At 71.4% G+C, this 230,686-nt stretch carries 178 protein-coding genes and 5 tRNA genes (1 of these 183 running past the window's edge); 71 read left to right on the forward strand and 112 right to left on the reverse strand.

Annotation, left to right across the window (positions count from 1 at the left end; all coding sequences use genetic code 11):
* Positions 1-183: 183 nt before the first annotated feature.
* Positions 184-1,173, reverse strand: a complete 990-nt coding sequence (gene holA, locus ACFYQ6_RS03630; RefSeq protein WP_361571240.1) for a DNA polymerase III subunit delta — start codon at positions 1,171-1,173, stop codon at positions 184-186.
* Between the two features lie 70 nt (positions 1,174-1,243).
* Between holA and ACFYQ6_RS03635 the strand changes: the two genes are divergently transcribed.
* Positions 1,244-1,507 carry a hypothetical protein gene (locus ACFYQ6_RS03635; protein ID WP_361571242.1) on the forward strand — a complete coding sequence of 88 codons (264 nt, stop codon included), beginning with the start codon at positions 1,244-1,246 and terminating at the stop codon, positions 1,505-1,507.
* A gap of 258 nt (positions 1,508-1,765) precedes the next feature.
* Here ACFYQ6_RS03635 and ACFYQ6_RS03640 read toward each other — a convergent pair whose 3' ends face one another.
* The 7 genes from ACFYQ6_RS03640 to leuS all read right to left on the reverse strand — a co-directional run bounded on the left by ACFYQ6_RS03640 (position 1,766) and on the right by leuS (position 13,238).
* Positions 1,766-2,650, reverse strand: a complete 885-nt coding sequence (locus ACFYQ6_RS03640; protein ID WP_361571245.1) for a YceI family protein — start codon at positions 2,648-2,650, stop codon at positions 1,766-1,768.
* A 282-nt stretch (positions 2,651-2,932) separates the two neighbouring features.
* A complete protein-coding gene (locus ACFYQ6_RS03645) occupies positions 2,933-3,760 on the reverse strand; it encodes an arylamine N-acetyltransferase (RefSeq protein WP_388760221.1) in 828 nt (275 codons plus the stop codon).
* 84 nt (positions 3,761-3,844) lie between these two features.
* A complete protein-coding gene (locus ACFYQ6_RS03650) occupies positions 3,845-6,637 on the reverse strand; it encodes a ComEC/Rec2 family competence protein (protein WP_361572375.1) in 2,793 nt (930 codons plus the stop codon).
* An 11-nt stretch (positions 6,638-6,648) separates the two neighbouring features.
* A complete protein-coding gene (locus ACFYQ6_RS03655) occupies positions 6,649-7,332 on the reverse strand; it encodes a helix-hairpin-helix domain-containing protein (protein WP_388760224.1) in 684 nt (227 codons plus the stop codon).
* 1,075 nt (positions 7,333-8,407) lie between these two features.
* Positions 8,408-9,253 (reverse strand): DegV family protein, encoded by an 846-nt coding sequence (locus tag ACFYQ6_RS03660; RefSeq protein ID WP_361571250.1) that lies wholly within the window; start codon positions 9,251-9,253, stop codon positions 8,408-8,410.
* A 242-nt stretch (positions 9,254-9,495) separates the two neighbouring features.
* Positions 9,496-10,185, reverse strand: a complete 690-nt coding sequence (locus ACFYQ6_RS03665; RefSeq protein ID WP_361571253.1) for a hypothetical protein — start codon at positions 10,183-10,185, stop codon at positions 9,496-9,498.
* Positions 10,186-10,364: 179 nt separating this feature from the next.
* Positions 10,365-13,238 (reverse strand): leucine--tRNA ligase, encoded by a 2,874-nt coding sequence (gene leuS, locus ACFYQ6_RS03670; protein ID WP_388760227.1) that lies wholly within the window; start codon positions 13,236-13,238, stop codon positions 10,365-10,367.
* Positions 13,239-13,735: 497 nt separating this feature from the next.
* Between leuS and ACFYQ6_RS03675 the strand changes: the two genes are divergently transcribed.
* Both ACFYQ6_RS03675 and ACFYQ6_RS03680 read left to right on the forward strand, forming a co-directional pair.
* On the forward strand, positions 13,736-15,046 hold the full coding sequence (locus tag ACFYQ6_RS03675; protein WP_361571258.1) for a hypothetical protein: 1,311 nt from the start codon (positions 13,736-13,738) through the stop codon (positions 15,044-15,046).
* Positions 15,043-16,617 (forward strand): NADH-ubiquinone oxidoreductase-F iron-sulfur binding region domain-containing protein, encoded by a 1,575-nt coding sequence (locus tag ACFYQ6_RS03680; RefSeq protein ID WP_361571260.1) that lies wholly within the window; start codon positions 15,043-15,045, stop codon positions 16,615-16,617. The genes ACFYQ6_RS03675 and ACFYQ6_RS03680 overlap by 4 nt, the downstream gene beginning before the upstream one ends.
* A gap of 96 nt (positions 16,618-16,713) precedes the next feature.
* On the opposite strand, the gene ACFYQ6_RS03685 is transcribed toward ACFYQ6_RS03680, so the two are convergent.
* The 9 genes from ACFYQ6_RS03685 to ACFYQ6_RS03725 form a co-directional block, all read right to left on the reverse strand.
* Positions 16,714-16,786: transfer RNA gene (locus ACFYQ6_RS03685), tRNA-Ala, on the reverse strand.
* A gap of 216 nt (positions 16,787-17,002) precedes the next feature.
* On the reverse strand, positions 17,003-17,236 hold the full coding sequence (locus ACFYQ6_RS03690; protein WP_033305681.1) for a hypothetical protein: 234 nt from the start codon (positions 17,234-17,236) through the stop codon (positions 17,003-17,005).
* Positions 17,237-17,659: 423 nt separating this feature from the next.
* Positions 17,660-17,732, reverse strand: a tRNA-Ala gene (locus tag ACFYQ6_RS03695).
* Positions 17,733-17,859: 127 nt separating this feature from the next.
* Positions 17,860-18,513, reverse strand: coding sequence for a histidine phosphatase family protein (locus tag ACFYQ6_RS03700; RefSeq protein ID WP_361572379.1), 654 nt, complete (start codon positions 18,511-18,513; stop codon positions 17,860-17,862).
* A complete protein-coding gene (gene rsfS / locus ACFYQ6_RS03705; RefSeq protein ID WP_329228761.1) occupies positions 18,510-18,941 on the reverse strand; it encodes a ribosome silencing factor in 432 nt (143 codons plus the stop codon). The genes ACFYQ6_RS03700 and rsfS overlap by 4 nt, the downstream gene beginning before the upstream one ends.
* Positions 18,942-19,008: 67 nt before the next feature.
* Positions 19,009-20,757 (reverse strand): LCP family protein, encoded by a 1,749-nt coding sequence (locus ACFYQ6_RS03710; protein WP_388760232.1) that lies wholly within the window; start codon positions 20,755-20,757, stop codon positions 19,009-19,011.
* 19 nt (positions 20,758-20,776) lie between these two features.
* Complete coding sequence (nadD, locus tag ACFYQ6_RS03715) at positions 20,777-21,394, reverse strand: nicotinate-nucleotide adenylyltransferase (RefSeq protein ID WP_145801576.1); 618 nt, start codon at positions 21,392-21,394, stop codon at positions 20,777-20,779.
* Positions 21,395-21,432: 38 nt separating this feature from the next.
* Positions 21,433-21,594 (reverse strand): hypothetical protein, encoded by a 162-nt coding sequence (locus ACFYQ6_RS03720; protein WP_356735183.1) that lies wholly within the window; start codon positions 21,592-21,594, stop codon positions 21,433-21,435.
* Positions 21,595-21,678: 84 nt separating this feature from the next.
* On the reverse strand, positions 21,679-21,831 hold the full coding sequence (locus ACFYQ6_RS03725; protein ID WP_388760237.1) for a hypothetical protein: 153 nt from the start codon (positions 21,829-21,831) through the stop codon (positions 21,679-21,681).
* 110 nt (positions 21,832-21,941) lie between these two features.
* Here ACFYQ6_RS03725 and ACFYQ6_RS03730 point away from each other — a divergent pair, with 110 nt between their 5' ends.
* Positions 21,942-23,084 (forward strand): M48 family metallopeptidase, encoded by a 1,143-nt coding sequence (locus ACFYQ6_RS03730; protein ID WP_388760240.1) that lies wholly within the window; start codon positions 21,942-21,944, stop codon positions 23,082-23,084.
* Here the strand turns inward: ACFYQ6_RS03730 and ACFYQ6_RS03735 are convergent.
* The 5 genes from ACFYQ6_RS03735 to proB form a co-directional block, all read right to left on the reverse strand.
* A complete protein-coding gene (locus tag ACFYQ6_RS03735) occupies positions 23,014-24,138 on the reverse strand; it encodes a hypothetical protein (protein ID WP_361571269.1) in 1,125 nt (374 codons plus the stop codon). The genes ACFYQ6_RS03730 and ACFYQ6_RS03735 overlap by 71 nt on opposite strands.
* Before the next feature lie 634 nt (positions 24,139-24,772).
* Entirely contained in the window at positions 24,773-25,372 is a 600-nt protein-coding gene (locus ACFYQ6_RS03740) for a hypothetical protein (protein WP_388760243.1), read from the reverse strand.
* A 75-nt stretch (positions 25,373-25,447) separates the two neighbouring features.
* The gene (locus ACFYQ6_RS03745; RefSeq protein ID WP_361571272.1) at positions 25,448-26,731 is read right to left on the reverse strand and encodes a glutamate-5-semialdehyde dehydrogenase; all 1,284 of its coding nucleotides are present in this window, start codon (positions 26,729-26,731) and stop codon (positions 25,448-25,450) included.
* Between the two features lie 360 nt (positions 26,732-27,091).
* A complete protein-coding gene (locus tag ACFYQ6_RS03750; RefSeq protein WP_361571275.1) occupies positions 27,092-27,577 on the reverse strand; it encodes a hypothetical protein in 486 nt (161 codons plus the stop codon).
* 129 nt (positions 27,578-27,706) lie between these two features.
* Positions 27,707-28,825, reverse strand: coding sequence for a glutamate 5-kinase (proB, locus tag ACFYQ6_RS03755; RefSeq protein ID WP_361572382.1), 1,119 nt, complete (start codon positions 28,823-28,825; stop codon positions 27,707-27,709).
* 296 nt (positions 28,826-29,121) lie between these two features.
* Between proB and ACFYQ6_RS03760 the strand changes: the two genes are divergently transcribed.
* Entirely contained in the window at positions 29,122-30,546 is a 1,425-nt protein-coding gene (locus tag ACFYQ6_RS03760) for a polysaccharide pyruvyl transferase family protein (RefSeq protein ID WP_361571276.1), read from the forward strand.
* Positions 30,547-30,566: 20 nt separating this feature from the next.
* Here the strand turns inward: ACFYQ6_RS03760 and ACFYQ6_RS03765 are convergent, their stop codons facing one another.
* From ACFYQ6_RS03765 to rplU, 6 genes are all read right to left on the reverse strand, one after another.
* Positions 30,567-31,796, reverse strand: a complete 1,230-nt coding sequence (locus tag ACFYQ6_RS03765; protein WP_361571279.1) for a glycosyltransferase family 2 protein — start codon at positions 31,794-31,796, stop codon at positions 30,567-30,569.
* Between the two features lie 319 nt (positions 31,797-32,115).
* Entirely contained in the window at positions 32,116-34,305 is a 2,190-nt protein-coding gene (locus tag ACFYQ6_RS03770; protein ID WP_388760247.1) for a hypothetical protein, read from the reverse strand.
* Positions 34,306-34,439: 134 nt separating this feature from the next.
* Positions 34,440-35,939 carry a bifunctional cytidylyltransferase/SDR family oxidoreductase gene (locus ACFYQ6_RS03775; RefSeq protein ID WP_361571284.1) on the reverse strand — a complete coding sequence of 500 codons (1,500 nt, stop codon included), beginning with the start codon at positions 35,937-35,939 and terminating at the stop codon, positions 34,440-34,442.
* Between the two features lie 276 nt (positions 35,940-36,215).
* Positions 36,216-37,652 (reverse strand): GTPase ObgE, encoded by a 1,437-nt coding sequence (obgE, locus tag ACFYQ6_RS03780; RefSeq protein ID WP_361571286.1) that lies wholly within the window; start codon positions 37,650-37,652, stop codon positions 36,216-36,218.
* A gap of 139 nt (positions 37,653-37,791) precedes the next feature.
* On the reverse strand, positions 37,792-38,049 hold the full coding sequence (gene rpmA, locus ACFYQ6_RS03785; RefSeq protein ID WP_361571288.1) for a 50S ribosomal protein L27: 258 nt from the start codon (positions 38,047-38,049) through the stop codon (positions 37,792-37,794).
* Positions 38,050-38,063: 14 nt separating this feature from the next.
* A complete protein-coding gene (gene rplU, locus ACFYQ6_RS03790; protein ID WP_014045903.1) occupies positions 38,064-38,384 on the reverse strand; it encodes a 50S ribosomal protein L21 in 321 nt (106 codons plus the stop codon).
* Between the two features lie 341 nt (positions 38,385-38,725).
* On the opposite strand from rplU, the gene ACFYQ6_RS03795 reads away from it, so the two are divergent.
* Positions 38,726-39,328, forward strand: a complete 603-nt coding sequence (locus ACFYQ6_RS03795) for an acyltransferase (RefSeq protein WP_356735158.1) — start codon at positions 38,726-38,728, stop codon at positions 39,326-39,328.
* A 282-nt stretch (positions 39,329-39,610) separates the two neighbouring features.
* Here the strand turns inward: ACFYQ6_RS03795 and ACFYQ6_RS03800 are convergent, their stop codons facing one another.
* From ACFYQ6_RS03800 to ACFYQ6_RS03885, 18 genes are all read right to left on the reverse strand, one after another.
* Positions 39,611-40,894, reverse strand: a complete 1,284-nt coding sequence (locus tag ACFYQ6_RS03800; RefSeq protein WP_361571292.1) for a nucleotide sugar dehydrogenase — start codon at positions 40,892-40,894, stop codon at positions 39,611-39,613.
* Complete coding sequence (locus tag ACFYQ6_RS03805) at positions 40,891-42,522, reverse strand: glycosyltransferase family 2 protein (protein WP_388760253.1); 1,632 nt, start codon at positions 42,520-42,522, stop codon at positions 40,891-40,893. Before ACFYQ6_RS03805 ends, ACFYQ6_RS03800 begins: the two co-directional genes overlap by 4 nt.
* Positions 42,519-44,102: a glycosyltransferase family 4 protein gene (locus ACFYQ6_RS03810; protein WP_361571298.1), complete on the reverse strand. Its 1,584-nt coding sequence runs from the start codon at positions 44,100-44,102 to the stop codon at positions 42,519-42,521. Before ACFYQ6_RS03810 ends, ACFYQ6_RS03805 begins: the two co-directional genes overlap by 4 nt.
* A complete protein-coding gene (locus ACFYQ6_RS03815; RefSeq protein ID WP_361571301.1) occupies positions 44,092-45,111 on the reverse strand; it encodes a Gfo/Idh/MocA family oxidoreductase in 1,020 nt (339 codons plus the stop codon). The genes ACFYQ6_RS03810 and ACFYQ6_RS03815 overlap by 11 nt, the downstream gene beginning before the upstream one ends.
* Positions 45,108-46,226: a DegT/DnrJ/EryC1/StrS family aminotransferase gene (locus tag ACFYQ6_RS03820; RefSeq protein WP_356735148.1), complete on the reverse strand. Its 1,119-nt coding sequence runs from the start codon at positions 46,224-46,226 to the stop codon at positions 45,108-45,110. The genes ACFYQ6_RS03815 and ACFYQ6_RS03820 overlap by 4 nt, the downstream gene beginning before the upstream one ends.
* A 342-nt stretch (positions 46,227-46,568) precedes the next feature.
* Positions 46,569-50,819, reverse strand: coding sequence for an Rne/Rng family ribonuclease (locus ACFYQ6_RS03825; protein WP_361571303.1), 4,251 nt, complete (start codon positions 50,817-50,819; stop codon positions 46,569-46,571).
* A gap of 229 nt (positions 50,820-51,048) precedes the next feature.
* Positions 51,049-51,828 (reverse strand): TIGR03936 family radical SAM-associated protein, encoded by a 780-nt coding sequence (locus ACFYQ6_RS03830; RefSeq protein ID WP_361571306.1) that lies wholly within the window; start codon positions 51,826-51,828, stop codon positions 51,049-51,051.
* 541 nt (positions 51,829-52,369) lie between these two features.
* Entirely contained in the window at positions 52,370-54,295 is a 1,926-nt protein-coding gene (locus ACFYQ6_RS03835) for a TIGR03960 family B12-binding radical SAM protein (protein ID WP_361571308.1), read from the reverse strand.
* A gap of 50 nt (positions 54,296-54,345) precedes the next feature.
* Complete coding sequence (locus tag ACFYQ6_RS03840) at positions 54,346-55,872, reverse strand: CYTH and CHAD domain-containing protein (protein WP_361571311.1); 1,527 nt, start codon at positions 55,870-55,872, stop codon at positions 54,346-54,348.
* A 51-nt stretch (positions 55,873-55,923) separates the two neighbouring features.
* Positions 55,924-57,117 (reverse strand): rod shape-determining protein RodA, encoded by a 1,194-nt coding sequence (gene rodA / locus ACFYQ6_RS03845; protein ID WP_388760259.1) that lies wholly within the window; start codon positions 57,115-57,117, stop codon positions 55,924-55,926.
* Positions 57,117-59,294, reverse strand: coding sequence for a penicillin-binding protein 2 (gene mrdA, locus ACFYQ6_RS03850; protein ID WP_361571316.1), 2,178 nt, complete (start codon positions 59,292-59,294; stop codon positions 57,117-57,119). The genes rodA and mrdA overlap by 1 nt, the downstream gene beginning before the upstream one ends.
* 103 nt (positions 59,295-59,397) lie before the next feature.
* A complete protein-coding gene (gene mreD / locus ACFYQ6_RS03855; RefSeq protein ID WP_361571318.1) occupies positions 59,398-60,060 on the reverse strand; it encodes a rod shape-determining protein MreD in 663 nt (220 codons plus the stop codon).
* Positions 60,061-60,071: 11 nt separating this feature from the next.
* Positions 60,072-61,130, reverse strand: a complete 1,059-nt coding sequence (gene mreC, locus ACFYQ6_RS03860; RefSeq protein WP_361571320.1) for a rod shape-determining protein MreC — start codon at positions 61,128-61,130, stop codon at positions 60,072-60,074.
* A 97-nt stretch (positions 61,131-61,227) separates the two neighbouring features.
* Positions 61,228-62,247: a rod shape-determining protein gene (locus tag ACFYQ6_RS03865; RefSeq protein WP_145801547.1), complete on the reverse strand. Its 1,020-nt coding sequence runs from the start codon at positions 62,245-62,247 to the stop codon at positions 61,228-61,230.
* A 293-nt stretch (positions 62,248-62,540) separates the two neighbouring features.
* Entirely contained in the window at positions 62,541-62,954 is a 414-nt protein-coding gene (gene ndk / locus ACFYQ6_RS03870; RefSeq protein WP_014156293.1) for a nucleoside-diphosphate kinase, read from the reverse strand.
* Positions 62,955-63,039: 85 nt separating this feature from the next.
* Complete coding sequence (locus ACFYQ6_RS03875; protein ID WP_361571324.1) at positions 63,040-63,408, reverse strand: DUF4233 domain-containing protein; 369 nt, start codon at positions 63,406-63,408, stop codon at positions 63,040-63,042.
* 3 nt (positions 63,409-63,411) lie between these two features.
* Complete coding sequence (locus ACFYQ6_RS03880; RefSeq protein ID WP_361571326.1) at positions 63,412-64,935, reverse strand: folylpolyglutamate synthase/dihydrofolate synthase family protein; 1,524 nt, start codon at positions 64,933-64,935, stop codon at positions 63,412-63,414.
* A 122-nt stretch (positions 64,936-65,057) separates the two neighbouring features.
* Positions 65,058-67,679, reverse strand: coding sequence for a valine--tRNA ligase (locus tag ACFYQ6_RS03885; protein ID WP_361571329.1), 2,622 nt, complete (start codon positions 67,677-67,679; stop codon positions 65,058-65,060).
* Between the two features lie 136 nt (positions 67,680-67,815).
* Between ACFYQ6_RS03885 and ACFYQ6_RS03890 the strand changes: the two genes are divergently transcribed.
* The gene (locus ACFYQ6_RS03890; protein WP_361571332.1) at positions 67,816-68,817 is read left to right on the forward strand and encodes a hypothetical protein; all 1,002 of its coding nucleotides are present in this window, start codon (positions 67,816-67,818) and stop codon (positions 68,815-68,817) included.
* 73 nt (positions 68,818-68,890) lie between these two features.
* On the opposite strand, the gene clpX is transcribed toward ACFYQ6_RS03890, so the two are convergent.
* The 5 genes from clpX to ACFYQ6_RS03915 form a co-directional block, all read right to left on the reverse strand.
* Entirely contained in the window at positions 68,891-70,186 is a 1,296-nt protein-coding gene (gene clpX / locus ACFYQ6_RS03895) for an ATP-dependent Clp protease ATP-binding subunit ClpX (RefSeq protein ID WP_145801542.1), read from the reverse strand.
* 156 nt (positions 70,187-70,342) lie between these two features.
* Positions 70,343-71,026 (reverse strand): ATP-dependent Clp protease proteolytic subunit, encoded by a 684-nt coding sequence (locus tag ACFYQ6_RS03900; RefSeq protein ID WP_104785645.1) that lies wholly within the window; start codon positions 71,024-71,026, stop codon positions 70,343-70,345.
* 67 nt (positions 71,027-71,093) lie between these two features.
* Positions 71,094-71,699 carry an ATP-dependent Clp protease proteolytic subunit gene (locus ACFYQ6_RS03905; protein ID WP_030625849.1) on the reverse strand — a complete coding sequence of 202 codons (606 nt, stop codon included), beginning with the start codon at positions 71,697-71,699 and terminating at the stop codon, positions 71,094-71,096.
* Between the two features lie 309 nt (positions 71,700-72,008).
* Positions 72,009-73,406, reverse strand: a complete 1,398-nt coding sequence (gene tig, locus ACFYQ6_RS03910; protein ID WP_361571336.1) for a trigger factor — start codon at positions 73,404-73,406, stop codon at positions 72,009-72,011.
* 150 nt (positions 73,407-73,556) lie between these two features.
* Positions 73,557-73,633: transfer RNA gene (locus ACFYQ6_RS03915), tRNA-Pro, on the reverse strand.
* Between the two features lie 188 nt (positions 73,634-73,821).
* On the opposite strand from ACFYQ6_RS03915, the gene ACFYQ6_RS03920 reads away from it, so the two are divergent.
* Positions 73,822-73,895 (forward strand) — tRNA-Gly (locus tag ACFYQ6_RS03920).
* Between the two features lie 130 nt (positions 73,896-74,025).
* Here the strand turns inward: ACFYQ6_RS03920 and ACFYQ6_RS03925 are convergent.
* Both ACFYQ6_RS03925 and ACFYQ6_RS03930 read right to left on the reverse strand, forming a co-directional pair.
* Entirely contained in the window at positions 74,026-74,373 is a 348-nt protein-coding gene (locus ACFYQ6_RS03925) for a DUF1330 domain-containing protein (protein ID WP_361571339.1), read from the reverse strand.
* A 220-nt stretch (positions 74,374-74,593) separates the two neighbouring features.
* Positions 74,594-74,788: a hypothetical protein gene (locus ACFYQ6_RS03930; protein ID WP_145801539.1), complete on the reverse strand. Its 195-nt coding sequence runs from the start codon at positions 74,786-74,788 to the stop codon at positions 74,594-74,596.
* A gap of 479 nt (positions 74,789-75,267) precedes the next feature.
* On the opposite strand from ACFYQ6_RS03930, the gene ACFYQ6_RS03935 reads away from it, so the two are divergent.
* Positions 75,268-76,431 carry an acyltransferase family protein gene (locus tag ACFYQ6_RS03935; protein ID WP_388760268.1) on the forward strand — a complete coding sequence of 388 codons (1,164 nt, stop codon included), beginning with the start codon at positions 75,268-75,270 and terminating at the stop codon, positions 76,429-76,431.
* Positions 76,432-76,479: 48 nt separating this feature from the next.
* Here the strand turns inward: ACFYQ6_RS03935 and ACFYQ6_RS03940 are convergent, their stop codons facing one another.
* Complete coding sequence (locus tag ACFYQ6_RS03940; RefSeq protein WP_361571343.1) at positions 76,480-76,980, reverse strand: HD domain-containing protein; 501 nt, start codon at positions 76,978-76,980, stop codon at positions 76,480-76,482.
* A 162-nt stretch (positions 76,981-77,142) separates the two neighbouring features.
* Between ACFYQ6_RS03940 and ACFYQ6_RS03945 the strand changes: the two genes are divergently transcribed.
* Positions 77,143-78,321, forward strand: a complete 1,179-nt coding sequence (locus ACFYQ6_RS03945) for a cation:proton antiporter (RefSeq protein WP_361571346.1) — start codon at positions 77,143-77,145, stop codon at positions 78,319-78,321.
* Positions 78,322-78,556: 235 nt separating this feature from the next.
* Here the strand turns inward: ACFYQ6_RS03945 and ACFYQ6_RS03950 are convergent, their stop codons facing one another.
* Positions 78,557-79,702: a PP2C family protein-serine/threonine phosphatase gene (locus ACFYQ6_RS03950; protein ID WP_388760271.1), complete on the reverse strand. Its 1,146-nt coding sequence runs from the start codon at positions 79,700-79,702 to the stop codon at positions 78,557-78,559.
* A 105-nt stretch (positions 79,703-79,807) separates the two neighbouring features.
* On the opposite strand from ACFYQ6_RS03950, the gene ACFYQ6_RS03955 reads away from it, so the two are divergent.
* Positions 79,808-81,040 (forward strand): GNAT family N-acetyltransferase, encoded by a 1,233-nt coding sequence (locus tag ACFYQ6_RS03955; RefSeq protein ID WP_388760274.1) that lies wholly within the window; start codon positions 79,808-79,810, stop codon positions 81,038-81,040.
* Positions 81,041-81,059: 19 nt separating this feature from the next.
* On the opposite strand, the gene ACFYQ6_RS03960 is transcribed toward ACFYQ6_RS03955, so the two are convergent.
* Complete coding sequence (locus ACFYQ6_RS03960) at positions 81,060-81,881, reverse strand: DNA-formamidopyrimidine glycosylase family protein (protein WP_361571353.1); 822 nt, start codon at positions 81,879-81,881, stop codon at positions 81,060-81,062.
* A gap of 73 nt (positions 81,882-81,954) precedes the next feature.
* Complete coding sequence (locus tag ACFYQ6_RS03965) at positions 81,955-82,443, reverse strand: ribose-5-phosphate isomerase (RefSeq protein WP_361571355.1); 489 nt, start codon at positions 82,441-82,443, stop codon at positions 81,955-81,957.
* Between the two features lie 250 nt (positions 82,444-82,693).
* On the opposite strand from ACFYQ6_RS03965, the gene ACFYQ6_RS03970 reads away from it, so the two are divergent.
* Together ACFYQ6_RS03970 and ACFYQ6_RS03975 are read left to right on the forward strand one after the other, a co-directional pair.
* Positions 82,694-84,133, forward strand: a complete 1,440-nt coding sequence (locus tag ACFYQ6_RS03970) for an amino acid permease (RefSeq protein ID WP_361571358.1) — start codon at positions 82,694-82,696, stop codon at positions 84,131-84,133.
* A gap of 90 nt (positions 84,134-84,223) precedes the next feature.
* A complete protein-coding gene (locus tag ACFYQ6_RS03975) occupies positions 84,224-85,531 on the forward strand; it encodes an FAD-binding oxidoreductase (protein WP_388760278.1) in 1,308 nt (435 codons plus the stop codon).
* On the opposite strand, the gene ACFYQ6_RS03980 is transcribed toward ACFYQ6_RS03975, so the two are convergent.
* Positions 85,512-86,105, reverse strand: a complete 594-nt coding sequence (locus tag ACFYQ6_RS03980; protein WP_388760281.1) for a biotin transporter BioY — start codon at positions 86,103-86,105, stop codon at positions 85,512-85,514. The genes ACFYQ6_RS03975 and ACFYQ6_RS03980 overlap by 20 nt on opposite strands.
* 263 nt (positions 86,106-86,368) lie before the next feature.
* On the opposite strand from ACFYQ6_RS03980, the gene ACFYQ6_RS03985 reads away from it, so the two are divergent.
* The 3 genes from ACFYQ6_RS03985 (at position 86,369) to ACFYQ6_RS03995 (ending at position 90,097) form a co-directional block, all read left to right on the forward strand.
* Positions 86,369-87,808 carry an amino acid permease gene (locus ACFYQ6_RS03985; RefSeq protein ID WP_388760285.1) on the forward strand — a complete coding sequence of 480 codons (1,440 nt, stop codon included), beginning with the start codon at positions 86,369-86,371 and terminating at the stop codon, positions 87,806-87,808.
* A gap of 189 nt (positions 87,809-87,997) precedes the next feature.
* The gene (locus ACFYQ6_RS03990) at positions 87,998-89,413 is read left to right on the forward strand and encodes an amino acid permease (RefSeq protein WP_361571369.1); all 1,416 of its coding nucleotides are present in this window, start codon (positions 87,998-88,000) and stop codon (positions 89,411-89,413) included.
* Between the two features lie 36 nt (positions 89,414-89,449).
* Complete coding sequence (locus ACFYQ6_RS03995) at positions 89,450-90,097, forward strand: CatB-related O-acetyltransferase (protein ID WP_361571371.1); 648 nt, start codon at positions 89,450-89,452, stop codon at positions 90,095-90,097.
* On the opposite strand, the gene ACFYQ6_RS04000 is transcribed toward ACFYQ6_RS03995, so the two are convergent.
* Positions 90,085-91,050 (reverse strand): ArsR/SmtB family transcription factor, encoded by a 966-nt coding sequence (locus tag ACFYQ6_RS04000; protein ID WP_388760288.1) that lies wholly within the window; start codon positions 91,048-91,050, stop codon positions 90,085-90,087. The genes ACFYQ6_RS03995 and ACFYQ6_RS04000 overlap by 13 nt on opposite strands.
* Positions 91,051-91,110: 60 nt before the next feature.
* Here ACFYQ6_RS04000 and ACFYQ6_RS04005 point away from each other — a divergent pair, with 60 nt between their 5' ends.
* Positions 91,111-92,325, forward strand: a complete 1,215-nt coding sequence (locus tag ACFYQ6_RS04005) for an MFS transporter (protein WP_388760291.1) — start codon at positions 91,111-91,113, stop codon at positions 92,323-92,325.
* Here ACFYQ6_RS04005 and ACFYQ6_RS04010 read toward each other — a convergent pair.
* The gene (locus ACFYQ6_RS04010; protein WP_388760294.1) at positions 92,297-92,758 is read right to left on the reverse strand and encodes a GNAT family N-acetyltransferase; all 462 of its coding nucleotides are present in this window, start codon (positions 92,756-92,758) and stop codon (positions 92,297-92,299) included. The two genes, ACFYQ6_RS04005 and ACFYQ6_RS04010, sit on opposite strands and share 29 nt — an antisense overlap.
* Here ACFYQ6_RS04010 and ACFYQ6_RS04015 point away from each other — a divergent pair.
* Both ACFYQ6_RS04015 and ACFYQ6_RS04020 read left to right on the forward strand, forming a co-directional pair.
* Complete coding sequence (locus tag ACFYQ6_RS04015) at positions 92,757-92,915, forward strand: hypothetical protein (RefSeq protein WP_361571381.1); 159 nt, start codon at positions 92,757-92,759, stop codon at positions 92,913-92,915. The genes ACFYQ6_RS04010 and ACFYQ6_RS04015 overlap by 2 nt on opposite strands.
* A 97-nt stretch (positions 92,916-93,012) precedes the next feature.
* Positions 93,013-93,654 carry a superoxide dismutase gene (locus ACFYQ6_RS04020; protein ID WP_124276476.1) on the forward strand — a complete coding sequence of 214 codons (642 nt, stop codon included), beginning with the start codon at positions 93,013-93,015 and terminating at the stop codon, positions 93,652-93,654.
* A gap of 136 nt (positions 93,655-93,790) precedes the next feature.
* Here the strand turns inward: ACFYQ6_RS04020 and ACFYQ6_RS04025 are convergent, their stop codons facing one another.
* From ACFYQ6_RS04025 to ACFYQ6_RS04035, 3 genes are all read right to left on the reverse strand, one after another.
* The gene (locus ACFYQ6_RS04025) at positions 93,791-95,260 is read right to left on the reverse strand and encodes an aminotransferase class V-fold PLP-dependent enzyme (protein ID WP_361571384.1); all 1,470 of its coding nucleotides are present in this window, start codon (positions 95,258-95,260) and stop codon (positions 93,791-93,793) included.
* Positions 95,250-96,623, reverse strand: coding sequence for an MFS transporter (locus ACFYQ6_RS04030; RefSeq protein ID WP_361571386.1), 1,374 nt, complete (start codon positions 96,621-96,623; stop codon positions 95,250-95,252). Before ACFYQ6_RS04030 ends, ACFYQ6_RS04025 begins: the two co-directional genes overlap by 11 nt.
* Before the next feature lie 175 nt (positions 96,624-96,798).
* Positions 96,799-97,449 carry a DsbA family protein gene (locus ACFYQ6_RS04035; protein ID WP_361571389.1) on the reverse strand — a complete coding sequence of 217 codons (651 nt, stop codon included), beginning with the start codon at positions 97,447-97,449 and terminating at the stop codon, positions 96,799-96,801.
* A 133-nt stretch (positions 97,450-97,582) separates the two neighbouring features.
* On the opposite strand from ACFYQ6_RS04035, the gene pepN (ACFYQ6_RS04040) reads away from it, so the two are divergent.
* The 4 genes from pepN (ACFYQ6_RS04040) to ACFYQ6_RS04055 all read left to right on the forward strand — a co-directional run bounded on the left by pepN (ACFYQ6_RS04040) (position 97,583) and on the right by ACFYQ6_RS04055 (position 106,016).
* Complete coding sequence (pepN, locus tag ACFYQ6_RS04040) at positions 97,583-100,174, forward strand: aminopeptidase N (RefSeq protein ID WP_361571391.1); 2,592 nt, start codon at positions 97,583-97,585, stop codon at positions 100,172-100,174.
* 172 nt (positions 100,175-100,346) lie between these two features.
* Positions 100,347-101,351 (forward strand): hypothetical protein, encoded by a 1,005-nt coding sequence (locus ACFYQ6_RS04045; protein ID WP_388760301.1) that lies wholly within the window; start codon positions 100,347-100,349, stop codon positions 101,349-101,351.
* Positions 101,352-101,494: 143 nt separating this feature from the next.
* Positions 101,495-104,803 (forward strand): S8 family serine peptidase, encoded by a 3,309-nt coding sequence (locus ACFYQ6_RS04050; RefSeq protein ID WP_388760304.1) that lies wholly within the window; start codon positions 101,495-101,497, stop codon positions 104,801-104,803.
* Between the two features lie 184 nt (positions 104,804-104,987).
* On the forward strand, positions 104,988-106,016 hold the full coding sequence (locus tag ACFYQ6_RS04055; RefSeq protein WP_361571398.1) for an aspartate-semialdehyde dehydrogenase: 1,029 nt from the start codon (positions 104,988-104,990) through the stop codon (positions 106,014-106,016).
* 58 nt (positions 106,017-106,074) lie between these two features.
* Here the strand turns inward: ACFYQ6_RS04055 and ACFYQ6_RS04060 are convergent, their stop codons facing one another.
* The 3 genes from ACFYQ6_RS04060 to ACFYQ6_RS04070 are packed head-to-tail and all read right to left on the reverse strand — an operon-like array spanning position 106,075 to position 107,197.
* Entirely contained in the window at positions 106,075-106,422 is a 348-nt protein-coding gene (locus tag ACFYQ6_RS04060) for a type II toxin-antitoxin system PemK/MazF family toxin (protein WP_388760307.1), read from the reverse strand.
* Positions 106,415-106,639 (reverse strand): ribbon-helix-helix protein, CopG family, encoded by a 225-nt coding sequence (locus tag ACFYQ6_RS04065; RefSeq protein ID WP_145801513.1) that lies wholly within the window; start codon positions 106,637-106,639, stop codon positions 106,415-106,417. Before ACFYQ6_RS04065 ends, ACFYQ6_RS04060 begins: the two co-directional genes overlap by 8 nt.
* 45 nt (positions 106,640-106,684) lie before the next feature.
* The gene (locus tag ACFYQ6_RS04070; RefSeq protein ID WP_361571404.1) at positions 106,685-107,197 is read right to left on the reverse strand and encodes a DUF1203 domain-containing protein; all 513 of its coding nucleotides are present in this window, start codon (positions 107,195-107,197) and stop codon (positions 106,685-106,687) included.
* 113 nt (positions 107,198-107,310) lie between these two features.
* Here ACFYQ6_RS04070 and pepN (ACFYQ6_RS04075) point away from each other — a divergent pair, with 113 nt between their 5' ends.
* Positions 107,311-109,887, forward strand: coding sequence for an aminopeptidase N (pepN, locus tag ACFYQ6_RS04075; protein ID WP_361571407.1), 2,577 nt, complete (start codon positions 107,311-107,313; stop codon positions 109,885-109,887).
* Between the two features lie 64 nt (positions 109,888-109,951).
* On the opposite strand, the gene alc is transcribed toward pepN (ACFYQ6_RS04075), so the two are convergent.
* The 5 genes from alc to ACFYQ6_RS04100 form a co-directional block, all read right to left on the reverse strand.
* Positions 109,952-111,097, reverse strand: a complete 1,146-nt coding sequence (gene alc, locus ACFYQ6_RS04080; protein ID WP_361571409.1) for an allantoicase — start codon at positions 111,095-111,097, stop codon at positions 109,952-109,954.
* A 59-nt stretch (positions 111,098-111,156) separates the two neighbouring features.
* Positions 111,157-112,098: a LysR substrate-binding domain-containing protein gene (locus tag ACFYQ6_RS04085; protein WP_361571411.1), complete on the reverse strand. Its 942-nt coding sequence runs from the start codon at positions 112,096-112,098 to the stop codon at positions 111,157-111,159.
* Between the two features lie 78 nt (positions 112,099-112,176).
* Entirely contained in the window at positions 112,177-112,389 is a 213-nt protein-coding gene (locus tag ACFYQ6_RS04090) for a hypothetical protein (protein ID WP_388760937.1), read from the reverse strand.
* A gap of 38 nt (positions 112,390-112,427) precedes the next feature.
* Positions 112,428-114,605 (reverse strand): 4-alpha-glucanotransferase, encoded by a 2,178-nt coding sequence (gene malQ, locus ACFYQ6_RS04095; protein ID WP_361571417.1) that lies wholly within the window; start codon positions 114,603-114,605, stop codon positions 112,428-112,430.
* Positions 114,606-114,920, reverse strand: coding sequence for a hypothetical protein (locus ACFYQ6_RS04100; RefSeq protein WP_361571419.1), 315 nt, complete (start codon positions 114,918-114,920; stop codon positions 114,606-114,608).
* Positions 114,921-115,191: 271 nt separating this feature from the next.
* On the opposite strand from ACFYQ6_RS04100, the gene ACFYQ6_RS04105 reads away from it, so the two are divergent.
* The gene (locus tag ACFYQ6_RS04105; protein ID WP_388760313.1) at positions 115,192-118,179 is read left to right on the forward strand and encodes a beta-N-acetylglucosaminidase domain-containing protein; all 2,988 of its coding nucleotides are present in this window, start codon (positions 115,192-115,194) and stop codon (positions 118,177-118,179) included.
* Between the two features lie 34 nt (positions 118,180-118,213).
* Here ACFYQ6_RS04105 and ACFYQ6_RS04110 read toward each other — a convergent pair whose 3' ends face one another.
* The gene (locus tag ACFYQ6_RS04110) at positions 118,214-118,750 is read right to left on the reverse strand and encodes an HNH endonuclease (RefSeq protein ID WP_145801502.1); all 537 of its coding nucleotides are present in this window, start codon (positions 118,748-118,750) and stop codon (positions 118,214-118,216) included.
* Between the two features lie 317 nt (positions 118,751-119,067).
* On the opposite strand from ACFYQ6_RS04110, the gene ACFYQ6_RS04115 reads away from it, so the two are divergent.
* From ACFYQ6_RS04115 to ACFYQ6_RS04200, 18 genes are all read left to right on the forward strand, one after another.
* Positions 119,068-120,132, forward strand: coding sequence for a mechanosensitive ion channel family protein (locus tag ACFYQ6_RS04115; protein WP_361571421.1), 1,065 nt, complete (start codon positions 119,068-119,070; stop codon positions 120,130-120,132).
* Positions 120,133-120,383: 251 nt separating this feature from the next.
* A complete protein-coding gene (locus ACFYQ6_RS04120; RefSeq protein WP_388760316.1) occupies positions 120,384-121,544 on the forward strand; it encodes an ROK family transcriptional regulator in 1,161 nt (386 codons plus the stop codon).
* Positions 121,545-121,669: 125 nt separating this feature from the next.
* Positions 121,670-123,010 carry an ABC transporter substrate-binding protein gene (locus ACFYQ6_RS04125; protein ID WP_388760319.1) on the forward strand — a complete coding sequence of 447 codons (1,341 nt, stop codon included), beginning with the start codon at positions 121,670-121,672 and terminating at the stop codon, positions 123,008-123,010.
* Between the two features lie 11 nt (positions 123,011-123,021).
* Positions 123,022-124,020, forward strand: a complete 999-nt coding sequence (locus tag ACFYQ6_RS04130; RefSeq protein WP_388760321.1) for a carbohydrate ABC transporter permease — start codon at positions 123,022-123,024, stop codon at positions 124,018-124,020.
* A 1-nt stretch (position 124,021) separates the two neighbouring features.
* Complete coding sequence (locus ACFYQ6_RS04135) at positions 124,022-124,924, forward strand: carbohydrate ABC transporter permease (RefSeq protein ID WP_361571431.1); 903 nt, start codon at positions 124,022-124,024, stop codon at positions 124,922-124,924.
* A 5-nt stretch (positions 124,925-124,929) separates the two neighbouring features.
* Entirely contained in the window at positions 124,930-126,195 is a 1,266-nt protein-coding gene (locus ACFYQ6_RS04140) for a 6-phospho-beta-glucosidase (RefSeq protein ID WP_388760324.1), read from the forward strand.
* On the forward strand, positions 126,186-127,154 hold the full coding sequence (locus ACFYQ6_RS04145) for a BadF/BadG/BcrA/BcrD ATPase family protein (RefSeq protein ID WP_361571436.1): 969 nt from the start codon (positions 126,186-126,188) through the stop codon (positions 127,152-127,154). The genes ACFYQ6_RS04140 and ACFYQ6_RS04145 overlap by 10 nt, the downstream gene beginning before the upstream one ends.
* Before the next feature lie 290 nt (positions 127,155-127,444).
* Positions 127,445-128,833: a hypothetical protein gene (locus tag ACFYQ6_RS04150; protein ID WP_361571439.1), complete on the forward strand. Its 1,389-nt coding sequence runs from the start codon at positions 127,445-127,447 to the stop codon at positions 128,831-128,833.
* 11 nt (positions 128,834-128,844) lie between these two features.
* On the forward strand, positions 128,845-129,879 hold the full coding sequence (locus ACFYQ6_RS04155) for a glutamate ABC transporter substrate-binding protein (RefSeq protein WP_388760329.1): 1,035 nt from the start codon (positions 128,845-128,847) through the stop codon (positions 129,877-129,879).
* A gap of 47 nt (positions 129,880-129,926) precedes the next feature.
* Positions 129,927-131,258, forward strand: coding sequence for a hypothetical protein (locus ACFYQ6_RS04160; protein ID WP_361571444.1), 1,332 nt, complete (start codon positions 129,927-129,929; stop codon positions 131,256-131,258).
* Complete coding sequence (locus ACFYQ6_RS04165) at positions 131,255-133,993, forward strand: tetratricopeptide repeat protein (protein WP_361571447.1); 2,739 nt, start codon at positions 131,255-131,257, stop codon at positions 133,991-133,993. Before ACFYQ6_RS04160 ends, ACFYQ6_RS04165 begins: the two co-directional genes overlap by 4 nt.
* Positions 133,994-133,995: 2 nt before the next feature.
* On the forward strand, positions 133,996-135,357 hold the full coding sequence (locus ACFYQ6_RS04170; protein ID WP_388760334.1) for a PP2C family serine/threonine-protein phosphatase: 1,362 nt from the start codon (positions 133,996-133,998) through the stop codon (positions 135,355-135,357).
* Between the two features lie 124 nt (positions 135,358-135,481).
* Positions 135,482-136,846 carry a VWA domain-containing protein gene (locus tag ACFYQ6_RS04175; protein ID WP_361571453.1) on the forward strand — a complete coding sequence of 455 codons (1,365 nt, stop codon included), beginning with the start codon at positions 135,482-135,484 and terminating at the stop codon, positions 136,844-136,846.
* 112 nt (positions 136,847-136,958) lie between these two features.
* Entirely contained in the window at positions 136,959-138,485 is a 1,527-nt protein-coding gene (locus ACFYQ6_RS04180; RefSeq protein WP_388760337.1) for an FHA domain-containing protein, read from the forward strand.
* Between the two features lie 84 nt (positions 138,486-138,569).
* Positions 138,570-138,974 carry a globin gene (locus ACFYQ6_RS04185; RefSeq protein ID WP_361571458.1) on the forward strand — a complete coding sequence of 135 codons (405 nt, stop codon included), beginning with the start codon at positions 138,570-138,572 and terminating at the stop codon, positions 138,972-138,974.
* 165 nt (positions 138,975-139,139) lie between these two features.
* The gene (locus ACFYQ6_RS04190) at positions 139,140-142,496 is read left to right on the forward strand and encodes an FtsX-like permease family protein (RefSeq protein ID WP_388760340.1); all 3,357 of its coding nucleotides are present in this window, start codon (positions 139,140-139,142) and stop codon (positions 142,494-142,496) included.
* 1 nt (position 142,497) lies between these two features.
* A complete protein-coding gene (locus tag ACFYQ6_RS04195) occupies positions 142,498-145,269 on the forward strand; it encodes an FtsX-like permease family protein (protein WP_388760343.1) in 2,772 nt (923 codons plus the stop codon).
* The gene (locus tag ACFYQ6_RS04200) at positions 145,266-146,222 is read left to right on the forward strand and encodes an ABC transporter ATP-binding protein (RefSeq protein ID WP_361571467.1); all 957 of its coding nucleotides are present in this window, start codon (positions 145,266-145,268) and stop codon (positions 146,220-146,222) included. Before ACFYQ6_RS04195 ends, ACFYQ6_RS04200 begins: the two co-directional genes overlap by 4 nt.
* Before the next feature lie 249 nt (positions 146,223-146,471).
* Here the strand turns inward: ACFYQ6_RS04200 and ACFYQ6_RS04205 are convergent, their stop codons facing one another.
* The 7 genes from ACFYQ6_RS04205 to ACFYQ6_RS04235 form a co-directional block, all read right to left on the reverse strand.
* Positions 146,472-147,167, reverse strand: a complete 696-nt coding sequence (locus tag ACFYQ6_RS04205) for a hypothetical protein (protein ID WP_361571469.1) — start codon at positions 147,165-147,167, stop codon at positions 146,472-146,474.
* Positions 147,164-147,586: a thioesterase family protein gene (locus tag ACFYQ6_RS04210; RefSeq protein ID WP_361571472.1), complete on the reverse strand. Its 423-nt coding sequence runs from the start codon at positions 147,584-147,586 to the stop codon at positions 147,164-147,166. Before ACFYQ6_RS04210 ends, ACFYQ6_RS04205 begins: the two co-directional genes overlap by 4 nt.
* Positions 147,587-147,591: 5 nt before the next feature.
* Positions 147,592-149,256, reverse strand: a complete 1,665-nt coding sequence (ettA, locus tag ACFYQ6_RS04215) for an energy-dependent translational throttle protein EttA (protein WP_361571475.1) — start codon at positions 149,254-149,256, stop codon at positions 147,592-147,594.
* Between the two features lie 225 nt (positions 149,257-149,481).
* Complete coding sequence (locus ACFYQ6_RS04220; protein ID WP_388760350.1) at positions 149,482-151,014, reverse strand: Cys-Gln thioester bond-forming surface protein; 1,533 nt, start codon at positions 151,012-151,014, stop codon at positions 149,482-149,484.
* A 187-nt stretch (positions 151,015-151,201) separates the two neighbouring features.
* The gene (locus ACFYQ6_RS04225; RefSeq protein WP_361571478.1) at positions 151,202-151,627 is read right to left on the reverse strand and encodes a single-stranded DNA-binding protein; all 426 of its coding nucleotides are present in this window, start codon (positions 151,625-151,627) and stop codon (positions 151,202-151,204) included.
* 289 nt (positions 151,628-151,916) lie between these two features.
* Positions 151,917-153,845: a GTPase gene (locus tag ACFYQ6_RS04230; RefSeq protein ID WP_361571481.1), complete on the reverse strand. Its 1,929-nt coding sequence runs from the start codon at positions 153,843-153,845 to the stop codon at positions 151,917-151,919.
* Positions 153,842-155,485: a GTPase domain-containing protein gene (locus ACFYQ6_RS04235; RefSeq protein ID WP_361571484.1), complete on the reverse strand. Its 1,644-nt coding sequence runs from the start codon at positions 155,483-155,485 to the stop codon at positions 153,842-153,844. Before ACFYQ6_RS04235 ends, ACFYQ6_RS04230 begins: the two co-directional genes overlap by 4 nt.
* 318 nt (positions 155,486-155,803) lie before the next feature.
* Between ACFYQ6_RS04235 and ACFYQ6_RS04240 the strand changes: the two genes are divergently transcribed.
* Both ACFYQ6_RS04240 and ACFYQ6_RS04245 read left to right on the forward strand, forming a co-directional pair.
* Positions 155,804-155,876: transfer RNA gene (locus ACFYQ6_RS04240), tRNA-Arg, on the forward strand.
* Positions 155,877-156,434: 558 nt separating this feature from the next.
* On the forward strand, positions 156,435-156,866 hold the full coding sequence (locus ACFYQ6_RS04245) for a nuclear transport factor 2 family protein (RefSeq protein ID WP_361571486.1): 432 nt from the start codon (positions 156,435-156,437) through the stop codon (positions 156,864-156,866).
* Between the two features lie 115 nt (positions 156,867-156,981).
* On the opposite strand, the gene ACFYQ6_RS04250 is transcribed toward ACFYQ6_RS04245, so the two are convergent.
* Positions 156,982-157,782, reverse strand: coding sequence for a TIGR01458 family HAD-type hydrolase (locus tag ACFYQ6_RS04250; protein ID WP_388760355.1), 801 nt, complete (start codon positions 157,780-157,782; stop codon positions 156,982-156,984).
* A 106-nt stretch (positions 157,783-157,888) separates the two neighbouring features.
* Here ACFYQ6_RS04250 and ACFYQ6_RS04255 point away from each other — a divergent pair, with 106 nt between their 5' ends.
* From ACFYQ6_RS04255 to ACFYQ6_RS04285, 7 genes are all read left to right on the forward strand, one after another.
* The gene (locus ACFYQ6_RS04255) at positions 157,889-159,154 is read left to right on the forward strand and encodes a phosphoribosyltransferase family protein (protein WP_361571492.1); all 1,266 of its coding nucleotides are present in this window, start codon (positions 157,889-157,891) and stop codon (positions 159,152-159,154) included.
* Positions 159,155-159,565: 411 nt separating this feature from the next.
* Positions 159,566-160,135: a GNAT family N-acetyltransferase gene (locus tag ACFYQ6_RS04260; RefSeq protein WP_388760358.1), complete on the forward strand. Its 570-nt coding sequence runs from the start codon at positions 159,566-159,568 to the stop codon at positions 160,133-160,135.
* A 268-nt stretch (positions 160,136-160,403) separates the two neighbouring features.
* Positions 160,404-161,927 (forward strand): sugar ABC transporter ATP-binding protein, encoded by a 1,524-nt coding sequence (locus ACFYQ6_RS04265; RefSeq protein WP_361571495.1) that lies wholly within the window; start codon positions 160,404-160,406, stop codon positions 161,925-161,927.
* Positions 161,924-162,976 carry an ABC transporter permease gene (locus ACFYQ6_RS04270; protein ID WP_361571498.1) on the forward strand — a complete coding sequence of 351 codons (1,053 nt, stop codon included), beginning with the start codon at positions 161,924-161,926 and terminating at the stop codon, positions 162,974-162,976. The genes ACFYQ6_RS04265 and ACFYQ6_RS04270 overlap by 4 nt, the downstream gene beginning before the upstream one ends.
* Positions 162,960-164,000: an ABC transporter permease gene (locus tag ACFYQ6_RS04275; RefSeq protein ID WP_361571500.1), complete on the forward strand. Its 1,041-nt coding sequence runs from the start codon at positions 162,960-162,962 to the stop codon at positions 163,998-164,000. The genes ACFYQ6_RS04270 and ACFYQ6_RS04275 overlap by 17 nt, the downstream gene beginning before the upstream one ends.
* Positions 164,001-164,035: 35 nt before the next feature.
* Entirely contained in the window at positions 164,036-165,121 is a 1,086-nt protein-coding gene (gene rhaS / locus ACFYQ6_RS04280; protein ID WP_361571503.1) for a rhamnose ABC transporter substrate-binding protein, read from the forward strand.
* A 17-nt stretch (positions 165,122-165,138) separates the two neighbouring features.
* Complete coding sequence (locus tag ACFYQ6_RS04285) at positions 165,139-165,453, forward strand: L-rhamnose mutarotase (protein WP_388760364.1); 315 nt, start codon at positions 165,139-165,141, stop codon at positions 165,451-165,453.
* Positions 165,454-165,506: 53 nt separating this feature from the next.
* On the opposite strand, the gene ACFYQ6_RS04290 is transcribed toward ACFYQ6_RS04285, so the two are convergent.
* From ACFYQ6_RS04290 to ACFYQ6_RS04300, 3 genes are all read right to left on the reverse strand, one after another.
* Positions 165,507-167,093 (reverse strand): von Willebrand factor type A domain-containing protein, encoded by a 1,587-nt coding sequence (locus ACFYQ6_RS04290; RefSeq protein ID WP_361571509.1) that lies wholly within the window; start codon positions 167,091-167,093, stop codon positions 165,507-165,509.
* Between the two features lie 126 nt (positions 167,094-167,219).
* Positions 167,220-168,107 carry an ABC transporter permease gene (locus tag ACFYQ6_RS04295; protein WP_361571512.1) on the reverse strand — a complete coding sequence of 296 codons (888 nt, stop codon included), beginning with the start codon at positions 168,105-168,107 and terminating at the stop codon, positions 167,220-167,222.
* A complete protein-coding gene (locus ACFYQ6_RS04300; RefSeq protein WP_361571515.1) occupies positions 168,104-170,842 on the reverse strand; it encodes an alpha/beta fold hydrolase in 2,739 nt (912 codons plus the stop codon). Before ACFYQ6_RS04300 ends, ACFYQ6_RS04295 begins: the two co-directional genes overlap by 4 nt.
* Positions 170,843-170,981: 139 nt before the next feature.
* Here ACFYQ6_RS04300 and ACFYQ6_RS04305 point away from each other — a divergent pair, with 139 nt between their 5' ends.
* A complete protein-coding gene (locus tag ACFYQ6_RS04305; protein WP_361572394.1) occupies positions 170,982-171,401 on the forward strand; it encodes a GNAT family N-acetyltransferase in 420 nt (139 codons plus the stop codon).
* Between the two features lie 90 nt (positions 171,402-171,491).
* Here the strand turns inward: ACFYQ6_RS04305 and ACFYQ6_RS04310 are convergent, their stop codons facing one another.
* From ACFYQ6_RS04310 to iolC, 9 genes are all read right to left on the reverse strand, one after another.
* Complete coding sequence (locus ACFYQ6_RS04310) at positions 171,492-172,253, reverse strand: SDR family oxidoreductase (RefSeq protein ID WP_361571518.1); 762 nt, start codon at positions 172,251-172,253, stop codon at positions 171,492-171,494.
* The gene (locus ACFYQ6_RS04315; RefSeq protein ID WP_361571521.1) at positions 172,250-172,858 is read right to left on the reverse strand and encodes a DUF4291 domain-containing protein; all 609 of its coding nucleotides are present in this window, start codon (positions 172,856-172,858) and stop codon (positions 172,250-172,252) included. Before ACFYQ6_RS04315 ends, ACFYQ6_RS04310 begins: the two co-directional genes overlap by 4 nt.
* A gap of 387 nt (positions 172,859-173,245) precedes the next feature.
* Entirely contained in the window at positions 173,246-174,346 is a 1,101-nt protein-coding gene (locus ACFYQ6_RS04320; protein WP_388760370.1) for a peptidoglycan-binding protein, read from the reverse strand.
* Positions 174,347-174,629: 283 nt separating this feature from the next.
* Positions 174,630-175,667, reverse strand: a complete 1,038-nt coding sequence (locus ACFYQ6_RS04325) for an aminoglycoside phosphotransferase family protein (RefSeq protein ID WP_361571526.1) — start codon at positions 175,665-175,667, stop codon at positions 174,630-174,632.
* A 92-nt stretch (positions 175,668-175,759) separates the two neighbouring features.
* Complete coding sequence (gene mmsA, locus ACFYQ6_RS04330) at positions 175,760-177,259, reverse strand: CoA-acylating methylmalonate-semialdehyde dehydrogenase (RefSeq protein ID WP_361571529.1); 1,500 nt, start codon at positions 177,257-177,259, stop codon at positions 175,760-175,762.
* 14 nt (positions 177,260-177,273) lie between these two features.
* Positions 177,274-179,169, reverse strand: a complete 1,896-nt coding sequence (gene iolD / locus ACFYQ6_RS04335) for a 3D-(3,5/4)-trihydroxycyclohexane-1,2-dione acylhydrolase (decyclizing) (RefSeq protein ID WP_361571532.1) — start codon at positions 179,167-179,169, stop codon at positions 177,274-177,276.
* A complete protein-coding gene (gene iolB, locus ACFYQ6_RS04340; RefSeq protein ID WP_361571535.1) occupies positions 179,166-180,122 on the reverse strand; it encodes a 5-deoxy-glucuronate isomerase in 957 nt (318 codons plus the stop codon). Before iolB ends, iolD begins: the two co-directional genes overlap by 4 nt.
* A 30-nt stretch (positions 180,123-180,152) precedes the next feature.
* Positions 180,153-181,043 (reverse strand): deoxyribose-phosphate aldolase, encoded by an 891-nt coding sequence (locus ACFYQ6_RS04345; RefSeq protein ID WP_361571538.1) that lies wholly within the window; start codon positions 181,041-181,043, stop codon positions 180,153-180,155.
* Positions 181,040-182,266 (reverse strand): 5-dehydro-2-deoxygluconokinase, encoded by a 1,227-nt coding sequence (gene iolC / locus ACFYQ6_RS04350; protein ID WP_388760377.1) that lies wholly within the window; start codon positions 182,264-182,266, stop codon positions 181,040-181,042. The genes ACFYQ6_RS04345 and iolC overlap by 4 nt, the downstream gene beginning before the upstream one ends.
* A gap of 456 nt (positions 182,267-182,722) precedes the next feature.
* Between iolC and ACFYQ6_RS04355 the strand changes: the two genes are divergently transcribed.
* Together ACFYQ6_RS04355 and ACFYQ6_RS04360 are read left to right on the forward strand one after the other, a co-directional pair.
* Positions 182,723-183,649 carry a sugar phosphate isomerase/epimerase gene (locus ACFYQ6_RS04355; RefSeq protein WP_361571544.1) on the forward strand — a complete coding sequence of 309 codons (927 nt, stop codon included), beginning with the start codon at positions 182,723-182,725 and terminating at the stop codon, positions 183,647-183,649.
* 173 nt (positions 183,650-183,822) lie between these two features.
* Positions 183,823-184,014, forward strand: a complete 192-nt coding sequence (locus ACFYQ6_RS04360; protein WP_361571547.1) for a MerR family transcriptional regulator — start codon at positions 183,823-183,825, stop codon at positions 184,012-184,014.
* 104 nt (positions 184,015-184,118) lie between these two features.
* Here the strand turns inward: ACFYQ6_RS04360 and ACFYQ6_RS04365 are convergent, their stop codons facing one another.
* Both ACFYQ6_RS04365 and ACFYQ6_RS04370 read right to left on the reverse strand, forming a co-directional pair.
* On the reverse strand, positions 184,119-185,174 hold the full coding sequence (locus tag ACFYQ6_RS04365) for a zinc-dependent alcohol dehydrogenase family protein (protein ID WP_361571550.1): 1,056 nt from the start codon (positions 185,172-185,174) through the stop codon (positions 184,119-184,121).
* 98 nt (positions 185,175-185,272) lie between these two features.
* A complete protein-coding gene (locus tag ACFYQ6_RS04370; RefSeq protein WP_361571553.1) occupies positions 185,273-187,549 on the reverse strand; it encodes an MMPL family transporter in 2,277 nt (758 codons plus the stop codon).
* Positions 187,550-187,700: 151 nt separating this feature from the next.
* Here ACFYQ6_RS04370 and ACFYQ6_RS04375 point away from each other — a divergent pair, with 151 nt between their 5' ends.
* From ACFYQ6_RS04375 to ACFYQ6_RS04385, 3 genes are all read left to right on the forward strand, one after another.
* Positions 187,701-188,504 (forward strand): TetR family transcriptional regulator, encoded by an 804-nt coding sequence (locus ACFYQ6_RS04375; RefSeq protein WP_388760382.1) that lies wholly within the window; start codon positions 187,701-187,703, stop codon positions 188,502-188,504.
* 96 nt (positions 188,505-188,600) lie between these two features.
* Complete coding sequence (locus ACFYQ6_RS04380) at positions 188,601-188,906, forward strand: heavy-metal-associated domain-containing protein (protein WP_388760385.1); 306 nt, start codon at positions 188,601-188,603, stop codon at positions 188,904-188,906.
* 300 nt (positions 188,907-189,206) lie between these two features.
* Entirely contained in the window at positions 189,207-191,816 is a 2,610-nt protein-coding gene (locus tag ACFYQ6_RS04385) for a heavy metal translocating P-type ATPase (RefSeq protein ID WP_388760388.1), read from the forward strand.
* A 582-nt stretch (positions 191,817-192,398) separates the two neighbouring features.
* Here the strand turns inward: ACFYQ6_RS04385 and ACFYQ6_RS04390 are convergent.
* Positions 192,399-193,697, reverse strand: a complete 1,299-nt coding sequence (locus ACFYQ6_RS04390) for a citrate synthase (protein WP_145801439.1) — start codon at positions 193,695-193,697, stop codon at positions 192,399-192,401.
* 168 nt (positions 193,698-193,865) lie between these two features.
* Positions 193,866-196,127, reverse strand: a complete 2,262-nt coding sequence (locus ACFYQ6_RS04395; RefSeq protein WP_388760941.1) for an ATP-dependent RecD-like DNA helicase — start codon at positions 196,125-196,127, stop codon at positions 193,866-193,868.
* Here ACFYQ6_RS04395 and ACFYQ6_RS04400 point away from each other — a divergent pair.
* Complete coding sequence (locus ACFYQ6_RS04400; protein ID WP_388760390.1) at positions 196,117-196,326, forward strand: hypothetical protein; 210 nt, start codon at positions 196,117-196,119, stop codon at positions 196,324-196,326. The genes ACFYQ6_RS04395 and ACFYQ6_RS04400 overlap by 11 nt on opposite strands.
* Positions 196,327-196,359: 33 nt before the next feature.
* Here ACFYQ6_RS04400 and ACFYQ6_RS04405 read toward each other — a convergent pair whose 3' ends face one another.
* The 3 genes from ACFYQ6_RS04405 to ACFYQ6_RS04415 form a co-directional block, all read right to left on the reverse strand.
* Entirely contained in the window at positions 196,360-197,013 is a 654-nt protein-coding gene (locus tag ACFYQ6_RS04405) for a hypothetical protein (RefSeq protein ID WP_388760393.1), read from the reverse strand.
* Between the two features lie 127 nt (positions 197,014-197,140).
* The gene (locus ACFYQ6_RS04410; RefSeq protein WP_388760395.1) at positions 197,141-197,455 is read right to left on the reverse strand and encodes a hypothetical protein; all 315 of its coding nucleotides are present in this window, start codon (positions 197,453-197,455) and stop codon (positions 197,141-197,143) included.
* A complete protein-coding gene (locus ACFYQ6_RS04415) occupies positions 197,452-197,739 on the reverse strand; it encodes a hypothetical protein (RefSeq protein ID WP_388760398.1) in 288 nt (95 codons plus the stop codon). Before ACFYQ6_RS04415 ends, ACFYQ6_RS04410 begins: the two co-directional genes overlap by 4 nt.
* A 139-nt stretch (positions 197,740-197,878) precedes the next feature.
* On the opposite strand from ACFYQ6_RS04415, the gene ACFYQ6_RS04420 reads away from it, so the two are divergent.
* From ACFYQ6_RS04420 to ACFYQ6_RS04430, 3 genes are all read left to right on the forward strand, one after another.
* Positions 197,879-198,703: a Scr1 family TA system antitoxin-like transcriptional regulator gene (locus ACFYQ6_RS04420; protein WP_388760401.1), complete on the forward strand. Its 825-nt coding sequence runs from the start codon at positions 197,879-197,881 to the stop codon at positions 198,701-198,703.
* Complete coding sequence (locus ACFYQ6_RS04425; RefSeq protein ID WP_388760404.1) at positions 198,690-198,896, forward strand: DUF397 domain-containing protein; 207 nt, start codon at positions 198,690-198,692, stop codon at positions 198,894-198,896. The genes ACFYQ6_RS04420 and ACFYQ6_RS04425 overlap by 14 nt, the downstream gene beginning before the upstream one ends.
* A gap of 349 nt (positions 198,897-199,245) precedes the next feature.
* On the forward strand, positions 199,246-200,238 hold the full coding sequence (locus ACFYQ6_RS04430; RefSeq protein ID WP_388760407.1) for a MarR family transcriptional regulator: 993 nt from the start codon (positions 199,246-199,248) through the stop codon (positions 200,236-200,238).
* A 27-nt stretch (positions 200,239-200,265) separates the two neighbouring features.
* Here the strand turns inward: ACFYQ6_RS04430 and ACFYQ6_RS04435 are convergent, their stop codons facing one another.
* The 5 genes from ACFYQ6_RS04435 to ACFYQ6_RS04455 form a co-directional block, all read right to left on the reverse strand.
* A complete protein-coding gene (locus ACFYQ6_RS04435; RefSeq protein WP_388760410.1) occupies positions 200,266-201,021 on the reverse strand; it encodes an HNH endonuclease in 756 nt (251 codons plus the stop codon).
* The gene (locus ACFYQ6_RS04440) at positions 201,018-202,421 is read right to left on the reverse strand and encodes an AAA family ATPase (RefSeq protein WP_388760413.1); all 1,404 of its coding nucleotides are present in this window, start codon (positions 202,419-202,421) and stop codon (positions 201,018-201,020) included. Before ACFYQ6_RS04440 ends, ACFYQ6_RS04435 begins: the two co-directional genes overlap by 4 nt.
* A gap of 42 nt (positions 202,422-202,463) precedes the next feature.
* Complete coding sequence (locus ACFYQ6_RS04445) at positions 202,464-204,011, reverse strand: N-6 DNA methylase (RefSeq protein ID WP_388760944.1); 1,548 nt, start codon at positions 204,009-204,011, stop codon at positions 202,464-202,466.
* Between the two features lie 65 nt (positions 204,012-204,076).
* A complete protein-coding gene (locus tag ACFYQ6_RS04450) occupies positions 204,077-205,513 on the reverse strand; it encodes a restriction endonuclease subunit S (protein ID WP_388760416.1) in 1,437 nt (478 codons plus the stop codon).
* On the reverse strand, positions 205,510-209,133 hold the full coding sequence (locus ACFYQ6_RS04455; protein WP_388760418.1) for a DEAD/DEAH box helicase family protein: 3,624 nt from the start codon (positions 209,131-209,133) through the stop codon (positions 205,510-205,512). The genes ACFYQ6_RS04450 and ACFYQ6_RS04455 overlap by 4 nt, the downstream gene beginning before the upstream one ends.
* A gap of 34 nt (positions 209,134-209,167) precedes the next feature.
* Between ACFYQ6_RS04455 and ACFYQ6_RS04460 the strand changes: the two genes are divergently transcribed.
* On the forward strand, positions 209,168-209,317 hold the full coding sequence (locus ACFYQ6_RS04460) for a hypothetical protein (RefSeq protein WP_388760421.1): 150 nt from the start codon (positions 209,168-209,170) through the stop codon (positions 209,315-209,317).
* A 159-nt stretch (positions 209,318-209,476) separates the two neighbouring features.
* Here ACFYQ6_RS04460 and ACFYQ6_RS04465 read toward each other — a convergent pair whose 3' ends face one another.
* Positions 209,477-210,256, reverse strand: coding sequence for a hypothetical protein (locus ACFYQ6_RS04465; protein WP_361571570.1), 780 nt, complete (start codon positions 210,254-210,256; stop codon positions 209,477-209,479).
* 515 nt (positions 210,257-210,771) lie between these two features.
* On the opposite strand from ACFYQ6_RS04465, the gene ACFYQ6_RS04470 reads away from it, so the two are divergent.
* Positions 210,772-211,401: an ATP-binding protein gene (locus ACFYQ6_RS04470; RefSeq protein ID WP_361571572.1), complete on the forward strand. Its 630-nt coding sequence runs from the start codon at positions 210,772-210,774 to the stop codon at positions 211,399-211,401.
* A 157-nt stretch (positions 211,402-211,558) separates the two neighbouring features.
* On the forward strand, positions 211,559-211,927 hold the full coding sequence (locus tag ACFYQ6_RS04475; protein ID WP_361571575.1) for a hypothetical protein: 369 nt from the start codon (positions 211,559-211,561) through the stop codon (positions 211,925-211,927).
* Between the two features lie 51 nt (positions 211,928-211,978).
* Here the strand turns inward: ACFYQ6_RS04475 and ACFYQ6_RS04480 are convergent, their stop codons facing one another.
* Entirely contained in the window at positions 211,979-212,386 is a 408-nt protein-coding gene (locus ACFYQ6_RS04480) for a RidA family protein (protein WP_361571578.1), read from the reverse strand.
* 129 nt (positions 212,387-212,515) lie between these two features.
* On the opposite strand from ACFYQ6_RS04480, the gene ACFYQ6_RS04485 reads away from it, so the two are divergent.
* A complete protein-coding gene (locus ACFYQ6_RS04485) occupies positions 212,516-212,899 on the forward strand; it encodes a winged helix-turn-helix transcriptional regulator (RefSeq protein WP_388760425.1) in 384 nt (127 codons plus the stop codon).
* Positions 212,900-212,990: 91 nt separating this feature from the next.
* Here ACFYQ6_RS04485 and ACFYQ6_RS04490 read toward each other — a convergent pair whose 3' ends face one another.
* From ACFYQ6_RS04490 to ACFYQ6_RS04505, 4 genes are all read right to left on the reverse strand, one after another.
* Positions 212,991-213,557 carry a hypothetical protein gene (locus ACFYQ6_RS04490; protein ID WP_388760428.1) on the reverse strand — a complete coding sequence of 189 codons (567 nt, stop codon included), beginning with the start codon at positions 213,555-213,557 and terminating at the stop codon, positions 212,991-212,993.
* A 222-nt stretch (positions 213,558-213,779) separates the two neighbouring features.
* Complete coding sequence (locus ACFYQ6_RS04495) at positions 213,780-214,613, reverse strand: sugar phosphate isomerase/epimerase family protein (RefSeq protein ID WP_388760431.1); 834 nt, start codon at positions 214,611-214,613, stop codon at positions 213,780-213,782.
* Positions 214,610-215,752, reverse strand: coding sequence for a dihydrodipicolinate synthase family protein (locus ACFYQ6_RS04500; protein ID WP_361571587.1), 1,143 nt, complete (start codon positions 215,750-215,752; stop codon positions 214,610-214,612). Before ACFYQ6_RS04500 ends, ACFYQ6_RS04495 begins: the two co-directional genes overlap by 4 nt.
* Positions 215,749-216,900 (reverse strand): Gfo/Idh/MocA family oxidoreductase, encoded by a 1,152-nt coding sequence (locus ACFYQ6_RS04505; protein ID WP_356734939.1) that lies wholly within the window; start codon positions 216,898-216,900, stop codon positions 215,749-215,751. The genes ACFYQ6_RS04500 and ACFYQ6_RS04505 overlap by 4 nt, the downstream gene beginning before the upstream one ends.
* A gap of 110 nt (positions 216,901-217,010) precedes the next feature.
* On the opposite strand from ACFYQ6_RS04505, the gene ACFYQ6_RS04510 reads away from it, so the two are divergent.
* The 5 genes from ACFYQ6_RS04510 to ACFYQ6_RS04530 all read left to right on the forward strand — a co-directional run bounded on the left by ACFYQ6_RS04510 (position 217,011) and on the right by ACFYQ6_RS04530 (position 226,754).
* Positions 217,011-218,075, forward strand: coding sequence for a LacI family DNA-binding transcriptional regulator (locus ACFYQ6_RS04510; RefSeq protein ID WP_361571590.1), 1,065 nt, complete (start codon positions 217,011-217,013; stop codon positions 218,073-218,075).
* A 75-nt stretch (positions 218,076-218,150) separates the two neighbouring features.
* Positions 218,151-221,360: a type 2 lanthipeptide synthetase LanM family protein gene (locus tag ACFYQ6_RS04515; RefSeq protein WP_388760435.1), complete on the forward strand. Its 3,210-nt coding sequence runs from the start codon at positions 218,151-218,153 to the stop codon at positions 221,358-221,360.
* Positions 221,357-221,551, forward strand: a complete 195-nt coding sequence (locus ACFYQ6_RS04520) for a hypothetical protein (protein ID WP_361571596.1) — start codon at positions 221,357-221,359, stop codon at positions 221,549-221,551. Before ACFYQ6_RS04515 ends, ACFYQ6_RS04520 begins: the two co-directional genes overlap by 4 nt.
* Before the next feature lie 78 nt (positions 221,552-221,629).
* Positions 221,630-224,542 carry an AAA family ATPase gene (locus ACFYQ6_RS04525; RefSeq protein ID WP_388760438.1) on the forward strand — a complete coding sequence of 971 codons (2,913 nt, stop codon included), beginning with the start codon at positions 221,630-221,632 and terminating at the stop codon, positions 224,540-224,542.
* Positions 224,543-224,876: 334 nt separating this feature from the next.
* Complete coding sequence (locus ACFYQ6_RS04530) at positions 224,877-226,754, forward strand: BTAD domain-containing putative transcriptional regulator (RefSeq protein WP_361571602.1); 1,878 nt, start codon at positions 224,877-224,879, stop codon at positions 226,752-226,754.
* 22 nt (positions 226,755-226,776) lie between these two features.
* On the opposite strand, the gene lanKC is transcribed toward ACFYQ6_RS04530, so the two are convergent.
* The gene (lanKC, locus tag ACFYQ6_RS04535; protein ID WP_388760442.1) at positions 226,777-229,464 is read right to left on the reverse strand and encodes a class III lanthionine synthetase LanKC; all 2,688 of its coding nucleotides are present in this window, start codon (positions 229,462-229,464) and stop codon (positions 226,777-226,779) included.
* 73 nt (positions 229,465-229,537) lie between these two features.
* Positions 229,538-230,686 carry the 3' portion of an MFS transporter gene (locus ACFYQ6_RS04540; protein ID WP_388760444.1) on the reverse strand. The gene runs 171 nt beyond the window's last position, so only the last 1,149 of its 1,320 coding nucleotides appear in the window; the start codon falls outside the window, past its right edge; the stop codon is at positions 229,538-229,540.

The raw sequence follows: 230,686 nt of genomic DNA on the forward strand, positions 1-230,686 counted from the left end.
TACGCCGGTCAGCGGCCCACCATGGCCAACGGCCACCGGAGCGAGCCGCACAGGCAAGAGCGGGGACGCCAGTCAGCGACCACCGGAGCGAGCCGAACAGGCGACAGCGGGTACGCCGGTCAGCGGCCCACCATGGCCAACGGCCACCGGAGCGAGCCGCACAGGCAAGAGCGGGGACGCCAGTCAGCGACCACCGGAGCGAGCCGCGCGGGCGACGGCGACCACGGCTTTCTCCAGGGCGTACTCGGGGTCGTCCCCGCCTCCCTTGACGCCGGCGTCGGCCGCCGCGACCGCGAGCAGCGCGGCCGCCACTCCGTCCGGCGTCCAACCACGCATCTGCTGGCGCACCCGGTCGATCTTCCAGGGCGGCATGCCGAGCTCGCGTGCAAGGTCGGCAGGCCGTCCGCCACGGGCCGAGGAGAGCTTGCCGATGGCCCGCACGCCCTGGGCCAGAGCGCTGGTGATCAGGACCGGTGCCACACCCGTGGAGAGCGACCACCGCAGGGCCTCCAGCGCCTCCGCCGCCCGGCCCTCGACCGCGCGGTCGGCCACAGTGAAGGAGGATGCCTCGGCGCGGCCCGTGTAGTAACGGCCGACGACCGCTTCGTCGATGGTGCCCTCGACGTCCGCGACCAGCTGGGAGACGGCACTCGCCAGCTCCCGGAGGTCGCTGCCGATGGAGTCCACCAAGGCCTGGCACGCCTCGGGGGTGGCGGAGCGCCCGAGCGCCCGGAACTCCGACCGTACGAAGGACAGCCGCTCGGCCGGCTTGGTGGTCTTGGGACACGCCACCTCCCGCGCCCCGGCCTTGCGCGCCGCGTCCAGCAGCCCTTTGCCCTTGGCTCCACCCGCGTGCAGGAGCACGAGAGTGATCTCCTCGACCGGGGCACCGATGTACGCCTTGACGTCCTTGATGGTGTCGGCGGAGAGGTCGTGGGAGTTGCGGACGATCACCACCTTGCGCTCGGCGAAGAGCGAGGGACTCGTCAGCTCGGCGAGCGTGCCCGGCTGCAGCTGGTCCGGGGTGAGGTCGCGGACGTCCGTATCGGCGTCCGAGGCCCGAGCCGCCGCCACCACCTGCTGCACGGCACGGTCCAGGAGCAGGTCTTCCTGGCCCACGGCGAGGGTGACGGGGGCGAGCGGATCGTCGGTGGAATTGCGTCTGGTGGCCATCGCCGTCCAGCATCCCACGCCCCTGTGACAACGCCGGGGGCCGCCGCCCGGACGCGTTCCCGCTCGGGGCATGCCGGAGAATGACCGGGTGAGCGATGTGAGACATGTACTGGTGCTGCCCGACCGGGACGCCGCCGAGGAGGTCGCCGGGGAACTGGCCGACAGGTTCGGCGTCACCGAGGAGCCCCAGCTCGTCCGGGATGCCCTGGCCGGGGAGGACGACGCCGAGGACGCCCAGTGGCTGGTCGTGGTGGAGGACCCAGGCGCGCGGCTGGACCCCGCGGCGCTGGACGTGTTCGCCGCGGAGTACGAGGGATGGCTGGAGGCGCCGTAAGGCGGGGGCACCGCCCGCAGCGTCGTGCGACCTGGGCACCCCGGCCGGCGCGGTGAGCGATGCGCTCAGGCCGGTGCCTGGGGCTAAGAGCCGAGGCCGGGTGCCAGGGCCGGGGCATACGCCGGGGACGAGCCTTGAACTTACGCCCGGCGCCTGTGCCGGGGCCGGGGCCGGGGCATACGCCGGGGTGAGGCTGAACTTACGGCCGGGTCGAGGCCGGGGCCGCGAGGCGAGGGCACGACCGGTGCCCCCGCCAGGTCAGCTCTTGGGGACGATCTGGATGTCCATGTCGATCTTGATGCTGGGGCCGACGACCGCGATGCCGCGTGCCAGCATCGTCTGCCAGGTGAGCGTGAAGTCCTCGCGGTGCAGCTCGGTGGTCGCCCGGCAGGCTGCCCTGGTCTCACCTTCGAGGCCGTTGCCCAGGCCGAGGTACTGGGTGTCCAGGGTGACGGTGCGGCTCACGCCGTGCAGGGTGAGCCCGCCGGTGACGCCCCATCGGGTCCCGCCTCGGTGGACGAAGCGGTCGCTGTAGAACTCGAGGGTGGGATACCGCTCGATGTCGAGGAAGTCGGCGGAGCGCAGATGGTCGTCCCGCATCTGGACGTTCGTGTCGATGGACGCGGCGTCGATGACGACGTGCATGGCGGAGTCCTCCATGCGATCGGCGATCCTGACCGCACCGGCGAAGGTGTTGAACCGGCCGTGGATACGGGCCATGCCGATGTGCCGTGCGGTGAAGCCGATCTGGGTGTGCGACGGCTCGATCTCCCAGTCGCCCGGGTCGGGGAGCTGCGGCGGCTGAGCAACCTGGAGGGCCACGTCACCGAGACTCGCGTGACCGCCCTCGGTCACGGTGACCGGGCCGTGGAAGGGCGTGAAGCCGTCGGCCGTGACGCCCACGCGGTAGTCGCCGGCGGGGACGGTGGCGACCAGGTTCCCGAAGGGATCCGTCTCGCCACCGACGATCTTTCGGCCCGAGCTGTCGGTGACCACGAAGTCCGCCTGCCGGACGGGTTCGCTGACAGGATCAAGGACCCTGCAACTCAGCATGCCGGCGGTGAGAGGCACCGGGAATCCGGCGAGACCGTTGTTCTGAGCGGTACCGGACTTCGCTCTGCTGCCTAGCCAACGGCCGAACATGTACACGTACTCCCCAGGGCGGTTCTCACCTCGGGCCCCTGCCGCCTGGACGTCGTTGTCGGAGCAGCGGCCCGCCGACGAATACACATTCGATCACCGTTGCGAGGTTCGAGGCAAACGCCGCAGCTCAGAGGGGGTTGTGCCGAGGTGTGCCCAGCTGTCCCAGCTGTACATGGCTGTACGCGGCTGTGCGCAGGTACGACGGAACGTCCGGATTGCCCCGCCCGCTGTCGCGCACCACCGCACCGCCCGGCCACGTCGCACACCACCACCCCACCCCCGTCATACGGTCGCGATCGCATCTCGACCGTCGGGCAACCGGGGCAGCACCATGCCGAAGTGCTCGCGATACGCGGCCAGTACCTCGGCATCGGCCGCCAGCTCCTTCTCGTACCTCTCGCCCCGCACCGTCGTGATCAAGGTGCGGTCCCGAAGCGTCACCCGGCCTTCGGCGGTGCGTCGCGAGCAGACGGGGGAGCGAGTGAAATGGGAATCCGGCGAGGTGCGGTGGTACCAGGCACCGGCCCGGAAATCCGCCAGCACGCGCGGTCGCAGGTCCAGTCGGAACTCCCGCGAACTCCCGCGCAGCAGATCGAGGTCCCCCTGCGGCGCCTCCCTGAAGCGGAACCTGCCGCAGGGATCGTCCTGTTCCGTGCGGGAGTCCAGCGCGAGCGGCCTCAGGGCGTGGTCGCCGAAGCCCACGTCGGCGAGCCACGGACCCGTACCGTCCTCGGTCTCCACCCGCAGTGCGACGTGGTCGTACGGGATGCCGAGGCGGCCGCCGTCGCCGAACACGCGTGCCTGGAGCAGGACGACGCGGAAGCCGAGTGCGCGCAGCAGTCCGGCGAACGCGCCGTTGAGTTCGTAGCAGAAGCCTCCCCGGTGATCGGTCACGATCTTGTCGACGAGCCTGTCCTCCTCCAGGACGATGTCCTGTCCCAGGTGGATCGAGAGGTTCTCGAAGGGCACGGTCATCAGATGACGCAACTGCAGCTCGCGCAGCGCCTCCGCGTCGGCGCGGGCGGGGCGGGCAGCACCGATGTGCTGCAGGTAGGCGTCCACCCAGGCAGGGGCGGACGTGTGGGTCGGCTGGGGCACTTCCTCGTCCATACCGGCAGTCTGTCGCGGCACGCAGAACGGCGCATGCGCCACGGGACCTAGGACCGCCGACGGAGCCTGGGCGGGACCCCGCGCTCATGAACGGCCTGCCGCGCGTAGTCCCGCCCCGGTGCCCGTCACCGCGATCGCTCCGTGTGTGTCGGTACGCAGCACCTTCGCCCCTGCCGCTTCGAGCGCATCGAGCGTCCGGGCTGCCGGATGGCCGTACGGGTTGTCCGTGCCGCAGCTGATCAGCGCGATCCTCGGGCGGGCGGTACGCAGGAGGGCGGGGTCCTGATGGGCGGAGCCGTGGTGCGCGACCTTGAGCACGTCCACCCGGGGCAACGCCGGATGGCGACGCAGCACCCCCTGCTGCGCCGGGGGTTCGAGATCGCCGAGGAGCAGCAGGGTCAGTCCGCCGGACCGGACGAGGAGGGTGACGCTGGAATCGTTCGGCTCCTCGGAGTAGAGGGTCCCGGCCGCCCCCCGCGCGTCGGCGGCGGGCCAGAGCACCTGCCAGTCGAGCGGGCCCTCGCGACGCCGCTCCCCCGGCGCCGCCCGGATCACCGGGACGTGCGCCGCCTCGGCCGTTCTCTTCACGAACGTTGCCTGGTCGGGCGGTTCGTCGAGATGCGTGGTCTGGATCGCCCCCACCTCACGGCCGCGCAACACACCGGGCAGCCCTCGCACATGGTCGGCGTGGAAGTGCGTCAGCAGCAGGAGCGGCACGCGGGTGATGCCCAGGTCCCGCAGACACCGGTCGACGAGCCGGGGTTCAGGACCGGTGTCCACCATCACCCCCGTACCGTCTCCAGCGGCCAGCACCATGGCATCACCCTGACCCACGTCGCACAGGGCGAAGGCCCAGCCCGGTGGGGGCCATCCCGTCATGAGCCGCGTGAGCGGCACCGGTCTCAGCACCGCCAGGACCAGTAGGAGTGCGGCGGCCGAACAGACCCACGGGTGGCGGATCAGGCGGCGGGCGGAGAGCACCAACAGGGCCGTGAACACAGCGAGGAGAGCCGCACCGCGCCAGCCGCCCGGCCAGTCGACCTCCGCCCCGGGCAGGGCCGCGCCGGTGCGGGCCACCGAAGCGATCCATCCGGTCGGCCAGCCCGCAGCGGTGGCCAGACCTTCCGCCACGGGCATGGCCACAGGGGCTGCGGCGAGCGCGGCGAACCCCAGGACCGTCGCGGGCGCCACCGCGAATTCGGCCAGCAGATTGCAGGGGACCGCCACGAGCCCCACCCGGGACGCGAGGACCACGACGACGGGCGCGCAGACCGCCTGCGCGGCCCCCGAGGCTGCCAGCACCTCGGCCAGCCGTGCCGGGACCCCGTGCCGTCGCAGCGCGTCGCTCCAGCGGGGCGCGAGGGTGAGCAGCGCCCCGGTGGCGAGCACGGACAGCAGGAACCCGTAACTGCGGGCCAGCCAGGGGTCGTACAGCACCAGCAGCAGAACGGCGGCGGCCAGGGCGGGAATCAGCGATCTGCGCCTGCCCGTGCCGATGGCGAGCAGCGTGATCAGCCCGCAGGCCGCCGCCCGCAGGACGCTCGGTTCCGGACGGCAGACGATCACGAACGCGAGGGCGATCCCGCCGCCGATCAGCGCTGTCATATGCAGGGAGATGCCCAGTCGCGGTGCGAGACCGCGCCGTTCGCTGCGCAGGGCCGTGCCAGGGGGCCCGATGAGGAGGAAGAGCAGAATCGAGAGGTTTGCCCCGGACACGGCGAGCAGATGAGTGAGGTCGGTGGTTCTGAACGCGTCATGCAGTTCGGGCGGAACCCGCGAGGTGTCGCCGACGACCAGGCTCGGCAGTAGGGCTCGCGCATCAGGGTCGAGTCCGTCGGTCGCCTCACGCAGCCCTGAACGCAGCCGTCCCGCGGTGCGGTGGAGCAGGGACGGCTCCACCGTGACGCGGGGCGGATCGTCCGCGTCTGTGCCCAGTACGGCCGCGACGCGCTCACCCTCGCGACGCGGCGGCGCGAGCCGTCCTTCGATACGCAGTCCGGTGGAGGGCAGCAGTCGCTGCCAACGCGCCGCCGCTTCCCCCGGGGCGACCATGACGAGTACCGGGGTGCTGAGCACCGTGACCGTGCCGTCGGGAGCGGTCAGCCGGGTGATCTCGGCGTTCAGCAGCAGGGATACGGGTGTGCTGTGGTCGCCCTGAACGCGCGGCCGGGTCTGGCGGGGATCCGATGTGACGGTCACCTCCGCTCGGATTCGCGTGTAATCCTGCGCGAGACCGGGGACGGGTCCGCTCCGGACATCGGCGCCGTGGAACCCGGCCGCAGCGGCCCCGGCAGCCGCGCAGAACAGGACGCCGGCGGCAGTGGTGCTACGCGGCCAGGCGCGCCAGGCCCGCCTCGGTGACCGCACTACCCCTGGCGGTTCCGGTAGCCCGGAAGCTCCGGCGCGGTCAGCTCGTGGTGCACGGCGCCCGACGGCCGGCCGGGGGGTCGGCGGGCTGGTGCGTCCCGTCGGCCCGGCGGACGCCTCCGGCCCCGTGCATGCTGGCTGCCCCTGCGGCCCAAGAGGCCCGGAGGGCCCGCGTGGCCCCGAGTGTCCGTGCGGTTCGGATTGCCCGCGCGGTCCAGAGTGTCCGCGCAGGCCGGAGAGTCCGCGCAGGTCGGAGTGTCCGTGCGGGCCTTCCCGGGTCGCTCGGCGCGCCACGGCCCGGGGGACGGCGATGAGGCCGAGGCCGGCACAGGCGCAGAGCACAGCTCCCGTTGCCGCCCACCGCCCAGGGGCCCCCAGAGCCAGGACGGCCGCGGCCCATGCCGCGAGAGCGGGCGGGACGAGCCGGAGATCGACAGGCGCTTCCTGGCGCGGGTCCGCCGAATACGGCCGCCGTGCCGCGTCGGCAGCCGCGTTCCTGTCCGTCTGCATGTCGGAGCTGTTCATGGACGGACCAGGGGCCGCAGGTCCGCGAACCGTCGGTCGCCGATGCCGTTGACCTCGCGCAGTTCGTCGACCGAGCGGTAACCGCCGTGCTCGGTGCGGTAGTCCACGATGTGCTGGGCGAGAACAGGACCGACCCCCGGCAGGGTTTCGAGCTGCTCCACCGTGGCTGTGCCGAGACTCACTGGCGTACCCGGCGCTGGTTGCCCTGCCGTGGGTCCACCGCTCGCCCCCACTCCCCCGGCCGGTGCCGCGAGGGAGGGGAAGCCCACCACGACCTGCTCCCCGTCCGTCAGGACACGGGCGCGGTTGAGCCCGGTGACATCCGTCCCCCTGCGGATGCCTCCGGCGGCGCGCAGGGCGTCCTCCACACGCGACCCGGCCGGCAGATACCGGATTCCGGGGTGGTGAACCTTGCCGCTCACATCGACGACGATCCTCCCGCCGAGCTGAGTGCCGGGCTGCGATCCCCCGGCCTGGCCGGGCGCGGCGGCTGTCAGCTGCGTGTGCGTGGAACCGGGCCCGGACGCCTGGGGTGCGGCGGCCTCGGGAACCCGCTCCGGTGCACGTACGGGCTCGGGGCGGGCCGACCAGAAATGTGCCGCCGCGAACAGCGCGGCCCCTGCCAGGACCACGACGAGCGCGGCGAGTGCGCGCGGTTCCAGGCCGCACCGGAGCTGCACCCACAGGGGTAACCGGTCCCGCAGTGCGGATGCGGCTTCCCGCCACCACCTCGGCCGGCTACCGGCGGAACCGACTGCCCTGCCGCGCAGAGGCAGGTCCGGCCCGGTGGCCGGAGGCGCCGTGGAACTCCCAGCTGCCCCGGACGGAGCTCCAGCGGAATGCGCTCCAGCAGAAAGCACCTGCGTCCGGGGAGCCTCAGCTGGGGGTGCCTGTACGGGGAACCGCCGGGCAGCGGCCTCCGCAGCAGGGGCCGGCACGACGGGTGCCTGCGGGACCACTACCTGCGCGAGGGGCGTCGTCCGGTCAGAGGTCACCGATGGACGAATCTCGGAGCGCACGGCCCAGGACGGCACCGCCCGAGGGCCTTCCCGCAGCCGCAGCCCGGAAGGGTCGGAGACGCCGCGGGGCCCGGGAGTTCCGGGGTGTTCGGTGGGTCCGGAGAGGCTCGGGATGGCGCAAAGCGGCGCGTCGGAGACCGGCGCGCTCATTTCACCCGAGCCCGCGCCACCGGCCGACACGCCCCCGATCGATCCAGCACCCGCCGTCCCGCCGCCTGCCTGCCGATCGCCCGGTGCCCCGGCCCCGGCCGGCCCAGCCCCGCCCTCGGCGGTCGGCCGGTCACCCGCCATCAGGGCGTCCGCCCGTAGCCGCGAGGCTGCCGCCACCTCCGCGTCCGTACCGCCTGCCGCGCGCCGCCTGCGCCCGCGCCCGCGTGCGGAAACGGCACCGGGCGACGTTCCGGCCGGGCCGCCGGGGCGGACACCGGATCTGTGCCGGGCACGCCCTCCCGGCCCGGCCCCACGCGACGCGCGAGGCACGAACCGGTCCGTGAGCAGACCGGTCTGGCCAGGCATGAGAACGTACGGCTGCGCGGCGGGAGCCGCGTCCGGCGTAAGGGCCGTCCGCGGGGCCGGAGTCAGGCCGTCGAGGCCCCGCGCGCTGGTGGACACATGCAGTGATCGGAAGGTCATGCCTCACGACGCTAGGCACTTCCGCGAAAACCCGCTGAGCTGCGCTGATTACGGTGGATAACTTGCCAGTTGTGGATATCTCCACCACACCCAGGAGTGAACCTCAGCGGGGTGAGACGACGACTCCGAGCAGACCCGGCCCGGTGTGCGCCCCGATCACCGCACCCACCTCACTCACATGCAGGTCCCCCAGCCCCGGAATCCGCTCCCGCAGTCTCTCCGCCAGCCGCTCGGCCCCGTCCGGCGCCGCCAGGTGGTGAACAGCGACGTCCACAGCGCCCGAGCCCGCCTCCGCCACGACGATCTCCTCGAGCCGCGCGATCGCCTTCGACGCCGTCCGGACCTTCTCCAGCAGCTCGATACGCCCGCCGTCGAGCTGCAACAGGGGTTTGACGGCCAGGGCGGACCCCAGCAGCGCCTGGGCCGCACCTATGCGCCCGCCCCTGCGCAGGTAGTCGAGCGTGTCGACGTAGAAGTAGGCGGAGGTGCCGGACGCCCTCTTCTCGGCCGCCGCGACCGCGTCGTCCAGGCCGCCGCCCGCCTCCGCCGCCTCAGCGGCCGCGAGCGCGCAGAATCCCAGGGCCATCGCCACCACCCCGGTGTCGACCACACGCACCGGCACCGGCGCGTCCTTGGCGGCGAGCAGCGCGGCATCGTACGTACCGGAGAACTCGGCCGACAGGTGAAGGGAGACGATGCCGGTCGCACCCGCCTCCGCGACGGCACGGTACGTGGCGGCGAAGACCTCGGGGCTCGGCCGTGAGGTGGTGACGGACCGGCGCTTCTGCAGGGCCAGGGCCAGCGACCGGGCCGAGATCTCCGTGCCCTCCTCCAGCGCCTGATCACCCAGGACCACGGTCAACGGCACTGCGGTGATGCCGTGCCGTTCCATCGCCCGGGGTGGCAGGTAGGCCGTGGAATCGGTGACGATCGCGACATGGCGGGACATGAGCCGGAGGTTACCTTCCGCGGTGGGGGCACGGCAGCCCGGGACCGACCTGCTGATCATTTCCGATCGATCGAAGGCTGCTTCGACACACTTCCGGCTTCTCCCGTACGCACGTCTTATACATGCGGCGCACAATCCGACCGCATTCGACTGCCCTCACCAGCGGCCAGTCAGCAGGCGAGGCAAGTCGGCCGGCGGGCCCGGTCGGCAGGCGGGGCGCTCCGCAGCCAGGGGCCGGGTGGTCAGTTCGTGGTCTCCGGCTTGGAGTTCTTCTGCCACGGGTAGCCGGTGCTCAGCCTCGGGTCCGCGGGGGCGAGCGGCTGCGGACCTTCGTCGGCGGGTCCGCTCCAGCTGTGGCCGGCCGTTTCGCCCTGCGTCCGGGGCTCCTCGGTCGTCCAGTGCCGCAGGGCTCCCGCCTCCACGTCGATCTGCGCGTTCAGCGCGGTCAGGTCGTCGTCGGCGAACTGTCTGGCCCGGTCACGAGCCGCCCAGCGCAGTGACTCCGCGGAGTGCGTGATGCGCTGCGTGCGTTCCTTGAGACCCGGCAGCAGGGAGGCGACCGTCGACCGGTCGGGCTCGCGCTCCATGCGCTTGAGGTCTTCGTCGAGCTCGCGTCCGTGAGCGCTGAGGCGCTGGAAGAGCGCCAGCGACTCCGAGAGTGAGGCATCCTCCGCAGCTCCGGCGTTCAGCGCGTCCTGCGTGGCCCGCATCGAGGTGCGCAAGGACAGTCGCAGTTGTGCGAGCTCGCCCGGCACCCCTGGCTGGCTGTAGCTCTTGGCCCTCAGCGCGGTGTCCTCCACGGAGCGGCGGGCCTGGGTGATCGTCCGGTCCACGCCGCGCTTGGCAGCGCGCACGGCCTTGACCCCCGCGTACACCCCGAGCGCCATGAACGCGATGAACAGCAGCGTCAGGATGAGGATCACGGTTTCCATGGACGCCCCTCGGTTGTCGACTCGGCTGCCGTTGTGCGGTCGCCCCTTCTACCGTAAACGGAACGGGCAGGCCGAGGGTTCCACCGGAACCCCCAACCTGCCCGTAGGGGAAAGCCCTGGCACACCGGGCCGAGAAGCCCGGGGCGCCTCGCGCGGACGGCGGAGGCCGCCCGGCACCGTCAAGCGGGGACGATGTTGACCAGCTTCGGCGCACGCACGATCACCTTGCGCACCCCGGCCCCGCCCAGTGCGGCGACGACGTTCGCGTCGGCCAGGGCCAGCGCCTCCAGCTCCTCGTCCGTGATCGACGGGGAGATCTCCAGGCGTGCCTTGACCTTGCCCTTGACCTGCACCACGCAGGTCACCGTCTCGTCGACGACGTACGCCGGGTCGGCGACCGGGAAGTCCTGGTGGACGACGGACCCGGTGTGGCCCAGCCGGCTCCACAGCTCCTCAGCCACGTGGGGCGCCAGCGGTGCGATCAGCAGCACCAGTCGTTCGGCGACCGACCGCGACAGCGGACCGCCCGTCTTCGTCAGGTGGTTGTTCAGCTCGGTGACCTTGGCGATCGCGGTGTTGAAGCGCATCCCGGCCATGTCCTGGCCGACGCCGTCGATAGCCTTGTGCAGCGCCCGCAGCGTGTCCTCGGTGGGCTCCGTGTCGACGACGGTGACCTCGCCGGTCGCCTCGTCGACGATGTTGCGCCACAGACGCTGCAGCAGCCGGTACTGGCCGACGACCGCCCGGGTGTCCCACGGACGCGACACGTCCAGCGGCCCCATGGCCATCTCGTACAGCCGCAGGGTGTCGGCACCGTACTCGCCGCAGATCTCGTCGGGCGTGACGGCGTTCTTCAGGGACTTGCCCATCTTGCCCAGGACGCGGCTGACCTTCTCACCGTCGTGGTAGTACGCCCCGTCGCGCTCCTCGACCTCGGCGGCCGGGACCGCGATACCGCGGCTGTCGCGGTAGACGAAGGCCTGGATCATGCCCTGGTTGTACAGCTTGTGGAAGGGTTCGGCGGAGGAGATGTGCCCCAGGTCGTGCAGAACCTTGGACCAGAAGCGCGCGTACAGCAGGTGCAGCACCGCGTGCTCGGCACCGCCGACGTACAGGTCGACGCCACCGGTGGGCTGCCCCTCACGCGGCCCCATCCAGTACTGCTCGATCGCCGGGTCGACCAGCCGCTGGTCGTTGTGCGGGTCCAGGTAGCGCAGCTCGTACCAGCAGGAACCCGCCCAGTTCGGCATGGTGTTGGTCTCCCGGCGGTACTTCCGCGGGCCGGCCCCGTCACCCAGGTCCAGGGTGACGTTGACCCAGTCGGCGTTCCGGGACAGCGGGGTCTCGGGCTGGGTGTCGGCGTCCTCCGGGTCGAAGGTGCGCGGCGAGTAGTCCTCGACCTCGGGCAGCTCCAGCGGCAGCATCGACTCGGGCAGCGGGTGGGCGATGCCCTCCTCGTCGTACACGATCGGGAACGGCTCGCCCCAGTAGCGCTGGCGGCTGAACAGCCAGTCGCGCAGCCGGAAGTTGACGGTGCCCTCGCCGACGCCGCGCGCCTGCAGCCACTCGGTGATCTTCGCCTTGGCCTCGACGACGCCCAGGCCGTCCAGCGAGATCTCGTCGTTGGCCGAGTTGACCAGCTTCGCTTCGTACGAGGAGAACGCGTCCTCCCACGTCGCCGGGTCCGTACCACGGTCGTCCGACGGCTCGACGACGCAGCGCATCGGCAGCTCGAAGGCGCGCGCGAAGGCGAAGTCGCGCGCATCGTGCGCCGGTACGGCCATGATCGCGCCGGTGCCGTAACCCATCAGCACGTAGTCGGCGATGAAGACGGGGACCTTCTCGCCGCTGACCGGGTTGGTCGCGTAGGCGCCGGTGAAGACGCCGGTCTTGTCCTTCGCCTCCGCCTGCCGCTCGACGTCGGACTTGGCGGCGGCCTGCTTGCGGTACGCGGTGACGGCCTCGGCGGGGTTCGCGTGACCGCCGGTCCAGACCGGGTGGGTGCCCTCGGGCCAGGCGGCGGGGATGATCCGCTCGACCAGCTCGTGCTCCGGTGCCAGCACCATGTAGGTGGCACCGAACAGGGTGTCCTGACGGGTGGTGAAGACGGTGATGTCACCTGCCCCGTCGACGGGGAAGCCGACGCGCGCGCCCTCGGAACGGCCGATCCAGTTGCGCTGCTGCAGCTTGATGGCCTCGGGCCAGTCCAGCCCGTCCAGGTCGTTCAGCAGCCGGTCCGCGTAGGCGGTGATCCGCATGTTCCACTGACGCAGCTTGGCCTTGAAGACCGGGAAGTTGCCGCGCTCGGAGCGACCGTCGGCCGTCACCTCCTCGTTGGCCAGTACGGTGCCCAGGCCCGGCGACCAGTTGACGGGCGCGTCCGAGGCGTACGCCAGTCGGTACTGTCCCAGGACGTCGGCGCGCTCGGCGGCGTCCAGCGCGTCCCACTCACGGCCACCGGGGACCGGGCGCTCACCGCTCTCGAACTGCGCGACCAGCTCGGCGATGGGCCGGGCCCGGTCGGCCTCGGTGTCGTACCAGGAGTTGAAGATCTGCAGGAAGATCCACTGGGTCCACTTGTAGTAGTCCGCGTCGATCGTGGCGAAGGAGCGGCGCTTGTCGTGGCCCAGGCCCAGCCGGCGCAGCTGGACCTTCATGTTCTCCATGTTGGCCTCGGTGGAGGCCCGCGGGTGGGTGCCCGTCTGCACGGCGTACTGCTCGGCCGGCAGACCGAATGCGTCGAAGCCCAGGGTGTGCAGGACGTTGTGCCCCGTCATCCGCTGGTGGCGGGCGTAGACGTCCGTGGCGATGTAACCCAGCGGGTGACCGACATGCAGACCGGCGCCCGAGGGGTACGGGAACATGTCCATGATGAACTTCTTCGGCCGGGCGGCCAGCTCCGTGTCGCCCGCCAGATCACCGGTCGGGTTCGGCGCCTCGTAGGTCCCCTCGGCGTCCCAGAAGTCCTGCCAGCGTGCCTCGATGTCGGCGGCCATCGCTGCCGTATAGCGGTGCGGCGCGGCCACTTCGGCCGCGGTGTTCGTCTCGCTCATGATCCTCAAAGCTCCATCGATCGTCATCTGCCGGCGCCCACGTCCACGGACACACGTCTACGGACACACGTCTACGGAAACGAAAAATCCCCTCGCACAGGAGGGGACGCCGCGCCGAGTCCGACCAGGCATTCTCACCGGTCGGGAGTGATCAGCGCGGCTCGCTAAGCAGAAGGCGTACGGCACGCATGGCGCCAGGGTACCGCACGGCCTCGGGCCCCGGCCCGGCAGATACCGGGCCGGGGCACCGCACCCGGCTTCCCCGGCCTGCGCCACGCACACACTTCTTGCCCACGAACCCTCCGCACGACCTACACACTCCGGGGGTTACTCCGCGTACTGCCCTCTATCGGGGCAACCGCCCAAAGCCCGTACCGGCCAGTACGCGGCGACCTAGCATGCCGCAACGGGACCGCTTTGCCGAGCCGTTCGGAGTCGCCCCCATGAAGCCTCATCGCAGGATCCGTTCGTCCCCCTCCATGAGCCTCAGCCCGGGAATGAGCCGCCCTCTGCAGGGCGGGCTGACCGTCGCGGCGCTGGTGCTCATCCCCCTGCTCGCCGTCGCCGGGAGCGACGGCATGCGCACCGCGTTCGACTTCACGACCGGCGTCCTGACGCTGGTCTCGCTCACCGCGGCCGTGGCCTGGGGTCTGCTGGCCACCGACCGGCTGTTCCTCTCGACCCGCCAGCGGCTGATCTGCCAAGGCGTCCACCGGGCCTGCGCCGTCGCCTCTCTGGGCTTCCTCCTGCTGCACGGAACCGTGAAGATCGCCCTCGGGCACGTCGGACTGCTCGCCGCCCTCGTCCCGTTCGGCACCGGTGCCGGCGGCACGGCCGGCCTCATCGGGTTCGGCTCCCTGGCCGGACTGTTGATGACCGTCGCTGCGGCCACCGGCGCCATGCGCAGCGCCTTCGCCACCCCGGGCAGGATCGCGGGACGGTGGCGCGCGCTGCACGCGCTGGCCTATCCGGCCTGGTGCTCGGCGCTGGTGCACGGCCTCTACGCCGGCAGGCAGCCGGCCACCTGGGTCGTCGTGATGTACACGCTCTGCCTGACGGCGGTGGCCGCCGCACTCGGCCTGCGCCTGCTTCCCGGCCCGGCCAGGCGCGCGATCACCGAGCGGGTCTCCTCCCTGATCAGCCCGGAGACCCCTCCCTCCACGTCGGACCCGGTCCTGCGCGGTTCCGCCCTCCCCGGTTCGGGTCACATCCCTCCGCCCTTTCCCCGCGGCCTCCCTCCGGAAGCTCCGGGCTGGGGCGAGGACGACGGCGGCATGCGCGGCACCCCGGTCCGCCCCCGGACGCTCGCGGCCCCCGCCTCGCCCGGGGGGCTGCCGTACGAAGCGTCGCCGGACGAGCAGCAGCAGTCGGCCTTCCCCTCGCACGCACGTCCGTACGAGCAGCCGCAGTCCCACGAACGTCCGTACGACCGGCCCACGCTCCAGGAACACTCGCAGGACCTGCCCACGCTCCATGAGCATCCGTACGACCGGGCCACGCCCCACGAACCGCCGCCTCGCCGCTCGGAGCGACCGGCCCGGGGCCCGGCCCCAGCACCGTCCGCCGCCTCCCGGCCCGGCTTCTCGGCGGCGTACCGGGCCGTCTCCCGGGCTTCCGGCCGGCCCCCCGAGCGGACGGCGGAGAGCCGCTGGCCCGCCCCCTCGCCCGCGCCTCCCGCTCAGGCGCCCAGGCCTGCGTACGCCGCGCCCCCGCCCACCTCCGACCAGGAGACCGAGCAGCTGCCGGGACCGCTCTACCCGCCCCCGGCCGGAGCGCCCTGGCAAGCACCCGCAGGAGACCGCCCGTGAACGTCCCCCTCCCCGATGTCCCCGAAGTGCGCGTCGTCGGGCTCCCCCAGCTGACCACCGGCTTCGACCTGGTGGAACGCCTGGGCCTGGCCATGCATCTGAAGGTGCACGGCCCGCTCGAACCGATGACCGGCGAGCGGCTCGCCGAACTGGCCGAGTCCATCTCACTGCGGGGCCGCGGCGGCGCGGGCTTCCCCTTCGGCAGGAAACTCCGCGCGGTGGCGAAGGCCTCGGTACGGCGGGGAGTCCGGCCCGTCGTCGTGATCAACGGCAGCGAGGGTGAGCCTGCCTGCCGCAAGGACACCGTTCTGCTCAACCGGGCCCCTCACCTCATCCTCGACGGCGCCTTGCTCGCGGCGGAGGCCCTCGGCGCGCGCACGCTGGTGGTGGCCGTCACACGCAACTCCACGGAGATCTCCGTGCGCTCCGCCCTCGCAGAGCGCGGCCTGTCCGACCGGCGCGGCCGGCACCTGCGCGCCCGGGTCGTGCGCACCCCGGAGCGCATGGTCTCCGGAGAGGCCTCGGCGGTCATCAGGGCGGTCAACGGCGGGCCGGCCCTGCCGCCGGGCCGAAGGGAACGCGCGGCGGAGTCCGGTGTGGCCGGCGCCCCCACCCTCCTGTCGAACGCGGAGACGTACGCACAGCTCGCGGTCGCCGCCCGGCTCGGCTCCCGCCGCTACGGGCACACCGGCCTGCCCGACGAGCCCGGCACGGTCCTGCTCACGGTCTCGGGGGCCGTGGCTCGCCCCATGGTGATCGAGGTGCCCACGGGAGTGCCCCTGCGGTACGTACTGGAGCTGGCCGGAGCCCCGCCCCTCCCTCAGGGCGTACTGACCGGCGGGTACCACGGCAACTGGATCGACGCGATCGCCTCGCACGACGCCATGGTCTCGCGCGCCTCCCTGGCAGCCGCGGGCGGCGCACTCGGGGCGGGCGCCATCCTGCCGATCGGCCCGGAGACCTGCCCGATCGGTGAGTCGCTGCGCATCGCGAACTGGCTCGCGGCGGAGACGGCCGGACAGTGCGGGCCCTGCAGGCTCGGGCTGCCGGCCGCTGCGGGTGGTCTTTCCGACGTGCTGAACGGGGGCGGTCCCGCGGCCCTGGAGGCACTGCGCGAGGTGACCCAGGCGGTGAAGGGCCGCGGGGCGTGCAAGCATCCGGACGGATCCGCGCGCTTCCTCGCGTCCACGCTCTCGGCGTTCACGGACGACCTCGCCGCGCACGTGCTGGACGGCGGCTGCGGACGGGAGACGCTCGGAGTCCTGCCGCTGCCCGCTCCCGGTCACGAAGGGCTGGAGGAGTCCATCCCGAGCGGCGAGAAACTGGCGGTGGACTGGACGCTCTGCCAGGGCCACGGCCTGTGCGCGGACATCGTGCCCGAACTGATCAGGCTGGGCCCCGACGGCTACCCGGCGCTCGCGGACGCCGCCGTCCCCGTGCACCTGCGGGGCCGGGCCCAGCGGGCCGTCCGGCGGTGCCCGGCACTGGCCCTCCGCATCGAGCAGGCGCCGGCCGAGCGGCCCGCCCTCCCGAGCGCCGAGCGCAGGGCGCTCGGCAGCGGAAGCGGCTGATCCAGCCGACGCGCGAACGTGCCGATCCGCACCGGGGAGATGAAGGACACAAACGAGAAGCGGACCATCCGATCCGGATGGTCCGCTTCTTCACTGTGGAGCTAAGGAGAATTGAACTCCTGACCTCCTGCATGCCATGCAGGCGCTCTACCAACTGAGCTATAGCCCCGTGCTGTTTGCCACCCGGTTTCCCTGGCGACATCGAGAACATTACACGGTCCCGGCGGCGCATCAAAAATCGTTTCCACCGGCACCCGGCGTGACCGGCGCCCGACGCTCCCACCAGCGGTCGACACCTCTGCGGCGGGCGCCTGGGAGGACGCGGGACGGGGCCACGGACTATCGGCGGCGGGCAGCCGCCAACACCCCTTCCGTGAACGGCCCGTCAAGCGGTGGCGAAGGAGTAGAACCGTTTGAGGGTGCAGTGCTCCTCGAGCAGCCGCCCGTAGATGGGTTCCCCTTCGAGCTCCCGGTAGGTCTCGATGGGGTCGCCTTTTATGATCAGCGCCCGCGCGCATTCCTCGCACCAGTACTGGAACTCGGCGTTGACGGGGTCCATGTCCCTGACGATGGGCGTACCGCTGCCGCACCAGTCGCACTTCCGCCTGTGTGCACCCATCCGGTCAGCTCCGACTGTGGCCGCGGGCCGTGCACACGAAGAAGTCCTCCTGCGGGCCGGCGTGGCCGCGGGGCGTGGCGGGGGGATGGGCCGCGGTGGAGGTGACGCCCAGGTCCGGGACCTGTACGCGGCTCGCAGGCATCGCGCTCCCTCCCGATCGGTCCGTCGCCCCCTTCGGCGCTCCGATTCTGCCATGGCCCCGCAAGGGGGTCAGCCCGCCGAGAGCCCCGCCGCCCGGCTTTGGCCTGAAGGAACGGGCCGCGGGCGGGCCGCCTACCCACGGGTACGCCCCAGGTGCACCCCGAGAACCCTTGTCCCGCACGGGCCAAGGCAGTTGAGGCAGGCCCGGGCGGTACGCGCGGCCGGTTCCGTACGACAGGCAAAAAAAGATCCCGCCCCCTGCCGGGGACGGGATCTCTACTGTGGAGCTAAGGAGAATTGAACTCCTGACCTCCTGCATGCCATGCAGGCGCTCTACCAACTGAGCTATAGCCCCGCTGTCCGCTGTGTTTCCCTGCGTTTCCGCGCTGCGAACAAGAAGAACTTTAGCCTGCGACGAGCCGGAAAGTGAAATCCGGCCTCTCCCGCCCACGGACGGGCTCCGCGAGGGCCCCGGCCGTCGGCTAGTCGTCGTCCCCGAGCACCGGTTCGGGAAGCGTCCCGGCGTTGTGCTCCAGCAGGCGCCAGCCTCGCGCGCCTTCGCCCAGGACGGACCAGCAGCAGTTGGAGAGACCGCCGAGCCCTTCCCAGTGGTGGGCGTCGAGCCCGAGCAGGCGGCCGATGGTCGTCCGGATGGTGCCGCCGTGGCTCACGACGACGAGCGTGCCCGCGTCCGGCAGCTTGCCGGCGTGCTCCAGGACCACGGGGGCCGCCCGGTCGGCGACCTCCGTCTCCAGCTCGCCACCGCCCCTGCGCACCGGTTCCCCGCGCTTCCAGGCGGCGTACTGCTCGGCGTACTGCCCGACGATCTCCTCGTGCGTGAGGCCCTGCCAGGCGCCCGCGTACGTCTCGCGCAGTGCGGAGTCGTGGGCGACGCCGAGGCCGGTGACCGAGGCGAGCTCGGCGGCCGTGGCCGCTGCCCGCCGGAGGTCGGACGCGACGATCGCGTCCGGCCGCAGCGAGGCCAGCAGCCGGGCGGCACGACGGGCCTGCCCGACGCCGACCTCGGTCAGCTCGATGTCGGTGGAACCCTGGAAACGGCGCTCGAGGTTCCACGCGGTCTGGCCGTGCCGCCAGAGGACGATCCTGCGGCCCCTGCCGCTGCTGCTGCCGTTCAGCTCTGCTCACCTTCCGTGCCGCCGTTGAGCTGGGCGTGCTCCTCGGCCTTGCCCCGGGTCTTGACCGCGTCCTCGGGGAGGGCGATCTCGGGGCAGTCCTTCCACAGGCGCTCGAGCGCGTAGAACACGCGCTCCTCGCTGTGCTGGACGTGGATCACGATGTCGACGTAGTCGAGGAGGATCCAGCGGGCGTCGCGGTCGCCCTCGCGGCGTACCGGCTTGGCGCCGAGCTCCTTCTGCAGCCGCTCCTCGATCTCGTCGACGATCGACTTGACCTGGCGGTCGTTGGGAGCCGAGGCCAGCAGGAAGGCGTCGGTGATCGACAGCACGTCGCTGACGTCGTAGGCGATGATGTCGTGCGCGAGCCGGTCGGCCGCCGCCTGGGCGGCGGCGTTGATGAGCTCGATGGAGCGGTCCGTGGCGGTCACATGCAGGCTTTCGTCGGCGGTCAGATCAACCTCTAGGGTCTCACGGACCGCCGACAGCCCTGACGTCCTACGACGCCGGTTGCTTCGGGATCTCGTAGTTCTGGCCGAGAACCACGGAGACGTCGGCGTTCGCGGCGGGCTTGCCCTGCTTCACCGCGCTCGTCGGCAGGCCCAGCGTCTTGGCGATCTCGACGGCCTTCGCCTTGTCCTCGGCGGTTCCGTACAGGATCTGGGACGTCGCCACGACGTCCGCCTTGCCGCTGTCGACGAAGGCGTATCCGCCGTTGACCAACTGGATCCTGGCAGCGTTCGTCCCGTCGGTGTCACCTGTGCCGTTCCTGACGCCCACGCGCACGGCGGCGTCCGGGTCGGGAGCCTTCACCGCACCGCCCAGCACGTCCTTGACCACACTCTCGGTGGCCTCGTCGGTGAGGGTGCCGTCGGCCTGGACCGGGAGCAGCTCGGTCTTGTAGTCGCCGACCTTGGCGTGGCCGGCGAGCCTGGCCAGGGACGCGCCGAGGTCCTGCTCCGGCAGGGACGGGTCGAGGATCTGCGCCAGCGTCTGGACCGTGACGGTCGCGGCCTCGGGGTCCTCGGACATCTTGCGCAGCACGCCGCGCATGACCTGCCCGAAGCGCGTCAGCTGTTCGGTCTCGGACTCTCCCGGTCCCTGGTAGGTGGCGTACGCGACGGCCATCTGGCCGCTCAGCGTCTGCGCCTCGCCCTTGTTCACGAGCGGGGCGGCGCCCTTCTTGGTGTCGGGCACCTCGGTGTCGGTGTCGACCTCGATGTTGCCCACGAGCTCGACGAGGTTCTCGAGGTACGGGGTGTCGAGGCGCCAGGTCCCGCTGATGCTGGTGCCGAGCAGGGTGTCGATCGCCTCGCGGGTGCCGGTGGACCCGTCGTCGTCGACGGACTTGCCGAGCGTCGTGGTGGACCCGTCGTCCGCCGCCACTGCGAGTGAGTTGGGGAGCAGGACAGTGGTGCCCTGCTTCGTGGTGACGTTGTCGACGAGCAGCGCCGTCGAGGTGCCGCCCTTCTTGGTGTTGTGCAGGTGCACGACGATGACGTCCCGCTTCTGCGGACCCGTCGCCGTGGCGCTCTGCTCGTCCTTGCCCGACAGGCCAGGGATCTTGCCGGCGAACCAGAGGTAGCCCGCACCGCCGACGACGACGAGGGCCACGACGACTATCAGCGCGACCATCCGGTTGTGGCCGCGCCGACGGGCTTCCTCGCGCCGTTCGCTGCGGCTCTCGGTGAATTTCAGCCAGTCGATGACGTCTTCGGAGTCCTCGTCGGGCTCCTCGATGAACGAGAACTGCTCGGTGCGGTAGTCACGGTCGGCCCGGCGAGGCCCGGGAACGGCGGCGTCGGCCGCGGGTTCCGGCTCACGCCGGGGCTCCGGCACCGGCGGTGCCGTCGCCGGGGCGGCCGGGGCCTGTGCCGCGTTCCACTGCTGGGCGGTGTCGTCGACGGCGGGCTGCGTGCCTGTGTCGTAGCCGTACGCGGTGTAGCCGCCGTCGCCGTAGCCGTATCCCTGCTGCTGGGTCTGCTGGTACGGGTCGTACTGCTGCTGCGTGCCGGCGTACGGGTCGTAGCCGTACCCCTGCTGCGACTGCCCGTCCTGCTGGGGCTGCTGGGGCTGCTGGGGCTGCTGGGGCTGCTGGGGCTGCTGCTGGGCGTACGGGTCGTACTGCTGCTGGTCGTAGTGCTGCTGCCCCTGCTGCTGATAGACCGGCTGCCCGTACGCGTCGTAGCCGATGATCTGCGGCTGCTCCTGCTGGTACGGGTCGTACGGGTTCTGTCGGTCGTTCACAGGTGCCCCTCTCCGTGGCTCATTCGCCGCGGTACAGCTGGCGCTTGTCGATGTAGCGGACGACACCGTCCGGCACCAGATACCAGACGGGCTCGCCCTGCGCGACCCTCGCACGGCAGTCCGTGGACGAGATCGCCAGTGCGGGCACCTCCACCAGCGAGACACCGCCCTTGGGCAGTCCGTCGTCCGTCAGCAGGTGACCCGGCCGGGTCACGCCGATGAAGTGGGAGAGCGAGAACAGCTCCGCGGCGTCACGCCAGGTGAGGATCTGGGACAGGGCGTCGGCGCCGGTGATGAAGAAGAGGTCCGCGTCGCCGTGGACCGTGCGCAGGTCCCGCAGCGTATCGATCGTGTACGTGGGTCCACCACGGTCGATGTCGCTGCGGCTGACCGAGAACTGCGGGTTGGACGCCGTCGCGATGACCGTCATCAGATAGCGGTCCTCGGCCGGGGAGACCTGCTTGTGGCTCTTCTGCCACGGCTGCCCGGTCGGGACGAAGATGACCTCGTCGAGGTGGAACTGGGCGGCCACTTCACTGGCCGCCACCAGGTGTCCATGATGAATCGGGTCAAACGTCCCGCCCATCACGCCCAGTCGGCGCTTGGCGCGGCCGGTAGGCACTTTCTGCTCTCCCATGCGTGCAGACCCTACTGGCACAGCTGTTCGCGTCTGCCTCAGCGGTCCCGATTGAAGCGGGTGGTGATCCACAGGAGGAGGAGCAGCGCGAGGAGCGCGCCGCCACCGGTGAGGTACGGGCTGAGGCTTTCGTGGTTTCCGCCCTGCTCGCCTTCGGCGGCGAGGGTGACCAGCTGGTGCGCGGTGCTCGTGAGGCTCATCTTCTGCGGGACCTATCCATCGGGAATCAGGAGGGAGACGTCGCGCACATCGTATGCGGGCGCCCCGGGCACGCTCACGCCGACTCAGTCGCTGTTGTCGTCGTTGCGGTATCCGCGCAGCAGGAACCAGGCGAGCAGCGCCGCTCCGACGAGCGCGACGAGGAGTACGACGCGGAGCGTGTTGCCCGGCCCCTGGTCCTCGGACACGGCGGCGAGCAGTACGGCGGTATGCGGCATTCCGGGCGCTCCTCAAAGTTATCCACAGCCCCCCGCACACCGTAGCGCCAGCACATACGCTGGCTTCTGTCAGGGGGACGAGCGACGTCTCGTACGAACAGGGGGCATCCATGACCGACAACAGTCACGAGAGCGTGCCGAGCAGGCAGCGCAGGCGATTCCCGGACATCTCCTCACGGGCCTACGAGCATCCGGCGGACCGCTCCGCCCTGGTGGCGCTGCGCAAGCTGAGCGGTTTCGACACCGTGTTCAAGGCGCTGAGCGGCCTGCTGCCCGAGCGCAGTCTGCGACTGCTCTTCCTGTCGGACTCCGTCCGGGTGAGTGACGCCCAGTTCACCCATCTCAACGACATGCTGCGGGATGCGTGTTACATCCTGGACCTGAAGAAGGTCCCACCGATGTATGTCACCCAGGACCCGCAGCCCAACGCGATGTGCATCGGCCTCGACGAGCCGATCATCGTCGTGACGACCGGCCTGGTCGAGCTCCTCGACGAGGAGGAGATGCGGGCCGTCGTGGGTCACGAGGTGGGCCACGCCCTCTCCGGTCACGCGGTGTACCGCACGATATTGCTCTTCCTCACCAACCTCGCGGTCAAGGTGGCGTGGATCCCGCTCGGCAACGTCGCGATCATGGCGATCGTGACGGCCCTGCGCGAGTGGTTCCGCAAGTCGGAGCTGTCCGCCGACCGGGCGGGGCTGCTGGTGGGCCAGGACCTGCGCGCCTCGATGCGCGGCCTGATGAAGATCGCGGGAGGCAATCACCTCCACGAGATGAATGTGGACGCCTTCCTCGCCCAGGCCGACGAGTACGAGAAGGGCGGCGATCTCCGCGACTCCGTGCTCAAGATCCTCAACATGCTGCCCCGGACCCACCCGTTCACGACGGTGCGTGCCGCCGAGCTGAAGAAGTGGTCGGAGACCCGGGACTTCCAGCGCATCATGGACGGCCACTACCCCAGGCGGGACGAGGACAAGAACACCTCGGTCACGGATTCCTTCCGGGAGTCCGCCTCGCACTACGCGGATTCCGTGCGCACCAGCAAGGACCCGCTGATGAAGCTCGTCGGCGACATCGCGGGCGGGGCGGGCGACCTGGGGGGCAAGCTCCGGGACAAGTTCACCGGCGCGGGCAACGGCACCTCCGGCGGTGGCACGACCGGCAAGGGCGGTGCCTCGGAGGCTACGGACGGCTCGGAGGGGACGTGGCGGCGCCCTGGCCCGGAGGAGGAGGGGCCGGCGTCGGGGAGCTGATCGCCAGCGTGCCGCAGAGTCCTGCGGTGGGCACGCCCGTGGCGTAGGGGTCCGTGCCGTGGGGGCCCCGGGTGTCCGCCCGCTCGCCGGCGAGCAGTGGGCGCAGGATGCCCGTCGTGTCGGCCGAGCACGACTGCGGTCCTGCCTGGACGTAGGCGTTGCGGACCTCCACCCGGTGAAGCCGGATGTCCTCGCGGTCCACGAGGAAGTGCAGGACGCGGCGGACGGTGAAGAGCGAGGCTCCGTCGGCCCGGTGGGGGCCGGACACGGCGGGCCTCAGCGCGTACGTGAAGGTGTGGTCGGACACCACCTCCAGGGTGTCCGCCCCCGCCTCCGCGTAGGTGAGCGTGCCCTGCACCCGGATACCTGGGTCGGCGAGCTCCACCTGGGCCGGGTCGAAGCGCACCAGCCAGCCGGTCGCGACATGCTCGCCGTCGTCAGCCGGTGAGTCCATGCTCCGGTCGAACTGCGCCGCCTGGTCCGGGTCGAGCAGCCGTCCCACCGGCCGGACCACGCCCCCGGTGAGCACGTCGGGGTCGAGGGAGGAGTTCACCAGGTAGTCCTTGACCGTGGTCAGCGCGATGGTCACCTGGCTGTCGGAGAAGTTCTTCGTCCGCCGGACCGGCGGCAGGTTGATTCCCGCGGCACCGGAGCGGTCGTCCGCCGCCGGGCCGTCCGCCAGCAGCGCGTCGGCGGTTCCGCCGGGCACGGGCCCTTGGGGGGCGAGCGGAACGACGGTCGTCTGCAAGGGTTCGGCACGTCTGCCGACGGGCGTCGGGTACGGGTTGCGGAAGCCGATGTAGACGGCGGTGGCGAAGGCCAGGGCGATCAGGACGACCAGGGCTATGCCGGCCCTGGAGCGGTGTCTGCGCGTGCCGCGGCCGGGGAGGGAGCGCACAGCGCGAGCGTGCTCGCCCATGCGCTCCTGGGCGGAGAACTCCTGCAGCCGCGCAGCGCGCACAAACGATTCGTCGAAGACGAGCGAGCGGTACTCGTCATCCCCGCCCGAGGGGTTCTCGGGCGGCCCTTCCGGCGGTTCTCGGCGGCCTGTCATGACTTCTCCCGATCCTCCGCGCCACCGGCGAGAACTGGCGCTGGGAACCGCCCCGGCCGCTTGGCCTCGGGCGGACCTGTCCGTCACGGGCTCGACACATCGACACGTAACTGCCCCTCTCCCCGGAGACGGGGACGGGAGGAGGGGTCACAGGGTCATACCTTCAGAGTGGGTCGATCGTCTTCAAGGTAAACGCCCCGCAGGTGGGAGCGCAGGTGGAGCGCGTCCAGGAGGCGCACGGCCGGAACGGCAACCGGGCCGAGGCCCGGGCCCGGTTGCGGTCTGCGGGCCGGGACGGCACCCGGGACCAGATGCAGGTCGGTGTCCGCGCCGGGACGGCACCCGGGACCAGATGCAGGTCGGTGCCCGCGCCGGGACGGCACCCGGTCCGGGCCCGGGCCGGGACGCACGCCGGCCCGGACGGGGCCAGCACAGGGACGCACACCGACCCGAACGGGGTCAGAACGGGGTCAGCACAGGGACGCACGCCGGCCTGGACCGGGCCAGTACAGGGACACACCGGCCCGGCCCGGTGCCCGGACCGGGACTCACGCAGGCCCGGACGGGGCCAGCACAGGGACGCCACGCCGGCCCGGACGGGGTCAGCGCGGCCGGGGCGTGGCCCGGCGCGAGCTCACGGGGTGCGGGGGACCGCGGAGACGGCCGGACGGGAGTAGTCGGCGGAGGCGGAAGGGGCCGCGCCCGGCTTGTCCACGCCGCTCGTCACGGGGGGCGGCACCTGGTCCTGCCGGTTGGCGGCGGCGCCGCGGTAGACGGCGCTGAAGGCCAGCGCGACCATCCCGATGCCCATCAGCAGGGCGAGCAGCCACGCCACCGGCCGGTGCCAGCGCGCCGAGCCACGGTAAGGGCGGAACGAACCGCCGTGGCGCCCGTAGGGGCCGCTGTCGTCCCCGTACAGGCCGTCGGGGTCGTCCAGGTCGTAGGAGTCGCCGAAGGGCCCCTCGCGGCCGTACAAGCCGTCTGTGCCGTAGCCCTCTTCATAGAGGTCGTCGTCCAGGGCACCGCCACCCGAGCGCGCCCTGCTTGCCTCGGCTTCGGCGCGGGCCTGCGCGGCGGCGGCCAGTCGCTCGACCGCGGTGGGCTCATGGATCTCGGCGGACCGTACGAAGTCCTCGTCGAACACCACGGCGGCGAAGTCCTCGTCCGCGCCTCCGCGGTCGTCGTCGGGCTCCCAGCCGTCCGGGAACGGCCTGCCCCCCACGTCGTCCGGCACGGATTCAGCGTAGCCCCGGCGGGGCGATTTGGGCAGAGAGCCCGCAGATTCGCCCGCCCCGCCGGAAGCATCCGGCTATCGGATGTGGCCGTCGCCGGTGACGATGTACTTCGTCGAGGTCAGTTCCGGCAGCCCCATCGGGCCCCGGGCGTGCAGCTTCTGCGTGGAGATGCCGATCTCGGCGCCGAATCCGAACTGTCCGCCGTCCGTGAAGCGGGTGGACGCGTTCACGGCGACCGTCGTGGAATCCACCAGCTGGGTGAAGCGGCGGGCCGCCGCCTGCGAGGTGGTGACGATCGCCTCGGTGTGACCGGAGGACCAGAGCCGGATGTGCGCCACGGCCCCTTCGAGCGATTCCACGACCGCGGCGGCGATGTCGTACGAGAGGTACTCGGTCTCCCAGTCCTCCGCCGTCGCCGCCACCACGGTGGCCTTCGAACCCTCGGCGTACCCGAGCACGCGCTCGTCGCCGTGCACCGTCACTCCGGCTTCGGCCAGCGCGTCCAGGGCGCGCGGCAGGAAGTCCGCCGCGACGTCCTTGTGGACGAGCAGGGTCTCGGCCGCGTTGCAGACGCTCGGGCGCTGGGCCTTGGAGTTGACGAGGATGTCGACGGCCATGTCGAGGTCGGTCTGCGCGTCGACGTACACGTGGCAGTTGCCGGTGCCGGTCTCGATCACGGGGACGGTGGACTCCTCCACGACCGTGCGGATCAGGGAGGCGCCGCCGCGCGGGATCAGGACGTCGACGAGGCCGCGGGCCCGCATCAGTTCCCGGACCGAGTCCCGGTTCTCGCCCGGTACGAGCTGCACGGCGTCGGCCGGGAGACCGGATCCGCCCACCGCGTCACGGATCACCCGCACGAGCGCGCTGTTCGAGGCGTACGCGGAGGACGAACCGCGCAGCAGCACCGCGTTGCCCGACTTCAGGCAGAGGGCCGCGGCGTCGACCGTCACATTGGGCCGGGCCTCGTAGATGATGCCGACGACGCCCAGCGGGACACGCACCTGACGCAGGTCGATGCCGTTGGGGAGGGTCGAGCCGCGGACCACTTCACCGACCGGGTCGGGCAGCGCCGCGACGTCGCGGCAGTCCGCCGCGATCGCGCGGATCCGCTCCGGGGTGAGCGTGAGCCGGTCGACGACGGACTCACTCGTGCCTGCCTCCCTGGCGCGCACGACGTCCTTCGCGTTGGCCTCGACGATCTCGCTGGTGCGCACCTCGAGCGCGTCCGCGATCGCCAGCAGGGCGTCGTCCTTCGCCGCGCGCGGGAGTGGCGCGATGTCGTCGGCTGCGGCGCGTGCCCGGTAGGCCGCCTGGGCGACCGGGGACATGTTGTCGTACGGCGAAAGCGTGGTCATGCCCGCAGGGTAATGCGCACACTGCGGGCATCCGGCACGTATCCCGTGATGCGAGACGGGCGTCCCGTCACCCGCACATCCGCTCGGGCGGCACGTGGACCGGCGAGTCCGGACGGCGGGCAGGACCGCCACGGTCCGCCCTGGCCGCGCGGCGGGACGTTCCCCGCCCGCGTCGTGCGGGCCGCCCCCGTCGGCGTCGTACGGGCCGGCCCCCATCCGCGTTACGGGCCGCCCCCCATCCGCCTCGTGCGGGCCGCCCCCGTCCGCGCGGTGGCGCATGCCCCCGTCCGCGCGGTGGCGCATGCCCCGGCGCAGCCGGGGGCGGCCCGCACACACGCGCGCTCAGGTACGGACCGGCCCTCAGTACGGGTGCACGCCCACCGGGGCCGCCGGAGGTGGGCCGTACCCCTCGGCGACGCGCAGGTGGTACGTCTCCCGGTCGATGACCTCGAGTCCGACGATCTCCCAGGGCGGGAGTTTCGCGCTGGACCGGTGCTCACCCCAGAGCCGGAGCGCCACCGCCGCGGCGTCGTGGAGGTCCCGGGCCTCTTCCCAGTAGCGGATCTCCGCGTGGTCGTTGGCGTACCGGCTGGTCAGGAGGAAGGGGTGATCGTGCGCCAGCTGCTCCAGTCCTCGCCTGACCTCCTTCAGCGGTGTCTCGCTGCCGGAGACGCTGAGCGTGATGTGCCACAGCCGGGAGGGGGTCCGCTCCTCCTCCGTCACCACCGGATCCTGCTCAAGCGTCTGGTCGGCCGGGGCACCGACGAAGTCGGCCCCCGCTCCGACGCTGGTCAGGGCGCGGCTGCCCGTTCCGCGGGGCAGCGCCCCCGGGCGCGCTCGTCTCACCGGCGGCCTCCTGTGAATGCGTAGCTTGCTGACCCCTTTGTATCCCTCTGACAAAGTTGACCAGCCCGGGGCCAGGCGTGGGGCGGTTTTCGTGAAGGTCTCCGCCCGAAGGCTGGACTTTCAGCCGTTTCAGGGGGCCGGTTGGGGCGTGAGAACGACGAGATCGTCCCTGTGTACGACCTCCCGCTCGTAGGCGGGGCCCAGCTCCCGCGCGAGGTCGCGGGTGGATCTGCCGAGCAGCTGGGGGATCTCCTTGGCGTCGAAGTTGACCAGGCCGCGCGCGATGGCGGTGCCCGCCGGGTCCCGCAGTTCGACGGGGTCCCCCGCGGAGAACTCGCCCTCGACCGAGCTGATCCCGGCCGGCAGCAAGGAGCTGCGCCGCTCGACGACGGCGCGCACCGCTCCCTCGTCGAGGGTGAGCGCGCCCTGCGGGGTCGAGGCGTGGGCGAGCCAGAGCAGCCGGTCGGCCGAGCGGCGTCCCGTGCGGTGGAAGTACGTGCCGGTGTCGCGCCCCGCGAGTGCGTCGGCGACATGACTGGCGGAGGTGAGGACGACCGGGATCCCCGCGGCGGTGGCGATCCGGGCCGCCTCGACCTTGGTGACCATGCCTCCGGTGCCGACGCCCGCCTTGCCCGCGCTGCCGATGGCGACGCCCTCCAGGTCGGCCGGGCCGCTCACCTCCGCGATGCGGGAGGTTCCGGGCGTGCTCGGGTCGCCGTCGTAGAGGCCGTCGATGTCGGAGAGGAGAACGAGGAGGTCGGCGTGGACCAGGTGGGCCACGAGCGCGGCGAGCCGGTCGTTGTCGCCGAAGCGGATCTCGTCGGTGGCCACGGTGTCGTTCTCGTTGACGACAGGGAAGGCGCCCATCTCCAGGAGCTGGCCGAGCGTGCTGTAGGCGTTGCGGTAGTGGGCCCGCCGGCTGGTGTCGTCCGAGGTGAGCAGCACCTGGCCGACCCGTACGCCGTAGCGGGCGAAGGACGCGGTGTAGCGGGCGACGAGCAGCCCCTGGCCGACGCTGGCGGCGGCCTGCTGACGGGCCAGGTCCTTGGGCCTCCGCACGAGCCCGAGGGGAGCGAGGCCTGCCGCGATGGCGCCGCTGGAGACGAGGACGATCTCCCGCTCCCCGCCGCTCCGCACCTTGGCGAGCACATCCACGAGGGCGTCCACACGGTCGGCGTCGAGACCGCCCGCCGCCGTGGTGAGCGAGGAGGAGCCGACCTTGACGACGATCCTGCGGGCGTCGGTCACTCCCGGCCTGCGGGCGGTGCCGTCGGCCGCCGGTGTGCGGAACGCACCTCCGGATTCCACAGCCGCGCCTTCGGATTCCCTTGCCCCTGACACGTACGCCCGTCCCCATCACGTCGTCCTGCTCGGTACTCCTCAATCTACGCGAGGGGCCGCGTCGGCACCGGGCCGTCTCATCTGCCGTCACTGCGGGGAGACGGGCCGGCGGGCACAGCGCCCCGGGTCACGTTCCGACATGCGACTGAATGGAGGCATTTACGTAATCTCCACCGGCCATTCATCGGGCTACCCTCGTGTATGTGACAGATGAACCGACCCGCCAGAAGCGCATTTTGCTCAGATCGGGCAAAAGCCCCTTCGATGTTGCATCAGTCGAAGAGTCCCTCCACAGAGACGTCTTCGCCACCAACGCCGGCAACCTGATCTTCAGTGACGCGGCGCAGAAGATTCTGACGACTCCGCGGGCGGCGGTCTTCTCGAACGGCATCCGCACCGATCCGGCGGCGGCCGCCCGCATCAACGAGGAGTACGACGTCTTCGTCGTGCCCCTCGCCAACGCGTTCCGTCCGACGTTCGAGCGGCCCCTGAAGCGGATGACGCAGCTGATCAAGAAGCTGCGCATCCCGGTCGTCGTGCTGGGTGTGGGCGCGCAGGCCGACCTGAAGTACGACGCCTCACGGCTGAAGCCGATGGAGCCGACGGTCAGGGAATTCGTCACGGAGGTCCTCAACCGCAGCGCGTCCATCGGGGTGCGCGGCGAGTTCACCGAGGAGTACCTCAAGGGCATGGGCTTCCGGGACGTGGAGGTCATCGGCTGTCCCTCCATGTTCATGAACGGCGAGACGTTCACGCTCGAGCGGAAGGCCGAGGCGCTCACCCGCGACTCCCTGATCTCGGTGAACGGCTCGCACAGCGCCGTGCGCTCGCACGGCCTCGACGCCATCATCCGGCAGGCCCACGAGCGCTATCCGAACCTGCGCTTCGTCGGGCAGAACCTTCTCGAGGCCCAGCTGCTCCACTGGCGGGAGACGGCGAACCCGCTCGGCGCCCAGACCTCGATGCCGACCCACCCGTCCCACCCGATGTACCGCGAGGGCAAGGTCCGGCTCTACATCGACCCGGCCACCTGGATCGACGAACTACGCGCGTTCGACTTCTCCTTCGGCTCGCGCATCCACGGCAACATCGCGGCGCTGCTGGCCGGGGTCCCGAGCACCGTGCTCTGCAGCGACTCCCGGACGCTGGAGCTCTGCCGGTACTTCGGCATCCCGCACCGCAAGATCTCGGAGACGCCGAAGAACATCGACCCCGCCGAGCTGTACGAGGCGGCCGACTTCGGAGAGCTGGTGAACGGCCACAAGGAGCGGTTCCTCCGTTTCGCCGGCTTCATGGAGAAGAACGGCCTGGAGAACACCTTCCACCACGGTGACGGTGGCCAGGACTTCGACGCCCGGATGGCCAAGCTCGCCCTTCCGCCGGCGGTCCGTCCCTGGACCGAGACCGACCCGGACTCCCTCAGCAGCCGTTTCGGCTGGATGCAGAGCCGGATGGAGGAGCTGTCCTCGCAGAACGCCCTGCTGCGCAGCCAGCTCGACAAGAGGGCCCGTCAGGTCAACATCAAGGTGCAGGCGGGCGACGCTCCGACGGCGTGGCCGTCCGCCTACCGTCGCGCCCGGCGCGTGGTGGGGCGCCCGGTCCGCAGGCTGCTGCGCCCCGAGCAGTAGGGATCACGTCCACTGCCGCCTCAGGCCCTGTGGGCACTGCGGGGCAGGTGCAGACCGGCCGCCCTGGCCGTTCTGCGCGCCTTGCGGACCAGCCTCCGCAGGAAGGCGGCAGTGGACTGACGCCCCGGCACCTCGATCCGCTTCCGGCCGATCCACTCGGTGACGGTGAGCTCGTACGCCGACAGCGGCAGCACCGTGCCCTCGCCGAAGTGGGGGTAGACGAGATACAGCCGGCCCCGGAGCCCCTTGCGGACCGCCCGGGGCTTCTTCTTCTCGTGCATGAACCGCAGGATGTCCAGGAGCAGGTCGAGCCTGCCCTCCGCGATGCAGATCAGCCGGAGCCGCTCGTGGACCTTGAGGCGACGGGCCAGGCCCGGTGTCCAGTAGGCCTCCAGCAGGGGCGCCGCCAGCTCCATCTTCCTCTGCCGCACCTCGTCGGACTGCCGCAGCAGACCGGGCCCGAACTGCGGGAGCAGGGTGATCACCAGGGGACGGACCATCAGGGCGTCCCGCTTCGGCCCCGGCGGGACGTGCGCGGCGATGAGCTTCATCAGGGCGCGGGCCGAGTCGAAGCGCAGCAGGTAACTGCCGCTCTTCGTCACGTGCTTGCCGTCGTCCCGGCCCACCAGGTAGTAGCAGGTGTAGTCGGCCACGACGGAGACGCCGTTGCCCCGGAGGTACGCCTCCATCGTGAAGAGGGCGTCCTCACCCGTCCTGAGCTCCTCGTCGAAGGTCATCCCGAGCCGCACGAGGAGGTCGCGCCGGAAGAGTTTCTGGGCGCTCAGGGTGAATTTGATGTTGGAGGAGTAGAGGTCGGCGCGCTCGACCGTCTCCTTCCACATCGACTTCGCCGCGCCCCGGTTGACACCGACGACCTTCCCCAGCACCACGTCCGTCCCCGCGCGGTCGCCCATGGCGACCATGCGCTCCAGGGCCTCCTCGCCGAAGTAGTCGTCCGCGTCGAGGAAGAAGACGTACCGGCCGCGGGCGAGCCCGAGGCCCACGTTGCGCGGGCCGCTCGGTCCGCCCGAGTTCTTCTGGCGGACGACGCGCATGGGGATGTCCGTCCGGGCCGCGAACTCCTCGAGGTACTCCCCCGTACCGTCGGTCGACCCGTCGTCCACGGCGACGATCTCCATGCGCCCGGCCGGAAGCGTCTGCGCCTCGACGGACTCCAGGCAGCGGATCAGATAGGGCATCGCTTCGTACGCGCCGATGACGACGGTCACGTCTGGTGTGCTGCTGCTCATCTCTCCCCGGTTCATACATGTATGCATTGATCAGGAGAAACGATGAAACGACGGCGCATGCCGTGTTCCGTGCACGGACACACCGAACGGCCCGTTCGTTCCCCCTCCCCAGGAGGAAGACGGACGGGCCGTTGAGTAGGTTGCGTCGAGAACCGGACGCTTTTCGAACATCTGGATGACGGCCGGATTACACAGGACCGTCAGCTGTCACCGGCTCGCAGCGCGGCCACCGGCTCGTCAACCACCGGCACGCAGTGCGGTCACCGGCCCGTCCGGCCGCCCCGCGTCGCTTCCCGCGGGGCGGCCGGACGCGCTGTCGTCAGCGCAGCGCGGAGGGGCCCGCGCCGATCTCCGCGTCGGCCTCCGCCGACGGCACGTCGGGGTCGACCGCCGCTTCGGCCTCGGCGACGGCCTCGGCCGCTCCGTCGCCGACGCCGCTGGTCGCGGCCTCGGGGTCGGGCAGCGGGGCGGGCTGCTGTCCGCCCACGCGCTGGGCGACGCCCGCGTTGCGGGCCTCGGCCTTGGCCGCCAGCGTCCGTACAGCGGCGTTGAACTGCTCCATGGAGGTCGGCTCGTCCGGGCCGAGCAGGTACGTCTTCAGCTCGTGCCGCGCCCCCGCCAGCGGGTCGGACGCGGGGTCCGCGACGGCGCTCAGCAGCTCGTCGATCTCCGCCGCGTCGTTGGAGAGGATGACGGCCGCCCGTACGGCGGTGTTCTGGCGCTTGAACTCCTCGACGCCCAGCTTCGCCGAGTCGGTGACCGCGTACGGCTTGCCGCTCGCGATGAAGTCGGAGACCACGCTGGAGATGTCCGAGACCATGGCGTCCGACTGGTTGAAGCAGTCGTACAGCTTCGGCTGCGAGCCGGAGACCGTCTTGTGCTCCCACCATCCGAAGGAACGCCAGTAGGCGTCGTTCCACTCGACGCGCAGGGTGGCGATCTCGGCCTGGCGTGCCGGGTCGGCGAGCGCGACCCGCGACTCCTCCGACTCGTCGCCCCCGGCACGGCCGGGCGTTGCCAGCGCGGCCAGACGGGCCTCGATGCGGGCCAGCTCGGCCTTGGCGGCGCTCTGGCCGGCGGCGGCGGCCGAGGCCTCCTTCGCCCAGCGCGGGTCCGCGGCGCGCTCCTGGGCGGCCTTGGTGATCAGTGCCTTGATCCGGGCGTTCACGGCCTTGGCCTTGGCGCTGCGGATGCCGGTGAACGGGTGCGGCTTGTATATGACCCGGACCGGGCTGTCCGCCTTCAGGAGGCGGCTGACGATGTTCTCGCCGGCCAGCAGCAGCGAGGTGTTGCCCGGGTTGTCGTCCCAGCCCTCCCAGGTCGGGGCGTACAGCACCGTCGGGATGGGATTCTTCGTGGTGCCGGTCCAGCTCTCGATCGGCGCCAGCTGCGGCCGGCCGACCTCGACGATGTCCTCGTCGCGGATGCCGACGTCGGCCAGGGCGTAGCGGTCGCGGCCCGCACGGCCGGCCGTCCAGACCTCGTCGTACACCTTGGAGTACGGGTTGACGCTGGCGAGCTTGTCGCTGTCCCCGTGGCCGATGAAGACGTGCTTCATGGTCGGGACGCGCAGCATGTGGATGTTCTTGCCGACGTTGGCCGGGTACAGGCACACGCGGACGGTGGACAGGTCCAGGTTCATCAGGTGGGTGCCGGCGGGCACGCAGACGACGGGTACGGACGTGTCCGCGAGCTGCGTCACGAGGTTGCGCTCACGCATGACGATCAGCGGGCGCCCCTCGACGGCGGCCATCGTGTCCAGCCACATGTTGCCCTGGTAGGCCGACTCGTTGGAGCCGGAGAAGTAGAGCACCACGGTCGGCTGGTACTCGCCCAGCCAGGTGTCCAGCGCCTTCAGCACCGCGGGGGCCGACGGCGCCCGTCGGCTCCGGCGCAGGTACGGGACGAGCAGGGCGTTGTAGAGGACGGCGAGCAGCAGTGTCACCCCGGCGCCGATGAAGCCCGCCAGGTCCACGCCCGTACCGGCGGCGACCAGGATGCCGGCCACCGCGGGCAGGTCGAGGTGGAGCATCTTCTCGCTGGAGCGGTGCAGCAGGGCGCGCGGCGGGGCGTCGGGGATGCGGACGGCGTGCAGGTCCACGTTCCGGGTGACGATCGGCAGGGTGCGGCGGAGCCGGATCAGCGTCGTGAGCGCGCCGTGCGGGGCCTGCAGACCGTAGAAGAGGAGGAAGCAGGCGACGGCCGCGTAGAAGAGCGGCTCCTCGGCCAGGTCCAGCCGGGCCAGCAGAAGGATGATCATCAGCTGGCGGAGCAGGAAGCGGATGGAGAGTCCGGCCCGCACCTTGCCGAGCCTGTTGACCAGGTAACTGCCGCGCTGGTGCAGGTACCAGTCCGCGACGTACGTGACAGCCGTGGCCGCCGCGAAGAACCAGATATCGGGGAGAAGGGCGGCGACCATGACGCAGGGGTAGCCCAGCATCATCAGTACTGCTGCCGCCAGTTCTGACCGACTGCCCACACGGGCCAGGCGGATGGCTGTCGAAATCACGAAGGACCTGCTCCAGGGGGTGCCGGTTGTTTCACGTATGGAGGGAATTGTGAAGGTGCGGCTTCACGCACTCGGGCCTCTGCAATCACCGAAATGATTGCAGAGGCCCGTAAAAGTACATTTGTCAAGAATTATTACACATCTTCCTGACGGTCCAACACCGAGGCCAGCGCCTGCTCGAAGCCCGAGGCCTCGGTGACGTCACGCGTCGGGTCCTGCTGCCGTACGTCGATGACGTGACCCGTCATCGCGGACAGGAGAACGTCCAGCGAGGTGCGCGCCACGGCCTCGGAGGAGAGCAGCGAGCCCTCCGGCTCCTGGCCGAACGCCTTGGTACGCATGGGGGTGGCCGTGCGCTCCGGGTTCACGCAGTTGACCCTGACGCCCTCGCCGGCCCACTCGTCGGCCAGTGCCTGCGTGAGGTTCACCATCGCGGCCTTGGTCGAGGAGTAGAGGCTGTACTCGGCGCGGCCCCGGGTGTAGCTGCTGGAGGTGTAGAGCAGCAACTGGCCCTGGGTCTCCGCCAGGTACTTGTACGAGGCGCGGGCGATCTGCACCGGTGCCAGGTAGTTGACGTTCAGGGCTTCCTGGATCGTCGTGTTGTCCGTCTCGGCCAGCTTGCCGATGCGCAGGACGCCCGCGGTGTTGATCACGTAGTCGATGCGGCCGGTCTCGGCGTACGCCTTGGACAGCGCGTCGTCGATGTGCTCCGGGTTCTCGACGTGCGTGCCGGTGGTGGAGCGGCCCAGCGCGTACACGCTCGCGCCGTACTGCTCGGCCAGCGTGGCGATGTCGGCGCCGATGCCGTAGGAACCGCCGAACACGACCAGGGTCTTGCCCGAGAGCAGGTCGCGGTAGGCGGCCTCGTCGGCCTGGCGCGGGGCCGCCGTGGAGGCCAGCTGGAAGAGCTTGTCGGTGATGAAGACGTCGACCGGCTGGGTCACCTTCATGTTGTACTCGTCGCCCGCGACCACGTAGATCGGCACGTCGGGGAGGTACCGCAGGACGACCGAGCAGTCGTCGGTGGCCTGGAAGTTCGGGTCGCCGGACGCGACCTCGTACGCCTTGCGGATCGTGGACAGCTTGAACGCCTGCGGGGTCTGGCCGCGGCGCAGCCGGGACCGGTCCGGGACGTCGGTGATGAACTCGCCGTCCTCGCCGTGGGTGCGGGTGACGATGATCGTGTCCGCGGACGGGATGGCGACGTCGACCGCCTGGTAGCGCTCCAGCGCCTCGACACAGTCCTTGATGACGCGCTGTGACAGCAGGGGGCGCACCGCGTCATGGAAGAGGACGTTACGGTCCTCGCCCTCCGCGAGCCCCTCACCGAGGGCCGCGATGGCGCGCTCGGTGGTCTCGTTCCGGGTGGTGCCACCCTCGATGATCTTGGTGACCTTGGTCAGGCCGGCCTTGGCGACGATCTTCTCGACGTCCGGCACGAAGCCGGGCGCCATCAGCACGATGACATCGTCGATGCCCTCGGCGTTCTCGAAGATGCTCAGCGTGTGCTCGATGACGGCCTTACCGGCGATCTTCAGCAGCTGCTTGGGGATCGCCAGTCCCACACGCTGACCGGTTCCACCGGCGAGCACGACCGCTGTGGTCCGGGGCTTGGCTTCATGCGGCACAGACACAGACGACCTACCTTGCGATGACAGGGGGGAACAGTGTGATGGTCGCACTCTCCGTGACCGTCTCGCAAGGCGGACGTTTACTGCTGCTCGCCCCGGGGAAACCCGCAGTTCACTGCCTGGCCAGGCAGATTGGACCCTCAGGGGCCCGCACCCGGAGTGACGGACTCCACAGACGTCTACGCAATCCGCACATCGCAGGGCGCCCGACCGCCCGCCACCTGGCAGTTCGCCGTGGATCCGGGCGCCCCCGGCCTGCGGGGGCGCCCGGCGCGACGGTTAGAAGGGGTCGAACTCGTCGTACTCGCGCTGCGCGTCGTCCCGCTCGGACTCGCGCTCGCGGCGGCGCTGCGCGGCGGGGCGGGGAGCCTCCAGACGGTGGTCCTCGCCACGACGGCCCAGCATCTCGGCGCCGGCGGCCATGGTCGGCTCCCAGTCGAAGACGACCGCGTTCTCCTCGGGGCCGATGGCCACGCCGTCCCCGGCCTGGGCACCCGCCTTGCGGAGCTCGTCCTCCACGCCGAGGCGGTTGAGCCGGTCCGCGAGGTAGCCGACGGCCTCGTCGTTGTTGAAGTCGGTCTGCCGGATCCAGCGCTCGGGCTTCTCGCCGCGCACGCGGTAGATGCCGTCGTCCTCCAGTGTCACGGTGAAGCCGGTGTCGTCGACGGCCTTGGGACGGATGACGACCCGGGTCGACTCCTCCTTCGGCTTGGTGGCGCGCGCCTCGGCGATGATCCCGGCGAGGGCGTACGAGAGCTCGTTGAGGCCCTTGTGCGCGATGGCCGAGACCTCGAAGACGCGGTAGCCGCGGGCCTCCAGGTCCGGGCGGATCATGTCCGCGAGGTCCTGACCGTCCGGGATGTCGACCTTGTTGAGCGCGACGATGCGGGGCCTGTTCTCCAGGCCCCCGTACAGCCGCAGCTCCTCCTCGATCATGTCGAGGTCCGAGAGGGGATCGCGGTCCGACTCCAGCGTCGCGGTGTCCAGGACGTGCACGAGGACGGAGCAGCGCTCGACGTGCCGCAGGAACTCCAGGCCGAGGCCCTTGCCCTGGCTGGCGCCCGGGATGAGGCCCGGGACGTCCGCGATGGTGTAGACGGTCGAGCCCGCGGTGACGACGCCCAGGTTGGGCACGAGGGTCGTGAACGGGTAGTCCGCGATCTTCGGCTTGGCCGCGGAGAGCACCGAGATCAGCGAGGACTTGCCCGCGCTCGGGTAGCCGACGAGCGCGACGTCGGCGACGGTCTTGAGCTCCAGGACGATGTCCCGGCTCTCCCCGGGCTCGCCGAGCAGGGCGAAGCCGGGCGCCTTACGGCGGGCGGAGGCCAGTGCGGCGTTGCCGAGGCCGCCGCGGCCACCCTGGCCGGCGACGAAGGTGGTGCCCTGGCCCACGAGGTCGGCCAGCACGTTGCCGGCCTTGTCGAGGACGACGGTGCCGTCCGGGACGGGCAGCACGAGGTCCTGGCCGTCCTTGCCGGAACGGTTGTCACCCGCGCCGGGCTGGCCGTTCGTGGCCTTGCGGTGAGGGTGGTGGTGGTAGTCCAGCAGCGTGGTGACGGACTGCTCGACGACGAGGATCACATCGCCGCCGCGCCCGCCGTTGCCCCCGTCGGGGCCGCCCAGCGGCTTGAACTTCTCACGGTGTACGGAGGCCACGCCGTGGCCTCCGTTACCCGCGGCGGCATGCAGCTCGACGCGGTCCACGAAGGTGGTCATGGTGGGGCCTCCAGGTACTGCGGAAAAATACGGAATTGTCTTTGACGTAACGCGCCGAGGGCGGACCCGCTTCCCCGGATACCCGGGAAAGCTGAGATCCGCCCTCGGAAGGTGCTGTGACGTCTCGCCGGTGCCTGGATCAGGCAGCGGCGGGAACGATGTTCACGACCTTGCGGCCACGGTGCGTACCGAACTCCACCGCACCGGCGGTCAGCGCGAACAGCGTGTCGTCGCCGCCACGGCCGACGCCCGTGCCCGGGTGGAAGTGGGTACCGCGCTGGCGGACCAGGATCTCACCGGCGTTGACGGCCTGACCGCCGAAGCGCTTCACGCCGAGCCGCTGAGCATTGGAATCGCGCCCGTTCCGAGTGGACGATGCGCCCTTCTTGTGTGCCATGTCTCCTCAGTCCCTTACTTCGCAGCCGCGGGGATACCGGTGACCTTGATCGCCGTGTACTGCTGGCGGTGACCCTGACGACGGCGGTAACCCGTCTTGTTCTTGTAGCGAAGGATGTCGATCTTCGCGCCCTTGTGGTGGTCCACGACCTCGGCCTGGACCTTGATGCCGTCCAGGACCCAGGGGTCGCTGGTCACGGCGTCACCGTCGACAACGAGCAGGGTCGAGAGCTCGACCGTGTCGCCAACCTTGGCAGTGGAAATCTTGTCAACCTCAACGATGTCGCCGACAGCAACCTTGTGCTGGCGACCACCGCTGCGCACGATGGCGTACACGCGGATCTCTCTCTCACTCGGAACGGATCCCCTGATGCCAGCCGCCCGCGCGGGCCGGGGCCCACGACAGTCCGGAAGGATGAGCGGCCTCCCCCGGGGACGGATCACCGGGAGGGATGTGCTCAGGGGGTAGGCGCACAGAAACACGCCGAGGGTCAAGGTTACGGGGCGGGGTGCGGGGGGTCAAACCGGCCCCCGGCCCCCCGGTCGCCCCGCCACGGCCGCCGGGAAGCGGGAGGCTTCGCCCGGGTCTCGCGGGCCGGCAGGCGGCCGTTCACGGGCGCCTCCGGCCGAACTCGTATGCTCTCCTGGCAACTCCGCCCGCCAGGAAGGCACACGACGTGAACTACAGGGTCCAGCCCACCGCCCAGGTCGACGAGAGCGCCGAGATCGGGGACGGCAGCAGCGTCTGGGAGCTCGCACAGATCCGTGAGGGCGCGAAGCTCGGCGAGGGCTGCGTGATCGGGCGCGGCGCGTACGTGGGCACCGGCGTCCAGATCGGGAACAACGTCAAGCTGCAGAACTACGCCCTCGTCTACGAGCCGGCCGAGCTCGGCGACGGCGTCTTCGTCGGTCCCGCCGTCGTCCTCACCAACGACCACAACCCGCGCTCCGTCGACCCCGAGGGCAAGCAGAAGCGCGGCGGCGACTGGGAGGCCGTGGGCGTGAAGGTCGCCGAGGGCGCCTCGCTGGGTGCGCGCTCGGTATGCGTCGCCCCGGTACGGATCGGCCGGTGGGCCATGGTCGCGGCCGGCGCCGTGGTGACCAAGGACGTGCCGGACTTCGGCCTGGTCGTGGGCGTCCCGGCCCGCCGGATCGGCTGGGTGGGACGCAGCGGCGTCAAGCTCGTCGAGCGGGCGGACGAGCCGGGCGTCTGGGAGTGCCCGCAGACGGGCGCGCTGCACGACGAGGCGGACGGTGTGCTCACGGAGCGCGCGGCCTGATCGCTCCGAACCAGGAGAGGCCGAGCGGCCCCGGGCCCGCGGAATGCGCGAGGCCCGTGGCCCGCGGAATGCGCGAGGCCCGTGCCCGGGGAAGCCGAGGAAGCCCCGGGCACGGGCCCACGGAGGACACCGCGGGGCCCTGAAGGCCCACGTCTGCCCGCTCCGGGCCCGGACGCGGAGACCGGGCCCCGCCGGAGCCCCCACGCCCCGGCGGCCCGTCACAGCGCAGAGGGAAGGCCCCGCCCGCATCGCGGACGGGGCCTTCCCTCTGTCTCGGAGCGGTCAGCCGCCGATGACGACGCGGCGGACGCCCTCCCAGTTGGCGGGGTCGGTCGTACGGCGCCCGTCGACCAGGACACGGACGTCCGGCAGGTCGGCGGCGGCGAGCTCACGGTACTCGGCGTGGTCGGCCTGGAGGATCGCGGCGGTCACCGTCTGGCCCTCGTGCGGCACGAGGCCGTGCGCGGTCAGCTCCTCGGCGGTGTACATCGGGTCCGAGACGAACGGCACCGCGCCGCGCGCTTTCAGGGCCTCGACCACACCGAAGACACCGGAGAACGCGGTCTCCTTGACCCCACCGCGGTAGGCGGCGCCCAGCACCAGGACCCCGACGCCGTCCAGGTCGCCGTAGGCGGCGGCCAGCAGGTCGACGGAGTACTCGGGCATCGCGGCGTTGGCCTCGCGGGCCGAGCGCACGACGGTGGCCTCCGGGTCGTTCCACAGGTACATCCGCGGGTAGATCGGGATGCAGTGGCCGCCGACGGCGATGCCGGGCTGGTGGATGTGGCTGTAGGGCTGGCTGTTGCAGGCCTCGATGACCTTCTTGACGTCGATGTCGTTCTTGTCGGCGAACCGGGCGAACTGGTTGGCCAGACCGATGTTGACGTCGCGGTAGGTCGTCTCGGCGAGCTTGGCGAGCTCGGAGGCCTCCGCCGTACCGAGGTCCCAGACGCCGTTCGGGCGCGGCAGGTCCTCACGGTCGTCGAAGTCGAGCACGGCCTCGTAGAACTCCACACCGCGCTGCGAGGACGCCTCGTCGATGCCGCCCACGAGCTTGGGGTAGCGGCGCAGGTCGGCGAAGACCCGGCCGGTCAGCACGCGCTCCGGGGAGAAGACGAGGTGGAAGTCGCGGCCCGGGGTGAGACCGGAGCCCTCGGCGAGCATCGGCGCCCAGCGGGTGCGGGTGGTGCCGACCGGGAGGGTGGTCTCGTAGCTGACGAGGGTGCCCGGCTTCAGGCCCGCGGCGATCGCCTTGGTCGCCGCGTCCATCCAGCCGAAGTCCGGGGTGCCCTCGGCGTCGACGAAGAGCGGGACGACGACCACGACGGCGTCGGACGCGGCGACCGCGGCCGTCGTGTCCGTCGTCGCGGAGAGCAGGCCCGCGCCCACGGTCTCCTTGAGCTTGACGTCCAGGTCGTGCTCGCCGGGGAACGGCTCGGTGGCCGCGTTGACCAGCTCGACGACCTTCTCGTTGACATCCGCGCCAATGACCTTGTGGCCCTTGGCCGCGAACTGCACGGCGAGCGGAAGGCCGATCTTGCCGAGCGCGACTACACAGATGTTCATCGGGTTACTTTCCTCTTCAGCCTGGACAGCATGTGGCGCAGCCGCTTGCCCGCACCGGGTTCGATCTCCCACAGGGGGGCCGTCGTGACGACGAGCCGGCCCTTCGGGTTCTGGTTCGCGCTGACCCTGTACGGGACGGCCTGCCGCCAGCGGCGGGCCAGGGGCAGCGGCCTTCCCCCGGTCCGCACGGGGATCTCGTACGTCGAGCCTGCCACGTCCACGTAGAGGCGGACGCCGAGCTTCGCCTTGACGGCCTGGACCGGGATCCGGCCACGCACGAGGGTCGCCCTGCCGTCCTCGGTCGTCGTACGGCGGAACTCCCCCTCGACGGCGGGGAGCGCGTGGTCGGCGGGCAGCCGGCGCGCGCCCGGCTTGTCCGCGTTCTTCGGCATGGCGCCCTTGGCGAGGCGCACGGTCACGGAGCCGGTGTCGCCCAGGACACCGATCCGGGCCGTGAGGACGAGGGCCAGGTCGTCACCGCTCTGGTCCCATTCGGCCTCGACCAGCTCGGTCCCCCGCGCCAGCCGCCCGGGGACGGCCTCGCCCACCAGTTCGTAGACGCGGTCGGGGAGGCCGAGAGCCTCGTCGCGGAATCCGGGGTACATCGCGAACGCCCGGCCGTCCTCGAGGTGGAAGGGCGGGGCCCCGTGCTCCGCCTCCTCGGTGATGGCGCGGACCAGTTCGTCCACGGCACCGGCCTGCGCGAGGCAGATGCGGACCCGGCGCTTGACGTCCAGGGAGTCCCTGAGCGCGTCGGTGAGGTACTCGTCCGCGAGTGCGGCGATCCCCTCGCAGACCTGCTGCCGGGTCGTGGCGTCGAGCGTGGGGAAGTCGCCCTGGATCAGCTTGGCGAGTTCCCAGGTGAAGTGCCGCTCGAAGAGCGCGTCCCGGTCGGGTCCGGCCTCGACGAGCGAGGCGGCGTGCTTCATGATCGCTGCCGTGCAGCGCAGCCGGGACAGGTGATCGGCCCGGTAGGTGATGTTGCTGGAGTCCCCGCGCTTCACCGCGTAGTAGAACGTGTAGTCCGAGAGGACCGAGATCTTCCGGGCCCGGACGCACGCCTCGATGGTGAACGGCTGATCGCTTCCGACCGGCAGGTCCTCGGGAAAGCGCAGCCCGTGCTTCTCCACCAGCTCGCGGCGGAAGAGCTTGGTGTTCGCCAGCGTGAAGGGCAGGCTGGAGTGGTAGAGGCTGACGTCGGGGTCGTTCTTCTCGTAGAGCTTCTGGTGGACGTACCGGCCGTTGGTGCCGACCATCTTGCCGACCACCACGTCGGATCCGTGCTCGTCGGCGTAGGCCACCATGCGTTCGAGGGCTTCCTCGCCGAGGTGGTCGTCAGAGCCTATGAAGTAGACGAACCGGCCGGTGGCCACCTCCAGCGCCCTGTTGCTGGGCGCGGCGGGGCCACCGGAGTTGGCCTGGTGGATGACCTTGACCGTACCGGGGTAGCGCTCGGCGAAGCGGTCGAGCTCCGCACCGCTCTCGTCCGTCGATCCGTCGTCGACCGCCACGACCTCCAGGCGGTCGAGACCGATGCTCTGCCCGACGAGCGAGTTCAGGCACTCCGTCAGGTAGGGCATCGTGTTGTAGACGGCTACGACGACCGTGACATCAGGTCTTCCGCTCATGCCACCACCTGGGCAACGCTCGCCGGGGTCCTCTCGCGGCTGCTGCCGCCGAGCACGCGGGTGTAGACGCCGTCGAGCACCTCGGCCTGCGCCTCCCAGGTCCACTCGTCGAGCAGCCCCTGGTCCTCGTAGACGTCCCGGTACTTCTTGGGGTCGGCGAGCACGGCCTTGACCGCGCGGACGTAGTCCGCGACGTCCTCCGCCTTGAACACCTCGCCCTGCCCCGTCTGCGCCACCATGTCGCCCATCGTCTTGACGTCGCTGACGACGAACGGCAGACGGGCGTGGGAGTACTCGAAGAACTTCGTGATCAGGGCGATCTCGTGGTTCGGCCAGTGGTGGATCGGGATGACGCCCACGTCCGCCGAGGCCAGGAACGGCACCACCTGGTAGTGCGGGACGTACGGAAGGATGTGCAGCCGGTCCGACACACCGAGCTCCACGGCCCGCGCGGTCAGCTGGTTCATGTAGTCCGACGTGGGCCGCAGGACGACGAACGCGACGTGCGTCCCGGGCAGCTGCGGCAGCGACTCGACCATGATGTCGAGCCCGCGCTGCGGGGCGGCGGCACCGCTGTAGACGCTGAGCGGCACGTCCGGCCCGATCCCGCACAACTCGCGCAGGTCCGGGACGGGTTCGGCGGCCTGCTCGGGCGAGATCTCCGCGTCGGGCGCGTTCAGCACCACTTCCGGCTTGGTCTTGAGACCGTGCCGGTCGGCCAGCATCTCGGCGAGGGTCTCGGAGACCGTCGTCACGGCGTCGGCGTACTTCGAGAACTCACGCTCGTACGCGCACTGGGCGACGTGCCAGCGCGGGTGCGGGTTCCAGGGCTTGATGCCCGGCAGGAACTCGTGGGCGTCCCAGACGAGCTTGACCGAGCGGCCCTTGGCCTCGGCCCTCAGCTTCGCCCGCGCGCCCACACCGAGCATGCGGAAGTCGTTGGCGTGGATCAGGTCGGGCTCGAGGGAGTCGATGACCTTGCCGTACGCCAGCTCCATGTCCCAGAGCGCGGGGTCGAGGCGGCGCCAGGCGCGGTCCCCCATCGTGCGCAGCCAGAACGCCGTGGTGAAGCGGTCCAGCGGGGAGTTCATGTCCTTGCGCCGCTGTTCCAGGGCGTTCGACTGCTTGGCCCGCAGCCCGACCCACTTGCTCATCACCTTGGAGACGAGCCGCGGCGGGAGCAGCTTGAGCTTGTCGACGGCCTTCCCCTGGCGCCCGGCCTCGATGAGCCGGATGTTCAGCTCCGTACGCCAGGCCTTCATCCGCTGCCTGCGGTACGCGGCCAGCGGGCCGGGCCTGTAGGCCAGCGGCGCGCGGAGGATGGCGCGCCGGTACTCGTGGCGCCTGCGGTGCATGGGCGTCGGGACGTGCAGCAGACGGACCTCGGCATCCCCGAGGTGCCAGCGCTGGCCCTTCTTCGTCGGCGACTTGCCCAGCAGCACCACGTCCCAGCCGGCCGCGGCCGCGGAACGCGCTTCCTTCTGGACACGCGAGTCGCCGTTCACGCCGTTGTCGACCAGCATGACGATCTTGCCGCGGGAGCTGCGCTGCGCCCCCGCCACCGAACTCTCAACCGCCATGATGAGCGGGCTCTCCTGTCTCAAGAACAATGGTCCGGCCGCTTCGTGCCGATTCCAGGACCGAAGCAGCCACCTCAACGGTACGCAGACCCTGCCGCAAAGTGCAGATATCGGCGGACTCGCCCCGCACGGCGTCCCGGAAGAGTTCGTGCTCGACCAGCAGCGGCTCGCGCTTCGGGATGGCGTAGCGGATCATGTCGCCCTCGGAGACCCCGCGGAACGCGCGCAGCGCCTCCCACTCGGTCGTCACGGCCGCGTTCGAGTGGAACGTGAGGTCGGCGGTGAGGGTGTCGGCGATGTAGCAGCCGCGCTCGCCGGTGACTGACGTGAAGCGCTCCTTGAGCGGGCTCAGCCAGTTGACCAGGTGGTTGACCATGGTGCCGTCGGAGAGCTGGCCCACCGCGGAGACCATGTCCTCGTGGGGGCGGCCCGACTTGGATACCGTGTGGGCGGCGATCGACTTGTACGTCCGGCCGGTCACCCAGCCCGTCAGGTCGATGTCGTGCGTGGCGAGGTCCTTGACCACACCGACGTCGGCGATGCGGTGGGGGAAGGGTCCCTGGCGGCGGGTGACGACCTGGAAGACGTCACCGAGCTCGCCGGCCTCCAGGCGGCTGCGCAGGGAGCGCAGCGCCGGGTTGCAGCGCTCGATGTGACCGACTCCGGCGACGAGACCGCGCGACTCGAAGGCCTCGACGAGGCGGCGGGCGCCCTCGACGGTGTCGGCGAGCGGCTTCTCGATCAGGGCGCAGACCCCGGCGTCGGCCAGCTGGAGACCGACCTCTTCGTGCAGGGCGGTCGGGCAGGCCACGACCGCGTAGTCGACGCCGAGCGCGATGAGTTCCTCGACGGTCGAGAGGACGGGTGCACCCTGTGCCCAGCCGTTCTTGTCGCCCATCGGGTCGACGACGCCGACCAGGGTCACGCCTTCGAGCCCGGCGAGGACCCGGGCGTGGTTGCGCCCCATGGAGCCGAGGCCGATGAGGCCTGCCCTCAGTACGGCGGTCACAGGTTCTCCCCCAGCGAGTTGACGGCGTCGGCGATGCGCGCCAGGTCGCCTTCGCTCAGCGACGGGTGGACGGGGAGCGAGACGACCTCGGCGGCGGCCCGCTCGGTCTCCGGCAGGTCCCAGGTGCGGCCGGCCTTCTGGTCCGGCTCCCAGTACGGCTTGAGCCGGTGGATCGGGGTCGGGTAGTAGACGGCGTTGCCGATGCCCGCCTCGGTGAGCTTGGCCATCGCGGCGTCGCGGTCGCCCTGCACCCGGATCGTGTACTGGTGGTAGACGTGGCGGGCGCCTTCGGCGACCGGCGGCGTCGTGACGTTCGGGGCGGTGATGTGCGCGTCGAGGTACGCGGCGTTCGCGCGGCGCTGCTCGGTCCAGCCACCGACCTTGGTGAGCTGTACACGGCCGACGGCGGCGGCCACGTCCGTCATGCGCATGTTGGCGCCGACGATCTCGTTGGCGTACCGCGCCTCCATGCCCTGGTTGCGCAGCAGGCGCAGGGTGCGGGCCAGTTCGGCGTCGGCCGTGGTGACCATGCCGCCCTCGAGGGAGTGCATGTTCTTCGTCGGGTAGAAGCTGAACGTTCCTCCCGCACCGAACGCGCCGACGGGGGTGCCGTTCAGAGCGGCGGCGTGGGCCTGGCAGGCGTCCTCGACGACGGCGAGCTTGTGCTTCTCCGCGATGGGCATGAGCTTGTCCATCGCGGCCGGGTGACCGTAGAGGTGCACCGGCATGACGGCGGCGGTGCGCGGCGTGACGGCCGCCTCGACGGCAGCCGGGTCCAGGCCGTAGCTGCCGGGCTCGATGTCGGCGAACACGACGTCGGCGCCGACCAGGCGGACCGCGTTGGCGGAGGCCGCGAAGGAGAAGGAAGGAACGATCACCTCGTCGCCGGGGCCGATGCCGAGGGCGAGCAGCAGCATGTGCAGGGCGGAGGTACCGGAGTTGACGGCGACACAGTGACGGCCGTCGACCAGCTCGGAGAAGCCCTCCTCGAAGGCCGCGACCTCCGGGCCCTGCACCACGCGACCACTGCGCAGCACACGTACGGCTGCCTCGATCTCTTCTTCACCGATGACCGGGCGGGCAGCAGGAATCGGCTGCTCGTTGATGCTCGTCATGGACGTCCTCCTTGAACACCGCAAGAGCTCTTCACAGGCAGAGGTCTGGGATGCGGGACGTCTCACGAGGCCGCGCAAAACCCCACCGGCAGAATGCCGACGCCCTACCGAGGAAACTGGGTCCGGTCTGTCCTGAACCGGGCCGGTCACCGACCGTAGTTCCCGTCCAGGAACTTCACAGCCAGCGACCGCCGTCACATTATCAGGGATTTCTTGGCTGATTTCGGGCCCGTTAACCCGCCCATGCATCAGTTCTGAAACAAAGCACGTGTCCCGCCCCGAAGTCTTCGGGGCGGGACACGAGACGATGAACAACCGGTTACGAAAGGCTCTGCCGGCGGTTCACTCGGAGTCGGCGGCGGAGGCCGAAGCCGTCACGGAAGGCGACGACTGCTCGGCTGCGACGGTCTTCTTCGCCGCCGCCTTCTTCGTGGTCGTCTTCTTCGCCGCGGTCTTCTTCGCGACCGTCTTGGCGGCCGTCTTCTTGGTGGCCGCCTTCTTCGCCGTCGCCTTCTTCGCGGTCTTGCGCGCCGCCGTCTTCTTGACCGGCGCCTCCGGCTCCGCCGCTTCGGCCTCCGGGGCCTCGGGCGTGTCGGAGTCGGTGCCCGTGACCACGACGACCGCGGCCTCTTCGGCACCGGCGGGCGAACCGGCCGGAGCGGTGACCTTGCGAGTCACCCGACGGCGGGCGCGCGGCGGAGCGGCGGGAGCGGGCTCCTCGGCGGCCGCCGGGGCCTCGGGCGCGACCGGCTCGGCGGCGGGTGCCTCCGAGGCGGCGGGCGCCGGGGCGGACGCGGCTTCGACGACCGGGTCCTCGGCCGCGACGGGCTCCGCCGCGGGCTCGGCCGGCTGGACCGGGGGCGTCACGTCAGCCGACTTGGGCGAGCCCGCCGGAGCGGTCGCCTTCCGGGTCGCCCTGCGGCGCGTGCGCGCCGGAGGTGCGGCCTCGGGCGCGGGGGCCTCGGCCTCGGGCGCGGCCGGAGCCGCCACCGGGGTCTCGGCGACCGGCTCGGGCTGCGACTCATCGGCGGCCGGGGCCGGAGCGGGCTCCGCCACCGGGGTACCGGCCGGAGCCGTGACCTTGCGGGTCGCGCGCCGGCGGCCACGGCCGCGGGAGGCGGCCGCCTCGGCCTCGGCGGGGCTGCTGTACAGCTCCTCGTCGGCGACGAACTCCGGCTCGGGCAGCGCCACGGGGGCGGCGACCTCCGCGGCCAGCTCGGCCTCGGTCTCCGGCTCGGCGTGCTGCTCGGCGTGCTCGTGCTCGTGGTCGTGCCCGGCGCCGCCACGGCGCTTCTTGGACCGCTTGCCACCGCCGCCACCGGCGGACGTCGGCTGCTCCATGTGGACGATGACGCCGCGCCCGTTGCAGTGGACGCAGGTCTCGGAGAAGGACTCCAGGAGTCCCTGGCCCACCCGCTTGCGGGTCATCTGGACCAGGCCGAGCGACGTGACCTCGGCGACCTGGTGCTTCGTACGGTCGCGTCCCAGGCACTCCAGCAGACGGCGCAGCACGAGGTCGCGGTTGGACTCCAGCACCATGTCGATGAAGTCGACGACGACGATGCCACCGAGGTCGCGCAGCCGGAGCTGGCGCACGATCTCCTCGGCCGCCTCCAGGTTGTTCTTGGTGACGGTCTCCTCGAGGTTTCCGCCCTGCCCGGTGAACTTGCCGGTGTTGACGTCGACGACGACCATCGCCTCGGTCTTGTCGATCACCAGCGAACCGCCGCTGGGCAGGTAGACCTTCCGGTCCAGCGCCTTCATGAGCTGCTCGTCGATGCGGTACGTCGCGAAGACGTCGACCTCGGAGGTCCAGCGCGACAGCCGGTCCGTGAGGTCGGGCGCCACGTGCGAGACATAGCCGTGGATGGTCTCCCAGGCGTCGTCACCGCTGACGATGACCTTCGAGAAGTCCTCGTTGAAGATGTCCCGGACCACCCGGACGGTCATGTCCGGCTCGCCGTAGAGCAGCGTCGGCGCGTTGGAGCTGCTGGTGTTCTTCGACTTCTTCTGGATCTCTTCCCACTGCTGCTGGAGACGCTCGACGTCACGGCGCAGCTCGTCCTCGCTCGCTCCCTCGGCCGCGGTGCGCACGATGACGCCCGCGTCCTCGGGAACGATCTTCTTGAGGATGGTCTTCAGCCGGGCACGCTCGGTGTCGGGCAGCTTGCGGCTGATGCCGGTCATCGAGCCCTCGGGCACGTAGACCAGGTAACGGCCGGGCAGCGAGACCTGGCTGGTCAGGCGGGCGCCCTTGTGGCCGATCGGGTCCTTCGTCACCTGGACGAGGACGGACTGGCCGGACTTGAGCGCGGTCTCGATGCGGCGCGGTCCGTGCGCCATGCCGAGCGCCTCGAAGTTGACCTCGCCGGCGTACAGGACGGCGTTGCGGCCCTTGCCGATGTCGACGAAGGCGGCCTCCATGGACGGCAGTACGTTCTGCACCTTGCCCAGGTAGACGTTGCCGACGTAGCTGGTGGCCTGCTCCTTGTTGACGTAGTGCTCGACGAGCACGTTGTCCTCGAGGACGCCGATCTGGGTGCGCTCGCCGCTCTGGCGGACGACCATGACGCGCTCGACGGCCTCGCGACGGGCCAGGAACTCGGCCTCGGTGATGATCGGGACGCGCCTGCGGCCCTGCTCACGCCCCTCGCGGCGGCGCTGCTTCTTGGCCTCCATACGGGTCGAGCCCTTGATGGACTGGACCTCGTCGAAGCCGGTGCCGAGCTCGCGGTCGGCGGCGTCCTTGCGGCGCTCACGCGGCTCGCGGACCTTGACGACCGTACGCTCCGGGTCGTCGGTGCCCGTGGCCGTGTCCTCGCCGGACGCGTCCCCGCTGCGGCGGCGGCGACGGCGACGGCGACGGCTGCTGCTGGAGCCGGCGGAGGACTCGTGGTCCTCCTCGTCCTCCTCGTCGTGGGCCTGCTGCGGCTCCTCGTCGGAACGGTCGGCACGGTCCGTGGCGTCGTCGTTCTGCTCGACGTCGTCCGTGTCACCGGCCTCGCCGCGACGGCGGCGACGGCCACCGCGACGGCGACGGCGCGACGGGCGGTCGCCGTACTCGTCCGAGTCGTCGCCCTCGTGCTCGGCGTCCGTCTCCGGCTCGGCCTCGTGCTCGTCCTCGACGGCGGCGGGGGCCGCGGGTGCGGTCTCCTCGGCCGGAAGGGTGATCGGGGCCGCGGCCGGCTCGGTCTCGACGGCCTCGCCGCGACGGCGGCGCCGACGGCGCGAGCCGCCCTGCGGCGCGGCCTCGGCGGCTTCGGGTGCGGCGGCCTCGGCGGCCTGCCTGGCCTCGGCCTTGCGCGACGCGCGGTCCGAGGGCTTCTGCTCCTCGTGGTCGTCGCCCTCGTCGTACGGCGAGGTGGTCCCGGCGGCTGCCGCGGCGGCGGCAGCGGTCTCCGGGGTCTGGAACATCGGCTCGGCGAACACCGGGGCCTGGAACACGGCAACGGCGGGGCGCGTCGCACGGCGGCCCTTGCGGGCCGGCTCCTCGGCCTTGCCGGTGAACTCCGGGCGGCCGGCGGCGGCGGTGGCCCGGCGGCGCTGGCGGCCTCGCGGGGCGGCCTCCTCGACCTGCTCGCTCTCGGTGGCCAGCTCCTCGGCGACGGCGGCGGGAAGGCTCTCGCCCGTCTCGGCGACGGCCTCGGCGACCTCCTCGACGGGCTGCGGGGCGCCTGCGGGGGCACCTGCCCTGCGCGAGGCACGGCGGCGGCCGCGCGGGGCCTCGGCAGCGGGGGCCTCGGCGGGCTCCTCGGTCCGGACCGGCTCGGCGACGGGCTCGGCGGCCGGCTCGGCCGCGACGGCGGCCGGGGTCCCGGTGCCGGTCTGCGTGGCGGGCGCGCCGGCCGGGGCGGACGCACGGCGCCTGGTGCGGCCGCGCGGGGCGGCGACGGGCTCCGCCGCGGATGCGGGCTCGGCTGCGGGCTCGGCGGCCTGCGCCGGCTCGGCCACGGGGGTCTCCTGCGCGACGGCCTCGGCCGTCTGCGGGCTGCCCGCGGGGGCGGTCGCCTTACGCGTCGCCCGGCGACGGCCACGAGGGGCCTCGGCGACGGGTGCCTCGACGACCGGTGCTTCGGCCACGGCGGCCTCGGCGGTCTCTTCCGTCTCCTCTTCCGTCTCCTCTTCCGGGGCGGTCTCGACGACCGGCTCCACGGCCTCGGCGGCCTGCGGCGCACCGGCCGGAGCCGTGGCCTTGCGGACCGCGCGGCGACGGGCACGCGCCGGAGGCGCGGCCTCGACGGGCTCGGCAGCGGGCTCGGCCGCGGTCACCGGCTCGGCGGCCGGGGTCTCGGCGACGGGCTCGACGGCTTCGGCGGCCTGCGGCGCACCGGCCGGAGCGGTCGCCTTGCGGACCGCGCGGCGGCGGGGACGCGCCGGGGGCGCGGCCTCGGCGGCGGGCTCGGGCGTCTCGGCGGCGGCCGTCGCGGCCGGCGTGACGTCCTCGGTGACGGCCCCGGGCGCGCCCGACGGCGGTCCTGCGGGGCGGGAGGCCGCGCGGCGCCTGCGGCGCGGCGGCAACTTGTCGCCGGGGGCGTTGTTGTCCTCTGTGTTCGCGAGGTTTCCGGTGGTACCGGTTTCGTTCGGCTCGTGCATGCGGGCGGTTCTCCCGTCGCGCTCCCGGGCGCCACACCTGGGTCCGGTCCGACGCGATTCGCGTGATGTGCGCGATACCGCCGTCCGGGGCGCGGGCGCCGCACGGGAGCTGATGTCTGGCTCGCCGGTTCCGTACGCGCTGCGTACGGCCTGGCGAAAGTCTTATGGGGCGGTGCGCGGCCCGACCCAGGTGGCTCCCGAGTCCGAGGGCTGCGCTACAACGACCGCCTTACGCGGAACCTGCACCTTCCGGCACCGTCGCGGCGGCGGCCGGATCGGCCGTGGAAACGGCCGGGGCTGCCTCGCGGTCGGGCGCGAGCGGGTCGGTCACCGTGCCGGACTCCTCGTCGAAGAGCCCCTGCGCCAGCCTGGTCACCGCTGCGGGGACCGGCGGCGCCAGGTCGGCCACAGCTCGGAGACCGGACAGGACGTCGTCGGGTCGCACGGCAGGTGTCACGTGCCGCACTACCAGGCGCAGTATCGCACAGGGCCTGTCCCCGGACCTATCAGGCTGTGGATCAAGGGCCTGCAGATCGGCGACCGCCGCCCGGGCGTCGAAGCTCCGCATGCCGTTCTTCGCGCGGCGCTGGACCTCGACGGTCTCCTCCGCCAGGAAGGCGGCCACGGCCTTCTGCGCGTCCTGTACGGCGACCCCGTCCAGCCGCATCTCCCAGACGGAGGCGGTCAGCCGGTCGGCGAGGCCTGAGGTGCGGGCCTCCACGGCGTCGACGACGTCGAGGCCGTCGGGCATCGACGCGTCGAGCAGTTCGCGCAGGACATCCGGATCCCGCGCCTCGGTGAGGGCGATCTCCAGGAACTCGGCCTCGCTGCCCGTACCGGTGGGGGCGGCGTTGGCGTACGACACCTTCGGGTGCGGGGTGAAGCCGGCCGAGTAGGCCATGGGTACCTGGGAGCGGCGAAGCGCTCGCTCGAAGGCACGCTGGAAGTCACGGTGACTGGTGAACCGGAGGCGGCCCCGCTTGGTGTAGCGCAGTCGGATGCGCTGCACCGCCGGTGCGGGCGGCGGGCCTTCGGGCTGTCGCTTGCCCAGTGGTTCTTCTCCTCGGTGCGGGGCGGTCGCGGTGGCGTGCCGCCCACGAAGTACGGGGTGCCCCGGGGTGCCGTTCCGGCTCACCCCCGCCTGACGTTTTGCCGTCAGGCGGGGAGATCTCGGACGCGGGCGCCGCGCTGGGGACAGTCGTTGTCCTACCCAGGGTACGCGCAGCGGACCCTTCGAGTTCCCGCGCATCCGTGACCTGCGGTGTTCCGACCAGGGCGCACCCCGCGTCCCGGCGCGCCGCACACAGGGTCTCCCGTGCCGAGGCCAGGACACCGCGGGCGGCGCGTCCGGCCTCCGGAGCGGTCCGCCTGGACGGTACCCGGACCGCGCGGCGCGTCCGGCCTCCGCGCGGTGGACCCGGGCCACCGGCGCGCGCGGACCGGATCCGGGAACGCCGAGAGGCGCCCGGACGGGTTCGTCCGGGCGCCTCTCCCCACCTCGCGCCCATCGGCGACCGGGACGATCCCCGGATCCGCCGCGCCGGTGACGGCTACTTCACGACCGTGAGCGGCAGGAGCTTCTTGCCTGTGGGGCCGATCTGGATGCTCGTGTCCATCTGCGGGCAGACCCCGCAGTCGAAGCACGGCGTCCAGCGGCAGTCCTCGACCTCGGTCTCGTCGAGCGAGTCCTGCCAGTCCTCCCAGAGCCAGTCCTTGTCCAGACCGGAATCCAGGTGGTCCCAGGGCAGGACCTCCTCGTACGTCCGCTCGCGGGTGGTGTACCAGTCGACGTCGACCCCGAAGCCGGGCAGCGTCTTCTCGGCGCTGCTCATCCAGAGGTCGTAGCTGAAGTGCTCGCGCCAGCCGTCAAAGCGGCCACCCGACTCGTACACCGCGCGGATGACGGAGCCGACGCGGCGGTCGCCGCGTGAGAGCAGGCCCTCGACGATGCCCGGCTTGCCGTCGTGGTAGCGGAAACCGATCGAGCGGCCGTACTTCTTGTCGTCGCGGATCTTGTCGCGGAGTTTCTTCAGCCGCGCGTCGGTGTCCTCGGCGCTGAGCTGCGGGGCCCACTGGAAGGGGGTGTGCGGCTTGGGCACGAAGCCGCCGATGGAGACGGTGCAGCGGATGTCGTTCTGCCCGGACACCTCACGGCCCTTGGCGATGACGTTGACCGCCATGTCGCCGATCTGGAGGACGTCCTCGTCGGTCTCGGTGGGCAGGCCGCACATGAAGTACAGCTTCACCTGACGCCAGCCGTTGCCGTACGCCGTGGCGACCGTACGGATCAGGTCCTCCTCCGAGACCATCTTGTTGATGACCTTGCGCATGCGCTCGGAGCCGCCCTCGGGGGCGAAGGTGAGACCGGACCTGCGGCCGTTGCGGGTCAGCTCGTTGGCCAGGTCGACGTTGAAGGCGTCGACGCGGGTGGACGGCAGCGAGAGGCCGATCTTGTCCTCGGTGTACCGGTCGGCGAGGCCCTTGGCGATCTCACCGATCTCGGTGTGGTCGGCGGAGGAGAGCGAGAGCAGCCCGACCTCCTCGAAGCCGGTGGCCTTCAGCCCCTTCTCGACCATCTCGCCGATGCCGGTGATGCTTCGCTCCCGCACGGGGCGCGTGATCATGCCGGCCTGGCAGAAACGGCAGCCGCGGGTGCAGCCGCGGAAGATCTCGACGGACATCCGCTCGTGGACCGTCTCGGCGAGCGGGACGAGCGGCTGCTTCGGGTAGGGCCACTCGTCGAGGTCCATGACGGTGTGCTTGGAGACGCGCCACGGCACACCGGACCTGTTCGGCACCACACGGCCGATGCGGCCGTCGGGGAGGTACTCGACGTCGTAGAAGCCGGGGACGTAGACCCCACCGGTGCGCGCGAGGCGGAACAGCACCTCTTCGCGTCCGCCGGGGCTGCCCTCGGCCTTCCAGGCGCGGATGATCTCGGTGATCTCCAGGACGGCCTGCTCGCCGTCGCCGATGACCGCGCAGTCGATGAAGTCCGCGATCGGCTCCGGGTTGAACGCGGCGTGTCCGCCCGCCAGCACGATCGGGTGATCGACGGTGCGGTCCTTGGACTCCAGCGGGATGCCCGCGAGGTCCAGGGCGGTGAGCATGTTGGTGTAGCCGAGCTCGGTGGAGAAGCTGAGGCCGAACACGTCGAAGGCGCCGACGGGGCGGTGGCTGTCCACGGTGAACTGGGGCACCTTGTGCTCGCGCATCAGCTCCTCGAGGTCCGGCCACACGCTGTAGGTGCGCTCGGCGAGGACGCCCTCGCGCTCGTTGAGCACCTCGTAGAGGATCATGACGCCCTGGTTGGGCAGTCCGACCTCGTAGGCGTCGGGGTACATGAGTGCCCAGCGGACGTCGCATTCGTCCCACGGTTTGACGGTGGAGTTCAGCTCACCGCCGACGTACTGGATGGGCTTCTGCACATGCGGGAGCAGAGCTTCGAGCTGCGGGAAGACCGACTCGGCAGACATCTGTGGACCTTCGTAGCTGGCAGGGGTGACCATCAAGCGTAACCCGGTGCTCAGCCTTTCAGCGCCGCCCGGAACCGGGGGTGCGAAGCCCGTGCCCAGGCTTCGGGCAGTTCGCGTTCGCGTTCGGCCGCTGCGGACTCCTCCCGGCCGTACAGCAGTCCCCAGGTGAACGCGGACTCCCCCGCCGCGTGGGCCTGTACCGCCAGGGAGCGCAGGGCTTCCCGGGCCACGACGCTGTCCTGGTGGTCTCCGAGGACCGACTGGACGGATTTCATCCTTTTCGCGAACTTCTTGGCGGGCTTGCCCAGCGCCGGTTTCGCGGCCTCGGCCGCGTAGCGGACCCGCTTGGCGGCCTTGCGCGCCTCGTGCATCGCCACGTCGCGCTCCACACCCGGCGGCTGCTCCAGGGCGTGGCCGATACGGGTGGCGAGGCGGTCGTAGTCCTTGAGCACGGCGCGGGGCAGGACGTCGTGCGGTGCCTTTCCGGCGGCGCGGAGCAGCGGCGGCTCGGCGAGGAGGGCGTCCAGGGTGTCCAGCAGGGCGAGATACCGGTCGCCGTCGAGCACGGAGGCGACCCTGCGCCGCGCGCCGGTGCGGCGAGCGACGAAGGTGAGCTTCAGCCGGGCGCCCACGGGTCCCAGGACGAGGGTGTCGGGCAGCCCGGCGACACGGGAGCGGAGCCGCTCGTCCAGGACTTCCTGGTCCCGGTCGACCCCGAGCTCCCCGGCGAGCCACTTCAGCTCCTCGCGGACCGGATCGGTGACGGTCCGGTCGAGGACCGTGCGGTACGTCCTGAGAGCACTGCGCAGCCGGCGGGTGGCGACCCGCATGCGGTGCACGCTGTCCGGCAGATCGCGGCGGACGGCGGGGTCCAGCTCGACGAGGGCCTCGGCCTGGGCGCGTACGTAGGCGAGCACATGGTCGCCGGCGGTGCGGGGGGCAGCGGTCCTCCTGGGCTTCGGCCGCTTCCCCGGAGCCGTCTCGTCCAGTGCCCTGGCCAGCTTGGAAGCGGCGGACGAGGGCAGGACACCGGCCTTGCGCAGGCGCCGTTCGACGGCGTCCAGTACGGCGGGGTCGCCGTCGTCGGCCAGCTCGACCTCCAGCTCGGTCCAGGCCGAGGTGGTGCCGTGGCCTTCCTCGGTGAGCCGCTCGGCGAGCACCTCGTCGACGCTGAGTTCGGCGAGCAGACCGCCGTCCTCGTCGAGGAGGTGGTGGACGTCGCGTGCGGAGAGGATGCGCACGACGGGGACCACGGGGGTGTCGCGTACGCGGGAGCGGAGCAGGCCGGTGAGTTCGGGCGGCAGGGCCTCGGTGAGGGGAGCCCTGATCTCGTCGCGGATGCCGGCGGAGACGGGGATCTTGAGGTGCCAGCCGGCGTCGCCCCCTCCCGTCCGGCGGCGGAGCGTGAGGGACGCGGCGGCCAGCCGGAAGTCCTCGGTGTCGTAGTAGACGGCGTCGAGCTCGGTCACTCCTCTGGGGACGACCGCCGAGACCCCGGCCGCGCGGGTCAGATCGGGCAGCCGGGTTTCGGGAGTCGCTTCGTATTTCCGCTCGACCTCACGCTTCGAGTCCGCCATATGACGAATCTATCCGCGATGTGCGCGAACATGCAGGGCGGAGCGGAGTGCTCAGGCAGTTATCGGCCGCTGCACCCTGATCGACTGGAGCAGACCGATCGCCACCCAGACGGCGAACATCGAGGACCCGCCGTACGACACGAACGGCAGCGGGAGTCCGGCCACCGGCATGATCCCGAGGGTCATCCCGATGTTCTCGAAGGACTGGAAGGCGAACCAGGCGATGATGCCGGCGGCCACGATCGTCCCGTACAGCTCGGTCGTCTCGCGGGCGATCCGGCAGGCGCGCCAGAGGACGACGCCGAGCAGGACGATGATCAGCCCGGCTCCGAGGAATCCGAGCTCCTCCCCCGCCACGGTGAAGACGAAGTCGGTCTGCTGCTCGGGGACGAACTGGCCTGTCGTCTGGGAGCCCTTGAACAGCCCGGTGCCGGTGAGTCCGCCGGAGCCGATCGCGATGCGGGCCTGGTTGGTGTTGTAGCCGACGCCGGCCGGGTCGAGCGCCGGGTTGGCGAAGGCCGCGAAACGGGCGATCTGGTAGTCGTCGAGCACGCCGAGCTGCCAGACGGCCAGGGCGCCCGCCGTGCCCGCCCCGAGGAGTCCGAAGATCCAGCGGTTGGACGCCCCGGAGGCGAGGAGCACGCCGAGGACGATGACGGCCATGACCATGACGGAGCCGAGGTCGGGCATCAGCATGACGACACCCATGGGGATGATCGCCAGGCCGAGCGCCTTGGCCACGGTCCGGTGGTCGGGGTGCACCTGGTCGCCCGCGTCGACGCGGGCGGCGAGCAGCATCGCCATGCCCAGGATGATCGTGATCTTCGTGAACTCGGAGGGCTGGAGGGAGAAACCGCCGGGAAGGAGGATCCAGGCGTGCGCGCCGTTGACGGTGGCGCCGAGCGGGGTGAGGACTGCCAGGACGAGCAGGACCGACAGACCGTAGAGGACCGGCACCGCTCCCCTCAGGGTGCGGTGCCCGAGCCAGATGGTCCCGATCATCAGCGCCAGGCCGATGCCGGTGTTGAGCGCGTGCCGGAACAGGAAGTAGTACGGGTCGCCGTGGGTGAGCGACTCACGGCCACGGGTCGCCGACCAGACCAGGAGCGAGCCGACGAACGACAGCGCGAGCGCCGACCCGAGCAGCGGCCAGTCGAGCCGCCGCACGACGGAGTCGCGGGCGGTGAGCTTGACCCAGAGGGAACGCCGCTCGGGGCCGTAGCGCGGTACGGAGAAGCCTGCCATCAGTCCCGCCTCCCCAGCGTGACGGGAAGAGCCCCCGCCAGTGCCTGTGTGCCGTCCTCGGCGGGCGGCTCGGGGACGTACGGCTTGATCTTGGGCGACACGATCTGGCCGTCGGGCTTGATCGTGGGCAGGGCCTTCTGCGGCTTGGGCAGCAGTGCCTTCTTCAGGTCCTGCTTGCCTTCGGCGTCCAGCCCGTAGAGCGCGTTGTAGATGTTGCGCACGGCGGGCCCGGAGGCACCGGAACCGGTACCACCCTGGGAGATCGTCATGACGATCGAGTAGTCCTTGGTGTACGTGGCGAACCAGGAGGTCGTCTGCTTGCCGTAGACCTCGGCCGTGCCCGTCTTGGCGTGCATCGGGATCTTGTCCTGGGGCCAGCCGCCGAACCTCCAGGCGGCGCTGCCTCGGGTCGCGACTCCCGCGAGGGCATCGTCTATCTTGTCGCGCGTGTCTCCCTTGAAGGGGAGCTTGCCGTGGGCCTGCGGCGCGATCTCCTGGACGGTCTTGCCGTCGCCGCTGACGATCGCCTTGCCGACGGTGGGGTCGTACAGGGTGCCGCCGTTGGAGATCGCGGCGTAGATGGTCGCCATCTGGATCGGGGTGACGAGCGTGTCGCCCTGGCCGATGGAGTAGTTGACGGAGTCACCGGCGCGCATCTTGTTGCCTTCGAGGCAGCCTTCGTACGCGATCTTCTCGACGTACGTTCCGTCCTTCTTGCCCTGCTTGCACCAGGCGGCCTTGTTGGCGTCGTAGAAGTCCTGCTTCCACTTGCGGTCGGGTACGCGGCCGGCGACCTCGTTGGGGAGGTCGATGCCGGTCTCCTTGCCGAGCCCGAACTGGTGAGCGGTCTTGTAGAACCAGTCCGCCGGGTTCTTCTTCGGCTTGTTGCCGCCGTCCTTCGCCCACTCCTTGTGCGCCAGTCCGTAGTAGACGGTGTCGCAGGAGACCTCGAGGGCGCGGCCGAGGTTGATGCTGCCGTAGCCCTGGGACTCGAAGTTCTTGAAGACCTGCCCGCCGATCGAGTACGAGCTCGGGCACGGGTAGTTGCCGTCGAAGTCGTATCCGGCGTTGACCGCGGCGGTCGAGGAGATCACCTTGAAGATCGAGCCGGGGGCGGCGGTGCCCTGGATCGCGCGGTTCAGCAGCGGGAAGTTGGACTTCTTGCCGGTGAGCTTCGCGTAGTCCTTGGCGGAGATGCCGCCGATCCAGGCGTTGGGGTCGTAGGTCGGCAGGGACGCCATCGACACGATGCGGCCGGTCTTGGCCTCCATGACGACGACCGCACCGGAGTCGGCCTTGTACAGCTCGTTGGTGTTGCGGTCCATCTCCTTGCGGGCCGTCTCCATCGCCTTGTTGAGCTCGTACTCGGCGACGGCCTGGACCCTGGCGTCGATGGAGGTGACGACGCTGGCCCCGGGCTCGGCCTCGTCGTTCTGGGCCTGGCCGATGACGCGGCCCAGGTTGTCGACCTCGTAGCGCGTGACGCCCGCCTTGCCGCGCAGCTCCTTGTCGTACGTGCGCTCCAGGCCGGAGCGGCCGACCTGGTCGGAGCGGAGGTACGGGGAGTCGGTGTCCTGCGCCTTGGTGACCTCTTCGTCGGTGACGGGCGAGAGGTAGCCGAGGACCTGCGCGGTGTTGGCCTTGCCGGGTGCGGCGTAGCGGCGCACGGCGGTGGGTTCGGCGGTGATGCCGGGGAAGTCCTCGGCGCGCTCGCGGATCGTCAGGGCCTGCTGGGTGGTGGCCTCGTCGGTGACTGGGATCGGCTGGTACGGCGAGCCGTTCCAGCAGGGCTGCGGGGTCTTGGCGTCGCAGAGCCGGACCTTGTCCTGGACGTCCTTGGGCTTCATGTCCAGGACGTCGGCCAGACGGGTGAGGACGGCGACTCCGTCGTCCTTCATCTTCATCAGCTCGGTGCGGCTCGCCGAGACGACGAGGCGGGTCTCGTTGTCGGCGAGGGGCACGCCGCGCGCGTCGAGGATGGACCCCCTGACGGCGGGCTGCACGACCTGCTGGACGTGGTTGTTCTTCGCCTCGTCGGTGTACTCCTGGCCGTTGCGGATCTGGAGGTACCAGAGCCGGCCGCCGAGCGTCAGGAGGAGGGAAAGGACGAGGACCTGGATGACGACGAGGCGGATCTGGACCCGCTGGGTCCGTCCCGTCTCCGGAATGTTGCTCACGGGGCGCCCCCGGTGGTGGTGGGTCGGCCGTTGCCCGCGTCGGTGGTGGGTCGGCCGGGGGTACGGGGGTGGCGGCCGGTGCTCGTCCGGCGCCGGTACGGCCTCACAGTCGCTTGACCCCCTTGATCCTTCCCGCGCGTGCGGCGCGGCTGCGGGCCGCCCTCAGGCGCATCCCGCCTCGCTGGTTCCCGATGCGCAGCCCGGTCCCCGATGCCAGCCAGCCGGCGGCGACGTCCGTGCCGGCGGAACTGTCGGCGACCGGGTCGTTCTCGGTGCGTCTGGCGAGCGCCATGATCAGCGGAACGGTGAACGGCGCCAGGAGCAGGTCGTACACCACGGCGGTGAACAGCAGGCTGCCCAGGCCCACATGGCGCGCGGCCGTGTCGCCGACCAGGGAGCCGACACCGGCGTACAGCAGGGTCGATCCGAGCGCGGCGACGACGACGAAGGCCATCGGGGTGAAGGCCGACTTGAGCTGGCCGTTCTCGGGGCGCGCCATGCCGGCGAGGTAGCCGATGACGCAGAGGACCAGGGCGTAGCGCCCCGCGGCGTGGTCGGCGGGCGGTGCCAGGTCGGCGAGGAGGCCCGCGCCGAAGCCGATGACGGTGCCGCTGACGGGCCCGTACACGAACGCCAGTCCGAGGACGACGAGGAGCAGCAGGTCCGGGGTCGCCCCGGGAAGCTGGAGGCGGGCGAGGACGGAGACCTGGATGACGAGGGCGACCACGACCAGGGCGACGGAGAGCAGAGTCCTGTTCAAGCGCATGGGGATCAGCTCTATTCCTGCTCGTTCGCCGCGTCACCGGCGGCCGTGTCGGCGTTGCCCGCGGCGTCCGGGGAAGCGCCCGGGGAGGCGGATGAACCGGGCTTCTCGTTGATGTTCCCGACGACCTTCCCGCTGCCGTCGACGAGGTCGCCGTTCGGCTGGACGGTGACGGTGACGGTCGGGGTCGGCTTGGGCTTCTCCGGCTTCTTGGGCTGCGCCGGCAGGACCATGTCGCGGGGGTTCTCGCGAGGTGCCTGGACGACGATGCCCACGATGTCGAGCTTGGTGAAGCCGACGAACGGTTTGACGTAGACCGTCCGGGTGAGGTCGCCGCCCGACGGGTCGACACGGACGACCTCGCCGACGGGAACGCCCGGGACGAAGGGCTTGTCCTTGCTGGAGCCGAAGGTGACCAGCCGGTCGCCCTTCTTCACGTCGGCCTTGCCGTTGAGGAACTGGACCGAGAGCGGCCGGGACCCCTGTCCGGTGGCGAAGCCGAGTTCGTCGGTCTTCTCCAGCCGGGTGCCGACGGTGAAGTCGGGGTCGTTGGCCAGCAGGACGGTCGCGGTGTGGGGGCCGACGGTGGTGATCCGGCCGACGAGCCCCTCGCCGTTCAGTACGGTCATGTCGCGCTTGAGGCCGTCGTCGGCCCCCGCGTCGATGGTGATGGTCCAGGAGAAGCCCTGGGCCGCTCCTATGGCGATGACCTGCGCGGCCTTGATGCCGTACTGGCCCGCCCCGGCGCTCTTGAGCATGGTGTCGAGCTGGCGGACCTTGCTGGCGTTGCGGTCGTCGCTGCCGAGCCTGGTCTTCAGTTCTGCGTTCTCGTGCTCCAGGGCCGCGATCCGGTCGTGCCGGTCACCGGAGTCCCGTACGGCGCCGATGGCATTGCCCACCGGGTCCACCGCGGCCGCGACGCCGTTCTCGACCGGTCCGAAGACCGTGGCGGCGGCCTGCCGGGCCCCGTCCACCGGTGACTCCTCGCCACCGCGGATATCCACCGTGATCAAGGCGAATGCGATGGCGATCAGCAGCACCAGGAGCAGCCGGCTCTCTCGTGTGTCCCTCACGTGCGGCGGCCGTGCCTTCCTCGTCGGAATGTTCGTGCCTGTATACCAACGTTCCGCCGTACGGGGCGGCAGCGCCCGTACGGCGGAACGCCGTGTTCTAACGTCGGGGCTGGGCGTCCAGCACCTGCTGGAGCGCCTCGAACTCCTCGACGCACTTGCCGGATCCGAGCGCGACCGAGTCCAGCGGGTCCTCGGCGATGTGGATCGGCATGCCCGTCTCGTGGCGCAGCCGCTCGTCGAGGCCGCGCAGGAGAGCGCCGCCGCCGGTGAGGACGATGCCGCGGTCCATGACGTCGCCGGAGAGCTCGGGCGGGCACTTGTCGAGCGTCGTCTTCACGGCGTCGACGATCGCGTTGACCGGTTCCTCGATGGCCTTGCGGACCTCGGTCGCGGAGATGACGACGGTCTTGGGCAGGCCCGAGACCAGGTCGCGTCCGCGGATCTCCGTGTGCTCGTCCTTCTCCATCTCGTACGCCGAGCCGATCGTGATCTTGATCTGTTCGGCGGTGCGCTCACCGAGGAGGAGGGAGTACTCCTTCTTGATGTGCTGGATGATCGCGTTGTCCAGTTCGTCACCGGCGACCCGGATCGACTGGGCAGTGACGATTCCGCCGAGCGAGATCACGGCGACCTCGGTGGTGCCGCCACCGATGTCGACGACCATGTTGCCGGTGGCCTCGTGGACCGGCAGGCCCGAGCCGATGGCCGCGGCCATGGGCTCCTCGATGATGTGCACCTGGCGCGCGCCGGCCTGCGTCGACGCCTCGATGACGGCGCGTCGCTCGACCCCTGTGATGCCGGAGGGCACACAGACGACGACCCGCGGGCGGGCGAGGTAGCGCCGCTTGTGGATCTTGAGGATGAAGTAGCGGAGCATGCGCTCCGTGATCTCGAAGTCGGCGATCACGCCGTCCTTCAGGGGCCGCACGGCAACGATGTTGCCCGGCGTGCGGCCGATCATCTTCTTGGCCTCGGAGCCGACCGCCAGGATTCCGCCGGTGTTGGTGTTGATGGCCACGACGGACGGCTCGTTCAATACGATGCCGCGCCCCCTGACGTACACCAGCGTGTTGGCAGTCCCGAGGTCGATAGCCATGTCACGGCCGATGAACGACATTGAGTTCCCCTTGTTCCCCATGAGGATGCGTCGGGCCTTCCCAAGAAGCGAAGAATGGCTTGTTTTGAGTAGGCGAGGGTTGGCGCTGCGGGCGTGGAAGCTTCCATCGTAGTGCCGTATGCACGGACACAGCGCGAGGGTCCTTCGCCATGACGGGCGGAACGGCTGCCCGTTCCACCCATGGTGACGTTACGTCGGGAGGATGCGTTCCCGCGATACGAGACCCTATGCCGAAGGGCGACCGAATTACTTCGGTCGCCCCAGGTCATGAGCGCTGATTGGCCGAGCCGAAGTCAGGAAAGTCCGGGAAAGAAAAGCTTCAGTTCTCGCTCTGCGGACTCCTCGGAGTCCGAGGCGTGGATGAGGTTCTCCCGGGTGATGGTGCCGAAGTCACCGCGGATCGAGCCGGGCGCGGCGGCGATCGGATCGGTGGGGCCGGCCAGGGCACGAACGCCCTCGATCACCCGCTCGCCTTCGGCCACCAGGGCGACGACGGGACCGGATGCCATGAACTCGACGAGCGGCTCGTAGAAGGGACGGCCCTTGTGCTCGCCGTAGTGCTGCTCCAGGGTCTCCTGGTCGAGCGTGCGCAGCTCCAGCGCGGTGATCGTCCAGCCGGCCTTGCGTTCGATGCGGCCGACGATCTCGCCGATCAGCCCACGCCGGACGGCGTCGGGCTTGAGAAGGACGAGGGTGCGCTGAGTCATGTGCGGCTCCTTGCAGACTTTCGGTGCGGGTGGGGGCGAGATTACAGGGATACGCCTACGGGCCTGCGCCCGGGCTCACGCTGCGTCATCCTTGGGCTGGAGCCTGCGTGCTCTCCTGCGCCTCGGCCTGCGCCGCCCATCGCGCCTTGGCCTCGTCGATCCTGCGGCCGTAATGGACCGAAGCCCACCACAGGGCGCCGAAGATCACGCCCAGGATGTACATCATCGGGACGAAGAACCCGCTCAGCACGAGCAGGACCTGGAGCGCCCAGCCGAGCTGTATACCGCCCGGTCGGGTGATCATGCCGCAGAGCAGCACCGAGAGCAGCATGCCGATGCCGCAGACCGTCCAGACCGTGGCCATGGACAGGTCGTCGGACTTCATCGCGACCAGCCCGGCGAAGCCGATGACGAAGAACTCACCGATCAGCGTCGATGCACAGAGCGTACGCACAGGTCAGCGCCTTCCGAGGAGCAGCCGGGCCTCGCCGACCGTGATCACGGATCCGGTCACCAGGACTCCGGCGCCCGCGTATTCGGCCTCTTCCTCCGCGAGGGTGATGGCCGCCTCCAGTGCGTCGTCGAGACGCGGCTCGACCTGGACGCGCTCGTCGCCGAAGACCTCGACGGCGAGTGCGGCGAGGGCGTCGGCGTCCATGGCGCGGGGACTGGAGTTCTGGGTGACCACGATCTCGGCGAAGATCGGCTCGAAGGCCTCGAGGAGTCCCCGGACGTCCTTGCCGTCGCTCGCGCCGACGACACCGATCAGGCGGGAGAAGCTGAACGCCTCGGACACGCCCTCGGCGGCGGCGCGGGCTCCGGCCGGGTTGTGCGCCGCGTCCAGGACGACCGTCGGGCTGGCCCGCACGACCTCCAGCCGGCCCGGCGAGAGCACCGAGAGGAAGGCCTTGCGCACCGTCTCGACGTCCAGGCTGCGGGCCTGTTCGGCGCCGATGCCGAAGAACGCCTCGACGGCGGCGAGCGCCACAGCCGCGTTGTGGGCCTGGTGCGCCCCGTAGAGCGGGAGGAAGACGTTGTCGTACTCGCCGCCGACGCCCCGCAGGGTCAGCAGCTGACCGCCGACCGCGATCTCGCGGGAGACGACCCCGAACTCCATGCCCTCACGGGCCACCGTGGCATCCACCTCGACGGCCTTCTTGAGCATCACCTGCGCGGCGTCGACCGGCTGCTGGGACAGGATCACCGTGGCGTCCTGCTTGATGACGCCGGACTTCTCGCCCGCGATCTCGGCGGGGGTGGAGCCGAGGCGGTCCGTGTGGTCCAGCGAGATCGGGGTGACGACGGCGACCGACGCGTCGATGACGTTCGTCGCGTCCCAGGTGCCGCCCATGCCGACCTCGACGACGGCGACGTCGACCGGCGCGTCGGCGAAGGCCGCGTACGCCATGCCCGTCAGCACCTCGAAGAAGGAGAGGCGGTAGGGCTGCTGCGCGTCGACCATCTCGACGTACGGCTTGATGTCGTTGTACGTCTCGATGAAGCGCTCGGCGTCGATCGGGGAGCCGTCGAGGCTGATCCGCTCGGTGATCGACTGGACGTGCGGCGAGGTGTAACGGCCGGTCCGGAGCTCGAAGGCGCCCAGCAGTGCCTCGATCATGCGGGCCGTGCTGGTCTTGCCGTTCGTCCCCGTGATGTGGATCGACGGATACGCGCGCTGGGGCTCGCCCAGCACATCCATCAGGGCCGCGATACGGGTCACCGACGGCTCGAGCTTGGTCTCGCCCCATCGGCCCGCGAGCTCCTGCTCCACCGCGCGCAGGGCCCGGTCGGTCTCGGGGTCGGCGGGGCGGTCGGGGACGGCCTCACCCTGCGGCGGGCCCGACTGGGTGCGCAGCGTCCGGCTCCCGGCCTCGATCACCGCCAGGTCGGGGTCGCGCTGGGTCTCTTCGCCGACGATCTCCGCGAAGGTGTCGTCGGGATCTGACGCGTCGTGCCGGTCTGAAGGGCGGGGCTCACTCACAGGGCCAGTCTACGGATGGGCACGGACATCGTGCGCAGCGCCCGGGGCCGAGCCCTCCCCCGCACGGCGAAGCCCCCGCACTCCCGGTCGGTCAGGGGTGCGGGGGCTCCGGCTTCAGGTGATCAGCCCTGCGGCAGGTTCGCCAGCTGGGCGGTGATCCGCTCGATGTCCTCCTCGGCCTTGGCGAGCCGGCCGCGGATCTTGTCGACCACGTTGTCCGGTGCCTTGGCCAGGAAGGCCTCGTTCCCGAGCTTGCCGGTGGCCTGGGCCTTCTCCTTCTCGGCGGCGCCCAGGTCCTTCGTGAGGCGCTTGCGCTCGGCCTCGACGTCGATCGTGCCCGACAGGTCGAGAGCGACCGTGGCACCCGCGACCGGAAGGGTGGCCGTGGCGTGGAAACCCTCTTCCGCGGGCTGCAGGCGCAGCAGCTGGCGGATGGCGGCCTCGTGCGGGGCGAGCGCCGTGCCGGTGAGGGTCAGCTCGGCCGGGACCTTCTGGCCGGGCTGCAGGCCCTGGTCGGAGCGGAAGCGGCGGACCTCGGTGACGACCTGCTGGACGAGCTCGATCTCCTTCTCGGCCGCGTCGTCACGGAAGCCGCTGTCCTTGGGCCAGTCGGCGACGACGACGGACTCCTGACCGGTGAGCGTGGTCCAGAGCTGCTCGGTCACGAAGGGGACGATCGGGTGCAGCAGCCGCAGGGTGACGTCCAGGACCTCACCGAGGACGCGTGCGGAGACCTTGGCCTGCTCGCCGCCGGCGAAGAAGGTGGTCTTCGACAGCTCGACGTACCAGTCGAAGACCTCGTCCCACGCGAAGTGGTACAGCGCGTCGCTGAGCTTGGCGAACTGGAAGTCCTCGTAGAACGCGTCGGCGTCGGCGACGGTCTTGTTCAGCCGGGACAGGATCCAGCGGTCGGTGGCCGAGAGCTGCTCGACGGGCGGGAGCTCCCCCTCCACCGTCGCGCCGTTCATCATCGCGAAACGGGTCGCGTTCCAGATCTTGTTGGCGAAGTTGCGGGAGGCCTGGACCCAGTCCTCGCCGATCGGGACGTCGGTGCCGGGGTTGGCGCCCTTGGCGAGGGTGAAGCGGACGGCGTCGGAGCCGTACGTGTCCATCCAGTCCAGCGGGTCGACCACGTTGCCGAAGGACTTCGACATCTTCTTGCCGCGTTCGTCACGGACCAGGCCGGTGAGCGCGATCGTCTTGAACGGGGCCTCGCCGTCCATGACGTACAGGCCGAACATCATCATCCGGGCGACCCAGAAGAAGATGATGTCGTGGCCGGTGAGCAGGACGTCGGTCGGATAGAACTTCTTGAGGTCGGGAGTCTCCTCGGGCCAGCCGAGCGTGGAGAACGGCCAGAGGCCGGACGAGAACCAGGTGTCCAGGACGTCGTTGTCCTGGGTCCAGCCGTCACCGGTGGGCGGCTGCTCGTCGGGGCCGACGCAGACGACCTCGCCCTCGGGGCCGTACCAGACGGGGATGCGGTGGCCCCACCAGAGCTGGCGCGAGATGCACCAGTCGTTGAGGTTGTCGACCCAGTCGAAGTACCGCTTCTCCATCTCCTTGGGGTGGATCGCGACCCGGCCGTCACGGACCGCGTCACCCGCGGCCTTGGCGAGGGTCTCGACCTTGACCCACCACTGGAGCGACAGCCGGGGCTCGACGGTCGTGCGGCAGCGGGAGCAGTGGCCGACGGAGTGGACGTACGGACGCTTCTCGGCGACGATCCGGCCCTGTCCGCGCAGCGCGCCGACGATCGCGGAGCGGGCCTCGAAACGGTCGAGTCCCTCGAACGGGCCGGCGACGGTGATGACGCCCCGCTCGTCCATGACCGTCATCGACTCCAGGCCGTGGCGCTGACCGATCGCGAAGTCGTTCGGGTCGTGCGCCGGGGTCACCTTGACGGCACCGGTGCCGAACTCGGGGTCGACGTGGTGGTCGGCGACGACCGGGATGGTGCGGTCGGTCAGCGGCAGCTTGATCCGCTTGCCGATGAGGTGCGTGTAGCGCGCGTCGTCCGGGTGGACGGCGACCGCGGTGTCACCGAGCATCGTCTCGGCGCGGGTCGTGGCGACGACCAGGGACTCCTCGCCCTCGCCGTACCGGATGGAGACGAGCTCGCCGTCGTCGTCCTGGTAGTCGACCTCGATGTCGGAGATCGCGGTGAGACAGCGGGGGCACCAGTTGATGATGCGCTCGGCGCGGTAGATCAGCTCGTCGTCGTAGAGCCGCTTGAAGATGGTCTGGACGGCGGCGGACAGCCCCTCGTCCATGGTGAAGCGCTCACGGGACCAGTCGACGCCGTCACCGAGACGGCGCATCTGGCCGAGGATCTTCCCGCCGTACTCTTCCTTCCACTGCCAGACGCGCTGGACGAACTCCTCGCGGCCCAGGTCGTGGCGGGACTTGCCCTCCTCGCCGAGCTGCTGCTCGACCTTGTTCTGGGTGGCGATACCGGCGTGGTCCATGCCGGGCAGCCACAGCGCCTCGTACCCCTGCATCCGCTTGCGGCGGGTGAGGGCGTCCATCAGCGTGTGCTGGAAGGCGTGCCCCAGGTGGAGGGAACCGGTGACGTTGGGCGGCGGGATGACGATCGTGTACGGAGGCTTCTCGCTCTGCGGGTCCGCCGTGAAGTAACCGCGCTCCACCCAGCGCTCGTACAGCTTCCCCTCTACCTCGGCCGGCGCGTACTGGGTCGGCAGTTCGGGGGTGCTGGCTGGCTGCTGCGCTGCGTTCTCGGTCACGGCACACAGTTTAGGGGCGTCACAGTCGTGCACTGAAACCGGTTTGTTCAGTAACGGTGTACCTGCGGATTCCCTATGTGAGCGCCGCGTCCGCCAGGATGTTCGGAACGCATAAGCATTCGGAGGGGACAGCGCCATGAGTCACAACCAGCCGGGCCCGTACGGCGGGCAGCCGCCCCAGGGTCAGCCCGGACCGTACGGCCAGCAGCCGGGTCCGTACGGCCAGCAGCCCAACCCCTACGGCCAGCAGCCGCCCCAGGGCGGCCAGCCCGGCTACGGCTACCCGCAGCAGGCCCCGCAGGGCGTCCCGCCGCAGCAGCAGCCCCCGCAGGGCTACGGCTACCCGCAGGGCCAGCAGCCGGGCCCCTACGGCCAGCAGCCGCCCACCCCGCCGTACGGCGGCCAGCAGGCGTACCCCGGCATGCCGCCGCAGCCGGGCGCCCCGAAGAAGAAGACGGGCCTGATCATCGGCGGCGTCGTGGTGGCGCTGGCGGTCATCGCGGGCGGGGTGTACTTCATGACCTCGGGCGGGGGCGGCGGGAGCGACGTCGCCGACTCCACCAAGGGGTACAAGCTGACACCCGCCGCCTCGGTGGACACCTACAAGCTGGACAAGGGCAAGTCGGCCTCGGATACGCCGACGAGCAAGGAGAAGGCAGAGGCCGAGGCCCTGGGCATCAAGAACCCCCAGAAGGCCGAGGCGCAGTACGTGAGCGGGGACATGGAGAAGAACCCCCTCACCACCAAGATGCTGATGCTCTACGGCAACTGGGGTGAGGTCAGCGACCCGGAGAAGGCCCTGAACGGCATGTTCGCGCAGGCCAAGGCGGGGATGGCCGAGAGCGACGATGCCAAGACCTCGCTGGTGGGTAGCCCTGAGAGCGTCACCCCGGCCGGCTTCGAAGGCGCGCTCATGAAGTGCCAGAACATGAAGGTGGTCAACGACAAGGCGGACGGGACCGCTGCCGGCGGCCCCAAGGAAATGGTCATGCCCGTCTGCATCTGGGCCGACTACAGCACGGTCGGGGCGGTCATCGGTTTCGACATCGGCGCGGCCATGACCAACAAGTCCATGACCCAGGAAGAGGTGTCGGCCCTGGCCGCCAAGCTCTACAACACCTCCCGCACCAAGATCTGATCGCGGCTCCACGCGAAGGGGCGCCCGGCCGGTGGCCGGGCGCCCCTTCGCGTGCGTGTCGTCTTCGCCGCCGCTACGCGGACTTCTCGTGACGGCCGCCGTCGTTCTTGCCGATCGTGCGCGGCTCGCGGGGGACCAGCGTCGGGTTGACGTTGTTGCGGACCACGTCCGGCGTGATGACCACGCGGGCCACGTCCTTGCGGGACGGCACCTCGTACATCACGGACTGGAGGACTTCCTCCATGATGGCGCGCAGGCCGCGCGCGCCGGTCTGGCGCAGGATCGCCTGGTCGGCGATGGCCTCGAGGGCCTCGCGCTCGAAGTCCAGCTCCACGCCGTCGAGTTCGAAGAGGCGCTGGTACTGCTTCACCAGCGCGTTGCGCGGCTCCACGAGGATCTGGAGCAGCGCCTCGCGGTCCAGGTTGTGGACCGAGGTCAGCACGGGGAGGCGGCCGATGAACTCGGGGATCATCCCGAACTTCACCAGGTCCTCCGGCATGACCTCCTGGAACTGGTCGCTCGCCTGGATCTCCAGCTTGGAGCGGATCGTCGCGCCGAAGCCGATGCCCTTGGCGCCGGCCCGCGACTCGATGATCTTCTCCAGGCCTGAGAAGGCGCCGCCCACGATGAACAGGACGTTCGTCGTGTCGATCTGGATGAACTCCTGGTGCGGGTGCTTCCGTCCGCCCTGCGGCGGTACGGAGGCGGTGGTGCCCTCCAGGATCTTCAGCAGGGCCTGCTGGACGCCCTCGCCCGAGACGTCGCGGGTGATCGACGGGTTCTCGCTCTTGCGGGCGACCTTGTCGATCTCGTCGATGTAGATGATCCCGGTCTCGGCCTTCTTGACGTCGTAGTCAGCGGCCTGGATCAGCTTCAGCAGGATGTTCTCGACGTCCTCACCGACATAGCCGGCCTCCGTCAGCGCCGTCGCGTCGGCGATGGCGAACGGGACGTTGAGCATGCGGGCCAGCGTCTGCGCCAGCAGCGTCTTGCCGGAGCCCGTGGGGCCCAGCAGCAGGATGTTGGACTTGGCGAGCTCGATCGCGTCGTCGCGATTGCCGCCGCCGTTCTCCCCGGCCTGGACCCGCTTGTAGTGGTTGTACACAGCGACCGAGAGGGCCTTCTTCGCCGGCTCCTGACCGACGACGTACCCCTCGAGGAACTCGTAGATCTCGCGCGGCTTGGGGAGCTCCTCCCACCGCACCTCGGAGGTCTCGGCGAGCTCCTCCTCGATGATCTCGTTGCAGAGATCGATGCACTCGTCGCAGATGTACACACCGGGTCCCGCGATGAGCTTCTTCACCTGCTTCTGGCTCTTTCCGCAGAACGAGCACTTGAGCAGGTCGCCGCCATCACCGATGCGTGCCACGAGGTGCTTCCCCTTCGCCTGGGAGCAGCCTGGTTCAGCGGCTCCTGGTGCCTCTATCCGACGGTACCTTGCCTGGCCCCCCGTTCGGGCCCCCCTTGGCACGGTTCACACGGCCGGGGCCGTGGATACGGAATGTGCCAAGGGGAAACACCGACGTCAGACGGACGCGCCTGCGGTTGTCTTACGGGTGGAGACAATCTGGTCCACCAGACCGTACGCGAGTGCGTCGTCGGCGGTAAGGATCTTGTCGCGCTCGATGTCCTCGCTGATCTTCTCCAGCGGGGTGGTGGAGTGCTTGGCCAGCATCTCCTCCAGCTGGGTGCGCATGCGCAGGATCTCGTTGGCCGCGATCTCCAGGTCGGAGAGCTGCTCACGGCCGGTCTGCGAGGACGGCTGGTGGATCAGCACACGGGCGTGCGGGAGCGCCATGCGCTTGCCCGGCGTACCCGCGGCAAGCAGGACGGCGGCGGCGGAGGCGGCCTGGCCCATGCAGACCGTCTGGATGTCCGGCTTCACGAACTGCATCGTGTCGTAGATCGCGGTGAGCGCGGTGAACGAGCCGCCGGGGCTGTTGATGTAGATCGAGATGTCACGGTCCGGGTCCATCGACTCCAGGCACAGCAGCTGCGCCATGACGTCGTTGGCCGAGGCGTCGTCGATCTGGACGCCGAGGAAGATCACGCGCTCCTCGAAGAGCTTCGCGTACGGGTCGTACTCACGCACACCCTGCGAGGTGCGCTCCACGAAGCGCGGGACGACGTAGCGGTTGTCCACCTGCGGGCCGGTGTAGAGGCCGCTCGCGGAGGCGCCGGAGAGGTTGTTCATGTGGGTGTTCACCATCCTGGTGGCGTATCTGTGGGCTGGAGGTCTCGGCGTACGAGAGGGTGCGGGGTGGTGCACGCCCGGATCAGGCGCCGGTGCCGCCGCCGCCCGGGATGCCCGACGCGAACGTGATGATCTCGTCGATGAGGCCGTAGTCCTTGGCCTCCTCGGCGGTGTACCAGCGGTCGCGGTCGCCGTCGCGGATGATCGTCTCCACGGTCTGGCCGGAGTGGTGGGCGGTGATCTCGGCCATCCGCGTCTTCGTACGGAGCAGGTACTCGGCCTGGATCTTGATGTCCGAGGCGGTACCGCCGATGCCGGCCGAACCCTGGTGCATGAGGATGTCGGTGTTCGGGAGCGCGAAGCGCTTGCCCGCCGTGCCTCCGGTGAGCAGGAACTGGCCCATCGAGGCCGCCATGCCCATACCGATGGTGACCACGTCGTTCGGGATGTACTGCATGGTGTCGTAGACCGCCATGCCGGCCGTCACCGAACCGCCGGGGCTGTTGATGTAGAGGTAGATGTCCTTGTCGGGGTCGGCGGCAAGGAGCAGGAGCTGTGCGGTGATCTTGTTGGCGATGTCATCGTCGACCTGCTGACCGAGGAAGATGATGCGCTCGCCGAGCAGTCGGCTGTAGACCTGGTCACCGAGGCCTCCACCGAGGGACGGCTCTCCGGCGGCGTAGGGCATCAGATTCGTCACGTATCCACCTGCTCGTCTCTGACGGCTCCGGCCGTCTCAGCGTCTTCGTACCGGGTGGGCCGGGACTACCCGACCCTTCCTCTTCATGGACCCTAACGCGCAGGTGGGACAACGCCATCCCGCTTCCCCAACTGTTCGCTGGGAGCGCAAGGTAAGCCAGTGCGCACAAGGGTCCCGGGGGCGCGCAGGACGCCTTCCCGGGGGCGTCCACCGGGCGCGGGCCGATACGACGGCGGGCTCCGGACGCGGTGCGTCCGGAGCCCGCCGTGCGGATCAGATCAACGGTCGGGACGAGGCTCAGGCCTCGTTCTTCCCGTCCTTCTCCTCGGCTGCCTCGGTGTCCTCGGCGGCCTCGGCCGTCTCGGTGGCCTCCTCGGCCTCCTCGTCGTCCTCGAGCTCGACGATCTCACCGTTGGTGTCGACGACCTTGGCGGCCTCGACGACCACGGCGAGCGCCTTGCCGCGGGCGACCTCGCCGACGAGCATCGGAACCTGGCCGCCCTCGACGACGGCCTGGGCGAACTGGTCGGGGCTCATGCCGGAGGAAGCGGCACGCCGCATGAGGTGCTCGGTGAGCTCCTCCTGGTTGACGTTCAGCTTCTCCTTGTTGACGAGCTCGTCAAGGATGAACTGGGTCTTGATGCCCTTGATGGCCTGCTCGGAGGTCTCGTTCTCGAACTCCTCCAGCGTCTTGCCCTGGATCTCGAGGTACTTCTCGAGGTCGAGACCCATCTGGCCGAGCTGGTGGTGCTCGAGGTTGTGCTTGCGGGTCTGGACCTCGTCCGCGAGCAGCTTCTCGGGGATCGGGACCTCGGCCAGCTTCAGCAGCTCGTCGAGGACGCGCTCCTGGGCCTGGGTGGCCTGGTCGTACTGCTTGGTGTTCTCGAGGCGCTTGCGGCTGTCCTCGCGGAGCTCGGCGAGCGTGTCGAACTCGCTGGCCATCTGCGCGAAGTCGTCGTCCAGCTCGGGCAGTTCGCGGGCGGCGACGGCGGTGACCTTGACGGTGACCTCCGCTTCCTTGCCCTCGGCGGAGCCACCCTTCAGCTCGGAGGTGAAGGTGGCCTCGCCACCGGCCTCCAGGCCGGTCACGGCCTCGTCGATGCCGTCGAGGAGCTCGCCGGAACCGATGGTGTACGAGACACCGGCGGCCACGCCGTCCTCAAGGACTTCGCCGTCGACCTTGGCCTCGAGGTCGATCGTCACGACGTCGCCCTCGGCGGCGGCGCGCTCGACCGGGTTGGTCGACGCGAAGCGCTCGCGGAGCTGCTCCACGGCCTTCTCGACGTCCTCGTCGGTCACTTCGAGTGCGTCCACGGTGACCTCGATGCCGGAGTAGTCCGGAATCTCGATCTCGGGACGGACATCCACCTCGGCGGTGAAGGCCAGCAGCTCGCCGTCCTTGAGTTCGGTGATGTCGACCTCGGGCTGGCCCAGAACGTTGAGCTCGCCCTCGTTGACAGCCTCGGTGTAGAACTTCGGAAGGGCGTCGTTGACGGCCTCCTCCAGCACAGCACCACGGCCGAACCGCTGGTCGATGACCCGGTTGGGGATCTTGCCCTTACGGAAGCCCTTCACCGTGACCTGCTGGTTGATCTTCTTGTACGCCGCGTCGAGGCTGTCCTTGAGCTCCTCGAAGGGCACCTCGATGCTGAGCCGAACCCGAGTCGGGTTCAGGGTCTCCACGGCGCTCTTCACGGTTCGGTCTCCTTGGTGGCTGACTTCTTGGGGTTCTGCTGGGCCGCCGAGAGGCGGCTTCGCGGATCGAGCCCGGTACATCAGACACACGGGCACGCAATTTGCATAGTAACGGCAAGGGGGAGGACTCCCACAATGCGATCTTGCTGGTGGTCGGGGTGGCCGGATTCGAACCGACGACCTTCCGCTCCCAAAGCGGACGCGCTACCAAGCTGCGCCACACCCCGTCGGTGCGACACGTAGGGTACATGCAGAAGAGCCCTGCGTCGGCCGCTTTGCACGGGCCGTGACCGACGCCGGCACCGAGGGCGTCACGGGGCACACCGATACGGGTGTGCGCGCACCTTCCCGGAACCGCTACGATGCTGTCCGTACCGAGATCCGCCGGGCTTCCCGGACCGGCTCCGCGGTGCTTGCGGGCGTAGCTCAATGGTAGAGCCCTAGTCTTCCAAACTAGCTACGCGGGTTCGATTCCCGTCGCCCGCTCCAACGGCTCAGGGCCGGGTCCGAGATTCTTCTCCGGATCCGGCCCTGAGTGTTTTCGTGACGCCTCTCACCTGCCGGCCCCGGAGGGGGCCGGCCTCGCACCGGCGGGCCCCGGAGGGCGTGGCGCCAGCGGCTACGCGGGAGGCATCGCGTCCCGCATCGCCCGGGCCGAGGCGGCCGGGTCGTAGCCCTCGGGAACGCCCTCGACGAGGATGATGTCGCCCTCGATGTGCCGCGAGCGCAGCGGCGCGATCTCCTGGTACGCGGGAGAGTCCCACCAGGCGCGCGCCTCGGCGATTCCGGGGAAGGCGAGCACCACGACACTCCCCGGCCAGACGCCCTCCTTCACCTCGTGCTGCGCGAAGTGCACCAGGAAACGGCCCCCGTGCGCCGCGAAGGTGGCGGGGAGCCGCTCGACGTACTCGGCGATCTCCGGGTGCGGCGCGGCGTCCTGCAGGTGAGCTATCGCATAGGCGGTCATGGCGTCCTCCGGTCGGCGGGGCTCCGTCGGGACGGAGCTTGGCACGTCCGCATACCGGGTTCGATTACCCCTCGGGTAAAGCCGGCCGCCCGGCAGGGAGGCCATCTGCGGGAACGGCCGGGCCGGAGCAGGGTGTTCGAGGTGCGCACGCACCCGTACCCGCCCGTGCGTGTGACCCGGCGGGCTGTCGCCTGCCGGGCCGTGCGCTTCCGCGCGGCTCTCAGAAGCTGATCTGGTTGATCGTGTCGGCTATCGAGTTCATGAATCTGTTGATCGACGGCGCCATGCCCGTCGAGGCCAGGAAGAACCCGAAGAGCACGGCGACCACCGCCGGTCCGCCCTTGAGGGACCCGCCGCGGATCAGCACCACCAGGACGATCCCCAGCAGAAGCACCACAGACAGTGAAATGGCCACGACTGATCACACCCTTGGTCGGTCCGCCTTGCCGGCCCGGTGGCATGCGGCCCGGCACACCTCCGTCGCGTCCATCGTGCCACCAACTCCCCTGCGCCTGCTGCCGGGTGATGGCGGGAAACAACCGGTTCACGCCAACCTCGCGCCCGCGTGCGCCCGGTGTGACGCGGGCGTGAACGCCTTCCCGGCGGGGCGCGGCGGGGCGTGCGCGAAAACTGTGCGCCCGCTGTGTGCGCGGCAGTTCGGATAATCGCCGGTGTGATCGTTTCCATATCCCCACACTTCATTCACAGCGATTTGCGAGGAGTTCGTGCGACGAAATTCACTCTCACCAACCAGCCGACGATATGCACCATTTAAGGGGGATGAATCCCTACGTAACGGGCAGTTGTCGGTAGTTTCGTTTTCGAATCAGCGGGAACACGCGATATCTCTTGAGAGATTTACGCATACCGATCAACGGGTCTAAGGTGCATGAGATGTCCAAAGCTCCGAGCGATATTCAGAGGGCCCCGATCACCCCCGAGAACCGGGAGGCGGAGCCCAGACACGAGCGGACCCCGACGGCCCCGGGGGCGCCGTCCACGGTCACGAAGGCTGCTCCGGCCCGCACCGCGGCGCCTGCTCCGGCCAAGCGCCGGGACGCGTACTTCGACAACGTGAAGTACCTCGCGATCGTCCTCGTCGCCGTGGCCCACGCCTGGGAGCCGGTGATGGACGGCAGCCGCACGACCCGCGCGCTGTACATGGTCGTCTACACCTTCCACATGCCCGCCTTCATCCTTGTCTCCGGCTACTTCTCGCGGTCGTTCGACATGAGTCCGGCCAAGGTGAAGCGCCTGGTCACCGGGGTCGTCGTGCCCTATGTGCTCTTCGAGACCGCCTACTCGCTCTTCAAGCGGTACGCGGGCGGCGTGGACGACACCCCGATCACCCTGCTCGACCCGCTGTTCCTCACCTGGTTCCTGATCGCTCTCTTCATCTGGCGTGTCACCACCCCGCTGTGGCAGTCGCTGCGCCACCCGCTCCCGGTCGCCCTCGTGATCGCGGCGCTCGCCTCGGTGACGCCGGGCATCACCGACGACCTGGACCTGCAACGCGTCTGCCAGCTCCTGCCGTTCTTCGTGCTCGGCCTGCTGATGAAGCCCGAGCACTTCCAGCTGATCCGGCGGCGCGAGGTGCGGATGCTGTCCCTCCCGCTGGTCGTGGGGGCCCTGCTCTTCGCCTACTGGGTCTCCCCCCGCGTGGGGCTCGGCTGGTTCTACCGCAGCAACAGCGCCCAGGAGATGGACTTCCAGTGGTGGGCGGGGCCCGTCATGACCCTCGCCATGTTCGGCTGCGCCCTGCTGCTCACGGTCGCGTTCCTCGCCTGGGTGCCGCGCCGCCACATGTGGTTCACCGCGCTGGGCGCCGGAACGATCTGCGGCTACCTGCTCCACGGCTTCCTGGTGAAGGGCGCCGGCTACTACGGCCTGTTCGACCGCTACGAGTGGCTCACGGGCCCCGTGGGGCTGGTCGTCGTCTCGCTCGTGGCCGCCGTGGCCGTGACGCTCCTGTGCACCCCGCCGGTGCGGCGCGTACTGCGCTTCGCGACGGAGCCGGACATGAAGTGGGCGTTCCGCCGGAGCTCCGCCGAGCGCTGAGCCTGTCCGGATCGGCTCCCTCCCGCCGGGGACGGTGCCGTCCGGGGGTCAGCCCTCGGCGGGGTTGGCCGGATCCCGCTGTTCGGTGGGCCTCCGACCTCCGTCGAGCCCCAACAGCCCGCGTACCAGCGCATATTTCTCGGCCAGCCGGGTACGGGTCGCCGGCTCCAGGACCGCGAGCCGGTCCGGGTCGGCGTTGTGCGCCAGATCCGATTCCTTGATCAGCAGCGCTCCGGGCGTGGCGAGAATCCGCCCGGTGTACGCGAAGAGGTCCTCGCCGTCCCGCTTGGTGACGGCGAGGACCATTTCTTTGACCTGCCGGGGCAGCGGCGCCTCGTCCAGCCACCGCGGGGAGAGCACGCCGTCCTCGACCGCGTCGTGGAGCCAGGCGGCGGCCATCTGCTCCTCACTGCCCCCACGCAGCCGTACGCCCTCGGCGACCGCGGCGAGGTGCTCGGCGTACGGCCGGCCCGCCTTGTCGGTCTGGGCGCGATGGGCCTCGCGGGCGATCGCCTCCACCTGGGCCAGGGTCAGATACGAGGTCGGCACGGTCCGACTGTACGCGGCCCTCCCCCGCCGCCCGCCGTGTCCTCGAAGGGGCCACAGGAGCACGGGTAATCGTTCGGTAAACTAATTACTGACGATTCCTTGACGCACTCTTGACCGAACGAAGGAGACGGGCTCATCGGACACGCAGACACGCTCATCGCCATGGGGGGCGCGTTCCTCGCCGCCGCAGTTCTCGCCCGCGTGGGCGGCCGTATCGGGCTGCCGACCATCCCCCTGTTCATCCTCGCCGGGATCCTCCTCGGCCCGTACACGCCCGGGGTCGTCCTCCTCGACGATCCCCACGACCTGGAGATGCTCTCCGCACTCGGTCTGGTGCTGCTGCTCTTCTACCTGGGGCTCGAGTTCCACCTCGACGACCTGAAGAAGGGCGGGCGCAAGATGGCGCTCGCCGGCGGCACCTATCTCGCCCTCAACGTGGGCGCGGGTCTCGGCTTCGGCTTCGCGCTGGGCTGGGGCACCTCGGAAGCACTCGTGCTCGCGGGCGTGCTCGGCATCTCGTCGTCGGCCATCGTCACGAAGGTCCTGGTCGACCTCGGCCGGATCGGCAATCCGGAGACGCGGCCGATCCTCGGCATCATCGTCGTCGAGGACGTCTTCCTCGCCCTGTACCTGGCGGCCCTGCAACCGATCCTCTCCGGCGCCGACAGCCTCGGCGCGGCGGTGCTCGACGGCGGGAAGGCCTTCGGCTTCCTGCTGTTGCTCGCCCTGATGGCCCGGTTCGGCACGAAGCTCGTCGGCAAACTGATGAACACCAAGGACGACGAACTCCTCGTCATCTCCTTCCTCGGCGTCGCCGTCTTCGTGGCCGGGGTCTCCGAATGGTTCGGGGTCGCCGACGCGATCGGCGCCTTCATGGTCGGGCTGATGCTGGGCAGCACCAGCTCGGGCCCTCGCATCCTGAAGCTGGTCCACCCGCTGCGGGACGCGTTCGGCGCCATCTTCTTCTTCGCGTTCGGGCTGTCCATCAACCCCGGTGACCTGCCGAGTGTCGTGTGGCCGGTACTGGCGGCCGTCGCGGTGACCGTGGCGATGAACGTCTTCGCCGGGATGGCCACGGCGAAGATCTACACCTTCGGTCCGAAGGCCACGGCGAACATCTCCACCACCCTGCTGGCGCGCGGCGAGTTCGCGCTGATCCTCGCCACGATGGCGGCGGGCGCGGGGCTGGACGAACGGCTCTCGCCCTTCATCGCCGGATACGTCCTCGTGCTCGCGGTGCTGTCGCCCCTGGCGGCCGGCCGCTCGCACTGGCTCGCCAGGATCCTGCCCGGAGGGCGCTCGCGGGACCAGGAGCCCGAGAAGGAGCCGGTGCCGGTCTGAGGCCGCGAGACCCGGGTGCGCGGGGGCAGGGCCCGCGCACCCGGAAGGCTCACGGCGAGGCGGAACGAGCGGACCCCGGAACGAGCGGCCCCGGACGCTTCCCCCTGGGGCAGGACACGGACACCCGGCACGGTTCACGGCGGGGCGGAGCCCGCACACCCGGCACAGTTCACGTTCGGGTGACTGCCGGACGCCCTGGTTGACGTCCGAGCGGTTTGTGCGGCTTACGTACGGTTCAGGCGCGGCGGGACAGCAGCAGGAGCGCGCGGTCGTCGTTGACGTCCTTCGCGCAGGCCTCGATGAGGTGCCAGGCCGCGCCCTCGAAGCCGGTGGAGACGTAGCGGTCGGCCTCGCCGGTCAGCCGGTCGATGCCGTCGGACATGTCCCGGTCGGACGCCTCCACCAGTCCGTCGGTGAAGAGCATCAGGACGTCCCCGGGCGCCAGCGAACCCTTCACCGCGTCGAACTGCGCGCCGTCGTACACCCCGAGGAGCGGTCCCTCGGCTGCCATCTCCTCCCACCGGCCGCTGCCCGCGTGCAGCTGCAGCGCGGGAGGATGGCCGGCCGAGAGGAGCTCGTAGTCGCCCGACTCCAGGTCCAGGACGAGATGGATGGAGGTGGCGAAGCCCTCGTCCCAGTCCTGACGCAGCAGATAGCCGTTGGCCGCGGGCAGGAAGCCGTGCGGCGGCAGGGAGCCCAGGAGGCCGCCGAAGGCTCCGGACAGCAACAGGGCGCGGGAGCCCGCGTCCATGCCCTTGCCGGAGACGTCGGTGAGCACGACCTCCAGGGTGCGCCCTTGGTTGGTACGGGCGGCGACGACGAAGTCACCGGAGAACGACTGTCCGCCTGCGGGGCGCAGCGCCATCTCCCGGTGCCAGCCGTCGGAGAGCGGCGGCAGCGCGCTCTGCACCCGGATCCGTTCGCGCAGGTCGAAGAGCATCGTGCCGCCGCGACGCCACGGCACCCCGACCCTGGCCCGGAACTGGGCGAGCACCAGCCCGAAGAACCCACAGGCGGCGACGACCAGGACGGTGCCGGGCGTGACCCGGGCGGGCCCGTCCGCGTACGGCCCCAGGGCGATGGACTCCACGATGAGGGCCGCCGCGGCGGTCGCGTAGAGGCTGAGGAGACTGGCCGGCCGCAGCACCAGACCGCCCGCGACGATCGGCAGCGCCAGGGCGGCCGGTGAGCACCAGACCGGGTTCAGCAGGGTGACGCAGGTGATCACCGGGATGACGATCAGCAGGCCGGCCAGGGCTATCCAGTCGGACCCGTCACCACGGAAGTAGTCGACGCCGGAGCGGCGCAGCGCGATGCGCGCCCGGTGCGCCGATCTGCGCCACCGGGCGGTGTAGGTGTCTGCTCCTCCGCGACGTGCCATTGTCGGGACCTTATCGACCCGGAGGCCTCCGGTGCAGGGGGACCCGGTGACAATGTGTTCGAGACCGGTGTCGCCCGGATGGCGGAGCGCTGGTAAGCAGGGCACATGACCACTGAACTGCGGGCACTGTCCGCCTCGGAATGGGACACCTGGTTCGGCTGCGTCGAGTTGGCGTTCGGCGGCGTCCCCTTCGCCCCGGAGAGCCGCGAGATGTACGCCGCGCTCGCCGAGCCGCACCGGGCCCTCGGGCACTGGGACGGAGCGGACTGCGTGGGGACGGCCGGGGCCTACAGCTTCCGGCTGACCGTGCCCGGCGGGGCCGCGGTGCCGGCCGCGGGCGTCACCGCGGTGAGTGTCGCCGCGACCCACCGCCGGCAGGGCCTGCTGACATCGATGATGCGGCGCCAGCTGGACGACGTCCGTTCCTGGGGCGAGCCGGTCGCCGTGCTGCTGGCCTCGGAGCCCGGCATCTACGGACGGTTCGGGTACGGGGCCGCCACCACGGAGATGAACCTGCGGGTCGACACCTCCCGGGTCGGCCTGAAGCTGCCCCCGGGGACGGACGAGGTCCGGGTGCGCAGGTCGTCGCCGGAGCAGGCCCTCGACGCCTGCGAGGCGGTCTACGCACGGCTGGCGGCGGACAGGCCCGGCACCCCGCTGCGGCAGCCCGGCTGGGAGCGGGTGCCGGTGAACGACCCCGAGAGCGGCCGGCACGGCGGCTCCCCCTTGCAGTGCGTCCTCGCGGAGCGGGACGGCGGGGTCACCGGCTACGCCACGTTCCACCTCAGGCCCGCCTGGGACGACGCCGGTCCACGGGGCACGGTGGCGGTGCGTGACCTGGCGGCGCTCGACCCCGCTTCGTACGCGGCACTGTGGCGCTTCCTGGCCGGAATCGACCTGACCTCGTCCGTCGAGTGCCGCAACCGGCCGGTGGACGACGCGGTGCTCCGGCTGGTCTCCGACGTCAGGCGCTGCGACGTCCGGCTGCGGGACGGGCTGTACGTGCGCCTGGTCTCCCTGGACGCGGCCCTGGAGGCGCGTGCCTACCGGGCCCCGGTGGACGTGGTGCTGGAGGTGGAGGACGCCTTCTGCCCCTGGAACGAGGGCCGTTGGCGGCTGACCGTCGGCGCGCAGGGGGCGGTCACCTGCCGCCGGACAGCGGACGAGCCCGAACTGGCGCTCTCCGTGAACGAGTTGGGGGCCGCCTATCTGGGCGGGGTGTCGCTGACGACGCTCGCGGCGGCCGGGCTGGTGCGGGAGCTGCGGCCCGGAGCGCTGGCGAGGGCCGCCCTGGCCTTCTCCTCGGACGTGCAGCCGTGGTGCCCGCACGGCTTCTGACGGGCGTTCCCCGGCCCGGCTACCGGCCCGACGCGGAGGGCTGGCAGCCGGGACACCAGAAGAGGTTGCGCGCGGCGAGGTCCGCCGTGCGGATCTCCGTACCGCAGATGTGGCAGCCCTGCCGGGCCCGCCGGTAGACGTACACCTCGCCGCCGTGGTCGTCGACCCTCGGAGGACGGCCCATCACCTCGGGGAGGTGCTCGGGGCGCACGGTGTCGATCCGGTTGTTCCGCACGCCCTCGCGCATCAGCACGCCGAGGTCGGCCCAGATCGCGTCCCACTCGCCGCGCGTGAGGTCCTTGCCCGGGAGGTACGGGTCGATGCCGTGCCGGAAGAGGACCTCGGCGCGGTAGACGTTGCCGACGCCCGCGACGACCTCCTGGTCCATCAGCAGCGCCGCCACGGTCACACGGCTGCGCGAGATCCTGCGCCAGGCCCGCTCACCGTCCTCGTCGGCGCGCAGCGGATCCGGACCGAGCCGGTCGTGTATCGCGCGCTTCTCGGGACCGGTGATCAGGGCACAGGTGGTGGGGCCGCGCAGGTCGGCGTGGTGGGCGTCGTTGAGCAGGCGCAGCCGGACGGTGTCGGTGGGCGGCGGGGCCGGGGTCGTACCGAAGCCCAGTTTGCCGAAGAGGCCGAGGTGGACGTGGACCCAGGCCGCGCCCTCGAAGCCCAGGAAGAGGTGCTTGCCGTGGGCGTCGACGCCGGTGAGGGTCCGGCCGTCCAGCAGCGCCGCGCTTCCGGCGAACTTGCCCTGCGGACTGCTCACCCGCACCGGGCGGCCCGCGAAGCGCTCGTGGTGGTCGGCGGCGAGGCGGTGGATCGTATGCCCCTCGGGCACGGCGTGTCTCCTGGAAACGCGCTCGTGCCGCCGGGCGGTACCCGGCGGCACGAGGGGAGCGGGTGCGGGCCGGTCAGCCCTGCTGCGGGTGGTGGGCCGGGATCGGGGGGAGTTCGCCGGTGCTCTCGTACGCCGAGAGCATCTCGATGCGGCGGGTGTGGCGCTCCTCGCCCGAGTACGGGGTGCCGAGGAAGATCTCGACGAACTTGGTGGACTCCTCGACCGTGTGCATCCGGCCACCGATGGCCACGACGTTGGCGTCGTTGTGCTCACGGCCGAGCGCGGCGGTCTGCTCGCTCCAGGCGAGTGCGGCGCGTACGCCCTTGACCTTGTTCGCGGCGATCTGCTCGCCGTTGCCCGAGCCGCCGATGACGATGCCGAGGCTGCCCTTGTCCGCAGCCGTCCGTTCGGCGGCGCGGAGGCAGAACGGCGGGTAGTCGTCCTGGGCGTCGTAGATGTGAGGACCACAGTCGACGGGCTCGTGGCCGTGGGCCGCGAGCCACTCAACCAGGTGGTTCTTCAGTTCGTAGCCAGCATGATCGGAGCCGAGGTACACGCGCATGGTGCGAAGTGTGGCACGGACCGGACCGGGTAGCCGTCAGCGGGGTCGGGAGCCATGTGCCTTTCCCGGGGCCGGCCGGAACCCGGGGCTGTGCGCCATGCCACTCGGGCAACGATCGGGTCAAGGAACCGGATGAAGGGGTTCCGCTTCTGGTGCCGATCGGGCTTGAATGCGTGGCCTTGCCCTCGCACCACCCCCGCCGAGGGCATGAACCCGACACACGTGATCAGAAAACGTAAGGATTCGATCCATGACGTCGCAGACGACTGTGGCTGATCCGGGCCACCAGCCCGGCGAGCCCGGCAAGCCGGAATCCCCCGACGGGCTTCAGGCCGGTCTCAAGAACCGCCACCTCTCGATGATCGCCATCGGCGGCGTGATCGGGGCCGGCCTGTTCGTCGGGTCCGGCGCCGGTATCGCCGCCGCGGGACCGGCCATTCTCCTGTCGTACGCGCTGGTCGGCCTGATGGTCGTCTTCGTCATGCGGATGCTCGGCGAGATGGCCGTCGCCCGGCCGAGTTCCGGCTCCTTCTCCGCCTACGCCGACCGGGCCCTGGGCCGCTGGGCCGGTTTCTCCATCGGCTGGCTGTACTGGTTCTTCTGGGTCGTGGTGCTCGCCGTCGAGGCGACGGCGGGCGCCAAGATCCTGGAGAGCTGGGTCCCCGGTGTACCGCAGTGGGCCTGGGCCCTGATCGTCATGGTCGTGCTGACCGCCACCAACCTGGTCTCCGTCGGCTCGTACGGCGAGTTCGAGTTCTGGTTCGCCGGGATCAAGGTCGTGGCCATCGGCGCCTTCGTCGTCGTCGGGCTGCTCGCCGTCTTCGGCGTCCTGCCGGGTTCGGACAACGCGGGGTCGGGCCTGGCCCACCTCACGGACACCGGCGGGTTCTTCCCCGAAGGACCCGGGGCCATCCTCACCGGTGTGCTGATGGTCGTCTTCTCCTTCATGGGCAGTGAGATCGTCACCCTGGCCGCCGGTGAGTCCGAGGACCCGCGGCGCGCCGTCTCCAAGGCCACCAACAGCGTGATCTGGCGCATCGCCATCTTCTACCTCGGCTCGATCTTCGTCGTCCTCACCCTGCTTCCGTGGAACGACCCCTCGATCGTCGAGGACGGTTCGTACGTCGCCGCACTGAACGCCATCGGCATCCCGCACGCGGGCCAGGTCATGGACGTCATCGTGCTGACGGCCGTGCTGTCCTGTCTCAACTCCGGCCTCTACACGGCCTCCCGCATGGCCTTCTCGCTGGGACAGCGGGGAGACGCGCCCAAGGCCTTCTCCCGGGTGAACAAGCGGGGCGTGCCGCAGGCGGCGATCCTGTCGTCCGTCGTGTTCGGCTTCGTGGCGGTGTTCTTCAACTACCAGTGGCCCGACACGGTGTTCGCCTTCCTGCTGAACTCCTCCGGCGCGGTGGCCCTGTTCGTCTGGCTGGTCATCTGCTTCACCCAGCTGCGGATGCGCGGCATCATCCTGCGCGAGTCGCCCGAGAAGCTGGTCGTCCGGATGTGGCTCTTCCCGTACCTGACGTGGGCGACGATCGCGATGATCTCGTTCGTCCTCGTCTACATGCTGACCGACGACGCCGGGCGCGAGCAGGTGCTGCTCTCGCTGCTGGTCGCGGCCCTGGTCGTGGGTGTCTCGCTGGTCCGTGAGGCCCGCAGCCGGAAGGCGGCGGCGCCGGTCGAGTGACCGGCACACATACCTGACGGCCGATGTCAGGTTTACCCGGGAGGCTCTCCCTCGCCCCGCGATCCCGCGAGCGAACGGAGAGCCTTTCCCATGACCACGCACACCCCGCCCGAGAGTTTCCAGACCGCCTTCACACTGGCGCCCGAGCGCCTCGTCGAACCCGTGGGGCCCGCCGGAGTGCGGGACGCCGTACGGGACGCGGCCGCGCGCGGGCTGCACGTCGCCGTTCACGCGACGGGGCACGGGCTGCCGGGCCCGGTGGAGGGCGGGGTGCTCATCAGCACCCGCCGGATGGACGAGGTGGAGGTGGATCCGCTCCGCGGCACCGCGCGGATCGGGGCGGGCGTCACCTGGGGCCGGGTGATCGCCGCGGCGGCCCCGCACGGGCTCGCCCCGCTGAACGGCTCGTCCCCCGGCGTCGGCGCCGTCTCGTACACCCTGGGCGGCGGGCTGGGCATCCTGGCCCGGGAGTTCGGCTACGCCGCCGATCATGTCCGCTCGCTGGACGTGGTGACCGCCGACGGAGTCCTGCGCCATGTCACGCCGGACGCCGAGCCCGACCTCTTCTGGGGGCTGCGCGGCGGCGGCCACCGGCTGGGCGTCGTGACGGGGCTGGAGATCGGCCTGGTGGCCGTGGAGCGCCTGTACGGCGGTTCACTCACCTTCGACGGGGAGGCGGCCCCCGAGGTGCTGCGGTGCTACCTGGAGTGGACCCGGACCGTGCCGGACACCTGCGCCTCCTCGGTGGCGGCACTGCGCTACCCCGACGCGCCTCAGCTCCCGGAGCACCTGCGCGGCCGGTACGTGGTCTCGGTGCGCGTCGCGTACACGGGCCCGGCGGCGCGGGGCGAGGAGCTGGTCGCGCCGCTGCGCGCTGCGGGGCCGGTGCTCTCGGACTCGCTGCGGGAGATGCCCTACACCGAGAACCACACGATCCACAGCGACCCGCCCTACCCGCACGCCTACTACGGCGAGGGCCTGATGCTCCGCGACCTGGACGCGGGGTCCGCCGTACGGGTCCTGGAGCTGACCGGCCCGGAGGCGCCGATGATGACGGTCGTGCAGCTCAACCACCTGGGCGGCGCGCTGGCCGCCGCGCCCGCGCACGACAGCGCGGTGCCGTACAGGGAGGCCGGTTTCCTGCTGCGGCTGCTCTCACCGCTGGACGGTACGGACGTGACGGCGGTACGGGCCCTGTACGCGGAGGTGGCCGGCGCGACGGCCCCGTACGACCTGGGCCGCTCGCTCAACTTCTCCTTCGGCGGCGGGGACCGCGCGGAGTCCTGCCGGGCCCTGCACGAGCCCCGGACACGCGAGAGGCTCGCCGGTCTGGTGTCGCGATACGACCCGGCGAGCCTCTTCGGTGGTGCCTACGGCGTCAGCCGCGACGCCCGATGAGCTTCCAGGAGGCGGGCAGCGCACCCATCGCCAGCGCTGCCTTGAGGGCGTCGCCCACGAGGAACGGCACCAGTCCGGCCGCGACGGCGGCGCTCATCGACATGCCGGTGGAGAGCGCCAGGTAGGGCACGCCGACCGCGTAGATGATCAGGGAGCCGACCGCCATCGTGCCCGCGGTGCGCAGGACGGAACGGTCACCGCCGCGGCGGGCGAGGCCCCCGACGACCGTGGCGGCGAGCAGCATGCCGAGGACGTAGCCGAACGAGGCGCCGCCGGGGCCCGAGGTGCCCCCGGAGAACCACGGCATGCCGGCCATGCCGACGAGCGCGTACAGCGCGAGGGAGAGGAAGCCGCGGCAGGCGCCGAGGGCGGTGCCTATGAGCAGCGCGGCGAAGGTCTGGCCCGTGACCGGGACCGGGGAGCCCGGGACCGGCACGGCGATCTGGGCCGCGATGCCGGTGAGGGCCGCGCCGCCGACGACCAGCGCCGTGTCCACGGCGTAGCGGTGGCGGACCGCGGGCAGCAGGTCGGCGAGGACCGCTCCGGAACGGACGGGGGCGGCAGCTGTGCTCATCGGGACTCCGCGGGTGAGATCGGCAGGACAGGGACGGACTGAGGGTGACGTTAGCCGACGGGGCCTCGCCGGATCACCATCAGCCGCCCACAAAGCGGCGGTTGAGGACTTAGTGGGGTTCGGACAAAGACGGGGACGCAATCACCGGTCGGCGTGACGCTGGTCACGGAGGTGAGGGTGCTCCCCGCTCGGCGTTCGAAGAAGGGCGCGTGTGCGTGAGACTGTAGGTTCCCCATAAATGATCCGAGAGTGATCCGCAGCCCATGCACGACGCGTCTCCCCCCACGCACCCCTCCGCCCCGCCCGGCTCCCCGTCGTCCGGGCCACTGCCGTCCGAGCCCCTGGCTCACGGGCTGAAGCAGCGCCATCTGACGATGCTCGGCCTCGGGGGCGTGATCGGCGCCAGGCTCTTCGTCGGCTCCGGCGCCGGGATCGCGGTCGCCGGACCGGCTGTCGTGGTCTCCTACCTGCTCGCGGGCACGCTCGCGATGCTGGTGATGCGGATGCTCGGCGAGATGTCGGCGGCGATGCCGGCGTCCGGCTCCTTCTCCGTGCACGCGGAGCGCGCGCTGGGCCGCTGGGCCGGCTTCAGTGTGGGCTGGCTGTACTGGTTCATGCTGGTGGTGGTCCTCGCCGTGGAGGCGACGGCAGCCGCGCAGATCGCCCACTCCTGGGTCCCCGCCGTGGATCAGTGGCTCTGGGTGCTCCTCTTCATGGTGGTGTTCACCGCGGCCAACCTCACGGCCGTGAAGAACTTCGGCGAGTTCGAGTTCTGGTTCGCCGCGCTCAAGGTCGTCGCGATCGTGCTCTTCCTGGGGCTCGGGCTGCTGGCCGTGTTCGGCCTGCTCCCGGACACCGGTGCGGTGGGGCTGACCAACCTCACCGGCCAGGGCGGCTTCCTGCCCAACGGCTGGGACGGGGTGGTGTCCGGTGTGCTCACCGTGGTGTTCGCGTTCGGTGGACTGGAGGTCGTGACGATCGCGGCCGCCGAGACCGACGATCCGGCGCGTGCGGTGGGACGCGCCGTGCGCAGCGCGGTGGTGCGCATCCTCTTCTTCTACGTCGGTTCCATGCTCGTGATCGTGACCGTGCTGCCGTGGACCGCGCAGCAGGCCGGCCTCAGCCCGTACGTGAAGGTCCTGGATTCGATCGGGGTGCCGTCGGCCGGGCAGATCATGAACATCGTGGTGTTCGTGGCACTGCTCTCGGCGCTCAACGCCAACCTGTACGGCTCCTCGCGGATGGTCTTCTCGCTGGCCGAGCGCGGCGAGGCCCCGCGCGGACTGCTGAAGGTGTCGCGCGGAAAGACCGGCGGGCACGGCGGGGGCGGGGTCCCCCGGCGGGCGGTGCTGGCCTCGGTGGCGTTCGGCTTCGTCTCGGTGCTGCTCAATCTGAAGTGGCCCGACACGGTCTTCCTCCACATGCTCAACTCGGTCGGTGCGGTCCTGCTGTTCGTCTGGGGGCTGATCGCCGCCTCGCAGCTGCGGCTGAGGCGGCGGCTGGAGCGCGAGGCGCCGGAGGCGCTGACCCTGCGGATGTGGTGTTTCCCGTATCTGACCTGGGCGACCCTGGCCGGGCTGCTGGCCGTCCTGCTGCTGATGCTCACCGACGAGGCGGCCCGCCCCCAGGTGCTGTGGTCGGCGGGGGCCACCGGTCTCGTCCTGCTCGTGGCGGCCGTACGGGAGGTGCGGGCCAGGCCGTAGGCGGCGCCGTACCGCGACGGGCGGGCGAAGCCGCAGGCCGGAGCAGCACGGGCGGTGCGGCGAAGCCGTAGGCGGGTGAGCACCTTGTGTGAGCCTCGTGACCGTATAGCGGACAGCCGTTCCCCGTGGCCGGAACTCGTGCCCAGACTGTGGGCGACCCCCGTCCCGACCAGTGAACAGAGCCTGTCCATGTCCCGGACCTCCGCGCCGCCCCCCACGGACGCAACCGCTCCCGCCGCCGACTCCGCGCTCACCCGAGGACTCAAGCAGCGCCATCTCTCGATGATCGCCCTGGGCGGTGTGATCGGGGCCGGGCTGTTCGTCGGTTCGGGCGCGGGCATCGCCGCGGCGGGCCCCTCGATCGTCGTCGCCTACGCCGTCTCCGGGCTCCTGGTCATGTTCGTGATGCGGATGCTGGGCGAGATGTCCGCGGCCAACCCCGCGTCCGGCTCCTTCTCCGTCCACGCGGAACGGGCGATCGGGCCGTGGGCCGGTTTCACGGCCGGGTGGTCGTTCTGGGTGCTGCTCTGCGTCGCCGTGGGCCTGGAGGGCATCGGCGCCGCGCAGATCGTGACGGGCTGGCTCCCGGGCACGCCCGAGTGGGCCTGGGTGGCCCTGTTCATGCTGGTCTTCCTCGGCACGAACCTGGCCGCCGTGAAGAACTTCGGCGAGTTCGAGTTCTGGTTCGCCGCGCTCAAGGTCGTCGCGATCGCGCTCTTCCTGGTCCTCGGCCTCCTCGCGATCCTCGGCGTGCTGCCGGGGACGGACTCCCCGGGCACCGCGAACCTCACCGGCGACGGCGGCTTCATGCCGAACGGTTCCGAGGGCCTCATCATCGGTCTGCTCGCCTCGGTCTTCGCGTACGGCGGTCTGGAGACGGTCACGATCGCGGCGGCCGAGTCGGAGAACCCGGTGCGGGGCGTCGCCACGGCGGTGCGTACGGCGATGTGGCGGATCGCCGTCTTCTACATCGGCTCGATGGCCGTCATCGTGACCCTCGTGCCGTGGGACGACCCGAAGGTCGCCGAGGTCGGCCCGTTCTACGCGATGCTCGACCACCTCGGCATCGGCGGCGCGGCGGAGATCATGAACGTGGTCATCCTGGTCGCCCTGCTCTCCGCGATGAACGCCAACATCTACGGCTCCTCGCGCATGGCCTGTTCCCTTGTCGCCCGCGGTCAGGGCCCGAAGATCCTCGGCAAGGTCTCCTCCGGTGTCCCGCGCAACGCCGTGCTCGCCTCCTCCGTCTTCGGCTTCCTGTGCGTGCTGCTCAGCTACTGGCGGCCCGACGACGTGTTCCCGTGGCTGCTCAACATGATCGGCGCGGTGATCCTGGTCGTCTGGATCTTCATCGCCGTCTCCCAGCTCGTCCTGCGCAAGCGGCTGGAGCGGGAGGCCCCGGACCGGCTGGTCGTCCGTATGTGGCTCTTCCCCGGCCTGACCGTCCTGGCGCTGGTGGCCATGACCGGCATCTTCGTCCTGATGCTGCGCCAGCCGGACACCCGCGACCAGTTGCTGGCCACGGGCGCGCTGACGGCGGTGCTGATCGTGATCGGCGTGGTGCGGCAGAAGCGGGCGCAGCGCGTCACCCCGGCCGAAAACTGAGTGCGTGCGGCACGGTCGCTCTGCGAGGGTCCGGGCATGAGTCCTCTTCCCGCAGACCCGACCGTGCTGCACCCGATGCCCGGACAGCCGCGGGTGGTGCAGCTCGCGCCGCTGGTCACGTCCCCGCTCATCGAGGTCGGCGCGTATTCGTACTACGACGACCCCGATGACGCGACCGCCTTCGAGACGCGCAACGTGCTGTACCACTACGGCCCGGAGAAGCTGGTCATCGGCCGTTTCTGCGCGCTGGGGACGGGGGTGCGGTTCATCATGAACGGCGCCAACCACCGCATGGACGGCCCGTCCACGTTCCCGTTCCCCACCATGGGCGGCTCCTGGGCCGACCACTTCGACCTGCTGGCCGGGCTGCCGAACCGGGGCGACACGGTGGTCGGCCACGACGTGTGGTTCGGCTACCGGGTGACGGTGATGCCGGGCGTGCGGATCGGGAACGGCGCGGTCATCGCGGCGGGCTCCGTGGTCACGTCCGACGTACCGGACTACGGGATCGTGGGCGGCAACCCGGCGAAGCTGCTCCGCACCCGCTACGACGAGAAGGACATCGCCCGCCTCCTCGCCGTCGCCTGGTGGGACTGGCCGGCCGAACACCTCACCGAGCACATCCGCACCGTCATGTCCGGCAGCGTCGACGACCTGGAAGCGGCAGCGCCTCAGCGGGGCTGAGCGCCGAGGAGCACCTCGCCCGTCTCCGTGCGGAAGTAGAGGACCGAGCGGCCCGACCGCCGTCGCCCCGCCAGGCCTGCGTCGAGCAGGACCTTCAGGTGCCGGCCCACCGATCCCAGGCCCTGGCCGGTGAGCGCCACCAGCTCCGTGGTGCTCCTGGGGCGGTCGAGCAGTACGAGGACACCGGCCCGCGCGGGCCCCAGCAGCCTGCCGAGGCTGTCGGGGACGACGGGCCGGTCCGTCTCCGACAGGGTCCCGGAGCTGGCGTACACGACCGCGTACCGTCGCGCGCCGGCGTCCCAGGAGACCCAGCCCTGACGTGGTGTGACAGGGACGAACACCAGCCGTACGCCCGCGAGTTCACGCGGCGGGTAGTCGCGCGGGTTGACCTGGAGCCGGCTGCCGCCCAGCCAGCGCATGCCGGGGTTCATCGCCTCCAGCGCGGCGGCCCAGCCGCCCTGGCTCAGCTGTCCCGCGCGCGCCACGATGTCCGCCTCGAGGATCCGGCGGCGGCGCGGCCAGTCAGGGAGCACGAGGTGCTCCCACACCCATTCCAGCAGGTCGGCAGCCCGCTGCGGCAGGTCGGGACGGTGTAGTTCCGCCGGGAGCGGTCCTCCCCCGGACACCTCCAGGTCGGCGCGGGCGGCCTCGGGGGGCGTCTCGCGCACCCGGGCCAGGTCTTCGGCGAAGGTGGTCCGGCCGGTGGGTGTGGGGGTGAGGAAGTCCGCGTTCCAGTGGCCGCCGAGGCCGGTCCGCACGAGCTGCGCGGTGACCGGGTCCTCGGCGAGACGCTCCCGGTAGGCGGGCCTGTGGGTGTCGAACCACGCGCGTTCGGCCGGGTTCGCGGCCACCCCGCACTCCAGGCTCTGGAGCGTCGCCGTGGTCTCGGACAGCTCCGACACGACGAAGCGTCCGGCTGCCAGAGTGTCCGCGTTGACCTGCCACCAGCCCATGGTTTCGCCTCCGGGCGAAACAGTAACGGCTGCTCGGAACACCCGCCGAGACTCCCCCGCATGCTCACCTACCGGGACGTCTTCCGTGTGCCTCAGTTCGGCCCCCTCTTCGCGACGAGTGCGCTGCAGGGTGCCGCCTCGACGACGAGCGGACTGGCCCTGGGTGTCCTCGTGTTCACCACGACGGGGTCACCGCTGCTCTCCGCGCTCTCCATGTTCGGCTCCTCACTCGCCCAGCTGATCGGCGCGACCCTGCTGATGTCGGCGGCCGACCGGCTCCCGCCGCGCGGAGCACTGAGCGGCGCGGCGCTCGCCTTCGGCATCGGGACCGCCGTCCTCGCCGTCCCCGGGCTACCGCTGCCGCTGGTGTTCGCCGTCGTCCTGGGCGAGGGGACCGTCGCGGCCGTGATCGGCGGGGTGCGGTACGGACTGCTCAACGAGGTGCTGCCCAAGGACGCCTTCCTGCTGGGGCGTTCGGTGCTCAACATGTGCGCCGGCTCCATGCAGATCTGCGGCTACGCGGCCGGTGGGGTCCTGGTCACCGTGCTGTCCCCGCGCGGCACGCTGCTCGTCGCCGCGGCGCTGTACGTGGCCGGTGCCGCAGCCGCCCGGTTCGGTCTCGCGCACCGTACGCCCCGGGCGGCCGGGCGGCCGCCGGTGGGCGAGACCTGGCGGACCAACGTACTGCTGTGGTCCTCGGCCCCCCGGCGGCGTGTGTACCTCGCGCTCTGGCTGCCCAACGGCCTGGTCGTCGGCTGCGAATCGCTCTTCGTCCCCTACCGGCCGGACCGGGCGGGGCTGCTGTTCGCCTGCACGGCGTTCGGGATGCTGGCCGGGGACACGGTTGCGGGACGGTTCGTACCGGCGCGGTGGCGGGCGCGACTGGGCACCCCGATGCTCCTGCTTCTGGCCCTCCCCTACCTGCTGTTCGCCCTGCGGCCGGGGCTGCCCTGGGCGCTCGCTCTCGTCGCCCTGGCGTCGACCGGCTTCTCGGCGAGCCTGCTGTTCCAGGAGCGCCTGATGGCTTTGACCCCGGACGCGATGGCCGGCCAGGCGCTCGGCCTGCACGCGTCCGGGATGCTCGCCATGCAGGGTGTGGCGGCGGCCCTGGCGGGCGCAGTCGCCCAGCGGACCTCCGCGGCGACGGCGATCACGGTGATGGCCGCGGCCTCGGTCGCGGTGACGCTGGCCCTGACACCTGGGCTCAGGCGCGAGCGCGACGGTCTCCCCGGTGCGGGCGTGCCGCTCACGAAGCCTGGGCGAGCGCGATCCTGAGCAGCGGCAGAGACCGTCCCGGGATCGAGCCGGAAGGGGTGGCGCCGATCCTGACGGCTCCCATCGCCGTGTAGAACGGTTCGGCGTTCGGGTCGGCGTCGATGGTGAGCGTCTCGAAGCCGAGCCGACGGGCCCGCCCCATGGTGTGCTCAAAGAGGAGCCGGCCCACGCCCCGGCCGATGGTGACGGGCTCGACGAACATCATGCCGAGGGCGCCCTCGGGTGGCTCCCCGGACAGCGTGGTGAAACCCAGGACACGGCCGTCCTCCTCCGCGACCACCGTGCGCCCGCCCGCCGTGTCGCCGGGGCGGACGGTCAGCTCGTCGCGGCAGGCGGCCATGAACGCCTCGTCGTAACCCCAGTGGGCCTTGGAACGCAGTGCCAGCCCGGTCAGCGCCGCGGCCTCTCCGGGCCGCCCCGGCCGAAGCTCCATGTCTTCCTCCTCCGTCGCCTGCCGAGGACCGTACCCGTGGCCGTACGACACAGTCGCGGTGCGGGCCGGAGCGGACTGGATCGAGGCCGACCTGGACGCCGTCGTGACGGATTTCCCCGACCTGGCGGCGGGCGCTCGGGACGGCCTCCGGTCCTAGGGCGAACGGCTGATCACCTTCGGGCCCTCCTCCTGCTAGCCTGCAATTGCGAATGAGTTGCAACAACAACTAGGCAGCAGCTGGAGGGTTCGAACCCATGGCCACGTACACGCTTCCGGAACTCCCGTACGACTACGCGGCGCTCGAACCGGTCATCAACCCGCAGATCATCGAGCTCCACCACGACAAGCACCACGCGGCGTACGTCAAGGGTGCGAACGACACCCTGGAGCAGCTGGAGGAGGCCCGCGACAAGGAGGCCTGGGGCGCGATCAACGGCCTCCAGAAGAACCTCGCGTTCCATCTCTCCGGCCACATCCTTCACTCGATCTACTGGCACAACATGACCGGTGACGGCGGCGGCGAGCCCCTCGCGGCGGACGGTGTGGGGGACCTGGCGGACGCGATCGCCGAGTCCTTCGGCTCGTACGCCGGCTTCAAGTCCCAGCTGACGAAGGCCGCTGCGACCACGCAGGGCTCCGGCTGGGGCGTCCTCGCCTACGAGCCGGTCAGCGGCAAGCTGATCGTCGAGCAGGTCTACGACCACCAGGGCAACGTGGGCCAGGGCTCCGTGCCGATCCTGGTGTTCGACGCCTGGGAGCACGCCTTCTACCTGCAGTACAAGAACCAGAAGGTCGACTTCATCGAGGCGATGTGGCGCGTCGTCAACTGGCAGGACGTGGCGAAGCGCTACGCCGCCGCCAAGGAGCGCGCGGACGTGCTGCTGCTCGCTCCCTGACGCCCCGAGCGTCCTGCCTCGTGATCGTCTTCTCAACCTTCACCCGGCAGGCGGATGAAAGGAGAGCCCCCGCGAGGACCTGACTCGCGGGGGCTCTCCCATGCCCTGGCCGGAGCTGCTCCGTTCAGGGCCGGGCTCAGATCCGGAACACGGAGCCGATGAACTCGGAGAGCAGCCGCTCCTTGAGCGCACCCGGCAGGGCGTCCAGCAGGACCAGTACGGGTGCCATCCGGTCCGGCAGCCCCGCCCCCTCGCCGAGCCCCGCGAAGGCGAGGACCGCCGCGACCTCGTCCGGTCCGAGCGCCTCGGGGTCCAGCCCGGCGGCGAACGCGGTGAGCGCGGGGTCCACGGTGACCGGCTCCAGGGCGCGCGCCTTCTCCAAGGCGGTCGCGAGGTCGGCGAGCAGCGCGTCGACCTGGCCGACCGTGGCGGGCGTCAGTGTGAGGTGGAGGTTGGGCGGGAGACCGTCGAAGGAGAGCTGCGGCTGGAGGTACCAGCCGAGTGCGCGCATCTCGTCGGCGAGATGGAGGAGCAGGCCGAGGTCGGGGGCGCCGCCCTCGGCCCGGGCGACGGTGAAGGAGACGAGCCCCGCGGCCGGTTCGCCGAGCACCCGTACGCCGTCACTCGCCCGCAGCCCCGCCAGCAGCCGGTCCGACGCTTCGGCGACCCGGGCCGCGAGCGCGGTGTAACCCTCCTCGCCCACGTAGCGGAGGACCGCCCAGGCCTGCGCCAGCAGACCGCCGGACTTGGTGCCCTGCACGGTCGGGTTGACGACGGGGTAGCCGGGCCAGCCCGCGTGCGCGAAGTACTGGTGGCGGCGCAGGCCGGCGTCGCGGTACAGGACCACCGAGGCGCCCTTGTCGGCGTACGCGTACTTGTGCAGATCCACCGAGAGCGAGGTCACCCCGGGCACGGACAGGTCGAAGGGCGGCACCTCCCGTCCGGCGCGCCGGAGGTGGGGCAGGATCCAGCCGCCGATACAGGCGTCGACGTGGCAGAGCACTCCCCGGGCGGCGGCCGCCCCGGCGATCTCGGCGACGGGGTCGATCACTCCGTGGGCGTACGAGGGGGCCGAGGCGACGGCCAGCACCGTGCGGGGGGTGATCGCGGCTGCCATGGCTCCGGCGTCGGCGCGGAAGGTGCGGGGGTCGACGGGGACGACGACGGGCTCCACGGCCAGATAAGAGGCGGCCTTGTGGAAGGCGGCGTGGGCGGTGGAGGGCAGCAGCAGCTGCGGCTCGGTGATGCCCCGCTCCGCCCGGGCGTGGTCGCGGGCCGTCTTGACGGCCAGCAGGATGCTCTCGGTGCCGCCGCTGGTGAAGGTGCCCTGGGCGCCGGGGGTGCCGAGCAGCGCGGCCACCGCGCCAACCACGTCGTTCTCCAGCCGGGCCACGCTCGGGAAGACCGTGGGGTCGAGCCCGTTGACCGTGGCGAAGGCGGTGTACGCCTCGGCGGCCAGCTCGTCGAGGCCGTCCAGCCCGGCGTCGTAGACGTAGGCGAAGGTGCGGCCCCCGCGGGTGGGCGCGTCCGCCGTGCGCAGGGCGCAGAGTTCGGCGAGCACCTCGCGGGCGCGCCGGCCGTCGGGGAGTGCGGGTTCAGTCGGCACGGGCGGGCTCTTCCTGGAGAGGGCGGTGCGGGATCGGTGCGGCGCTGTGGCGGTGCAGCAGCAGGAGGCTCGCGGCAGCGATGACGGCGGGCAGCACGCTCATCCCCGCGGTGATGCCCGTCAGCGCCGCCGCCGGCTGGTCCACCTGGTGCGCGGCGTCGGAGGAACGGAATCCGGTGACGGCCAGCACCAGGGCGAACACCCCCGCGCCCAGGGCGAAGGCGAGGGTCTCCGCCGCGGTCCAGAGCCCGGTGAAGGTCGCGGCCCTGCGTCTGCCGGTGACGGCCGCGTCGGCGGCCAGCGTCTCGGCGAGCATGGTCAGGGGCAGCAACTGCAGCCCGGCGTAGGCGATGCCGACGAGGACGACCGCCGCGTAGCCGACGGCGGGACCCGCGGCGCCGGTGAAGGCGAGGAGCACCGCCCCTGCGGTGTAGAGCAGCGACGCGCACCACTGGGCGTACGTCACGCCCTTGCGGCGGGCGAGCCGGTTCCACAGCGGCATGAAGAGGACCAGCGGGCCGATCAGGCACGCGAACAGCGGGGTCACCGCGCCCGCCGAGCCGAGGGTGTACGTCGCGAAGTACTGGACGCCCGCGAGCATCACGCCGATGGCGAGCGCCTGCAAGGTCCACATCCCGGCGAGGTGGAGGAACGGCGCGCTGGAGCGGGCGGCGGCGAGCTGCGCGCGGAGGGAGGGCTCGGCCTCGCTGCGGGCGACGGCCGGGGCGCGGCGGGTGGCGAGCCACGCGCCGAACATGCCGACGGCCAGCAGGACGGCGACGACCGCGCCCATCAGCCGGTAGCTCTCCGGGGTGTCCCCGTCGGCGTGCGCGATCGCGGGTGCCAGCGCGCCGGAGAGCAGGATGGCGACGCCGAGGAAACCCACCCGCCAGCCGAGGACCCGGCCGCGTTCGCGCGGGTCCTCGGTCATCTCCGCCGGCATGGTCACGTACGGCACCTGGAAGACGGCGTAGGCGGTGGCGGCCAGCAGGAACAGGACCGCGACATAGCCCGCCGCGCCGGCGCCCCGCAGCGGCGGCGCGGCGAAGATCAGCGCGAAGAGCGGGGGCAGGGTGCAGGCGCCGATCAGCAGGAACGGCCTGCGCGGGCCGCCGCGCAGCCGGCTGCGGTCGGAGAGCGCGCCGATCAGGGGGTTGATCAGGACGTCCCAGGCCTTGGGCAGGAAGACGGCGGCTCCCGCGACGGCGGCGGGCACGGCGAGGACGTCGGTGAGGTAGTAGAGCAGGATCAGGCCGGGCACGGTCGCGAAGGTGCCGGTGCAGAGCGAGCCGAGCCCGTAGCCGATCCGCACGGTGCGCGGCAGGGGCGGGGCCGCGTGGTTGTTCGAACCGGCCGCTGGCATGGGCAGATCCTGAACGATGTTCATCTTTTCGGCAAGACCCGGGCCGCCCATGACACATGACCGCCACACGGCGGGCGGGGCACGGCCGCCCCGCCCGCGGCAGACGCGGGCCGGTCGACGACGGGCCCGCCTACGGGGCAGGTCAGTCGAACACCGGACCCGCGTGCAGGGCAGGTCAGTCGAAGATCGGGCCCTGCGTGCGCGTCCGCTTGATCTCGTAGAAGCCGGGGATCGAGGCCACGAGCAGGGTGCCGTCCCAGAGCTTCGCCGCCTCCTCGCCCTTGGGGGCGGGGGTGACGACCGGGCCGAAGAAGGCGATCTGCTCGCCGTCGGCGCCGGGCACGGCGATGACCGGCGTGCCGACGTCCTGGCCGACCTTGTCGATGCCCTCCTGGTGGGATGCGCGCAGTTCCTTGTCGTACGTGTCGGAGTCGGCGTACTCCAGCAGGTCGGCCGGCAGGCCGACGTCCGCCAGGGCGCCCGCGATCGCCTCGCGGGTGGGGCCCTCGCCGTTGTTGTGGATGCGGGTGCCGAGCGCGGTGTAGAGCGGGCCGACGATGTCGTCGCCGTGCTTCTGCTGGGCGGCGACCACGACCCGGACCGGCGCCCAGGCCTTGGTGCGCATCATGTCCTGGTACTCCTCCGGCAGCTCGTCGAGGCGGGGCTCGTTCAGGACGGCCAGGCTCATCACGTGCCAGCGCACCTCGACGTCGCGGACCTTCTCCACCTCCAGCATCCAGCGGGAGGTCATCCAGGCCCAGGGGCAGAGCGGGTCGAACCAGAAGTCGGCCGGGACCTTGGCGGCGGCCGTGCTGTTCTCGGGCATGTCTCTCCTCATGAGGTGGGTCTGCGCCTGAGCGTCAGAACACCGTCGGCCCCTGCGGCCATTCCCGTGCGTGGGCCGCGAGGGCCGCGTGGGAGGATCAAAGGTGTTCGAACGAGACACGAAGGAGTGCTCCGTGCCCGGTGAAAACCTGTCCCGCGACGAGGCCCACGAGAGGGCCGAGCTGCTGACCGTCGACGGCTACGAGGTCGCCCTCGACCTGCGTTCCGCGGTCGGTGAGCCCGACGGGGGCGACGGGGAGGCGGGCCCGCGCACCTTCCGCTCGCGCACGACGATCCGCTTCCGCGTGGCCCGCGACGGTGCCTCGACCTTCGCCGACCTGCTGGCCCCGGCCGTGGACGCGGTGACGCTGAACGGCAAGGAGCTGGACCCGGCGGCCGTCTTCGACGGCACCCGGATCGCGCTGGACGGCCTGCCCGGCGGCGAGAACGTCCTGGTGGTCGACGCGCGGTGCGCGTACAGCAGGACGGGCGAGGGCATGCACCGCTTCGTCGACCCGGAGGACGGCGAGGTCTACCTCTACACGCAGTACGAGCCGGCCGACGCCCGCCGCGTCTTCGCCAACTTCGAACAGCCCGACCTCAAGGCGCCCTACCGCTTCGAGGTGACGGCTCCCGAGGGCTGGCGGGTCTGGAGCAACGGCGAGGAGGAGTCCCAGGAGGGCGAGGTCCACCGCTTCGCGGAGACGAAGCCGATCTCCACGTACATCACGGTGGTGGTGGCGGGGCCGTACCACTACGTGAGCGACCTCTACACCCGGACCTTCGACGACGGCACGAAGCTGGAGGTCCCGCTCGGCGCGATGTGCCGGAAGGGGCTCGCGCGGCACTTCGACGCAGACGACGTCTTCCTGATCACCAAGCAGGGCCTGGACTTCTTCCACGACCACTTCGACTACCCGTACCCCTTCGGGAAGTACGACCAGGCGTTCGTGCCCGAGTACAACCTCGGGGCGATGGAGAACCCGGGCCTCGTCACCTTCCGCGAGGAGTACATCTACCGCGGCAAGGTCACCTCCGCCTCGTACGAGCGCCGCGCCAACGTCATCCTGCACGAGATGGCGCACATGTGGTTCGGCGACCTGGTCACCATGCGGTGGTGGGACGACCTGTGGCTGAAGGAGTCCTTCGCCGACTTCATGGGGACCTTCTCGATGGTGGAGGCCACCCGCTTCACCAACGGCTGGATCACCTTCGCCAACAACCGCAAGGCCTGGGCCTACCGCGCCGACCAGTTGCCGTCCACCCACCCGATCACGGCCGACATCCGTGACCTGGAGGACGCCAAGCTGAACTTCGACGGCATCACCTACGCCAAGGGCGCGTCGGTGCTGAAGCAGCTCGTGGCGTACGTGGGACGGGACGCGTTCCTGGAGGGCGCGCGGCGCTACTTCAAGCAGCACGCGTACGGCAACACGCAGCTGGGCGACCTCCTCTCGGTGCTGGCCGAGACCTCGGGCCGGGACATGACGGCCTGGTCGCGCGCGTGGCTCCAGACGGCGGGGGTCAACGTCCTGACGCCGGTCGTGTCGTACGACGAGGACGGCCGGATCGCGGAGCTCGCCGTGACCCAGGAGGCCGCGGCCTCCCACCCGGAGCTGCGGCCCCACCGGGTCGCCGTGGGTCTCTACCGGCTGTCCCCCGAGGGTGAGCTGGTGCGGTACGCCCGCGCGGAGACCGATGTCGCCGGGGAGCGGAGCGTGGTCACGGAGCTGGCCGGGTCCGAGAGGCCCGACCTGGTCCTGGTCAACGACGACGACCTCACGTACTGCAAGATCCGCTTCGACGAGGGGTCCCTGGCCACCCTGCGCGAGCACCTCGGCGACATCACCGACCCGCTGGCCCGCGCGCTGTGCTGGTCCGCCCTCTGGAACCTGACGCGTGACGCGCTGCTGCCGGCCCGGGACTTCGTCTCCCTGGTGCTGTCGTCCGCCGGCCGCGAGTCGGACATCGGCGTGCTCCAGATGCTGCACGCCTGGGCGCAGTCGGCCCTGGTGCACTACGCCGCGCCGGCCTGGCGCGAGGAGGGCGGCCGGGCGCTGGCCGAGGGCGCGCTGGCGGAGCTGCGCCGCGCGGAGCCGGGCAGCCAGCACCAGCTGACGTGGGCCAGGTTCTTCGCCGCGGTCGCGGAGTCCGAGGCGGACCTCCAACTGCTGAACGGGCTGCTCGACGGCTCCGCCGTGATCGAGGGCCTGGACGTCGACCAGGAGCTGCGCTGGGCGTTCCTGTCTCCGCTGGCCTCCCACGGCGTGGCCGACGAGGCGGCGGTCGACGCCGAACTCGCCCGGGACGACACGGCGTCCGGCAAGCGCCACCACGTGCGGTGCCTGGCCTCCCGGCCCTCGGCGGCGGTCAAGGCCCAGGCGTGGGCGGCGGTCGTGGAGTCGGACAAGCTGTCCAACGCCCTGGTGGGGGCGACGATCGCCGGCTTCGAGCAGCCCTCGCAGCGGGAGCTGCTGGCGCCGTACACCGCCTCGTACTTCGAGGCGATCGAGCGGGTGTGGGCCGAGCGCTCCATCCAGATCGGCATGGACGTGGTCAAGGGTCTCTTCCCGGGGCTCCAGGACGACCCCGCGACCCTCACCGCGACGGACGCGTGGCTCACCTCGCACCCCGACGCCGCGCCGGCACTCCGGCGGCTGGTCCTGGAGGCCCGGGACGATCTGGCACGGGCGCTGCGGGGGCAGGAGCGCGACGCGGCGGCGTGAGATTCCGGCGCACGCCCCGCACAACCGTGCGGGGCGTGCGCCGTGCAATCCCTGCCTCGACAGCCCTTTTCGGCTTTCGAACTGCCGTGCTTCAGGACGGGCTCGTCCTGGAATGTCGACGGACCTGTAACACGGGTTACCGCGCCGCGGGCCTGCGGGGACCCTCCCCGGCATGACCCAGAACACCCCGCTCTCCCCCCGCCCCCACGATGTGCGCCACCGCGTGCAGTCGGCCGCGCAGTTGCGCGCCCGGGGCGTGACCGCCGCGCAGACCGCCGACCGGTGCCTGCCCGGGGGCCCGTGGCAGCAACTGCTCCCCGGTGTGTACCTGCTGCACCCCGGCACGCCGACGAACGAGGACCGGGTGCGCGGCGCGCTGCTGTACGCGGGACGGCCCCCGGCCACCGCCCGCAGGACCGTGCCCGCCCAGCCCGGGCCCGGTTACGGGGAGGCCATGGTGACGGGGCTCGCGGCGCTGGCCCTGTACGGCTTCGCGTCCGCACCGCCGGTGATCGCGCTGCACCGCATCGACGTACTGGTGCCGCGCACCCGGCGGCTGCGCTCCGCCCGCTTCGTGCAGGTGACCCGGGCGGCCTCACTCCCCCGGCCGCAGCTCAGGCTCGGGATTCCACTGGCCCCGGTGGAGCGGGCCGTCGCCGACGCGGTGGCCGCGCTCACGGACGCCTCGACGGTGCGCAGGCTCCTGACGGAGGCGGTGCGCGGGGGGCACTGCGAACCGGGCCCGGTCGTACGGGAGCTGAACGCGGCCGAACTGCTGGGCCGGGCCCACGTGGCGGACGCGGTGGACGCGCTGCTCGTGGAGGGCCGCGCGGTGGCGGAGGGCCGGCTGTACGAGATGGTGCGCGCGTACGGGCTGCCGGAGCCGGTGTGGAACGTGGAGCTGTCCCTGCCGGGCGGAGGCCGCCTGGGCGGTGTGGACGCCTACTGGCCGGAGCAGGCCGTCGCCCTCGAACTCGGCGCTCGCTCCCCCCGGGAGGACGCTGTCGCCTTCGCCGCGGAGCGGGAGCGTCTGGAGAGGCTCGGGATCGCCCTGGTGCGGGTGACGCCGAAGCAGTTGCGCGAGGCGATGGCACAACAGGCGGTGGTGCTGCGCACGGCGCTGATGGCGGCCTGCGACCGCGAATCCGCCGCCTGCGTGGTGGTGTTGCCACGGTAAGTGGCGCAATGCTCCCGGTGGCGGATCTACGCCATGTCCCGTTCTCGTCCCCGTCAACTCTCCACAAACCCCTGTCATCTACGAAAGGCTGAGCGGTCATCGGGTACCGAATTCCGGACTCTCTCTTTCTTTCACAAACAGGGATGCTGATGACCAAGGAATCCCCCAGCTCCATACCCGGGGCGAGACGCGCCGCGCGCATCGCGGCCGCGGCCGGACTGGCGGCCACGCTGGCCGCCTCCGGCGCGGCCCCGGTCTTCGCCGCCGACGATCCGGCCTCCTCTCCGGTGAAGCCCGCCGCCACGAGCACGAAGGGCGACAAGCTGGGCGAGGCCGACGCCGATGTGCTGGCGAAGGCCGAGGCCAAGGGCGAGAAGAACATCACGATGATGGTCGCCACCACCCCGGGCGCGACCGAGAAGGTCGCCGAGCAGCTGGACTCCGTCAAGGGGTCCGTGATGGGGCAGACGTACGACAAGCTCGGATACGTCCGCGCGACCGTGCCGACCGCGACTGCCGAAGCCACCATCAAGGCGGCGCAGAAGCTCTCCTCGGTCCAGGGCATCGATCTCAAGCAGGAGATCAAGCTGGACGACCCGACGCCCGCGGGCGACCGGGCCGCCGGAGCGAAGCAGCCGAAGGCCACGGGAAGTTACGCGGCGCCGGACAGGAACACCCCGGCGAAGAACCCGTACAACCCGTCCTTCGAGACCGGCGCGGTCGACTTCGTGAAGCAGCACCCGAAGGCCGACGGCCGCGGGATCACCATCGGCGTCCTGGACTCCGGTGTCGACCTCGGCCACCCCGCGCTGCAGAAGACCACCACCGGCGAGCGCAAGATCGTCGACTGGGTGACCGCCACCGACCCCGTCAGTGACAGTGACGGCACCTGGCTGCGGATGACGGCCTCGGTCGCCGGTCCGGCCTTCACCATCGGCGGTCGCACCTACTCGGCGCCGGAGGGGTCCTACAAGATCCAGCTCTTCTCGGAGGCCGCCACCCGGGGTGGCGACATGGCCGGGGACCTGAACCGGGACGGTGACACCACCGACGTCTGGGCCGTGCTCTACGACCCGGTCGCCGGCACCGCCCGCGTGGACCTGGACAACGACGCGGACTTCGGTGACGAGGCCGCGCTGAAGCCGTACAAGGACGGCCACCAGGTCGGCTACTTCGGTACGGACAACCCGGCGACCGAGGTCGTCGAGCGCATCCCGTTCGTCGTCGAGACCCGCAAGGACGTCGTCTACAACGCGGCCGGCGCCAAGGCCGACTACGTGAACATCGGCGTCATCGAGAGCGAGCACGGCACCCACGTCGCGGGCATCACCGCGGCCAACGGCCTGTTCGGCGGCAAGATGAACGGCGCGGCGCCCGGCGCCAAGGTCGTCTCCTCGCGCGCCTGCACCTGGTCCGGCGGCTGCACCAACATCGCGCTGACCGAGGGCATGATCGACCTCGTCGTGAACCGCGGTGTCGACGTCGTCAACATGTCGATCGGCGGTCTGCCGCCGCTCAACGACGGCAACAACGCCCGCGCCGAGCTCTACAAGCGGCTCATCGACATCTACGGCGTCCAGCTGGTCATCTCGGCCGGCAACGACGGCCCGGGTGTGAACACCATCGGTGACCCCGGCCTGGCCGACCACGTCATCTCGGTGGGCGCGTCCATCTCCAAGGAGACCTGGGCCGCCAACTACGGCTCGAACGTCACCAAGAAGTACGACATGCTGCCCTTCTCCTCGCGCGGTCCGCGTGAGGACGGCGGCTTCGCGCCGATCCTGACGGCCCCGGGTGCGTCCATCAACACCACCCAGACCTGGCTGCCCGGCGGCCCGGTCAAGGAGGCGGGCTACTCCCTCCCGGCCGGCTACTCGATGCTGCAGGGCACCTCGATGTCCTCCCCGCAGGCCGCCGGCGCCACCGCGCTCCTGCTGTCCGCGGCGAAGCAGAAGAACATCGAGCTTCCCCCGGCCGACCTGCGCACCGCGCTGACCAGCACCGCCACCCACATCGACGGCGTGCCCGCGCACGCCCAGGGTGCCGGTCTGATCGACATCGTCGGTGCCTGGAAGCAGATCGAGAAGCAGGGCGCCCCGGCGCACGAGTACTCGGTCAAGGCCCCGGTCGACACCGCGATCGACTTCGCGCTGAAGGACCCGGGCTTCGGCACCGGCCTGTACGACCGCGAGGGCGGCCTGAAGGCCGGCCAGAAGAAGTCGTACGACGTCGTCATCACCCGCACCACGGGTCCGGACAAGGCCGTGCAGCACAAGCTGTCGTGGAAGAACAACGACGGCACCTTCTCCCTGACCGGTTCGAGCACCGTCTCGCTGCCGCTCGGCAAGCCGGTCACCGTCAAGGTGCAGGCCAAGCCGCGCACCGCGGGCGTCCACAGCGCGATCCTGCGGGTGGACGACTCGAAGACCAGTGGCGTGGACCAGCAGATCCTCGCCACGGTGGTCGTCGCCAAGGACCTGGTGAAGCCGGCCTACGCGTTCTCGACGACCGGCTCGGTGCAGCGCAACGGCACCACGTCGTACTTCCTGAACGTCCCGGAGGGTGCCGAGACCCTGGAGGTCGCGCTGAGCGCCCTGCGCTCGGGCAGCCAGACGCGGTTCATCTCCATCCACCCGTACGGTGTGGCGGTGGAGGACAGCTCCACGATCTACTGCTACCCGAACTACGAGAGCCCGACCAACACCTGCCGCCCGGACACGCGCTCCTACAAGGACCCGCAGCCCGGTGTCTGGGAGATCGAGGTCGAGTCCCGCCGTACGTCGCCGCTGCTGGACAACCCGTACAAGCTGGACGTCTCGCTGCTCGGTGCCACCTTCGACCCGGCGGTGCAGACCATCCCCGAGGCGAAGATCGGCAGCCCGGCCGCGGTCGAGTGGACGGTCACCAACAACGCGGGCGACCTGGAGGGCGCGCTCAAGGGCGGCTCGCTGGGCTCCGCCGACGTGGAGCGGCCGTCGATCGCCACGGGTGGCGGGTACACCAAGACGGTCACCATCGGTGAGGGCGTCGAGAAGCTGGACATCGCCATCGGGAACACCTCGGACGCCAACGCCGACATCGACCTCTACGTCTACAAGGGCGAGACCGAGGTCGGAGCGTCGACCTCGGCGGGTTCGGAGGAGTCGGTCAGCCTGGTGAAGCCGGCCGCCGGCACCTACACCGTCGTCATCGACGGCTACTCGGTCCCGGCCGGGACCACCGAGTACGACTACCGGGACGTGTACTACGCCCCGTCGCTCGGCGAGATCAAGGTCGACGAGTCGAAGGCCGTCACCCTGGCCAACGGCGCGTCCGCCCAGGTCGGCGCCGAGGTCCTGGTCGCCGGAGCGGCTCCCGAGGGCCGGCAGTTCTTCGGCGAGGTGCAGCTGGTGAACGCCCGCGGCACCGCGGCGGGAACCGGCAGCGTCGTGATCGAGAAGGTCGCGCCGTAGCTCTCGCCACGGTGTGATCCGTACGACACCTCATGACTGTGGGGCGGGTGCTCTCAAGGGCTCCCGCCCCACAGCTCTGTGCGCGGCGCGTCCGCCTGCCGGACAATGGATTGGACAAGGAAGCCGGGGACATACGCATCATGGACCGGCAAGCGTGCCCGTTCGCATCTGTGAGGGAGTCCCAGTGAAGGTCGGAATTGTCGGCGCCACCGGTCAGGTCGGCACAGTCATGCTCAGGATTCTGGCCGAGCGGAAGTTCCCCGTCGACGAACTGCGACTGTTCGCCTCCGCGCGCTCCGCGGGCTCCACCATCGCCTACGAGGGCACGGACATCACCGTGGAGGACGCCTCCACCGCGGACTACACCGGTCTGGACATCGTGCTGTTCTCCGCGGGCGGCGCCACGTCCAAGGCGCTGGCCGAGAAGGTCGCCTCACAGGGCGCCGTCGTGATCGACAACTCCTCCGCCTGGCGCAAGGACCCCGAGGTCCCGCTGGTCGTCTCCGAGGTCAACGCGCACGCGATCAGGAACCGCCCCAAGGGCATCATCGCCAACCCGAACTGCACCACGATGGCGGCCATGCCGGTGCTGCGCCCGCTGCACCAGGAGGCGCAGCTCGACGCGCTGACGGTCGCCACGTACCAGGCGGTGTCCGGTTCCGGGCTCGCCGGTGTCGCGGAGCTGCACGGCCAGGCCTCCAAGGTCGTGGCCGACGCGGACAAGCTGACGCACGACGGCGAAGCGGTCGACTTCCCCGAGCCGGGCGTCTACAAGCGCCCGATCGCCTTCAACGTGCTGCCGCTCGCCGGTTCGATCGTGGACGACGGTTCCTTCGAGACGGACGAGGAGCAGAAGCTCCGCAACGAGTCCCGCAAGATCCTGGAGATCCCGGAGCTCAAGGTCTCCGGCACCTGCGTGCGGGTCCCGGTCTTCTCGGGCCACTCCCTCCAGATCAACGCCCGTTTCGCCCGCCCGATCAGCGTCGAGCGCGCCTACGAGCTGCTGAAGGACGCCGAGGGCGTGGAGCTCTCCGAGATCCCGACCCCGCTCCAGGCGGCCGGCAAGGACGCCTCGTACGTGGGGCGCATCCGCGTCGACGAGACCGTCGAGCACGGTCTCGCGCTGTTCGTCTCCGGCGACAACCTGCGCAAGGGCGCCGCGCTGAACGCGGTGCAGATCGCGGAGCTGGTGGCTGCGGAGCTGAAGGGCTGACCCCGTTCATCGGCGAAAGGGCGGCCCCCGATGCCCGGGGGCCGCCCTTTCGCGTGTCTCAGAGGGCGAGGTGACGTCTGAGAGCGGCATCGATGTCGCGCATACGCTGACGCGGGACCGTCCCGACGCGCTTGAGTACACGCTCTGGAGAAACAGCCCGGACCTGCTCGCACTGCACCTTCGAATCCCTCGGCAGCCCGCTCCCGGCGGCCTGGAGCAACACCTGGAACGTGAGGACGCGGGCGGTATTCGATGTCAGGGGCACCACCGTGATCACCCCGCGGCCGTTCGACACGACCGACTGATTGGCCGCGTTGTTGGACACGATCACGGCCGGCCTGACCTTGTTGTCCTCGCTGCGCCGGGCAGGTTCCAGGTCGACCAGGTGGATATCGCCTCTACGCATCGACGATTCCGTCCCCGACCGTGCGGTCCCACAGGGCAGCGTCCTCGCTCGCGTCCCATTCCTCGAAGGCCTCGGTGTACTCCGCTTCGAGCCCCGCCTCGCGCAGCAACTCGATGGCGGCGTGTATGACCGCCGACCGGGAGTCCGCCTCGGTCTTCGCGGCGTACTCGTCGACGAAGGCGACATCCTCCTGCGGCAAGCTCACACTGATCTTCATGGACGCAATCCTACCCCGAGTAGGAAAAGAATGGCTACCTGAGCGCTACCTCCCCGCCCTGTTCGGTCGCACCTCGAAGTGGTAGCACCCGTACTCCACCGCCCGCACATGCACCAGCGCCACCGCCGGATCGGCGAAGGCCTCCGCGAACGCCTCGTCGAAGCCCCGCTCCTCGTCGGCCGGGATCTCCAGGAGCCGGCCGCCGACGATCTTTCCCTCCGCGTCGTAGCGCCGGACCGCGCGCAGGGCGCCCGCGCGCGAGAACGGATAGCCGGTCCGGTCCTCGGCCGGGCCCTCGCACTCCTCGGCGTGGATGAAGACCGGACCCTGTTCGTCGTAGGCACCCGGGCGCGCCCAGGTCTCGGCCGCCCAGCGCCGCAGCGGCGCGTACGAGACGAGCGCGATCCGCTCCCCCGCCCCGGCGCCACGCAGGCAGCAGCGCAGGGGGTCGCCGCTCTCCGTGGCCGTGTACGGGACGCAGGGGCGTCCGGCGTCGTCGGCCGTCCGGAGCTCTTTCAGCGTGCTGGGGCCGATGGGCCGTGCCGCGTATGTGGTCATGCTCCGAGGGTGGCCCGGACGGCCGTGGCGGTCCGGCGGAAAACGGACATCGCGCTCCGCCCGCCCCACGTGGAAGGATGGCCGAAAACTCGCACATCGAAGGAGATGACCGCGTGCCTGGCACGAATCTGACCCGCGAAGAGGCACAGGAGCGGGCGCGCCTGCTGACCGTGGACGCGTACGAGATCGACCTCGACCTCTCCGGCGCGCAGGAAGGCGGCACCTACCGGTCCGTCACCACCGTGCGCTTCGACTCCGCCGAAGCCGGTGCGGAGACCTTCATCGATCTGGTCGCCCCTGCCGTGCACGACATCGTGCTGAACGGCAAGGACCTGGACATCGCCGCGGTCTTCCGGGACTCCCGGATCACGCTGAAGCACCTGCGGGCCGGTGCCAACGAGCTCAAGGTCGTCGCCGACTGCTCGTACACCAACACCGGCGAAGGTCTGCACCGGTTCGTCGACCCGGTCGACGAGCAGGCCTACCTCTACACCCAGTTCGAGGTCCCGGACGCCCGCCGGGTGTTCGCGAGCTTCGAGCAGCCCGACCTGAAGGCGACCTTCCGCTTCACCGTGAAGGCACCGTCCGGCTGGACCGTGATCTCCAACTCGCCGACGCCCGAACCCCAGGACGACGTCTGGTCCTTCGAGCCGACGCCGCGCATCTCCACCTACATCACGGCGCTGATCGCCGGTCCGTACCACGCGGTGCACAGCAGCTACGAGAAGGACGGCCAGTCCGTGCCGCTCGGCATCTACTGCCGGCCGTCGCTCGCCGAGTACCTCGACGCGGACGAGATCTTCGCCGTCACCCGTCAGGGCTTCGACTGGTTCCAGGAGAAGTTCGACTACGCCTACCCCTTCGCCAAGTACGACCAGCTCTTCGTCCCGGAGTTCAACGCCGGCGCGATGGAGAACGCGGGCGCGGTCACCATCCGCGACCAGTACGTGTTCCGTTCGAAGGTCACCGACGCGGCGTACGAGACGCGGGCCGAGACCATCCTCCACGAGCTGGCCCACATGTGGTTCGGCGACCTGGTCACCATGGAGTGGTGGAACGACCTCTGGCTGAACGAGTCGTTCGCCACGTACACCTCGATCGCCTGCCAGGCGGACGCCGAGGGCTCGAAGTGGCCGCACTCCTGGACCACGTTCGCCAACTCGATGAAGACCTGGGCCTACCGCCAGGACCAGCTGCCCTCGACGCACCCGATCATGGCGGACATCCGGGACCTCGACGACGTCCTGGTGAACTTCGACGGGATCACGTACGCGAAGGGCGCCTCGGTCCTGAAGCAGCTCGTGGCGTACGTCGGCAAGGACGCGTTCTTCACGGGCGTGCAGGCCTACTTCAAGGCGCACGCCTTCGGAAACACGCGTCTGTCGGACCTGCTGGGCGCGCTGGAGGAGACCTCCGGCCGTGACCTGAAGACCTGGTCGAAGGCGTGGCTGGAGACGGCCGGGATCAACATCCTGCGCCCGGAGATCGAGACCGACGAGAACGGGCACGTCACCTCCTTCACCGTGCTCCAGGAGGCCCCCGCGCTCCCCGTCGGCGCGAAGGGCGAGCCCACGCTGCGTCCTCACCGGATCGCCATCGGCTGCTACGACCTCGACGCCGCCGGGAAGCTGGTCCGCACGGACCGGATCGAGCTGGACGTCGACGGCGAGCGCACCACCGTGCCGTTCCCGTCCGGCACGCCGCGCCCGGCGGTCGTCCTCCTCAACGACGACGACCTGTCGTACGCGAAGGTCCGTCTCGACGAGGAGTCGCTGCGGGTCGTCACCGCGCACCTGGGCGACTTCGCGGAGTCCCTGCCCCGCGCCCTGAGCTGGGCCTCGGCCTGGGACATGACGCGCGACGGCGAGCTGGCGACGCGTGACTACCTGGCGCTGGTCCTCTCCGGGATCGGCAAGGAGTCGGACATCGGCGTCGTGCAGTCGCTGCACCGTCAGGTGAAGCTGGCCCTGGACCTCTACTCCGCCCCGGAGTGGCGCGAGGCGGGTCTGAGCCAGTGGACCGAGGCGACGCTGGCGCACCTGCGCGCGGCGGCGCCGGGCAGTGACCACCAGCTGGCCTGGGCCCGTGCCTTCGCGGCGACGGCTCGCAGTCCGCTGCACCTGGACGTGCTGCAGTCGCTGCTGGACGGCACGCAGGAGATCGAGGGCCTCGCCGTCGACACCGAGCTGCGCTGGGCGTTCGTGCAGCGGCTGGCGGCGGTGGGCCTGCTCGACGAGGAGGAGATCGCCGCCGAGTACGAGCGGGACAGGACGGCCGCCGGCGAGCGCCACGCGGCCTCCGCGCGGGCCGCCCAGCCCTCCGAGGAGGCGAAGGCCGAGGCGTGGGCTTCGGTCGTCGAGTCGGACAAGCTGCCGAACTCCCTCCAGGAGTCGGTCATCGGCGGTTTCGTGCAGACCGACCAGCGCGAACTGCTGGCTCCGTACACGGAGAAGTACTTCGCGGCGGTCAAGGACGTCTGGGACTCGCGCAGCCACGAGATGGCCCAGCAGGTCGCGGTCGGCCTGTACCCGGCCCTCCAGGTCTCGCAGGAGACGCTGGACGCCACGGACGCCTGGCTGGAGTCCGCGCAGCCGAGCGCGGCGCTGCGCCGGCTGATGTCGGAGTCCAGGGCGGGCGTGGAGCGCGCGCTGAAGGCGCAGGCGGCGGACGCGGCGGCGGCCACCGCGTAGCCGTTTGGAAACCGCCCGGCGGGCAGGCGCTGTCGCGCAGCCGCCCGCCGGGCGGGAGCCGTGGTTACGAGGCCGATGCCTCGTGGCGGCGGGTCAGTTCGGCCGTACCGGCCTCCGTCAGGGAGCCGTGCAGACGCATCCGGGCCACCCCGCCGTCGGGGTAGGCGTCCAGGCGGACGTGGGTGACCACGGCCTCGGTGTCCAGGACGAAGCGGTGCGGGGTGTCCGGCTGGAGCCTGGTGCGGGGGATGATCTCGAACCACTCGCCGGTGTCGCCGTCGCGGCCGTGCAGGCTGATCCAGCCAGCGGCGTTGCCCTTGAGGTAGGCGGTGTCGATCTCGACGGCGCGGACCGCCCCCTGGGCGGGCAGCCGGAAGCGGACCCAGTCGTTCGTGTCGCGGACCCTGCGGCGGCGGTTCTCCCAGCCGTCGTCCATCTTCCGGGATGTACCGGGCAGGATGATCTGGGCCGGCGAGGAGTAGAAGCGGTCGGACGCGTCCTCGTACGTGCCGCCGTTCAGGATCGAGATCAGGTCGATCGTGCCCAGTGCCGCGAGCCAGGCGGGATCGGGAACGACCTCGCCGTGGACGCGGAGACGGGCGATGCCGCCGTCGGGGTGCTGGCAGACGCGGATGTGGGTGTAGCGGCGGCCCCCCGTGACCTCGAAGCCGTTGGCGGCGTGGCCGCGTACGGGGGTCGGCGGGACCAGTTCCTCCCACTTCACGTCGTCGGCGAGGAGCTCCTCCGGCCCGGGTGCGCCTTCCACGGACGTGGCCTGCACGGAGACCCTCTGCGGGTAGTTGCCGCGGAAGTGGGCGGTGTCGACGACGATGCCGCGGACGATCCCGGGCGTGCCGAGCCGGACGATCGCCCAGTCGTGGTCCTCGGGGGCGGGGAAGGGGTGGCCCGCGTCGGCGCCCCGGCGGCGGCGGGTCTCCCAGCCGTCCATGATCTTGCCCTTGTGACCGAAGCGCTCGGGGTCGAAGACGGCGGGCTCGCGGATCAGGAGGTTCTCGCGCTCGGCGAAGAACTCGTCGTTGGCGGCGATCACACCCCCGCCGAGCCGGCGGTCCGCGAGGTCGACGAGCTCGGTGAAGGGGAAGTCGCCCGCGCGGTAGTCGGCGTACGGGTCACCGCCGCCGTACGGCGCCGCGTCGTTGGCGTGCGGGTCGGTGGAAGAGGGCTCCGGGTGCTTCGAGTCGGTGGGCATGCGTCCACTGTGCTGGCGCACCACCCATCAGGTCCATCGAAACTTTTCGTACGGTCCGTTCAGTTCTGCTGAACGGACTCACCGTGCTGGGCGGACCGCTCCGCCGCCAGCCGGAGCGCCGCCAGGACCCGGGCGGTCGCAGGACCGTGTTCCGCGCCCTGCCGTACGGCGGCCACGACGTGGCGGCAGGGCCGGTCGGCCTCCAGGATCCGCATCACCACGCCGTCGCGGGGCCGGTCGGAGGCCGAGACCATCCGGGGGACCAGCGCGACGCCCATGCCCGCGCGGACCATGGCCAGGATCGCGGTCCAGCCGGCGGCGCTGTGCGCCTGCTCCGGCACGAAGCCGGCCGCCTCGCAGGCGGCGGTGGTGATCTCCGACCAGGGGCCGGATCCGCCGAAGATCCAGGCTTCACGGGAGAGGTCCGAAAGGCGCAGGGCGGGCGCGCCGGCGAGGCGGTGTCCGGCGGGCAGGGCCACGTCGAGCGGGTCGGCCAGGAGCGGCAGCAGGGTGAAGCGGGGGTCCCGGGCCGTCGGGGCGTGCGCGGCAAGGGAGAGCGCCAGGTCCACCTCCCCGGCGGACAGCAGCTCGTAGGCCTCGGCGGCCTCCGCCTCCCGTACCCGCACCTGGGGCCCCGGCCGGTCCTCGGCCGCCAGGATCCGCACGGCTGGTACGACGAGGGCGGGCACCGCCGTCGAGAAGGCACCGACCCGCACCTGGCCCGACTCGCCCCGCAGATAGCCGGCCAGGTCGGCGTCGGCCCGCTCCAGTTGCGCGAAGACGGCCTCGGCGTGGCGCAGCACCAGGTGCGCGGCGTCCGTGAGCCGGACCCGGCGGCCCTGGGGCTCCAGCAGCGGTACGCCGAGCTGTGCGGCCAGATTGGTGAGCTGCTGGGAGACGGCCGACGGCGTCATGAGGAGCGCTTCGGCCGTCGCGGTGACCGTGCCCCGGTCACGCAGGGTGCGCAGGATGCGGAGTTTCTTGACGTCCCACTCGGTCATGGCCGAAACCTACTCGTGTCCGGACATGCCGGTGCGCCGCGCGGTACTGCGTACCGGCGGCGCACTCGGGGAGACGTCCTAGGCCTGCTTCTTGGACTTGTCGAGGACCATGACGAGTCCGGCGATCACCACGAACAGGGCGATCGGCAGGGCGACATAGAGACCGAGGGTCTCCAGCACACTCAGCCCCGGACCCGGGTCGTCACCGTCGTCGCGGGTGAGCGCGAGCGCCGGGGACGACATGAGCAGCATCATCAGCGTCGTACCGGCCGCAACGGCGCCGGCGCGCATAGCGTTCTTCTTGTCCACGGTGCAAACGTAGCGAACGCCTACGAGGGGCGCGCGTCCGGGGGTGCCGTACGGGCCCTGGGGCCCTCCGGCGCGGCCGCGCCGCCCACGGCGTCCGGCCGGCGCACGAGGACGTCCATGAGCCGGTGCAGCCGGGGCGAGGCCGCGATCTCCTCCAGGGTGACGGGATGGCCCTCCGCATCGGCGACGGGCAGACGCCAGTTGGGGTACTGGTCCCAGGTGCCGGGCAGATTCTGCGGGCGGCGGTCGCCCACGGTGTCCGGGAGCCAGACCCCCACCATCCGGGCCGGGGTGCGCAGCAGGAACCTGTGGACGGCGCGGACGGCCGCCTCCTCGTCGCCCTCGCCCTCGGGCAGCAGCCCCAGCCGGGCCAGGCAGCCCAGCCATTCCGCGGTGTCCGCCGCGTCCTGGGCGAGCTCCTGCTCCAGCTCGCGGGCGAGCAGGCCGAGGCGGTGGCGGAGCGTCACATGGTCACCCGTCAGCCGGGCGGCGGTGGAGGGCAGGTCGTGGGTGGTCGCCGTGGCCACGCAGTCCCGGCGCCACCGCTCGGGGGCGAGCGGGCGGCCCGTGCCGTCCCAGTCGCGCTCGAACCAGAGCACGGAGGTGCCGAGAACCCCCCGCCGGGCGAGCGCCTCGCGCACACCGGGCTCGACGGTGCCGAGGTCCTCCCCTATGACGACGGCACCGGCCCGGTGGGCTTCGAGGACCAGGACGGCGAGCATCGCCTCCGCGTCGTGGGAGACGTACGCGCCTTCGGTCGGCGGGCGGCCCTCGGGCACCCACCAGAGCCGGAAGAGGCCCATGACGTGGTCGATGCGCAGGGCTCCGGCGTGGGCGAGGAGACCGCGCAGCAGGTGCCGGTAGGGGGCGTAACCGGATGCCGCCAGGGCGTCGGGGCGCCAGGGGGGCAGCCCCCAGTCCTGGCCGTGGGCGTTGAAGGCGTCAGGGGGCGCGCCGACGGACATGCCGTGCGCGAAGGCGTCCTGCTGGGCCCAGGCGTCGGCGCCGTCGGGATGCACGCCGACGGCGAGGTCGTGGACGATGCCGACGGCCATCCCGGACTCGCGCGCGGCGGCCTGGGCGGTGGCGAGCTGGGTGTCCGTCAGCCAGGCGAGCCTGCAGTGGAAGTCGACCCGTTCGAGGAGCCCGGCGCGGGCACGGGCGCTCTGCGGGGAGCGCGGGTCACGCAGGCCTTCGGGCCAGGTGCGCCACTGCGGGCCGTGCACCTCGGCCAGGGCGCACCACAGGGCGTGGTCCTCCAGCGCCTGCCCCTGGGCGGCGAGGAAGTCGCAGTAGGCGGCGCGGCGGCCGGGGGTCAGGGGGACCTGGTGGACGATCTCCAGCGCCTGCTTCTTGAGCTCCCAGACGGCGTCCCGGTCGATCAGCGCGCCCTTGTTCAGCACGGCCTCGCGCAGCGCGGCGGCCTGCTGGCGCAGATCGTCCAGGACGGTCCTGCCGGGTTCGTCGACGTGTCCGTACTCGGGGATCGACTCGATGTGCAGATGGATCGGGTCGGGGAAACGCCGGGAGGAGGGGCGGTACGGGGAGGGGTCGGTGGGGCTGCCGGGCACGGCGGCGTGCAGCGGGTTGACCTGGACGAAGCCGGCGCCGAGGGCACGTCCGGACCATGCGGCGAGGTCGGCCAGGTCCGCGAGGTCGCCCATGCCCCAGGAGCGGGCGGAGAGCAGGGAGTAGAGCTGGACGAGGAATCCGTGCGTGCGGCCGGGCGGCTGGGGTACGCGGTCGGGAGCGACGACGAGTGTGGCGGTGGCCTGCCGGTGGTCCGGGGTGCGGACGGTGAGCCGGTGGACGCCCAGGGGCGGTTCGGTCCACCAGGCGGTGCTGCCGGGCGGGCTCGCGGCCGGAGCGGACCTCACCCGCAGGCTCAGGGGCGAGGGCGCTGCGGTGGTGCCGGGTTCGGGATCGATCGTCAGGACGGTGCCCGCCGGCAGCTCGCCCAGCGCGGCCGGCAGCGGCTCCCCGGACCAGGCCACCACCGTCGGCGGGAGCAGTCGGGAGGCCGCCGCCGATTCGGCCGCGGCGAGTGATCTCCGTACCTCCACGGGGGTGCCGGCGTCGACGCCCAGGGCGGCGAGCACGGCCGTGACCGTGTCGTCGGGGACGGACACCGTGACATCCGCGGACGGGGAGAAGGAGGTGGCGACGCCGTGCAGTGCGGCGAGCCGGGACAAGCCCATTCAGACTCCTGGGGACTCCATGCCCCCTGCGGTGCCGGGTGCTGTCGGCTCGCTGGTCAGAGGGGCGGTGGCGGCGAGCGGTGGCTCGCTCGTGAGGGGTGTCGCGTCGGCGAGCGGAGGCTCGCTGGTGAGCGGTGCTGCGTCGGCGAACACGGGTTCGCCGGCCAAGTGGGAGACATCGGCGAGCGGGAGCTCGCTGATCATCGGAGGGGCGGTGGGGGCCGGGGCCGTCCCGCCTGCCAGCGGTTCGGGACCCGTGAGGTTCGGCACCTGTTTGGAGAGGGCGGAGAGCAGAAGCTGCGCTGAAGCGGGCATGGTGGCCTCCTGGCCGTGGACAACAGGACACAGCAGGCCTACCCAGAGGGCGCGTCGGCAGGCATGGACGTGACACAGGCGTTATGACAACGAGCCCAACGTGCCGTGGGTCACATCCGGTTCCCCCGTGCGCCAGGAATGGGCGCTTTTCAGCCACCCGGCCCACATCTCTCGCATATCTGCCATACCGACCCCGCGCATTGACACTCCCGCGCCCGGGTGGTGGGCTCGGACGTCACTGCCGGGCGAGGTCAGGACGAAGGAGTACGGCGTGCAGCTCGGGCGCAGAAGGCATGCGACGGCTCTCGCCGTCGCGGTGGTCGGCGGCCTCCTCGGCCCGTTCGTGCCGGCTGCCGCCGTCGCGGCCCCCGTCACCCCCGCAGCGGCCACCCGGGACCGTGCCGACGCGTCAGGCCTGCCGGCCGTCTGGCCACGGCCGCAGTCCGTGAAGGCGTCCGGGCACTCCGTCGCCTTGGGCTCCGAGGTCACCCTCCTCACCGGGGCGGGCGCCGATCCGTACGCCGTGGACAGCCTCAGGGCACTGCTGCGCGAGGCCGGCGTACGCACGGTGCACGAGGCTCTGCCGGGCCGTGGCCCGGTGATCCGGCTCGGCGGTACGGACGCGGCGCGCGCGCTGCGGGCCCTCGGCGCCGCCGAGCGGGCGGACCTGCCGGACGGGGGTTACCGCCTCGCGGTGGGGAGGGCGGACGGCAGGCCGGTGGTCGCCCTGGACGGGGCCGGCGAGGACGGCCTGTTCCACGGCGTCCAGACCCTGCGCCAGCTCGTGCGGGAGGGCACCGTCGCAGGGGCCCTGATCCGCGACTGGCCGGGCACCGCGGTGCGGGGGATGGCCGAGGGGTTCTACGGACAGCCCTGGACCCAGGAGGAGCGGCTGGCCCAGATCGCTTTCATGGGGCGCACGAAGCAGAACCGCTACCTCTACGCGGCCGGGGACGACCCCTACCGGCAGAGCCGCTGGCGCGAGCCGTACCCCGCCGACGAGCGGGCCGGCTTCCGCGCGCTGGCCGCGAAGGCCCGGGCCGAGCACGTGACGCTGGGATGGGCCGTCTCCCCGGGGCAGGCGATGTGCATGGCCTCGGACGCGGACGTGCGGGCCCTCACCCGGAAGATCGACGCGATGTGGGCGCTGGGGGTCAGGTCCTTCCAGCTGCAGTTCCAGGACGTCAGCTACAGCGAATGGCACTGCGACCAGGACGCGGAGATGTTCGGCAGCGGGCCGGAGGCGGCCGCCAGGGCGCAGGCCCGGGTCGCGAGCGCCGTGGCCCGGCATCTCGTGGACCGGCACCCGGGTTCGGAGCCGCTGACGGTGATGCCGACCGAGTTCTACCAGGACGGCGCGACCGACTACCGCACGGCGCTCGCCACCGCGCTGGACGACCGGGTGCAGGTGGCCTGGACCGGCGTCGGGGTCGTGCCGAGGACCATCACCGGGCGTGAGCTGGCGGGCGCACGGGCGGCCTTCCGCCACCCCCTGGTCACCATGGACAACTACCCGGTCAACGACTACGCGCGTGACCGGATCTTCCTCGGTCCGTACACCGGCCGGGACCCCGCCGTGGCCGCCGGTTCGGCGGCCCTGCTCGCCAACGCGATGGAGCAGGCGTCGGCGTCCCGCGTCCCGCTGTTCACGGCCGCCGACTTCGCCTGGAACCCGAAGGGGTACCAGCCGCAGGAGTCCTGGCAGGCGGCGCTGGACGATCTCGCGGGCGGCGACGCCTCCGCCCGGGCGGCCCTGGGGGCCCTGGCGGGCAACAGCGCCGCCTCGGTGCTGGGCGGTGACGAGTCGGCGTACCTGAAGCCGCTGCTGGCCGCGTTCTGGAAGTCCCGTTCGGCCGCGGAGGAGCCGGACATGGCGGCCCGCGACAGGGCGGCGCGGGAGCTGCGGGCCGCCTTCGGGGTGATGCGGCAGGCCCCCGAACGGCTGAAAGCCACCGCGAGCGGGCGGCTGGAGGACGAGGTGCGGCCGTGGACGGCGCAGCTGGCCCGGTACGGCCGGGCGGGTGAACTCGCGGTCGATCTGCTGCGGGCGCAGGAGCGCGGCGACGGGGCCGCCGCCTGGCAGGCCCTCCTCGCGCTGGAACCGCTGCGCGAGGAGATCGCGGCGGCCGGGGCGACGGTCGGCAAGGGCGTCCTCGACCCCTTCCTGGACCGGGTCCGCAAGGAGGCCGACGCCTGGAACGGCACCGACCGCGAAGCGGGCGAGGTCAGCCGGGACGCGTACGGCTACACGGTCCGGCTCGACCGGGCCCGTCCCCTGGAGGCCGTGACCACGCTCGCGCGGCCAAGTGAGGGGACGAAGGACGCCGTCCTGGAGGTCCACGTGCCGGGCGAGGGCTGGCGCCGTCTCGGCCCCCTGTCGGCGGACGGCTGGACGCAGACGGCGGTGAAGGGCCTGCGGGCGGACGCCCTGCGGGTCACGGCCCCGGCCGCCCGCCCGGTCCTCGTGGGCCCGCCGGCGCCGGGTGTCGCGGGCACCCCGGACCGGGCGCCCGTCGCGGTACGGGCGCTGGTCCCGTGGTTCGGCGACGAGCCGGCCGCCCGGCTCGCTCTCGTACGCGACCGGACGGACGCCGTGATCGGCGGCGGTACACAGCGGGTCGAGGCGCGGCTGGCCGGCGGGCGCCCCACCGAGGTCAGGGGCAGACTGCGGGCGAAGGCGCCCGAGGGCATCGAGGTCGAGGTGCCGAAGCAGACCACGGTGGCGCGCGGCTCGCGTGCGGACGTACCGGTGGACATCACCGTGCCGGCGGACACCCCGGCGGGTGAGTACGAGGTCCCGCTGAGCTTCGGCGGCGAGGAGAGCACGCTGACCGTGCGGGCGTTCCCCCCTACCGCGGGTCCCGATCTGCTGCGCGGCGCCAGGGCGTCCTCCTCCGGCGACGAGACCCCGGACTTCCCCGCGGCGGCGGCCTCGGACGGCGACCCCGGGACCCGCTGGTCCTCACCCGCCGAGGACGGGGCCTGGTGGCAGGCCGAGCTGCCCGAGCCGGTGCGGCTGGGGCAGGTCGTCCTGCGGTGGCAGGACGCCTACGCCTCCCGCTACCGCGTCCAGGTCTCGCCCGACGGGCGCACCTGGCGTACGGCCGCGACCGTCCGGGAGGGCGGTGGCGGGCGCGAGTCGGTCCGGATGGACGCGAAGGACACCCGCTTCATCAGGGTCCAGGGCGACGGCCGTGCCACGCCGTACGGCTACTCGCTGTGGTCGGTGGAGGCGTACGCGGTCGCCGGCCGGGACTGAGCGTCCGGGGCCCGGACGGCGAAGGCCCGGCAGCTCAGGCCGACACGCCGTCGATCCGGGCCATCACGTCGTCCGCGCCGAACGGCTGCAGGTAGGGCAGCCAGCGCGGGTCCCGGTGCCCGGTCCCGATGATCCGCCAGGCGAGGCCGCTGGGCGGGGCCGGCTGGTGGCGCAGCCGCCAGCCCAGCTCGGGCAGGTGGCGGTCGGCCTTGACGTGGTTGCAGCGGCGGCAGGCCGCCACCACGTTGTCCCAGGCGTGCTGCCCCCCGCGGCTGCGCGGAATGACGTGGTCGACGCTGGTCGCGGCGGCCCCGCAGTACATGCAGCGACCGCCGTCCCTCGCGAAGAGGGCGCGGCGGGTGAGGGGCACGGGCCCACGGTAGGGGACCCGCACGAAGCGCTTGAGACGGATGACGCTGGGCGCCGGCAGAGCACGGGTGGCGCTGTGCATGAACGCACCGGACTCCTCGAGGCAGATGGCCTTGTTCTCGAGGACGAGGACGAGTGCGCGGCGGAGCGGTACGACGCCGAGCGGCTCGTACGACGCGTTGAGAACCAGGACGTGCGGCACGTGGATGCCTCCTTGTACGCCGGCGGCGCGTGGCTCGCGCCGGGACGATCCGATCTCAGTCTCTCCTCATGCCTGGTCCGAGCGCCACCACGTGCGGGTAACGGGCCGGAAGGATTTTTCCCGCCGTCACCCCGCCGGCACCGCCCGCGGACACCGGAACGGCCGCTGCGGCACGGCGGACGGAGCCCGCCGGCGCGGAGCCGCGCCCTCCGCGCCGGCGGGTGAGACGTGTCTCTCCCTGCTCCGTGGCAACGAACCACTCCCCCCGCTTCGTTACTGTGGTTGGTCTGCTGTCGCACCATCTGGAGGTCCCCGTCGTGTCCCTGTCCGCCCTGTTGGCCGCGGCTCCGTCCCCCGGGGCAGCCGGTTCGCTGGACGAAGCCGCCGAGCGGGCCGGGAACGCCGCAGGCTGGGTCGAGGAGAACTGGTCCACCTGGCTGAACACCGGTCTGCGCATCATCCTCATCGCCGCGATAGCGATCGTGCTGCGCTATCTGATCCGGCGTGCCCTCACCAACCTCATCGACCGGATGAACCGCAGCGCCCAGGCGGTGGAGGGCACGGCGCTCGGGGGCCTGCTGGTCAACGCGGAACGCCGACGCCAGCGCTCCGAGGCCATCGGATCCGTACTCCGTTCGGTCACGTCGTTCCTGATCCTCGGTACGGCGGCCCTGATGATCCTCGGGGCGTTCGAGATCAATCTGGCCCCGCTGCTGGCCTCCGCCGGGGTCGCGGGTGTGGCGCTCGGCTTCGGTGCGCGCAACCTGGTCACCGACTTCCTCTCCGGCGTCTTCATGATCCTGGAGGACCAGTACGGCGTGGGTGACACGGTCGACGCGGGTGTCGCCTCCGGCGAGGTCATAGAGGTGGGCCTGCGGGTGACCAAGCTGCGCGGCGACAACGGCGAGATCTGGTACGTCCGCAACGGCGAGGTGAAGCGGATCGGCAACCTCAGCCAGGGCTGGTCCACCGCCGGGGTCGACGTCACCGTCCGTCCCACGGAGGACCTGGACCGCGTGCGCGCGGCGATCACCGAGGCCGGCGAGACCATGACCAAGGAAGAGCCCTGGTCGGAGCGGCTGTGGGGTCCGGTGGAGATCCTCGGCCTGGACGCCGTGCTGCTCGACTCGATGACGGTGCGCGTCACGGCGAAGACCATGCCGGGCAAGTCGCTCGGCGTGGAGCGGGAGCTGCGCTGGCGGATCAAGCAGGCGCTGGACGCGGCCGGTATCCGGATGGTCGGCGCCGTGCCCCTCCTGACCGAGGGCGAGTCCACCGCCGACCCGACGGCGGCCATGGCGGCCCCGTCGGCGTACGCGTCGACGACGTCGCCCCAGTCGCTGGCCGCGACCCCCATACCGCCGCCGAACCTGACGAAGTAGGACCGGCCGCACGCACGGCAAGGGGCGCCCCGTGAGACTGCGGGGCGCCCCTTGCCGTGGTTCGCCTCTCCCGTCCCCGCGTGCGCCGGGTGCCGGCTCGTGGCGATGGACCCGCCTCGTCCCGCCGCGGCAGCGGACCACAGGTAACGCTTCGGTAGATCTGCGGCCCCACCCCATTGACGATCCGGTGGCGCGAGTCCTACCTTCCTCATCAACAGTAAAGTTTCCTAACAGAAGGGTGGGCGGCGCTGATGGCCGGAACCACCCCGGGTACGCCCCGCGTTCTGCGTGCCATGAACGACCGGGCGGCGCTCGATCTCCTGGTCACCCAGGGCCCCCTCACCCGCACGCGCATCGGCGAGCTGACGGGTCTCTCCAAGCCCACCGCCTCCCAGCTGCTGGCCAGGCTGGAGGAAGCGGGCCTGGTGCGCTCGACGGGCAGCCAGAGCGGGCGGCCCGGGCCGAACGCCGTGCTGTACGAGATCGACCCGGGCGCCGCCCACGTCGCCGCGCTCTCCGTCGGGCCCACCGGCACGGACGCCGTCGTCGCCGACATCACCGGCGCGGTCGTCGGCTCCTGCCGGGTGGAGGCCGAGGCCGTCGCGGAGGACGTACGCCACCGCACCGCCCAGCTCGTCGCCGAGGCCGTGGACGGCGCCCTGCGTCCGACCGGTCTCGGCCACGACGACCTCTCCTCCGTGGTGATCGGGACACCGGGCGCGATCGACCCGCACACCGGGCAGCTTCGCTACGCCCCCCATCTGCCCGGCTGGCACTCCCGCACCCTGCTCGCCGACCTCGCCGAGGTGGTCGGACGGCCCGTCGTCATCGAGAACGACGTGAACCTCGCGGCGATCGCCGAGCAGTACGAGGGCGCGGCCCAGGACCATGACCACTTCGTCCTCGCCTACCTCGACGAGGGCGTGGGTGCCGCGATCGTCCTGGGCGGCACCCTCCTGCGCGGCGCGACCGGCGGCGCGGGGGAGATCGGCTACATGCCGCTGCCCGGCGCCCCCCTCGCCCGGGGCGGCGCGGCCGACTGGGCCGGCCCCGACGCGGGCGGCGGCTTCCAGAGCCAGGTCTCCTGCCCCGCCGTGCGCGACCTGGCCGGAGGCAGGCCGCTGGAGGAAGCCCTCGCCGACGCGTCGGTGCGGGCCGAGGTCGCCCGCAGGCTGGCCACCGGCCTCGCCTCCGTCGTCGCCGTGGTCGATCCCGAACTGGTCGTGCTCTCCGGCCGGGTCGCCCAGGCCGGCGGGGAGGAACTCCGCGCACGGGTCGAGGCCGAGATGACCGGCCTGGCACTGCCCCGGCCGCTGCTCCGCGTCAGCGACATCGAAGGCGACCCGATCCTGACCGGTGCGCTGCGGACGGCACTCGCCCAGGCCCGCGACAGCGTCTTCGACACCGCCTGAACCACCCGGCCCCGCCCACCGCACCGCCCGTACAGGGCCGTGCGTACGGCACCCCCGTACCCGGAGGGCTCCCCACCTCCCGTCCCCCCGTCCCCCGCGAAGTACCGCCGCAAAGGAAGTCCGTCATGGCGCTCTGGCGCTTTCGTACCCGCGTGCCCCTGGCTCTCGGCGCAGCCGCCCTGCTGCTGTCCGGCTGCGCCAATCCGAGTACCGGCAGCAACACCGACGACCCCACGAAGCCCGTCACGCTGAAGTTCTGGCACGGATGGTCTGCCCCCGGCGAGGTAAAGGCGATCAACGAGAACATCGCCCGGTTCGAGAAGCTCCACCCGAACATCGACGTCGTCTCGACCGGCAACGTGAGCGACGAGACGATCAACCAGGCGCTGCGTGCCGGTGGCGACGACGCACCCGACGTCGTCACGTCCTTCACCACCAACAACGTCGGGCAGTACTGCTCGTCGGGCATGTGGGTGGATCTCGACCCCTTCATGAGGAAGAGCGGGATCGACAAGGCGAAGGTCTTCCCCAGCACCCTGCTGGACTACACGCGGTACGAGGGCGTCCAGTGCGCCACCCCCCTGCTCGCCGACGCCTTCGGCATGTACTACAACAAGGACGCCTTCGAGGCGGCGGGCATCACCCGGCCGCCGCGCACCATGTCCGAGATGAAGGCCGACGCGGTCAAGCTGACGCAGAAGAACAAGGACGGCTCCCTGAAGCGCGCCGGCTTCATGCCGAACTTCCAGCTCTACCAGAACTCCCCCGACCGGATGTTCGCGCAGTGGGGGCCCGAGTACTTCGACGACGAGGGCAAGGCGAAGCTCGCCGACGAGCCGAAGACCGTGGAGTTCTTCACGGCCATGCGCGAACTCGCCGACGCGCAGGGCGGATACGCGGCCATGGAGAGGCTCCGCGCCCGCTTCGGTGACGAGATGTCGTCCCAGAACGGCTTCCTGACCGGCAAGCTCGCCATGCACCTGGACGGTGAGTGGCGCGGGTTGATGCTCGACGAGGCGAAGGCGGACTTCGACTGGGCGGTAGCCCCGCTGCCCGTCCCCGACGACCAGGCGGACACCTACGGGCGCGGCTATCTGACGGGCACCGTGGCCGGCATCGCGCACAGCAGCCGGCACCAGAACGCGGCCTGGGAGCTGGTCAGGTACCTGACGATCGACACGGAGCCGGTCGTCCACTTCGCCAACGCGATCCACAACGTGCCGTCCACCTTCGAGGCACTCGAATCCCCGGGCCTGGACGCCGATCCGGCCTTCCGCGCCTTCATCGAGATCGCCCGGAACCCGCACAGCCAGGCGGTCCCGCCCTCGGACAACGGTGGTCAGTACATCACCTCGTTCGGTGACTTCGCGCAGTCCGTCGAGGCGGGCAGGACGAAGGACCTGCACCGCGCCCTGAAGGAACTCGACGAACAGATCGATGCCGACAACCTCCAGTCGGAAAGCTGAGGAGCCGATCCATGGCACTGTCCCTCTCCACCCCGGCGAAGTCCGCCGGGCGGGCGACCGAACCGGCCCCCCGCAACTCCCCCCTGCGGCGCAAGCGGAACCGCGAGCGGCTGCGCACCCTGGGGTTCCTCTCGCCCTGGCTGGTCGGCTTCACCGTCTTCTTCGGGTACCCGCTGATCGCGACCGTCTACTTCTCGTTCATGCACTACAACCAGATCAAGGCGCCCACCTTCGTGGGACTGCGGAACTGGCGGTACGTGCTGGAGCAGATGCCGCTGTTCGGCCCGGCCCTGTGGAACACGCTGTGGCTGGTCGTCGTGATGGTCGCGCTGCGCGTCGTCTTCGGCCTCGGCATCGGCCTGCTGATCACGAAGGTCAAGTCGGGTGTCGGGCTGTTCCGCACGGCCTTCTACATCCCGTACCTGGCCCCGCCCGTCGCGGCCACGGTCGCCTTCGTCTTCCTCCTCAACCCGTCCACAGGACCGGTCAACGAGATGCTGTCGTGGTTCGGCCTGCACGGGCCGAACTGGTTCAACGACCCGAACTGGTCGAAGCCCTCGCTGGTCCTGCTCTCCCTGTGGGGCATCGGCGACCTGATGGTCATCTTCATGGCCTCGCTGCTGGACGTCCCCAAGGAGCAGTACGAGGCCGCCGAGCTGGACGGCGCGGGTGCCTGGACGAAGTTCCGCTACGTCACCTGGCCCGCCATCACCCCGATCGTGCTGTTCGCCGTCGTGACGGGGGTGGTGCAGACGATGCAGTACTACACGCAGGCCCTCGTCGCGGGGAAGCTCGCCTCGGGCGTCTCCATCGGCCCCGGCACGGTGATCCAGCCCGGGTATCCGGACCACTCCACCCTGACGGTCCCGCAGCTCGTCTACTCACTGGGCTTCCAGAACTTCAACACCGGGGCCGCGTGCGTCCTGTCCCTCGTGCTCTTCGCCATCGCGATGGCCGTGACCCTTCTGCTGATGCGTAAGAGCGTCGGCCTCATCCCGGCGGAGGACTGACATGACCACCACCACCCTGACCAGGCCGGACACCGCCGTGCGGAGCCGCCCGAGCGGCGCCGGCACGGCCGGGCAGCGCCGCAAGCGGATCCTGAACTGGATCGCGGTCCACTCCGTGGCCGTCGCGCTCGCCCTGTTCTTCGTCCTGCCGTTCGTGTTCGTGTTCCTCACGTCCGTGATGAGCGACGAGCAGGCGATGAGCGGCGATCTGTGGCCGGGCTCGTGGAACTGGTCGAACTACTCGACGGTCTTCCACACACCCGGATTCCTCGACTGGTGGCGCAACTCGCTGATGTACGCGCTGCTCGGCACCGTCTTCACCGTGTGCTCGTCGGTGCCGGTCGCCTACGCCCTGGCCAAGTTCCGCTTCCGTGGCCGGCGTACCGCGATGATCCTCGTCATCTCCACGATGATGCTGCCGCCGCAGGTCATCATCATCCCGATGTACCTGGTCTGGGCCCAGCAGTTCCACCTCTCGGGCTCGCTGTGGCCGCTGATCATCCCCATGGCGTTCGGCGACGCCTACTCGATCTTCCTGCTGCGGCAGTTCCTGCTGACCATTCCGCAGGAGTACATCGAGTCGGCGAAGGTCGACGGGTGCGGTGAGTTGCGCACCCTGCTCAAGATCGTCGTCCCGATGGCCAAGCCGGGGATCGCGGCCGTGGCGCTCTTCCAGTTCTTCTACTGCTGGAACGACTACTTCGGGCCGCAGATCTACGCCGCGCAGAATCCGGGCGCTTGGACCCTGAGCTACGGCCTGGAGTCCTTCAAGAGCGCCCACGCGGTCAACTGGAACCTGACGATGGCGGCGACACTGCTCGTCATGGCACCGGTCGTCATCGTGTTCTTCTTCGCACAGAAGGCCTTCGTAGAAGGCGTCACCCTCACCGGAGTAAAGGGCTGAGAACCATGAAGCTCGCAGTAGTTGGCGGCGGGTCCACCTACACCCCCGAACTGATCGACGGATTCGCGCGGCTGCGGGACACCCTGCCGGTGGAGGAGCTCGTGCTCGTCGACCCTGCGGCCGACCGGCTGGAGCTGGTCGGCGGCCTGGCACGGCGGATCTTCGCCAAGCAGGGCCACCCCGGGAAGATCGTCACCACCTCCGACCTGGACGCCGGGGTCGCCGGCGCCGACGCGGTGCTGCTCCAGCTGCGCGTCGGCGGGCAGGCCGCCCGCAACCAGGACGAGACCTGGCCGCTCGAATGCGGCTGCATCGGCCAGGAGACCACCGGCGCGGGCGGACTGGCCAAGGCGCTGCGCACGGTGCCGGTCGTCCTCGACATCGCCGAGCGGGTGCGCCGCACCAATCCCGACGCCTGGATCATCGACTTCACCAACCCCGTGGGGATCGTCACCCGCGCCCTGCTCCAGGCCGGGCACAAGGCGGTCGGCCTGTGCAACGTGGCGATCGGCTTCCAGCGCAAGTTCGCCGCGCTGCTCGACGTGACGCCCGGTGAGGTGCACCTCGACCACGTGGGGCTGAACCACCTGACGTGGGAGCTCGGGGTGCGCCTGGGCGGCCCGGACGGCGAGGACGTCCTGCCGAAGCTGCTCGCGGAGCACGGCGACGCGATCGCCGGCGACCTGCGCATGCCCCGGCAGATCGTGGACCGGCTCGGCGTCGTCCCCTCGTACTACCTGCGGTACTTCTACGCGCACGACGAGGTCGTACGGGAGCTCGGCACGAAGCCGTCCCGCGCCGCCGAGGTCGCCGCGATGGAGAAGGAACTCCTGGAGATGTACGGCGACCCGGCCCTGGACGAGAAGCCCGCGCTGCTCGGCAAGCGGGGTGGGGCCTTCTACTCCGAGGCGGCCGTGGACCTGGCGTCCTCGCTGCTCGGCGGGGGCGGCTCCGCGGTGCAGGTGGTCAACACGTACAACAAGGGGACGCTGCCGTTCCTGCCGGACGACGCCGTGATCGAGGTGCAGGCCCGGGTCGACGGCTCCGGCGCGGCTCCGCTCGCCGTGCCGGCGCTGGACCCGATGTACGCCGGGCTGATCGGGCACGTCACCGCCTACGAGGACCTGGCCCTGGACGCCGCGCTGCGCGGTGGCCGCGACCGGGTGTTCAAGGCTCTGCTCGCCCACCCCCTGATCGGCCAGTTCGAGTACGCGGAAGCACTCGCCGACAAGCTGATCGCGCACAACCGGGAGCACCTGGCGTGGGCCTGACCGCACATGTGCTCGCGATCGACGCGGGCAACAGCAAGACCGACGTGGCCGTGATCGGCGCCGACGGCACGGTCCTCGGCGCCGCGCGCGGTGGCGGCTTCCAGCCACCGGTCGTCGGGGTCGACGTGGCTGTGGACGGGCTGGCGCAGGCGGTGCTTCCCGCGCTCGAACGGGCCGGTGTCACCGGAGTCGAGCATGTGTCGGCCTGTCTCGCCAACGCGGATCTCCCGGTCGAGGAGGCCGAGTTGGCCGAGGCCCTCCGGGCCCGCGGCTGGGGCCGGACGGTGGAGGTGCGCAACGACACGTTCGCGATACTGCGCGCGGGCGTGGACGAGCCCCGCGGGGTGGCCGTGGTGTGCGGCGCCGGGATCAACTGCGTCGGCATGCGGCCGGACGGTGCCACCGCCCGGTTCCCCGCGATCGGCCGTATCTCCGGTGACTGGGGCGGCGGTTCGGGCCTCTCGGAAGAGGCGATGTGGTTCGCGGCGCGGGCCGAGGACGGCCGCGGCGAGCCGACCGAACTGGCGCGGACCCTGCCGGGGCACTTCGGGCTCGACTCGATGTACGCGCTGATCGAGGCACTGCACCTGGGGCACATCCCGCCCGGGCGCCGGCACGAACTGACCCCGGTGCTGTTCTCCACCGGGGCGGCCGGCGACCCGGTCGCGCGCGGCCTGGTGGACCGGCTCGGCGACGAGGTCGTGGCGATGGCGTCGGTCGCGCTGGCCCGGCTCGGCCTGCTGGAGGAGGAGGTGCCGGTGGTGCTGGGCGGTGGCGTGCTGGCGGCCCGCCACCCGGCGCTGGACGGCAGGATCGCCGAACTCCTGGCCGTACGCGCCCCGAAGGCGGTGGTCCGCGTCGTCTCGGCGCCGCCGGTGCTGGGTGCGGCGCTGCTGGGCCTGGACCGGACGGGTGCCGGTCCCCGGACGCACGAAAGGCTGCGGGACCAGTACGTCTGAACCCCGCTGACATGGGCGTCCCGTGGCATCGACCGCACGGGGCGCCCCTCGCGCAGGGGAACCGATCGGTCGCCCCGGACGTGTTCATGGTGGGGAGATCAGTCCACCGGGAGCCGGGCCCGGCCGATTGCCTTGATCACTCGCGCGCGCCCTGATCGAATACGGGGGAACCACGCGGGATCGGGGTATTCCTGGTGAATGCCGTTCCCTGCGGCCATACTTCTGGCCGGGCACCAGTCCCCCGTCGGCCGGGGGGCAGGGCCGCCGTCAGTGACCCAGGGGGAGGTCGAGTGACATACCCGCCGAGCGGGACCGCGCCGCGGGAGCCCGGTCCGGACCGGCCGTCCGCGCCAGTGACCGTGCCCGCGCAGCGCCGTGCCGTCGCGTCCGAGGCCGTCCGCCGGATCCGTGCCGCCGCGACGACCGAGCCGGGCAGGCTGCAGTTCATCGGCGCGGCTCTGGCGTTGCTGGTCGTGGTGTTCGGCGCGGTCACCTATCTGGAGATCTCCGCCCGGGCCTCGGCGGCCCACGACGTGGTGGAGCGCAGTCAGCCGCTGAGCGCGGACGCGGCGAGCATCTACCGCTCGCTCGCCGACGCGGACACGATGGCGGCGAGCGGCTTCCTGGCGGGGGCCCAGGAACCCGCGGACGTGCACGCGCGGTACGAACGGGACATCAAGGAGGCCTCCCGGCTCCTGGTCCGGGCGGCGGCGAGCGCCGACGCCTCGTCCTCCTCGCACCGGGAGATCACGACGCTGGGCGAGCTGCTCCCCGAGTACACGGGCCTGGTCGAGCGTGCCAGGGCCAACAACCGGCAGGGACTGCCGCTCGGCGGGGCCTATCTCCGCTACGCCAACCAGAAGATGACGAACGAGCTGCTCCCGGCGGCCGAGCGGCTGTACGCGGCGGAGACCGGCCGGCTCGGCACGGACTCGGCCGACGCGCGGCGGTGGCCCTTCCTCTCGCTGGGCGCCGGGGTCCTGGCGCTGGCGGTGCTGGTGTGGGCGCAGCGACGCAACTACCGCAGGACGAACCGCGTCTTCAACCACGGGCTGCTCGCGGCGACGGCCGCGGCCACGGTGGTCCTGCTCTGGCTGGCGGTGGGACACACAGTGGCCAGGGCCGAGCTGCATGGCGCGATGGTGCACGGGCAGGAGTCACTCGACGTCCTCAACAAGGCTCGGATCAACTCGCTGAAAGCGCGCGCGAATGAGAACCTCACGCTGGTCGCCCGTGGTGCCGTACTCACCCCGGACGGCACGCGGGACAAGTACGAGACCGACTACAGCACGGGCATGAAGGCCCTCGGCGCGCAGCTGGAGAGCGCGGAGAGGCTCGCGGACGACTCCCGCGGGAGCGAGCCGGTGGCGGCGGCCGTGCGCAGTGTGTCCGAGTGGCAGGACCGCCACGGCAAGGCCCGGACGACGGACGACCGGGGCGAGTACGAGAGCGCGCTGGAGCAGATCATCGGCACGGAGGACTCCACGGGTGAGTGCTTCGAACAGGTCGACGCCGCGTTGCAGCGGGCGCTCGCCCATGAACAGGACGAGTTCGACGCGGCGGCCGGGGACGGCCGCGGGGCGCTGGGCGGGCTGCCTGCCGGGGCAGCGGTCCTCGCCGTGCTGGGCGCGGTGGCCGCGATCCTCGGGGTCAACCGCAGGCTCTCGGAGTACCGGTGAGGGGACGAGGGATGACCAGGGCGAAAGGCTGGGCCGCACGGGGAAGGCTGCGCGGCTGGGGCGGGGTGACGGGCATGGCGGTGGCCTGTGCCGTCACCGCCTCCCTCACCCTGCTGCCACTGGCGCACGGCGACGGGACCTTCGGCGGCCTGAGCGCGGGCCACGGCACCACGTCCTCGGTGCCCGCCCTGGCCGAGGAGTGCACGGACCCGGAGGCGAGTCTCCCCCCGCGGGACGCCGACGGCCCGAGCATCGCGAAGATCCGGGAGCGCGGGAAGCTGATAGCGGGCGTCGACCAGAACAGCTTCCGCTGGGGCTACCGCAACCCTGAGACGGGCACCCTCGAAGGCTTCGACATCGATCTCGTGCGGGCCATAGCGAAGGACATCCTCGGCGACCCCGACGCGGTGATCTTCCGGGCCATCCCCACCAACCAGCGCATCGCCGCGCTGGAGAACGACAGGGTCGACGTCGTCGTGCGCACGATGACGATCAACTGCAAGCGCCTCGAACAGGTCTCCTTCTCCACGGCGTACTTCCAGGCGGGCCAGCAGGTCCTGGCCCCCAAGGAGTCCGGGATCGACGGCTACGACGCGTCGCTGAAGGGCAAGCGCGTCTGCACGGCCGAGGGCTCGACGGCGTACGACGCGCTGCACGAGAACTCCTTCGGCGCGGTCTTCGAGGACGAGCACGACGGGACCGAGCGCGACAAGGACCAGCTGACCGTCCCCAACCAGCTGGACTGCCTGGTGCGCCTGCAGCTCGGCGAGGTCGACGCGGTGGTCACGGACAACGCGCTGGCGGCCGGACAGGCGGCGCAGGACCCCTCGGTGGAGCTGAAGGGCGACAAGCCGTTCACCACCGAGTACTACGGCGTCGCGGCGAAGCTCGGCGCCGACGACCTGGTGGCCCGGGTCAACCACGTGCTGGTCGAATACCGCGCGGGCGGTGCGGACAGTCCTTGGATGAAGTCGTACCGGCAGTGGCTGGCGGAGGGGCTGCCCGGCATCAAGGGCCCCCCGGCGCCCAAGTACCGGAGCAACTGAACCTGTCCGGGCCCGCGGGCCCGGCGGCACGAGCGGAGAGGTGATCGATGGGCGTGGCGGGATCCTTCCCCGGCTTCGCGGGGAGGCCCCCCGGCCCGGTCATGGACCGGGACGAGGCGGACCGTGCGCTGGCCCGGCTCGGTGCGGAGCACGAGGCCATCGAGACCTCGCTGCTCGCCTTGCAGGACCACGCCGGCCGCCGGCTCCTGGAGGGCGCCGACCTGACCGGCGTCACCAAGGAACGCTGGGCAGCGGCCGAGCAGTCGATCACGCTGCTGTGGGGGTACTTCGACGCCTACGCGGGCGCGCTCGTCCGGGCTCGTGAGATCCGTGCCGCGCGCCGTCACCCCAGCAGGGACGATCTGGCGGCCCTGACCGAGCTGCTGCGCGGCGACAGCGTGACGGTCGCCAACCCGGTCGGTGCGGGGGCTCCGGCCGGCGGTCCGGCCAGGCTCGCCGAGCGGTTCACGCTGGAGGAGCTGGTCGCCCGGATGAACGACCTGTACGCCGGCTCGCTGGACATGGTCGTCGCGGCGGACGCCGTGTGGTCGGCGCTGCCGGCCCGGATAGACCTGCTCGCGGCGGAGCTGCGCCGTACCCGCTCGCTGGCGCACTCCGTCGGAGTGCGGCCCGGGGAGCACCCGGCGGGGGACGACCTGGAGTCGATCACCCAGGAGCTGATCACGCTGCGGGTGCAGGTGATCTCGGATCCGCTGGCGTTCTGGCTGCCCGGCCCCGGGAGCGCGGCGCCCGGCGGCGGACGCCCCGACACCTCGCGTTACGACCGGGCGGCCCGGGCCCTGGAGGACGTACGCCGGGAGGTCGAGGCCGTGCTCGCGGTCCGGCAGGACGCCGAACAGCGCCTGGTGCGGCTGCGGGACGTGCTCTCCCGGGCGGACCGCACGCTCGCCGAGGCCCGCTCCGCACGCGGTGAGGTGCTGGCGAAGATCGCCGCGTCCGAGGTGCCCGCGGTCAGCGGGCCGCCGACCGCGCTGCAGGAGCGGCTGGCCGCCGCGTCGGAGTACCGCAGGCACGCCCAGTGGAACCGGCTGTCGCCGCTGCTGGACTCACTGGAGCGGGAGGCCGAGGACGAACTGCTGCGCGCCCGGGACTCGCTGACGTCCGTGACCGCACCGCTCGCGGTCCGTGCGGAACTGCGCGGCCGGCTGGACGCGTACAAGGCGAAGGTGGCCCGGCACGGCATGGCGGAGGACCCGCTCCTGATCGAGCGGTACGACACCGCCCGCCGGATGCTGTGGAGCGCGCCGTGCGATCTGCGGGTCGCCGGGCAGGCGGTGCTGCGCTATCAGCAGGCCGCCGCGGACCTGCTGACACCGCGCCGCCGGGACGAGCACGACGGACACGGGGAGAGATCATGAGTACGCAGTGCCAGCGCCCCTCGTGCGAGGGCGCCTACGAGGACATGGGCGGCGGTGAGCTGTACTGCGACACCTGCGGCCTCGCGCCGGTCGTGTCACCGACGGGCATGGTGAGTTCGCCGCCCACGGGCATCGCGGGCGGCGGCAGGGCGCCCGGCGGGCGGGGCAGCGGCAGCACCTCCCGGCGCACCGGTTCCCAGGCCTCCTCGCGTTCCTCGTCCCGCTCCTCGACGTCCCGGCGTTCCGTCTCCGGGCGGCTCTCGCGTTCCCTGTCGGGCGGTTCCACCTCCCGTTCGGTCTCGGTGCGCTCCTCCGGATCGTCCACCAGCGCAGCCTCGGGGCGCGGCAGGCTGGGCGCGGGCCTGGTGCTCGTGCCCGACGTACCGCGGCCCGACCCGCACACGGCGGTCATGGAGAATCCCGAGGTGCCCGAGCGGAAGCGCTTCTGCTCGCGCTCCGACTGCGGTGCCCCCGTGGGCCGGGCGCGCGGCGAACGGCCCGGCCGCACCGAGGGGTTCTGCACCAAGTGCGGGCATCCCTACTCCTTCGTGCCCAAGCTGCGCGGCGGCGACATCGTGCACGGGCAGTACGAGGTCGCGGGCTGCCTGGCGCACGGCGGGCTCGGCTGGGTCTATCTCGCGGTGGACCGCGCGGTCTCCGACCGCTGGGTGGTCCTCAAGGGCCTGCTGGACACCGGTGACCAGGACGCCATGGCCGCGGCCATCTCGGAGCGGCGCTTCCTCGCGGAGATCGAGCACTCCAACATCGTGCGCATCTACAACTTCGTGGAGCACCTGGACCAGCGCACCGGTTCGCTCGACGGCTACATCGTGATGGAGTACGTCGGCGGGAAGGCGCTCAAGGAGATCGCCAACGAACGCCGCACCCCGGCCGGGAAGCGCGATCCGCTGCCGGTCGAGCAGGCGTGTGCGTACGGCATCGAGGCGCTGGAGGCCCTCGGCCATCTGCACAGCCGCAATCTGCTGTACTGCGACTTCAAGGTCGACAACGCGATCCAGACCGAGGACCAGCTCAAGCTCATCGACATGGGCGCGGTGCGCAGGATGGACGACGACGAGTCGGCCATCTACGGCACCGTCGGCTACCAGGCTCCGGAGGTGGCCGAGACCGGCCCGTCCGTCGCCTCCGACCTCTACACCGTCGCACGGACGCTCGCAGTGCTCACCTTCGACTTCCAGGGGTACACGAACGTCTTCGTGGACTCGCTGCCCGACCCCGACAACATCGAGGTGTTCCGGAGATACGAGTCGTTCTACCGGCTGCTGGTGCGGGCCACCGACCCGGATCCGGCCCGCCGGTTCGCGTCGGCCTCGGAGATGGCGGAGCAGCTGACCGGGGTCCTGCGGGAGGTGGTGGCCCTGCAGACGGGGCGGCCCCGCCCGGCCCTGTCGACGCTCTTCGGTACGGAACTGCGCGTGACCGACACTGAGTTGTTCGCGGAGCTGACGGGCGAGGTGTCCCTGCTCGGCGTCCGCGGGGACCGGGCGGGCGGGCGGGGAGGCTTCGGCCGCCGCCGCAAGGGCGCCGCCGCCCTCCCCGCCGCCGTCCCCTCCCCCGCGCCGGCGGCCGTGGCGGCCGTGCCCTCTTCCCTCGCGGCCCCGCAGCCCGCACCGGCGGGCGCGGGTCCGGTGTACGCGCCCGACACCCACGTCCGGGGCGGCACCGGGGGCGGTGGGGCCGTGTACGCGCAGCCCCAGGTGGCCGTCCCGGCCCCGCGCGCCGCGCTCCCCGAGCCCGTGCGGCTCCCGGCGGCCGGCCCCCGGCTCGCCGTGTTCGACGCGCGGGCGACCTCGCTGGCCCTCCCGGTCCCCCGGGTCGATCCGAACGATCCCAACGCCGGTTTCCTCGCCGGGGTGATGACCTCGGCGCCGGCGGAGCTGATCTCCGCGCTGCACTCCGTTCCGGCCGCCTCGCTGGAGACCAGGCTGCGGGAGCTGCGCGCCCGTCTGGAGCTGGGCGAACTGGACGCCGCGGTGCGGGCCCTGACAGCGGTCGAGGCGCAGCACCCGGACGACTGGCGGGTCGTCTGGTACCGCGGGATCACCTCGCTGGTGACCGGCGACAAGGAGAACGCCGCCCTGTCGTTCGACGCGGTCTACGACGCCTTCCCCGGCGAGCCCGCTCCGAAGCTGGCGCTGGGCATCTGCGCCGAGGTGCTGGGCCAGCTGGACAACGCGGCGGAGTACTACCGTCTGGTATGGGCGACCGACCCCAGCTTCGTCAGCGCCGCGTTCGGTCTGGCCCGGGTGCTGATCGCCGCGGGCGACCGGGCCGCGTCGGTGCGCACGCTGGAATCCGTACCGGAGTCGTCGATCCACTACACGGCGGCGCGGGTGGCGGCGGTGCGGGCCCGGCTGCGCGGGCGGGCCCCGCAGGAGCCGCTGATCCACGATCTCTCGGCCGCCGCCGACCAGGTGACGGCTCTGCAGGGCTTCGGCCTGGACGCGGTGCGGCGTGAGCGGTTGTCGGCCGAGGTACTGGGTACGGCGCTCGACTGGGTACTCTCCGGTAGTCCCACAGCTCAGCCGTCCGGTCCGGCCTCGCCCGCTGCCGCGGGCCCGAGGGCGGTGCTGGGCAGCGAGCTGGACGAGCGGGGCCTCAGGTTCGGCCTCGAACGCTCGTACCGGATGCTCGCCCGGCTCGCGCAGCGGGGCGACGAGAGGATCGAACTGGTGGAGCGGGCCAACCGTTTCCGCCCCCGGACCTGGGTGTGAAGATGTCACAGAGCCACCAGCAGGCCTCCTTGCCGGGATGCCCCAGCTGCGAGGAACCGCTGGAGTCGGGCGACCTGTTCTGCGGTGCGTGCGGGTACGACCTGTCGGCCGTGCCCGCGCCGCCTGACGACCGTCCGACGGTCGCCATCACGGTGCCCGCGCGGAGCGCCGGCGCGCCCGGCGCCGGTGAGGTGGAGTGGCCGCGCGCCTCCGAGACCGACAGCTCCGATCTGCCGGCCCCCACGCACCGTCCCGCCGACCTGCCGGGAGTGGACTCGGGCGGCACGCCCCTGCCCACCGCCGCCCCGGCGGCGGTCCGCTTCGACGAACCGTACGCCCCGGCCGCCTCCGGGGACGAGTCGGGCGACACCTCGGGCGACTTCGAGCTGGCCGCGCCGGATCCCCGCACGGTGGAGCACTCCGCCGCCGGTCCGGTGGCCGGTGCCAAGCTGTGCGTGGCGTGCCGCTCGGGCCATGTGGACGCGGACGGCTACTGCGAGAACTGCGGCCACGCCCAGCCGCGCGAGCGGGACCACATGGAGCAGGAGCTCGGTGCGGTGGCCGCGGTCAGTGACCGGGGCCTGCGCCACCACCGCAACGAGGACGCGTTCGCGGTGTCCTCGACCGCTCTGCCCGACGGCTCGCCCGCCGTCGTCGCGATCGTGTGCGACGGCGTCTCGTCCGCGAGCCGCCCCGACGAGGCGTCGGCCGCGGCGGCGAGCGCCGCCAACGAGTCGCTGCTGGAGTCGCTGCCGCGCGGCACGCATCCGCAGCAGGCGTTGCACGAGGCCATCCTGGCCGCTTCCGAGGCCGTCAACTCCCTGGCGCAGGAGCCCGGCCGGGCGATGGAACACGACCCGCACCGCCATCAGAACGCCCCGGCCTGCACCCTGGTCGGCGCGATCACGGCGGGTGAGCTGCTCGTCGTCGGCTGGGTCGGCGACAGCCGTGTCTACTGGGTGCCCGAGGACCGCTCCAGCCCGCCGGCCCGGCTCACGGAGGACGACTCCTGGGCCGCGCAGATGGTGGCGACGGGCCTGATGAGCGAGGCGGAGGCGTACGCGGACGAGCGCGCCCACGCCATCACCGGCTGGCTAGGCGCAGACGCCTACGAACTGGAGCCGCACACCGCGTCGTTCAAACCCGACCGGCCCGGCCTCGTCGTCGTGTGCACCGACGGCCTCTGGAACTACGCCGAGGCCGCGGCGGACATGGCCGCGGCCGTTCCGGCGGACGCGTACGAACGGCCCTTGCACGGTGCCCGGGTGCTGGTCGGGCACGCGCTGGACGGCGGGGGCCACGACAACGTAACGGTGGCGCTGCTGCCGTTCGCCGTGGCGGCCCGGGGGGCAGGATCGGCCTGAGCCGGCCCCCTTCGTCCTGCCCGTCCCGTCTCCTCGCGCGCCCGCCCTGCCCGTTCCCCGTCCGGAGCGCGGTCCGCACCTCTGTCTTCGTCTGACCTATGTGGAGCCTCAAGGAGCCGATCAGATGGCCAACTTCTCGAAGTCCAACGTGCCGCAGTTCTCCGTCGAGGTGTACCAGAACGCCTACCTGCCCGAAGGCGGGCGCGAGGTGAACGCGATCGTCACCGTCACCTCGACGGGCGGGGGTACGACCGGTGGCGTGCCGCTGCCCGGTGCGGCGACGCCCGGACACCCGCACGCACCGGGACGCGCACCGGACGCCGCGGTGGTGCTCATGGTCGACTGTTCGGGCTCGATGGACTATCCGCCGACGAAGATGCGCAACGCCCGCGACGCGACGGCGGCGGCCATCGAGACCCTGCGCGACGGCACGCGGTTCGCCGTCGTCGCGGGGACGCATGTGGCCAAGGACGTGTACCCGGGCAACGGGCAGCTGGCGACCGCGGACCCGCGGACCAAGGCACAGGCGAAGGAAGCCCTGCGCCGGCTGAGCGCGGGCGGCGGCACGGCGATCGGGACCTGGCTCCGGCTGGCGGACCGGCTGCTGGGGGCCGCCGATGTGGACATCCGGCACGGGATCGTCCTCACCGACGGGCGCAACGAGCACGAGGCCCCCGAGGACCTGCGGGCCGCACTGGAGTCCTGCGCGGGCCGCTTCACCTGTGACGCACGAGGTGTCGGCACCGACTGGGAGGTGAAAGAGGTCACAGGGATAGCGTCCTCGCTGCTCGGCACGGCCGACATCGTCGCCGATCCGGCGGGTCTCACCGCGGACTTCACGCGGATGATGGAGAACGCGATGGGCAAGGAGGTCGCGGACGTGGCCCTGCGGCTCTGGACCCCCGTCGGCGTCGAGATCATGTTCGTCAAGCAGGTGGCGCCCACGGTCACCGACCTGACCGGCCGCCGCACGGAGGCCGGACCGCGCGCCGGGGACTATCCGACGGGCTCCTGGGGCGACGAGTCCCGGGACTACCACGTGTGCGTCAGGGTTCCGGAGGCCGGGATCGGTCAGGAGATGCTGGCGGCACGGGTGTCCCTGATCCTGCCGCCCGCCTCGGACGGCAGCCCCGCGCAGACCCTTTCGCAGGGCCTCGTACGGGCGGTCTGGACGGACGACATGGCGGCGTCCACCTCGATCAATCCCCAGGTCGCGCACTACACGGGACAGGCGGAACTGGCGCAAGTCATCCAGCAGGGGCTCGATGCGCGCAAATCGGGAGACTTCGACGGGGCCACGGCGAAACTGGGCCGTGCGGTGCAGCTCGCGTCGGCTTCCGGAAACGCGGATACTGCGAAACTGCTTTCGAAGGTGGTCGACGTCGTCGATGCGGCGACCGGTACTGTGCGACTGAAAGCGAGGGTGGCCGAAGCGGACGAGATGACACTCGAAACGCGCTCGACCAAGACCGTTCGCGTAAAGAAGTAGCCGGACGAACGACAACGACCCCATCGTACGGAGAGCCGACCTGGCCGACCGGACGGTGCACCGACAAGCATGGCGGCCTCCGGGCCGGACGAGGAGAGGGGGAAGCGCCGACATGCCGACCTGCCCGAACGGACACCAGTCGGGTTCCGAGGACTGGTGCGAGGTCTGCGGACACCGCATGGCCGGAGCGGGCGCGCCCGCGGGCGCGGTCCCGCCGCCGCCTCCCCCGCCGCCCGCGCCCGGTTACGGCTACCCGCAGGGGCCCGGCTCCGGGGAGCCGACCGCCCAGGCCGAGCTCTGCCCGCAGTGCCGTACCCCGCGTGAGGCGATGGCGCCGTTCTGCGAGGAGTGCCGCTGGAACTTCCTCACGAACACGGCGACGTCGTACACCCCGCTCGCCCCGCAGGGCGGCGTGGGCTCGGGGGTGCCGGGGCTGAACCTCCCTCCGGGTTTCCAGGCCCAGCAGGGTCCGCCGCCGCAGCAGCGGGACCCGTTCGAGTACCAGGGCTCCCGGCCCTCGCAGGTGAACCGGCCGGCCGAGCCCCTCTCGCCGGAGCAGGGTTCCCGGCCGGGTCTTCCGGAGCAGGGTGAGCGGCAGGGGCCGCCTCCGCCGCCCTCGTTCCAGCAAGGGCCTCCGCCTCCGGCGTTCCAGCAGGGACCGCCGCCTCCGCCGGCGTTCCAGCAGCAGTCGCCGTCGCCGTTCGAGCAGCAGGAGCAGGGGCAGCAGAACCCGTCCGGCCCGCCCTCGCCGTTCGCTCCGCAGGGTCAGCCCGGCGGTCCGATGGGCGGTCCGCCCGGCCAGCCCGGTCAGCCCGGCGGTCCGATGGGCGGCCAGCCCGGTCAGCCCGGCCAGCCCGGCGGTCCGATGGGACAGCCCGGCGGCCCGCAGGGGCAGCAGGGCGGAACTCAGGCCCCGCCCTCGCCCTTCGACCCGCAGCGACCGGGGCCGCCGGCCCCGCCGTCGTTCCAGCAGCAGTCCGCGCCGCCCGCGCCCGCGCAGCCCCAGGCACCCCGGCCCGGCGGCGAGGACGACTGGATGCTGCCTCCGCCCTCGCGCCAGCAGCCTCCGCAGGGCTTCCCGCAGGGCCCGCAGACACCGCAACAGCAGGCACCTCAGTCCCAGGCGCCCCAGCAGCAGTTCCCGGGCCAGGCCCACAGCCAGGCTCCAGGACAGGGGCCCGTCCAGCAGGCTCCCGGTCAGGGACCCGTCCAGAGCGGCAGGGACCAGGGACCGGGCAGCTGGACGGCGGTCATCGCCCCGGACCGTGACTACTTCCTGGCGATGATGCAGCGCAGCGGCCCCGAGGCGACCGGGCTCAACCTGCCCGCGTACTCCCCGGAGCAGCGCCTCGCGCTCACCGGGAACCAGATCACCATCGGCCGCCGCCGGCACAGCACCGGCGAGTCCCCCGACATCGACCTGGCCAGGCCGCCGGAGGACCCGGGCGTCTCGCACCAGCACGCCGTGCTGGTGCAGCAGCCGGACGGCAGCTGGGCCGTCGTCGACCAGAACTCCACGAACGGCACCACGCTCAACGGCGCCGAGGACCCGATCCAGCCGTACGTCCCCGTCCCGCTCCAGGACGGCGACCAGGTGCACGTCGGTGCGTGGACGACCATCACCGTCCGCCGCGACTGACCGGGCGGGCCGGGGAAGCGCGCGGATACGGGCCGGGGTCCTAGGACCCCGGTCCTCGGCCGGTACGTCTGCGACGATGGACGGGTGACAGAGATTCCGCGCGACACGCTTCAGGAGCAGACCTTCTACGAGCAGGTCGGCGGCGAGGAGACGTTCCGGCGCCTGGTCCACCGCTTCTACCAGGGCGTCGCGGACGACCCGCTGCTGCGTCCGATGTACCCGGAGGCGGATCTCGGCCCCGCCGAGGAGCGGTTCGCCCTGTTCCTCATGCAGTACTGGGGCGGTCCGCGCACCTACAGCGAAGAGCGGGGTCATCCCCGGCTGCGGATGCGTCACGCCCCCTTCCAGGTGGACAGGGCGGCTCATGACGCCTGGCTCGGCCACATGCGGGTGGCGCTCGACGAGCTCGGGCTCCCCCCGGAGCTGGAGCGGCAGTTGTGGGACTACCTCACCTACGCCGCCGCCTCGATGGTCAACACGGCGGACTGACGCCGTGTGCGGATTCCGGTACTCCACCGCCGCATAACGGTCACGATCCCATCAAGGTGCGCCCACAAGCGGTTTCCAGGACCCGTGCGCTCTGAAAGCATCCGGGGGACGTCGGGGGCGTACGGGATGTACGGGGCGTGGCGCTGCTGAGGTTCGGGGGATCAGGTGACGGGGTTCGTCCTTCTGCGGGTGCGCGCGCACCGGCTGCTGCTCACGGCTGCCGTACTGGCCGTCCTGCTCACCACCTGCGTGCTGGCCGCCCTCACCGCGTTCTCGGGTTCCATAGGCGACGCCGCCCTGCGGCACACGCTCACGCACCGCTCCGCGGCGCAGGCATCGCTCTTCGTCTCCGCCGATGTGGACCGCGAGCGCCGTGAGGAGGCCGACGCCAGGGTGCGCCGGGCGGCCCGCGACACCTTCGGCGGACTGCCGGTGACCGTACGGAAGCTGGAGAGTTCCGGACCGTACGCCCTCCCTCGCAGTCTGCAGACGCCCGCCGAGCGGCGCGGCGATCCCGATCTGACGCATCTCGCCTCCCTCGACCGCAGCCGTGTCCGCCTCACTGACGGCCGTATGCCGGACGCCGGGGCCGGGGCGGCCGGGGACCCCGTGCAGGTGGCCCTGCCGCGCGCCTCCGCCGAGGCCCTGAAACTTCGGCCGGGCGCCCTGCTGACCCTCACCGACCGGCTGAAGGACGCACCGCTGCGGATCGAGGTCACCGGTCTGTACGAGGCCTCCGACCAGGCCGATCCGTACTGGCAGTTGGACCCGCTGGGCGGGCGCGGGGTCCGCGAGGTCGTCTTCACCACCTACGGCCCGCTGCTCGCCGACCCGGCTGTGCTGGGTTCGGGGCGGCTCACCGCGGGCCCGGTCTCCTGGCTGGCCGCCGCCGACTTCCGTACGGTCACGACCGGCCGGACCGAGGCGCTGCGCCGGGCCGCGACGGACGGGCCGAAGGCGTTGTCGGCGGCTCCGGTCTTCGGTGACGGGGCCACGGTACGGACGGCGCTGCCTACCGTCATCGACCAGATCGACCGGGCGCTGCTGGTCTCCCGCTCCACGATCATGATCGTCGCGGTCCAGCTGGTCCTGCTCGCCGGGTACGCCCTGCTGCTCGTGGCCCGCCTGCTGAGCAGCGAGCGCGGCGGTGAGACGGAACTGCTGCGCGCGCGGGGAGGTTCGCGGGGCCGGATCACCTCGCTCGCCGCGATCGAGGCGCTGCTGCTCGCCGTGCCGGCCGCCGTCGTCGCCCCGCTGCTCGCCGGGCCGCTGACCCGGCTGCTCGCGGACCGCAGCGACCTCGGGCGGATCGGGTTGCGGCTCGACGGCGGTGTGGACGGCACGGTCTGGCTGGTCGCCGCTGCCGTCGCGCTGGCCTGTGCGCTCGCGGTGGTCGCCCCCGCGCTGACGGCGGGAGCGGCCGGGCGCCGGGGCTCCCGGGCCACAACGCTGCCCACCCCGGTACGCGCCGGTGCCGACCTCGGGCTGCTGCTCGTCGCCGGGGTGGCGTACTGGCAGCTGGACCGGCAGACCGGGGCGTCGGGCGGTGGCGCCCTCACCGGCGACCGCAAGGGCGAGCTGGGCATCGATCCCCTGCTGGTGGCCGCTCCCGCGCTCGCCCTGCTGGCCGGCACCGTGCTGACCCTGCGGCTGCTGCCCCCCGCGGCCCGGCTCGCCGAGCGGCGCGCGGCGGGCGGGCGGGGCCTGTTCACGGCGCTGGCGGGCTGGCAGTTCAGCCGCCGGCCGCTGCGGGGCGCGGGCCCGGTGCTGCTGCTCGTCCTTTCGGTCGCGATGGGCATGCTGGCCGTCGGGCAGAGCGCGTCCTGGGACCGTTCGCAGGGCGACCAGGCGGACTTCAGGTCGGGCGCCTCGGTGCGCGTGGTGGGCACGCCGGCCGGCGACCCGGCGCAGGCGGCCGCGTACACGGGTCTCCCGGGCGTACGGGAGGCGGCTCCCGCGTTCCGTACGACGGTGGACCTCTCCGGGGGGCGGACGGCCGAGGTGCTGGCCCTCGACACCGCGCACGCGGACGAGGGGATGCTGATGCGGGAGGACCTGGCGGGCACGTCCCCGGAGCGGCTGTTCGCCGCGATCGCCCCGCCGAGGACCGCGCGAACGGGGGTGGTGCTGCCCGAGGGCAGTACCCGCGTGCTGTTCGACCTGCGGATCCGCGACACCTCGGCCCCGGGCGGAAGGTCGCCGTCGGGTGCGGCGACGCTGATCAGCGTGCTGCTGGAGGATCGTTACGGCACCGGTTACCGGGTCGGCGCCGGGACCGTGCCCGTGGACGGCGGCGCGCACACGCTGTCCTTTCCCGTCTCCGCGTCGGGCGGTCTGGCCGTGACCGGCTTCGAGGTGGACGGCGAGGTGCCCGAGAGGCGTTCCGAGAAGCGGCAGGTGTCCGTGACGGGACTCCGGGCGCTCACCTCCGGCGGAGGCGAGCGGCCCGCGCCCGCGTCCGAGGGGGTGCGCTGGCAGGCCGGGGCCACGGTGACCGAGGCGGGCGAGACACACTCTGCCGACAGCGTGCGGGCGGTGACCGGCTCGGGTGCGGCGCCATCCTTCAGCTACGGCACCGGAGCGGCTCTGCCGGACGATTCCTTCTTCGGCACCGAGCCCGTCAGCACCCTCCGGATCACGGCGGCTCGTCCGGCGGCGCCCGCGCTGAAGGCGGTGGCCACCGACGCGTACCTGACGTACGCGGGAGCGAAGCCCGGCCAGGAGATCGATCTCACGCTGGCGGGCAACACGGTCCGGGTGAAGCTGGTGAAGGCGGTGCGGCAGCTGCCGACCACCGGCACCGGGGCGGCCGGAACGGGCTCCCCGGCGGCAGCCGGCCCGGCCGGTTCCGCCGGTCCCGGCGCCGAGTCGTCCACGAAGCCGGGCGGCAGCCTGCTGCTGGACCTGCGGGCCGTGTCCGAGGTGCTCGCGCACCGGTCGGGAGCCACCCTGGCGCCCACCGAGTGGTGGCTGAGCACCGCGCCCGGCGACGGTGCCGAGCTGGCGGCGCGCCTGCGTGCGCTGCCGGGTACCGATCCCGCTCAGGTCCGGGTGCGGGACGAGGTGGCCCGGGAGCTCGCGGACGATCCGCTGGGCGCGGGTCCGCAGTCCGCGCTGCTGGCGGTCGCGGTGGTGGCCGCCGCCCTGGCCGCGGTCGGTTTCGGCGTCGGCCTCGTGGGGTCGCAGCGCGAACGGGCCGCCGAGTTCGCCGTGTTGCGGGCGCTGGGAGCCTCCCGCCGGCGACTGGCCCGGATGCTGGCCGCCGAGCAGGGCGTACTGATCGCTCTCGCCCTGCTGATCGGGCTCGCCCTCGGGGCGGTGCTGACCAGGGCCGTGGTGCCGCTCGTCGTGCTGACCGGGCAGGCCGCGCGGCCCGTGCCGGACGTCCTGGTGCTCCTCCCGGCCGGGCAGGTCTCGGTGCTGCTGGCCTCGGTCGCCGCGCTGCCGCTGCTGATCGTCGCGGCGATCACACTGCGCCGCGCCGATCCCGCGGTATCGCTGCGCCACCAGGGGGACAACTGACATGAACGCCGCCAAGACGACGGCCGCCTGCGCCCCCTGGGTGCGCACGAGGCTGCGTACCGCTCCCGGTATCTCGGCCGCCCTGGCGGTCCTCGTGTTCCTGACCGCCTTCCTCGCCGCCGTCTTCCCCCGGGCGGTGGACGCGTACGAGTCGAAGGCGCTGCGCCACGACCTGACGACGGCGGCGCCGGGCCAGAGCGTGCTGGAGGTGACGACGCCTCCGCCCGCTCTCGGGCAGGCGCCGTCGGTCCGCGAGTCGGCGATGCGGGAGAAGGCCCTGTCCGAGGCCGACGACGCGCTGACGGCGGCCCTCGTCGAGCCGCTGCGTGCCGATCCGGCGAACTCCTCGTACGGGGCGCACACGACGACGCCCCTCGTCGCGAGCGAGCCCTGGCTGCCCCGGCCGAACGCGCTCCCGCCGCAGCTCACCTACGCCGCCCCCGCGGCGCTCTCCGAGCACAGCTCGCTGCGGGCGGGGCGCTGGCCGGTGGCGCGGGGCGAGGTGACCCTCGCCACCCGTGCGGTGGAGGCGGCGGTCACCGAGGAGACCGCGGCGGAGCTGAAGATGAAGCCGGGCTCCACGATCGCCGTGCCCACCCAGAACGGGCAGACGCTGAGCGTACGGATCACCGGCGTCGTGACACCGCTGCGCCCGGAGAGCGGCTACTGGTCGGTCGATCCGCTGTACCGCGCTCCCTCCCTGGTCAGGGACCCGCAGTCACCGGTCCCCACCTTCTACTGGGCGGCGGCCCTGCTGCTGCCCACGGACGCCGCCCCGGCGCTGCTCGCCACCAGCGGTGACCCGGAGCTGTACTGGCGCCTGGCGCCCGACGCCACGGGCCTCACCTCCGCGGACGCGCCCCGGCTGGGCAAGGCCGTCGCCGCGATGGAGAACGGCCCCGAACTCCTGACGCTGCGCGACATCGCGGGGCCGAACACCACGCTCACCACCGATCTGGACGCGATCCTCGACGCCTACGCCTCGATGCGTTCCGCGATCGGCCCCGTCGTCGCGGTCGCGGCGGTGGGCATCGGGGTGGTGGGCGCGGTCGTCCTGCTGATGACCGGCGGGCTGATCGGCGCGCGACGCCACCACGAACTGGCGCTGCTGCGCTCGCGCGGCGGCTCGCTGCGGGGCATCGGCGGACGGCTGCTGGCCGAGACGGCGGTGGCCGTGCTGCCCGCGGCGGCGCTCGGGCTGCTGGCGGCGGTCCTGCTCGTCCGCGAGGCGCGGTTCCTGCCCGCGGCGACGGCCGCTGCCGGTGTCGCCGTACTGGTCTGCGCGGTGCTGCCGCTGCGCACGGCGCTGCTCCACCGCAGGCCGCTGCTGCACGGCGCCCGCGAGGACATGACGGCGGCGAGGCCGAGCCGTCGGCGTACGGTCGCCGAACTCACCGTGCTCGTCCTCGCGGTGGGCGCGGTGGCCGCGCTGCGCCGTCGCGGCACGTCGACGGGTGCGGGAGCCGATCTGCTGGTGAGCGCGGCCCCCGTGCTGGTGGGGCTGATCGCCGCGCTCGTCCTCGTGCGGCTCTACCCGCTGCCGCTGCGGCTGGCGGCCCGGCCCGTGGCGCGGCTGCGCGGGGCGGTCGGCTTCCTGGCACTGGCCCGCGCGGGCCGGGCCTCGTCCAGCGGCACGCTGCCGCTGCTCGCCCTGCTGATCGCGCTGACCACGGCGGCGTTCGGGGGCTCGGTGCTCGCGGGGATCGCGGACGCGCGGAACGAGGCGGCGCTGCGGGCCGTCGGCGCGGACGCCCGGATCAGCGGGGAGGGCGGGTCGGCCCCGGTCTCCGAGGGCGCCGTACGGCAGGTCCGCGCGGTGGACGGCGTCGAGGACGTCGCGGCCGTACGCATCGAGTACGGCACCCCGCTGGCGGCTTCCCGGGACGTCAGATCGGACACCGAGCGCGCGACCCTGCTGGGCGTCGAGCCCGGCTCGTACTCCCGCCTGGCGCGCGGGACCGGGCTGCCCGCCTTCCCCGCAGCGGCGCTGAGAGGTTCGGGCGGGAAGGGCGGGCCGCTCCCGGCCGTCGCCTCGCCGGCGCTCGCCGGGCGGCTCGGCGACCGGCCGCTCACCATCCGGTCGCAGCAGGGGGACGTGGAGGTGCGGGTGGCCGCCGTCCTGACGCGCACTTCGGCGGTGGACGACTCCGACTTCCTGATCGTCGACGCGCGGGGCCTCGCCCTGGGCGATCCCACGACGCTCCTGGTCACCGGGGCCTCGCTCGACGCCGGGCGACTGCGGGCCGCCGCGCGTGACGCGGGGCCGGACTTCCAGGTGCGGCTGCGGTCGGCCGAGCGGGGGGCGTTCGCCGACACCCCGATGCAGTCGGGCGCGGAACGGATCTACGCGGCGGCCGTCGCGGCGGGAGCGGGCTACGCGCTGCTCGCCGTGGGTCTGTCGCTGCTGCAGACCGCCCCGGAGCGCACCACGCTCCTGGCCCGGCTGCGGACGATGGGGCTCACCACCCGGCAGGGCCGGCGGCTCCTCGCCTCCGAGGCGATGCCGCAGGCGCTGCTGGCCGCGTTCGGCGGGCTCCTCGTGGGCTGGGCGACCATCGCCCTGCTGGCACCGGGGATCGACCTGGACGCGCTGGCGCTGGCCGGCGGCGCCCCGGCGGCCCCGCACACCGCCACGCTGCGGACCGACGCGTGGTCGCTGGCCCTCCCGGCACTCGGCGTGGTTCTCCTCGCCGCCGCCGTGGCCGGTGTCCAGGCGTGGTGGTCGAGCCGCCGCGGATCGATCAAGGAACTCAGGGCAGGAGACACCCGGTGACGTCATCGACAGAGACCACCCTGGCGGAGCTCGAACAGCGCGCCGCCGCGCGTCGGGACCGGCCGTCGTACGGGCACGACGCCCTGATCGCGTGCGACCGGCTGGTGCGCATCTTCTCCACGGACGGGGTGGAGGTGCAGGCGCTCCAGGGCCTCGACCTGCTGGTCACCGAGGGCGAGTTGATGGCCCTGGTCGGTGCTTCGGGCAGCGGGAAGTCCACGCTGATGAACATCCTGGCCGGCCTGGACGTGCCCACGGCGGGGTCGGCGAAGGTGGCGGGCTGCGACCTCCTGGCGATGGGCCAGAAGGAGCGGCTGCGCTACCGCCGCGACGTCGTCGGTTTCGTCTGGCAGCAGACCTCACGCAATCTGCTCTCCTATCTGACCGCCGTCCAGAACGTCACGCTGCCGATGCAGCTGCGCGGCCGTGGCCGCAACCGCGAACGGGCGGCGCGTGCCGAGTCGTTGCTGGACATGCTGGAGGTCGCGGACTGCCGTGACCGCCGCCCCGCCCAGATGTCCGGGGGCCAGCAGCAGCGGGTGGCGATCGCGGTGGCGCTGGCCAACAACCCCTCGGTGCTGCTCGCCGACGAGCCGACGGGTGAGCTGGACTCCGCCACGGGCGAGCAGGTGTTCGCCGCGTTCCGCCGGGCCAACGAGGAACTCGGTACGACGATCGTCATCGTCACGCACGACCAGGCGGTGGCGAACGAGGTGCGCCGCACGGTCGCCATCCGCGACGGCCGTACGTCGTCCGAGGTGCTGCGGCGCACCGAGGTGGACGCGGCGACGGGACAGGAGTCGCAGGTGGCACGGGAGTACGCGATGCTCGACCGGGCCGGCCGGCTCCAACTGCCCGCCGACTACACCGAGGCACTGGGGATGGAACACCGGGTGATGCTGGAGCTGGAGCAGGACCACATCGGGGTGTGGCCGGACGCCGCCGGGAAGTGAGCCGCGGGGCCCTCGGGCCCGTGCGGCGAGCCCCGGCGCGGCGGGGTGGTGAGCGGGGCCCTGCCGGTGGATCTCGCAGGGCCCGTGCGGTGAGCCCTGACGCCCGCCGGCAGGTGGAGCAGGCCCGGGGGCTCAGGCCGTCCCGACCGTCACGGCGAGTACGCCTAGGCCTCAGGCCGTCCCGACCGTGACGGCGAGTGCGCCTAGGCCTCAGCCCGTCCCGACCATCACGGCGAGTACGCCTAAGCCTCAGGCCGTCCCGACCGTCACGGCGAGTGCGCCTAGGCCTCCGCCCGCGCCGCGCAGCGCGATCGAGCCGAACGGGGTGCGCAGCCGCAGCCAGGTACCGGACGCCATCAGGGCGACGGGGAAGCCGGGGGCGGCGCGCAGGAAGCCGAGCGACTGCGCGGCGTGCACCGCGCGCAGCGGCAGTTCCGTGTTCCCGACCTTCCGGGACCAGATGTCGCGGCCGATCAGATCGCGTTCCGCCCGGTTACGCCGCTCCTCGGGCAGGGCCGCGTCGCGGGCCCGGAACTCGGCCACGGCGTCGGCGAGCGCGGTGCGCAGGTCGGCCGGGTCCGGCAGTCCGGGGCGCTCCTGCCAGCCGCCGCGCGGTGGCAGCAGACCTGCCCACGGAGGGCCGGTGACGGGCTGCGGCAGATCACCCACGCCCGCCTGGCCGTCGGCCCCGTCGGTGTCGAGCGCCTCGAGGAGTTCACCGGCCGAGACGGTCAGGTCGAAGTCGTGGGTCTCCGGCAGCCGGACCGTGCGGATCGCGAGGACCTCGAACGACGGCGGGCGGCCGAACACCGCCAGCGCGCCGCCGCCCGCCTGGAGACGGACGGCGGCGGCCCGGTCGTAGTGCAGCAGCCTGCCGAGGAAGGCGGCGAGATCCGCCGCCTCCCTCGCGTCGGCGAACCGCAGCGACCGTACAGGCACTGTCATGCGACGGCGGGCTCCTGGTCCAGGTACTCCTGGAGGAAGAGCTTCTCCTCGGCGGTGATCCGCCGGGGCCGCTCCGCCGCCAGGTCGTACGGCACGACGACCGTCGAGGCGCGTACGTAGACCTGCTCGGGGTCCTTGATCTCGTACGCGATCGTCAGCGACGCCGCGGTTATCTTCGTGACCCAGGACTCGACGGTCACCGGGGCGTGCCGGTGGACCAGCGGGCGCACGTAGTCGATCTCGTGCCGGGCCACGACGGAGCCGCCTGAGAAGGACGGCGAACCGTCCCCCGGCGCCAGCCGGAACATGAAGTCGATGCGCGCCTCCTCCAGGTAGCGGAGGAAGACCACGTTGTTCACGTGGCCGAAGGCATCCATGTCCGACCAGCGCAGCGGGCAGCTGTAGATGTGACGGGCCAAGTCGATCAGCCTCGCGTGAGCTTCTTGTAGGTGGCACGGTGCGGGCGGGCCGCGTCCGCGCCGAGTCGCTCGACCTTGTTCTTCTCGTACGACTCGAAGTTGCCCTCGAACCAGTACCACTTGGAGTCGCCCTCGTACGCCAGGATGTGCGTGGCGACGCGGTCCAGGAACCAGCGGTCGTGGGAGATGACCACCGCTGCTCCGGGGAACTCCAGCAGCGCGTTCTCGAGCGAGGACAGGGTCTCGACGTCGAGGTCGTTGGTCGGCTCGTCGAGGAGCAGCAGGTTGCCGCCCTCCTTGAGCGTCAGCGCCAGGTTCAGGCGGTTGCGCTCACCGCCGGAGAGGACGCCGGCGGGCTTCTGCTGGTCCGGGCCCTTGAAGCCGAAGGCGGAGACGTAGGCGCGGGACGGCATCTCGACCTGGCCGACGTTGATGTAGTCCAGCTCGTCCGAGACGACGGCCCAGAGGGTCTTCTTCGGGTCGATGTTGGCGCGGGACTGGTCGACGTAGGAGATCTTGACCGTGTCGCCGACCTTGATGGCGCCGGAGTCGGGGGTCTCCAGGCCCTGGATCATCTTGAACAGCGTGGTCTTGCCCGCGCCGTTCGGACCGATGACGCCGACGATGCCGTTGCGCGGCAGCGTGAACGACAGGTCGTCGATGAGGACCTTGTCGCCGAAGGCCTTGGAGAGGTTCTCGACCTCGACGACGATGGAACCGAGACGCGGGCCCGGCGGGATCTGGATCTCCTCGAAGTCCAGCTTCCGCATCTTGTCCGCCTCGGCCGCCATCTCCTCGTAACGGGCGAGACGGGCCTTGGACTTGGTCTGCCGGCCCTTGGCGTTGGAGCGGACCCACTCCAGCTCTTCCTTGAGCCGCTTGGCGCGCTTCTCGTCCTTGCGGCCCTCGACCTTGAGGCGGGTGGCCTTCTTGTCGAGGTACGTGGAGTAGTTGCCCTCGTAGGGCAGGGCGCGGCCCCGGTCGAGCTCGAGGATCCACTCGGCGACGTTGTTCAGGAAGTACCGGTCGTGCGTGACGGCGACGACGGCGCCCGCGTACTTCGAGAGGTGCTGCTCCAGCCAGTTCACCGACTCGGCGTCGAGGTGGTTGGTGGGCTCGTCGAGGAGGAGCAGGTCCGGGGCCTCGATGAGCAGCTTGCAGAGCGCCACACGGCGCTTCTCGCCGCCGGAGAGGTTGACGACGGGCCAGTCGCCGGGCGGGCAGCCCAGGGCGTCCATGGCCTGCTCCAGCTGGGCGTCGAGGTCCCACGCGTTGGCGTGGTCCAGGTCCTCCTGGAGCTTGCCCATCTCGTCCATGAGCGCGTCGGAGTAGTCCGTCGCCATGAGCTCGGCGACCTCGTTGAAGCGCTTGAGCTTGCCCATGGTCTCGGCGGCGCCGTCCTGGACGTTCTCCAGGACGGTCTTGCTCTCGTCGAGCTCCGGCTCCTGCATGAGGATGCCGACGCTGAAGCCGGGCGAGATGAAGGCGTCACCGTTGGACGGCTGCTCCAGGCCCGCCATGATCTTCAGCACCGTGGACTTACCGGCACCGTTGGGCCCCACGACACCGATCTTCGCGCCGGGCAGGAAGTTCAGATTGACGTCATCGAGAATCACCTTGTCGCCGTGCGCTTTGCGCGTCTTGCGCATGGTGTAGATGTACTCAGCCAAGAGAAACCGTCCGGCAGCAATAGAGGTGTGGGCAGATACACCCATCTTGCCTGACGTCCGCGCCCGGACGGAAACCCGTCCGTTCCCCGGTACACCCGTGGGGGCGTACCGGGGACACCAGTGAGGCCGCGCCCGGGGTACGCGAAGGCCCGGTACGGATGTCCGTACCGGGCCCTCACCGGCGCATTCCCGCGCTGCGCCCTCGGCTCAGCGCTCAGCGCTCAGTCACTCACCGTTGCTCTGGGGCTTCTTCCGGCGGAGGAAGAAGACCGCGCCGCCGCCGAGCACGACCAGGGCGATGGCGACACCCGCGATGACGGGGGTGGCGCTGGAACCGCCGGTGGCGGCGAGGTCACCCTCGGCACCGGTGGAGCTGGTGCCGGTCTGGGCGGGCACCGGCTCGGAGCCGCTCTGGGTGCCGACACCGTCACCCGGGGTGGGGGTGCCCGCCGTCTCGCAGTCCAGGACGCCCTTGAAGTTCTTGCTGAACCCGCCGGGGCCGGTGATCGTGAAGTCGTACGCCTGGTCCTCGGCGACCGGGATCGTCACCGTGCGGGTCTCGCCCGCCGCGATGGTGTGCTCCGCACCGGCCAGCGCGAAGGTGAACGGCTCGTCGCCCTTGTTGCTCGCGGTGATGTCCACGCCACCCTTGGCGCAGTTCTTCTGCGCCGTGAGCGCGGGGACCGCGCCCTTCTCGGCCCAGGTGGCGGTGGCCGAGGCCGTGACCGTGGACTGGCTGGAGCCCGCGAGAATCATGGTCTGGCTCTTGGTCAGCCCGGCGAAGACCCGGCCCACCGGCACGGAGGTGGTGGCCTGGACCGTCAGCGCGGCGGAACCGTCCGCGGCGCCCTCGGGGATGTCGAAGTAGAGACCGGTGCCATCAGCGGCCTGCGTGACGGGCTTGCCGTCCTTGTCGGTGACCGTGACGCCACCCGCGGCGGCGTCGGCAGGCGGGGTCACGGAGACCTGGCCGGCGTCGGTGCGGACGGTGACGGGACCGACCCGCTCACCGGCCTTGCCGGAGACGGCGGCGGGCTCCAGCGCCACGGAGGCCTTGGGCTCCGCGAGGCTCTCGGCGCTCTTCTCCAGCCAGTCCGCGAGCTTCTCCGCGTGCTCGTCCTTGGCCTCGACGTCGGCCTTGTCGGAGAAGCGCCAGATGGCGACCTGGGTGCCCGCGGCGGCCGTCTTGGCGGTGAGCGGGCCGGTGCCGGCCTCTCCGGCGAGCGCCGAGAGGTCGTCGACCTGCGGGTAGGAGTGCTGGAGGATCCAGCGGATCTTGCCCGCGTTCTCGTTGGCGCCCAGCGAGGTCTGGGCCCAGGGGGTCTCCAGGTACTTCGCCCGGTCCTGCGTGGGGTTGTGGATGTCGATGCAGTACGTCTTCAGCTGGCCGCCACCGTCGACGTCCAGCTCGAAGAGGCCGGCGGGGAGCTCCTGCGTGGTGGCCTGCTCGCCGTTCTCACCGGCCGTGCGCAGCAGGGCGCTGTCGTAGGTCTTCAGCCCGTCCAGTACGGCGGTCGCGCCGCCCTGGTGCTGGCCCGTCTCGTCGGCCGGAGCCGCCGCCGCCGCGCTCGCACCCACGAGGGTGCCCGCTGCGACCAGCCCGGCGGCCAGTACAGCCGCTGCCGCCTTGACGAGACCGCGGCCCCGCCCGGTCCCGGCCGGCTCCTGGCCGTATCGCCTGCTCCCGCTCCGGCTCCCTATGGAGCCCTCCGTCGCCGCCGTGGGCGACGAAGTGGATGCTGAAGACACAGAAAACACAGAATTCCCCTCCGGGCGAGACCTTCACGGATGATGCGCGTGTGGGAGGTGTCTCGCCAGCAAACTCAAGTGCCGCATGAGTACTGGGGAATCGTAAGGAGCGAGCGGGTGACAGTCCCCCGTCATAGCGTCAGATAAGCATTCCGAATCGCAATCGTTACAGCTCTCTTCGGCGCGCCCCCCTTGTTCAGGACATCGATGCCATTTCCGTGGCCGGTTTCTGACGATGCGTAGGCGCCGTAAGGGCGGGGTCGCCTCTGACCACCCGCCGGAACGCCGCCGTCCCCCTCGTCAGGTCGTGCCCCACCGCCACCGCCTCGACGTCCACGGAGGTCTTCCACACCCCGTCCCGCTCCTCCTCGCGCACCTTCAGACGGCCGTGCACGACGAGCGGCTCCCCCACCGACACCGAACCGGACAGGTTCACCGCGAGCGTCCGCCGCGCCCACACCGTGTAGAAGCTCGTGCGGCCGTCCGACCAGACCTGCTGTTCCCGGTCCCACCGCCGGGGCGTCACCGCCATCCGGAAGCGTGCCGTCGGCCCCGCGGCCGTCTCCCGGAAGTCCACCGGCGTGGCGGCGTTCCCCACCAGCGTCACCAAGGTCTCGTTCATTTCCCGTCCCCCTGTTTCGTTTACCGCTGCTTCCCTGCCGCATTCCGTCCGCTTTCCGTCCCGCTGTCCGGGCTGCACCGATGCGTCGCGAAGACGCGCGACGCGCTTCGGCCGCACGCGGGCCGCGCGGTCCCGCCCGGCCGCCGGCACTCTTCGCCGTCCGCCGGTATGCGTTACACAGGCACGCGTTACGCCTGCATGCGTTACGCCGGCATGCGTTCCGGTGTGCCGGTCCGATGCGTTGTCACCATGCTGGACGGAAATGGGGAATCCCGCGGGAGCCTGTGGATTACCGGCCGGTTGTGGAAAACTCCGTCACCGCCACATACCGCTCCCGCACCTCGCGGTAGCGCGCCAGTTCCGCCGCGACCGGGTCCAGGACCCTGGCCCTGCCGCAGCCGGCCGCGGCCTCGCGAAGCCGTCGTTCCGCCTCCTGCCCGTACCTGCGCGCGGGCCCGCGGGCAGCGGCGGCGCACGACCACTCGACGAGCGGCCCGCCGATCACCCCGGCCAGCATGAGCAGGGCGGGGACGACGAGTCCGGGCTCCAGCACCCCCACGATCTGGCCGAGCAGCCACAGGCCGCCGAAGACCTGAAGCAGCGTCATCGAGGCCTGCGCCAGCACCGCCGCGGGCCACCACGCGGGGCGCGGCGGCCTGGCGGCACGGCCGCCCGCCGGCGCTGCGAGGGGAGCACCGGCCCGGCCCGTACCCGAGCCGGGCACCGGCTTGACCGTGCCCTGCCGCGTGCCGGTCGAAGCGGTGTCACCGCCCGAACGGCCGCCCCGGCCGCCCGCACCCGTCTGCGCGGCCCGGGACAGCTCGTCCAGCGCCTCCGGCAGCCCCTTCGCCCCGCCCACGGCCGCCTCGCGCACGGCCTGCGCCCAGGGTGCGGGCAGCCCGTCGACAGCGTCGTCCGCCAGCTTCCGTACGGCTTGCTCCACCCGCTGCCGGGCGGTGAGCTCCTCCTCCGGGGGCGCGAGCGCCTGGGCCATCAGGTCCAGCCCGCCGAGCTGCCGGGTGGACTCGTACCAGCGCCACAGCCGCAGCCAGGGCGTCCCGCAGGCCCGTCCCGCGTTCCTGCGCCACTCCCGCTCCGCCGCCTGCCCCGCCGCCGTGGCCCCGACGGCCTCCGCGAGCCGGTCCGTGAACTCCTCGCGGGCGCGCTCCCCCAGCCCTGGCCGGCCCTCGGCGACGTACACCGGACGCAGCCGGGCCGCCGCGGCGTCCACATCCGCGGAGAGCCTGCGGGCCGCCGCCGTCCGGTCCTGGACGAACCTGCCGAGCAGCTCGCGCAGCTCGCCGACCCCGTCGCCGGTGAGCGCGGACAGCGGCATGACCGTGACGCCCGGCTCGCCGTGCTCCCCCACCGCCATGCCGTCCTCGTCGAGCAGCCGGCGCAGATCGTCCAGCACCAGGTCGGCGGCCTCCCCCGGAAGCCGGTCGATCTGGTTGAGGACGACGAAGGAGATCTCGGCGTGCCCGGCGAGCGGCCGCAGGTAGCGCTCGTGCAGGGCCGCGTCGGCGTACTTCTCCGGGTCGACGACCCAGATCACCGCGTCGACCAGGGCGAGGACCCGGTCCACCTGGGCCCGGTGACCGGTCGCCGCCGAGTCGTGGTCGGGGAGGTCGACCAGGACGAGCCCCTGCAGAGCCTCGTCGGTGGCGGTGCCTCCCTGCACGGGCCTGCGCCGCAGCCGGCCGGGGATGGCGAGCCGGTCGAGCAGTCCCGCGGCGCCGTCGGTCCAGCTGCAGGCGATCGGCGCGGACGTCGTGGGCCTGCGCAGCCCTGTGTCGGAGATCTGTACGCCCGCCAGCGCGTTGAAGAGGGTGGACTTCCCGCTGCCCGTGGCCCCCGCGATCGCGACGACCGTGTGCCGGGAGGAGAGCCGCTGGCGCGCCGACGCCTCGTCGAGCACCCGCCCCGCCTCGGCGAGGGTGTCCCCGTCGAGCCTCGCGCGGGAGAGCCCGACCAGTTCGCGCAAGGCGTCGAGCCTCGGCCGGAGCGGGCTGCCGGGCAGCCCGTACGCCTCGACCTCGGGCCCGGTCTCCTCCGGGGGCGGGTTCGGCCCCTCCGCCTTCTCCTGGGCGGCCTCCGCGGCGCGGCGCGCGATGAGGCCGTCGTCCCAGCGCCGGCCGTCGCCCGTCTCCGGTTCCCCGTCCTTCTCGCCCTCCGGCCCCTGTCCGTGGTCCCGGCCCTGGTCAGTGACGGCAGTCATCGCTGCCACCTCTCCTTCTGCAGTACGGACAGCGCGGCGATGAGTTCGGCCTGCGGCTCCGGGGCGATCTCGAGCGCGTCCAGGGGTGCGAGCCGCCGGTCACGCTCACCGTTCAGGACCTGGTCCAGGCAGGTGGTGAGGAGTGCGCCCCCCTTGTCGCGGAGCCTCAGCGCTCCCTGCGCCCCGATGCGTTCGGCGAGCTGCTCACCGGCGCCCCGCGCGCGTCGCCCGCCGAGCAGCGCCGCCGCCAGCAGCGCGGCCACCGTCTCCGCGTCCGGCGCGGCATTGCGTTCGAGGAGCCGCGCCTCTTCCTCGGCCAGTTCCTCCAGGACCCGCCGCCAGCGCCGTACGGCCATCCCGATCCGGCCCTGCACGTCCTCGGCGGGTCCCCATCCGCCCGCCTCCCGGCCCGCGTCCTCGAAGCGGAAGCCCCCGGCGGCGGGCTCGCGCTGCCAGGTCGTGCGGATCTGCTCGTCGGCGGCGGCGACGGCGCACTGCAACAGGGCCACCAGGCTCTCCACGAGGGAGTCCAGCAGCTCTCCCGCCGTGCTGTAGAGCGGATAGCCGCGCCACCGGGTACGGGCGCCGCCGGCGAGCACGGCCCCGTTCCGGAGCCGGTTGCGTACGCGCGCCAGCTCCTTCCCGTACGCCTCCTCGACCACACCGGTCAGCCTCACGGCCGCCGCGTACTGCGCGGCCACCGCGGCGGCCAGCTCGGGCATGCGCACGTTCAGCGAGTCGATGACCCCCGACGCCGTGCGGCCCACGGCCTGCTGACGGGCCGCCGGGTCCTGCACGCGATGGGTCAGCCAGGCCCGGAGGGGGGCGACCGCGGTGGTGGGAAGCAGTCCGCTGCCCCCGCCCGCGGACTCGGGCAGCTCGGGGATGGTGAAACGGGGCACGTCACCCAGACCGGCCCGGGTGAGCAGGGCGGCGTACTGCCGGGAGACCTCGGCGATCACCTGGTGCGGCACCCGGTCCAGCACGGTGACCAGGGAGGCGTCGTACTCCTTGGCGGTACGCAGGAGATGCCATGGCACCGCGTCGGCGTACCGGGACGCCGTGGTCACCATGATCCAGACGTCGGCTGCGCAGATGAGTTCGGCGGCGAGGACCCTGTTCCCCACGACGAGCGAGTCGATGTCGGGTGCGTCCAGGAGCGCGAGGCCCCTGGGCAGGGTCGCCGCGGTCTCCACCCTCAGCACGGTCTCGTCGCGGTCCCCGTCGGCCCCCAGGTGGTCGAGCCCGTCGGGGTCGGGGACCTGTCCCGGGGGCAGCCACACCCGGGTCAGCTGCGGCAGCACCCGTACTCCCGCGAACCAGTGGTGGTCGTCCGGGTGGCAGACGAGCACCGGGGTCCTCGTGGTCGGGCGGAGCACCCCGGCCTCGCTGACCCGGCACCCCACCAGGGAGTTGACCAGCGTCGACTTGCCCGCACCGGTGGATCCCCCGATCACCGCGAGCAGCGGTGCCTCGGGGTCCTTGAGCCGGGGCACCAGGTAGTCGTCGAGCTGGGCGAGCAGTTCGGTCCGCGTCTGCCGGGCGCGCGGCGCCCCCGGCAGCGGGAGTGGGAGACGCACGGCAGCGACACGGTCGCGCAGGGCGGAAAGTGCGTCGATGAGCTGGGGCCGTACATCCATGGTTACCACATGTGAAGAATGCCCAATTTTGACGGCTTTTTGAAGCGTATAGGCCCCCCTGCGCGGCGGAACCCTCCCGGGGGACAGAGGGGACGAGTGGGGCGCAGGCATAACGAGTGCACAACACCCGGGGCGCGAGGCGCCAAAAGCGATGCACGAATCGCACCCACCTGCGATTATCGGTTCGCTTCACCGAACCTCCACATCGTGCCACGCAGGTGAAGCAACCGGGAGGAGGCGATCTGAGCCCTATCCTTGTCCCGGCACGGTCGCGGATGGCTTGAACGAGCGCCTTCCGGGACACCAGGCCGACACCCGGCCCCCGTAGCTCAGTGGATAGAGCAGGCGCCTTCTAAGCGCTTGGCCGCAGGTTCGAGTCCTGCCGGGGGCGCTCATCGCGCAGCACGTCAGGCCCTCCCTCCGGGAGGGCCTTTTTCGCAGGTCACCGCACCGTAGCGAGGGCGGCGTAGCGAACGTGTAAGCACCGAACCGTTCGCAGGTCACGGCGGGGCGGGTCCACGCCACCCCGGCCCGCCTACCTCCGGCGCCGGATGTACCAGGCCGCCACGAGCACGATCAGTACGGCAACCACGAAGGCCCATACGGTCGTTGCGCCGTGGTACGAGCGGTAGGCGGTCAAGGCGAGCATGTCCGGCGGATACCCCGGACAAGCGGCTTCATCCGGCACGCTCCTTCGCTCCGCCACGCACGCAGCTCGCCATCCGGTGGCCCGCCCCGCCACCGCACGCAGCGCGCCATCCGAAGGCCCGCCCCGCCACCGCACGCGCCTCGCCATCCGGTGCCTGCGCCGGTCGCCCCTGCGCGGCCGGGGGACCGCCCCGCCCCCCGAAACCTCTCCTCGCGCACCTCTGTCGCCGTGACGGCCGACCGTGATACTCATGCAATTGATTAGTCAGATTCTTGAGTATGGAAGCTTGGAGATGATTCCGTGGACGCCGCAGACCTCTTCCGCGCAGCCGTCGACAACCGGGACCTCGCAGCCCTGGACGGCCTGCTCACCGACGACATCCGCCTCTTCAGCCCCGTCAAGTTCACGCCCTTCGAGGGCAAGCCGATGGTGATGGGGCTCCTCGGCGTCCTTCTGCGCACCTTCGAGGACTTCCGTTACATCGGTGACCACACCGGCTCCGCACAGACCAGCGGCGACGGCGGCACCGCACCGTCCGCGGTTCTGGTCTTCCGCGCCGAGGCCGGCGGCAAGGAGATACACGGCATCGATCTGCTGCATTTCGACGACGCCGGGCTGATCAAGGAGATCACCGTCATGGTCCGCCCGCAGTCGGCCGTGCACGCCCTCGGGGAAGCCGTCCTCGCCGGTCTGGTCGCGGACGGTCTGGCCCCCGCGCCCAGCCCCTCCTAGACGCCCCTGAGCCCCTCGCCACCGCCCCGAACCGCCTCTCGCGTGCCCCGGAACCCGCGTGCCCCGGACCGGCGTGCTGCGGACCCGCATGCCCCGGACCCGCGTTCGGCAGCTGTCAGCCTCCGAGCCGTTCCAGCAGTGCGGGCACGTCCGCGAAGGAGTCCAGCACGTGGTCGGGGGCGCCCTCGGCCGCTTCCAGCGTCTCTGCGCGGTACTTGCCCGTCCTCACCAGCGCGCCGGTGATGCCGTGGTGCTGGGCGCCGAGCACGTCGGACTCGATGTCGTCGCCCACCATCAGCGCCTCCTCGGGGGAGGCGCCGAGGTGGGCCAGGGCGGCGGCGAAGAAGGCACTGGAAGGCTTGCCCGTGACGACGGCCTCGGTGCGCGCCGCCCGCTCCAGGCCGAGGAGGAACGCCCCCGTGTCGAGGGCGAGCCCGTCGGCGGTGCGCCAGTACAGGTTGCGGTGCATGGCCACGAGAGCGGCGCCCTGCTGGACGAGGCGGAAGGCGCGGTCGAGCGCCGCGTAGGTGAACGCGTCACCCGCGCCGCCGAGCACGACCACGTCGGGCACCGCGCCGTCCGTGTCCTCCTGCTCCACGAGGGTCACGCCGGACAGGTCGGCCCGGACGTCACCGGAGTTGATCAGCAGACAGCGGGCGTCCGGGTGGTGCTCCCGCAGATGGGCCGCCGTGACGGCGGGCGCGGTGAGGACGTCGTCGGCGCCCACGGGGAAGCCCGATCCGGCCAGCCGCTCCGCGATCCGTGCGCGCGTGCGCGAGGTGGTGTTGGTGACCAGCGCCAGGGGCACCCCGTCCGCGCGCAGCCGTTCCATGGCCCGTACGGCGCCGGGCAGCGGCTCCCACGACACCGTGAGTACGCCGTCGATGTCGATCAGGACCGCGCCGATTCGTCCCATGCCACCGACCGTCCCCGAGTTGCCCGATCAGCGCAAATGGGGTTGTTTCGAAGGTGGGGTGTGCGTGTGTGCTTCCGCTCCTCCCCTCTGTTGGAGGTGAACCACCGTGCTGTTCACCGACCGCACGGACGCAGGGCGGCGACTGGCCTCGGCACTGCGGCATCTGAAGGTGCGCGATCCCCTCGTCCTGGGGCTGCCACGTGGCGGGGTCCCGGTTGCGTACGAGGTGGCGCAGGCCCTCGACGCTCCGCTCGATGTGATCGTGGTCCGCAAACTGGGCGTGCCGCACCACCCCGAGCTGGGCTTCGGCGCCATAGGTGAGGGCGGGGTCCGGGTCATCAGTGACGAGATCGTGCGCCATGCCGGGGTCCGGGAGAAGGACCTCGTCTCCGTCGAGCGTGCCGAGGAGACGGAGCTCGTACGGAGGGCGGGGGCGTACAGGGAGGGCCGGCCGCGGCTCTCGCTGAAGGACCGCACGGTGGTCGTGGTGGACGACGGGGTCGCCACCGGCGCCACCGCCAGAGCGGCCTGTCAGGTGGTGCGGGCGCAGGGCGCCGCCCATGTCGTCCTGGCGGTGCCCGTCGCTTCCCCCGACGCGGTCGTCCGGCTCCGCGAGGACGTGGACGAGGTCGTGTGCCTCTCGACTCCGAGCCTCTTCTCCGCCGTCGGTGAGTGGTACCGGGACTTCTCCCAGACCTCCGACGAGGAGGTCGTCGCCCTGCTGGCGCGAGCCCCCTCCCGCCGCGAGAGCACGGAGGACGTCGAGGTGGACGCCGGAGGGGTCCCTCTCGCCGGGGACCTCACCCTCCCCGGGGACGCGGGTGCACTGGTGGTGTTCGCCCACGGCTCGGGCAGCAGCCGCCTCAGTCCGCGCAACCGCTCCGTGGCCACGGCGCTGAACCGGGCCGGTCTGGGCACCCTGCTCTTCGACCTGCTCACCCCCGGCGAGGAGGTCTACCGCGCCAATGTCTTCGACATCGACCTGCTGGCCGGGCGGCTCACGGACACCACCCGCTGGGTGAGGGACCGGGTCTCCCTCCCGGTCGGCACCTTCGGGGCGAGCACGGGGGCGGCGGCGGCACTGCGGGCCGCTGCCGACCCGGACCCCGGGGTGGGCGCCGTGGTCTCCCGCGGCGGTCGTCCCGATCTGGCCGGGGCCGGCCTCTCCGCGGTACGGGCGCCCACGCTGCTGATCGTGGGTGGCGACGACACCACGGTCATCGATCTCAACCGCCAGGCGCAGGCCGCGCTGCGCTGCGAGAACCGGCTGGAGATCATTCCGGGCGCCACGCACCTGTTCGAGGAACCCGGCGCGCTGGACCGGGTGGCGGAACTGGCCCGGGACTGGTTCACCGCGCATCTCCTTCCGTGACAGCCGTCGCACCCCCGCGAGCCCCGGGCATTCCGAACTCTCCTGACCGACAACCCATGTGACAGGGCATCACCACCTGGCGCCCGTCGTCGACCACGACACCTCGGGCCCGCAGCCCCGGCCGGCCTCCGCCCACGTCCCCGGGGTGGCCCTCCACACCGCCCTGGAGGCATACGGGCCGCTGCCCCTGCCGGCGGTGAATCCGCGGCGCCCGGCGGGAGTGGCCCGCGCCGCTGCCACTGCCGCGCGGACTCGACGGCACGGGTCGGCCGGGCCCCCGCTCCGCATCCTTCACCTGCGCGCACATCGACAGCCCGTCAGGTGCCGGCACGGCGGGCAGGCGGGCTGTTCACCGGCCCACGGGCGCGGCCTAGCCTGTCCGGAACGGTCCGGCGACAGGGGTGAGCGCTCGTGCGGGTGAGGATGGTCGACGGCGCGAGCCTTCCGGTGTACGCCGACGGGATTCGGCGGGTGTACGCCGACGTGTTCTCGGCGCCGCCGTGGAACGAGGGCCCCGCAGCGGCTTCGGCGTACGTGCGCCGCCTCGCCGCGGACGCCGAACGTCCCGGCTTCACCGCAGCGTTGGCGCTCGCCCCGGATACGGCCGTCCGAGGATTCGCCACCGCCTGGACCACGCCCGCCACCTTCCCCTCCGGCCGCAGTTACGGGCACGTCGCACAGGCGCTCGGCCCCGAGCGGGTCACGGCGTGGCTGTGCGGCGCCCTGGAGGTCGACGAGCTCGCCGTGGCCCCCACCGCACGTGGCACCGGCCTGGGGGCGGCCCTGCTGGCGGCGGTGAGCGCGGGGGCGCCCGACGGGCGTTGCTGGCTGCTGACCTCCCTGCGGGCGGAGGCGACGCTGCGCTTCTACCGGCGCGCGGGATGGCACCAGGTACCCGTGGCGGTACCCGGCAGAGCAGGGCTCGTCGTCCTCCTCGGCCCCCGCCATCCGGCGGCGGCCGGCCCCGGCCGCCGCCCCTGAGCGAAACACCCGCTGCGGACTTGTGAGTCGAGCGATGCACGACCGTTATATGAATCGATTCAAGGATGGAGGAAGATAGTGGGCCGCCTGACGGCTGTCAAGGTCACCCACCCAATCCCCGCATGCAATTGCCACATCGCCCTGCCCGCTGAACTTCCCGGAATCAACCCATTGACTGTGCCCGCAATCCCCGTTTAGCTTCCGAGCAACCTCATTGAAACCTTTCACGACGGGCGAGGCGACCCGGCCCCACCGCTGAGGAGCTCTCATGAACCAGTCCGCCCCGGACCCGGCCCCGGTCCTGGCCCTCAAGGGCGTGAGCAAGTCCTTCGGTGCCGTACGGGCCCTGCAGGACGTGTCCTTGCAGCTGTTCCCCGGCGAGGCCCACGCCCTCGCGGGTGAGAACGGAGCCGGGAAGTCGACCCTGATCAAGGCACTGGCCGGGGTGCACCGACCGGACGGTGGCGAGGTGCTCCTCGACGGCGAGCCCGTCGTGTTCCACGGCCCGGCCGACGCACGCGACGCGGGGATCGCGGTCATCTACCAGGAGCCGACGCTCTTCCCCGATCTGTCCGTCGCCGAGAACATCTTCATGGGCCGTCAGCCCCGGCGCTCCCTCGGCCGCATCGACCGCAGGGCGGTGCACGAGACCACCGCCGGGCTGATGCGCAGACTCGGGGTCGATCTGGCACCGGACCGGCCGGCCCGTGGGCTGTCGATCGCCGACCAGCAGATCGTCGAGATCGCCAAGGCGCTCTCCTTCGACGCCCGCGTGCTGATCATGGACGAGCCGACGGCCGCCCTGACGGGCAGTGAGACGGCCCGGCTCTTCTCCGTCGTACGGACACTCCGCTCCGAGGGCGCTGCCGTGCTGTTCATCTCCCACCGCCTCGACGAGATCTTCGAGCTGTGCCAGCGCGTCACCACCCTGCGCGACGGCCGGTGGATCTCCTCCGAGCCGCTCGACGGGCTCACCGAGGACGACCTGGTGCGCAGGATGGTCGGCCGTGACCTGGACGACCTCTACCCCAAGCAGGACGCCGAGGTCGGTGAAGTCGCCCTGTCCGTGCACCGGCTGACCCGTGAGGGTGTCTTCCGTGACGTGTCCTTCGACGTCCGGCGCGGTGAGATCGTCGCGCTCGCCGGACTGGTCGGCGCCGGCCGTACGGAGGTCGCCCAGGCCGTGTTCGGTGTGGACCGTGCCGACGCGGGCGAGGTGAAGGTGGCGGGCACGGTGCTTCGCCCCGGGTCGCCGACCGCCGCGATGGACGCCGGGCTCGCGCTCGTGCCCGAGGACCGGCGCCAGCGCGGGCTGGTCATGGATATGTCGATCGAGCGCAACATCGGCCTGACCGGCCTGGGCGAGATCCGCAGGCGCGGGCTCGTCAGCCGTGCCCTGGAGTACGACCGGGCAGCCGACTGGGCGGTGCGTCTCCAGCTCAAGTACAACCGGCTGGCCGACACCGTGGGCGTACTGTCCGGCGGCAACCAGCAGAAGGTCGTGCTGGCCAAATGGCTGGCGACCGGTCCCGCCGTCCTGATCGTCGACGAGCCGACCCGGGGCATCGACGTCGGCACCAAGGCGGAGGTCCACCGGCTGCTGTCCTCGCTCGCGGCGGACGGTCTCGCCGTCCTGATGATCTCCTCCGATCTGCCGGAGGTCATCGGCATGGCCGACCGGGTGCTCGTGATGCACGAGGGCCGGCTCGTCGCCGAGATCCCGCGCGACAGGGCCACCGAGGAATCGGTCATGGCGGCGGCCACCGGACGCAACGAGAGGGCAGCGGCATGACCACCACCCTGGGGAGCCCCCCGGACACCGCGAAGGCGCCGGAACGGAGTGCCTCCTCGCTCGTGGACGCGGTCTTCCGGGCCCGCGAGATCTCGATCGCCGGGGCGCTGGCCCTGCTGATCGTGGGGACCTCTCTGGCCAACCCGCGCTTCCTCTCGGACCAGGGCGTCAAGGACCTGCTGCTCAACGCTTCGATCCTGGTACTGCTCGCCGTCGGGCAGTCCGCCGTGGTGATCACCCGCAACATCGACCTGTCCGTCGGCTCCGTCGTCGGCCTGTCCGCCTTCGCCTGCGGCAAGTTCGTCGCCGGGAGCGACCACGGCGTGCTGACGGTGATACTGCTCGGCATCGCCATCGGCGTGGTCTGCGGCCTCGTCTCGGGCGCACTCGTCAGCTTCGGCAAGGTCCCGGCGCTCGTCGTGACCCTGGGGATGCTCTACATCATCCAGGGCGTCGACTACTGGTGGGCGCAGGGTGAACAGATCAGCGCCTCCGACGTGCCGGACGCCGTCCTGGGCCTCGGCAGCGGGAGTGTGCTGGGCGTCCCCTACCTGCCGCTGATCGCGGTCGTCCTGCTCGCGGCGACGGCGTACTTCCTGCGCGGTTACCGCTCGGGCCGTGAGCTCTACGCCATCGGGTCGAGCCCCGAGGCCGCGCGTCTCGCGGGCATCCCGATCCGCCGCCGTGTGCTCGCCGCGTACGCCTTCTCGGGGGCCGTCGCCGGCTTCGCGGGGGCCCTGTGGCTGGCCCGGTTCGGCACCGTCGTCGCGGACAACGCGCACGGCTGGGAGCTGACCGTCGTCAGCGCCGTGGTCGTCGGCGGGGTCGCCATCACCGGGGGCACCGGCAGCGTCTGGGGCGCCGCGCTCGGTGCGCTGCTGCTCACCACCATCGGCAGCGTCCTGGTGGTGCTGAAGGTGGACTCCTTCTGGCAGGGCGCCATCACCGGTGCGCTCCTCCTGCTGGCCATCAGCGTCGACCGGATCGTGAACCTGCGGATGACCGCCGCACTGAGGAAGAGGAGCGCCCGTCATGCTCACGGCGCCTGACAAGCAGACGGCTTCCACGTCCCGGGGATCTCTCGTACGGGCCCTGGCGCTGCGCTGGGACACCGCGGTCGGCGTCCTGCTGGTGGCCGTACTGGCCGTCGGTCTGGGGAGTACGGAGGGCTTCGGGTCGAGCGAGAACCTCGCCTTCGCCTTCAACGACATCGCCGAGGTCGCCCTCATCGCGCTGCCGATGACCCTCCTGGTCGTCGCCGGCCAGGTGGATCTCTCGGTGGCCTCCATGCTGGGCCTCGGCAGTGCGCTGACCGGTGCGCTGTGGGAGGCGGGCTGGGCCTTCGAGATGATCGTGCCGGTGGTGCTCCTGGTGGGCGTCGCCGGCGGACTCCTCAACGGGTGGCTGGTCACCAAGGTGGGCCTGCCGTCCCTCGCCGTCACCATCGGCACCCTGGCGCTCTACCGTGGTCTGGCCTCGGTGGCGCTCGGCAGCGACGCGGTGACGGACTTCCCGCAGGTGTACGCGGACTGGGCCGTCGACACCACGACCGTCCCCGGCACCTTCCTCACCTGTCCGGTGCTGCTCTTCCTCGTCCTGGCCGTCGTCACGGCCGTGGTGCTGCACGCCACCGGTCTGGGCCGCTCCCTCTTCGCGATCGGCGCCCAGGAGGAGGCGGCGTACTTCTCCGGCATCCGGGTCAAGCGGATCAAGCTGCTGCTCTTCGTCGTGACCGGGCTCTTCTCCGCCTTCGCGGGGGTCGTCTTCACCCTGCGCTACGGAAGTGCCCGCGCGGACAACGGACTCGGCTTCGAGATGCTCGTCATCGCGTCCGTCCTGCTGGGCGGCATCGACTTCGACGGCGGCAAGGGCACGCTCTTCGGGGCGGTGGCCGGTGTGCTGCTGATCGGCGTCCTGAAGAACCTGCTCACCCTCAACGACATCGCCAACGAGGTGCAGGTCATCGTGACCGGGCTCCTGCTCGTGGCGTCCGTCCTGACCCCACGCGTCATCGCCACCGTCGTCGAGCGACGGCACAGGCGGGCCGCGAACGCCCCCGTGACCCAGCAGTGAATCCCTTCCTCCCTCCCCGAAAGGCACACGCCGCCATGATGCTCCGCAATGCCGCTGGGCGCCGCGCCGTCGCGACCGCCGCCACCGCCCTCACGCTCGCGCTCGCCCTGACCGCCTGTTCCGGCACCACGAAGGACAGCAAGGACACCGGCGGGGCCAAGGCGGCGAGCAACGCGAAGGCCGACCCGGACGCCCCGCTGAAGAAGGGGCTGAAGCTGGGATTCCTGCCCAAGCAGATCAACAACCCGTACGAGAAGATCGTCGACGAGGCGGGCATCGCTGCGGCGAAGGAGTTCGGCGGCACCGGCAAGGAGGTGGGTCCGTCCGACGCGAACGCCTCCTCGCAGGTCTCCTACATCAACACCCTGATCCAGCAGCGCCAGGACGCGATCCTCATCGCGGCCAACGACCCGAACGCGGTCTGCGGTCCGCTCAAGCAGGCCATGAAGAAGGACATCAAGGTCGTCGCCTACGACTCGGACACGGCGAAGGACTGCCGCCAGCTCTTCATCAACCAGGCCAGCTCCGAGGAGATCGGCCGCAGCCTGGTCCAGCACCTCGGGGAGCAGATCGGCCACAAGGGCAAGATCGCGATCCTGTCGGCCACCCAGAACGCGACGAACCAGAACACCTGGATCGAGTACATGAAGGAGGAGCTGAAGCTCCCCGCGTACAAGGACATGGAGCTGGTCAAGGTCGCGTACGGCGACGACGCGGACCAGAAGTCCTTCCAGCAGACCCAGGGGCTCCTGCAGGCCTACCCGGACCTCAAGGGCATCATCTCCCCCACCACGGTGGGCATCGCCGCCGCCGCCCGCTACCTGAGCGACTCCTCGTACAAGGGCAAGGTCGTGCTCAACGGGCTGGGCACGCCGAACCAGATGCGCAAGTACGTCAAGGACGGCACCGTCGAGCAGTTCTCGCTCTGGAACCCGGAGGAGCTCGGCTACCTCGGCTCGTACGCGGCCGCCGCGCTGGCGTCGGGACAGATCACGGGCGCCGAGGGCGAGAAGTTCGAGGCGGGCAAGCTCGGCGAGTACACGGTCGGCAAGGACGGCGAGGTCATCCTCGGGGAGCCCACCGTGTTCGACTCCGAGAACATCGACACCTTCAACTTCTGAGCGGGGAGAACGGCCTCATGCAGCGTGTCTGCTTTCTGCTGAAGGTCCGCGAGGACCGCAAGGACGAATACCGCGAGCGTCACGCGGCGGTGTGGCCCGACATGCTCGCCGCGCTGTCGGAGGCGGGCTGGCACAACTACTCGCTCTTCCTGCGCGAGGACGGTCTGCTGGTCGGCTATCTGGAGACGGAGGACTTCGACGCGGCCCGCGAGGCGATGGCGGCGACGGAGGTCAACGCCCGGTGGCAGCGGGAGATGGCCGAGTTCTTCGAGCAGGACGAGGCGGCGGACGAGGCCATGGTCCCGCTGACCGAGGTGTTCCACCTGGCCTGACGGAGCGGGCACGGGGCCCGGCGGAGATGCTCCCCGCCGGGCCCCGGGTCGCTTCAGCCGACCTCGCCCTCGGACTCACCGCCCGGGGGTTCGTCGCCGCCGCGGTTCTTGATGCGGTCCGCCTGCTCGATCGCCGTGGCGAGCCTGGCGACCGAGCTGTCCTCGGTGGAGGAGGCCAATGTGCGTGCCCGGTCGGCGAGTTCGCCGAGTGAGGGGGTTCCGGCCAGATCACCTCCCCGCAGCGTGTCCGCGAAGTACGCGGCCACGGCCGCCACCTGGAGCCGTGCGCTGTCGCCGCCCCAGAGCTTGCCGTCGATCGCGCCGGTCTCCACCGACCCGGTCTCCTCGTGCGCCTTCCGCGTCCTCGGGTCCAGCCAGCGCACCGTCGCCGTCGCCACATGGCCGGACGCCCCTTCGCGGAGCCGTACGGCGTAGAGCGCTGTCACCGTGTGGCCGGGGCCGACCTCGCCGCCGTCGACGCTGTCGTCGCGGAAGTCGTCGTCGGCGACCTTGCGGTTCTCGTACCCGATGAGCTCGAACTGCGCCACCGTCTCGCGGTCGAAGGCCACCTGGGCCTTGGCGTCGCGGGCACGCAGCTCGACGTGGGCGGGCAACTGGTCGACGAAGACCTTCCTGGCCTGGGTCTCGTCGGCGATGTACGTGGTGTTGCCGTCACCCTTGTTGGTGAGCTGTTCCATCAGGGCGTCGCCGTAGTCGCTGCCCACGCCGACGCCGAACAGCGTGATGCCGTACTCCTTGCGGGCCTCGCCGATCCGCTCGAGGATCGCGTCGGCCTCGGTCTCGCCGGTGTTGGCGAGCGCGTCGGAGAGCAGGACGACCCGGTTGGTCGCGCCCTTGCGGCGGCCTTCGACCGCCTCGTCGTAGCCCTGCTGGACGCCGGCCGCCACGTTCGTCGAGTCGGCCGGTTCCAGCTGCTCGATGGCGTCCCGGACCTTGGTGCGATTGCCCCGCAGGCGGGTCATCGGCAGCCGGGTCTCGGCCTCCCCGCTGAAGGTGACCAGGGAGACCGAGTCGTCGTCGCGCAGTTCGTCGGCGAGGATGCCCAGCGACGTCTTCGCCAGGTCGAGACGGCCCGGCTCGGACATCGATCCGGAGATGTCGACGACGAACGTCAGTGCGGCGGGCGGGCGCTCACCGGCGTCCGATGCGGGCCTGGTGGCCAGCCCGACGCGTACGAGCGACCAGTCAGCGGCCCCGGCGCCGGGCTCGGCGCCGTCGACGGAGACCGAGAAGCCGTTGCCCTCGGGTGCCTTGTAGCCCTGGCGGAAGCTGTTGACGAACTCCTCCGGGCGCACGGTGTCCGGCGCGGGCAGCTGCCCGTCCCCGAGCGTGCGGCGGGCGTATCCGTAGCTCGCGGTGTCGACGTCGAGCGCGAAGGTCGACAGGTAGTCGGGCTCGGGCACCTCGCTCTCCCGGGCGTCGCCGTCCTCCACCGCGCTCGCCCCGTCCTCCTGCTGCGCGGGGGCGGGCTGTTTGCCCCCGGCGGGGCCACCGTTGCCCGCGGCACGGTCGGCCGTGACGCGCTCGTCCGTGTCCGACGCACCGCAGCCGGTGAGCAGGATCCCACCCGCCAGCAGCAGCGCCACGGCCCCTCGACAGGTCCTTGCCCTGCGTTCCATACGTACCCCCCACGTCGTGGACATCTGTGAATGTGACGTCCGGGACGGCCGGGCGGAGTCGTCGGTAGCGTTGCGGAACCGTCTCGATGCGGCAACGGCGACGGGTGGGACGGGGGAACGTCGCCTTCAGGACACGATGTCCTTACGGCTGAACCCCCGGAAGGCGAGCGCGAAGAGAATCAGGGCATAGGTCACCGACACGGCGGCGCCCTTGAGCATCCCGCCCCATTCGAGATCCGGCTGGAGTGCGTCCGCCCAGGCGAACTGCCAGTGTGCGGGCAGGAACTCACGCCAGGTGCCGAGTGCGGTCACGGCGTCCAGGACGTTGCCGACGATGGTCAGCCCGACCGCGCCGCCCACCGCGCCGAGCGGGGCGTCCGTCTTCGTCGACAGCCAGAACGCCAGCCCCGCGGTGACGAGCTGCGACAGGAAGATGAAGGCGACCACGAGCGCGAGGCGCGGCACGGTGTCCGAGGCGGCGAGGGCGCCTCCGGTGGGCAGCTCCAGCGGACCCCAGCCGTACGCGGCGGCTCCCGCGGCCAGCGCGACGACCGGCAGCAGCACCATCGCGGCCAGGCTGAAGCCGAGGGCCACGACGAGCTTGCTCCACAGCAGCCTGGCCCGGGGTACCGGAGCCGCCAGCAGGTAGCGCAGCGAGGACCAGCTCGCCTCGGAGGCGACGGTGTCGCCGCAGAAGAGGGCCACCGGCACCACGAGAAGGAAGCCTGCGGAGACGAACAGGCAGGTGGCCGCGAAGTTCGCCGCGGACTCCGTCGCGACGTCCATGAGATTGATCCGCGAGCCGCCTCCGCCGCCCCCGTCACCGCCGCCCGGGGTGCCGCCGATCGCGAAGGCGATGATCAGGATGAACGGCAGGGCGGCCAGCACCCCGCCCATGAGCAGCGTGCGTCGCCTGCGCAGCTGTCTCATCGCCTCCACACGCAGCGGGAGCGTGCGGCGGGCGTGGTAACCGGGGGCCTCGGCCAGGGCCTGGACCTCTGTTGCGGAGCTCATGCGGTTCCTTGGGAGATGAGGGTGAGGAACGCGTCCTCCAGGCGTCGGTGCGGCCCGACGCCCGTCACCGGCACGTCGAGACGCACCAGGTCGGCGACGAGCTGCGCCGCGGTGGCACCGTCGAGACGGACGAGCAGCCCGTGGCCGTCGTCCAGCCGGGCGGCGGAGCCGATGCCCGGGAGGGCGGCCACCTTGTCCACGAGCGGTTCGGCGACCTCGCCGGCGGTCGTGACGAGCAGCATGTCGCCGGAGCCGGTGATCTCGGCGACCGGTCCGGCCTGGACGAGCCGGCCCCGGTCCATGACCACGAGGTGGGTGCAGGACTGTTCGACCTCGGAGAGGAGGTGGCTGGAGACGATCACGGTCCGGCCCCCGGCGGCGTAACGGATCATCACGTCCCGCATCTCGCGGATCTGGGGCGGGTCCAGGCCGTTGGTCGGTTCGTCGAGGATGAGCAGGTCCGGCATGCCCAGCATGGCCTGGGCGATGGCGAGGCGCTGCCGCATGCCCTGCGAGTAGGTGCGCACGGCGCGGGCCAGGGCGTCGCCGAGTCCGGCGATCTCCAGGGCCTCGTCGATGTGGGCGTCCTCGGCGGGCCGTCCGGTGGCCTGCCAGTACAGCTCCAGGTTGGAGCGGCCGGAGAGGTGCGGCAGGAAGCCGGCGCCCTCGACGAAGGAACCGACCCGGGACAGCACGGGCGCCCCGGGGCGGATGGCGTGCCCGAAGACGCGGATCTCGCCCGCGTCGGGGGTGATCAGGCCCATCAGCATGCGCAGGGTGGTGGTCTTGCCCGCGCCGTTGGGCCCGAGGAGGCCGAGCACCTGCCCCTTCTCGACGCGGAAGCCGAGGTCGCGCACCGCGTACCTGTCGGCGGACTTGGCGTACTTCTTGGACAGGTCCGTGATCTGCAGCGGCACGCCGGCCAGTGCCGGGTCCGGCGCCGGAGTCGCGGTGCGCCGCCGTGCCGTGAGCAGGAGGGCTGCCGCGATGACCACGGCGGCTGCGGGGAGCCCCCAGGTCCACCAGGGCAGGGCCGCCGCGGCGGTCTTCACCCCGGGTGCGGTGGGCACGGTGAGCGGCCCGTCGAGGGAGACGGTGTAGGTCGCGGGCTCGGCGGGCGAGGCGTAGCCGAGGTCGGTCGCGGAGAGGACGAGGCGGAGCCGGTGCCCTGCCTCGACCTCGTGGTCGACGGCGGGCAGGGTCAGCTCGACCGGCTTCCCCTGCTCGTCGGCGGTGATCCGGTACGGGGCGACGAGCTGGTTGGGCAGCACCTGCTGCGCGCCGTCCGGCGAGACGTCGTAGACCTTGCCGAAGAGCACCGCGTCGCCCTGGTCCGCCTTCACGTTCACGCGGACCGTGGGCGATCCGGTGACGTGGACCGCGCTGTCGAGCGGGGCGGACTCGAAGCGTGCGTACTGCCCGGGGAAGTCGAGCGAGAACCCGACACCGAGCGAGGACAGCTGGGAGAGGCCGCCGCCGACGCCGGGGAGGGCGGAGATGGAGGGCGGGTTCGCTCCGGCGGGGTTGCGGAAGGTCTGGGTCGTACCGCCCGGGGCCGCGTCCTGCCCGCCGGAGCCCTCTCCCGCCTTCGCGGAGCCCTGTCCCCCGCCCGTGGCGGGCTGCTGCCCGCCGCCGGTCAGGGTGATCTTCCGGCCTCCGCTGGTGAGGCCGGGGTACGTGGCGCTGCTCGCGCCGCGCTTCAGGGCCTGGCCGTCGGTGGAGTCGACGCCGCCGGTCCGGGTGACGCGGAATCCGGGGCCGGTGTCGACGCCCTCGTCCTCCTTCAGATACCGGTCGAACCAAGCACCGACGCGGGCCTCGACGCGGTCGCCCTCGTCGTCCCCTCCGTCGTGCCCGCCGGAGATCCAGTCGACGGAGACGGGCGCGCCGTTGGCCTTGACGGCCTTGGCCATGGCGTCGGCCTGACCGAGCGGGAAGAGCGAGTCGCTCTGGCCCTGGAGGATGAGCGCGGGCACGTCGATCTTGTCGGCGACGGCGGCGGGGGAACGTTCCGCCAGGAGTGCGCGCGCGGCGGCGTCCGGCTTGCCGCTGACGGCGACCCGCTCGTACATCTCGCACAGCTGCTTCTGGAACTTCTCGCAGCCGCCGCCGGAGGTGACGAAGATCCCGGCCCAGAGCTTCTTGAACACCCCGTCGGGGAAGAGCGCGTCGGCGAGGTCCCAGTAGCTGATCACCGGTGCGACGGCGTCGACCCGCTCGTCGTGGCCGGCGGCCAGCAGCGACACTGCGCCACCGTACGAGGCCCCGGTGACACCGACGCGCGGGTCGCCCTTCGCGTCGAGCTCGACCTCGGGACGGTCCGCCAGCCAGTCGATGAGCCCGGACACGTCCTTGACCTCGCCGTCCGGGGCGTTGAGCGTGATCTCCCCGGTGGTCTTCCCGAAGCCGCGGGCGGACCAGGTCATGACGGCGTAACCGTCGGCGGCGAGCTTCTCGGCCTGGGCGCGCACATCGTCCTTGCTGCCGCCGAAACCGTGCCCGATGAGCACGGCGGGACGGCGCTGCGAACCTCCGGACGTGAAGTACGAGGTGTCGACCGACACCCCGTTCATCTTCATCATCCGGTCGTGCCGTTCGACGGACGGCGCGGTGTCGTCGGCGACGGCGGTCCAGGTGCCCGCACCCGCGAGCACGGCGAGGGCGGCGACGACCGCGGCCCACCGGCCTGGGGTACGGGGCAGCCGGTGCCGCCACCGGGAAGTCGGTTTTTCCATGACTCGACCCTAAGCGGAGTGGTCGACCGCCCTGGGTGCCCCCCGGGGGGAGGTGCACGGTATCCCTGGGAGGTACGGCGGCCACCCGCCGTACTCCGCATGCGGTACGCCGCCCGCACGAAAGGCCCCATTCATGGACATCCGGATCCGTCCGGCCACGACCGCGGCGGAGCTCCTCGCCGCCGCGCACCTCTACGACACCCCGCCCCGTCCCGAGTGGGCAGCCCGCTTCCTGGCGGCGGACGGGCATCTGATGCTGATCGCGTACAGGGGAGACGCCCCTGTGGGCTTCGTCTCGGGCGTCGAGATGCTGCACCCGGACAAGGGCACGGAGATGTGCCTGTACGAGCTCTCCGTCGACGAGCGGCACCGCCGCCGGGGCGTCGGGCGTGCGCTCACCGAGGCCCTGGCGGCGCGGGCGCGGGAACGAGGCTGCTACGGCATGTGGGTGGGCGTGGAGTGCGACAACGAGGCCGCGCTCGCCACCTACCGCTCGGCGGGGGCGGCGGACGACGGGGTGTTCACGACGCTGACCTGGGAATTCGACTCCGGCCGATGAGAGCGAGCGGCCCCCGCCCGCGCACGCCGCCCGGCTGTCCCGGGCCGTCGTCGCTGCGCCGGCTGTCGCGGGCCGCCTTCGCTGTGCCCGCTACCCCAGCCCGCCGTTGCTGTGGAGCAGCTGGCCGTTGATCCATCCGCCCTTCGCCGAGCACAGGAACGTGACCAGGTTCGCGCAGTCCTGGGGCACACCGAGCCGGCCCAGGGGTGACCAGCCGGCCATGTCCGTCTTCTGCTCGTCGGTCATCCACCCGGTGTCGGTCGGACCGGGGTTGACGGCGTTGCAGGTGACACCGAGCTCCGCCAGCTCGCGGGCGGCGGCCAGGGTGATCCGGTCCATCGCCCCCTTGCTCGCCCCGTAGGGCAGGTTGCCGGCAGTGTGGTCGCTGGTCAGACTGACGATCCGTCCGCTGCCGTGCCGGCCGCGGAACCGCAGCCCGTACTCGCGGATCAGGAGCCAGGTCGCCCGCGCGTTGACGGCGAAGTGCCGGTCGAAGCTCTCCACTGTGGTGTCGAGCAGCCCGGAGTCGACCGACTCGCAGTGACACAGCACCAGCGCGGTGACGTTGCCCAGCTCGCGCTCGACACTCTCGAAGAGCTGAGCCGGCACGTCCGGGTCGCTCAGGTCGGCCTCGACGGCGAACACCCTGGCCCCGAGGGACGCCGCCTCTCTCCGGAGCTCCGCCGGCGCGCCGGGTTCCGCGCCCCACGCCATGCGCGCGTCGTACGGGGTCCAGTAGGAGAAGGCCACGTCCCAGCCGGACCGGGCAAGGTCCAGCACCACGGAGGCGGCGATCCCCGCCGACCGGCCCGCACCCGTGACGAGGGCCGGCGGGCGGCTCCCGGTGCTCATCGGCCCGCCTCGACGGGCAGGGGCGCGTCGAGGCCGGTGAGCGGGGTCTCCTCGGGGAGCAGTCCGGCCGCCCGGCCCGGCTCACCCGCCCGCAGGAGGCCGTGGATCTCGTGGGCGAGCGGCGTGACGTCGGTGACGGAGACGAGCCATTCGTCCGCGTAGCGCCGCGCGGCCTCCCCGCTCAGCCCGAGCTGGAGGGACCGGTACGGGAGCGGATTCAGGTGGAGGTCGCGTTCGGGGTCCCACTGCACCCGGGTGGGGCTGCGGCGCAGGCTGCGCTGCCAGGCGGCCCGGTCGGGGTGCACTCCCCGTACGTAGTGCGAGAGTTCGGCGTTCTCCAGGGCCCAGGCGAAGCCCTCGCGGGTGATCTCGACGGCGAGCACGGTCTCCTGGCCCTCCTTCTCGGCCCAGCCGCAGCGGTACATCATCCACAGGAAGCTCGGCTTGATCCAGGTCATGCGGTCGCGCTTCCAGGCGGGCGGGAAGCGCCCGTCCCGGGCGGCGGGCAGTCCGAGCGAGGGCCGGTAGGCCTGGTACACGGTGACGGTGGAGTCGGTGTGCTGCGCGCGGATCTCGTAACGGGGCGGACCGGTCTGGTCGTTCATGCGCCCCAGGATGCGGGGCCCCCGCACCTCATGGCACCTGGTTTTCGTGGCGCCTGGATTTCATGGCACCTGGTTTCGTGGCGCCTGGATTTCATGGCGCCCGGTCTTCGCGGCGCCCGGTCTTCGGGGCGCCCGGTCTTCGCGGCGCCCGGTTTTCGCGGCGCCCGGTCTTCGCGGCGCCCGGTTTTCGCGGCGCCCGGTTTTCGCGGCGCCCGGTTTTCGCGGCGCCCGGTTTTCATGGGGCTCGGACTTCATGGGGCGCGGTTTTCGCGGCGCCCCGGTCTTCATGGCGCGGCACGACCTCGGCGGACCGGGCACGGCGACGGCTCCCTCCCGCGCTCCTCGCGCCGGGAAGGAGCCGTCGGCCGGCTGCCGGAACCGCCCCCGTCAGCAGGTGCCGAGGAGGGCGCGCCAGGTCTCCGGGCCGATGACCCCGTCGACCTGGAGGCCGCGCTTCTTCTGGAAGGCGACCGCCGCCGCCTTCGTCCTCGGGCCGAACGAGCCGTCGAGGGCGAGACCGTAGCCGTAGACGTTCAACTGCGTCTGGGCTGCCTTGACCGCCTGGCCGGACGAGCCGGACCGCACGGTCCTGATCAGCTTGGACCACGTCTTCGGGCCGATGACGCCGTCGGCGACCAGGGACCGGGACCTCTGGAAGGCGATCACGGCGGAGCGGGTCTTCGGGCCGAAGGCGCCGTCGGCCTCGAGCGTGTATCCGCTCGCGGTCAGCAGTCGCTGGGCGGACCGTACGTCCGCGCCCTGGGATCCGCTCTTGAGGACCGGCCAGGCCACGCTCGGGGCGGGGGCGGGAACCTGCCCACCGCCGCCTCCGCCACCCAGCTTCACCGGGCGGAAGGGGTCGTAGTTGTCCCTGCCGATCCCGTACTTGAGCTGCCGGTGGGTCGTGCCGTACGTGCCCCGCTGTTCGTAGGCCCAGTAGGCGCTGTGGGACGCGTTGGCCCACTTCTCGAAGATCACCACGTGGCGGAAGTCGCCGTCGGTGGTGCTGTAATCGATCAGCAGGTCGCCCTTGCGCAGCTGACTCACGCTGCTGAGCCGCTTGGTGACGCCGTTTCGCGAGTCCGCCAGCCCGACGGTGTTCAGGCCGGGCTTCCCCAGGCCGAGCGTCATGGAGACGTAGCCGGAGCAGTCCTGGCGATAGCCGTCCTTCCAGTTGCGCTGCATGCTGTAAGGGACCGGGCCCCCGTTGTTCGCCGTGAGCCAGGTACGGGCCCGATTGATCATCGTGTCGGGCGAGAGCGTGGCCGTGGACATCGTCGACAGCGCACTGGTCCGGGTGACGAGCGAGCTGCCTGCCGCCGCCTCGGGTCCGTATCCGGCGTTCTGCTGGGCGGCGACCGCCACCGGCTCCGAGGAGCCGCTCCCGGCGAGCGAGGGCACGACGGCGATTGCGACCGCAATGCCACCTGCGGCAATTCCTACGAGTCCGGCCCGCGTGCGGCGGGTGCGCCGACTGCGAAGTGACATGATTCCCATTCCCCCGCATTCCTTTGCTTTTACAGGTGAATCCGAGTGGATCGACCAGGTGCGAAAGGTGTGCCGTCCGCCGGGGGCCGACTTCACCCCCCGACGGGACATTACGATGGTGAACTTTGCGTCCCTCGCCCAGCACCATATGGAAGCCGCATCAGGCAGTGACGTGACCTCGACAATATCCGCGGGGCGCAGGCGATCCGGTCACCGCCGCAACAAGCTGCAGACCGCCTGCGTGTCCTTCGGCCGTCTGCCATGGAATTCCGAGGGGGGTGGGCTAGGGACGCCGCTCCGGCACCGGGCGCAGCATCGGCCAACGGGCGAGGACGGTGCGGCGCAGGTCCGCCGCGAGGGTACGGAGGTGCCGCAGTTCCCCGTCGCCGGAGGTCGTCCCGGCCACGACTCCGAGCCGGTGGGTGAGGCGCCGCCGGGCGGTGGCCGTGCCCCAGGTCCAGTCCTCGTCCGGGAGGCGGGCGAGGTGGTCGGTGCCGTCGCGGTGGGCACGCTGGACCAGGGCGTCGCCACGGATCAGCCAGCCCGCGCAGGCGTCGGCGAGTCCGGCTTCCGGCAGCGGAGTGCCGGTCTCGGCGTGCCAGGCCGTGCGGTAGGCGGCCTCGGCACGCTCCAGCAGGGAGCCGGACGCCCTCGTGACACACCAGCAGGTCGGGAAGCCGATGCGGAGGTAGGCGAGTTCCATCAGGCCGCTGCCCAGGGACGCCTGCTCGAAGTCGATGAACCTGACCCCGTCCGGGGTGTGCAGGTCGTTGCCCGGGCACGGGTCGCCGTGGAGCAGGGCGGTCCCTTCCGCCCGGCCGAGGCGCTCGACGAGTGCGAGGAGCTCGTCCCGTACCGCGGGCCCGGCGGGGACCCCGAGGGTGCCGGCCAGGGTGAGGAACGAGCCGGCGTCGGCCGCGGTCGGGCCCTGCCACCGGGGCAGGGCCCCGGCGTCCTCCGGGCCGGCGGTGCTGTGCAGCCTGGCGAGGGCGGTCGCGTAGCCGACGATCCAGTCGTCGGCGGGCCGCCGGTGGTCGAGGTGTTCGAGGACGAGCACCCGCTCGGCGGGGTCGGTGCCGAGGAGTGCGGGCGCGACCGGGGACGCGGCACGGGCGGCGATGCGCAGGGAGGCCACCTCGCGTTCGTACCGCTCGTCGGCCTCGGGGTCTTCCACCAGTTGTTTCAGCACGGCGGGACGCCCGGCCAGCTCGATGCGCCAGACCCGCGAGCGAGGGCTGCTCTCCAGCGGGGACGGGCGTGCGGGCGGACCGAGCCGGGCCCTGAGTGCCTCGCCGAACGGAAGGTGCGACGCCGTCTCCATGCGGCCAGTGTTCCACTCCGGACTCCGGCGCCCCCGCCCTTTTTACGAGGACGGGGGCGCCGAGGACGGGGCGCCGAGGGCGCGGGAGCGGGTCAGTGGTTGCGGGGGAAGCCGAGGTCGACGCCCGCCGGGGCGTCGGCCGGGTCGGGCCAGCGGGTGGTGACGACCTTGCCCCGGGTGTAGAAGTGCACGCCGTCGTTGCCGTAGATGTGGTGGTCGCCGAAGAGGGAGTCCTTCCAGCCACCGAAGGAGTGGTAGCCGACCGGCACCGGGATCGGGACGTTGACGCCGACCATGCCGGCCTCGATCTCCAGCTGGAAGCGCCGCGCCGCGCCGCCGTCACGCGTGAAGATCGCGGTGCCGTTACCGAAGGGCGAGGCGTTCATGAGGGCGACGCCGTCCTCGTACGTGTCGACGCGCAGGACGCACAGGACGGGGCCGAAGATCTCGTCGCGGTAGGCGTCGGAGTCCGTGGAGACGTTGTCCAGGAGGGACAGTCCGATCCAGTGGCCGTCCTCGAACCCCTCGACCGTGTGGCCGGTGCCGTCGAGGACGACGTCGGCGCCCTGCGCGGCTGCCCCGGTCACGTAGGAGGCGACCTTGTCGCGGTGGGCGGCGGTGATCAGCGGGCCCATCTCGGAGGTGGGGTCGGTGCCGGGGCCGATCTTGATCTTCTCGGCGCGCTCGCGGATCTTCGCGACCAGCTCGTCCGCGACGGAACGCACGGCGACGACCGCGGAGATGGCCATGCAGCGCTCGCCGGCGGAGCCGTACGCGGCGGAGACGGCGGCGTCGGCCGCGGCGTCCAGGTCGGCGTCGGGGAGGACCAGCATGTGGTTCTTCGCGCCGCCGAGTGCCTGGACACGCTTGCCGTTCGCGGAGGCGGTGGCGTGGATGTACCGGGCGATGGGAGTGGAGCCGACGAAGGAGACGGCGGCGACGTCGGGGTGGGCGAGGAGCCCGTCCACGGCGACCTTGTCACCGTGCAGGACGTTCAGCACGCCGTCGGGCAGCCCCGCCTCGGCGGCGAGCTCCGCGAGCAGGTTGGCCGCCGACGGGTCCTTCTCGCTGGGCTTCAGGACGAAGGTGTTCCCGCACGCGACGGCCAGCGGGAACATCCACATCGGCACCATGGCCGGGAAGTTGAAGGGCGTGATGCCCGCGACGACGCCGAGCGGCTGGCGGATCGAGGAGACGTCGACACGGCTGGAGACCTGGGTCGACAGCTCACCCTTGAGCTGGGTGGTGATGCCGCAGGCCAGCTCCACGATCTCCAGGCCCCGGGCGACCTCGCCCAGCGCGTCGGAGTGCACCTTGCCGTGCTCGGCGGTGATCAGCGCGGCGATCTCGTCCCGGTGGGCGTCGAGCAGGGCCCGGTAACGGAAGAGGACGGCGGTGCGGGCGGAGAGCGAGGAGGTGCCCCAGGTCTCGTACGCGGTCTTCGCGGCGGCGACGGCGGCGTCGACCTCCTCGACGGAGGCGAGGGCGACCTGGGTGGTGACAGCGCCGGTCGCCGGATCGGTGACCGGCCCGTGGTTGCCCGACGTGCCTTCGACGGTCTTGCCACCGATCCAGTGGTTGACGGTCTTCATGACGGGGGTCTCCTTCACAGGTGGCGGCGCCGGGCTGCGATCTGCCGGTCGTACTCTTTCCTTGCCTCGACCGCCGACGGGCGGGTCGCGGTCTCGGCCACGGGAACATCCCACCACGCCTGCGCCGGCGGAGGCCCCGACACTGTGTCTGCCGTTTCGGTCTCGACGTAGACACAAGTGGGACGGTCGGCGGCTCGCGCCTCGGTGAGTGCCCGGCGCAGCTCCCCCACCGAACCGGCGCGCAGGACCCGCATGCCGAGCGAGGCCGCGTTGGCCGCGAGGTCGACGGGAAGAGGGGCGCCGGTGAACGCCCCGTCCGCGCCGCGGTGCCGGTAGGCGGTGCCGAACCGCTCGGAGCCGACGGACTCGGACAGGCCGCCGATCGACGCGTACCCGTGGTTCTGCAGGATGACGAGCTTGACGGGCAGGTTCTCCTGTACGGCGGTGACGATCTCGGTGGGATTCATGAGATACGTGCCGTCGCCCACGAGCGCCCAGACCGGCCGGTCCGGCGCGGCCAGCTGGACTCCGAGGGCGGCGGGGATCTCGTATCCCATGCAGGAGTAGCCGTATTCGACGTGGTACTGGTGCGGGGACCTGGCCCGCCACAGCTTGTGGAGGTCGCCGGGGAGGGAGCCCGCCGCGTTGATCAGGATGTCGTCCTCGGTGACCAGTTCGTCGAGCAGTCCGAGTACCTGGGCCTGGGTGGGGCGGGCGTCCGGGTCGCCGGTGGCGAACGCGGCGTCGACGCGCCGCTCCCAGTGGGCCTTGGCGTCGGTGTACTCGCTCTCGTAGGCGGCGTCGACGCGGTGACCACGGGCGGCGAGGGCTTCACCGAGCGCTTCGAGAGCCGTGCGGGCGTCCGCGACGAGCGGCAGCGCGCCGAGCTTGTGCGCGTCGAAGCCGGTGATGTTGAGGTTGAGGAAGCGGACGGCCGGGTCGGCGAAGAGGGTGCCGGAGGCGGTCGTGAAGTCGGTGTAGCGGGTGCCGATCCCGATCACCAGGTCGGCCTCACGGGCCAGCGCGTCGGCGGTTGCGGTCCCGGTGTGGCCGATACCGCCGACGTCCGCGGGGTGGTCGTGGCGCAGGGAGCCCTTGCCGGCCTGGGTGGACGCGACGGGGATACGGGTGGATGCGGCGAACGCGGCAAGGGTCTCCTCCGCGGCACTGTGGTGGACGCCGCCACCCGCGACGATCAGGGGACGGCGGGCGGTACGCACGGCGCGTACGGCCCGTTCGAGCTCGTGCGCGTCGGGCCCCGGCCTGCGTACGTGCCAGACGCGCGTCGCGAAGAACTCCGCCGGCCAGTCGTACGCCTCGGCCTGCACGTCCTGCGGCAGGGCGAGGGTCACGGCTCCCGTGTCCGCCGGGTCGGAGAGGGTCCGCATGGCCTGGAGCGCGGCCGGGATCAGGGCCTCGGGGCGGGTGATCCGGTCGAAGTACCGGGAGACGGGGCGCAGGCAGTCGTTGACCGACACGTCGCCCGTGTGCGGCACTTCGAGCTGCTGGAGCACGGGGTCGGCGGGGCGGGTCGCGAAGGTGTCACCGGGCAGGAGCAGCACCGGGAGGTGGTTGACGGTGGCGAGCGCGGCCCCGGTGACGAGATTGGTGGCTCCGGGGCCGATGGACGTGGTGACGGCGTGCGTGGAGAGCCGCCCGGACTGGCGTGCGTATCCGACAGCGGCGTGCACCATGGCCTGTTCGCTGCGGCCCTGGAGGTAGGGCATCGCGGGGCCCGCCTCGACGAGCGCCTGCCCGATGCCCGCGACGTTGCCGTGTCCGAAGATGCCCCAGGTGGCGTCGACGAGCCGGTGCCGTCTGCCGTCGCGCTCGGTGTACTGGCGGGCGAGGAAGGCGACCAGTGCCTGCGCGGTGGTGAGCCTGCGGGTGGTGGGGCGGGGGGCTGTCATCGGCGGGCCTCCGGGGCGTACAGCGGGAGCCGGGGATCGACGGGCTGAGCGGGCCAGGTGTCGCGGATCCAGCGGTGTCCGGGGTGGTCGCGGATCAGCCACTCACGCTGTTCGCCCGGGCCCGCCATCACATTGAGGTAGTACAGGGTGCGGCCGGGCGGGGCGACGGAAGGGCCGTGCCAGCCGTCCGGGATGAGGACGGCGTCGCCGGAGGCGACCTCGGCGAGGACGTCCGTGCCCCCGGGACGGGAGGGGGACACCCGGTGGTAGCCGAGGCCGTCGCCCTCGACCTCGAAGTAGTAGATCTCCTCCAGCACGGACTCGGTGCCGGGGTGGTGCTCGTCGTGTTTGTGCGGAGGGTACGAGGACCAGTTGCCCCCGGGGGTGAGGACCTCGACGGCGATGAGCCGGTCGCAGTCGAACGTGTCGGCGGCGGCGAAGTTGTTGACCTGACGCGAGCAGGTGCCCGCGCCGCGGAGCTCGACCGGTACCTCCGGCGCGGGGCCGTAGCGAGCGGGGAGTCGTCGCTCGCACTTCGCTCCTGCCAGGGCGAAGCGGCCTCCTGCGCCGGAGGCGATCTGGACGCGGGCGTCACGTGGGACGTAGGCGAAGTCGGTCACAGCGCTGAACACGTTCTCCCTGCCCAGCAGTTCAAAGATCTCACCTGCTGCCCGCACCGTACAGCCGCCGGACAACGGCAGAACGATCCATTCGCTCTCTCCGGTGACGAGGGTGTGAACACCACCGGGCTCGAGCTCCAGCACCCGCAGGCTCGAACGCTCCCATCCGGCCCGCTCCGGGTCGATGTCGAGGGCGTAGGGCGCGCGCGCCGCGTGGCCCGCCCGCAGGTGGTGGGTCGGCTGCGGGGAGTTGCTCGGCTGGACGGAGTGGCTCGGCTGCGAGTGGCTGCCCGCCCCCGGGCGGTGGGCCGGCTGCTCGTCGGGGATCGTCATGGCTCCATCCCTACCCGTGGTCCCGCCGGTTCACAGGAGTCCCACGGCCGTGTCGACCGCGCCCGCCACATCCCCGTCGGCGGGGTAGAGCAGCGAACGCCCGACGACCAGCCCCTGGACGGTCGGCAGCCGCAGTGCGCCGCGCCATCGCTCGTACGCCTCGTCCGGATCGCCCGCGACCTCCCCGCCGAGCAGGACGGCGGGGAGGGTGGAGGTCCGCATCACCCGGGCCATGTCCTCGGGGTCGTCGGTGACGGGGACCTTGAGCCAGGTGTACGCGGATGTGCCGCCCAGACCCGAGGCGATGGCGATGGAGGTGGTGACGGCGGCGGCGCTCAGATCGGTGCGGAGACCCTCGCGGGTGCGGTGGCAGAGGAACGGCTCGATGAAGACGGGCAGTCGGTGGGCGGCCATCTCGTCCACCGTGCGGGCGGCGGCGTGCAGGGTGTCCAGGGAGCCGGGGTCGTCGTGGTCGATCCTCAGCAGGAGCTTGCCGGCGTCGAAGCCATGGCGGGAGAGGTCGGCGGGGCGGTGGCCGGTGAAGCGGTCGTCGAGCTCGAAGGCGGCTCCGGCGAGCCCGCCGCGGTTCATGGAACCGAGGACGACCTTGCGGTCGAGCGCCCCGAGGAGGAGCAGGTCCTCCAGGACGTCGGCACCGGCCAGCACCCCGTCGACACCGGGCCGGGACAGGGCGAGGCAGAGGCGTTCCAGCAGGTCGAAGCGGTCGGCCATGGCCAGCTCGTCGTCACCGACGGCGAGGGCACCACGGGCAGGATGGTCCGCCGCGATGATCATCAGTCGTCCGGTGGGGCCGATGAGGGGGCGCCTGCCGCGCGCCGCCGCCGCCTCGGCCACGGCTTCGGGGTGCCGGGCGCGGAGCCGGACGAGATCGGCGGGACCGGCGGCGGCCGGCGGGGTCATGGGGCGGCTCCCGTGGCACTCGTGGGTCCGGCGGTGCTCGCGGGGCCTGTGGTTCTCGTGGGTCCGCCTGCGCCAGCGGGGTCCGTGGCGCTCGTGGGTTGGGGGGTGCTCGCGGGGTCCGTGGCGCTCGTGGGTCCGGGGGTGCTCGCGGGCTCGGGGGCGCCTACGGGGCCCGGTGCCGCGCCGGGGCCTACCCTGCCCTCGGCGAGGGCCTGTTCCACCTTTCCTACGGCAAGGGCCTGCTCGACCTCGTGCGGGAACGGCATGGCGGAAGAACAGGCGAGGCGGGAGGCGACGATCGCCCCCGCCGCGTTGGCGTAGCGCATGACGCGTTCCGTGCCCCAGCCGGCGAGGAGGCCGTGACAGAGGGCACCGCCGAACGCGTCTCCCGCGCCGAGCCCGTTGACGACATCGACGGGCAGCGGCGGGATCTCGGCGGTGGTGCCGTCGCGGTGGGCGGCCAGGACGCCCGCCGGTCCCTGCTTGACGACCGCGAGTTCGACCCCGGCGGCGAGCAGGGCGCGGGCAGCCTTGTGCGGTTCGCGTTCGCCGGTTGCGATCTCGCATTCGTCGAGATTGCCGACGGCGACCGTGGCGTGGGCCAGTGCCTCGCGGTATCGGGCGGGGGCGACCGAACTGTGGTCCCCGCCGTCCCAGAACATGGGGCGCCAGTCGAGGTCGAAGACGGTGATGCGTCTGCGACCGCCGGACGTGTCCGGCGCTTGCAGGGCCTCGTTCGCGGCGGCGCCGCGTGCCCGCAGCGCGGTGAGGGTGGCGGAGAAACTGGGTTCGGCGCACAGGCCGGTGCCGGTCATCCAGAAGACCCGGGCGTCACGCACGGCGTCCAGGTCGACCTCTTCGGCGTGGATCTCCAGATCGGGCGCCTGGGGCCGACGGTAGAAGTAGAGCGGGAAGTTGTCCGGCGGGAAGATCTCGCAGAAGGTGACCGGGGTGGGGAGGTCCGCCACGGCGCTCACCCACCGGTCGTCCACCCCGAACTCCGCGAGCGCCTGGTGGAGATAGTCGCCGAAGGGGTCCTGCCCCGTCCGGGTGATCACAGCGGTGCGCCGGCCCAGCCGGGCTGCGGCCACCGCGACGTTGGAGGGCGAGCCACCGAGGAACTTCCCGAAGGTCTCGACCCTGGAGAGCGGCACACCGGTCTGGAGCGGGTAGAGGTCCACACCGATCCGCCCCATGGTGATCACGTCGTACGGCTCAGGCATACGCATCCCTTCGCCCCGTCTTCGACCCAGGTGCCCCGAACCGGCGGGGCGTCGGCGGGTCGTTCCGCGGCTCGTTCCGGCGGCCCGTCCTGTCCGGTCCGCCGGTTCGGTCCTTCACTACGGTCCGCCGGTTCGGTCGTTCACTTCGGTCCGTCAGTTCTGTCGTTCACTTCGGTCCGTCAGTTCTGTCTCGTGTTTCGGTCCGTCAGTTCTGTCCTGCGCTGCGTACGGAAAGACCGTCCGGACTTCCGAACCGGCAGTGCGGTACGGCAGTTCGACCCGCCGGCCGACACGGCGGTCCGGCACGCCGCTCGGTGCCGGGAACAGGCCCCGGAGCCGTCTCCGGCCGGACGGTCGCTCCCAGGTCTAGCCCTCGTCAGGAACCGTGTCAACACTTTGTCCGGACATTCGGACGAGCCCTTGACACTCCCCTCCGAGACTTGGAGGGTGGGCGATATGACCTCCTCCGTACCTTCTCCGGCCCGTATCCGCATCGGCTCGGCACCCGATTCCTGGGGGGTGTGGTTCCCCGACGACCCGCAGCAGGTGCCGTGGGAGCGATTCCTCGACGAGGTCGCGGAGGCGGGCTACGAGTGGATCGAACTCGGACCGTACGGCTATCTGCCGACCGATCCCGCCCGGCTCGCGGACGAGACCGCCCGCCGCGGTCTCGGGGTGTCCGCGGGCACCGTCTTCACCGGATTGCACCACGGCCCGCAGGTCTGGGACCGGACCTGGGAGCATGTCGCGGGCATCGCGGCACTCACCCGGGCGATGGGCGCCGAACATCTGGTCGTCATCCCGTCGTTCTGGCGGGACGACAAGACGGGCGAGGTGCTGGAGGACCGCACTCTCACCGCCGCCCAGTGGCGCGACCTCACCACCCAGACGGAACGGCTGGCCCGTGAGGTGGGAGACCGGTACGGGCTGCGGATCGTGGTGCATCCGCACGCCGACACGCACGTCGACAGCGAGGAGAACGTCAGCCGCTTCCTCGACGCCACCGATCCCGGCCTGGTCTCCCTCTGCCTCGACACCGGCCATTACGCCTACTGCGGCGGGGACAGCGTGAAGCTCATCCGGACCTACGGAGAGAGGATCGGCTACCTGCACCTCAAGCAGGTCGATCCGGTGATCCTCGCCGATGTCGTGCGGAACGAGGTGCCGTTCGGCCCGGCCGTCGCGCGCGGGGTGATGTGCGAGCCCCCGGGCGGAGTGCCCGCCCTGGAACCCGTGCTGGACGCCGCGCGCGCCCTCGGGCGGGACCTGTTCGCCATCGTCGAGCAGGACATGTACCCCTGCCCACCCGACAAGCCGCTCCCGATCGCCCGGCGCACGCGTGAGTTTCTCCGCATCTGCGGGCCCGCCCGGCCGTCGGCCTGAACGAGCCGGCCTCCCGGCCGTCCCTCCCGCGTCCTCTCTTCCGTGTCACGTATGTCCGCGTTCAGCAGGTCTTGTGTCACGGGCTCGCGACGCCCCCTGCCCCGGCTCGAGGACAGCTCGTTCGCCGGGCGAGAGCCGCGTGCAGGTACAGCAGGTACAGAGAGGTGGCATTCATGGCGGACAGGACGCTCTGGTCGTACAAGGACATCGCCGCGCACATCCAGGTCCAGCCGGGCACCATCCGTTCGTACCGTAAGCACGGGCTGCTGCCCCCGCCCGACGAGGTCCGGCACGGGAAGCCCTACTGGTACGTGGACACCGTGCTCGCGTGGATCGCGTCCCGGCCCAGCAACCGGAAACGCTGAGCGCAGTGGGAGCCGGGCCGGCAACCGGAGACACCGAGGGGCCGTGGAAGCCCGGCCCGGCCGTCGGAGTCATCGAGGGCCGCGGAGACCCGGCCCGGTAGTCCTCAGACGGCCGCCTTCGCGGGTTCGATGATGGTCACACCCGCTCCGAGCGCTGTGCCCATCGCGGCGAGCGCCGCCGGGGCGGCGTCCAGCGGGATGGTGGAGGTCACCAGGAGGTCGGGGCGCAGGGTCCCTGCCAGGACCATGTCCATCATCGGCGGGTAGTCGTGGGCGGCCATGCCGTGACTGCCCAGGATCTCCAGCTCCAGCCCGATCACCCGTGCCATGGGCAGGACCGGGTCCCCGGCCGCCGACGGCAGCAGGCCGACCTGGACATGACGCCCCTGTCTGCGCAGACTCCGCACGGACGCGGCACAGGTGAGCGGGGAGCCGAGGGCGTCGAGGGACAGATGCGCGCCGCCACCGGTCAGTTCGCGCACGGCCTCGTCCGCGCCGGCCGGGTGCGCGGAGGCGTCCACGCACTCCGAGGCCCCGAACGCCCGCGCCAGCTCGAGCGCGTGCGGCGAGACGTCGACCGCGACGACCCGGGCCCCGCACGCCACTGCGATCATCACGGCCGACAGGCCGACCCCGCCACAGCCGTGCACGGCGACCCATTCCCCGGGCGCCACCCGGCCCTGGCCGACCACCGCCCTGAACGCGGTGGCGAACCGGCATCCGAGCCCCGCGGCGGTGGCGAACGAGAGCCCTTCGGGTACCGCGACCAGATTCACGTCGGCCTGTTCCAGCGCGACGTACTCGGCGAAGGACCCCCAGTGGGTGAACCCCGGCTGGGTCTGCCGCTCACAGACCTGCTGGGCCCCCGCCGCGCAGGCGGCACACCGGCCGCAGGCGCAGACGAAGGGCACGGTGACCCGGTCGCCGGGACGCCAGTTGTGCACACCGGCGCCCACCTCCTCGACCACCCCGGCGAGTTCGTGCCCCGGTACGTGCGGCAGCACGATGTCCGGGTCATGTCCCGCCCAGCCGTGCCAGTCGCTGCGGCAGAGCCCCGTGGCCGCGACCCGCACCACCACTCCCCCGGCCGGGGCTGCCGGGTCCGGCACGTCCCGTACGCGAGCCTCCTGCCCGAACTCCTCGAACACCACTGCCCGCATCGGTCCCCGCCTCCCATGTCCCGGCTCACGCCGCCCGGCTCCTGCTACCGGCGTTCACGCCGCCCGGCTCCTGCTACCGGCTCCTGGATCCGGCGAATCTACGCTCCTGCCGCGATCTTGTCCCGGTCCCGGTCCTGGCCGCCGGCTCCGGGTATCTTCTCGGCGTCCCGGTCCCCCGCCGCAACGGTCTCCCCCTCGCTCAGTCCGAACCGCCGGTGGAACGCGCGCAGCGGTGCGGGCGCCCACCAGGTGACCCGGCCCATCAGCTTCATCACGGCCGGGACGAGCAGACTGCGTACCACCATGGCGTCCATCAGCACGGCCAGCGCGATCCCGAGCCCGAGCATCTTGGTGTTGGTGACACGGGAGGTACCGATGGCGACCATGACCACGGCGAGGATGACGGCGGCGGCGGTGATCAGCCCACCGGTGTGGCGCAGGCCGTACGTCACGGAGTGCTCGTGGTCGCCGGAGCGGTCGTACTCCTCCTTGATCCGGGAGATCAGGAACACGCCGTAGTCCATGGAGAGACCGAAGGCGACGCAGAACATCAGCACCGGCAGGGTCGTCTCTATGTCTCCGGTGCTGGTGAAGGAGAGGAGGCCGGACAGATTTCCGTCCTGGAAGACCCACACCACCGCTCCGAACATGGCTGTCAGGCTGAGGGCGTTGAGCACGACCGCCTGGAGCGGTATCAGGACGCTGCCGGTCAGCAGGAAGACCAGGAGCAGCGTCACGACCACGATGATGCCCACCGCCCAGGGCAGCCGGTCCGCTATGGCGGCCTTGGAGTCGACCAGAACAGCTGCCGCACCGGTCACCGAGGTGTCGAACGGTGCGGGCTCGGCCCGGAGGTCGTGCACCAGGTCCTGGGCGCCCTGGCCGACGGGCTCACCGGCCGGCAGCACCTCGTAGTAGGCGAAGCCGTCGCCCGTGACGGGTCCGTCGACCCGCTGCACCCCGGGGAGCGCGTCGAGCCTGTCCCGGAAGTCGGCGTACTGGCCGGGACTCGCCGAGCCCTCGGCCAGCACCTCGAGTCCACCGCCCGGGCTCCCCGGGAAGCCGTCCCGTATGTGGTCCTGGACCACACGGGACTCGGCCGTGGCGGGCAGCTGACGGTCGTCCGCCGTGCCGAACTTCACCCCGAGGAAGGGCAGTCCCAGGAGCACCAGCGTGACCGTGGTGAGGACGGCGAAGACCGGCGCCCTGCGCATCACGAGCACCGAGAAGCGGGCCCACCCCCTGCCCGAGCCCTCGGCGCTCGGAGTCCTCCCGCCCCTGCCCGAGTCCTCGGCCGCGCCCGGAGTCCTCCCGCGACGCAGCAGCCGGCGCAGGTCCAGGGAGTTGACCCGAGGGCCGAGCAGCATCAGCGCGGCAGGCAGCAGGATCAGGGCAGCGGCGGCGGCCAGGAGCACCACGGCGATGCCGGCGTAGGCGAAGGAACGCAGGAAGTACTGCGGGAAGACCATCATCGCGGCCAGCGACACCGCCACCGTCAGAGCGGAGAAGAGCACCGTGCGGCCCGCCGTGCGCAGGGTGATGCCGATCGCCGTGCGGGTGTCCGCCCCGGCGGCCAGCTCTTCGCGGAAGCGGCGGACGATGAACAAGGCGTAGTCGATGGCGAGTCCGAGTCCCAGAGCCGTGGTGAGGTTCTGGGCGAAGACCGAGACGTCGGTGAGCTCGGTGATGCCGCGCAGCACCGCGTTGGTGCCCAGGATCGCGACGATGCCGACGCCGAGGGGCAGCAGGGCGGCGATCGCGCTGCCGAAGACCACGACCAGCAGCACAAGCGTCACCGGCAGCGCGATGAGCTCGGCCCGCAGGAGGTCCTCCTGGATGGTGGTCTGCATCTCGTGCCGCACGGCGAGGGGTCCGCCGACGGAGACCTCCACCGGACCGTGTGTGCCCCGGTAGGCCGGAGCTATGCGGTCGAGGATCTCTCCTGCGGCCTTCTCGTCGCCCGCTATCCGGGCGGCCACTATCGCCTCGCGCCCGTCCTCGGAGCGCAGGGCGGGGGATTTCGTCTGCCAGTACGAACCGACACCCCCGACGCCCGGCTCGGCCGACAGCCGCTCGGTGATCCGGGCGGCTTCGGCGGCCACCGCCGGATCGTCGACGGAGGCCCCTCCGCTGCCGATCAGCAGGAGCAGATTGGGCTGGGACGCCGGGAACTCCCTCTCCAGCACCTGGGTGGTGTAGGTCGACTCCGCATCAGGCGCCTCCCAGCCGCCGCTGCTCATACGGTCGGCCACCCCGCTGCCCGCGAACACGGCCAGTGCCGTGATCACCAGAGCCGCCAGCAGTGCGAGCCGTGGCCGTGCGGTGACGAGGCGGGTCCAGCCCCCGACGCGCTCCGGGCTGTCGACTTCGGGCATGGTGCGGTGTCCCCTTCACCGGGACCCGGGCAGCACAAGGCAGCATGGGTCGGTCATTGCCACGTACACTGGCAAACACGAGTCCTCGCTCGTGTTTTCTCAGAATGCGAGCACCCTCTCGTATTTGTCAACCGCGTCTTGAGAGCTGGGGATGAACGTGCCGGAGGCCAGAGCCGGAGAAGCCGCCGAGCCCGCACGCGGGGAGCGGAAAGGCCCGAGGGAGCGACAGGAAGGGGCAGGGCGGACGGGCGGGCGCAGCCCGGGCGCCCCGGGCGGCCGGGGCGCCGGGGATGCCGCCTCGGACACGGGAGCCGACCGGCCGCGCCGCCGCCAGGCGCGCGGCGAAGCGCGCATCGCACAGCTGCTCGAAGCCGCCGCCGGCGTCTTCAGCGCCAGCGGCTACAACGGCGCCAGCACCAACGCCATCGCACGCGAGGCGGGCGTCTCCCCGGGCACGCTCTACCAGTTCTTCCCCAACAAGGAAGCCATCGCCGTCGAGCTCGGCGACCAGCTCATGCACCGCTGGCGGGAGACGTACGGAGCCGCGTTCGTCGTCAGCCACCTGGAGCTGCCGCTCGACCGGATGCTGGACGCCGTCCTCGACCCGCTGATCGCCTTCAACTGCGAGAACCCGGCCTTCGCCGTCCTCACCCACGGCTCCGAGATCCCGGGCGTGATCAGTCGGGAGCACGACGTCCTGCACGCCACGATGCTGAGCAGGACCGAGCAGCTCCTGGGCACCTACCTGCCGGACCTCCCGGCCGACCAGACCGCCCGCATCGCCGCCATGTCCTTCGTCCTCTTCAAGGCCGGACTCGACCTGATCATGTCCCACGAGGGGGCGGAACGTGACGCGTACATCACCGAGTTGAAGTCCGTGATGTACCGCTACCTCGAACCCCTGACATGTGACACACCCGACAAGGGGACGCGAGACGCCAGGGATACCCCCTAGGGGTATAGTGGAGATACGGGCAGGCGCACCGGGCTTCCCGGTACCCTCCCGCGCCACACCCGCCACATCCATGTGTCCTGCGTAGAGGAGAACGACATGACGGCCGAAACGGATACTCCCCGGACCGCCGGATCCTGCTGCTCGTCCGGCGGTGGCCACAACGGCGGCTCGGCCGACGTGCAGGTGGGCGGCGTCACCGAGGTGTACGAGGTGAAGGGCATGACCTGCGGCCACTGCGAAGGGGCCGTGTCCGAGGAGATCTCCGCGCTCACGGGCGTGACCTCCGTGAAGGCGGAGGCCGCCACCGGAAGGGTGACGGTCACCTCCTCCGCCCCGCTGACCGAGGACGCCGTACGCGACGCCGTCGACGAGGCGGGCTACGAGCTCGTGGGCCGCGCCTGAGACCCGCCGCATCCGCCCGCCCCGTCCGGGGCCGCGCGCCGGCCCGCCCGCGCGGGCCGGCGCACTCCGGCGGGTCGGCGCACTGCACACGGCCCGGCACACTCCGGGGGCTCGCGTCCTCGACGGCCCGCACCTCGCGGCACCGCCTCGCACCTCCCCGCGCGCCCCGCACCTCCCGGCGGCACGATCCACCGGCGGCTTGCGCGCCACCCAGCACCTCCGTCGGGCCGGTTCCCTCACCGGAGGAAGCAGATACTGGTGGGGAAACGGCCCGACTGCTCGACCCAGGAGCCCGCACACATGGCCAGCACCACGGCAGCCGAGGCCCCGGCTGCGGAGACTTCCGAGGCCGAACTCGCGATCGGCGGGATGACCTGTGCCTCGTGCGCGGCCCGCGTCGAGAAGAAGCTCAACCGGATGGACGGGGTCGTCGCGACCGTCAACTACGCGACGGAGAAGGCCCGCGTCCGCTTCGCGCCCGGGACCGCGCTGGACGACCTCGTCGCCACGGTCGAGAAGACGGGCTACACGGCACGGCCGGTCGTACGCGCCGCCGCCGCACCGCACCCGCCTGCCCCGCCTGCGCCTGCCTCGCCGCAGCCCACGACGGCAGCTCAGGTTGACGGAGGCGTCGCCCCTGCGGAGGCCGGAGAAGGCGCCGATCCTGCTGAGGCCGACAGCCGCACGACCACACAGGCCACCCTCGACGCCGTCACGGACCGCCGCACCACCACACAGGCCACCCTCGACGCCGTCACGGACCGCCGCACCACCACACAGGCCACCCTCGACGCCGTCACGGACCGCCGCACCGACCCCGGCCGCAGCACCACCGCGTACGCCCCCACAGGCGCACTCGCGGACGCAGATCCGGACGCGGACGCGGACGAAGACACGGACCGCGACGCCGACGGGGAAGCCGGCCTCGCAGTGCTCCGGCAGCGCCTCCTGGTCACGGCGGTCCTCGCCGCCCCCGTGGTCCTGATGGCCATGGTCCCCGCCCTCCAGTTCGACAACTGGCAGTGGCTCTCCCTCACCCTCGCCGCCCCCGTCGTCGTCTGGGGCGGCCTGCCTTTCCACCGTGCCGCCTGGACCAACCTGCGGCACGGCGCGGCGACGATGGACACCCTGGTGTCCATCGGCACGCTGGCGGCCTTCTGCTGGTCGTTGTGGGCGCTGCTCCTCGGGGACGCGGGCATGCCGGAGATGCGGCACGGTTTCGACGTCTCGGCGTCCCGCTCCGACCCCTCCTCCACCATCTATCTGGAGGTCGCGGCAGGAGTCACCGTGTTCATCCTGCTGGGCCGCCATCTGGAGGCGCGGTCCAAGCGGAAGGCCGGCGCCGCCCTGCGCGCGCTGCTGCGTCTCGGCGCGAAGGACGTCGCGGTCCTCCGCCCGGCCGGACGACCGGAGGACGGAGCCACGGAGGTACGCGTCCCCGTGGGACGGCTCGCCGTCGGCGACCGTTTCGTCGTCCGCCCCGGCGAGAAGATCGCCACCGACGGCACTGTCGTCGAAGGCTCCTCGGCCGTCGACACCTCGATGCTCACCGGCGAGTCGCTGCCGGTGGACGCCGTCCCGGGTGACACCGTCACCGGCGCCACCCTCAACCTGTCCGGGCGCCTGGTCGTCGAGGCGACCCGCGTCGGCGCCGACACCCAGCTCGCCCGGATGTCCCGGCTCGTCGAGGACGCCCAGAACGGCAAGGCCTCCGCCCAGCGCCTGGCGGACCGGATCTCCGCGGTCTTCGTCCCCGTGGTCCTCCTGATCGCCCTGGGGACCCTCGTCGCGCACCTGCTCGCCACCGACGACGTCACGGGCTCGTTCACGGCCGCCGTGGCCGTCCTGATCATCGCCTGTCCGTGCGCCCTGGGTCTCGCGACGCCCACCGCCCTCATGGCGGGCACCGGCAGAGGCGCCCAGCTGGGCATTCTCATCAAGGGCCCCGAGGTCCTGGAGACCGCACGCAGGATCGACACGATCGTCCTCGACAAGACGGGCACGGTCACCACGGGGCGCATGACTCTCGGCCAGGTGCACACCGCGCCCGGTACGTCCGAGGGCGATGTACTCCGGCTCGCCGGCACTCTGGAGAGCGCCTCGGACCACCCCGTGGCGCGTGCGGTGGCCGCGGGGGCGGCGCTCCGCGCCGGAGCCGCGCTGCTCGCCCCGGCGGACTTCACGGACGTCCCCGGGCTGGGGGTGCGCGGCACCGTCGAAGGGCGCCGCGTGCTGGTGGGCAGGCCGCAGCTCCTCGCCGATGCCGGGATCACCCTGCCCGGTCCCCTGGCCTCCGCCCTGGCGGAGGCGGCGGCCCAGGGCCGCACGGCGGTCGCCGTCGCCTGGGACGGCACCGCCAGGGGGGTGCTCGAAGTGGCCGACGCGGTGAAGGAGAGCAGCGCGGAGGCTGTCGCGGAGCTGCGCGCGCTGGGCCTCAGGCCCATTCTGCTGACCGGCGACAACCAGGCCGTGGCGCACGCCGTGGCCCGCGCCGTCGGGATCGACGAGGTCCACGCGGAGGTGCTGCCCGAGGAGAAGGTGCAGGTCGTCCGGCGCCTCCAGGCAGAGGGCAGGTCCGTCGCCATGGCAGGTGACGGCGTCAACGACGCGGCCGCTCTCGCGGTGGCCGATCTCGGCCTGTCGATGGGGACGGGGACGGACGCGGCGATCGAGGCCGGTGATCTCACGCTTGTTCGTGGAGATATCAAGGTGGCCGCTGACGCCATCCGCCTGTCTAGGCGTACGCTGTCGACCATCAGAAGCAACCTCTTCTGGGCCTTCGGCTACAACGTGGCCGCACTGCCTTTGGCTGCGTTCGGGCTGCTCAGCCCCATGATCGCGGGTGCGGCGATGGCGTTCTCGTCGGTCTTCGTGGTGAGCAACAGCCTGAGGTTGCGCTCCTTCACATAATTTCTACAAAGAGACTTAGATCACACCGATTCGAGGGTAACCATCTGATGGGTTGGTGAGTCTAAGAGTGCGATGCCAAGGATGTCTTGGGGGACGTCCGATGGAGTGTCTTGGGGGACGCTCCTGGCAAGCGTGGCCGGGGCACGTGCACCGGGGAGCTTTGAGCGGCCCTCCCGTGCGTACGTACCCCGGCAGTCGCACAGCAGGACCGAACTGAATAGGCACCACCGCAAAACAACGGGAGTTCAGGCTCCCTTCAGACGCCCGGCCGGATCCCGTGGGGGGAATCCGCTCCGGGATATGGGAAGCGCCCCGTCCGTCGACCCGTGGGGGGATCGACGGCGGGGCGTTTCTCGCACCTGCCGAAGCATCAGGGCCCGGCACCCACGGGCCCAGCCTCGGGGCCCGGCACGACGGCTCCGCCGAAGAAGCCCCCCGAACGACGGCCCCCGGACCACTCCACCGAGCAGCCCCCATGACGCCGAATCGCCCCGGACACCGCGCTCTGACAGGACGAGCGCGGTACGCGGGGCGAAGGATGCCGGCCGGAGCGGCCGGGGTGGGGCAGCGGTACCAGAAGCTTCAGCGGCCCTCGGCCGGGACGAAGTCGCGCAGGACCTCGCCGGTGTAGATCTGGCGCGGACGGCCGATGCGCGATCCGGGCTCCTTGATCATCTCGTGCCACTGGGCGATCCAGCCGGGGAGGCGGCCGAGCGCGAAGAGCACGGTGAACATCTCGGTCGGGAAGCCCATGGCCCGGTAGATCAGGCCCGTGTAGAAGTCCACGTTGGGGTAGAGGTTGCGCGAGACGAAGTACTCGTCGGAGAGCGCGTGCTCCTCCAGCTTGAGCGCGATGTCGAGCAGCTCGTCGGACTTGCCGAGCGACGACAGCACGTCGTGGGCGGCGGCCTTGATGATCTTGGCGCGCGGGTCGAAGGACTTGTACACCCGGTGGCCGAAGCCCATCAGGCGGACGCCGTCCTCCTTGTTCTTCACCTTCTGGATGAAGGAGTCGACATCGCCGCCGTTGGCCTGGATGCCTTCGAGCATCTCCAGCACCGACTGGTTGGCGCCACCGTGCAGCGGGCCCCACAGGGCGGAGATACCGGCGGAGATCGAGGCGAACATGTTCGCCTGCGAGGAGCCGACCAGGCGCACGGTCGAGGTGGAACAGTTCTGCTCGTGGTCCGCGTGCAGGATGAGCAGCTTCTCCAGCGCCGAGACGACGACCGGGTCCGGCACGTACTCCTGGGCCGGGACGGAGAAGGTCATGCGCAGGAAGTTCTCGACGTAGCCGAGGTCGTTGCGCGGGTAGACGAACGGGTGACCGATCGACTTCTTGTACGCGTACGCCGCGATCGTCGGGAGCTTGGCCAGCAGCCGGATCGTCGAGAGGTGACGCTGCTCCTCGTCGAACGGGTTGTGGCTGTCCTGGTAGAAGGTGGACAGCGCGCTGACGACCGAGGAGAGCATGGCCATCGGGTGGGCGTCGCGCGGGAAGCCGTCGAAGAAGCGCTTGACGTCCTCGTGCAGCAGCGTGTGCTGGGTGATCTCGTTCTTGAAGGCCGACAGCTCGTCGACCTTGGGAAGGTCGCCGTTGATCAGCGTGTAGGCGACCTCGAGGAACGTCGAGCTCTCGGCGAGCTGCTCGATCGGGTAGCCGCGGTACCGCAGGATGCCCTGCTCGCCGTCGAGGTAGGTGATGGCGGATTTGTACGCGGCCGTGTTGCCGTATCCGCTGTCCAGCGTGACCAGGCCCGTATTGGCCCGGAGCTTCCCGATGTCGAAGCCCTTGTCGCCGACGGTGCTGTCGATCACCGGGTAGGTGTACTCGTCATCGCCGTACCGGAGTACTACAGCGTTGTTGGTGTGCTCGCTCACGTCATCCCTCACCGACGTAGTGCCTCTTCTTCGAGGTGCCCTGACTGTCTCCACCCTCCCCCATTTGGCTCAGGAGAGTGCACTCGGGGTCGTCCATTGGACCTACTGACGGCACTGAGTGCCGTCAACTTTCTCATCCTGCCCCCTGAGATCCGGTTCCGGAAGGGCTCAGTGATGTTTCCCACCGTTTTGATCGATCATTTTTTCGGAGGAGTCTCCGCCCGTTCCGCCTCGCAGCCGGAAATCCAGCGCCGTACAGCGTCTGCCTGCGGAAACGGTGCGGACTGCCTGGCCGATGGCCTTGCGCGAACCGACCAGCACGACGAGCTTCTTGGCCCGGGTGACCGCGGTGTAGAGCAGGTTGCGCTGCAACATCATCCAGGCGCTGGTCGTGACGGGGATGACGACCGCCGGGTACTCGCTGCCCTGGGAGCGGTGAATGGTCATCGCGTAGGCGTGGGCCAGCTCGTCCAGCTCGTCGAAGTCGTAGACGATCTCCTCGTCCTCGTCCGTGAGGACCGTCAGCTTCTGCTCGTCCGCGTCGAGGGCCGTGACGACTCCGACCGTGCCGTTGAAGACCCCGTTCTCACCCTTCTCGTAGTTGTTGCGGATCTGGGTGACCTTGTCACCGACCCGGAAGACCCGACCGCCGAACCGCTTCTCGGGCAGTCCCGGGCGGCCCGGGGTGATGGCCTGCTGGAGCAGGCCGTTGAGATGGCCGGCGCCCGCCGGACCTCGGTGCATCGGGGCGAGGACCTGCACGTCACGGCGGGGGTTCAGGCCGAACTTGGCGGGGATGCGCCGGGCCGCCACGTCCACGGCGAGCACCCCGGCGTCCTCGGTCTCGTCCTCCACGAACAGGAAGAAGTCGTCCAGCCCCTGGGTCAGCGGGGGCACCCCCGAGTTGATGCGGTGGGCGTTGGTGACGACGCCGGACTGCTGGGCCTGGCGGAAGATGGTGGTCAGCCGGACCGCCGGGACCGGACCGCGCTCGGCGAGCAGATCCCGCAGCACCTCCCCCGCGCCGACCGACGGGAGCTGGTCCACATCGCCGACCAGCAGGAGGTGGGCACCGGGTGCCACCGCCTTGACGAGCTTGTTGGCGAGCAGCAGATCGAGCATCGACGCCTCGTCGACGACGACCAGATCGGCGTCCAGCGGCCGGTCCCGGTCGTACGCGGCGTCCCCGCCGGGCTTCAGCTCCAGCAGCCGGTGCACGGTGGACGCCTCGGCGCCGGTCAGCTCCGAGAGCCGCTTGGCGGCCCGGCCGGTGGGAGCGGCCAGCACCACCTCGGCGCCACGCGCACGGGCCAGCTCGACCACGGACCGGACGGTGAACGACTTCCCGCACCCCGGGCCGCCCGTCAGCACGGCCACCTTGCGGGTGAGGGCGAGCCGGACGGCCGCCTCCTGCTCGGGGGCCAGCTTCGCCCCCGTACGCCGCGCGAGCCAGGCCAGCGCCTTGTCCCAGTCGACGTCCTGGAAGGCCGGCATCCGGTCCTCAGGCGTACGCAGCAGGCGCTGCACCTGGGCGGCGAGGGAGATCTCGGCGCGGTGGAAGGGGACCAGGTACACGGCGGTGACCGGCTGACCGTCCTCGGGCCCGGGCACCTTCTCCCGTACGACGCCCTCCGGGTCCTCCGCCAGCTCCGCCAGGCAGTCGATGACCAGCCCGGTGTCGACCTGGAGCAGCTTCACCCCGTCGGCGATCAGCCGCTCCTCGGGGAGGAAGCAGTGCCCCTGATCCGTGGACTGCGACAGGGCGTACTGGAGACCGGCCTTGACCCGCTCCGGGCTGTCGTGCGGGATGCCGACGGCTTGGGCGATGCGGTCGGCGGTGAGGAAGCCGATGCCCCAGACGTCGGCTGCCAGCCGGTAGGGCTGGTTCTTCACGACGGAGATCGACGCGTCCCCGTACTTCTTGTAGATGCGGACGGCGATGGAGGTGGAGACGCCGACGGTCTGGAGGAAGACCATGACCTCCTTGATCGCCTTCTGCTCCTCCCAGGCCGCGGCGATCATCTTCGTCCGCTTCGGACCGAGCCCCGGGACCTCGACCAGGCGCTTCGGGTGCTGCTCGATGATGTCGAGGGTGTCCACACCGAAGTGGGTGGTGATGCGGTCGGCCATGACGGGCCCGATGCCCTTGATCAGGCCGGAGCCGAGGTATCTGCGGATGCCCTGGATCGTGGCGGGGAGGACCGTCGTGTAGTTGTCGACCTGGAACTGCTTGCCGAACTGCGGGTGCGAGGCCCAACGCCCCTCCATCCGCAGGGACTCACCGGGCTGGGCGCCGAGCAGCGATCCGACGACGGTGAGCAGGTCCCCCGCCCCCCGTCCGGTGTCGACGCGGGCGACGGTGTACCCGTTCTCCTCGTTGGCGTAGGTGATCCGCTCCAGGACGCCTTCGAGGACGGCCATGTTCGGCATGGTGGACATGGTGCCGACGGTACCGGGCGGGTACGACAGACACCCCGCGCGGGCCCACGGCACCGGTGACCTTCCAGGGGCATCTGCCCGCTCGGCTGCCAACGCGCAGGACTTCCTGGCATCCGTCGCTGAAGCCAAGGCCGACGAGATCGAGTATCGCCCTCTGTTCGATCACATCGACGAAGTGGGTCAGGCATGAAGCCGACTCAGATCAGCGTCGGCTCAAAATGCCTCAGGCATCGAGCACGTGGGCAACTGCCAGGGCGATGCGGTCGATCCAGTTGATCGCATCCGTGACGTCGTGCTCGTCGATGGGGCGCCGCTGCTTGAGGTCCCCGTCCACCAGGTCGGCGTCATGAGCGATCTTGTTCCGCCGGTCCGTGATGGTGACGTACTGGGCCTTCAGTGTCTTCTCCGTGTAGGCCGTGCGGTTGCCCTGCCACGTGTTGATCTGCGCGGCCGCGCCCTGCCAAACGTTCTTGTCGGTGACCAGCTTCAGCGCCTCGGAGATCTTGCGCGGGTTCTGCAGTGAGGCGCTGCCCCACCTCTCCTTGACGTGCTCGACGACCGCCTCAGCCAGGGTGACGTCCCCTCGCTGCACGGCCTCGACCTGGCGCAGGGGGATTTCGTAGTTCTGGAGTTGCAGCGGCATGTCGGTGCCGTCCTTGGCCGCCAGTTCGGCGACGCGCCGGAAGAGCTCCTCGTGGAACCAGTGGTCGATCGCGGCCACCGACTGCACCCAGGCAGCCCGGTAGAAGTCGCCGACATCGATGGCCGCAGGCTTGAAGGGCGCCAGATTACGCCCGGCGTCCACCATCTTGCGCGCGTAGGCGATGTTGGTGGTGAACGCCTCGAACTGGCTGGTGTCCGGCCTCGGAATGGCCATGGGTGGAGCCCCCGTACTGTCACATGTGCACTGCCTTGCGTGAACAGCCTTCGCGACGGTCCGGGAACACGTCAAGCGGCTTGTGGGATCGCTGATTACTGATGTCCGGATCTCGCCTTGCGGGCCGTCAACTGTCCGGATCGAGGCTGTTCAGGTCCGGTCGCGCACCTCGAAACTCAGCGACCTGGAGAACCTCCCGCAGAGACTCGCTGAGCCGACTGGCGAGGAAGTGCAGCTCCACCCCGGTGGCCTTCGTGTCTGCCAGCAGGTCGGTGGCGTGGTCGAGCAGATCACCGGCCATGCCCAGCCGGATGCTGTCGATGCTCGCGGCCATCCGCGACACGGGGCCGGTGCCGTCGCCCAGGACATAGCTGGGCTTCCCTTCCAGCCCCGTCCCGGGCAGCAGCCTGAATGTCTGGCCTTCGTGCCGGTTCCCGTTCACGCGGCGACCTCTGTTCCGCGAGCGGGGAGGGGCAGCCCGACGGCCTCACCCGTCACGGCGTGCCACACGGTGCGACGCCCGCGCAATGCGTCTGCCACCTCACGCTCGTGCGCGGCGAGGTAGGGCCGCACCAGCGGGCTGTCCTCCCCGCGCAGCGGACGTTGCCCGGTACGGCGGGCGGTGGGGCCAACAACCAGCGTGACGGGTCCCGGGAGGGTGGGGGCGGGTGCCTTGTGGAGGCGCCGCAACAGCAACTCTGCGAAGCGACGGACGAGTTCTTTCATGACGGAGTGCTCTCCCTTGACTGCTTACCCACGAACGGATGCGTTGCGTAGCGAACTCATCACAGGGTGAGGCTGCGCGTGGCTACGCTCCAGGGGTTCGGGCTTGACGGGCTGCTTGTCAGGAAAGGGACTGAGGCCGGTGGCGGAGGAGCGGAAACCCCGCACGCAGAGGGAGAAGTACGGCGAGGAGCTCAGGCTGCGGCGGGTGTCGGCCGGCCTCACGCAGGAGGCCCTGGGCCGCCAGGTTGTGTGCTCGCCCACACTGATCAGCCATTACGAGGCAGGGCGGCGGCTACCAAAGCCGGATGACGCGCAGCGGATCGACATGGCGCTGGAGGCTGACGGCTTCTTTGTCAGATGGCTGGAGAACCTGGATTCCAAGTACGCCGACTACTTCGCCGCAGTGGTGGAGCTGGAGCGGGAAGCTTCAGAGATCCGGCAGTACGGGGCCCAGCTCGTCCCCGGGCTGCTTCAGACCAGCGCTTACGCTCGCGCAGTGTTCCAGTCAGCACGCACGAACTTCACTGACGAGGAACTTGACACCGCCGTGACAATCCGCCTAGAGCGAAGCAAGCTGCTGCGAGCGTCCCGAGCCCCCGTCGCATGGACGTTGCTCGACGAGGCAGTGCTCAGGCGACGTGTCGGAGGGCCTCAGGTGATGGCCGAACAACTGCACGCGATCGCGGACATGGCTGAACGCGGGCGCCTCCGTCTGCATGTGCTGACCTTTGATGCCGGGGCACACGCGCTGCTCGAAGGAATGCTCTATCTGCTCAACTTCAAGGATGCAGCTCCAGTTGCCTACGTGGAAGGTCTGTACACGGGCAACCTGGTCGACGATCCGGCACTGGTTGAGGCCTGTCACACGGACTACGCTCTCGCCCTAGGTGATGCGACCCCGCATCTGGAGTCAGTAGCACTGGTCAGGGCCATAGCGGAGGAACACGAACATGCAGGATGCTGAGCACAGCTTCGCCGGCTGGTACAAGTCGAGCTACAGCGGTGCCAACCAAGGCGAGTGCTTGGAAGTCGCTGCAGGTCACCCGATTATCCCCGTGCGCGACAGCAAGGCTCCGCACGGACCCGTCATCACCTTCTCCTCCCCCCGCTGGGCCACCTTCGTCGCTGCCGTCGTGGACGGCCGGTTCGACGCCTGAGTCCCACCGAAGTTCGGGTCCCGAAGCTCGGGATTCGAGGGCCGGGACGGGGCGGCTCACTCTTTCGTGGGTACGGGGACAGGTCCGGGCCCGACGCTTGAGCTTCGGGATTCGGGGGCCGGGACACGAGCCCCGAGGTTCGAGCGGTGCTTGTTTCCGGGAGGGAAAAGAAGGGGTTGGGGAAACCTCCCTGACCTTCCCGCCCCGTCACGGCCAGCAAGTATGACTAATCGTGACCAACTTGCAGCGCGGCGTCACGACGGCTTACGTTGCGCTCAACGAATCGACCCCGACGCGGTGTTGCCACACCGGCCGGGGCCTCACCCCAAGATCGAACGGACCCGATCTCGTGGCTATCGAGAACCTTAGTCCCGCCCTGCCCGCGCCCGCAGCTTCGCGCCCGTACACCAAGGCTCACCCCGGCTACGGCAAGCGCACCACACCCGAACAACGTCCGCCTCGCGCCGATGACTTCGCGCTGCTGCCCGAGCGGGAGCGGTACGTCGCCGGGTACGTCGACCGGCTGCCCGAGGGCGGCGCCATGGACGTCAAGTCGCTGGCCAGGTCGTTGCCCCTGTACGGGCAGATGGCCGTGAGCAGCGCGCTGCGTGCCCTGGGCGTGGCCGGTCACCTGCGGCGCGTTCGGTGCCAGGTCGTCGGCGAAGGCGGCCAGAGCCGGTGGGTCACCCGTACTTTCTGGTCCCGTACCGCGCATGACAGCGAGTGGTGGGACACCTTCACCCGGACCGGAGCAGGCGACCACCAACCCGCCACCGCGCCCCGGCCGGATGAAGCCGAGCCGGTGGAGCCTCCGCAGACCTCCGCTGCACCGTCCACGCCTCTCGTACCCGTGCAGCGGGCAACCTCCGAGGAGAGCCAGGCCGGGTACTCGCCCGCATACCTCGCCCTCGCCCAACTCGGCCGCAGAGAGCCGCGGCTGGCCCTGTCCGCCGCCGACTGCGCAGCACTCGAAGGGCTGGCCGCCGCATGGCTCGAACGCGGCGTGAACACGGACTACCTCACCCAGGCCCTCACCGCCGGTCTTCCCGCCCAGGTCGGCTCGCCCATCGGATTCGTGCGCCGTCGGCTCACCGACAAGATCCCGCCGCCCCTCCCTGTTGCGGCTTCGACGGCCGCCCACGAGGCTCGCGTTCACCGCGTCATGATGGAGTGCACCGAATGCGGTGTCCCCGGGCCGCCGGAGGCCCTCCCCGAGGGCCTCTGCCGAGCCTGCCGGGCGCCCTCCCCGGACACCACACCGGCCTCGTCCGCCGAGGTGCCCACAGAACGGGACGTACACGCGCTCGTCGGCAGCCTCCGCAACCTGATGAAGGCCCCCTGACTGAGGGCACCGGCCGGCCCGCTGCCCTCAGGCCCGCGAGAGGAACGCCTCGCGCAGAGCCGGGTCACGCAGTAGGTCGAGGGTCTCTTCCTCGCCGTCGAAGAGCAGGGCGGCGGCCGGGTGGTCCGACTGGTGGAACATCCCGACCAGCACGTCGGCGAGAGGCCGGTTCCACGCGACTCGCACGACTTCGGCCGCCTTGTCGTGCTGTCCCCGGTCCGTGGCGATGCGCCACAGCTCGACCGACTGCTTGGCGGTGCCGTAAGCCGTTCGACGCCCATCGACAAGGACACCACGTGAGTTGAGTCCGAACACATCTATGCACGCCGCGCCCTGAGGCGTAAGCGCCTTGTACGTGCACAGCGGCAGGACCAGCCGAAGGTGGGCGAGAGGGTTCTCAAGCGTGGGATCGAGTAACAGCGGGCTGCCGTCCTCAGCACGCGGGAATTTGCTCCGCTTCTGGTTGCTGTTGCAGTACGCGCAGGCAAGCAAGTGGTTGAGCCACTCGAAGGTGCGCACCGGAGCGAGGCTCTTCGGCTCGAAGTGGTCGATGTCCGTGCCCTGGCTGTCACCGCAGTACATGCAGCGCTGATGGCCGGGCGCCATGACGGCGAGGGTGGCCAGGAGGCCGTCGCGCACATGGCGTCGGACAGTGGTGTGGGCCCACAGCTCGGCCGCCTTGGCCTTGCGGCCGCTCTCAGCCGTCTTCTCGATCCGCTGGGTGTACGTCTTGAGCCTTGCCGTCGTGTCCGGCGGCAGATCGGCACGTTCCAGCCGGATCACTCCGTCTCGCCGCCCTCTCCGTCCCCGATCTCCCCCGCGAGGCGGTGAAGTTGGGCGGAGACCTCCTGGACACGCGCCGCCGGCGAGCTGCTGAGTAGGTGCTTGAGCTCCTGATATCGCTCGACCGTGTTCCGTGACACGTCCCCGTCATACACCTTGGTCTCCAGCGCGACGAACTCGGCGCGGGTGCGCTCGGCCTGCTCGGAATACGGAGTGTCGAGGCCGAAGAGATCGGACAGAACGGCGTCGTCACCACTGCCGTAGACGACTCGCTCGTACAGGTCCTCCGACACCACTTCCGGCCCGGCATCATCATTGATTCCTGGCAACCGAATCAGACCGCCAGGGTCGGCAGCCTGACAGATGTAAGGGCTGTGCGTGGTGACGATGAACTGAATGTTCGGAAAGTGCGAGGTGAGCCAGGGGCCGATGCGCCGCTGCCAGGAAACGTGGAGGTGAGCATCGACCTCATCAATGATGACGATGCCCGGAGCCTCGTTGAAGACCCTCTCGTCCTCCATATCCTCCAGCGTCAGGTCACCGAAGGCGTCGTAGATCTGCTTGAGGATGTCCACGACCAAGGCAGCAACCGTTCGGAAACCGTCGCTCATCTCGCGCAGCGGAAAGCGATGGCCGTCGCGTTCGACCCACAGCCCCTCGGAGTCGACATCCTCGATGTGGTAACCGTCCGGAAGGAGGCCATCCCTCAGGATGGACAGCGCAGCGGCCTTGAGGACAGCAGCTCCATCGCGGCCTTCTAGCGCCCTCAGATGTTGCTCGATAAGCCAGGTCACGCCCTCAGCGAGGGAGGCATCCTCATGGAAGAGGCTCGCCTGCCGGGCAACGGGTCCGGAGGCGAGCATGAGTCGCTGCACTTCTCCCGAACCGCCAGCCATGCGCCGGAAAGGCCCGTAGGCGGCGCAGAACCAGCCGACGGGGTTGTCGGACCAAGGGCCTCTTTGAGCGGCACTGCTCTGCGCGCCCGTATAACGGATCTCTTCCAGCGAGGGTTGAGTTCCTCTGCGATGCGAATACCGAGAGTCCGATGATCCGTCGTGTCGTGCCTTCCACTTCAGACCGGCCCAGAACGCACCGTTCGGCGGTCGGCCGTGCGTGAATCGATCGAAGTCCGCGTACCGAGCGATCTCCACCTCGACGCTGCCCTCCGACGCGCCCCGCGTGACCCAATTGTCGAAGTCGGGCACAAGACTGCGGGCGACCGCCGGCCCGCTCAGGGCCAATGCCAACGCGCGCAGGAGCGTAGTCTTCCCCGCCCCATTACGACCGGCTAGAACGGTCCAGCCAGCGTGCGATCCATCGGGTCGAGTCAGATGGAGGTCGACCATTCTCGCACGTGGAAACGCCTTGATGTCCGCAACGAAGAGGTGGCTGACGTACATAAGGAATGGGATCCGTTCAGTCGAAACTCTAGAAGCGGCAGGCTATTCCGGTTCAGCGTCGGCCGGGACCTCGCCACCCAGCGCCTCGGCGATCGCAGCGAACTCGCTGAGCGCTGCCTGAAGGTCCTGGACGATCTCGGCGGCGATCACCTCGGGCGGAAGCAGACTGTCGGCGTCTTCGAGCGCCGGGTCCTTCATCCAGGTGAGGTCGAGGTTCACCTTGTCGCGGGCGACCAGCTCGTCGTACGTGTACGCCTTGAAACGGCCGCCTTCCTCGGCGGAGGTGTCCACCCGGTCGGCAGGCTTCTCCCCGTATGCCTGAACGAACTCTTCCAGGTCGGCGCGGGTCAGCGGGCGCTGCTTGAGGGTGAAGTGCTTGGCGGTGCGGAGGTCGTAGACCCAGACCTTGGTGGTGTGCGGCTTGCCGTCCGCGCGCGGGGTCTTCTTGTCGAAGAAGAGGACGTTGGCCTTCACACCGCCCGCGTAGAAGATGCCTGTGGGCAGGCGCAGGATCGTGTGCAGGTCGAACTCGTCCAGCAAGCGCCGGCGGATCTTCTCACCTGCGCCGCCCTCGAAGAGGACGTTGTCGGGGAGGACCACCGCGGCCCGGCCGTCGATCGCCGTCAGCGACATGATGTGCTGGAGGAAGTTGAGTTGCTTGTTGGTGGTGGTGGCGCGGAAGTCGTCACGGTCGTAGGAGATGTCCTCCCTCTCCGCCTTGCCTTCCGAACCGATAATGGTAATCGCCGACTTCTTACCGAAGGGCGGGTTGGCGAGCACGAGCGAGGCGTGCTTGGAGCCCGGCTTCGTGGCGAGCGCGTCGCCGACGTCGATCAGACTCTTGCCCTCACTGCTGCCGATGCCGTGGAGCAGCAGATTCATCGCGGCGAGGCGGGCGGTGCCGGGGACGAGTTCGTTGCCCCAGATCTTGCCCTCGCCAAGCGCGAGGCGCTCTTCCCGGGTGAGGTCCTGCATGTGGTGCTTGCGAATGTAGGTGTGCGCGGCGATGAGGAAACCGCCGGTTCCGCAGGCGGGGTCGGTGATGGTGTCCTCGGGACGGGGACGCATCACCTCGACGATCGCGTCGATCAGGGGGCGCGGCGTGAAGTACTGACCGGCGCCGGTCTTGGTGTCCTCGGCTCCCTTGGCAAGCAGCCCTTCATAGGCATCGCCCTTGAGGTCCGCGTCGCCGACGGTCCAGTCCTGCTTGCCGATGAGGTCGACGACGAGTTTTTCGAGCAGGGCGGGCTCGGTGATGCGGTTCTGCGCCTTGGTGAAGATGGTGCCGAGGGTGGTGCCGGGGCGGGTCCCGAGGGCGTCGAGCACGTTGCGGTAGTGGAGTTCGAGTGCCTTGCCCTTCTTGGTCGCGATCGACTTCCAGTCGTACGCCTTCGGCACGATCTCGGCGGCATCCGCGTCCGAGAAGGGGTCGTCGTTGATCTCGTCGACCATCTTCAGGAAGAGGAGATACGAGAGCTGCTCGACGTACTCGATGGTGGAGAGGCCGTTGTCCCGGAGGACGTTGCAGTAGTTCCAGAGCTTCGCGACCAGGGTGTTCGTCTGGGCTGCGGCCTGCGGGGCGATCACGATGTTGTCTTCGACGGAGGCGATACCACCAGTGCCCTGGTCGGGGGTGGAGGCAGTCGTGGTCGCGGTCACAGGTCGAACTCCTGCTGTACGGAGTGGGCGGGTGCGGGGGTGGGGCTCGGCGCGGGTGCCGATACCTCGGGGGCCTTCGCCTTGGGGGCCACGGCGGGGGTCCGGCGGGCGCGCTTGGCCTTGGGGTGGGCAGCGCGGTCGGCCTGGATGCGGGCGAGGAGGGCGACGGCGGGTTCGTCGGCGGGGTCCTGGGGGACTAGGGCGCCGGAGAAGGCGCTATCGAGCAGTGACGCCCGCAATTTCTTCGAGCGCGCCTTCACCTGCCGCATCTCTGCGGAGAAACGACCAGAAGCCAGCAAATGGGCATCCACTTGGTCAGCGATGTGCCTTTGCTCCGCCGCAGGCGGAATGGGGATGCGCACTGCAGCCAACTCACGCTGCGAAATGTTTCGCATGGAGTCCTTGGTTCCGGTGGCCCGTGCCGAGATCTGCTGCCGCACATAAGGCGATGCCAAGGCCGTGATGAGCCAGGCTTTGTTCACTCCAGGCGCGGGAACCAAGCGCAGACTCTTGTCGCTGAGCAGGAGCCTGGGGCGGGTCTGCTTGACGATCACTGGGGCACCGACGTAGTCAGCGGTGTTCGCCCGACTGACGAGAATGTCGCCCTCTTTGATCTCATGACGTCTATCGAACTCCTTGCCAACGGGTACCGCCTTCTGCTCGGACACCCGGAACTCACCCCACGTCATCGCACTGACCTTGATGACACCCCATTCCTGGTCGCGAGCGGGGCGCGGTTCGCAGCGAAATGACTTACCAGCTTCGATGCGTGCAAGCACATCCTCAAGATTCCCCCACCGCCAGCCGTCCGGGAGTTCAACGCTTTCCGATAGCGATCCAGTAAATCGACCCCGAATAGCACCTTCAAGCTTCGGGATGCGCAGTTCACAGCGGGCGACGTTGGACGCTGCCGCATCCAGGCGGGAGAGGTGCCCTTCGAGGGCCTCTACGATGCGATGCTGCTCCGCCAGTGGCGGTATCGGGACGGACCAAGCCTTGAGAATCGTTTGGCTGATATTTGGCTGCGCGCCACCTTTTCCTACTTTTCGAAACGATTCGCGCTGCGACCGCAAATACCAGAACAGGAAACGAGAGTCGATGAGACCTTCGAAGGGAGTAGCGAAAGCGACAGCTTGGTTAGTAGTCAGCGAAATACCCGCGATGCCCAGCTTCCCGATTGTCGCTCCATACATCGCGATCAAAACGGAACCTTGCGGCACCCACTTGGCAGAGCTGGATCCCAATCCAGCAGCGGTAATGGTTGATTGTGCCGACTGGATTGTTTGATCCTTCAGGTCGCCACTGACAATCCACGGGATATCGCCGCCATAGTAGTGAGGAACGCCGCTCTTCGGAGTCCCTCCACTACCCCAGCTTGCGACTTCCCCTAGGGTAGCAAGCGCCCACCCCGTCGGAAGTTCCTTCTCGCTCAAGCCAGTTCCCGATTCAGCTCAGTCAACAGATCCAGCGCCGGCTCTTTCCCGCCGAACGCCATCATGAAGCCCCGCCCCTTGCCGCGCTCCGTGAACGGCTCCCGGGCAAGTTCCGCGGGCTCTATGCCGACATCGCTGGCGACGACGTCCCGGATCTTCTCCAGCCACCACCACTGGTCGTCCGTGAACTCGACGCCCGCCTGCTGCTGCCGTAGCAGCCAGCCCTCGAAACGCTCCTGGACAACCGTACGGTACGGACGGAGCTCACTGTCCGCGCCCAGTTCGTAACGGATCAGGCTTATCAGGTCCGGGAGGCCGGCCTCGCGGCCCGGGCGGGCCACCGCCTGGTTCAGGTCCTCGTGGAAGCCCCAGAGAACACTGGGCGTCCAGGAGCGCCTGGAGGCCCGGATCGTCGCCGCCAGTTCCTTGAGTGCCGCGCGGGCTTCGGCCGGGGAGACCGGGTTTCCGCTACCCAGCGCGACCTGGATCGCCGCGTTGCGGTCGCGCTGCTTCTTCAGCAGGTCGCCCCACTCGTCCAGGTTCTCGCGGGCGCGCTTCTCGCGCGGGATCTCCGCGACCTCCGTCACCGTGACGGAGGTCGTCTCGTCGTACGTCAGGTCCTTGTCACGGCGGATCTCCAGGATCTGGCGCCGCAGCTCCGGGTTGCCGGTGAGGACGGCCACGGCGTCCTCGACCAGCTTGCGGGCCGCACCCTGCCCGCCCTGCCGCCGTGCCTCGTCCTGGGCGTCGACGTCCACCGCGTCGACGATGCCCCGGGCGATCGTGGCAAGCGTCGTGCCGCCCGCCGTGTGCGTCAGGAGGTCGCGCTCCTCCGGCTTGAGCTGCTGGTTCAGCCGCGACAGACGCCGCTGAAGGATCTCGGCCTCCTCCGCGCTGATCGACCGGGACCCCGCCTTGTCGAGCAGCTTGGCCAGCGAGACCTGCTTGCCGGTGGCCGGGATCATGGGCCGAGCGTCCACCAGCGGAGAGGTGGTGACCCCTGCCGCGTCGATGAGGACAAACCTGTCCTTCGTCACGTCGTCGTCGGCGTCCGGAGTGACATTGCGCAGGTCATTGGCCGGGATGGTGCGCGCGCCACGCCCCTTCATCTGCTCGAAGAGCACAGCGCTGCGCACCGACCGCAGGAAGATCACGCACTCCAGGGCCCGCACGTCCGTGCCCGTGGCGATCATGTCGACCGTGACGGCGACCCGCAGTTGCGGTGAGTTCCGGAGGTCGTTGATCAGCTCGTCGGGGTTGTCGCCGTTCTGGCGGCTCTTGTACGTGATCTTCTTCGCGAAGCTGTCGCCACGCCCGAAGACCTCCTTGACCTGCTTGAGCACGTCCTCGGCGTGATCCTCACCGACCGCGAAGATGAGGGTCTTCGGGAGGTCCTTCCGCCCGGGGAACCAGCGCTGCCAGTTGTTCTTGTACGTGGTCAGCACCGCACGGATCTCATCGACGGTGATCACCGAGCGGCCGATCTGGCCGGTGGTGTAGGTGAGGTCGTCGTCGAGCTCCACATACCGCTGGGCGCGGGTCTTGCGGTCCTTGATGCGGACCGTGGTCCCGGCCTCGATCTTCGCGCCGCCCTGTTCGCGCAGGTCGGTGCTGACGCGGACGACATCGAAGTCGACGTTGACGCCGTCGGCGACGGCCTGCTCGTAGGTGTACTCGGAGACGGTGTTCTGGTCGAAGAATCCCCGGGTCTGTGCGGTGGGGGTCGCGGTGAGGCCGACGAGGTGGGCGTCGAAGTAGTCGAGGACGCCCCGCCACAGGCCGTAGATCGACCGGTGGCACTCGTCCACGACGATCAGGTCGAAGGACTCCGGAGGCACGTCCGGCTGGTACTCGACCTCGATGGGGAGGTCGGTGGCGTAGTTCATCCCGGGGTCGTCCGCCGTGTCGTCGGCGACGACCGTGCCGGACCCGGACGACTCGCCGGGAAGGGTCGCGTCAGTCGCCTGCCGCTGTGCATCTGCCGCGTCGTCGCGGGCGTCGTCGTCCGTGAGTTGCTCGCCCTTCAGCAGGGCGTACATCTTCTGAATCGTGCAGATGACGACGGACGAGGTGTCTTGGAGGCCGGCCGCACCGAGGCGGTCGACGTTGTAGAGCTCGGCGAACTTCCGGCCGTCGTCCGGGGTGGTGTAGTTGCGGAACTCCGACAAGGCCTGGCGGCCGAGGTTGTTGCGGTCGACGAGGAAGAGGACACGGCGAGCACCCGCGTGGCGCAGCAGGCGGTAGGTCTCCGTGACTGCGGTGAAGGTCTTGCCCGCTCCCGTCGCCATGTGGATCAAGGCGCGGGGGCGGTCCTGCGCGAGGGACTGCTCCAGGCCGCTGATCGCGTCGATCTGCGCGAGACGCAGACCGTACGGCTCCAGCTTCGGCATGCGGCGCAGACCGGCCCGGAAGGTGGGGGCGCGGCGGTCCTCGGCTCGCTCCATCCACGCGGCGACGGTCTCGGGGCGGTGGAAGGAGAACACTTCGCGGGAGCGCGCCTCGGGGTCGAGGCGGTTGACGAAGTAGGTCTCGGTCCCGGTGGTGGCGTAACGGAAGGCGAAGGGCTCCGACTCGCGCCACACGGCGAGGGCGTGCTCCTTCAGGACGCCCTTGGCGTAGCGCTCGTTCTGGGCAAGGGCTCCGGAGAGGTGGTCGCCCTCTCGCTTGGCCTCGATGACACCGACGATCTTCCCGTCGACGTACAGCACGTAGTCGGCGCGTCCGGTCGCGAGAGTGAACTCCCTCACGGCGACGCCCCGCCCGGCGAGCGGGTTCAGATCGGCACGGTCCTGGACGAGCCAGCCGGCCTCGTCGAGCATCACGTCGATCTTCTGCCGGGCCTGGACCTCGTTGAGCGGGGCCGGGCGCTGGGCCCGGTGCACGATGGCCTCGCGGGCGGCGGCGTTCACCCGGCGCGGCTGCTTGCGGTCGGTCTCGTACTGAGCGTGCTGCGCCGTCCGGAGGCTGACGATCTCCGCTTCCATGTCGACGAGGCGGGCGGCAAGCGCTGCCTTGGCCTGCTGGGCGCTGACCATCAGGGCTTCGGCCTCGGCACGTGCCCTGCGCTCGGCTTCGAGACGGTCGGTGGACTCGCTCAGCTTGACCCGCGACTGGGCGAGTGCGTCGCGGTGCCCGTCGAGCGCCTGCCGCAGCTCGGCCACCTCGGCCGGGTCCGTGAGGACGGGCATGGCCGGCGGTACGAAGGCGGTGACCGTGCGCTTTCCGGTGAGGGCGCGATGGTAGAACACTCCGAGCTCGTAGCAGAGGCGTACGGCCTCCAGCGCGCGGGTGGTGTCGAAGAGGTGGGCGTGGGCAGCCTCGTTGCGCTCGCGCCGCAGCTGGTCGAAGGCATCGCGTACGGCCGGGGACAGGGCGCGGATGTCCGAGAGGGCGCGCAGCCGGTCGATCTGCCGCGTACCCGCGACGCGGATGCCGGTACGGGTGACGAGGTCCTCGGCCAGGACCTCGCCGAACTGGCCGGCCTGGACCTGGGCGGCGTTGGGATTGCTGAAGACGTTGAGCTCAGCCTGGGCGCCGTACAGGGCCAGGAGCGGCTGGTGTTGGTAGAGCACGCCGAAGTTCGGAGATGCTTTGGCCAGGTCCCGAAGCCGGTCGTCCACGCTGTTCCCACCCCATTGGTACAAGCTTGCCGAGTTGATCGAGTCTACGAGGGAGAAGATGACCTGGCTCGCGGTTTTACCACGTGCACCGCCACCCGACGCGCAGGCGAACAACTGCCGTCACGTGAACATGGCGCAGGGACTCACCGGGCTGGGCGCCGACCACCTCGCCGACGAGCCGTGATCTCCCGATCCGCGCTGTCCCCCGGTCTCGGTCGTATCCGGGTCGAGGAGCACGGGGCTGCCGTCCAGGCACTCGATCACCGCTTCGACGGCCGTCAGCAGGTGACCGGCTCGACCAGCTCAGGGATCCGGCGTCCGTCTCCCGGCAGAGAGGCCACGGTCAGCCGCGCCGGCCTATGTCGAAGCGCATGTGGAAGTTGCCGTTGCCGTCCCTGGTCAACTCGCCACCGGAGATGAAGTGTTCACGCTCCGGGGGAAGACCCTTCACCGCGTTGTGCGTCTTCACCTGGTTGAGGGTCATCTTTCCGTTCACGGTGGCCATCACCCGGCTGTAGTCATCGCTGTTCTCGGTGAAGGAGATCTTGGACCGGTCACCGAGGATGGCGCCCAGGACCGCTTTGGCCTGTGGTCCTGAGATGTTCTGCCGGTAGATGTGGTCCGGCAGCTTGTCGGGGGTCCCGGTCGCGGCGTCCTTCGGGGCGGTCAGGGACTCCTTGACCTTCTTGTTCAGCCGGTTGCCCTTGAGGCCGTCCTCGTCGAGCACCGAATGAGCCGCGGTCCACTGGTTGAGGAAGACGTCGCTCGCGGTGTAGACGGGCGCCTTGGCCTCTTTCCCGGTGTCCTCGTCCACCGTGTCCTTGCTCTGGCGGTAGTTCTCCATCATCACCGCGAAGGAGCCGTCGTCGTCCTTCCCGAAGAGATTGCTGAACGCCCCGCCCACGAGCGGAGGCTTTCCCGAGGAGTCCGTCGGGTCGGGCTTGTAGTCCGTGGACCGTTCACTGATCTCGATCATCCGGTCCGGGATCGCTCGGCCGAGGGCCTTCAGCGCGGGCGAGTTCCTGGCCGTTCCCCCCGAGTCGGTGTCCTTCTCACGCGCGTCCGTCTTGTCGACCCACGCGTCGAGCCTCTTCTGCGGGTCCTTCTCGAAGGCCCGTTGCACCGGGACAGCGGATCCGGTGCCGGCCTGAAGGCTCTTCCGGAAGGCGGTATTTCCCGCTGAGCGTTGAACGGCGGCGACCTGTGAGGGGTTGAGCAGTTCCCGGGAAGCCGGAGACACCCCGGCGTACGGCCGGCGGAGGCCCGGCCGCGAGGAGGTTCGGGCCCTGGCGCCGCGGGCGGCCCCCACGCCCCCGTCAAGTCGCTCGTGTTCGGGCATGGCTCGCCTCTTCTCTCCATCGCGGCACAGGGGACGGTTCACCGTCACCCGTCCTCGGGCGGTTTTCAAGGACCGGGAGGGCACTCTCCGGAACCACCGCCTGCCCTCCCGGGCCCCCTGCCCCCGCGTACGTCCGGGCACGCGCCTCGCACGTCTTCCCGGGCCTGGGGACCGTGGCCCACAGGACTACATTCGGCCTGGTGAGGACGTCCGGACGGACGGCTCCTCTTTCGACGGGTATGCGCAGGGCTCCGACGGGCCGCCGTGCGTCGATCCCCTGCCTGGACGGAGATTCTCCCTTGGACACATCAAGAGCTTCCTGGCGCAACACCACGCACGACTGGACCGGCGCCGTGGACCTGGACCACCTGTCGGGGATTCGCCGGGACCTCGCCGCCTTCGCCCCCGGTGGCACCTGGCACCTCGTCCTCGAGGTGGTCGCCTATGCGGCCGACGAGGCGGAGTGCGGCGGTGGAGGACATTGCGTCGTCGCTCTCCACGCCGACGGATCCGTGTCGGTGACGGATGACGGGCGGGGCACCGACACCCGCTTCGACGAGCACGGCCAGGTGGTCAGGAAGCCGGTGATGGCAACGAAGGATCTGCGGTTCTTCGACGACCCCGGGGCGCAGACCCTGCCCGACGGCCACCCGCGCAGGGGCATGTCCGTGGTCGCCGCGCTCAGCGAACGGCTGGCGCACACCAACCGCCGCGGCAACGGATCCTGGACCCAGCTCTACGAACACGGTTCGCCGGTCTCGGACTTGGAGCGCCTCGCGGACAACGGTACGACCGGGACGACCGTCCGCTTCCGCCCCGCCGCACCCCTGCTCCCGGCGGACCCGTCGCCCGGCGATCTCGCCCTGCTGGCCACCGCCTGGCCGCACCTGACCGTCGAGGTCACGCGTGGGCGTCCTTCGCCCGCGTGACTCCCCCGGCCGGCGGCGCTCGTCATCCGCGTACTCGTGTTCCGGCACCGCGCCGGTCCTCTGCTCGCCTGCGCGCTCTCCTCACCTGCCCGCTCCCCTGACCTACGCGCTCCCCGCGGGAGCAGTCCTCGCAGGTCCGGCCGGTACAGTCCTCCCCATGGGAACTCCGGCGCTGCGGGCGATCGAATGGGACGGGACGCAGTGGGACGACCCGTCCGAGGAAAAGCTGCACGACCTGCTGGCCGACATGAGTCTGACCTGGCGATTCGTCATCGTCGAACGGCTGGACGCCGAACCCGCCGGTCAGCACTACATGCAGGTCCATCTCAACGACGACCTGAGCTACCAGGTCGAACATCGCGAAGGCGGCCCGGACAGGCACTTCCAGGCCCATGTGCCGTCCGATCACAGTCCGTTCTGTGTGGAGCCCGTCGCGGCCGTGGTCAACGACTGGGCCTTCGGACGTCCGGGCTGGCGGGACGCGCTCGCCTGGACCCCATGGCCGTCGGCGGAACCGGCGGGTTGAGGCCTCCGGCGCGCCGGGCCGCGCCCCGCCCGCCGTAGGAGCAGGCGACGCCTACGCGAGCACGGCCGTGGCCTCGATCTCGACGAGGTGCTCGGGCACGTCCAGCGCCGCGACGCCCAGCAGACTGGCCGGCGGAGCCGCGGCGGTGCCCAGCTTCGCCTTCGCCTCGGAAATGCCCGCGAGGAGTGAGGGCATCCGGTCCGGAGTCCAGTCGACGACGTACACGGTGAGTTTCACGACGTCGTCGAAAGAGGCGCCGACCCCCGCCAGGGCGGTGCCGATGTTCAGATAGCACCGCTCGACCTGAGCGGCCAGATCGCCTTCGCCGACCGTGCTGCCGTCGGCGTCCCAGGCGACCTGTCCGGCGATGTGGACCAGCTTCGATCCGGTCGCCACCGACACCTGGTGGTAGATGCCGGTCTCCGGCAGTCCCGGGGGATTCGCCAGGGTGATGGTCATGCTTGTCCGCCTCCTTGCCGCGCGGCCCCGAAGCGGCCGCCGCTTGCTCTCTTGTGGTTACTGGGAAACCGTAGGAGAGTGTGCGCTGACGTGGAAGAACGCACTTTTCGGTGACGGAGGAACCTGAAGGTGACCAAGCAGATCGGCGGCACGCCGGCGGAACAGGCGGACCTGCGCCGCGCGGATTCGCTGGCGCGCGAGATCTTCTCGGACGTGGCGAACAAATGGGCGCTCCTGATCATCGAGGCCCTGGGTGACGGCACGCTGCGCTTCAGCGAGCTGCGGAGCGCGGTGGAGGGGATCAGCCACAAGATGCTCACGCAGAACCTGCGCATGCTGGAGCGCAACGGGCTCGTCGAGCGGACCGTGTATCCGACGGTCCCGCCGAAGGTCGAGTACACCCTGACGGAGCCCGGCCAGGGGCTGCGGAAGACCGTGGACGTGATGTGCGAGTGGACCCACCGGAACCTCGGCCACATCGAGGCGGCCCGGAGCGGTTCCGACGGCGGCTGACGCAGGCTCACGACGGCTGACGGCGGCTGGTGGACGGGCACCGAACGGCCCCTGGTCACACTGCGCGCCCCGGCGCCCCGTCACGCGTCGCTCAGGGGAACGTCAGGCCCAGGTGCCGGTGGAGCGTTTCTCTCTGCTCGGAGGTGGCGAGGACCATGATGCTGTCGTAGCCGGCGCCCCGTTCCCGCGCGAAGCCGACGTTGCGCCATACGCGCGGGTCGTCGCCGTGGGCGGTCTCGGCGATGGCCCGGCAGGCCGCCTCGTGGTCGTAGTAGTCCTCGGCGAAGTGCTCGGCAGGGATGGACACGGGCCTGCCGTCCCTCAGGAACTCGATGGCGTCGAAGCGACCGCCGTCGAGGTCGCCTTCACCCTCGACCACCCGGACGTCGGTGACGGTGACCCTGCCACCGGCGGTCTCGGCCGCTTCCGCCAGCAGGCCCGCGTAGCCCTCGTGGATGGAGTCGATGTCGTCGGCGTGGACCGAGACCGCCACGCCGAAGCTCTCCAGGGCCCGGGCGGCCGCGTACTCGCCCAGTTCGTCGTCCGCGTAGGCGGCAGCGGCTTCGAGGGTGCTGCGCGCCGTCTCCTCGGACACCATGCCGGTGTCCCGCAGGAGCGCACCGATGCGCCTGTAGGTCGTCGAGGATTCGGTCGGCATCCCGGAGATCCTGCCAGACGGCGACGGCCGGGCCCGGAGTGGCCCCGGAACGCGGAATGGGGCCCGGCCCACAGGCCGGACCCCCCTCGCTTTCCCCCTCCGTCGGGCTTCCCGTCCCCCCGGACCCCTCCCCGGAAGTCCCGACGCAAAGTACGACCGGGCAAGGCGCCCCAAGGTTGCACGCCTTGACGATCTCTTTACCTTTGAGCCGCCGAACGGCTCTCAGCAGGCATGTTCCAGGTAACGCGCGGCGACTTCACCGATCACTTCGGCGCCGTCGCGGGCCCAGAGTTCCTCGTTGAAGATCTCGACCTCGATCGGCCCGTCGAAGCCGGTCGCCTCGACCTGCGCGCGCATCGCGCGGAAGTCCACGCAGCCGTCGCCCAGTTGCCCCCGGCCCACCAGAACTCCCGCCGGGAGCGGGGTGATCCAGTCGGCCAGCTGAAAGGAGTGGATCCGCCCGCCCGCGCCTGCCCGGGCGATCTGCGCGGGCGCCTGGTCGTCCCACCAGATGTGATAGGCGTCGACGACCACGCCGACCTGCTCGGCCGGGAAGCGCTCCGCGAGGTCCAGGGCCTGGGACAGGGTGGAGACGACGCAGCGGTCCGAGGCGAACATCGGGTGCAGCGGCTCGATCGCCAGGCGGATGCCCCGCTCGGCGGCGTACGGGGCCAGCTCGGCCAGCGCGTCCGCGATGCGCTCGCGCGCGCCGTACAGGTCCTTGTCGCCCTCGGGCAGACCGCCGGAGACCAGGACCAGGGTGTCCGTGTTCACGCCGGCCGCCTCGTCGACCGCGGCCCGGTTGTCGTCCAGGGCGCGGGCGCGCCCTGCCGCGTCGGCCGCGGTGAGGAAACCGCCGCGGCAGAGACTGGTGACGGCGAGGCCCGCGTCCCTCATCAGCTGCCCGGCGCGCTCGACGCCGTACTCCTGCACCGGGGCGCGCCACAGCCCGACGCTGCCGATGCCGGCCTTGGCGCAGCCCTCGACGAGCTCCGGCAGGGACAGCTGCCTGACCGTCTCCTGGTTGATGGAGAGGCGGGACAGTTCGGCCATCATCGGCTTCCTCCGTGGACGGTCAGCAGGGCGCGCATGCGGGCCTCGGCCAGCTCGGGGTCCGGGAACAGGCCCAGCCGGTCAGCCAGTTCGTACGCCTTGGCCAGGTGCGGGAGCGACCGGGCGGACTGGAGGCCGCCGACCATCGTGAAGTGCTCCTGGTGGCCCGCCAGCCAGGCGAGGAACACCACGCCCGTCTTGTAGAAGCGTGTGGGGGCCTTGAAGAGGTGACGCGACAGCTCGACCGTGGGGTCGAGCAGGTCACGGAATCCCTGGACGTTCCCGGTGTCCAGGACCCGCACCGCGTGGGCGGCGAGCGGTCCCAGCGGGTCGAAGATGCCGAGCAGGGCGTGACTGAAGCCCCGGTCGTCCCCGGCGATCAACTCCGGGTAGTTGAAGTCGTCGCCGGTGTAACAGCGCACCCCGCTGGGAAGCCGGCGCCGTACGTCGATCTCGCGCTCGGCGTCCAGGAGCGAGATCTTGATGCCGTCGACCTTGTCCGGGTGTTCCGAGATGACCTTCAGGAAGGTGTCCGTGGCGGCGTCGAGGTCCGCGCTGCCCCAGTAGCCCTCCAGCGCGGGGTCGAACATGGGACCGAGCCAGTGCAGGACGACGGGCTCGGAGGCCTGGCGCAGGAGATGGGCGTACGTCTCCAGGTAGTCCTCGGGGCCGTTCGCCGCGGCGGCCAGCGCGCGGGAGGCCATCAGGATGGCCTGCGCGCCGCTCTCCTCGACCAGGGCGAGCTGCTCCTCGTACGCGGCACGCACCTCGGGCAGGGTGGCGGGGCCGGTGAGCTGGTCGGTGCCCACACCGCAGGCGATCCGGCCGCCCACGGACTTCGCCTCGGCGGCGGAGCGGCGGATCAGCTCCGCCGCGCCCGCCCAGTCCAGGCCCATGCCGCGCTGGGCGGTGTCCATGGCCTCGGCGACACCCAGGCCGTGCGACCACAGGTGGCGCCGGAAGGCGAGGGTGGCGTCCCAGTCGACGGCCACGGGGTCGTCGGGGCTGATGTCGGCGTACGGGTCGGCGACGACGTGGGCGGCGGAGAAGACCGTACGGGAGGCGAGCGCGGCGCCGTTCGGCGCCAGGTCGAGCGGGGTGGCCCGCGGTTCGTACGGGCCCTGCGGGAGGTGGATGGTCACAGGGTCAGCTCCGGTACGTCGAAGCGGCGGCCCTCGGCCGAGGACTTGAGGCCCAGCTCGGCGAGCTGCACGCCCCGGGCGCCGGCCATCAGGTCCCAGGTGTAGGGCTCGTCCAGGACGATGTGGCGCAGGAAGAGCTCCCACTGGGCCTTGAAGCCGTTGTCGAACACGGCGTTGTCCGGGACTTCCTGCCACTGGTCGCGGAAGGACTCGGTGACGGGGAGGTCGGGGTTCCAGACCGGCTTGGGGGTGGCCGAACGGTGCTGGACGCGGCAGTTGCGCAGACCCGCGACGGCGGAGCCGTGGGTGCCGTCGACCTGGAACTCGACGAGCTCGTCGCGGTTCACGCGGACGGCCCAGGAGGAGTTGATCTGGGCGACGGCGCCGCCCGCCAGCTGGAAGATGCCGTACGCGGCGTCGTCGGCGGTGGCGGCGTACGGCTTGCCGTGCTCGTCCCAGCGCTGCGGGATGTGCGTCTGGACGTGCGCGGAGACGCTCGTGACCTGCCCGAACAGCTCGTGCAGGACGTACTCCCAGTGCGGGAACATGTCGACGACGATGCCGCCGCCGTCCTCCGCGCGGTAGTTCCAGGAGGGGCGCTGCGCGTCCTGCCAGTCGCCCTCGAAGACCCAGTAGCCGAACTCGCCGCGCACGGAGAGGATCTCGCCGAAGAAGCCGCCGTCGATGAGGCGCTTCAGCTTGAGCAGGCCCGGCAGGAAGATCTTGTCCTGGACGACGCCGTGCTTGATGCCGGCGTCCCGGGCGAGACGGGCCAGGTCGAGTGCGCCTTCGAGGTCCGTGGCGGTGGGCTTCTCGGTGTAGATGTGCTTGCCCGCCGCGATGGCCTTCTTGATCGCCTCGACGCGGGCCGAGGTGACCTGGGCGTCGAAGTAGATGTCGATCGACTCGTCGGCGAGGACCGCGTCCAGGTCGGTCGACCACTCGGTCAGGCCGTGCTGGGCCGCGAGTTCCTCCAGCGCGTGGGCGCGGCGGCCGACGAGCACGGGTTCCGGCCACAGCACCTCGCCGTCGCCGAGGTCGAGGCCGCCCTGCTCGCGGATCGCGAGGATCGAGCGCACCAGGTGCTGCCGGTATCCCATGCGTCCCGTGACGCCGTTCATGGCGATGCGCACTGTCCTGCGTGTCACGAAAGTTCCTCCATACAGCCGTAGCAAGCGCTTTCTATGCGGTATGACGCTAGCCTGCCGACAGCGACCCGGACAAGAGGGGCCGCGCCACAACTCCTCGGAGGAGAGCCATGACAGTCACCCTGGCGGACGTCGCGGCCCGCGCCCGGGTGTCCCCGGCCACCGTGTCCCGCGTGCTGAACGGCAACTACCCGGTGGCATCGTCCACCCGGGAGCGGGTCCTGCGCGCGGTGGACGATCTGGACTACGTGCTCAACGGCCCGGCCAGCTCACTCGCCGCCGCCACGTCCGACCTGGTGGGCATCCTGGTCAACGACATCGCCGACCCGTTCTTCGGCATCATGGCGGGCGCCGCGCAGAGCGAGATCGGCGGCCCGGGCGACGGCTCCGGCCGCGCGGGCGGCGAGAAACTCGCCGTCGTCTGCAACACCGGGGGCTCCCCCGAGCGCGAACTCACCTATCTCACCCTGCTCCAGCGCCAGCGCGCCGCGGCCGTCGTCCTCACCGGCGGCGCGCTGGAGGACCCGGACCACCAGGCCGCGATGTCCGCGAAGCTGGCGAAGCTCGCGGACGCCGGCACCCGGATCGTCTTCTGCGGACGCCCGCCGCTGCCGGACACCGACGCGGTCGTCGCCGCTCTCACCTTCGACAACCGGGGCGGAGCCAGGCGCCTCACCGAGCACCTGATCGCCCTGGGGCACCGGCGGATCGGTTACGTCGCGGGCCCCCTGGAACGCACCACGACCCGGCACCGGCTGGAGGGCCACCGCGAGGCCATGAAGGCGGCCGGGCTGCAGGGCGACGAGGAGAACCTCACCGAGCACGGCCCGTACGACCGGAGCTCCGGATACGACGCCACGGCCGAACTCCTGCGCCGCGCACCCGATGTGACCGCCGTCGTCGCCGCCAACGACACCGTGGCACTGGGTGCCTGCGCGGCGGTACGGGACCGTGGGCTCCGTATCCCCGAGGACGTCTCGGTCGCCGGATTCGACGACCTGCCGTTCTCGGTGGACGCCGTGCCGGCGCTGACGACCGTACGGCTGCCGCTGTTCGAGGCGGGGGCACGGGCGGGGCGGCTGGCGATGGGCAAGGAGACGCCGCCGCCCGGGGGCATCGCGACCATCGACGCGGAGCTCATGGAGCGGGGATCGACGGCGGCCCCTTCCCGCTGATCCCGTACGTGCGGGCCCCGCACCCCGAAAGATGGGGGCGACTCCCCCATGTGCCGGGCCCGGCATCCCCCCAGGATGTGCACGGGAGGTCCGCCGGGGCCTCCTCGGACCGGGGAGGTGAACGCGGTGGTGGAGAAGGAGACGATCGGTGGTACGGCGTTACCGGACGGCGCGGGCACCGGGGGCGACGCCCCCGTACGGGACACCGAGGACCACTTCCCGGTGCGGGGCACCGAGGACCACTCCCCCGTTCGGGACGCCGCGGACCTGTTCGGTCTCCGGGAGCCGGGTGAGCCCTGGTGGGTCGCCGGCACCGTCGGCCCGCTCCCGGCAGCCGAGCCCAGCTGGGCGCGGTTCGTCCGGGAGGCCGTCGCCCGGGCGCCGCGCACGGCGCGGGTGGCGGACCGGCCCTACCCGGAGCTGACCGGCTTCGTCCCGGTCGTCGCCCCGTTCGCGGCCCTGGCCGCCGACCGGACCGCGCGCACGGCGTCCGGGGACGGTGGCGGACAGGGGGGTCCGGTCTCCTGCTCGGCGGGGGTCCTGGACGGCTTCCGGCGCGACCTGGAACGGCGTCTGGCCCTGCTGGCCGCCCGGACCCTCGTGTCGGAGCTGCACGAGGCACGGATCGGCGGCCGTCTGAGCGGCTCCGGGCCGCACGAACGCTTCCGGGACTTCGTACGGCTGACCGCGGGCCGGCCGGGACTCGCTTCGCTCGTCACCGTCTATCCGGTCCTGGCCAGGATCCTCGCGCAGACGGCCATGAACGCGGCCGACGCGTTCGCCGAGATGCTCGGCAGGCTCGCGGCGGACAGGGAGGTGCTCGGGTCCTGGGCGGTGCTCGGCGACGGGGACCTCCTCGGTTCCGCCACGGCGCTCGGGGACGGGCCCGCGGGCCGGCTCACCGGCTACGGTCCCCACACCCTGACCGAGGTCGAGAGCGGTACGGGCGACTGCCACCGCGGAGGCCGGTCGGTGATGCTCCTGCGGTTCGCCGACGGCACCCGGCTGGTGTACAAGCCACGCCCGCTCGCCGCGCACCGGCACTTCGGCGCTCTGGTGCACTGGTTCAACTCCCTTGCGGGGACACCCGATCTGCGGGTGCCCCGGGTTCTGGACCGGGGCGCTTACGGCTGGGCGGAGTTCGTCGAGGACGCCGCCTGCCGCTCGGCGGAGGAGACCACGCTCTTCTACCGCCGGCTGGGCGCGCTGCTGGCGCTGCTGCACGTCCTGGACGGCACGGACCTGCACCACGAGAACCTCGTCGCCCACGGGCCGCATCCCGTCCTGGTCGATGTGGAGACGCTGTTCCATCCGCCCCTGACCCAGGCCCCGCCCGCCGATCCGGCCACCCGTGCCCTGCACGGCTCGGTGCACCGTGTCGGGCTGCTCCCGCAGTTGCTCGTCGGGGACACCACCGCCCTCGACATGTCGGCCGTCGGCGGCGGCCGGGCGGCCTCCTCGCCGCTGGAGACCGCCGCCTGGGCCGCGGCGGGCACCGACACCATGCACCTGGTGCGCAGGACGGGACGCTTCACCGAGTCGGCCAACCGTCCCACGCTGGACGGGGTCCTGGCTGACCCGTTCCAGTTCACCGACGCCCTCTGCGAGGGTTTCCGCGCCGCCTACACCGCCGTCGGCGAATCCCGTGACGAACTGCTGGGCCCCAAGGGCCTGTTGCGGATCTTCGAAGCCGACGAGACCCGCTTCGTGTCCCGGCCGACCTGGACGTACGCCACGCTGCTGCACGAGTCGACCCACCCCGACCTGATGCGGGACGCGGCCGAGCGCCAGCAGGTGTTCGCACTCCTGCGGACCGGCGCCCTGGGGGCCCCCGCGCTGGCCGGCCTGGAGGACGAGGAGATCACGGAGCTGTGGCGGGGCGACGTCCCGGTCTTCACCACGCGCCCGGATCTCACCGACCTGTGGAGCGGCGACGGGCGCAGGCTGCGCGGACCCGCCGGACCCTCCGGGCTGGCGCGGGTGGAGGCGAAGATCCGCGCCCTGGACACCGTGGACCGGCTGGACCAGGAGCGGATCATCCGCACCGCGATGGTGAGCACCTCGACGGCGCCCGCGCACCGCGCGACCGCCTCCGCGAGGCCGAGGACCGAGGCCACCGCACCGGAACCGGAGCTCCTGCTGTCCGCAGCGCGATCGGTGGGCGACCAGCTGGTCTCGCTCGCGTACCACGGGGGCAGCCGGACCAACTGGATCGGTCTGGAGCTGCTCGGCGAACGCTACTGGCGGCTCACCCCGCTCGCGGCGGACCTCGCGGGCGGCTACACCGGGCCGGCCGTGTTCCTGGCGCAGCTGGCGTCACTGACCGGGGCCGCCCGTTACGCCGACGCGGCCCTGGCCGCTCTGGCGCCCCTGCCGGGCCTGCTGGACGCGCTGCATCTGCGGGGCGACGACCTCGGGGTGCTCGGTTCCGGCGCCTTCTCCGGCCTGGGCGGCATCGCCTACGCCCTGGCCGAGGTCGGGACGCTGCTGGACGACGGCCGGGTGCTCGACTGGGCGGGCCCGGCCGTCCGGCTCGCCTGCGCGGCGAGTTCGGCCGAGGAGGGGCTCGGGGTGCGCGGCGGCGCGGCCGGCGGGCTGGTGTCGATGCTGGCCGTGCACCGGACCACCGGCAGGACCGAGGCCTGGCGAGGCGCCGAGCGGTGCGCCGAACGTCTGGTGGAGGCGCCCGCGTCGACCGGGGGGTTCGCCGACGGGGCGGCGGGCATCGGCTGGGCGCTGCTGCGGTTCGCCGGATCGGGGGGCGGCCCGCGCCACAGGGAGGCCGGGCTGGACGCCCTGCGCCGTGCCGTGCGGGGTGCCGTCGCCGGCCGGGCCTGGTGCGAGGGCGCCTCGGGGGTCGCGCTCGCGATCGCCGACAGCCCGCAGGCGCTGGCCGATCCGGAGCTCCGCGACTGGCTCGGGGAGCGGGCCGGCGAGGTGGCCCGGGCCGCGCCGCAGGGCGACGACAGCCTGTGCCACGGCGAGCTGGGCGTGCTGGAACTGCTCGGCCACGCCGCCCTGCCCCGGCTGCGCCCGCACTGGCTGCGCCGGGCCGGCACCCTGCTGGCCGCCGCCGACCGGGCGCAGCCGCACTGCGGGACGCCCGGACACGTACCTCACCCCGGGCTGCTCACCGGCCTGTCGGGCATCGGACACGGACTGCTGCGGGCGGGGTTCCCCGACCGGATCGGCCCGGCACTGCTCATGCGCCACTCCACGGGGGCCGACCGCGCCCACGTACCCATGACGATCCTGACCAACGACCGGAAGAAGAGACAGACATGACCCAGATCAGCGAATCGGCCGGATACGTGGACGTCACCGCGGCGCACGAGGGCGCCTTCGAGCACCCCGCGGGCCGGATATCGCTCGGCAACAACGGGGGGCTGGGGCTGCGCAGCAGACTTCTCAGCGCCGTGGACGGGGACACCAACGGCCCCGACCTGCCGTGGACCACGTTCACGGTCCCGATGTAACGTTTCCCGCCAACTGCGCACGTCATGACGGGAATGTGCCTACTGCCGCACTCTGTACGGCTCCAGTAGCCTGCGGCCATGCGTGCGAATTCGCCGGTCGTCGTCGGACGTGACGAGGAGATCGGCCTGCTGAGCAGCGCCCTGGATGCCGCGCGACGGCGTTCGGGGCGCGCGCTGTTCCTCGTCGGGGAAGCGGGGATCGGCAAGTCCCGGCTGGTGGGTGAGTGTGCCTACCGGGCTTACGGGCTCGGCATGCCGGTGCTGCGCGGACGGGCGGGCTCCACCGGCCTCGTCGTGCCGTTCCGGCCACTGGTGGAGGCCCTCTCCTCCCATTTCCGTGCGGCGGGCACGCCGACCGATCCTGAACTGACGCCGTACCACCCGGCGTTGGCGCGGCTGGTCCCGGAGTGGCGGAGCGGGGCGGCGGCCGGTTACACGGAGACCGTGGTCGAGCTGGCGGAGGCCCTGCTGAGGCTGCTGTCCGTCCTGGGCCGGGAGAGCGGCTGCGTGATGCTGCTGGAGGACCTCCACGACTGCGACACGGAGACCGTCGCGGTCGTCGAGTACGTCGTCGACAACCTGGCGGACCTCCCCGTGCTGCTGCTGGGCACCCTGCGCCCGGAGCCCGGCACAGCCCTCGACCTCGTACGCTCCGCCGAGCAGCGGCACACCGCGACGGTGGTGGAGTTACGGGGGCTCGACGACGCGCAGGTGCGGGCCCTGACCGGGGCGTGTCTGGAGACGCCGCCCGAGCTGATCCCCGAAGCGGTGCAGCGCCGCCTGGTCGAGCGGGCGGCGGGCAACCCCTATCTGGTCGAGGTGCTGCTCGACGACCTGCTGGACACCGGCAGACTGCGGCGTACCGGGGACGGCTGGGAGGCGGCGGACCAGCCCGACGGAACGCTCCCGTCGCGCATCCTGCGCAGCTGGGCGCACCGGCTCGACCGGATGGACGAGCCGGTACGGGACCTGTTGCTGACGGCGGCCACCCTGGGCGGCCAGTTCTCCGTGCCGGTCCTCCAGGCAGTCACCGGGCTGGAGGACCGGCCCCTGTTCACGCATCTGCGCTCCGCGGTCGAGACGGGGGTGATCGCCCCCGACGGGGCGGCTCCCGACCGTTACGCCTTCCGGCACACGCTCACCGCCGAAGCACTGGTCTCCTCCCTCGCACCGGCGGAGCGGGCGGCACTGGCCCGGCGCGCCGCGGCGGCCGTCGAACGGTCCGGGGAGCCGCTGGACGAGGACCGCCGGCAGCTGGTGGCCGCGCTGGAACTCGCGGCGGGCAACCGGGAACGGGCCGCTCTCCAGTTCGCGGAGGCGGGACGGCGGATGCTCGCCGCTGGTTCGCACGGCTCGGCCGTGGTGCTGCTGGAACGTTCCCGCTCCCTGGCGGCGGACGCCGACGTCGCCGCCGTCACCGAGTCCCTCGCGGTGGCCAGGGCCGAGGGCGGCGACCTGGACGGGGCCCTGGCGCTGGCCGACTCCCTGCCTCCGCTGCCCGCGCGCTCGGAGGCGGCGGCCCGGCGCGGGGACGCCCATATCAAGATCGCCTGGGTGGCCGTCATGGCGGAGCGCCCGAAGGACACGGCCCGTCAGATCGCCACGGCCAGAGCTCTGTTCGGCCCGTCACCGTCACCGGCGCGCCGGGCCTCGCTCGCCGTGGTCGACGGGCATCTCTCGCTGCTCCCCGGCGAGGACCCGCGCGAGCCGGAGGCTGCCGAGCTGGCCGCGCGCCGGGCCGCCGAGACCGCCGAGGCGGAAGGGCTTCCGGTCGTGGCCTGCCAGGCCTGGCAGTTGCTGGCACTCCTGCACCGGGAGCGGGGGTTCGACGCCGCCGACGCGTGCCTGGAGCGGATGCTCACCCTGTCCACCGAGCACTCCCTGCCGCTCTGGCGGGTGGAGGCTCTGGTGCGTCTGGGGGTGAACGGCTTCATGCGGACGGGTGAGGCGGCGCGTCTGCACTCGGCGCGGGCGGCGGCGGAGGAACTGGGCTCCCTGCTGCTGGCGCAGACGGTCGACGGGCTGCTCGCGATGAACGCCGTGATGTGCGCCCGGTGGGAGGAGGCGGAGGAGATCACCGCCCGGTCGGTGGAGGCGAGCGCCAGGATCGGCAACCACGGCGCGCACCGCTACCTGCTGCTGGCAGGGGCGGCGGCAGCGGCTCATCGGGGCCGCCGCCGGGAGACGGAGCGCGCCCTCGCCGCGTTCCGCAGGGCGGGCGGCGAGCAGTCCGCGCTGGTGCCCCTGCGGCTGGGCTTCTGCGGGGCCTTCGGCGCACTGCTGGAGGAGGACCGCCCCGGGGCTGTCGCGGCGCTGGACACCGCCCTGGACTGGGAGCGGGACCACCCCAGCTACTACTACCTCAGTGGTCGCTACGGACTGCGCCCGCTGCTGCGGGTGCTGGACGGCCTCGCGGGGCGAGCGGAGTACGAGGAGGTGGCCGGCGCGCCGGGTGCCGCTCTGGCCTGGAACAGGCAGTTCCTCGAACTGGCGGAGGCGGTGCTGCTCGGCAGGGAGGGCGACCCCGCCGGAGCCGCACGGCGGGTGGCGGCCTTCCACACCCGGTCCGCGGCCTTCCCGGTGGCACGGCATCTGGGCCTGCGGCTGGTCGCGGACGCGGCGCTCGCGGACGGATGGGGCGAGCCGGTCGTGTGGCTGCGCACCGCCGAGGAGTTCTTCCACGCGGCCGGGACGCAGCCGGCCGCCGCCGCCTGCCGTGCGGCGCTGCGGCAGGCCGGGGTGAGCGTGGCCCAGCACCGCGGGGGCCGGGACCGGATTCCCCCGCCGCTGCGTACGAACGGGGTGACTCCGCGCGAGTACGAGGTGTTCGTCCTGCTGGCGGAGCGGCCGGGCAACCAGCAGATCGCCCGGCGGCTGTCCATCTCGCCCCGCACGGTGGAGAAGCACCTGGCCAGTCTGCTGAGCAAGACCGGCAGGGCGAACCGCTCGGCCCTGTGCGAGTTCGCCGCGGAGTGCGCCGACCTGCCCTGATCACGCGGCGCGGGCCGGGGAAGGGCCTCGGGCCCTGGTTGGTACGGGGTCCCGGGACGGGCCTTGTACCGCGGCGTACAGGGTCCCTGGGGCGGGCCTTGGCCCCGGTGTACGGAGCAAAGAGCCCCCGGTACGCGTCTCGGACCCCCGTGTACGGGGGCGCGGCCCGTCCGGGTGGGGGAACGGCCCCGCAACATGGGGGCGTCGGGCGGCGGGGGTCGGGTGCGTGACGCGGAAGATGCGGGGCGCCCACCGATGTGTCGCGTTCCGTGGCGCGGCAGCATCGGCGGAGTACGGCAGATCGTCGCCCCTCCCCCGGCCAGGAGGCCCGCTGATGCCCCTCCCCCCTGTCCGCCCCGGCTCGCCCGGCGCGGTGTACTTCTCCCTGCTCGGGCCGCTCTCGGCGGTGATCGACGGCAGGCCGCTGCCGCTCGGGCCACGTAAGCAGAGGCTGGTGCTGGCCACTCTGCTGTCCCGGCCCAACACCCCCGTGCCGGTCGACGTGCTGACCGACGTGGTGTGGCCGGAGGGCCCGCCACGGACGGCGCGCAAGAACCTGCAGGTCTACGTCAGCGCCGCCCGTGCGCTGTTCGGTGCCGTGGACGGCGACGACCGGGGCAGGGTGGTGCACGACTGCGGCGGCTACCGGCTGCGGGTGGAGGAGGGCGAGCTCGACACCCTGCGCTTCAGGACACTGGCACGGGCGGGCCGTGCGGCGGGCGAGCGGGGCGACCTGCGCACGGCCGCCCGGCTGCTGCGGGAGGCCCTGGACCTGTGGGGGGAGCGTCCGCCGCTGCACGACCTCCGGGACTCCGCGGGGGTGGCCGAGGAGGCCGAGCGCCTGGAGGCCCGCTGTCTCACGGTCTACGAGGACTGGGCCGAGGCCGAGATCGAGACGGGCCGTGCGGGGGTCGCGGTGGACGGGCTCCGGGACCTGGTGGAGCGCCACCCCTTCCGGGAGCGGCTGCGCGCCGCGTGGATGAACTCCCTGCACCAGACAGGCCGTCAGGCGGAGGCCCTGGCCGTGTACGACGACTACCGGCAACTGCTCGCACGGGAGCTGGGACTGGAACCGAGCCCGGCGATGGCGGGCCTCTACCGGGCCATGCTGGGAGAGGGCCGGGCGGCGCGCGCCTCGGGCCCCAGGAACGCGGCCGGCGGGGTCTCGCTCCCCGCGGACAGCCGGCACTTCACGGGCCGGGAGGACGAACTCGCGGACCTGCTGGACGTGTCGGGGGACCCGGAGGGCGCGGTGCTGGTCGTCTCCGGCCCGGCCGGGGTGGGCAAGTCGGCCCTGGCCGTCCGGGCGGCGCACCTCCTCGCGGACCGGTTCCCCGACGGGCGGGTCCACGTACGGGCGCGTCAGGAGAACGGCGTGGCCCGCGCCAGGAACGACGTGCTGGAGGAGCTCGGGCGGCTGTGCGGGGTGGCCGGGCGGGGCCTGCCCGATCCCGCACAGGCCGAGACCGCCTGGCAGGACTGGCTGTCGCGGCACCGGGCCCTGATCGTGCTGGACGACGTGGCGGACGAGGCGTCGGTGCGTGGACTGCTGCCCAGGTCCGGGCGATGTTCGATGCTGCTCACCTCCCGGAGTCAGCTCACCGGTCTCGAAGCGGTGCACCGGACGGCGCTCGGCGTGCCCGGGGAGGACGAGGCCCTGGCGCTGCTGGAGACGCTGATCGGCCGGCCTCGACTGCGGGCGGACCCGTCCGCCGCGCTGCGCGTCGTGCGGGCGTGCGGGTGCCTGCCCCTGGCGGTGGCGGTGAGCGGGATGCGCCTGGCGGTGCTGCGCCACCTCCCTCTGGCGGAGTACGCGGACCGGCTCGACGATCCGGCCGGGGCGCTGGAGGAACTGGTGGCCGGAGACGTGTCCGTCCGCTCCCGGCTCGCCGCGTGCTGGCGGGACCTGGGCGCCGGCGACCGGGGGGCACTGGTCCGCATCGCCGGGCTGCCGGAGGACGGCGGATTCACGCTGGAGCGGGCGATGGCGGCGCTGGACCGCGACGAGCGGGGCACGATTCGCGCGGTCGAGTCACTCATCGGCAGCGGGGCGGTGACCTCACCCTCGGGCGAGGTCACCGCGCACGCCGCGCTGTACGAGGTGCCGCGGCTGCTCCGTCTGTACGCCCGCGAGGAGGCGGGCCCGGAGGCGGCCGGCGCACGGCAGCCGGCGCTCTCCCCCGGAGACGGGGCTTCCCGCCTCCTCGGCTGAGGAGGCGGGGCTGCGCGCCTCCTCAGCCGAGGGTGAGGAGGTCCAGCAGGCCGGGGAGGCCCTCCCCGGCCTGCTGGGCGTGGGGGTTCCGTTCCGCGGCGCCCCCGTCGCGGCCCCCGGACAACACGTGCGCGGCGCCCCCGGCGCGGCCCCCGGACAACACGTGCGCGGCGCCCCCGTCGCGGCCCTCTGACAGGAAGTGCAGGGCCAGCAGCAGCCCGGCCGCCCCGGTGCCGAGGTCGGCGGAGAAGCGCCGCAGCGTCGCGCCCGGGACGAGCAGCCGGTCCTCGTCGGCGACGAGGTGCCAGGCGAGGTTGCGTACGGAGGTCAGGACCCCGGGCCCGGTGCGGGTCACGGGGTCGAGCTGGCCGGCCGCGGCGGCCAGGCCGGCCCGCCCGGTGAACAGTCCCGGCTCACGGACGAACTCCATGGCGCAGCCCTCGGCCACGCCCGGGATCAGGGCGCTCAGCTCCTCGTCCGCGTACCGGGCCGTGTACGCCTGGGCGACCAGCGCGATCCCCGAACTGCCCTGGTCGAGATAGAGCAGATGGCGTCGGCCGTCCTTCACCTGGAGGGAGCCGTCGTCCATGGTGACGAGGTGTCCGGCCTCACGGGCGAGGGCGGTACGGGCGGCCCGGCGCAGCCATTCCTCGCCGGTCAGCGCGTGCAGTTCGAGGAGCATCAGGGCGGCGCCGCTCAGCCCGCGCAGCAGGCCGGCCGACTCGGGCAGCCGCAGGCCGTCGACCTGTTCCCCTCGCACCAGCCGGTCCAGGTCCCGGGCCGTGCCCAGGGCGCTCTCGATCAGAGCGGGATCGGGAACCGTACCGCCCAGGCGGGCCATGCGGAGGGCGGCGAGCGCGGTGCCGGCCCGGCCGGTGAACAGATCGGCCGACGCGGTCGCGGGTGCGGCGGACATCGCGCGCTCCCACACCTCCCGCCCCTGCCCGGTGCGGCCGAGGAGGCAGAGCACCAGCGCGGCGCCCGGCAGCCCGTCGTAGAGTCCGGCCGCCCCGGCGGGGTCCCTGCGCAGCGCCGCCGCCGCGAGCCAGTCGGTCCACTCTCCGGGGACGGGGGCACCGGCCCGGTGCAGGGCGTACAGGACGCCCGCCGCGCCGTTCACCAGGTCGGTGCCGCCGGTGGCGAAGAGGCCGGGGCCGCCCGGGAAGAGGCGGTCCGCACGTCCGGGTGTGGCTCCGGCGTGGATGCCGGCGAGGAGCCCGGTGCGGAGGCTCGCCCAGTCGACCTCCGGCCCGTCGAAGAGCGCGGCCACCTCGGCCTCGCGCCGCCGTGAGGCCTCCAGTCCGTGGAGCAGTCCGGGCCGGGCGGGTCCCGCTCCGGGCGGCAGCGCGTACCGCTGCCGGGCCCAGCTCTCCAGGGTGAGGGCCTTCGCCCTCTCCAGCCCGGCCATCTCCATGACCGGCATCAGCATGGCGAGCCAGGTCGCCCAGAGCGCATAGGCGTCGGCCTCCGCCCCGGGGGTGCCCTGGGGTGCCTGGAGACCCTGGGCGCCGGCCAGCGGGGTGGTCACGTCGTCGAGGGCGGTGGCGTACTCGAAGTCGACGAGCGCGATCCGGCCGTCGGGCCGGACGATGATGTTGGAGGGGTGCAGGTCACCGAAGCGCAGCCCGCGTGCGTGGATCGCCTCCAGCGCCCGGGAGAGCTGCCGGGTCACCGACTCGGTCCACGCGACGTAGGGGGCGAGTTCGTCCGCCGAGTCCGCGCCGCGTACGAGGGCGAAGCGGGCGACGATCTCCTCCAGCAGGGTGTTGCCCTCGATGTGCTCCTCGATCAGGAAGTGGTGCTCCCACACGGTCCGCACCCCGTACACCTCGGGTACGCAGTCCAGTCCGGCCAGCGCCGTCAGCGCCCGGTGCTCACGGTGCAGCCGGGTGACGGCGTCGTCGCCCGTGGCGTCGAGACCGCAGTGCGGGCGCGCCTCGCGCAGCACCACGCGCCGGCCCGTCCCCCGGTCCTGGGCGAGGTAGATCCCGCCCGCGCTGGAGAACTGGAGGGCCTCGGTCACGGTGTAGGGGAAGGTGTCGTCGCGGGCGGCGGCGCGCGCCGCGAGGTGCGGGCGCAGGGCCTCGGGGACCTCGACCCAGGAGGGCACCCGGAAGACCACGCCGCGCTCGTCCGGGACGAGCGTCCCGGAGGGGTCGCGCAGGGCGAGGACCTGGCGGCCCTCGGCGTCGGCGCACCAGCGGGGGACGTAGGCGCCGTAGCGTGTGTAGACCGGCGCGTCGCCGATCCGCAGGTCGCTGAGGATGTAGGGGCCGCTGCGTCCCGCCAGGGTCCGGGACAGCTCGTCGGCCAGGGCGAGGAACACCGTCTCGTCGGGCGGGTAGGCCGCGACGAACTTGCCGGCGCCGCTGCGGTTCATGTACTTGCCCGCCACCAGCAGCAACGCCTTCTCGCTGCGCAGGAATTTGAAGGGCACACCGTGGCGGACGCAGATCCGTGCGGTGTCCCGGAGGGTGGCCTCGGCCTCACCGGGGACGGTGGACACATGGATCTTCCAGCCCTGCTCGGCGGGTTCGGCGTGCTCGGGCACCAGCGAGGTCCACAGGCCCACGGCCTCACGGCGCCAGCCCGGCGGAGGCGGATCGGTGTCGAGCCGGTACCGCGACTCCTCGTCGGGCAGCCGGGCCGGAGTGTCGAAGTACGTACGGTCGGCGAGGCAGTACAGCTGCGTTTCCTGGATGCCTGGCACGCTCGGCTCTCTCTTCTCGACGCCCGCAGGAGCGGCGGACGGTGTCGGTGGGCCGCGGGCCCCGGTTCGCGGATCAGTCCCCGGTGGCGGAGGGCTTCGCGCCCGCAGGCGCGTGGGCCGGTCCAGCCGTGGGCTCGGTGCCGGTCCCGGCCCCCGGGTCCTGGGAGCGGGTGGGTTCCTCCGCCCCGGGCGGGGACGGCTCCGTCCGCGCCGAGGGGGCGAAGGTGACCACGAGCGCGGAGACGGCCAGCACGCATCCGGTCAGCGCGAAGGCCCAGCGGGCGCCGAATGCGGTCAGCAGGGCTCCTCCGGCCAGCGGCCCGAACGGCTGGACCATGGAGGACAGGAAACCCGCCGCGCTCTGCACCCGGCCCACCCGCTCCTCGGGGGTCACGACCAGGAGCTTCGAGAGGAATCCGATGCTGGCGATCGTCGACAGGCACATGGTGAGCGCGCACACGAGCCCGGCCACCACCGGCCGGCTGACCCAGGCCATCACCCCGGCTGCCGCCACACAGGTCCAGCAGGTGGCGACGATCAGGACCCGGGAGTGCCGGGCGGGGCTGATCCGTGGCGCGAGCAGTGCCCCGGACAGCGCCCCGGCGGAGACACAGGTGAGGACGAAACCGCCGCCGATGCCCGACGCGCCCCCGTCGGAGAACGCGGTCAGGGCGGTGAAGGTGAGTGCCCCGAAGGCGAAGTTCATGCCCAGGCCGAACACGAGGAGGACCGTACGGAGGTAGGGCAGGCCCCACAGGAAGGTGAGGCCCGCGAGGAGCTCGCGCCGGCTGAACACGGCGCCCGCCTTCGCCCTGGCCCGGGAGCGGGTGCGTACGAGGGCCACGCAGACGGTCGACAGGAGCAGGCCCAGCGCCTCGGCGGCGAACGGCAGGGCCGGGTGGATGCCGAACAGCGCTCCCCCGACGAGGGGCCCGACGAGCCGGGCGGTCTGGGTGCGTGCCTGGAGCCGCGCGGTGGCGGTGCCCATCTGGTCGGCCGGGACGACCGCGCGCATGAGGCCGAAGACGGCGGGCCCGTAGACGCTGCCGATCACCGCGCCCGCGGCTGCGCAGAGCAGCACGAGTGCCATGGGGACGTGTCCGGACCAGACGGCCGCGGTGAGGGCGGTGACGACGACCAGGCTGCCGACGTCGCAGATCCGCATGAGCCGGCGGCGTTCGACACGGTCGGCCATCACCCCGCCGGGCAGCATCGTGATCAG

It is taken from the genome of Streptomyces sp. NPDC005494, assembly GCF_042872025.1.
Taxonomy (GTDB): Bacteria; Actinomycetota; Actinomycetes; order Streptomycetales; family Streptomycetaceae; genus Streptomyces.

Bases quoted from the DNA above. Each gene is read 5' to 3' on its own strand.
- iolC (WP_388760377.1), bottom strand. From the start codon at position 182,266: ATGCCTGAGCCGTACGACGTGATCACCATGGGGCGGATCGGTGTGGAC.
- ACFYQ6_RS04530 (WP_361571602.1), top strand. From the start codon at position 224,877: ATGCCCCTCCCCCCTGTCCGCCCCGGCTCGCCCGGCGCGGTGTACTTC.
- ACFYQ6_RS03975 (WP_388760278.1), top strand. From the start codon at position 84,224: ATGACCACGCACACCCCGCCCGAGAGTTTCCAGACCGCCTTCACACTG.
- rhaS (WP_361571503.1), top strand. From the start codon at position 164,036: ATGATGCTCCGCAATGCCGCTGGGCGCCGCGCCGTCGCGACCGCCGCC.
- mreD (WP_361571318.1), bottom strand. From the start codon at position 60,060: ATGCGCTTGAACAGGACTCTGCTCTCCGTCGCCCTGGTCGTGGTCGCC.
- ACFYQ6_RS04165 (WP_361571447.1), top strand. From the start codon at position 131,255: ATGAGTACGCAGTGCCAGCGCCCCTCGTGCGAGGGCGCCTACGAGGAC.
- ACFYQ6_RS03720 (WP_356735183.1), bottom strand. From the start codon at position 21,594: ATGAGCCTCACGAGCACCGCGCACCAGCTGGTCACCCTCGCCGCCGAA.
- ACFYQ6_RS03825 (WP_361571303.1), bottom strand. From the start codon at position 50,819: ATGCACGAGCCGAACGAAACCGGTACCACCGGAAACCTCGCGAACACA.
- ACFYQ6_RS04195 (WP_388760343.1), top strand. From the start codon at position 142,498: ATGAACGCCGCCAAGACGACGGCCGCCTGCGCCCCCTGGGTGCGCACG.
- ACFYQ6_RS04440 (WP_388760413.1), bottom strand. From the start codon at position 202,421: ATGTACGTCAGCCACCTCTTCGTTGCGGACATCAAGGCGTTTCCACGT.
- ACFYQ6_RS03765 (WP_361571279.1), bottom strand. From the start codon at position 31,796: ATGAGCAGCAGCACACCAGACGTGACCGTCGTCATCGGCGCGTACGAA.
- ACFYQ6_RS04010 (WP_388760294.1), bottom strand. From the start codon at position 92,758: ATGGAGCTTCGGCCGGGGCGGCCCGGAGAGGCCGCGGCGCTGACCGGG.
- ACFYQ6_RS03840 (WP_361571311.1), bottom strand. From the start codon at position 55,872: ATGGCGGACTCGAAGCGTGAGGTCGAGCGGAAATACGAAGCGACTCCC.
- ACFYQ6_RS04385 (WP_388760388.1), top strand. From the start codon at position 189,207: ATGGCCAGCACCACGGCAGCCGAGGCCCCGGCTGCGGAGACTTCCGAG.
- leuS (WP_388760227.1), bottom strand. From the start codon at position 13,238: ATGAGCGAGACGAACACCGCGGCCGAAGTGGCCGCGCCGCACCGCTAT.
- ACFYQ6_RS03985 (WP_388760285.1), top strand. From the start codon at position 86,369: ATGCACGACGCGTCTCCCCCCACGCACCCCTCCGCCCCGCCCGGCTCC.
- ACFYQ6_RS04015 (WP_361571381.1), top strand. From the start codon at position 92,757: ATGTCTTCCTCCTCCGTCGCCTGCCGAGGACCGTACCCGTGGCCGTAC.
- ACFYQ6_RS04090 (WP_388760937.1), bottom strand. From the start codon at position 112,389: ATGCGCGCCGGCGCCGTTGCGGCCGGTACGACGCTGATGATGCTGCTC.
- ACFYQ6_RS04415 (WP_388760398.1), bottom strand. From the start codon at position 197,739: ATGAAAGAACTCGTCCGTCGCTTCGCAGAGTTGCTGTTGCGGCGCCTC.
- ACFYQ6_RS03995 (WP_361571371.1), top strand. From the start codon at position 89,450: ATGAGTCCTCTTCCCGCAGACCCGACCGTGCTGCACCCGATGCCCGGA.
- ACFYQ6_RS04480 (WP_361571578.1), bottom strand. From the start codon at position 212,386: ATGACCATCACCCTGGCGAATCCCCCGGGACTGCCGGAGACCGGCATC.
- ACFYQ6_RS03990 (WP_361571369.1), top strand. From the start codon at position 87,998: ATGTCCCGGACCTCCGCGCCGCCCCCCACGGACGCAACCGCTCCCGCC.
- ACFYQ6_RS04005 (WP_388760291.1), top strand. From the start codon at position 91,111: ATGCTCACCTACCGGGACGTCTTCCGTGTGCCTCAGTTCGGCCCCCTC.
- ACFYQ6_RS04000 (WP_388760288.1), bottom strand. From the start codon at position 91,050: ATGGGCTGGTGGCAGGTCAACGCGGACACTCTGGCAGCCGGACGCTTC.
- ACFYQ6_RS03835 (WP_361571308.1), bottom strand. From the start codon at position 54,295: ATGTCTGCCGAGTCGGTCTTCCCGCAGCTCGAAGCTCTGCTCCCGCAT.
- ACFYQ6_RS03675 (WP_361571258.1), top strand. From the start codon at position 13,736: ATGAGCCGCCCTCTGCAGGGCGGGCTGACCGTCGCGGCGCTGGTGCTC.
- ACFYQ6_RS04050 (WP_388760304.1), top strand. From the start codon at position 101,495: ATGCTGATGACCAAGGAATCCCCCAGCTCCATACCCGGGGCGAGACGC.
- ACFYQ6_RS04490 (WP_388760428.1), bottom strand. From the start codon at position 213,557: ATGCCGACCGAATCCTCGACGACCTACAGGCGCATCGGTGCGCTCCTG.
- ACFYQ6_RS04035 (WP_361571389.1), bottom strand. From the start codon at position 97,449: ATGCCCGAGAACAGCACGGCCGCCGCCAAGGTCCCGGCCGACTTCTGG.
- ACFYQ6_RS04205 (WP_361571469.1), bottom strand. From the start codon at position 147,167: ATGACAGTGCCTGTACGGTCGCTGCGGTTCGCCGACGCGAGGGAGGCG.
- ACFYQ6_RS04130 (WP_388760321.1), top strand. From the start codon at position 123,022: ATGGCACTGTCCCTCTCCACCCCGGCGAAGTCCGCCGGGCGGGCGACC.
- ACFYQ6_RS04360 (WP_361571547.1), top strand. From the start codon at position 183,823: ATGGCGGACAGGACGCTCTGGTCGTACAAGGACATCGCCGCGCACATC.
- ACFYQ6_RS03745 (WP_361571272.1), bottom strand. From the start codon at position 26,731: ATGACCACGCTTTCGCCGTACGACAACATGTCCCCGGTCGCCCAGGCG.
- ACFYQ6_RS04425 (WP_388760404.1), top strand. From the start codon at position 198,690: ATGCAGGATGCTGAGCACAGCTTCGCCGGCTGGTACAAGTCGAGCTAC.
- ACFYQ6_RS04230 (WP_361571481.1), bottom strand. From the start codon at position 153,845: ATGACTGCCGTCACTGACCAGGGCCGGGACCACGGACAGGGGCCGGAG.
- ACFYQ6_RS04160 (WP_361571444.1), top strand. From the start codon at position 129,927: ATGGGCGTGGCGGGATCCTTCCCCGGCTTCGCGGGGAGGCCCCCCGGC.
- iolD (WP_361571532.1), bottom strand. From the start codon at position 179,169: ATGACAGCCCCCCGCCCCACCACCCGCAGGCTCACCACCGCGCAGGCA.
- ACFYQ6_RS04180 (WP_388760337.1), top strand. From the start codon at position 136,959: ATGCCGACCTGCCCGAACGGACACCAGTCGGGTTCCGAGGACTGGTGC.
- ACFYQ6_RS04135 (WP_361571431.1), top strand. From the start codon at position 124,022: ATGACCACCACCACCCTGACCAGGCCGGACACCGCCGTGCGGAGCCGC.
- ACFYQ6_RS04030 (WP_361571386.1), bottom strand. From the start codon at position 96,623: ATGCCAGCGGCCGGTTCGAACAACCACGCGGCCCCGCCCCTGCCGCGC.
- nadD (WP_145801576.1), bottom strand. From the start codon at position 21,394: ATGGGAGAGCAGAAAGTGCCTACCGGCCGCGCCAAGCGCCGACTGGGC.
- ACFYQ6_RS04355 (WP_361571544.1), top strand. From the start codon at position 182,723: ATGACCTCCTCCGTACCTTCTCCGGCCCGTATCCGCATCGGCTCGGCA.
- ACFYQ6_RS04515 (WP_388760435.1), top strand. From the start codon at position 218,151: ATGTGCACGGGAGGTCCGCCGGGGCCTCCTCGGACCGGGGAGGTGAAC.
- ACFYQ6_RS04265 (WP_361571495.1), top strand. From the start codon at position 160,404: ATGAACCAGTCCGCCCCGGACCCGGCCCCGGTCCTGGCCCTCAAGGGC.
- ACFYQ6_RS04175 (WP_361571453.1), top strand. From the start codon at position 135,482: ATGGCCAACTTCTCGAAGTCCAACGTGCCGCAGTTCTCCGTCGAGGTG.
- ACFYQ6_RS03640 (WP_361571245.1), bottom strand. From the start codon at position 2,650: ATGTTCGGCCGTTGGCTAGGCAGCAGAGCGAAGTCCGGTACCGCTCAG.
- ACFYQ6_RS03965 (WP_361571355.1), bottom strand. From the start codon at position 82,443: ATGCGCGTGTACCTCGGCTCCGATCATGCTGGCTACGAACTGAAGAAC.
- ACFYQ6_RS04315 (WP_361571521.1), bottom strand. From the start codon at position 172,858: ATGAACGACCAGACCGGTCCGCCCCGTTACGAGATCCGCGCGCAGCAC.
- ACFYQ6_RS04045 (WP_388760301.1), top strand. From the start codon at position 100,347: ATGACCCAGAACACCCCGCTCTCCCCCCGCCCCCACGATGTGCGCCAC.
- ACFYQ6_RS03650 (WP_361572375.1), bottom strand. From the start codon at position 6,637: ATGCAGACGGACAGGAACGCGGCTGCCGACGCGGCACGGCGGCCGTAT.
- ACFYQ6_RS04405 (WP_388760393.1), bottom strand. From the start codon at position 197,013: ATGGCCATTCCGAGGCCGGACACCAGCCAGTTCGAGGCGTTCACCACC.
- ACFYQ6_RS04475 (WP_361571575.1), top strand. From the start codon at position 211,559: ATGGGAACTCCGGCGCTGCGGGCGATCGAATGGGACGGGACGCAGTGG.
- obgE (WP_361571286.1), bottom strand. From the start codon at position 37,652: ATGACCACCTTCGTGGACCGCGTCGAGCTGCATGCCGCCGCGGGTAAC.
- ACFYQ6_RS03955 (WP_388760274.1), top strand. From the start codon at position 79,808: ATGACCACTGAACTGCGGGCACTGTCCGCCTCGGAATGGGACACCTGG.
- ACFYQ6_RS04290 (WP_361571509.1), bottom strand. From the start codon at position 167,093: ATGGAACGCAGGGCAAGGACCTGTCGAGGGGCCGTGGCGCTGCTGCTG.
- ACFYQ6_RS03865 (WP_145801547.1), bottom strand. From the start codon at position 62,247: ATGTCGTTCATCGGCCGTGACATGGCTATCGACCTCGGGACTGCCAAC.
- ACFYQ6_RS03935 (WP_388760268.1), top strand. From the start codon at position 75,268: ATGTCCAAAGCTCCGAGCGATATTCAGAGGGCCCCGATCACCCCCGAG.
- ACFYQ6_RS04510 (WP_361571590.1), top strand. From the start codon at position 217,011: ATGACAGTCACCCTGGCGGACGTCGCGGCCCGCGCCCGGGTGTCCCCG.
- ACFYQ6_RS03690 (WP_033305681.1), bottom strand. From the start codon at position 17,236: ATGGGTGCACACAGGCGGAAGTGCGACTGGTGCGGCAGCGGTACGCCC.
- alc (WP_361571409.1), bottom strand. From the start codon at position 111,097: ATGCCCACCGACTCGAAGCACCCGGAGCCCTCTTCCACCGACCCGCAC.
- ACFYQ6_RS04380 (WP_388760385.1), top strand. From the start codon at position 188,601: ATGACGGCCGAAACGGATACTCCCCGGACCGCCGGATCCTGCTGCTCG.
- ACFYQ6_RS03800 (WP_361571292.1), bottom strand. From the start codon at position 40,894: ATGAACATCTGTGTAGTCGCGCTCGGCAAGATCGGCCTTCCGCTCGCC.
- ACFYQ6_RS03970 (WP_361571358.1), top strand. From the start codon at position 82,694: ATGACGTCGCAGACGACTGTGGCTGATCCGGGCCACCAGCCCGGCGAG.
- ACFYQ6_RS03810 (WP_361571298.1), bottom strand. From the start codon at position 44,102: ATGGCGGTTGAGAGTTCGGTGGCGGGGGCGCAGCGCAGCTCCCGCGGC.
- rodA (WP_388760259.1), bottom strand. From the start codon at position 57,117: ATGGCAGGCTTCTCCGTACCGCGCTACGGCCCCGAGCGGCGTTCCCTC.
- mmsA (WP_361571529.1), bottom strand. From the start codon at position 177,259: ATGAAGACCGTCAACCACTGGATCGGTGGCAAGACCGTCGAAGGCACG.
- ACFYQ6_RS03725 (WP_388760237.1), bottom strand. From the start codon at position 21,831: ATGCCGCATACCGCCGTACTGCTCGCCGCCGTGTCCGAGGACCAGGGG.
- ACFYQ6_RS03820 (WP_356735148.1), bottom strand. From the start codon at position 46,226: ATGACGAGCATCAACGAGCAGCCGATTCCTGCTGCCCGCCCGGTCATC.
- ACFYQ6_RS04070 (WP_361571404.1), bottom strand. From the start codon at position 107,197: ATGACCACATACGCGGCACGGCCCATCGGCCCCAGCACGCTGAAAGAG.
- ACFYQ6_RS04225 (WP_361571478.1), bottom strand. From the start codon at position 151,627: ATGAACGAGACCTTGGTGACGCTGGTGGGGAACGCCGCCACGCCGGTG.
- ACFYQ6_RS04400 (WP_388760390.1), top strand. From the start codon at position 196,117: ATGTTCGGCATGGTGGACATGGTGCCGACGGTACCGGGCGGGTACGAC.
- ACFYQ6_RS04270 (WP_361571498.1), top strand. From the start codon at position 161,924: ATGACCACCACCCTGGGGAGCCCCCCGGACACCGCGAAGGCGCCGGAA.
- ACFYQ6_RS04250 (WP_388760355.1), bottom strand. From the start codon at position 157,782: ATGGGACGAATCGGCGCGGTCCTGATCGACATCGACGGCGTACTCACG.
- ACFYQ6_RS04170 (WP_388760334.1), top strand. From the start codon at position 133,996: ATGTCACAGAGCCACCAGCAGGCCTCCTTGCCGGGATGCCCCAGCTGC.
- ACFYQ6_RS04375 (WP_388760382.1), top strand. From the start codon at position 187,701: ATGAACGTGCCGGAGGCCAGAGCCGGAGAAGCCGCCGAGCCCGCACGC.
- iolB (WP_361571535.1), bottom strand. From the start codon at position 180,122: ATGACGATCCCCGACGAGCAGCCGGCCCACCGCCCGGGGGCGGGCAGC.
- ACFYQ6_RS04345 (WP_361571538.1), bottom strand. From the start codon at position 181,043: ATGACCCCGCCGGCCGCCGCCGGTCCCGCCGATCTCGTCCGGCTCCGC.
- ACFYQ6_RS04520 (WP_361571596.1), top strand. From the start codon at position 221,357: ATGACCCAGATCAGCGAATCGGCCGGATACGTGGACGTCACCGCGGCG.
- ACFYQ6_RS03805 (WP_388760253.1), bottom strand. From the start codon at position 42,522: ATGAGCGGAAGACCTGATGTCACGGTCGTCGTAGCCGTCTACAACACG.
- ACFYQ6_RS04065 (WP_145801513.1), bottom strand. From the start codon at position 106,639: ATGAAGATCAGTGTGAGCTTGCCGCAGGAGGATGTCGCCTTCGTCGAC.
- ACFYQ6_RS03900 (WP_104785645.1), bottom strand. From the start codon at position 71,026: ATGGTGAACACCCACATGAACAACCTCTCCGGCGCCTCCGCGAGCGGC.
- ACFYQ6_RS04295 (WP_361571512.1), bottom strand. From the start codon at position 168,107: ATGAGCTCCGCAACAGAGGTCCAGGCCCTGGCCGAGGCCCCCGGTTAC.
- ACFYQ6_RS04100 (WP_361571419.1), bottom strand. From the start codon at position 114,920: ATGCCCGCTTCAGCGCAGCTTCTGCTCTCCGCCCTCTCCAAACAGGTG.
- holA (WP_361571240.1), bottom strand. From the start codon at position 1,173: ATGGCCACCAGACGCAATTCCACCGACGATCCGCTCGCCCCCGTCACC.
- ACFYQ6_RS03950 (WP_388760271.1), bottom strand. From the start codon at position 79,702: ATGGCACGTCGCGGAGGAGCAGACACCTACACCGCCCGGTGGCGCAGA.
- ACFYQ6_RS04020 (WP_124276476.1), top strand. From the start codon at position 93,013: ATGGCCACGTACACGCTTCCGGAACTCCCGTACGACTACGCGGCGCTC.
- ACFYQ6_RS04060 (WP_388760307.1), bottom strand. From the start codon at position 106,422: ATGCGTAGAGGCGATATCCACCTGGTCGACCTGGAACCTGCCCGGCGC.
- ACFYQ6_RS03730 (WP_388760240.1), top strand. From the start codon at position 21,942: ATGACCGACAACAGTCACGAGAGCGTGCCGAGCAGGCAGCGCAGGCGA.
- ACFYQ6_RS04285 (WP_388760364.1), top strand. From the start codon at position 165,139: ATGCAGCGTGTCTGCTTTCTGCTGAAGGTCCGCGAGGACCGCAAGGAC.
- malQ (WP_361571417.1), bottom strand. From the start codon at position 114,605: ATGGGCTTGTCCCGGCTCGCCGCACTGCACGGCGTCGCCACCTCCTTC.
- ACFYQ6_RS04525 (WP_388760438.1), top strand. From the start codon at position 221,630: ATGCGTGCGAATTCGCCGGTCGTCGTCGGACGTGACGAGGAGATCGGC.
- ACFYQ6_RS03890 (WP_361571332.1), top strand. From the start codon at position 67,816: ATGAGTCACAACCAGCCGGGCCCGTACGGCGGGCAGCCGCCCCAGGGT.
- ACFYQ6_RS03635 (WP_361571242.1), top strand. From the start codon at position 1,244: ATGCCGGAGAATGACCGGGTGAGCGATGTGAGACATGTACTGGTGCTG.
- ACFYQ6_RS03665 (WP_361571253.1), bottom strand. From the start codon at position 10,185: ATGGAAACCGTGATCCTCATCCTGACGCTGCTGTTCATCGCGTTCATG.
- ACFYQ6_RS03905 (WP_030625849.1), bottom strand. From the start codon at position 71,699: ATGCCCTACGCCGCCGGAGAGCCGTCCCTCGGTGGAGGCCTCGGTGAC.
- ACFYQ6_RS04120 (WP_388760316.1), top strand. From the start codon at position 120,384: ATGGCCGGAACCACCCCGGGTACGCCCCGCGTTCTGCGTGCCATGAAC.
- rpmA (WP_361571288.1), bottom strand. From the start codon at position 38,049: ATGGCACACAAGAAGGGCGCATCGTCCACTCGGAACGGGCGCGATTCC.
- ACFYQ6_RS04155 (WP_388760329.1), top strand. From the start codon at position 128,845: ATGACCAGGGCGAAAGGCTGGGCCGCACGGGGAAGGCTGCGCGGCTGG.
- ACFYQ6_RS04320 (WP_388760370.1), bottom strand. From the start codon at position 174,346: ATGTCACTTCGCAGTCGGCGCACCCGCCGCACGCGGGCCGGACTCGTA.
- ACFYQ6_RS04085 (WP_361571411.1), bottom strand. From the start codon at position 112,098: ATGACCGAGTGGGACGTCAAGAAACTCCGCATCCTGCGCACCCTGCGT.
- ACFYQ6_RS04370 (WP_361571553.1), bottom strand. From the start codon at position 187,549: ATGCCCGAAGTCGACAGCCCGGAGCGCGTCGGGGGCTGGACCCGCCTC.
- ACFYQ6_RS04235 (WP_361571484.1), bottom strand. From the start codon at position 155,485: ATGGATGTACGGCCCCAGCTCATCGACGCACTTTCCGCCCTGCGCGAC.
- ACFYQ6_RS04395 (WP_388760941.1), bottom strand. From the start codon at position 196,127: ATGCCGAACATGGCCGTCCTCGAAGGCGTCCTGGAGCGGATCACCTAC.
- ACFYQ6_RS03645 (WP_388760221.1), bottom strand. From the start codon at position 3,760: ATGGACGAGGAAGTGCCCCAGCCGACCCACACGTCCGCCCCTGCCTGG.
- ACFYQ6_RS03735 (WP_361571269.1), bottom strand. From the start codon at position 24,138: ATGACAGGCCGCCGAGAACCGCCGGAAGGGCCGCCCGAGAACCCCTCG.
- ACFYQ6_RS04310 (WP_361571518.1), bottom strand. From the start codon at position 172,253: ATGAGCACCGGGAGCCGCCCGCCGGCCCTCGTCACGGGTGCGGGCCGG.
- ACFYQ6_RS04325 (WP_361571526.1), bottom strand. From the start codon at position 175,667: ATGGAGACGGCGTCGCACCTTCCGTTCGGCGAGGCACTCAGGGCCCGG.
- ndk (WP_014156293.1), bottom strand. From the start codon at position 62,954: ATGACTCAGCGCACCCTCGTCCTTCTCAAGCCCGACGCCGTCCGGCGT.
- ACFYQ6_RS04140 (WP_388760324.1), top strand. From the start codon at position 124,930: ATGAAGCTCGCAGTAGTTGGCGGCGGGTCCACCTACACCCCCGAACTG.
- ACFYQ6_RS04495 (WP_388760431.1), bottom strand. From the start codon at position 214,613: ATGATGGCCGAACTGTCCCGCCTCTCCATCAACCAGGAGACGGTCAGG.
- ACFYQ6_RS04125 (WP_388760319.1), top strand. From the start codon at position 121,670: ATGGCGCTCTGGCGCTTTCGTACCCGCGTGCCCCTGGCTCTCGGCGCA.
- ACFYQ6_RS03980 (WP_388760281.1), bottom strand. From the start codon at position 86,105: ATGAGCACAGCTGCCGCCCCCGTCCGTTCCGGAGCGGTCCTCGCCGAC.
- ACFYQ6_RS04365 (WP_361571550.1), bottom strand. From the start codon at position 185,174: ATGCGGGCAGTGGTGTTCGAGGAGTTCGGGCAGGAGGCTCGCGTACGG.
- ACFYQ6_RS04300 (WP_361571515.1), bottom strand. From the start codon at position 170,842: ATGGAAAAACCGACTTCCCGGTGGCGGCACCGGCTGCCCCGTACCCCA.
- ACFYQ6_RS03660 (WP_361571250.1), bottom strand. From the start codon at position 9,253: ATGTCCCGCCATGTCGCGATCGTCACCGATTCCACGGCCTACCTGCCA.
- ACFYQ6_RS04275 (WP_361571500.1), top strand. From the start codon at position 162,960: ATGCTCACGGCGCCTGACAAGCAGACGGCTTCCACGTCCCGGGGATCT.
- ACFYQ6_RS03945 (WP_361571346.1), top strand. From the start codon at position 77,143: ATGGGGGGCGCGTTCCTCGCCGCCGCAGTTCTCGCCCGCGTGGGCGGC.
- ACFYQ6_RS03925 (WP_361571339.1), bottom strand. From the start codon at position 74,373: ATGACCGCCTATGCGATAGCTCACCTGCAGGACGCCGCGCCGCACCCG.